We start from the raw sequence: 193,202 nt of genomic DNA on the forward strand, positions 1-193,202 counted from the left end.
CGAGCAGCAGAAAGAGGACCTAACGGGTCCTCTTTTTTGTTTATCATTTTATCTGATGTTGGGGTTAATTTTTAATTTCATAAAGGTTCTAATTAAATTGCTTAATCCTGGCTTGAGTGCTTGACCATGTTTAACAGCAATAAAATACTTAATCTGGATTAAGTTTTGATCGACTGGAAGCAGATTAATTGGAGTTTGCGCCATTCTTTTAATTATACTTGCAGCTGAAATAGTTAATCCTACGCCTTTTATTGCTAAGTTGGTGGCAGTGATAATACTGCTGCTTTCTAAAATAATATTTGGCTTGATATGAAACTTTTGAAACGCGCCATTAACTTGATGACGGATAGCTGAATTAGTTGAACTAACTACAAAGGGTTCACGTAAGATTTCTTTGATGTCATATTCTTGTGGCTTTAAAATAAAATGACCCTTTTTAAAGAATTTTGATGTCGGGGGAATAATAACAAAATAACTTTCACCACCGTTAACGTAAAAGTCCAATCCCCGGTTAAGTGATTCTGGGGTCTGACCTAGATAACAATCTATTTGTTCATGCAAGAGATGGGCTTCGCTTACTCTGGGAAAATTCTCGGATAATTGAATTTTGATATTAGGATTTTTCAAAAGAAACTGCGGTAGTAGTTCTGGTAATAAAAAAGAACCTAGACTTTCTAAAACACCTATTCTAATTACTTCCTGATGAGGTGCTACGTATTGGGTCAATTGTTCCGTTAATTTTTGTTTATTTGTAATTTTTGTTTCTAGATAATTATAATAAATTACCCCGGCCTGAGTTAATGTAAAAGGTATTGTCTCACGGTCTATTATCTTAGTTCCGAGCTTTTTTCTATTCGCTTGATTAGCTGGGTTAAATATGGCTGCGAAATATACAATTCAGAGGCTGCTCTAGTAAAATTACTTTCTTTTAGCAGCACATCAATAAAATGTAGTACAGTTTCAGAATCATTCATAATTTACCTCCGATAACAATTTTATTATAGCGTTTTTGCTATAAAACTATTTCATTTTGAAAAGAAAAGTTAGTAAAATTTAATTGCTGAGTATTAAAAGAAAGGAAGTATATTAATAATGATGAAACCAGGTACTTATGAAGTTAAAGCTAAAGGTCATGGTTCTAGCTTTATGCCAATGAAAGTGACGCTTTCTGAAGATAAAATCAAAGAAATAGGTATTGACTCTAGTGGCGAAACTGCGGGAGTAGCAGATGAAGTCTTTAAACGTCTGCCCAAGCAAATTATTGCTAACCAAACTTTAAACGTTGATGCCGTAAGCGGCGCTACAATTTCTAGTCACGGCGTAATTGACGGTGTGGCCCAAGCAATTACAAAAGCTGGCGGAGATGCACAGGAGTGGCTTAATAGACCAAAGCCTAAGACGGCTAATGCAACTGATTCTGAATACCAAACTGATGTTGTAGTCATTGGCGCTGGCGGGGCAGGACTTGCGGCAGCTGCCAGAACAATTCAAAATGGTAAAAAGGTAATCGTGCTGGAAAAATTCCCTCAAATTGGTGGTAATACAACAAGAGCAGGTGGACCTTTAAATGCTGCTGAACCAGAATGGCAGAATAAGTTTAAGGCTTTACCTGGTGAAAAAGAAAGTTTGGCAAAATTAGCTGCAACTCCAATTGCTGAGATTGATCCAGAATACCGTGATGATTTTAAAGAATTGCAAAAACAAATTAAAGCTTATTTAGATTCTGGTAAAAACTACTTGTTTGATTCAGTTTTATTGCATGAGATACAGACTTATTTAGGTGGTAAAAGAACTGATTTAAACGGTAATGAAATTCACGGCAATTATGCCTTAGTTACTGAATTGGTTAATAATGTGCTTGATTCAGTTAAATGGTTGACTGATTTAGGGGTTAAATTTGACCGCTCTGATGTCACTATGCCGGTTGGTGCTTTATGGCGTCGCGGTCACAAACCAGTTGAACCAATGGGGTACGCTTTTATTCACGTTTTGGGTGATTGGGTAAAAGATCATGGTGCCACGGTTTTAACTGAAACGCGCGCGCAACATTTAATAATTGAAAATGGTGAAGTCACGGGTGTTGTAGCTCAAAATAGTGATGGCAGTAAGGTTACCATTCACGCGCAAAAAGTAATTTTAACTTCTGGCGGCTTTGGTGCCAACACCAAAATGGTGCAAAAGTATAACACATATTGGAAACACATTGATGATGATATTGCTACTACCAATTCACCAGCGATTACTGGTGATGGTATAGCTCTAGGTCAAGAAGCCGGTGCTGATTTAGTTGGTATGGGATTTATTCAATTAATGCCAGTTTCTGATCCTAAGACTGGTGAATTATTTACCGGTATTCAAACTCCACCTGAAAACTTTATTATGGTTAATCAAAAAGGAGAACGCTTTGTTAACGAATTTGCAGAGCGTGATACCTTGGCTAAGGCAGCAATTGCCAATGGGACTCTATTCTACTTAATCGCTGATGAGAAAATAAAAGCTACAGCCTATAATACAACGGAAGAATCACTTGCAGCACAGGTAAAAGCGGGTACTCTGTTAAAGGCGGACACTCTTGAAGAATTAGCTGAAAAAGCCGGCATGGATCCAGCTACTTTAGTCGATACTATTAAAAAATATAATTCTTATGTTGATGCTGGTAATGATCCAGAATTTGGTAAGAGTGCATTCAACCTTAAATGTGAAGTTGCACCATTTTATGCTACGCCACGTAAACCAGCTATTCATCATACAATGGGTGGCTTAAGAATTAATCCAAAAGCACAAGTAATAAACAAAGATGGACAGGTAATTGACGGCCTATATGCAGCTGGAGAAGTTGCTGGTGGGTTACATGCTGGTAATCGCCTTGGCGGTAATTCATTAGCAGACATTTTTACCTTTGGCCGGATTGCTGCCGACACCGCATGTAGTGAGATTAAGACAAGTGATGCGTTAAGTGGCGCATCACAGCAATAAATACTATTCTGCTTATAAAATAATAGTTAACCTAACTGGCTAACTATTATTTTTTTATTGCAAGTAAATATTAATATACATATAAATTACTACATTTTAAAACATAATTTGTAAATAAAAATACCAACCAGTGCGCCTAAAATAGGAGCAATAACCGGTACCCAACTGTAGTCCCAGTTTGAAGATCCCTTATTAGGAATAGGCAAAATAGCATGAACTATTCTAGGTCCCAAATCTCTAGCGGGATTTAACGCTGGGCCAGTAGGACCACCATCGGCGATTACTAATGCCATGATGATGAACCCGACACCCACATTGGCAATATCAACAGATTGTTTGAAGAATACACCACTATAGATTCCAGTACAAGTAAATACTAAAATTGCAGTTCCGATAAATTCTGCGATAAAACCATTCAACTTATTGTTAAGTGTTTCACCAGTCGCAAAACAAGAAAAAATTTGCCCTTCTCCATTAGTAGTTTCTCTAAAGTACGGCCAATAGATAGCAACAACCAATAATTGTCCTACAATAGCGCCGAGCATTTGGGCAATTATATATTGCGTAACATGACTCCAGGGAAAAACTCCAGCTGCAGCCTTTGCAATAGTAATTGCGGGATTAATATGGTTTCCTGAAATTGAGCCAAACATCATTGCTGGTATCATTACGCCAAAGCCAAACCCGAGCGCAATAAAAATCCACCCTCCGTTTGCTTGACCGTCTTTGCCATTGGCCGTGGTTTTCTTGAGAAATGAGTTGGCAACTGATCCGTTACCAAAAACTATAAAAACAGCTGTCCCCAAAAATTCGGCAAGATAGCGCGTCATCCAACTTCCAGTCATAATCTTCCTCCTTTAATTAATTAGACTTTGCACAAACTATAAACTAATGTGAAACGCTTACACAAATAGCTGAATGACTATTAATACTATTTGTTATCAGTAGCATTATTTTTAGTTATTGCCAGTGAAAAGGCTGAAGCATTAAGCCTTTAAAACTATTTCACGACATAATTTGTGCAAAATTTAACAAAAGTTATTTCTACCATAACTTTTTTTCAATGATGCTAAATCCCTGATTATTTAAGCTTTTACTACCAAATCCTGAAAAAAATAAAAAACAAGCCTAATTTGCTAATTGTTTCCGCTTACACAAAAATTAACCGTGAGAGCATAAAATGAGTTTGATGTTTTGAAAGGATCAAGGAAATTATGAGTTTTAATAAATATGATAACGTTTTGTTGGAAGCTGAAGATGGAATTGGCACATTGACCATTAACCGTCCTAAAGTTTTGAATGCTTTAAACTCTGAAACACTGCAAGATATTGGAGATGCCTTAAGAGAGGTAAAAGCTCACCAAGATGAGATCAAAGTTTTGATAATCACAGGTGCTGGTCCCAGATCATTTGTTGCCGGTGCAGATATATCACAGATGCGCGACATGAACACACTGCAAGCACTTGAGTTATCAAAACTGGCACATAAGTCTTTTGGCGAAATTGAAGATTTACCTCAATTTACGATTGCTGCTGTCAATGGTTTTGCACTTGGTGGTGGCTGCGAGTTAGCTTCATCTTGCGATATGCGTGTTGGTTCTGCTAAAGCTAAGTTTGGTCAACCCGAAGTTGGCTTGGGTATTATTCCCGGCTTTGGTGGGACACAACGCCTGACACGCCTAGTTGGTCGCGGAAAAGCTAAGGAAATGATTGCAACATCTACAATGATTTCTGCAGATGAAGCTTATCGCATCGGTCTACTTGATGAGTTAGTTGAGCCGGAAGAATTAATGAACAAAGCCCGTGAAATTGCCAAGCAGGTTATGAAGAATGGTCCTATTGCAGTTGCTCTAGCCAAATATTCTGTTGACCGGGGCGCAGATTTGCCACTTGATGTTGCTATTGACATGGAATCACAAATTTGGGCTGAAACTTTTGCTACTAAAGATCAAACAGAAGGAATGAGTGCGTTTGTTGATAAGAGAGATGCAAAATTCTCAGGTAAATAATTAATTACTCAAAGCCTCCCTTTGCTTTATTAAATAAATTAAAAAATCAAATATTTTAAGGAGATTAATATGAATCGCGTTACAAAATTATTAGGTATTAAATATCCAGTTGTTCAAGGTGCCATGCAGGAAGTTGCTACAGCTGACTTAGCTGCTGCGGTTTCAAACGGCGGCGGCTTAGGCATTATTGCTGCCGGTGGAAAAACTCCGGATCAGGTTAGAGAAGCAATTAGAAAAGCCAAAAAACTTACTGATAAACCTTTTGCTGTTAACTTGATGCTGATGGACAAGAATACCCCTAATGTTGTTAAGGTTTTAATTGAAGAAGGAGTAAAAATTGTTACTACTGGTGCAGGTACTCCCAAACCTTATATGACAGACTTAAAAGCTGCAGGTGTGAAAGTAATGCCTGTTATTCCAAATGTCAAAATTGCTAAGAAGATGGAAGAAATGGGCGCAGATGCAGTGATTGTTGAGGGTATGGAAGCCGGTGGCCACATTGGTAACACCACTTCAATGGTTTTATGGCCTCAAATCGCCGATGCAATTTCAATTCCTTTAATTGCTGCCGGTGGTATTGGTGATGGTCGTGGAGTTGTTGAAGCCTTTGTTGCGGGAGCAGAAGGAGTGCAGTGCGGTACGATATTCTCCATTGCCAAGGAAAGCCCAGTCGGTGAAAATTGGCGCAAAGCCGTAATTGACGCAACAGATACTGGAACTGCAGTAGTAGGTACCTCTATTAAGGGTGGCGCTACCCGCGGAATTGCTAATGAAGAAGCTCTTAAGTTAACTGAACTTGAAAAGACTGGCGTTTCTCGCGATGATTTCAATGCTGCTATGAATAAGGCCCTTTATAAAGGCGTTCAAGAAGACGATCCTAAAGAAAGCTTCTTCATGTCTGGTGAAGTTGCCGGATTGATTAAAGAATCAAAACCGGCTGCTCAAATTGTGCAGGACCTTATGGATGATGCCCAAAGAGTCATTAAAAAAGGCGTAGAAATTTTATAGAAAGAATAAGAGGTAAGCATTATAGCTGAAGAAAAGTTAAGAATTGGGCTATCTGGCACTTTTACTAAACAAGTTACAGATGAACTGGTTCAACAATTTGCTGAACTAAGCGGTGACCATAATCCAGTTCACATGGACGAAGAATTTGCCAAAAAGACCCAATTTAAGCATAGAATTGCACACGGAATGATTACTGCTGCTTTTATTTCTACCTGTTTAGCAGAGCATATTCCGGGACAAGAAAGTTGTATTTATCTAGATCAAACCCTTAAGTTTGTCAAACCTGTGTACTTAAATGACGTGTTGACTGTCAAATGTACGATTACTGAATTTATTCCTAAAAAGAACTTCACTATTGTTGTGTATGATACTACTGTAACAAATCAAGATAATGTTGTTGTTACCAGTGGTCAAGCGCAATGTATGGCTACTAAGTAAAAAGAAATTTATGTGATAACAAACTACCTTGCACTAACAAGTATTTAACTAGTTTTGTGCAAGGTTTTTTTGATTAAAACCATAACTTAAAGTTATATAGACAGTGAAAATTATGTATTTCACAATCTATACTTGTAAGCGTTACCCTTATTGTGTCGGAACGATGTATGAATGACATAGTTCGGATAGTTATTGGTTTTAAAATTAATTTTTTGATTACATAAAGTGCTCTCATCAATCTAAATAAACTCATTTTTATTAATTGTAATTGAATAAATTATTTTTTGACTCATTAGGAGGATTAATCTGATGGCAATTCAATTTATTAATAGTCAAAAAGCTGCCGAATTAATTCCAGATAATGCAGTAATTGCACTAGATGGGTTTTTAGGTACAGATACTCCAGAAGAAATTTTGGAATGCATGAGAGCACGTTATAAAAAAGAAGGACATCCTAAAGGACTGGATGTTTGGCACGCAGCCGGCATAGGCGACGGCAAAACTAAGGGGACAAATAATTTTGCAGAAAAAGGCTTTCTGCATCGTTTAGTTGGTGGACACTGGGCACTAGCACCAGAGCTGGAACCATTGTCAGCTGCTAATGATTTTGAAGCTTTTAATTTCCCTCAAGGAGTTTTGTCACAAATATTTAGGGATGCGGCTGCACATAAGCCGGTCTTAATTACTAATGTGGGTTTAGGTACCTTCGTCGACCCCGAGGTTAGCGGCGGTAGACTAAATGATGCAGCTAAAAACGCTACATTGGTCAACAGGATCAATATTCATGGCAAAGATTATTTAGCTTATGAAGTACCAAAACCAAATGTTGCTCTTTTACGGGGCACATTTGCTGATGAAGATGGTAATATTACGTTCGATGATGAGCCGCTTACCCTAGTGGCAACAGCGATAGCCATGGCCGCTCATAATAATGGCGGCAAGGTTTTTGTTCAAGTTAAACGTGTGCTTAAGCGCGGTTCCATGAAGCCTAAAGATATCAGAATCCCAGGGATATTAGTTGATTATGTTGTAGAAGCTGATAGTGCTGAGTGGACTAAGCAAACAACAGATACTCAGTATAACCCCGACTTTGTCAGCTCTGCTGTTATTAAAGCCGAAGATGAAATCAATATACCGCTAGATAGTAAAAAGGTTATAGCACGTAGAGCTGCTCTGCTCTTTAATGAAAAAACCGACCAGGTGGTTAATTTCGGTATTGGCCAGTATCCAGAAACCTGTTCGTTAGTCTTAAAAGAAGAAGGACTTTCCGATAATATCATGACTACCGTTGAGCCCGGTACTTTTGGCGGCACCCCACTTGGTGGTGGTGACTTCGGCGCTGCTATTTCCCCACAATCAATTATTGATGAGCCGTACATGTTTGACTTTTATGACGGCGGCGGGATTGATTTAACATTTTTGGGCTTGGCTGAAGCAGATGCCAAAGGTAATTTGAACGTTTCTAAATTTGGTCCTAAGATTGCTGGTACTGGCGGCTTTGTCGATATTACGCAAAATACTCCTAAAATTATCTTTACTGGTACTTTTACAGCTGCTGGGTTGAAAGAAGAAGTTAAAGACGGCAAGCTGCACATTATCCAAGAAGGTAAGGTCAAGAAGTTCGTTAAGGAAGTTCAACAAGTTACATTTTCAGGGCAAGTGGCTTCTTCTAACAAGCAAAAAGTATGGTATGTCACTGAACGTGCTGTCTTTGAATTAGCCGAAAATGGTTTGAAACTAATCGAGATCGCACCCGGTGTTGATCTGCAAAAAGACGTTCTTGATCAAATGGAATTCAAACCAATTATTAGTGATGATTTGAAAGAAATGGATTCTAGGATTTTCCAGGAACCGCTTATGAATATAAAAAATAATAATTAGTTTTATTAAGTTAAGCTAATAAAAGAAGCAGTATTTTAAATGGTTTAAGAAAAAATACATTTAATGCTGCTTTTTTTATAAATCTGAACGTGAATGAAAGTAGGAGAGCTTATCTTGGATATTAATCAGATTAAATACTTGCTTGCAGTGGTAGATAATAATTTTAACCTAACTAAAAGTGCGGAAATTTTGCATGTTTCTCAACCAGCAATTAGTAAATCAATTAAAGACATTGAATTTAGGAAGGGCATCAAAGTTTTCAAGCACAAAAAAGGCAGGATTATTGGGCTCACCCGCTATGGCCAGGCTCTAGTAAATGAATCAAGAAAAGTATATCAACAATACGTTGAAATGATGGAAAAACTAAATCGTTTTTCAGAAGAAAAGAATGGAATAGTAAAAATTGGCATAGCTCCAGTAATTAATTCTATTGTTTTTAATGACGCCTTGATTGCATTTATTAATTCTAATCCTGGGATTGAGCTTAAATTGGTTGAATGTGGAGCCTATAGTTTGCAAAAGATGCTCGTACTAGGGGATATAGACTTGGCGGTAATTGTTTCCCCCGCTACAATTGAGGGCATCTATGAAAATTTGATTTATGAAAGCAGCGTTCGCGTGTGGTTTAACGCTAATCATCGTTTTAATCAAACCGGTGCCAAGGTAATTCCGTTTGCTGAAATCGAAAAAGAGAAGATCGTGACTTTAACTGATAGTTTTATGGTTACTTTCCAACTAAATAAGAGATTCAGAGGGGACCGCAAGAGACCTAATTATTTTTTACAAACCGTGTCTTGGGATCTGGTGTTAAACCTGGTACAAAGAGATGAAAATTTGGTGGGTATTTTGGCCGCCCCAATTGGACAAAATTATAGTGACAAGGAAATCAAAAGTAAGGAAATGGAACCAGCTTTTCCGTGGCGGATTTCACTTTGTAACACCAGCACGTCTATTGAGAGTCCAGCGGTTGATTACACTAAAAATTGGTTTTTGAAATATTTTTCCAAGTATAAAAAAATTTCTATTGAAGGCTAGAAGGAATTAAAAAATGTTGATGCAAATTGCTAATAGGAAAATTTATTATGAAGTGACGGGAAAAGGTCAGGCAGTAGTCTTTTGTCATGGCTTTGGCGGTAACCACGTGGTATGGGCTGGGCAAGTGCCTTACTTAACCCAACACGGCTACCAAGTAATTACTTTCGACTTGGCTGGGCACGGCAGTTCAGAAGGACCTGCAGTAAGCACCATGGGAGACTTGGCAGATGAAGCTGCCGAATTAATTACCAGATTAAATTTAAAAGACATAATTTTAATCGGGCACTCAATGGGTGCAGGTTTAGTGTGGGCCATTTTAAAATATCATCCCGAATTGAAGATAGCTAAGATCATTACAATTGATCAAACGCCCAAAATGCTGAATGACGAAAAATGGCATTATGGCTGGGCTCACGGCCAGATAGAATTAACGCGGCATAATTTTAAAGAGGTATTATCCCATTATGATCATATTAAAGAAACGCTAAATGGGATTGATAGCCAAGTTTGGTCTGAACTATATCCGTTTAAACGGCAGCATCCCTTTAAGCGCGAGGAAAATATGCCACTGCTTTTTGATCACGTTCAAAAAGATTGGCGTCAAACTGTTTATAGTATCGATTTTCCGGCGCTATCAATCAGTTCAACTAAAAGTCCTTACTTTAGGATCGGCTACGTGAATGAAATGCAAAAGCACAATCAACACATTGAAATCAACACTGTTACTGATGCCGGTCATGACATAATGGCTGAAAAACCGGCAGAATTTAATCATTTGCTGGGCAAATTTTTAGGGATTGAATAGCATGCATGCCCCCAATAGCAATTTGCTACAGACGTCATTAAAAAAGTGAAAGTTCAATAATAGCAGATACCATTATTGGCAGACTGAATAATGATAAATATGACAAAGACAATATGGAGTAAAAGTATGAAAAGAGATAATACAGTTAAATTAGCAGTTACTGCTGTGTTTATGGCGATATTGATTTTACAAACCTTTGTACCTAATATTGGCTACATCCGTATTTTGCCAGCGATTCCGGCTATTACTACCATTCCGTTAACTGTTGCTATTTATGGTAGTTTACTTAATCCTTGTTATGGTACAGTTTTTGGCCTATTTTGGGGTTTGACCAGGTTAGTGGTGGCGTACACACAGCCGGGAGATATGGTTAGTCTCTTGCTGTTTCGCAATCCGGTAATTTCTTTAGTACCAAGCATCTTGGCCGGACTTTTCCCTAGTTTGATTACTAAATATTTTCAGCAAAAGAATTTACCGGTCAAAAAGTGGGTTTATGTATTAAATGGGGCTGTAACATCTTTGACCAACACGGGACTGGTCATTACTTTAGCCAGCTTATTCTTTATGCGAAATCCGCAAATATTGCTCTCAAATATCGGCAATTTCACGGCAGGGATGCCGCTATTTATAGTTTTACTTGTTTCGCTGGGAATGAATGGTTTAGTCGAAGCGATTTTTACTGCAATAGTCACACCTATAGTTGTTACGCCTTTGCACTATATAATGAAAAGAGCATAAATGATGAAAAACTTTACTAAAATTTCACGGCAGGATTGGTCCCAGGCAAAGAGTAAGACCAGCAAAATCAGCAAAAATGAGTTAAAAGAACTCACTTCATTAGGCGATATTGTCGACTCCAGCGATGTTAACGAAATTTATGCTCCCTTGGTGCATTACTTGTATCTGTTTGTGCATAACGAACAATTGCTGCTGCAATCAATGAACCATTTTATTGGGGCTAATAATGTTAATAAACCCTTTATTATTGGTATTTCTGGTCCAGTTGCCGTCGGGAAATCCACAGTATCGCGCCTGTTAAAAGTCTTGCTTGAACGCCTTTATCCTAAATTGACAGTACAACTGATGACGACAGACGGCTTTTTATATCCTAATCGTGAATTAAAGCAAAAAAGACTGATGGATAGTAAAGGCTTCCCCGAATCTTACAATATGAAACTGCTAGCAGATTTTTTATCAGATGTAGCCAGTGGCCAAAAAGAAGTGTTTTATCCGTTATATTCACACGAACTGTCAGATATTGTTCCTGGCGGTTACGGCAAGATTACTAATCCTAATATTTTAATTATTGAAGGGATAAATACCCTGCAAATTCCACCTAATAAAATGATTGCGACAAGTGATTTTTTTAATTTTTCGATTTATATTGATGCAAATGAAAAACTGATCAGGACATGGTTCTTGCAACGTTTTGTTCATCTGCTGGTCATGAACCAAAATAATCCTGCCAGTTTTTATTATTCTTGGGCAAACGGACCAAAAAGACGAGCTGTCGAAATGGCGGAAAGGGTCTGGCAAACCGTTAACTTAGTTAACCTACGTGAATTTATCGCGCCTACTAAGTCAAGGGCCAATGTTATTTTGCATAAAACAGCCGGCCATGAGATTAACTATGTGTATTTACGTAATTATTAAAAAAGAAGAAGGCAGAGCGCCTTCTTTTTTTATATGTATCCTCTTTGAAGAGCTACAAAAATGGTGACAATCAGTAAATCGGCACAGCCGCCTAAACTATAATTGTGTATTAAACAATCACGGCATAATTTTTGCAGTTGCTTTCTTCCGGCCAAAGTCTGATAGCCGCCTAAAGCCAAGTATTTTGTTGCTCCTGCGTGCAGCCATTTAATCACACTATAATTGCCAGCTCGTTTAATCAAATTGCTGTCAACACTTACTGCAGCTATTTTAATTAGTGTGTCAATGAGTCTTGCTTGTAGTGTTCCCGTACTGTTTTTTAAGAAAGGCAAAGCAACTTCTCTGACCACAGGATAACCTTGTTCAGCTTGTGCGCGTGCTCCGCCTATTTGATATTGTATAAATTCTTTTTCTCCTGCTGTTTGCAACTGGTTATTTTCCACTAGATCATGGTGGACAAGACCACGGCACATCTGGGTAATGGTGAGAAATAATTCGGTGTTATTAACTGCAGAATAACTTTCGGCACAAGCACAGATCCCTAAGGCAAATATTGCTCCTTTATGAGTATTGACACCATGAGTAGCAGTAAACATTTCTTTTTCAGCGATGATGCCTCTTTTGCGCAATTGCTGAAACATTTTGGTTAAATCAGTAGCTGAAAAATTTTGCCCAATTTGAACAGCAGCAGCAAAATATGATTCTAAGCTTAAGCTGCTGTCAATAAAAGTGTAAATATCCATATCTGGATGCGGGCCGGAACTTGCAGGATTTACCAAACCCGGCTTTGGTTCGGTTACGACTTCATATAAAAGAGCACGTAGGGCGTTTGTGGTAATTGAATTAGTCATAGTTATCCGTTTTCTCCATTAGTTGCGTTATTTTTGGAAATTTTAATTGACAGGAATATTATCAACAATTTTTTGAATATCTGGTTTATGGCTTTTAAGAAAGTCGATAAAATCAACAATTCCCGGTGAAAAATTCTGATTGGGGTCATAAACTAAATAAACCTGACGAGTATTTTTAGGTAAGTCCAGTTTGATGATGTGAATATCGAAACCGCTCAAATAAATAGTTTTGGCAACGATGCCGACAATATCATTGGTCAACACTTGTCCCGCAATCGCCAATTCATCATGCAGTCTATTTGTGATACTTAGATCAGATGCGGTTGCCAGTAGAGCATTGGTGATGTCTTTACCAATCTGAATTTTTTTGGAATAAGTAATAATTGGCTCACCTTGTAATTCTGCGGGAGAGATTTCATTTATTTTGGCTAGGTCGTTTTCTTTTGAAACGATAGCAACAATTTCCTCGGTGTAAAGGGGAATGTAAGTAAAATAACTAAATTCAGGTACAAATGAAGAAATTCCGATATCATACCAACCATTTTTAATGCCTTCGCAAATCTGATATGAAGGGTTATCGTGGTAGATGAAATGCGGGGAAATATTGCTTTCTTGTTGGAACTGCTTAGTTAAGTGGGGCAAAATAGTCCCAATTGCTGTAGGGATGCCGGCAATATGGATGTTGCCTTGATCTTGACTGATACGCTGTTCAATCTTCTTTTTACCACTATCTAAAATATTTAGTGATTTGGTCACAGTATCATAAAAAATGCGCCCATATTCAGTTAATTGCACGTAGCGTCCATTATGTTTAAACAATTTGCAGTGCAGTTCATTTTCCAATTGTTTAATCGATATTGAAAGAGTCGGTTGACTGATAAACAAGTTTTCTGCTGCTTTAGTGTATTGTTTTTGGTCTGCCAATTCGCAAAAATAGTAGAGTTGATTTAGATTCATGATCTTACCTCAAAAAGTATTTTTATATTTAATACTTATATTAAAAAACACTATACTCATTTTTGTAAAGCCCTTACAAGATTTATTTATATTATTACTGCTAGAATTAATATTCCCGTCGTATTGTTGATTGTTCTATTTAGTAGTCGCTGTTCCGGGCAAAGGGGATTTAAAAAACTAGCAGCTTTCTTTGCGTTAACAAATAACTTTGAGCTGCCTTGGCAATATGGATATGCAATTTATTACTGTGAGATACCTGATAAGTATCTGTTTAACAAGACAATAGAGGGTATAAATGCTGCTAATTATAGTTATTTTTTATAATTTAGCAGTCAGAAATAATTATTCATATCCGTTTTAATAAGATATATTTATTTCTGAAATATTAGCAGTCTTAATTTTGAAAGGTAAAGCTATGAAAAAAGGTGAAAGTTATAGTGGTGTTGCCGCTTCTGTTTATATCCATTTTGCAGTTGTGGGAGCAGCTACCTTATTTATTAGTCAATATAGGGAAATATTGGCCCATTCTTGGAATGCTACTGAAACCCAAGTCTCGCTTGTAATTGCAATGGTGGGCTTGGGTAGAATTTTTACAATTCTATTTGCTGGTGCTATTTCAGATAAGATTGGTCGCAAAAGGACTTTGTTAATTGCATTATTAAGTGACGCAATCTTTCTTCTTGGCGCTGCTTTTGCCAATAATATTTGGGTAGCCGGTTTAGCGGCAATGGTTTTCGGTGCAACCAATTCATTTGGCGATACTGCGGGTTATCCTGCACTTGCAGATGCTTTTCCAGATAAAACAGCTACAATGAACTCGTTTGTTAAAGCTGCAATGCAAGTAATGCAAATGGTATTTCCATTTTGCGTGAAAGTAATTAAAAACCCCAAGATTACAGCGTTAATATTAGTCATTATTATTTTACTGGATGTTGTATTTACAATGAAGACGGCTTTTGCCCCACAAGCTGAAGCAAAAGCCGCACCTGCAACAGAGAAAAAACAAGAGACTGGTGTTAGTGAGCAGAATCAGCCTAAGTTAGCCGTTGATGGCCTGATGATTATTGGTTTAGGCTTTACGCTTTGCTTTACATTCTATATTTTTTCTCTTTATGCTCCTTACTACGGGCAGTATGTGTTAAATGAGCCCGCTGCTAACGCCAATCAGCTTGTATCATGGTATTCAATTGCTTCCTTAATATCTGTGTTTGTGACATCAGCTTTAGTTACTAAGGTAAAAAGATTGAATTTAATTATGGTATATTCGGCAATCACTGCTCTTGGTCTGCTATTTATGGTCTTAAAGCCATCCCTGTTAGCCGGTGAAATAGGTGCTTTGGCTGTCGGTTTCTTTACTGCAGGAGGAGTATGGCAGGTTGGACTTTCTGTTTTGACTTCTTATTTCCCCCAGAGTCACGGGAAAATTACTTCATACTATAGTTTTGCTCCAGCCGTAGTTTACTTCGTGGCACCGCTTGTAGCCGCGTTTGTATTAAAGGCTAACGCTACAAGTACGCTAATGGTATTTTGGATAACTACAGTCATAACAATCATTTCGGTAGTTCTATGTGTTGTCTTAATTAGTCGTAGTAAAAATTTCAACATCAAAAATTAATGTAAAACGGAAGGTGGAGTTATGTCAGAAAAAACAATTAAAGCAACAGCAGAGGGCAGAAATGGTCAGATCGACTTTGATATTAAAGTTGAAAATAACCGAATTACCGATATTAATGTAACCAAAACTGCAGAAACCCCAGGTATCTTCAACCAGGTTGTGGGTAAATTAAAAAAGAATATTATTAATAATCAAAGTTTCGCTGTTGACGCTATTTCCGGTGCTTCCATTATGACGCAAGCCATGCTTGACTCTGGGAAGAAGGCCTTAAAAGAAAATGGTGTAAATATTGCTTCTCAGCCTAGTGATCAGTCACATCAAGATGTAACTTATGATGTAGATGTAGCCGTAATTGGTTCAGGGATGGCTGGCTTAATGGCTGCCTCTCGGGCATTATCAATGGGTAAAAATGTTCTTTTACTTGAAAAAAATGGTTATCTCGGTGGGGCTACAATTTTAAATGGCTCAAACGTAGTTGGTACTGGTTCAAAATTAGCGGCTGCTTTATTTGGTGAGGAAGCCCAAAAAGATTCTCCGCAGCTTTTAGTTCAGGATATTGCCCGTGAATGCCGGGGGACAAATTATCCCTTACTTTCAAATTTACTGGCGCAAAATATTGGTAAAGCAGTTGACTTTATCACTGAATTTGCGGACCTAACCTATCAACAGGCCGAAACACAAACTATTGAGCATTCTGTTGACCGCCAAATTGAAATGCCCACTGAAAGTTCTTATGAATTGATTTCTAAAGTGGCAAATGCCTTTACCAAAAAGGGTGGCAAAATTTTACTTGAAACTCGGGTGGAACAACTTAATAAAAACAAACAGGGCCAGCTTGTCTCATTAGTTGCTGAAGGCAAGCACGAAACTGTTACCGTAAACTTTAAGTCCTTAGTTATGGCAGCTGGCGGTTGGGGTGCCCGTGATTACCTTAAGCATAAGACCAATATCCCTTATTACGGCCCAATGACTTCTACTGGTGATTATTTTGATTTTGCTAAAAATATGAATTTGGCTTCCCGCAATCTTGACTGGTATAAAGTTTACCCCCATGGTTTAGAAGTTGAACCTGGCATTGCCAAACTAACCACCTATTCAACAAAAGAAGCTACAGACATGGGTGCTATTTTTGTCAATACCAGTGGTAAGCGAATTGTAAATGAATCTGCCCCATACACTCACTTTAGGGATGCTATTGCTGAGCAAAAGGATAAAATTGCTTTTGTAGTAATGGATGAGAGAACTTGGAACAGATTTTATGAATTGCTGCTTAAATATGGTTTTAGCAAAGACGAAGTGCAAGGTTTCTTCGATCTTGATGGCAAGAGGAGTCCGATTTTAGTTAGCGGAGACTTAAAGACAGTGGCTCAAAAAGCCGGCATTGATTATGAAAACCTCAAGAAGACTTTAACTGACTATGATAAATACGTTGCCTCAGGTAATGATCCTGAGTTTGGTCGTCCTTGTCAGTTTATGCATAAATATGAAGGCGAGACCTACTTTGTGATTGAGCAGAAATTACGTTTTTGTACTACCCTTGGTGGCTATGAAACTAATCAGCGTATGCAACTTTTAGACCAAGACTTTAAAGCACTAGATAATTTCTATGCCGCTGGTGAGATTGTTGGCGGTGCTAATGGTCATGATTCAATGCCAAGTATGATGAATTCTTGGTCTTATGCTTCAGGTTTCGTTGCCGGAACAGAGGCTGCTGATAATACTAATTATCAAAAACTGACCACGACTTCACCTGCTTCAACTGATGCAGTGTCTGGCGCTTCTAAAAATTAACGTAGATTAATTATTTTTAATTTTAATAAAGGAGAAAAATGATGACTAATAAAATTACTGGTGTTAATGGTCCTATTACTGGCTGGCTCGATGGTCATACCTACTTAATTGGTTTGATGGCTTATCCTATTCGGCATTCAATGTCACCGACAATGCACAATAATGCGTTTGCTAAGCTGGGCTTGAATTACACCTATCTTTGTTTTGAAGTTGGCAACGATAAATTAAAAGGCGCAGTTGACGCTATTCGCACGTTAGATATGCGTGGTTCCAACGTTTCGATGCCTAATAAAAAAGAGGTCATTCAATACCTCGATAAATTATCACCTGCTGCTAAAATGTGTGATGCTGTTAATACTATTGTGAACGATCATGGCGTTTTGACAGGCTACACCACTGATGGTATCGGTTTTGTGCAATCACTTAAAGATGAAGGCTTTGATATTAAAGGTAAAATTATGACCTTAACCGGTGCTGGTGGTGCTGCAACACCGATAGCAGTTCAGTCAGCTTTAGATGGTGCTAAGGAAATTAGAATGTTTAACATTAGAGATAAAAATTGGCCGCAAGCTGAAAAGACTGTTAAAACTATTCGTGAAAACACTGACTGCAAGGTTTCTCTGACTGAATTATCTGATCAGGAAGCATTTAAACAATCAATTGGAGAAAGTGATATTTACTGTGATGCAACCAGCATCGGAATGAAGCCGTTTGAAGATAAGACGTTAGTTTCAGATCCATCGTGGTTCCATCAGGATATGGTGGTATTTGACACGGTTTACTCTCCTAGAACTACTAAGTTAATGAGAGTGGCACAAGAGGCTGGAGTTAAGCATGTCTATGACGGTATCGGCATGATGATTGATCAAGGAGCAGCATCATTTAAGCTGTGGACAGGTAAAGAGATGCCAACCGATTATATCCGTGAGATTATATTTTCAGACGACAACGATTAGTTGAGGGATTGACTAATGGCTACTGTAAAGATTAGAAATACTATTTTAGGAGCAGGACTGCCCAAAATTGCCGTCCCTAATGTCGGAATAACCGCAGAAGAAATTTTGACTGCAGCTGAAAAGATTAAGTCTGCCAAACCTGATTTAATGGAATGGCGGATTGATTATTATGCTGCAGGAGTTAATGACTTTGACAAGCTAAATACTACTGCCAAGAAATTGCGGCAGGAAGTGGGTGAGCTGCCTATTTTGGTCACATTTCGCACAAAAAATGAAGGTGGAGTTTGCAGTCTGAATGAGGAGCAATATTTAAATTTAGTAGAATATGTCATTACTAATAGACTTGGTGATGCTGTTGATATTGAACTTTTCCACACTGAAAAAAGAGTAAAATCTTTAGTGAACTTAGCTCATGACTACAATGTCGTAGTAATTATGAGTAATCACGATTTTGAAAAGGTGCCAGCTAAAGACGTAATTGAATTTCGTTTACGAAAAATGGCGCAACTTGGTGCAGATGTCCCTAAGTTAGCCTGCATGCCTCATAGCGCTGCAGATGTTTTAACTCTTTTAGCAGCAACGACAGAAATGAATGCAGAAATTTCTAACCCCTTGATTACTATGGCTATGGGCGATATTGGTAAAGTTACCAGAATAGCTGGTCAAGTTTTCGGTTCTAGTTTGTCCTTTGGGACAGTGGGTCAAACCTCCGCACCGGGTCAACTATCGATTGCAGACTTACGTAATGCAGAAAATTACTTAGCTTTATCGTAAAATTTCTTAAAATAAGAGGTATTTTTGAGTTAGCTTTAAATATTAAGGCTAACTCTTTTTTAGTTAAAACTAAATTTATGTGCAAAATAAGTGTTAAACTTTTTAATAATAATATTAAGTATTTTCAGGGTAACTTTAGTATTGGAGAAATGTATGACCACAAACGAGAACATTGAGTGGTTTAAAAACGCTCAGTACGGCATGATGATCCATTGGGGTTTTCTTACCGCGATCAAAACTGGAAAGCGCCTATGACAATTGCTCATTACCGCAAGCACTTAAATAGTCTGGGAATCAATTACCTTTTAAACGTTGGACTTGATGGTCTGGGCAGAGTTCCTGTGCCAGCGCAAGAAAACATTAGGGCGGCAGCAAAATTGTTTGCAAAATAATAAAAAGGCGCATCATAATTCGATGCGCCTTAATTAATGAAAGTAATTCTAATCAAAACATCAGCTGAATAAATTTCCTTTGATTTCATCAAAATTATAGTGCTTTGACTTTTCAGCTTTTTTAATTTCGTTTACCAGCTCAAGAGCAGTAGTAAATTCATCATATTCTTCGATATCTATGAGTGCAAATTTGCCATAGCCATTTTTGGTGAGAAAAACTGGATTATCTTTTTTAACTTTATCAAGGACTTTATTGTAATTTCTTAATGCTGAAACAGGTTGGATTTGTAACATGAGCATCACTCTCTTAGACAAATATTGTACATTATTTAACTAAAAATTTACAGCATAATAATGAACAGAATTAATAAACGCCATTTTTTTAAGTTTTTCATTACTGTCTGGTATTAGACTAATTAGTTGTTAGACAAAGGATAAGATTCCTCACATAAATGAGGTTAATAGCATATTTTCTGTAGATGATGTGCCCAACTGATATTTAAAAGAAACCATTTTATTGGTATATGAGTGTATAACGACAAAAATTTATTAGAAAAAGACTTAGAAAAGTAGTTTATTCATCAAAAAAGCAGGCATACAAATATATGCCTGCTTTTTTAACTATTTATGTTAGTTAATCTTCGTAAGTACCGACTTTTTTCAGGTTACCCAAGACACTTTCACCGTGAGGTGATTGTCCTATTGCTACAGTCAAGTCGCGTCCTGCTAGGTTACCATGGTGCTCACCATCAGTCCAGTGCGGATTACCAGTAACATCATATACGACGCCTTTGATTGCTACATAGGCTGGATTACCATTTTTGCCATCGTATTTTGCTAAAGATTCTTTTGTAAATTTTTCCATTGGAATTATCCTCCTTCCGAATACACTTACTAATTGTCACCTACATTATAAGCTCAAAAAATGGGCAAGTCTAATTTTTATTTTGTTCTTTTTGATAATTAAAACGCCAGCCAGCAATATCCCATGGGGTAAAAGCTAAATCTAACTTACGTTGGTAAGCCTTTTCATAAGCTGCAACTTTTTGTTGATAGTCGCGTTTCATCATTAGCTTGGAATTTTCATTAGCAGTTAGTTTAACGTCGGGGAAAATCGGCGGTAAAACATGGACTACATATTTGGTTTGGTAAAAGTTGGGGTGGTTTTTTTCTATTTTGGCAGTTGATTGTATTTCAATAAAAGTTGAAATTACTGGTACGTTTTGCTTAGCAGCAAAATAATAGGCACCACGCTTTAATTCCCGGGGCTTACGGTAGTTCCACCACATTTCCTGTTCTGGAAAAATCAAAACCCAGCTGTTTTGCTCTAACGCATCATGCAGATGACGAGGAAATTCCGTACCCACATAGCTTGGAACTTGAATTAGGGGAATAGTGCCAACGTAGTTCATTAAGTAGCATAAAATTCCGGGTAATTTCAAGTTGGTATCTTCGATTGCAATTGTTAAAGAATGATGTGTTTTATTTGCCAGGTGCTTGATAGGCAAGGAATCAATTTGGTTAAAATGATTAGCAGTTATAATTGCTCCACCTTGTGGTAAATTAGCCAGATTTTCCAGACCGGTGAACGTAGTAGATGAAGTTAAGAAATGGGTCAAGCTATTAAAGAATAAGTGGCCAATCCGGTCATTTATCTTGCCTTTAATTGTTTTTTGCTCTTGCCAAAAATTGTTGACTAGATCTTTACTTTCATTCAGAGATAAAACTGGATCACCGACTTCGACTTTTGCATTCCAGTTGCCATTTTTTACAGCGTTTTCAATGTTCTGGATAACTTGTTCACGATTGTCACCAATAATCATAAACTGACAGGTCCTTGCTTTTTCACATTTGCCCAGTTATGAGGGTCATTAATAGTTTTATCTTCTTTAGCCAGCATGTGATCTAATTTATGTCGATCTTCATCACGTTGCTGATCAGTGTAATTATTGAGTTCTCTTAAGAGTTCCTCATAAAACTTGGTTTCTTTTGCACTATTCCAGAAATACTTTTCGTATTGAATGTTTTTGAAATGCCAAGGCTTAAAGAAAAGGTTGTAGTGAATTAAGCTGGGATTTGCCAGGGGTTCGGTATTGTCATTTGGCATTGCGTCCCATTTAGGATCAAGATGCAGTATTCTTTTATCCCCAATTTCATTTAAGTAGTCTTGATCAGGAGCGATGCAGTCAAAATGATATTTTGTCAGCAAATGCATAAAGTGATCAATAAAGTGCTCGTCGCGAAAAGCTTTGCAGTTTAAAACCAACATTCCAGAATTAATGTACTTCTTGGGATCTAAAACCAGCACTTCTTTAATATAAGCAACCATTTTTGCTACGTATTGAATTGAAGAATCTGTACAGGCAGCAAACAAATGATTGCCAAGTTCAGTATCATATAATTTACCAATATCATCATTAACGACAGTGTCGCTGTCAATGTAAATAGCTTTATCATATTGCGGGAAAAGATCAGGAATGAATAAGCGGTAAAAAATTGACATAGTAAAGAAATCAGCCCGCAGGAAGTTTTCAGTCCGATTTTGAATAGGCGCAACTATTTCATCATTAATTTTAAAAAACTTAACGTGAACGTTAGCAGCACCTAAAGCCTGCAAGTCTTGTTTATGCTGCTCAGATAAATCCTGACTTAAAAAGTAGACGGTGTAATCTTTAGTTTTAGCAGCATTTTGCACTAAAGAATTAAGTGATACAGCTGCATATTGAGTAAAGTCATCACTGATAGCATAAAAAACTGGAATTGTCATATATTATTTTTCTCCAAACATTATTTTTATAAATTGCTTTTCACATTGAGATAGTAAGTCAGAATGTCGTCATATTCATGCAATTTTAACACTTTATGGACCCTTGTCACATCCCAGGGCTTCACTGTTAATGTGTGAAAAATGGGCAGGAAGCGAAAACTCGTAGTAAAGTGCTGAATTACAGTGTCTGACTGCAATTTATACTGTTCATTATAACGTCGGGGTGCAATTTTCTTCTTTCTGGCATACCGATTAAGTGCAGTTTGATCTGGCATTAAAACGGTTCTGGTCTGTAACAAGCGCCGGATTCTAGTAAATAGCTTAGTTTTCCTGATTTCAGGCAAATTAAGCAGCAATACACCGGAATTGACATAGTCAAAAACTTTGTGCTCATGAAAATTGTGGAAAAAGAACCGTCCCCAATAATCAAGGACACCTGCAAACTCAAAACCGGCTAAGTCTTGCTCATAAAAGCTGACTAAGCTGCGCCTAATAATCACATCAGCGTCAAGATAAAGTATTTTGTTTGGTAGTTGAGGAATTTCATCCGCAAATAGTCTCAGCATCGCATAAGGGGTAAAGTGTGTGCTCATGTTGGCTATTAATGGTTCTCTGACAAATAAGCCGGTGCAGTCCATTAATTTTAAAGTGCTATGAGGATTTTGCTTTACCAAAAGAGATTTTAAATAGTCCGCTGCGTGTTTGCTAAAGGGCTTAAACTTTTTATGAAAGCTTTGCGTGTACATCGTTAGAATGTAAATGTGGAGTTCTTCTGCGCCGCTGTTTTTTAATAAAGAAAGAGTGGCGATAAGAATGCCATCTTCGGCGTTATGATCACCGCAAAAAAGAATATTCATTTAGAACTCCTTAATTTATTTTTTGATAAGTGCAATACTCGTAATCGCTCAAAAGAGCGCGTTTTTGCATTGCTTGGTAGATTTGGCTGTGCAGCTTTTTTTGCGCCTGCTTTTTATTAAGATTTGTATCTGGATAAAAAGGGCCGTCTATGTAAACTGTCATTTTCGGCTTTTTGCCTCTTTTAGGCTTGGAATAAGTAGTTGTCATGGCAAAGCTGGGAGCAGCTAACATAACAGGAAAGTGCATGCTAGTGGCAGGAAAGGGCCTAATTTTAGTGTAATAAGGCCAGACATGAGCTTCAGGGTAAATAACAACTACTTTTTTAGCTTTAATGACGGCAGTGACAGCTTTAATCAGTTTACCAGATTGGTTTAGGTTCTGACCCACTGGCAGCCCAAAATAGGGCAAAACCAACTTGCCTAAAATTGGGAGACTCCAGTTTGCTTGTGAGCCGATAGCATAATAATCTGAGGTAGAAATAATGCTGAGTGGCAAAACGACATCACCGAAGGCTTGTGTATGGTTGCCGTATATAAAATAACCTTGACCATTTAGCAGCGATAATTTGCTTTTGCCGACAATGCGTATCCGCAGAATTAAACGAATATAGATAATACTGATTAAATGAGCAAGAAAGCGCACAATTTTGGACCAAATTCTGCCACCAAGTGAGTGAGGAAAGATAGTGTAATTCTCAGGCAAATGATATTCTTGGCTCTTAGTGACCACTACATCATCAGTTAAATGCTGGTAGTAGTATTTATGTTTACCCATGAAACCCTTCTTTCAATACAGTCATTAAGTAATTCTATCATGAATTATACCAGATTAAAAAGGGGCCTAAAGGGTTCTAAAAAAGAGCTAAATTGAGTATAAAAATATTTTCATATAGTAAATGATTAATTTGTTATTTGGCTCCATTTACTAATTTGTATATAAAAAGATTCTACCCTTAAATTCTACTCTCTTAGCGGTTAAAAAATGGTATAAATTACTATTTTTATAAAAATAATTTCAGTCTGACAATAATTTTCAGCGTGCTTAGTGATTAATAATAGTTCATTAAATTTGTAAATACATAATATTTAAGGCGGCAACAATAAATGCTTATTTAGCAGTTGACATTATATTTTATCACTACTAAAATGGTGTTATGTAATTACAAAAGGAGAACAAAATGAAATATACAATTGATGACTTTGCCCGTTTGATTGATCATACTAATTTACATGCTGATGCGACAGAAGATGATATGAAAAAACTTTGTGCAGAAGCTAAAAAATACCATTTTAAAATGGTAGCTATTAACCAGGTACAATCACATTTTTGTGCAGAACAATTAAAAGGAACTGATATTGATACTGGCGCTGCTATCAGCTTTCCTTTAGGCCAAACAACAGTAGCCTGCAAATTGGCGGAAACTGAAGACGCTTTAAAAAATGGTGCTAATGAAATCGATTATGTCGTTAATTTAACGCAAGTCAGAGCTCATAACTGGGCTTATATTGAAGATGAAATGCAAAAAATGGTAAAGCTCTGCCATCAGCATCAGGTACCATGTAAAGTTATTTTTGAAACTTGCTATTTAACTAAAGCAGAAATTAAACAACTCGCTTTAGTAGCTAGAAAGGTCAAACCCGATTTTATTAAGACTTCTACCGGTTTTGGTACTGCTGGTGCAACAGTGGAAAATGTCAGGTTAATGAAAGAAACCGTAGGCCCAGATGTCAAGGTCAAGGCTGCAGGCGGAATACGCAATACTGATGACTTTTTGGCTATGATTGCTGCTGGGGCTGAGCGTATTGGTACTAGTTCTGGTGTCAAAATCATTGAGGCGTTAAAAAAGCGTTTTGCAGAAGACGGTATTAGTGCCATTGAAATATAATTAATTAGTAAGCCGCTGTGAAGCTGAAAGGTCTTTCTTACTTTACACTGGCTTTTTGCATGATATAGTAAATAATTGTAATGACATTATTAGTAATCTGAAAATGGTGGGGTAAATTGACAGAGAAAGAACTTCCTAAATACCAAGTAATTGCCAATGATTTGTTAGCTAAAATTCAAACCGGATTTTACCCGCAAAATTCAATTATTCCACCAGAAATAGACTTGGCGCAGAAGTATCAGGTAAGTAGGCCAACGGTGCGCCAAGCAATTTCCCAACTGGTGCATCAAGGCTATCTGGAGCGAAAGCGTAAACGGGGCACATTAGTTAAAAAGGTAAAAATAGAACAAGAATTTACGCATTTAATTGAAAGCTATAGTGAGGAAATGAGTGCCAAGGGCATTTATCCCAAAACTAACCTGCTTTATTTTAAAGAAGAAAAAGCCAACTCCGAGGTAAGCAAGAATTTACAATTGCCACTAAACGAGCCTGTTTTTAAGTTGGTACGATTACGGTATGCTAATAACCAACCGATAGTTTTAGTAACAACTTATGTGCCTAAAAGACGTGTACCTGAATTAATTAATTATGATTTTGCTCAAGTCTCTTTATATAGCACGCTTGAAAAATATCACTTGAAAGTGACACGTGTAATTAGAAAACTAGAGGTGCTGGCAGCAAGTGAAACTACCGCTAACTTATTAAATATAGCAGTTAACGAACCTATTTTTTATTTTCACACTCAGGGGTTAACGGCTGACGAGCAGCCAATTGAATATTCGATCGCCGAATACCGTGGTGATATTAATTCATTCGTAATTGATGTGCGACGATAATTGAGGAATTTAAAAAGTCTTGCTTTAACCCATATTAGTCAAAAGCAAGACTTTTTTATTTGATTTTGATTGAGCCTACCGAGCTGAAAGCAGTTAATTGGTTAGCGTTATCGGCGTGTTTGTAAAAATGTTTTCCTATTTTACTACCATGGAAATAAATTGAGCCTAAAGTAGTAGATAAATCATAATCAGTCTGATTGTCTCTATCGCCTAATGTTTTTAGTGATCCAGCAGCCAGTTTAAAGTGGTTTTTTCCTTGTAAACCTTTGATCTTGACAGATCCGGCAGCTAGTCTGGCGTTAGAATTCATCTTACAGTGATTGATATCTAAACTGCCGGCATCTAAACGTATTTTAGCATCGTTTTGAATCGTGACCCCCTCTAACTTTAACGAACCGGCATTTTCTCTGATCTCAAGTTGTTGCATGTTCAAGTCATTCAAAATAATGCTACCGGCAAAGTCTTTTATTTGTACTTCATTGAGTCTGGCAGTCTGGGGAACCGTAATTATCAATTCAGATTTAGTTTTGCGAATATAAATTTTTTCCCGATGATTCTGATAATATTGAGGCTTTTGCTCACGAATAAAAAGAGTTTGTTCTGCCACACTGATTTTCATGCGCTCAGGATTAATATCATGAGTTGATATATGAAAAGCAGAGCCTACTTGAACAGTAACACTAGCGGCGTAAATTTGGGCATCTATGTTAATAAAATTTTCTAAATCAATTTCTTGTGATTCTACTTTTTCTTCTTCAGCGTCAAAGTCTCCGTTAATATATATTTTCATAATTAAGCTATCTCTTATCTTTTTAACACTAATTTAATTTTTATTTTAATTTATCATATCATGCTAGTTTAAGTGAAGCAATAAAAAATAAACTCGGTAGTTATTACTTTTGATATAGATATATAAAAAGACTTGGATTAATTTTTAAAATCAATCCAGGCCTTTTTATTTTATGTGGTTAATCATTTGCGTGCTGCATAGTTTAATTTATGAGAATATCACCGTCGCCACAAGAAACTTTGAGTAGAGGCGTGCCCCTTAATTTTTTAACAAAATGTCTGTGATAGTTATTACCGTGAAATACAAGCTCGTCTTCTGAAGAAGTTGACAACTGATAGCTGGCCTTAGGAGGTCTGCTCATTTGGAAATCTCCTTCACTCAAATTAAAGGAACTGTCAGCCAGTAACTTGGAATCATTGACTCTGACATCACCGTCACCCAAAGTTGCCTTTACTTTAAATTGACTATTTGTAACAGTTAAATCACCATCACTCAAGTTCAAGATACCACTGGTTAAAGTTGAATTAGTAATTTTTAGGTCACCGTCAGCAAGGTCAAAATTGGCTTTGTGAGTTGTCACGTTTTCAGCGCTAACATTACCATCTTCAACCTGCAAGTCGAGGTCAGCGATAGATAAGTCAGCTAAATGAATATTGCCCTCAGAACATGATCCTGTTATTTCTTTGATAGAGCCAATTGCCGGAACGGTAACATTTACCTGATAAGTCCCGTCTTCATAAGCATTATTGTCAGAGATAGTCAGCTGGTCGTCTTCAACTTTAGCACTAATCTTTTTGACGTTGGGGCCGCTGATAGTAACCTGAAAGTCGTTTCCCTTAGTAATTTTGATGTTGGGTTCTTCAGCATCAATATTAATCTTAGAAAACTTGTCTAAATTAAAAGTGCGCTTTTTGGCTACTATGTGATGGGACTTTCTACTACTTTCATCGTGATTAAAGAGATTGCCAATATTAGTTGTCCTGCCCGAATGAATGTTATTGATATCATCATTTCCGCCTTTGGCATGACCAAAAATAAATAAAATGATGCCAATAATGACGATCAGCCCGCTAATTTGGTAAAACTTTTTCATTGCTCTCCTCCTTGTTTGGGCTACGTTTTTTTGAATAGGTGCTACTTACCAAGAAAGCATCTATGTAAATTACTTGCCCACTAATTAATTAGAATATCGCCATCCATACTGGTAACTTTTAGTACGGGTTTATTTTTAACTTTTTTTGCAAAATGGTTGGAATGGTAAGAACCTTTAAACATGATTTTATCATCCGAGTGATTTGTCAATACATAGTTGATCTTCGGCGCATTTGACATTGAAAAGTCGCCGTCATTCAATATAACTGAGCTGTTATTTAGTATTTGAGAGTCGCTAATTTTAACATCGCCATCATTTAGTTTTAGTGAACTACGTGAAAAAGTCGATTGACTTACTTTGAGGTCACCGTCATTTGAATTTAGGTCAAGGTTTTTTGCAGTAAGCTTATTAAGCAAAACGTCGCCATCTTCTATTGTCAAATTGATGTGGGGAACATTTAAACTGTTGATATAAAAATCGCCTTCTTCACAAAAACCAGTTATCTTTTTCACTGCGTTTTTAGCAGGAAGATAAACATCAACGCTGTAATAACCATCGTTATAATCATGTTCAGGCTGATCCGAAATAGTGAGCACATTATGCTCAACTTTAGTTTTTATTTTGTTGATGTCTGCTCCGTGCCCACCTCTAACTACCACTTTGAACTTGTTAATATTCTTAAGTGAAATTCGGATATCGGGTCTGTAACAGGCTAACTTAATACTATTGAACTTTTTAACGTAAAAAGTTTTGCTTGCATTATAATGAGCGTGTTTACCATTATAATCATGTGATGGGTTATCATTTAATCTAAATACGACTAGAAGAATGAGACCGATAAGTACTATCAGTCCAAAGATTAGCCCACAGATTTTGTACAACTTTTTCATTTTTCTTTATCCTCATTAGTATTTTTTTCAGAACTCGTCTGAAAGTAATTTTTCTTAAGCAGGTTTTTACCTAAGTTTCTAATAATTTGGGTACACTTGGCAATCAAAATTTGGCCTAGTTTGACGATAAACGGGAGTAACAGCAGGATGACACCGATACAAATTAACGATTTACCTAAGTAGATGCAGCCTGTTGGCCAGTTACTGGTGAATAGAAGGGTCAGTGACCTAAGAAAGTTTAGACCGCCACCAACAAAGAATTTAAACAAAAAGGCTACTAAGGCGAAAAATAAGCCAAAGAAAACCGCCAGTAAAAAGAAGATCACGAATAAAATTGCCAAAATGAGCGGGATGCCGATTGGTGCAGCACAAATTCCCAACAAAATGTACCAGCTTGCTTTTAAGTTTGACTTAGGAGTCTCAGGTTTGGCGGGAGCAGAATCTTCTTTGGTTGAATAATCGGCCATAATGTTAATTGCCAGCTGCTTGGGAGTTCCTAGTTCAGTATCAATTGTTGAGCGTCTAACAAAATCACCATCTAACAAAAATTCACGATAAAACTCAACGACATCTTCACGATCTTTTTCAGGTAAATCGACTAAGTTTTGTTCAAGTTCGGAAATATAATCATCAATTACTTTGGTCATTTTGTCCTCCTAATACTTGATTAACTCTTGCACTAAAATCTAGCCATTCATCTTGTATGGTTTTTAATAAAGTTATGCCATCATCGGTAATGTGATAATAACGCCGGTTACGACCTTGATATGGTTCATCATAAGTTGTTAAACAGTTATTTTTCTTTAGTCTGCGTAACACTGGATAGATAGTTGACTCGGAGATGTCAAAAATCTTTTGGACATTTTGCGTCAAAGCGTAGCCATACAGATCATCTTGTTTTAGAAAAGCTAAAACTGCACCATCTAGCAAACGAGTTGGTATTTGAATTGCCATGCTTTGCCTCCCTTAATATTATATGATATATAATATTTTAATTTAGGTTTTACACATTAGCAAGTACTAAAAAGAAATTTTTATTAACTGTCCCGAAAAAAGAAGAAGCTCATAAGAGCTTCTTCTTGCTGTATTGTTTTAAAAATTTGAATTGCTTTATTTGATGACTATATCTCCATCTCTGACAGATGCTTTTAGTAAATCACCTTGCTTGGTTTGGCTGGTAAACTTGTTGCCAATACTGGAATTATGATAGATAATGTCCCCATCTTTAACGTCTAATTGTACACCTGTATCATGAGTGATTTGGTGTAAATTCAAATCGCCGTCTGCCATTCTAATATTATTTTGGTGCTCGAGTTGAGTCTGGGTTATATTAATATCACCATCGGCTGCTTCAAGGTTGGAGTTTATATGACATTGTTTGATCTCTAAATCTCCATCACGTGTTTGCACAATTGCCTGTTTGATAATGCTGCGTTTAAAACTGCTGTCGCCATCATAGATTCTGCTTGATAGTTGGGCAATTTCTGACTGTGTAATAAAGTTGTCGGAGTTTTTTCCAGAAAAAATCACTTCACCAGTAACATGAACGTTATTTAAATATAGGTCCCCTGTACGCAGATTAAATGTAATGTTATCAAGCTGCAGGTTTTGCACCATTATGTCACCATTACGGCTGTGACCACTAATTTTAGCTAATGAGTCTTTTTGCGGAACTGTGATTTCTACCCGACTGGCACTTGTGAGCCTGTTAAACATTACCACATGGTTTTTTTCTTTAGCAATACCTTCCTTAATCAAAAGTGTTTGCTTCATTAAACTAACTTCTATTGGTCTGCTGCCATAATCCGCTACCAATACCTGAAATTTATTCCCTAAATGGATAATGATGTCTGTGCTATGCACTGCCAGCTGGACTTGATCAAAACTTGCAAATGAAAGTACACGTTCTCTGCGGGGATATTTTTTAACCCGTAACCCGTTAAAATAATTGTCACTGGCGTGGGGATTGTTTGCAGAAGACATAACAGCAGTTAAGAACTTAACGTAATCTTGTTTAATTTCGTTAGCCAAGCTGTTGGGCGTTCCCAGCTCTTTAATGATTTCTTCTTTTGTTTGAAAATCACCGTCCAGCAAAAAAGTCCGGTAAAAGTCAAGCGCATATCGCTGCTCAGAGTCAGATAGTGTTGACAAGTTTGAAGCTAATTTTGCAATAAAATTTTCAATTACTGGTGTCATTTTTATTGTCCTATTACTAAAATAATTATCGCTTTTCTTTTATTATACGCTATAATTTATGAAAAAAATATTAAAAATGATTATAGTTTAAAGATTAGTTTGACCATAAAAACTGGCCAATATAGCGGTCCACTTTTGAATTTTCATGCAGTTGACTATGTTGGCCCTTTGCACCCTTAATTTCAATTTCGCGGTAATTAACTTTTCCCCTTAATAAATAGCGTAAGGACTGAGCAGAGACACAGCTGACATCATCATCAGAATTAGTGCCGTCTTCTTTATTGCCGTAGATATTCAACACAGCAGCTTTGCTGGGAAAATTATGACGTTCTTTTAAAAGAGCGCGGTAAGACTGGGTCATGTATTTTGGCCTGCCGTTATGTAAAAGGTAATTATGATTAGGTTGATCGTCTATGCCGATAATACCATTAAACGGCGCGCCCAGATTAACCTGCTTTTTTAATTGGGGCAAACCTTGTTTTTGACCATATTTCAGTTGATAAGAAAGAGTCATTAAATTGCCCATTGAATGAGCAACCGTATTATAGTGCTTAATATGATATTTGTGCTGCAAAGACAAGATGAGGTTATGAAACCATTCTCTAGTCACAAGGTAATCGCTATTTTTGTTGTCCGTTAAAATTACCTGAATAAGTGGTCGCTTAGTTTGCGGACGCCAATACCCTTGCAGGTTAACTTTGCCGGCAGCAGAAATTCTGGCTGTTAAAACTTTATGAGCACCATTATGTTTTTCTGCAAAGGCAATCATGCTTGCAGTCGAATGTGCTCCTGCACCATAGCCATGTAAGTAAATCGTGGGCGTAGCTTCAGCACGCCTTGCTTTTTGCAAGTCGTATTTAGTTTGCGGTATAGCTGGTTGAGAAGTAGCTTGCTTGCGCAGCCCAATTCCAACAATTACTACCAGCGCTATACAGAAAATACTAATAATTAATAGTCGTTTTTTCTTCATTTTTTTTGCCTATTTTACGAATTTTTGCCGTCAACTAATTATAATAAAGAGCAATTAAGGGATAAGCAACTAATAGCCTTAATAATGTCTTAAGCATTTCATTTTAATATGGAAGTTTGTTATGAAAATTAATAGTATAAAAAGAGCGCAACCTAAGAACAATTAAAAATGTTCGCAGTCACTTTTACTACTAGGAGAAAATTAATGCAACCAATCTTTATCTTAATTAGAGGCAATTCAGGTAGTGGCAAGAGTACTTTAGCTACCAGCTTGCAAGAATATTTTGGCTATCAGCAGTGTCTGCTTTTACACGAAGATATATTACGACTAGATATTTTACATGCTAAGGAAAATATTTCGGGACCAACAGCTAGTCTAATAGAACTAATGACTATTTTAGGAGGAGAATATTACCCGATCACCATTTTGGAGGGAATATTACCTAAAAGTATTTATGAACCAACTTTAACTAAATTGATACATAGATTTGGGTCTGGTGCCTATGTTTATTACTTGGATGTTCCTTTTGCGCAAACCTTGATTAATAATAGTCAGAAGCAAAATCCGTTCCCCACAGAAGTTTTACAAAAATGGTGGCTTGAAGATGATACATTGGATACATTGGGAATCAATGAGCGTAAATTAACAAATGGCACGGTAAGCGAATTGACAAAGCAAATTTTGTCAGATATTCAAATTGGGACAAACAAAAAAGACGACTAATTAGTCGTCTCTTTTTTAGTTGTCAAAAAGGTAATAAAAAAAGCACCGACTACTTGCAGTGCTATTTTTATTATGGTGGGTGGCCAGGGGCTCGAACCCTGGACCCACGGATTAAGAGTCCGTTGCTCTGCCAACTGAGCTAGCCACCCGTCATTATTTCTGTTGACCGTTAATTATGATAACAATTAATTTATTTTTTGACAAGCCTTTTGTGCAAAAAAGTATGAAGAATTCTACTTATTAAGTTTATCCTCTAACTGTCGTAAATATAGCTTATTTTTGAAAATACCCATTTCTTGTGATTCTTTGAGTTGATACTTAGTAGCTTTACCATTTCCAACTCTATCAATTACTTTTTTATTTTCTAGTTCTCTGATAATCTTTCGTGCTTTATAATCACTAAACTTGAAATGAGCTTTGATATTATCAATAGAAAATTGTTGGCAATCTACAGCATATTTTATAATGGCTTTTTCAGTTTCAGAAAATCCAACTAAAGTTTTTGAAAGATTTATTTTCCAAATACGAATTGTAGTTGTATCTCTTCCCTTAATAATATCGGGAATACGTAAGTTGTTTTTATATGCAGATTTGAAGATTCTTGGGCCACCAGAACCTGCTTTCTCTGCTATACCTACTTTCCTAAATAATAATGATATAATGCTATTCCTAGCTATTGGATTATTTCCATGAATAAATTCTTCTTTACTTACCCGCATATCACCAGGGTTTGAAAATTCAAAATAGTCGTCATAGTCATAAATAGCTATTGGACGATCAGAAGAATAATAGGCATGCATTAAGGAGTTGACTAATGCTTCTTTAACTGCAATCATCAAGTCACTGTGGTAAGACCCACGTGTAAAGTTTCTATCTTGGATGAATTTATCAGGGATTCCTCTTTCAAGCTGTTCAAGAACAAGAGTATAGAAAGAGAAAATATTCATTTCTGGGAAATTCATATCACCTGATGAGATTCTGGTTACCCACTCTTCTTCTAACACATTCTTTTTTCTATAAAAATCAAGTTGAAATCCAGGAAAACGATCCATTATCGCGTTAAGCTTACCAAAAAATAATAAACACCCAGTGGTCAGTTTTTTCTTTTGTTTAGAATCTTTTCTATCAATTCTTATTGCTCCAATGTTAAATAAAAAAGTTTCGTAATTTTGATCTTTAAAAGAAGTATCATTAGTATTTTTAATCAGTAGCTCTCGGTATTGATCAATATCTTGGGTATTTAAATCTTTTACAGAATAATTTTCTAGTAACTGGTTATCTAGATGAGTATATGAGTTTGCGATCATATATTTCAGTTGTTCTGGTTTTACTTTAAAATCTCCATCGTTTTCTCTGATGTAGCTATTTTGCAAATTGCCATTTAGATACACTGGCTTTTGATCAAAATTAGCAGCATGTATCTTTATTTTAATTAATTTTTTGTTATCCTCAATTATATGTACAATGTCCTGCTCATCAATTAATTTACAACTCACTTTATTACTATTGTGCAAAGTGGTAATTAATTCGTTAACTATCTTATCTGGATTAATTACGCCTTCAATTTGATAATTAAATTTTTTCTCTTCAGAAATACCTAAAATAACTGTTCCGCCATCAGTATTAGCAAAAGCACTATATGTGCGCCAAAAATCTTTAGGAAGACAGTTTTTTGCTGTTTTGTATTCAAGGTGTACGTTTTCATTTTCTAAGTTCATAAAATTTCCTCAAAAGTAAATCAAAAGTAAATCAAAAGTAAAAAGTTTGATTAGATATTGTTAAATCAACATTTTTGTTAGACAATTAATTTATTAATTGATAAAATCAAAAGTAAATCAACACGAATTGACAAACAGTAACTATATGGTATAATAGCAACCAAATTTATTTGGTTGCTATTATACCATATAGGAAACAAGAAATTAAATAGGCTTTATATTTAGATTTGATATCATTTTTGACAAACAAAAAGGAAGCAACCAAGTGATTGCTTCCTTTAATAATCAATGGGTGGCCAGGGGTTCGAACCCTGGACCCACGGATTAAGAGTCCGTTGCTCTGCCAGCTGAGCTAGCCACCCATAAGCGTTGTATTAAATAACCAACGAAAACTATTATGCTATTATTTTAAAGGAATTGCAAGTTTTTTTATTAAATTTTGATGACTTTTTTGGCTAATAAACTAAAAACCAGTATAATGATAACAAAAGGGGGCTTTTCGATGTCAAAGAAAATTCTCGTTGTTGATGATGAAAAACCGATTTCTGATATTATTAAATTTAATTTGACCAAAGAGGGTTTTGACGTCGACACTGCTTATGATGGTGAAGAAGCCATCAAGAAGGTTGACGAATACAATCCTGACTTAATGATTTTAGACTTGATGCTGCCTAAAAAAGATGGCTTGGATGTAGCACGTGAAGTAAGACAAACACACGATATGCCCATAATTATGGTTACGGCTAAAGATACTGAAATTGATAAAGTTCTGGGTTTGGAAATGGGCGCAGATGATTATGTGACCAAGCCTTTTTCTAACCGTGAATTAGTGGCACGGGTAAAGGCTAATTTGCGTCGGCGCAATATTGTTAAAAAAGATGAGAGTGCTAACGAGGACGCTTCATCCAAGAATATTACCATTGGCAATCTGGTAATTATGCCAGATGCTTATATTGTTGAAAAAGAAGGTAAAAAGATTGAACTGACTCACCGTGAGTTCGAATTACTTTATTATTTAGCCCAGCACATGGATCAGGTGATGACTAGAGAACACCTTTTACAGACGGTTTGGGGTTATGACTACTTCGGTGATGTTAGGACAGTTGATGTTACAGTTCACCGTTTACGTGAAAAAATTGAAGATAACCCAATTCAACCGCAGATTTTAGTGACTCGTCGCGGTGTTGGCTATTATGTAAAACAGCCTAATGAAGACTAATAAAGAAAGCCCGCAATGTTTAATAATGCGTGGTTTTCTTTTTATTTAATTTTGCGAAACCATGAAAAAAATCAAAAACAAGTTTAAACACTTAACCATTTCTATTAACACTACTTTAGCCATTGTATTTATGGCGACGATTATTGCCACAATTGAAGTAATCGGCGCTTATTTTACGCGTCAATTGGAACAAAACAGTATTGAAAACTTTCAATCTTCAATTCAGGTTTTGCCTATTGTGTCGAACCAGCTTTCAAATCAATTGCTAAAAGATAATAAACATACTGATAGCAATTTAAACAGAATAGTAAATGATTACAGCAACGGCGTGGGCACGATTAGCGAAATCATCGTTGTAGATAATAAGGATATTATTCGTGCAGTTTCAAATTTAAATGATAAAAACCGCATTGGTCAGCGCGTTAACAATACTATGGTTAAACAAGTCACTTCAACTGGCAGACAGGCAACTAAAGTTGTTAATGACCGCGGGGACTATATGATTCAAGTCACACCTCTTAGTGCCGGCAACGGTTCTGCTAATACCGTTGGCGCCATCTATGTGCGCGCGTCAATGCAAGGGGTTTTTAACGATTTGCGTAACATTTCGTTGATGTTTTTGGTTACTTCGTTGATTGCGGCGGTAATGGGAGCGATTTTGTCCTTAGTTGTTTCCCATGCTATTACTAAGCCGATTGAAGAAATGCAAAGTCAGGCACTTAATATCGCCGATGGCGATTATTCAAGTCAGGTAAAAATCTATTCAAACGATGAGTTGGGCCAACTAGGACAAGCCTTTAATACCCTATCAGTTAGAATTGAACGTTCTCAAGAAGAATCTGAAAGTGAACAACGCAGGTTGGACAGCGTTTTATCGCATATGAGTGACGGCGTCCTGGCTACTGACAGGCACGGCAACGTTAATGTTGTTAATCAAATGGCGCTTAACTTCTTAAACACTACCGACGATGAAATTATTAACAAGCCAATCGCTAGTGTATTAGGGTTAGAAGAATCGTCGCAAGACTTAATTGGCAGTCAAAAAGGGATAGTTATTACTATCAATAAGGGCACGCGCGATGAAGTGATTTTACATGCCAGCTTTTCTCTGATTAAGCGGGTTACCGGCTTTGTGTCCGGTAGCGTTTGCGTATTGCATGATATTACTGAGCAGCAAAAAAATGAAAATTCACAAAAGCAATTCGTTTCTAATGTTTCCCATGAATTGCGTACCCCACTGACAAGTTTGCATGCGTATATTGAAACTTTAAATGAAGGTGCTTGGAAAGATCCTAAGATTGCCCCTAAGTTTTTGCAGGTGACGCAAGAAGAAACAGAGCGCATGATTAGAATGATTAGTGAACTGCTTAGTCTGTCACGAATGGATAGAGGAGTTTCAAAAGTTGATTTGGAATGGGTTAACTTTAATGATTTTGTCGCTCATATCTTGGATCGCTTTGATATGATTGTAAAAACCGATAAGGCAGAAAATAAAAAATATACGATTGAGCGGCACATTGGCAAACAGGCATTATGGGTAGAAATCGACACGGACAAGTTTGCCCAGGTAATTGATAACATAATGAATAATGCAATTAAATATTCACCTGATGGGGGTAAAATTACGGTTAAATTACATTCTGAACAAAACCGAATTGTGCTTAGCATAGCTGATCAGGGGTTAGGTATTCCGCGTGAAGACCTTAATAAAATTTTTGACCGCTTTTACCGCGTTGATAAGGCTCGCTCTCGGGCTCAAGGCGGTACGGGATTGGGTCTTGCAATTGCCAAAGAAATTGTGGAAGAACATCATGGTCATATTTGGGCTAACAGTAGTGAGGGCAAAGGGTCAACTTTCTATATTTCACTGCCGTATGAGCCAATGAGTGAAGGAGATGATTGGGATGAAGTCTAAATTTAAACTCGGTGACGCTTTACTTTTAATAGGAACGTTAGCAGTTTTTATTCTTTCAATCGTTCTCTGGATTTTCATCATGACTAATGACCAGTATTTTCATCACATTAGTCAACCAAGTAGAGTGACTGAGCAAGCCAAAAACCGGCGGGGACGCATTGCTTCTAATCTTTATATTCCTACCAACTCTTATGGCTTTAGAGATGGTCAACTCTACCGTTTGTATGATTCTAAGAAAAATCTGCCGCTAGAATTTATTAAAGAAATGAAGGGCGTTAAGTTTCGCAGTATTAGAAAAAGCAGTACGGGTAAAAAAGAATATGAAGAAATGCTGCATGATGAAGATTGTGTTCAGCTCAGTTTTCCTAAAGAGGTCAGCGTCAATCTGTTCACTAAGAAAAAAGTTAGAGAAAACGATGAAAGATTTAGACGTATTTTTGTCACCAGTAGCGACGATTACCTTTATTTAGGCAACGATAAGACCAATACTATTTACCGCGTTAACTTGATTAAAGCCGACTTTACCAAATTACGTGACTATGCCGGCAGAGCTCGGGGCAAAATTCCGGTTGAATTCGTCCGGCTTAAAAATTGTTATGAAGTCTTTTTTACTAAACAAGACCATTGGCGCATCTACAGCTACCTGACAAATACGCAAACCGATTCTTATTTTGTTTCCCGATTATTAGGTACTACTAGTGTGACTACCCGTTCTAATAAAAAAGGCTGGACCACGTATTCTCTCAACTACTATACAAATTTACGTGTTCCTAAAGCCAAGAGTGATAGGCATGATTTTCATTATACCCGCTTTGAAAAGCAGAAGGATTTGTCACTTAATGAACGTTTGTTAGAAAGTGTTGATTTTGTTCATAAACTGGGTTTAAGTGAGCAGGATCTGCGGTATTTTGATACGATTAATGACTCTATGAGTTATGTGAACTATATCGAAGGAATACCTGTTTTCTGGGATGAAAGCAGTCCCCAAGTCACTACTACCTTTACCGGCGACGCAGTTAAAGTTGACTTTAACAATACCGATTTGCAAATTCCCATACCTTTTGACGGGCAGACCAAGACTTTGCCTACTAGTGCAGCAGTGATGCAGAAACTCTTGAATGCTGGTATGAAAGAAACAGAGATCCAGCGTATTATTGTCGCGTTTCGGGTGGAAAAGGATAACTCTCATGATCATCTGGTTAACCTCATCCCCGGCTATTACATAAAAGCTTATGACCAATGGAAAAGTTTAGCCGCTTGGGAAAAAGAAGATTTTTCCGGCTTAAATAAATATAATGAAACATTGCCGAAAGAAGGAAAATAAGATGGACCGAAAAAGAATAGAATGGTTATTTTTCATTATCTTTCTCTTAATTGATATTTATTTAGGCATTGAGATATGGCGCTCACCTATTAATTTAAGCAGTACCCCGGGAACAACGGCAACCAGTATTCGGGCTGAAATGCGAGCTGATGGCATTGACGTTCCTTTACACATCTCGCGCAAACAGCAGTCTGGCTACTATTTAGCTGTTAAAAACCGTGATTATCTTTCTCGCAAAAGCAGCGGTTTAACCCAAGTAACAACGCATTATTCCAAAAGCGATAATTCGTTAACCGGAACGCCCAAGTCTATGATTTTGCTTAATGGCAACCGTAAAAAAATCATGCAGCAGTTGGAAGAATTTAAGAATGAACCTGCCAATGTTCCTTATGGTAAAGAATTTAAGTTTGAGCCCAGCATGTCAGGAGATAATACGTATTGTTATGTGCAAAACACTGATTATGGGCGGATTTATGACAGTGACGCGCAGTTAACAATTAATGTGCGCAATGGCCAGATTATTAATTATACTATTTCTTATATGGGACCAATAAAAGCGGTGCGTGAACCGCAATTGATTATTAGTGCTTGGCACGCTGTTAAGGCAATGTATACTGATAGAGAAATTGTTAACAATTCCAGAGTTATGCAAGTTAGTTTGGGATATTCCAAGTTAACCGATGTTCGCGGCAGTACGATCTTGCTGCCAACTTGGCTAATTCAAGTTGAGAATAAAACCACTAAAAATATTACCGTCAAAAGAGTTAATGCATTTACAGCACAAATTTTGCAAGGTAGCTCTTATAATGTTAATGTACAGAAAAATTAGAAAGGGAAAACACAGTGCAGGTTTCTGTTTTAGCTAGTGGTTCGACTGGCAATACCAGTTTAATTGAAACCGACCAGCATAAAATTTTAATGGACGCTGGTTTATCCGGTAAAAAAATAAAGTCTTTGTTAGCAGAAGTTGGTGTTGATATTAATGATATTGACATGGTCTTTTTAAGCCACGATCATTCAGACCATAGCAAGGGACTAGGTGTTTTAATGCGGCGCTATCCCCAAATTGCCGCATTTGCCAACAGCGGCACATGGGAATATTTAACCGAAACTCAAAAAATTGGGCAAATACCAGTTGAACAAATCAACGTGATTGAACCGGGACAGACTAAAACGTTTGGCGATTTAGACGTTACGGCTTTTGCTACAAGTCATGATGCCGCCGAACCGCAATATTATGTTTTTACTAGTGGCGGCAAGCGTATGGCTTTTTTGACAGATACAGGTTACGTTTCAGGTAAAGTAAAAGGCGTCATTAGCGATGCTGATGCTTATTTAATGGAATTTAATTATGATGACATGATGCTGCGTAACGGCCCGTATTCATGGGGCTTAAAGCAGCGAATACTGTCGGATGTAGGACATTTGTCAAACGAGGACGCGGGTCAAGCGTTGCTAGATGTAGTAACAAGTAGGACAGAGCATATTTTTTTAGCACATAGAAGTCAGCATAATAATACGGCTAAATTAGCTTATGATGCTGCTAAAAAGATCATGGTTAACGGCGATGCTAACTTACCCAGTGATGTTAAAATTGTTCTGACTGATCCGGTTCAACCAACTAATTTAGTACAAATTTAAGAAAACTTTTTATCTTTTTTCAAGATTTGTTAGTATAGTAAACAAAGATGTGTAAAGGAGACTGAATGATGTATAATCAAAACTCTGGTCATCAGCAGCATGGCATTGTTAAGACTGTTATTATTGGCTTAGTAGCAGGACTAATTGGTGGTGGCGCCTCGTATGTGGCCCTCGATCAAATAAATAATGCAAATATGAACAACAATGCGCAAACCAGTATTAGTTCAAGCAGCGCGAAGACTTCCAAAAATAGTGCCAAAACCAGTGGCACAATGACACCTGCTTATAATGACGTCAAGGGTGCAGTAGTATCCGTAATTAATATGAAAAGACAGTCAAACAGCAATAACTCTTTGTTTGATATCTTCGGTGATGACGACAATGACAATAAGAGTAAAGGAAAGCTGCAGACTTATAGTGAAGGTTCTGGAGTAATTTACCAGAAAGCTGGCAATAAAGGCTATATCGTCACTAATAATCACGTGGTTTCAGGTAGCGATAAAATACAAGTGATGCTTTCTAATGGTAAAACTGTCAACGCCCGCATCATTGGTACGGATGCAACAACAGACCTGGCAGTTCTTTCAATAGACAGCAGCTATGTTACTCAGACAGCCGAATTTGGCGATTCTAAGAGCTTACAAGCCGGTCAAACCGTAATTGCGGTTGGTTCCCCTCTTGGTAGCGAATATGCCTCTACGGTTACCCAGGGGATTATTTCAGCTCCTGCACGTACCATTACAACTTCATCTGCTAACCAGCAAACTGTTATTCAAACTGATGCAGCTATTAACCCGGGTAATTCGGGTGGTGCATTAGTCAATTCTGCCGGACAAGTTATTGGGATTAATTCAATGAAACTTTCTCAATCAAGTGATGGTACATCAGTTGAGGGTATGGGCTTTGCGATTCCTTCAAATGAGGTAGTCACAATTGTTAACCAGCTGGTTAAGAAGGGTAAAATCGTTCGTCCACAGCTGGGAGTTAAGGTCATAGCTTTGCAGGGCATTCCGTCCAGCTACAGAAAACACCTTAATATCAAGTCTAACCTCAAGAATGGTATTTATGTTGATTCGGTTACCAAGCACAGCGCAGCTGCAACAGCGGGAATTAAAGCGGGTGACGTAATAATTAAAGTTGACAACAAGGCTGTCTCTGATGTTGCTTCGTTACACAGCATTTTGTATAATCACAAAGTCGGAGATAGAGTGACTTTAACCGTTAACAGAAACGGCAAAGAAATTAATTTACAAGTAAAATTACAATCGGATTAGCTGAATTAATATTCTAAAAATAAGCTAAAAAAAGGCTATACTATGCGATTTAAAACATAAGTATAGCCTTTTTGTTAATAAAATTAGTGGGAAACAAAATAAGGTTCGTATTTTAAGTCTGTCAAGTAAAAAACTAGTAGTCAACCTTTGTTGAAAACTGTGGAAAACTTTGTGGATTGTGCATAAAAGGCGGAAATCAACTTGGGATAAATTGTGGAAAAGCTGTGAATTGTGTGTAAATAATAGTGAAAAGTAATTAGCACAAACAGTTGTTCAAGGCTTAACAGTAGTATTTGAGGTCTAAAAGTTTGTGAAAAATAACTATGAAAAATCTGTTTGTGGGTAAAATGTTCTCGAATAAAGTAAAAAAGTTTGCTAACCACAATTTATTTGCTTACTAAAGGTAAAGACCACAAAATATAGATTTTGCTTATACACAATTGTGGAAAAACCAAGTGGAAACTTTGGGAATTGGGGGATAAAATAGCAATTATGAATATTAAGATTGTTTGTGTGGGTAAGTTAAAAGAAAAATATTTTAGGGCTGCGATTGCTGAGTATCAAAAAAGACTGAGCAGGTTTGCCAAAGTCCAGATAATAGAAGTGCCAGATGAAAAAGCTCCTGAAAAATTTAGTGCGGCAGAACAGGAAAATGTTAAAGAAATAGAAGGACAGAGAATTCTCAGTAAAATTAAAGCTAAAGAATATGTTTTTGTGACGGCAATTAAAGGTAAAGAGAGAAGCAGTGAAGAACTTGCTGGAGAAATAAAAGATTTGGGCACTTACGGTCATTCAGATCTTACTTTCGTAATTGGTGGCAGCCTAGGTACCAGTGCTGCCGTTAATAAGCGGGCGGATGATCTACTCAGTTTTGGCAGGTTGACTATGCCTCACCAGTTAATGCGGGTTGTGCTAATTGAACAAATTTATCGCAGCTTTATGATTAATAGTGGGAGCCCGTATCACAAGTAGACCAAATTGTCTGAATGTTGTATTTTAAAGAGTAGATAGGATTGATTTTAAATTATATTTAGGATGGAATTTTAGTATGAAAAAGATTGGAATCCGTGAAGTTGCCGAAGAAGCACAAGTTTCTACCGCTACGGTTTCACGAGTTTTAAATAATAGGGGCTATATTAGTAAAGAAACTCGTGATAAAGTCCAGGCAGCAATGAGAAAATTAGAGTATTATCCCAACGATTTAGCTCGTGCGCTTTATCAAAAAAGAACATATACAGTCGGTGTCATTTTTCCTTCAAATGTTCATCCTTTTCAAGCTGAATTAATACAGGATATTGAATATTTGTTGTCTCAAAAGGGCTACAAAATGCTTCTTTGCAACAGTCTAAATAATCCCCAAAAAGAAATTGATTATTTGACAATGCTCCGCAAAAATCAAGTAGACGGCATTATTGTTGGCACGCATAATAAGTATGTGTCTGGTTATCAAAATTCTAAATTGCCCATAGTTGCTATTGACCGTGACTTGGGTGAAAATACTACAACTGTTGCCTGTGATAATTATGCTGGTGGTAAAATGGCGGTGCAATTGTTAATTGACCGTGGGTGTAAGCAAATACTTGATATTAGGGGTGATAGTTCAGTTAAGTTGCCAGCTAACGATCGCTCAATTGCCTATTTGAATTTGATGAAAAAAAATAATTTACCTAAAAATGTTCTGGAAGTTCCATTTGTGTGGAGTGCTGCTAAAAAGAAAGAGACTATTGAAAATTATTTGCAGAAGCATCCCCAAATTGATGGCATTTTTGCAGGAGATGACTTATTAGCTTCATTAGCTATTTTTTATCTAGAGATGCATGATAAAAGAGTACCAGAAGATGTCAAAGTTATCGGTTTTGATGGGGCAAAGCAAACTCTATTATATAACCCCAGATTAACAACAATCAGACAACCAATTGGTCAAATAGCACAAGTAGCAACAGAAAAATTAATAAATAAAATTAACGGTAAAAAAGAAACAGATTGCCTTGACCTTCCTGTAAGCCTTTATATAGGGCGCACAGTGTAATAATTACCAGTTTTTTTAACTGGCTTTTTTTAATTTTATATATGTAACCGGTTGACATATGTAACGGGTTGCAGTATATTCAATAGTGAATGTAAGTGCTAACAAGGAGGAAACGATGGATTTAAAGCCGACTAATAATCAACAAATTTACTATCAACCTAAAGATGTTTGGGTAGGAGATATTATGCCTTACGCTCAGGATAGTAAGTTTTATATTTACCATCAACGAGATAAACGGATTCATGGTCCAATTACTGATCCGTTTGGATGGTCGCTTGCAACCACCACAGACTTTGTACACTACGATGATTATGGAGAGGTACTAAAGCGGGGCAGCGATCAAGACTGGGATCAATTTGTTTATGCTGGGTCTGTTTTTGAAGCTAATGGTAAAATTCATGCTTTTTACACAGGTTTTAATAAAGAATTTTTAAAAGAAGGAAAGACTTCGCAAATACTATTGCATGCCACAAGTAATGACTTTATTCACTGGACGAAGTCAAAAAATGCTTTAAAGCTTGAACCACAACCCAGCTATGATAACCGTAATTGGCGTGATCCATCGGTCATTTGGGATGATACCAAAAAGGAATACCTGCTGATTTTAGGAGCGCGTAAAGGTCAAGATAAGCATAAGTTAACTGGAAGACTTGTAAAATACACTTCAAAAGATCTAGAGAACTGGCAATTTGAGGGTGACTTCTGGGCCCCAAATTTATATACCATGTTTGAAATGCCTCAACTTTTTAAAATGGGTGATTGGTGGTATCTGGTTTATTCAGAATATAGCGTCAAAAACAAGGTTTTTTATAGGATGAGTAAAAGTTTAAATGGCCCTTGGGTTAAGCCTAAAGATGAAGCTTTTGATGGTCGAGCTTACTATGCTGCCAGAACAGCATTTGACGGTAAGCGCCGAGTACTCTTTGGCTGGGTTCCCACTAAGGTTGGTCTGAATGATATGAACAATTATGAATGGGGCGGTACTTTTGTGCCACAAGAAATTTACCAACGTGCGGATAATACGTTGGGTGTTCGTCCTGTTGCAGAAATTTGTGCAGCCTTTGCAAATAAAAGAGAGATTCCGCCGCAGGAATTGCAAACTACAGACACTCTTGAAGAAAAAGAACTTATTAAGGATACGGGGGAACACTTCTATTTCCATACTAAAATCAGTTTTAGCAAATCTGTTAGTGATTTTTCTATTCGACTTTACCGAAATCCTGCAACAGATGAATCTTATGAGTTTAGATTTAATTTAGATGAGAGCTGTTTAACTTTGGATAAAAATCCTTGTTACAGGTGGTACCAAATGATGAGCAAGGGACTTAACAGACCAATCGATTTAAAGGCTGGTAAAGAATATGATCTAAAAGTAATTGTGGATGATAATATCCTAACGATTTATTTAGATGGTACTGCGTTAAATGCCCGCGTTTACCACAAATTTGGTCATACTTTAAGTGTGACTGTGACTAACGGAACGCTTCAACTTGATCAAATTGAGTTTTCAAATGATTATCGTAAATGATAAAAAGGGATAAAAACAAATGGCAGATTATAATAAAATTGCGCAAGAAGTCTTAGAAAATGTTGGTGGTGCAGATAATGTTGTTAGTGCCACTCATTGTGTTACCAGATTAAGGCTAGTCTTAAAAGATGCTAATAAGGCCGACCAAGATGCACTTAATAACATTGAGGGCACTAAAGGAGTAATTTACAACAGCGGTCAACTGCAAATAGTATTTGGTCCAGGAGCAGTAGAACAAGCTTATGATGCTTTTGTTAAAATCTCTGGGACTAAAGAAGTATCAGTTGATCAAATTAAAGATGAAGGTATCAAAAACAAAAATAAATTTCAGCAAGCCTTTAAAGTTTTTGGTGACATCTTTATTCCTATAATTCCGGCTTTTATTGGTGCTGCTATGATCTTAGGCTTAAGGTCATTGCTTGCTACTCCGGGCATGTTTGGTATGACCAAGTCACTGGCCCAACAGAGTGTGTATGTGGGCGATTTTTGTAAATTTTTAAATGTTATCGCCACTACATTTAAAATCTTGCCCGTATTAGTAATGTATTCAGCCACTAAGCGCTTTGGTGGTAATCCAATTTTGGGGATACTAGTCGGCTTTGTCATGATTTCACCTGATTTGGCTGATAGAAATGCTTTTGTCTTGGGACAAGTTCATCCAGCGTACTGGAATTTGTTTGGTCTAAAAATAGCTGCTGTGGGTTTCCAAGGTGGTGTCTTTGCGGCGATTTTAACTGCGTGGTTTCAGGCCAAGGTTGAAAAGATAGCTACTAAATATATACCTCAAGTTGTCTCGTATATACTCGTGCCTGCTGTTACTTTGCTGGCGGCCAATTTATCCCTATTTCTCATTTTTGGACCTCTTGGTCTCTGGATTGGGAATATTTTAGGCGGCATTATTAATTTCCTTTATATGAAGATGAGTGCTTTTGGTGCCTTTGTCTTTGCTGCAGGATTGCAACCTTTAGTGGTAACAGGAACGCATCAAGCTATCCAGGGAATTGAAGCTAATTTAATTGTACAGACAGGATTTGATTATATTCAACCTATTTGGTCAGTTTCCATTATTGCCCAAGGCGGTGGCTGTATTGGGATGTACTTGATTTTAAAGCAAAAATCCAAAGATCGTGATATTGCTATTTCAAGTTTTATTCCTACGTTAGTCGGAATTACTGAGCCCGCTATCTTTGCTGTTAATCTTAAATACAGTATTGTGCCTTTCGTATGTTCGTTTCTGGGAGCCGGATTTGGCGGAGTTTACATGAAGCTGTTAAATGTTAAAGGTTTAGCGCAGGGTCTTACTGTACTTCCGGGTTTAACGGTTGCCAGACCGATAGGACCGTATGTTATTGGTAACCTAATTGCATTTGTTTTGCCAATTATTTTTATTCTTGTTTGGAATAAATTCAGGCCGATATTGCCGGAAAACAAAAGAAGAGTGGACCACAAAGAAAGCAAAATACTAGTTGCTACTGATGATAATTCAGTCTTAGCGCCAGTTGATGGTGAATATTTACCTCTTGAAAAAGTTAATGATGAAACTTTTTCCAAAAAATTAGTTGGGGACGGTTTCGCTATCCAACCAACTACCGGTGATATTTTTGCACCCGTTAATGGTAAAGTGATATCTGTTTTCCCGACCAAGCATGCAATTACCTTAAAGAGTGAAAATGGCGTACAAATATTACTGCATATGGGAATTGATACTGTTGATTTAGGTGGCAAAGGTTTTACAATTTTAGTAAAAGATGGTCAAGAAATTGCAGCAGGCGATCCACTGGCTAAGATGGATTTAAAAGCTATTCAAGCAGCTGGTAAGCAAACAACAGTCATGGTATTATTCCCTGAATATAAAAATGGTTTTACCACAAAGAACAAGGATATAGAAGTAAATCACGGCAATTTAATTTTGCAATTAAACAAGTAAGCGAACTGAAATTTATAAAAATAAATAAGGAAGAAACAAAAATGCAGGTTCCAGCAAAAATTACTAACGAGCGATATCGCCTTAATTATCATGTCTCAACGCCTTCCGGATGGATGAATGATCCTAATGGCTGTTCGTATTATCAAGGCTACTACCATATTTTTTACCAGTATTATCCTTATTCAGCTGAAAGAGGTCCAATGCATTGGGGGCACTATCGTAGTCAAGACCTAATTCACTGGGAAGAACTGCCAATTGCACTGACACCAGACAGCCCTGAAGATGACAATGGCTGTTATTCTGGTAGTGCGATTAAAAAAGATGGCCGTTTATATCTGATCTATACTGGCAATCATTATTATGATGTGAATGATCACAGTCGTTTTTGCCAAACGCAAAATGTTGCATATAGTGATGATGGTGTTCATTTTACAAAATACAGTGGTAATCCAGTGATTGCTGTACCACCGGCTGATAACTCACAGCACTTTCGTGATCCAAAAGTATGGCAACATGGAGATTCATATTATATTATTGTTGGCAGTCAAGATAAAACAGGATTAGGTCGAGCAATTACTTATAAGTCAACTGATCTATTGCACTGGGAATATTTAGGACCAATTGCAGTTTCTCAGGGAACTGATAATGAAGGATATACGTGGGAGTGTCCAGATCTTTTTTCACTAAATGGGCAAGATGTTCTGTTATGTTCACCTCAGGGGATTGCAGCAAAAGGTAAAAAATATCTTAATCTTTACCAAACGGGATATTTCATCGGCAAGATGGATTATCACAAAAACCAGTTTGAACACAGAGCGTTTCAAGAACTTGATCATGGTCATGACTTTTACGCAGCGCAAACCATGTTAACACCTGATAACCGGCGCATTCTTTTTGGCTGGCTTGATATGTGGCACGCTGATTTTCCTGAACAGGCCGATGGCTGGTGTGGTGCTTTAACCATACCTAGAGAATTAACTTTAAAGAACAATCAGCTGTATATGAAACCCATTAAAGAACTGAAACAGCTGCGGCAAGAAAAAGTAATTGATGAAAAGTTGATGACTTCATTAAAGCAGATTAATGTTTCTGATCCGCAGCATCTGGAATTGCTTTTGACAGCTGAAACTGAAGATTGGTCTGGTAGTGAGATTAATTTTATACTCAAAAATAAGCAGGAAGATTTAGTAACACTCACTTGGAACAAAGGGAATAACGAAGTGGTTTTAACTCGAGCTGATAAACCCGCAGATGATTCTCGACGCTATGGTAGATTAAGACCAAAGTCCAATCTGAAAATCCGGGTATTTATTGATACCAGTTCAATTGAATTTTTCATAAATGACGGTGAACTGGTATTTTCAGAACGATATTATGCTTCCGAAACACCTCAGATTTTTGTCAATGCAGACCAGCCAGTCAAAGTGAATATTATAGGCTATACTTTAGCAAAATAAATTAGGTCAAAGAAAAAGTGGACATGAACGTCCACTTTTTTTATTTTAATGTGAATAAAGCCAAGTTTACTAAAAGAAGGATAATGATGGCTGTTAACCAGTCACTTTTTTTAATAGGAATGGGCACAATGACAGAGCGTTTAGCATTTTCCTGGTAGCCATGAGATGCCATTCCTTGTGCCAGATTTTCGGCTGAATTAAGGGCCACTAAGATCGCTTTAAAATAGAGAACGGGTGACCAAAAGCTCAGGTAAACGCCGCGCATCATGCCGGCAGTCCGAATTTGTTTAACGGCTGTTTTCATTCGCGGCACAATATTGAGAGCAGCTAAAACGCCATAAGCAAACTTACTCGGTAAATGAAAGTTTTGTTCAAAAGAGCGAGCTAAGTCTGTGGCAGTGGTTCCAATTGAGACACAGTAAATCGTCAGCGTATAGACATAAACACGGCTGGATAAACTCAGTGCATTTTGCAAGTTAGGTTGCGGTGCAAACCAATATAAAGTAGCAAAAACCGTAAATGCAGCAATTAGGGGCATTAAGAGCGTTAGCAGCAAATTCTTTAATTTAATATGTTTGTAAATTAGATAAATTAATGCAAAACCGATGATTAACAAATTGGTGCATAAACTGGACTTAAGAGATATTTCTAATGAAATAATTAGTGCCAGAAAAAATTTGAAACTAGGATTCATTGTTGATAGCCTCACTTATTTGTATAGCTTAAATGCTGTTCTTGAAAAACAAGATGATAGTCGCACCAATCAGCCAAATTAGTTAATTCGTGACTAATGATTAATAACGTTTGGTTACGGGCCTTTTGGCTTTTTCTTAGTAACGTCATTACTTTACCCGCAGAAACCGCATCCAGCCCGCTAAGGGGCTCGTCAATCAGTAATACATCTTGATCAGAGATCAGCATCAGTAAAATTTGCAGTTTCTTTTGTTGACCACCGGATAATGAGTAAACAACATGATCAAGCAAAGAATCAAGTTCAAGATAGGATAGTGTTTCATTTATTTTTTCATCCGTAAAGAAAGAATTAGTCCGGTGCTTTTTGCTCAGGTTAATTTCATCTGCCACTGAAACGTTGATGAACTGATCACTTGCACTTTGAAAAATTTGCCCGACTTTAAGCAGGTACTTGCGGGTCGCTAATTTGTTGATTTCCTGATTGTGGTAAGTGATACTGCCAGAATACGGCAACATTTTAGTTAATGCGTTAAAAAGCGAAGTTTTGCCCACACCGTTTGCTCCTGTTATCAGGGTAGTTTTACCAGCAACAATTTTTAAATTCTCTTGCTTGAGAAGCAAACGATTTTGATAAATCCGGGTATTTTGCAGCGTAAAACAATTTTGCTCGTTTTGTTCTGGCAGAGCAAAAGAATAAGAGGCAGCCATCATACTTTTCTGTAACAGCTGTTCTTTTTCTTCTGGTGCAAGTTGCACTATTTTTTTACCCTGAAATTGAAACAGGTTATCACAAATGCCCTCATAACCAGATAATACGTGGTCACTCACAATGATTGTTTTGCCCTGATCGCGCAAATGGGCTAGTTTAGCAATCAAAAACTTGCGGGCTGCAGGATCGCAACTGGCAAACGGCTCATCGAGTAAAAAAAGGTCAACATTCATTGCAATTAAAACGGCTAAAGCTACCCGCTGCTGTTCGCCGCCAGACATGGTATTAATTTTTTGATCAAGCAAATAATCAATTTGGGCAAACTGAACGGCTTCATTTAGACGCTTCTCATACTGCGCTTTAGTTAGGCATAAGTTTTCAAGTGCAAAAATGATTTCCTCACGTGGCGTTGCCATCGTGAACTGCTCACCGGCACTTTGAAACATCATTGCGGATTTTAACCCGGCTAAAGTCACAGTGCCGCTTAAGTGACCGGCAAATTTAGGATACAAGTCTGCTAAAATTTTTAATAATGTAGACTTACCGCAGCCGGTAGGGCCAACTAATAATGAAAATTCTCCCGTAGGAATCTTTAAATTAATATCAGTTAATATTTGATTTTCTTTATCGTATGAAAAAGTGAGGTTATTTAATTTAATCAATTTAGTTACCAAAAAAATCGTCAGGAGAATACCTGACGACGTAAAATCTTTCGTTTTCCCTTCGCTGGCATTATCCATAGCAGGTTCAACGGGTATATTCTCAGCCTATACGGCACCCCGATATTATTTTCATTATACCTAAAAGAATTTTTATTGTCTAGACTGATTAGTCTTGCTTTTAACGGTCTGTAATAATTGTGAAATAACAAAAATCTATTAGCAAGCTGCCAATTTGCTATATAATAAATTTATGAAAATAAAAAATAAAACAAGAAGGTGACGTAATGGCGGCAGTTAAGTTAGAACAATATTTGGCTAGTGTCTTGGACTCAAAAAAGTCGGACACAAATGAGATAAGAATAAAGCCGGGAAATGAAGATTTTAATTTATTCAGTGCTTTTTTGGAAAATCGTAATACTGGGATACATCGTTATCAAACTACAGGCTTAACCATTCTTTATTTGGCAAAAGGAGCAGTCAAAACCAGGATTAACGCTCAGGAACTTACTTTGGGTGCTGGTAATATTATTTTTTTACAGAAGAAATGCAACTACGAGATTTTAAAACCAAGCCATAAAGATATTTTAGTTAAACTTGAATTTGACCCTAATTTAACTATGCAAGATTTTCTAGGTGATTACTCTAAACTGAATCGTGAAGAAAAGGGTCTACTTAAAAAAATTACTACAGCTTTTGATCAGAAACGCTTATTAAGTATGAGCGGCACGCCAATGTCTAAATCCGCTCATCTAGTTAAAAAAGTAATTGATGAATATCTCAATCAAAATCTTTTTGCACGCAACATAATTATGGCAGAACTTAATTTGCTCTTATTTTTAGCAATTAGAAGCCAAGACTTAGCTGCTGAAACTAGGTTGATTAGTAATCATCAGTTTGCTCAAACCGAGTTAGAGCAGTATATTGATGCTCATTTCACTGATGTCAGCCTTAATGATGCGGCCAAGTATTTTGGCTTTAACCCCAATTATTTTTCAAGTTTGGTTAAACAAAAAACGGGCAAAAGCTTTATGGAACATGTTGATGAAAGACGTATGCAGGAAGCGCGAAGTTTGCTGGCACGCCCGGATATCTCTGTTAAGGAAATAATTACCCGTGTAGGTTATAGCGGCAAATCATTCTTTTATAAAAAATTTAGTGAATATTACCATGAAACGCCCGTGCAGATGCGTGCAGAACTATTTCGACAAGCAAATATCAACTTAAAATAAAAGCAGCCTTACTAGAAAAGGCTACTTTATTTATTACATTTTTTCCAAACGTTTAATTCTATCCGCTGTCGGCGGGTGACTGTCAAATAAATGCGTAAAACTGCGTCTTTTGCGTAATGGATCCTCAATATACATTCCCGCACTGCTCGGATCGGCTTTTTTCATTGGTGCAGAACCGTCAATTTTCTCTAGCGCCGAAATTAATCCTTGAGGATTGCGCGTTAATTCAACTGACGAAGCGTCAGCCAAGTATTCCCGATTACGCGATAATGCCATTTGCGCTAAGCTGGCACAGATCGGACCCAGAATTAACACAAACAAAATAGCTATAACTTTGAAAATCACAATAATAGAACCGCCGTTGTTGTCGTCTCTATCTCTATCATCGTCAATCCACCAGATGTAGCGGCTGGCAATTCCCGATAAATATGAAATGACGCCAACCAAGACTGCAGCAATAGTAGAAACCAGAATGTCATAATTTCTAATATGAGAAATTTCATGACCTAAGACGCCCTCAAGTTCCTCGCGGTTCATCATGTCAAGCAAGCCTTGTGTCACTGCTACAGCAGAATGGTTAGGATCACGTCCTGTCGCAAAGGCATTGGGACTAGGATCGGCAATAATAAATACACGCGGCATCGGCACCTGTCCCACAAGTGCCATGTCCTCTACAACGTGCCAAAGTTCTGGATTATCCTGCTCATGGACTTCTTGGGCATGATTAAGACTCATTACCATGTTGGCTGGGTTAGGCAAGACAATTAGCATATAAATGATACTAAAAATGACGGCAATAACTAACCCTAGGACGGGTCGATCACTAAAAAGATAACCTAAGCCTGCCCCTACAAGTGCCAAAATAATAACAAACAGACCCATAATACCAACGGTCTTACGCTTATTGCGGGCAATTTGTTGAAATAACATAAAAATAACCTAGTATTTAAAATTTAACTTTAGGTACTTCTTTTTCCGACTCGTTAGTTTGTAAGTAATCAACCTTCTTAAAGCCGTGGATATGAGCAACTATGTTAGATGGGAAAGTTAAAAGTTTTTGATCATATAAGGCAGCTGATGAATTGTACAGTTGTCTGGAATAAGCAATCTTGTTTTCAGTGTTAGTTAATTCTTCTTGTAGTTTCAAGAAGTTTTGATTTGCTTTAAGATCAGGATAATTTTCTGATAAAGCAAAAATTGACTTAAGGGCATCGGAAATTTGGTTAGAAACCTTCAGAGTTTGAGCATGGTCATCACTAGGAATATTTGTTAACTGGTTACGCAAATGAACAACGTTTTCTAAAGTTTCTTTTTCGTGTTTAGCGTAACCTTTAGTAGTTTCGACCAAGTTAGGGATTAGATCATTACGCCGCTTCAATTGTACGTCGATCTGGCTCCAAGACTCATCGGTGTAAACCTTGGCTTTTTGTAAACCGTTGTATACTGCAATGTAAACTATAACTAATAAAATAGCAATTATTACAATTATCCAAGTTAAACTGATCATAATTTTCCTCCTTAATTTATATCACTCAATTATAACTGATTATGAAGCTTTTGAATATAAAAAAGAAGCTTATGCTATCTCTCATTAGCAAAGCTTTATTGATTTTATTAAATTAATAAAAGACCCCAGCCGGCAACGGTTAGAACCAGCAGACCAATAAACTGCATTACGGACCATTTCTTGAAGAATTCGCCCCTTGAAACTGTAGCGTTTTGGGTAAAAGTTTTTAATACTAGCATGTTAGCCATTGAACCGATGGGAGAGCCAAAACCGCCGATATTGGAGCCGAGGAATAATGCCTCCGCGTACGGGGTAAACTTACCAACTAAAATAGTTGCAGGAACATTGCTGATAATTTGACTGGAGATAATCGAGGTGAAGTAGGTCGAGCTTTCCGAATTGATCATTGTGTGAATGATACTGACAATCATTGGAATCTGTTGAATATCACTAATAAAAATAAAAAAGCAGGTAAAAGTTAATAGTAGAGCAAAGTCTACTTTAAGTAAAATTCTGGGGTTGATTAATAAAGCTAGTATAATTGCCACAATCATCGGAATGGCAACGTTAATCACCTTAAAGACCCCTAAGAAAAATAGGGCAAAAACCGCAGTCGTGATGATTGTCGGTCTTAAACTAATATTAATCTGTTTAATGTCTTGCCGCGGAATTTCTTTACGAGGAATGAAGTGAAAAATAATAAACGTGATGATCAGCGCCATTAATAGATATGGCAATGACCATGAGAAAAACTGTAGGGCGCTAACAGAATATTTGCTGACCAAAAAAATATTGTGAGGATTACCCCACGGTGTAAAAGCAGCACCAATATTTGCCCCCATCCCAATTAAAGTAACGGGCAAGATTTGAGGCAAATCACATCTTTTGGCGATATTCAAATACAAGGGAATTAATGTAAGCGCTGTTATGTCGTTGCCGAGAAACATCCCAGCAATAATTGCTAAGAGTGTAAACAAAATGTTTAATTTCTGCATATTGTCGGCAATACTGGTCAATTTATACGCCAACACGTCTAACACGTGCAGGTAGGCGTATATTTGAATAATGATTAGCATCGCGGCAACTGAAAATATTGTATGAAGGTTGATATCTTCAAGCCGCGGTCTAGCAAAAAAAAGACTAATAATCGTTATTACAAAAGTAATCTGCAGGATTTTATCACTAAAAACCTTTTTCAAGACGGTCATAAAATGTCCCCTTTCACAAGTTACAATCATCTATAATCGCTATATACATTTTGACCTTTTTTCCTCGTATTCGCAATAATAAATTTTCATATTGAAAATGCTCTTTTACTATAAACATAATTTTTGACACTATAACTTAATATATCTTATACTTGAGAAAATTGCTAAGGTTTAGGAGGAAATATTAAAATGAGTGATTCCGAATCAGTAAAAATGAACGTTAAATCAAGTGCTGCTGATAAGATTAGAAAAAGTGTGAAAGATGGACAAGTTGTTTTACTTTCATTAAATGACGGTTCTAACAAATATTCTAATATTGCTGGCAGCTGTGCTGCCGGTACTCGTTTTCAATTTGTAGTTTTGGATAAGCAAGATCCGGAATTTTCAATTAAAGTTGAAAATAATGCCGGCTTGGATTTATACACCAGTCCTGCAGAAATGCAATATTTAGGCAACAACTTGGTTGTTGATGAAAAGAATGCAGCTATTAGTTTAGCTGATGACAGTGGTGTAATTGATGCAGCTATGACTGTCAGTGCAAATAATTAGTGTTATAAACTAATAATATCTAATTAAAAATCACCTAATTTTTTAGCGGTCTCATTGAGGCCGCTTTTTTGCTCAAACCAAAAAGTCACACTCAAAAAGCGCATCTTGCTTCATTATAGCTTAAGTGGTAAACTATATAAGATTTTCGAAAATCTTGAAAGGAAGTATAGTACTATGCGTAAAGGTGAGAATTACAACACTGGTTGTGAGCCAAACCAAAGACCTAAGAACAAGAGAAATGGCAAAAAGCGTGTTGCGCACGTAGCAGCAGTTGTTGCTTTCTTGAACAAGGCCAAAGCAGACGAAAATAAATAGTCTGTTTTTAATTAAGACTAAAGGGTGGATGAAGCTTTCGTCCACCTTTTTTTATTGCTCTAAATTGAGTAAAATTAAATGGAAGTAATTACTTTTTGCTTTAAGGAGAATACTTAAAAGTGAAGTTTCAATGCAGTGCGTGCGGTTTGCGCATAAATGCCAAACATTTTAAACAAACAGGCTTGCTTAACCCTAAATTAACCAGTATTTGCGATCTGTGTATCCAGAGAGGGGAAGCGCCGGAAAATTTTGCCAATATTGCGGTAAAAGTCTTTGCGCAGTGTCTACTGTTTACTTTTGTAGGAAAAGATGATGACTCAGAAAGCCCCACGCTTTTAATTGCCAAAAATGACCTGCGCAAGCGCTATGAAGCTTTTATTCAGGATTATGACGGCAATGAATTAGCCCAGCAGCAACTATCAGTACATAATTTTAATCAGGCAGTAATTGACAGTGAAACGGGTCAAACTGATTTTGTGCCCAGCAGCGAGTTTACTTTTGCCGAAAATCTAAGTAAATTAGGCCTAAACGTCGACTTTAAGCTCAATGAAGTGGATTATATTGACCGTGAGCGTATTCGTGCTAAATACCATTATCGCTGCCAATATTGCGGCAGGCGCGGCCGCAGCGTTGATCACAAAGATCCGGTTTCGCTGTCACATAATAATGATTTTGACAACCTGATTTTATCCTGCACGGAATGCAATCGCATCAAGTCTAACATGCCGTATAAATTGTTTGTCAGTTTAAATAATGAAATCCCTGAAGTTAACCACAAACTCGTCAAATATGAAGACGCTCTTGCTACTTTGAAGGGTGAATTTGAGGAAAAACGTCGCGAATTAGCTGCTAAGATGCACCTAAAAGGCGTTGTTAATGATCCCGAACTTGACCAGATGCGTAAGCAAAACAAAAAACTGCAGGATGCAATTGATAGCTTGGAAAGCGATTATAACGACTTGCGTTCTTTACGCGAGCAGCACTTTATGACTGGTTGGAAACTAGCGCAAGTAAACACAAAAGAAGATATTATTTAACTTTTAAAAGGCTTACAATGAAGTTAAGGAAAAAGGGAGGTTAAAAAATGAAGTCAACTAAATTCAAGCAAAATATTTTAGCAAAATTGGGGATCAGTATGGCTGCCGCAGTCTTGGGCATGATGAGTGGCGCTAATCTAGTCCAGAATGTTGTGGCAGCTTCTGCTACACCTGCTGCTAAAGATCAAACTGCAAAAACAACACCGACTGCAACCAGCACTGTCAATAATCAGCTGGGCTTTTGGACTGGCACAGATGGCAGTTGCACTTGGCAATATGATGTTCTTACCAATACACTGACTATTAGCGGTGCTAAGGGAGCACAATTGTCAAGTACGCCTTTTACTAAAGAATTCAAATGGGCTGGGAATATTGAACATATTGTTTTTGAAAATCCGATTCAAATGGCTCCGGACTCAAAAGAAAAATTTGCTCAATTAAGTTCACTGCAAGATATCAAAGGTATAGACAAAGTTGATACCAGCAACGTAACTAATATGTCGAAGTTGTTTTCTGACGATTCGAACTTAACCAGTCTTGATGTCAGCCATTTTGATACTAGCCGGGTAACCGATATGAGTCAAATGTTTTTGGGTCTAAAAACGACCGAACTAGATGTCAGTCACTTTGATACCAAAAATGTAGTGAACATGAACGGCATGTTTGCATTCACAAAAGCCAAGCAGTTGGATCTGAAGAATTTTAATACATCTAAAGTAGCTGACATGGGAAGTATGTTTACCAATACGGTTGTTACAAAATTGGACCTAGACCACTTTGATACCAGTAATGTAACTAACATGGCCAACATGTTTGGTGAAGCTAAGGTCACACAACTTAATCTTAAAAACTTTAATACGCAAAATGTAACAAATATGAGTGGGATGTTCGCAAATGACAGCCTAACTAACTTAGACCTAAGTAATTTTGACACCCACAATGTTACCAAAATGAATGGTATGTTTGAAAAGCTTAAAAAAGTAACCAGTCTTGATTTAAGCAATTTTAATACCCAAAATGTGACTACAATGGCCTATATGTTTGCGGACGCGCCTGATTTAGTAAAAGTAAACACCACTGGCTGGGATACCCGCAACTTAACAGATACTCAGTATATGTTTAAAAATATGAATAGCTTAACTGATTTCGATTTGGGTAATTTGAATACCAGTAAAGTCAAAGATATGACTGGGATGTTTATCGGTTTTAACCATCTTGATCAATTGGACTTAAGTAAATTAGACACACGCAATGTCATTTCTATGGTTGGTATGTTTGAAAATGTCTCCAACGTTAAGAAAATTGATGTCAGTCATTTTGATGTTCGCAAAGTTACGCGCACTTTCAATATGTTTAGAAAATGTACGGCTTTATCTGAAGTAAATTTAAAGGGTTGGAACCCAAAGAGTTTAACGGATATGGCTAACATGTTTAGGAATGATAAAAATTTAGTTAATGTTGATTTAGGTAAGCTGAACACCAAAAATGTTTCCAGTATGGCTGACCTATTCAGAAATGATACCAAGTTGGAAACTGTAGACCTGCATGACTGGAACACGAGTAAAGTATATGCGACGGCTAGAATGTTCATGGATTGTCCTAATCTAACTTATGTCAACTTACACGGGTGGAAAATGCCCAAGTTAGAAGATTCAACGCAAATGTTTTATCACGATAAAAGCCTGATCGGTGTGGATCTTAGTCATTTTAATATTCATAATAGTCAAATATTATTGGAGGCTGGCAATCCTAAAGGGTTTGCTGTAAAGCTGGGCCATTACCGTTTGCGTAAGAGTTCAGGTGTAGGTCAAGGATTTAAGCATATTCAGGCTGTAGGCAAAGGAACAATTAGAAATCCGAAAGGCAAAAAATATACTGCAAAGCAATTATTCAGGCTGTATAATCATTCTGCCAAAAAGAGCCCTAAAGAAACTTATGTCATGTATAATGGTAAAAAACCACAGCTGCCAAAATCATTTCATTTTTAATCTTTAGTAAAATAAAAGGATTAGTTCATTTCAGAACTAATCCTTTTTAATTTGGCTTTCCAGCAAACTTTAACTAAAATCTTCGAAGTACAAAGTATCTATCTGGGTTTTAGTGGTTTCTAATAACCAGTTTGCTTGGTCTACTTGTGCCAAAGTTGCTTTTGCTGATCTTAAAACCACAGCTGCGTTAACTAAAGCATAGTCGTAACTAAGCATAAGTTCACCGTGACGGCCATTGCTGTCACCAATTTGCTGCCCAGAATCAAAGGCTTTTTGTAGCTGTGCTTTATCGCTGTCAGTGGCTATTTTTTGTTTCTGCTCAGTTTCTGCAGGTTTATTTAAAGGTGAAAGCTTTATACCGTCATAAAATTTCACGTCGCTCGCTTTAACGAAACTGTTAACGGAAATTATTTTTTCAGCGGTAGTTAAAGTGCTCCCAGCATTTTGAGAGTCTGTCTTAGGACTGCTTAATTGTGTACCGTCATTATTGAGGAGGTCTTTTTTGTTAAAGCTGCTGCTTAAAAGATGGTAATACAATTCAGCCTTATTTGTTGTTGCATTCCAAATATAGAACAAGCCGTCAACATTGAAGATGGACAGCTCCGCAGCATTAAAGCTAACTCCAACAGGGTTGCCCGTGACATCATACAACTTAATATTTGCAGTCTTCTTTGATTTCACAAAACTGCATACTTGAACAAAGTAATTGGAAGTTGGCAAATAGTTTCTTAAATTGATGTAGCTTTCATCTATGTACTCATTAGGATGATCATGCAGACGGAAAATATAGCCTTCAAAGTCTTCTGCCCAAGGTTGAACAGCCAAATCGACTTTTATTTTCTGCCCCTTTTTTAAAACATGTTTCGTTGTCTTATTTTTGATAGTTTGAGTTGCTGTCTTTTTTAAGACCGTGGCAGTTGTAACCCCATTGTAAGTTAGAGGATAACCATCTAAGCTTGCCACATTATAGGCTTTGACATAGCGATTTTTACCAATGGCATAATAATTTTTCCCTTTAATTTTTGTAAGAGGAAGGTAGAAAAAGTGCTCATCGTTATCTGATTTAAAGTATTTACTATAATAGTATTTCGGCTTTGATTTAACTTGTTTAACTTTGCCCTGATACTTAACAATAGCGCGCTTAGGTAAAGTGTAACCACTCTTGTTACCGGCTTTAGTATATACAGCTGATTTCTGTAATAAAACCAATTTGCCCTTTTTACTGTTCTTACCGTTAACTTCCTTGACATCTGCTGCATTAATGTAGCAACCATCACCAATATTATAGAATTTTTGCCCATTAATTATTTTGGTGCCGTAATATTCTACGATACCTGCGTCAAAATTAGGAATGTATCTATAGCCATTTATATCATTGTCAGCATTTGATAGATCTGCTTTCTTGTTTTTAATTTTATGACCATATTTATTATAAAGATGGGCATCATAGATTAACGTGATTTTACCCTTTGCGGTCTTTTTACTGGTTCTGGCAGCTGCAACTGTCTGTATTTGATTGCAATTTGCTAAAAAAGGTGTGACGATCAATGCCAAAGCCGTAATCGCCAAACAGATTTTTTTGGTAAGTTTCATGATTTACCTCCTTACTAATCCTTTCTACTAAATTTATTATAACCTAATATAGGGGTAGTAATACATGTCTTACAGTAAAAGAATAATAGTCTGGCAAAGTTTAACTTAAGTTTTAAATTATTAATTAGTTTTAAGTAAAATACTCGTATAATTAGGGTAAGAGAAAAGAGGTGTCAAGATGAAGATACCAAATTTAAGCAAGTTTAAAAAAACTGGGATAGGTATTGCAACAATGGCATTAGGTTTAGTCGTAATGGTGCAATCTAACTTAAATGTAGCTGCAGCAACACCTACTGTTGTCCCAGTTAGTGCGACAGGTTTGCCAGCTGATGCTGGTCTGTGGACTGGCACTGATGGCAGCTGCACATGGAAATACGACGTTATTAGCAGAACCCTGCGGATTAGTGGCGCGCAAAAGAATAGTCAATTATCAAGTACACCGTTTTTAAAACAGTTTAAATGGTCTGGTAATATTGAGCATATTGTGTTTGAAACACCAGTTCAAATGGCTCCGAATTCGGCAGAAAAGTTTTTCGGTCTGGAGTATTTGGAGGATATTACAGGTCTCGACAAAGTTGATACTAGTCAAGTGACAAATATGGCTTTGCTTTTTGCTAATGACAAAGCTCTAACTAAAGCTGATGTGAGTCACTTTGATACCAGCCAAGTGACTAGCATGGAACGAATGTTTGACAATACAGGACTAACAGAAGTAGATTTGAGCGGTTTTAATACCAGCAAAGTCACAAATATGAGCGGTATGTTTAGAAACAGCCCGATGAAACATCTTAATCTGAAAAGTTTTGCTACCAGCCAGGTGACCGATATGGGAGATATGTTTGCGGATAGCGATGTGGCAGAGCTTGATCTGACTAATTTTAATACCGGTAATGTCACTAACATGTCTGGTATGTTTGCTGGAATAAAAGTTCCTGAACTAAATCTTGAGCACTTTAACACTAGTAAAGTTAATAATATGTCTGGTATGTTTTCCAGTACCCAAAATCTGTCAAGTCTTGATTTGAGTAATTTTGATACCAGTCAAGTGACTGATATGGCGGAAATGTTTAGGGGTAGTAAAGTTACTCACTTAAACTTGGCTAATTGGGACACCAAAAACGTCACCAGTATGAAAAATATGTTCCAAGGATGTTCTGACTTAACTAAACTTGACTTAAGTGGCTTTAATACCGGTAATGTTACAGATATGGCGGGGATGTTTGCAAAATTCGCTCATTTGGATCAGCTAAATTTCAGTCACTTTGATACGAGTAAAGTTAAAGATATGAAAGAAATGTTCGCCCACAATCCGGCTGCTACTAGTTTGGATTTAAGCAGTTTTGATACCAGCAACGTTACTAATATGATCTCGCTGTTTTCTGGAGACAGTTCTTTGGCCAAACTCAATTTAACAGGCTGGAACACCAAGAACGTACGCTGGATGAATTCAATGTTCAGTGGCGACAGCAGTTTAAAAGACATTGACTTGAGGCACTTTAATACTGCCAAAGTTACTGATATGCTGAGGATGTTTAAAGGTGCAAAAAGTCTGGAGCAGCTTGACCTGCATACTTGGGATACACGCCAGGTTACCAGGGTCAGCCAAATGTTTATGGACTGTGATAATCTTGTTTTTGTTGATCTGCGTGGCTGGCGGTTACCAAAAATGTATGATTCAACGGAAATGTTTACTAATGATCAAGAGCTCGCTGGAGTTGATTTAAGCCATTTTAATATTCACAATAGTCAGATTTTGAAAAATGCTGGTAATCCAAAAGGCTTTGCTGTCAAGCTCGGTCATTACCGCTTACGTAAGAGTTCGGGAGTAGGTCAAGGATTTAAACATATTCAAGCTGTTGGCAAAGGCACAATTGCCAAGCCTCGGGGCAAGAAATATACTGCAAAACAATTGCTTAAACTGTATAACCATTCGGCTAAAAAGAGCCCCAAGGAAACTTATGTCATGTATAATGGCAAAAAGCCGCAGCTGCCTAAAGGGTTCAAACTTAAATAGATAAGACAAAAAAGGCTAGTTCGTTTTTAATTACGAATTAGTCTTTTTGTTTATGTTAAAAAATTAATCACCGGGAGGAGTAGACATAGTTGTCAGCTGCTTTTTAGCGGTTTTAACATACCAGACAGCTTCATCTACCTGCGTGACAGTTGCCTTATCAGACCTTAACATAGCAGAAGCGTTTCTTAAGGCACAATCATAATTAGACATAAGATCATGATAAGCGCTATTTTGTTCTAGATCTTTTCCTTCATTAAAAAGTGTGAGCAGTTCCTGTTTGTCAGCTCCTGTCGCAATCTTTTGCCCATTTTCAGCCTGCTCAATCGTATTCAGTGCCTTTAGCTTTAACCCGCTGACGTATTTCACATCGTTCACCTTAATAAAGTTATTGCCATAGATTAATGCTTGCTTTTTTGCAGGGTAAGTTGGTTCTGAATTTGGCACCGAGTTTGGTTTGTTGGCATCAATCACACTAGCGTCACTGTAATTTAAACAATGATAAAACAGTTCCGCCTTATTTTCCTCAGGTACCCAGAGGTACATTAAGCCATCAACTGTCAGATTACTGTATTGTGGCTTTATAATACGTTTACCAATTGTCTTGCCAGATGTGTCATAAAGTTCAACGCTGTTATCTGTCACTGGCGTAACGTAAGTATAAACTAAGTCGCGATAGTCAATGATAGGCAAATTCTTTTTCAATTTAACATCGTCTTCATCAACATATTCATCTGGATAGTCGTGCAGTCTGTAAAGATAACCCTCAAAGCCATCATTTTGGTAAGGAATAACAGTTAAATCAAGTTTAATCTTCTGTCCTTTTTTCAGTTTACGTTTAACGGCAGAATAATTTACCGTTATGCTGGCGGTGTTCTTAAGAACAGTCGCTGACGAAACACCGTTGTAGCGAGCAATGTGACCGTTAATATAGCCGATGTTAGCTGCTTTAATGTAACTGTTATGTCCTAAGGAGTAAAAATATTTTCCTTTTATTTTGTGGGCAGGTACGTATTTGGGCTGGAAGTACCTTGCGACATCCTTAAGGTAGTAAAAATATTTGGGTGTTTTAGTAGCAGTCTTAGCTTTTCCTTGGTACTTAACAACTGTATTAGTTCTTAATTTCTTTCCCGTTGTTTTGCCAGTCTTGGTGTAAATCAGTGCATCGTGTTTGATAGTCAATTTACCTTGTGTGATATTGCGCCCATTGACTTTTAAAACATTAGCACTATTAATGTAATAGTTATGCCCCAAGTGGTAAAACTTTTGTCCGTTAATTTTTTTAGTGCCGTAGTAGAGATAGCTGGTTCTACTGTCATCATCATAAACTATCATTTCTGTAGTCAAATAGCCCTTGGGATCAGCATTAAAGCCGTTAGGAATGTTATAGCTATGTGTACCCCGATTTTGCTTCAATTTTATTTTATGGCCTGACGGGTTGTAAACATAATCACTCTCAAGCAGCGTGACTTTTCCTTTGGCTTTCTGAGCTGCTTCTACCGTTTGGGAGTTAGCGGTATATGGCAAAAATAGAGTGGTGGATAGGGCCAGGGCTGTTAAGCCAATGCCAACTTTCTTGAAAAATTTCATATCTTCACCTCATTATCTGTGATTTTGTACCTAATATAATTATAACGTAAACTAGTTAATAAATTTAGAGCAAACAGACGTTCATTTATTTTTGCTAGCGGACAAATGCTTGTATAATTAGGTTAGTAAGTGTCTGAAAGTAAATAAAAAGAAGATGTCATGATGAAGCAAGAATCATTATTTGCAAATAGTGGGCAAAATGAACCATTGGCTAACCGCGTACGGCCCCAAAACCTAGATCAATTTGTGGGGCAAGAACAGCTGCTGGGACCGGGGAAAATATTGCGCGAAATCATTGATAATGACCAAGTTTCCTCAATGATTTTTTGGGGACCACCGGGAGTCGGCAAAACGACTTTGGCTGAAATAATTGCCCGGCAGAGTCAGGCGAGCTTTTTTAATTTTAGTGCGGTTGACAGCAGCATTACTAAAATCCGCAAAATTATGAAGCAGGCTGAAGCAGAACACGAAGTGGGGCAAAAAACGCTGGTATTTGTAGATGAAATCCATCGTTTTAACAAAGCACAACAAGATGCTTTTTTACCCTACGTTGAACGTGGCAGTATCATTTTAATTGGCGCCACGACCGAAAATCCTTCCTTTGAAGTTAACTCGGCGCTGCTTTCACGCTGCAAGGTTTTTGTCTTAAAACCGCTTGAAGTCAAAGATATTATCAAGTTATTGCAAAATGCTTTGCGCAACCCTAACGGTTTTGGCAAGTTAACCGTTAAAATCAGTGAGCAGGAGATTAAAGCCATTGCCAAATTTGCCAACGGTGACGCCAGAACAGCTTTAAACACGCTGGAGATGGCAGTTTTAAACGGTCATAAAACTGGCAATACGATTGCTGTGACTATGGATAGTCTGGGACAATTAATTACCCAAAAGTCAGTCCTGTATGATAAAGACGGAGAAGAACACTACAATATCATCTCCGCTTTGCATAAATCAATGCGTAACAGCGATGTGGACGCGGCAATTTATTGGCTGTCGCGGATGCTTGAAGGAGGAGAAGATCCGCTTTATATTGCACGTAGACTAGTGCGTTTTGCCAGTGAAGATATTGGCTTGGCAGATACTAATGCGCTGAATGTGGCGGTCAACGTCTTTCAGGCTTGTCAATTTATAGGGATGCCGGAATGTGATGTTCATTTGACGGAAGCAGTGATTTATTTGTCGCTTGCGCCAAAATCAAATGCGGTTTATAAAGCTAGATTAGCCGCTGAAGAAGATGTTAAGAAGACGATTGATGAACCAGTACCTTTGCAGATTCGCAACGCCCCGACTAAGTTAATGAAAGATTTGGGCTATGGTAAAGGTTACCAGCTCGCGCATTATGCTAAAGACAAGTTAACGACAATGAAAACTATGCCACCGAGTTTAGAGGGACACGAATATTATTTGCCAACCTCGCAAGGTCATGAAGACCGCTTTAAAAAGAGGCTGGAGCAGATTAAAGAATGGCACAGAGAACACGATAAATAGAAAGTCTAACCTCATTAGTTTTAATTACCAGGACACTAAAAGAATAATATAGCAGATCGATTAGCTAGATGATGATTAAGCATACACTGCTATTTGAGCATTAAGTAAAAAGCGGGCAAACCACAATTTAAGTGGTTTGCCTGTTTTTGTGCTCTTTCTTTTCTGTGGCAATATTTATTTAAATTCACTATTTGACGAAAACCATGTTGCCTGAAGCCCACATAATGTAAAAAAACAGAATAACACTAATTATTAGAGCTAATAGCCAACCCAAAACCAAACTTATAATAAAGGTAATATGTTTGTGTTGAAAAAATGTTGTTAATACTTCCGCCAAAGCTGATAGTAGAAGACCTAAGGCGCCAACGCTTAAATCAACAGATTTGAAAAACGGTAAGATTAAAACCAATAAGAATGCGCCTAATACAATAAACCATAAATATTTATAGCCATGATCTATTAGCAGTTGTTCTTTCATCGTAGTCTGGTTTCTGGTCATTATCAATAGCTCCAATCATGATATTGCCAAGATTTATTATGCACAAAGCAAGATTAAATTCTTCACAGATACAAGAAACAGTTATAATTTTAACTTTTATTTATATCAATGATAATATTTACTTATAGGTTAGTACATAAATATTAAATTGTAAAATTTTTAATTAGAGATAAATTAAGCTGATTTTTGACCAATCTAAAACAGATGTAATAGCTGATATTTCTAACAGAACAAGTGCAGTGACTAATAGAACCTTTGACTAATACCACATTTCATTTATAATTATAAATAATAAAATAATTAAAATAAATCGAAAAAGAAAGGCTGTGGGAAATGAGATGAAAATGAAATTAGCAAGAGTTGCTTTACTGTGGTTGTGTATAATTGAAATGGAGGCTTTTTTCTCCAATAAGCCGAATTATAACTTAATATGGTCAATTAGTGCATTCATCATAACAATAATTGCTACAGCTTGCTTTGAAGTAAAAGAAGAAACATTTACTAAGCAAGTCGAAAATGATTTATTTTATTTTATGGCATTACAAGGTGCACCTATTAGTTTTGAAACTTTATATTTATTGAATATGACAGATGAGCAAGAAGATCACCCATTAGTGATACTCTTAATTATTGTCTTAAATCTAATCTGTGTGCTTTTATTTGACTATTTAATTAATCGGGCTAAATTTTACCAAGCTGAAGGTAAAAATGAGTAAAATTTAACAAGATTTGAGTACCAGGCAACTATACTGCTTGGTATTTTTTTCTAGCATAAAGTACATTAGACTATTTGATATATACAGATTTCTCAGCTGGCTCTTCCGATAGCTTTTTTAGTTTAGAGTAATACATGTAGGAGCATTTATTCGATAAAATTGTTTCAGTCTTGTAAACATAATTTGCAATTTACAAAGCAGAAACATTAATAATATACTTAAATAAAGTAGCAGCGTATGCATAATAACAAGTGATTATATGAATATAGGCAAAAAATGAGTAGTACATCAGTAATAGAAAACGTAGAAATTAACGGCGCTAAACTTTATTTTTCAATTAGTTCAAAGCAAGGCCGGAAACCAATCATTTTATACTTGCATGGTGGACCGGGCGATGCCTGCATCCCCTTGACTAAAAAATTTAATAGCGAACTGGAAGATCATTTTATCTTTGTCAATCTGGAACAAAGGGGCAGCGGCCTATCGTATTACAAATTTTCACCTGAAGAAAACTTGTCCATTAATACCATCTTGACAGATATTCATCAGTTTGTGCTTTATTTATTAAAACGGTTAAAACAAGATAAATTGATTATTATGGGTCATTCTTGGGGCACAGTTTTAGGACTCTATTTTATTCAAAAGTATCCAGAGCTGGTTACGGAATATATCGGAATTGGTCAAGTCGTTAATATGAAAAAGAATATTGCTCTACAAAAAGCTTTTTTACGAACAAAAATGAAAAACACTGCCAAACTTGACCAACTTGATTTTGTCCATGAACCAACTAAAGCCAGCCTCAAATTAACTAAAATGATTGTGGCTTATGGCGGTTCAATCTACGGCGCTAAAAACTACCGCAAATTAATTGGTCCTTTTATATCTGCTAAAGATTATTCTTTTAAAGACTTAATTCATCGCTTGCAGGGTTCGAAGCAATCAATTCAATATTTTTGGGAAGAACTAATGGACGTTAATTTTGAAAATATCCTGCATTTTGCCGTTCCCATCACTTTCTGTGAGGGCAGGCATGACCATCATGTGTCCTCGCAGTTGGCTGCAGAATATGCTGCTAAAATTACTAGTCCGTGCAATATAATTTGGTTTGACCATTCTGGTCATTTCCCGCAGTGGGAAGAACCAACTAAATTTAATCAGGAAATTATTGGACTTTTAGAGCCACAAGCAAACTAAAAAAACTGGCAAATCACGTTATTAACAGCGTGAGTTTACCAGTTTTTTATATTTAATTAGACCTTATTAATTATTCTGAAAATTACTCAAAAACTTGACGGTTTTTTCATTTTCCGGGTGATTGAATAATTGATCTGGCGTGCCTTGTTCAGTAATTACGCCATCGCTAATGAAAAACATTTGGTCGGAAATCTCCTTCGCAAACGCCATTTCGTGGGTTACGATAATCATCGTTAAACCAGTAGTAGCCAGATTCTTCATGACGCTTAAAACTTCACCGACCATTTCTGGATCCAAAGCACTAGTAGGCTCATCAAATAACAGAATTTCAGGATCCATGCAGATTGCGCGGGCAATCGCAACCCGTTGTTGTTGTCCACCTGAAAGTTGGCTGGGACGAGCATTAACGTATTGCTCCATACCTACTTTTTTCAGATTAGCAAGTGCAATTTTACGCGCCTCGTCTTTTGACCGTTTTAATACTAATTCTTGACCTACCATACAATTAGCTAAAACATTCTTATTTTCAAACAAGTCAAATTGTTGGAAAACCATGCCGACTTTAGCACGATAAATATTGCGATTGTAGTTTGGTGCCAAAACATTTTCACCATGAAAATCAATTTCACCAGCAGTAGGTTCTTCAAGCAGGTTGATACAGCGCAAAGTAGTTGATTTACCGCCACCTGAAGGACCGATAATGGTGGCAATTTCACCTTTATTAATGTCAAAAGAGATATCTTTTAACACTTGGTGTTCACCAAATGTTTTCTTGATGTGCTTTAAACTTAAAATAGTTTCGTTTGTTTCAGTCATTAGTTCTTAGCCTCCATGTCTTTTGGTGTGCCCACTTGAACTTGGTTTGCCATTAAGTTGTAATTCTTACTTCCTTGGAGGTGTTTTTCAATTAAGTTGAATATTCTGGTAATGGTAAAGGTCAAGATGAGGTAGATAGCAGAAATTGTTAAGTAAGTTGGGAAGAACTTAAATGTCTGACTCGCAATCGTTGAACCAACAAAGAACAACTCTGAGACGGAGATGATACTCAAAACTGAGGTATCCTTGATATTAACGATAAATTCATTAGTAATTGAAGGAAGACAATTCTTGATTGCTTGTGGCAGAATAATATGCCACATTCTCTGGTTGTGGGTCATTCCTAACGCACTGGCCGCTTCAAACTGACCTTCGGGTGTAGAAATAATTCCTCCCCTAATGATTTCTGCTAAATACGCTCCAGTGTTGATCGAAACAATGATTAGTGCGGCGACCGTTCTGTCAATATTCAGGTGCCAGAATTGGGCAATACCATAGTAAATCACAGCTGCTTGCACCATCATTGGCGTACCCCGGAAAATCTCAATATAAACCGAAAGCAGCCAGTTAACAAACTTGAGCAGCCATCTTTTACCACTGGTAGTTGGTGTAGGAATAGTTCTGACAATACCCACTGCCAGACCGATAAAGAAACCTGCAATAGTACCAACTGAAGCTAAAAGCAAGGTCATACCGATACCGTTTAAAATCATGCCGCCATATTGGCGCCACATAGATATTAACCAAGGTTCTGACTTAGTCTTTTTACCTTTTTTATCACTATCAGTTTTAGGCTGCTGCTTAACAGCTTCAGTCATTAACCTAACCCTTTTTGCTTGAGGAATAGTAGCTAAAATTTGGTTGACACTCTTGAGCAGTGCCTTGTTAGGCTTGGCAATTCCGATTGAGGTAACAGATTCTTCCTTAGTAGCGTGGAAACCAGCCATTTTGCTGACAGGAATTGACTTAATGTCAGGATCAACCATCTTAAAGGAAGTTGATTCAGTGTCTTCGGCAACATAGCCGTCAATGGTACCGGAGATTAAACTTTGCCGCATTGCCGCAAAATCGCGCATAGCTGGTTGTCTCTTAGCACCTTTTAACTGCTTGATTAAATCATAGTGGAAAGTACCCTGTTGCGCTGTTAATTTTGCACCCTTAAAGTCAGTCAGCTTTTTAGCGTTGGCGTATCTGCTGTTAAGTTTGGTAATTACCACAAAAGTACTGTTTCTATATGGCTGAGAGAAATTAATGGCTTTTTCACGTTCAGCTGTTGGGCTCATGCCAGCGATAATCAAATCGGCTTTGCCGCTGGTCAAAGCGGGGAGTAAACCATCCCATTCAGTCTTAACAACTTCTACTTTTCTATGTAATTTTTGACCAATAATTTTGGCAATTTTAACGTCATAACCATTGGCGTATTCTTTTGAGCCTTCAATTGGCACAGCATCATTGGCATCATTAGTCTGTGTCCAATTGTACGGCTGATAATTAGCTTCCATGGCGACTTTGAGCGTACCGTCGTCCTTTTTGGCACTAACTTCATTCAGGCTAAAATTAGCCCCAATGCCCAAACAGGTGAACAGGGCAACTAAGGTAGCCAACCACTTAAATCTTGACTTCATTTTGAAAACCTCCACAAAATATGTTTCAAATAAAGCCAACACAATAAAAGCGTAAATAAAAAACTCGCTGTTACGCAAAACAACGAGGTTATAATCTATTATTAGAACAAATCATATAGCGCTCCCCGGGGACTAACCGGGACAGTCTGCAAAATATTCTCTTGCAGCCCAACAAGAAGATTGAAACGAACAACATCCTTGTTTCGGCGGTAATTCTTACGCTAACCTTCAAAGTGTTCGCTCACTCAGATTAGTTTCGTAACAACCGCGACCTCTATTGCATTGGAAATTATTTAACTTAGAAAAATAATAGGCTATTAAGAGAGACTTGTCAATAATTTTATTTAAAAAATATTTTATAATTATCTCATTTATTTTCTTTTACTATTTTAAAAGACTTCTGCAAGCTGCTCTTATCGCCAGCCGTTATCTGCTTGATAAGCGCTCTTTTTCATTCTAGAAACATAGGGGTTACCGGCAACATAATAACGTAATTTTTTGTTAGCCCATTCTAATTCAGATTGACTAACACCAATTCTGGCACTGGTTTTAATTTCCTTAGCCCACTTTTTATGATTATCATCTAAATCAATTTTAAATGGGGAATCAGACAAGAAGTGTAAATTCCATTTTTTATCGTGAATGCCAAAAGCCTGCATCATTTTAGCAGGACCATTAGTTAAAAGCACACCGTCTTTGCCCCCGCGGTTTTTAATCATCTGCTCTATACCCCAGACTGGTTCGATAGCCCTGATTAAAACTCCTTGCGGCTCATTATATTCTTGCGTTGCGACATCGAAAAAGAAGTACTGTCTTTGAGCGTAAATATAAATGGTGCCGCCTTTGCGATAAAGACCTTCATTCGCTGGGCTGCGATGGCCGCCGTAAGAATGTGCTGCCCGGTCTTTGACCCCTAAATATGCTTCAGCCTCCACAATATAGCCACCCATTATATTCTGACCATCATTATATGTTAATGGTCTGCCGATTAAGTCTTTAGTAATAGCAGCAGTTGGTTTATTAGTAAAATAAGTTGAATAATTCATTTTTTCTTCCGTGTAGTAAACTTAAACTAAAAGGAGATATTATCATGACAAAAATAAAAGTAGTGCGCATTTATGAACATGAGCAGCCTGCTGGCTACCGCATTTTAGTTGATCGTCTGTGGCCACGAGGCAAAAGCAAAAAAGATGCTAATTTGGATGAGTGGGTCAAAGAAATTGGTCCCAGCACCGAATTGCGTAAGTGGTTCAATCACGATGATACTAAATATCCTGAGTTTAGGCAAAAGTACATTGCTGAATTGGAGCATAATCCAGCGACCACAGCTTTTGTTGATCAGGTTAAAGCCAAGCTTGCCGAACAAGATGTCCTTTTTCTTTATGGCGCTAAAAACAAAGAACACAACCAGGCAGTTGTGCTCAAAGAATATGTTGAACAAAGATTATAGTTTTTGACTTTTCTTTTAGTACGCAAAAAGTGAAAAGTAATGGTTAAAATTAGGATGCTGAAAACGAGCAATTCGAATAGCCTAATGGGCTTTTTAAAAAATTAGAGCTGTTTAAAAACATCCAGTGCGTCTGCAATAATAGCAGAAATTCCTTCTGCCGGAATAGCTGTTTTATTGATTGCCCAAACTTTGGCACCGGCTTGCCTATATGATAATAATTGGGCAAATGGATACACAACAAAACTGGTGCCTGAAATAATTACGAGGTCAGAATTCTGCATTGCGTTGACAGATTTGGCTAAACTGTCACCATTAATTGCTTCACCGTATAAAACAATTCCTGGTCTGATAATACCGCCACAATTTTCATGACGGTAGGACTTAGCGTATTCAGCGTAGTCAACAGCTTTGTGACATTTAGTGCAGTAGATATTATAGAGACAGCCGTGAAATTCAGTCACGTGTTTATTACCCGCTTTGGTATCTAAGCCGTCAACATTTTGGGTGATTAAATCGCCTTTTTCGTTGCAGATAGCAGCAATTTTCTCGTGGATGTCGTTTGGCTTGGCGTCAGGGAAGTACATATTATCCATTACGAACTTGTAGAAAAAGTCAGGGCGCTGATAAAGAGTTTCTTCGCTCAATATTGTTTCTGGACTTTCAGAAACGCCGTCATAAATGCCGTTTTTAGAGCGGTAATCAGGAATACCTGAATGAGTCGATACTCCTGCGCCCGTCAAAAAAGTAACGTGGCGTGCCTGATCAATATCATTTTTTAACTCAGTTATCTTGTTAGAATCAATCATAATTTTGCCTTTCTTAAAACTAGTTCTGCTACTGCTAGTTTACTACAAGATTTTGTCTAACATATAGGGTTATTGCAATAAAACCATGCCATCAGTTATTGACAGCATGGTTTTTGTTTATTAAAGAATTTGGATACCGTGCTCTTGGCACTTGGTAATCATGTCATGCGGCCAAACGCTGGCTTGAACTTCTCCAATGTGAGCTTTCCCCAGCAAAAGCATACATAACCGTGATTGTCCAATACCGCCACCAATGGTATAAGGCAATTCCCCGTCAAGCAGCATCCGGTGAAATTCCAGCTTTTCGCGTTCAAGGCAATCAGCCTTTTTTAATTGTGCGTGCAAACTTTCAGGACTAACGCGAATGCCCATTGAGGAAATCTCGATTTTTTGCTTTAAAGGTTCATACCAGAAAATCAGATCGCCGTTTAGTTGCCAGTCATCATAATCCGGGGCACGACCATCATGAGGTTTACCACTTCTTTTCAGTTTGTCACCAACTTTCATAATAAAGACCGCCTTTTCTTCCGCGGTAATCTTGTTTTCTCTTTCTTCAGGGCTGATGTCTGGCCAGCGGTCTTCTAATTCCTGTGTAGTGATAAAGTAAAGTTTTTCTGGTAAACGATAAGTAGAGGCAGGGTAGCGGAAAGCACAGCCAGCTTCAATCTCTTTAATGGCAGCAAAAATTTTAGTAACAGTATTTTTAAGGGTTTCTTCCGTTCTTTCCTCCTTAGCAATGATTTTTTCCCAATCCCATTGATCAACATAAATTGAGTGGAAATTGTCTAAGTCTTCATCGCGGCGAATGGCGTTCATGTTAGTATAAAGACCTTCGTGCATGTGAAAGTCGTATTTTTTCAGTGCCATTCTTTTCCATTTAGCAAGGGAATGGACGATTTCAACTGTATCATCTGCCGGTAAGTCCTTCGCATCAAAAGCAACGGGACGTTCAACGCCATTTAAGTTGTCGTTTAAACCAGTATTTTTTTCAACAAACAGCGGGGCAGACATCCGCTGTAAGTTTAATTTTTTAGCCAAAATCTTTTGAAATTCTTCACGAATGAAAACAATCGCAGCTTCAGTGTCACGAATGGTAAGAGTAGGGTGATAACCTGCAGGTAAAATTAAAGTCATTGTGTTGACCTCCTATGATTTTAAGGAAAAGAAAAAGCCTCCATCCCGTTTTTAATAAAACAAGGACGAAAGGCTTTTTCCGCGGTACCACCTTAATTGCCCTAAATAAGGGCCAACTCATGAAGCACTAACATGCTCCACCAGCGTGGTAACGTACTGGAGACGACACAACCTACTTTCACGTAAATTTCAGCGTGCTGCTAAAAGTGTTTTTCAATAATTCAGGGTCTAACAGTTTCCCACTATCACCGTTTCACTTAAAGAAATAAATTATTTACTCGTCTTTTTCACTGCATTTAATTTAATAGTAATTTAACAATAATTTCAATAAAAATTCAAGTAATATTTTATTTATTTTGTGAATATTTGGTGAAGAAATGCTATTCGTTAAATTTTATCTGTTAGTACATGCTTAACATCAGAAAGCGAATCAACTAAATAATCTGCTGCAGCTTGGGAAAAGGGAAAGCGTTCCTCTTTTAAGGCAATAGTGAACATTCCGGCATTTTTACCAGCCGCAATGCCATAATCCGAATCTTCAATCACCACGCATTGCTTATTTTCTAAGCCTAGTTTGGCTGCCACAGTATTATAAATCTCAGGGTTGGGTTTTGATTGCTTGAACATATTGCCACTGATCACCGGATCAAAAAATTGCGTTAGCTGACACTGCGTCAATACAGTCTTGATTTTTTCTGGAGCTCCAGAAGACGCCAAGGCAAGTTTTAACCCTTGCTTTTGCAGCCACTTTAATAGCGGAATTGCATCAGGATTTAATAATTTCCGGTAGTTAATTGGGCGGTCCTTAAAGTATTGTTGAAATTTTTGATAATAGGCACGGTAATTAGGTTCACCAGAATAGTATTTTGAAATAATATCAAAGTACATTTTTTTATTTCCGCCAACCATTTTGATGAGTTCCTGGTCGGGAACGGCAACACCTAAATAGTCCAAGTATTCTTTTTGGCGTTTCAACTGTAATGGTTCACTATCAATTAACACACCATCCATATCAAAAATAACAGCTTTGAACATATATTCTTACCTCTGCTTCTTGATCTTGTCGTATTCTGCAGCAATTTGCTGCACCACAGTATTAGTGGTTGGTCGTTCAATGTACTTGGAAATGGTCTTGGTGATACCCATTTCTTTGATGTCTGCTTGAATTTTCATCGCTTGAGAATCACGAGGCTCGTCATAGGCAAATGCTGCTGCCAGTGCTTTTACATGGGCGGTATATGGCAGATGATATTTTTCACACAGATTGATTACGCCCATTAAGCGGTCGTTTTTACCAACTTTACGGATAGGATCAAAGCCTACACGATAAATTGAATCTGACATTTCGTCCTTAGCAGCCGGTAAATATTCCAGTTCCCGAATTTGATCACGTGTTACCGGATATTCATACAGGACGGCTTCTATTGTTTCGTCATGGACACCCTGAACTAGCTGGTGGACTTTCTCGTCTGTTTCAGCTTTTGCAATATCATCATATCCTTGCAGGTAGCCTTCATAGGCAGTAGTAGCATGGGGACCATTAATAGTGAAAACTTTGATATCTTTTAACATTTCTACATTGTCACGCACATCAAGCCACTTAACATCGCTAAAATCTGAGTATACGGGACCTTGGATAATAAGAGAAGCTACAGCTGTTGTTACTAACTTGGTCGCATAATTTGAATCCGCGTCGGTTGAACGGCGAACGATTGAGTCTCTTATTACCACGTTTTGATCAAACCAATTTCTCACTTCGTCATCAGCCAAGTGACTGCGGAAGTCTTGGGTTATTTGGTTAATCAAATGGTTTTTATTAGTCAGGCAAATTAGAGTCTTTTTTGCAGTGGGATCAACTTTAAATTGTTGGTTAAAGTAAACGGCTAATTCATTTGCCGCTGCAGGAAAATCACTGGGATAGAGGGGCAGCATTAATAAATCTGCCTTTAAAAAAGCCTTTAACACATGCTCGTAATCGTCTACCAGGTAGGCGTCATAATTTTTAATAGTATTCGTGAAGACGCGTTTGGTAGTGTGAACACTTACTTCATAGGTATGGGTCCGGTTCATTTCCTGAATAACGCGGGGATCGATATCTAAGAAAGTAATTTTCCACCCGGCATTATAAAATGTTTCTCCCATAAAGCCTTTACCCAAACGACCTGCACCAACAATTATTACATTTTTCATGTTTAAAATAACCCTCCGATAAAATTTTTTATTCAAATACTGCTAAAATTTCTTCAGGGCTTTTGGCAGTCCTGATTTTTTCTACATTTGCTTCATCCATTAAAGTCTGAGAAATCACTTTCAGAATATTGAGATGATCATCGCCTTCGCCGGCCAATCCCAAAAGGACATAAGCAATTTCATTTTTACCAAACTTGACTCCGTCAGGAACTTGAATGATTGATATTCCTGTTTTCTTAATTGCACCCCGTGTGTCTTCAAGACCATGTGGTACAGCAACGTGGTTACCGATATATACCGGCAAATCTTGATTTCTTTCAATCATTTGGTCGATATAATCTGGTGTAACGTAGCTGTTATCAACTAATATTTGTCCCGCTGCTCTAATGGCATCATCAACACTGGCAAATTTTTGATTGAGACGGATATTGTTAACGTTTAAGATTTGAGGATCAAGTTCTGGCTTTTTGGCCTGCTCCTCAGCGGGAGCTTCTGCTGTACCGCTGCTATTTTGCTTTTTAACAAAATCAATTACTTCTTTATAATTAGTATCTTTTAGAAAGTTATTAATTGGAATAAAAGTGGTATCTGGGTTATTACTGCTTGCTTTAGCCCGGTCAATTAGAGAATCAAGTGTAACTACCAGATCCGCATCTTGATCAATTTGGTTGGCAGAAGAATTTTTAACCTGAATGTCCGTTAAATTTTCTTTTTGCAATAACAGCTTTAAGACAGAAGCACCCATTGCACTGGAACCCATTCCGGAATCGCAGGCAACAATAATTTTCTTAATTTTGCCTTTCGCAGGCTTAACAACAAAATCATCTGTAGTTTTAACTTCATGATCGTCAACCGTGAAGGATAAAGTGGGGTCAACATCTTCTTTTGGTGGGAAGACCTTTAGTAAAAACGTACCGATTGCTGCAGCTACAAGGAAACCCGCAACAATTGAAACTAGATTAGCGAAAATGGCATCACGTGGAGTCATAATTGCAATATTGATTAAACTGCCAGGTGAGGCTACACCGATTAGACCGCCACCAAAAATAACTTGCAGATAAAGGGAAACTGCCAAACCACCCATTGTGGCAAAAATCATGATTGGGTTTCCCAGCACAAATGGAAAGTAGACTTCACCAATTCCAGCGATACCGGCAATAAACATTGCCATAGGTGCAGTATTTTTTGCTTTACCCTTGCCAAAGATCGAGATTGAGAGCAGAGTGCCAAGAAGTGGCCCGCAGTTACTATCGACTAAGAACATGATTGATTTTCCGGCTTTAGCTGCTTGTGCAAAACCGATAGGAGCTAAAATTCCGTGATTAACAACATTGTTTAAGAATAAAACTTGTGCGGGAGCCATAAAGACAGACAATAACGGAATCACCTTATTCTTAGTGGCCCAGTTAACACCTGCTGTAATCATTGCAATTAAGCCCCTAATTGCGGGGCCAACCGTGATAAACGCTAAAATACAATAAAATGCCCCGATAATACCTAAACTGAAATTATTTACCAGCATTTCAAAACCGGGTCTGATTTTGTTTTCGACGGCATGGTCAAACTTTTTCAGTGTCCAGGCTGCTAGTGGAGCAATAACCATTGCGCCACTAATCATTGTGATGTTTGAACCCACAATAACGCCCATGCTGGCAAAAAGCCCGATGACGCCGCCTCTTTGTCCGTGAATGTTATATCCTGCTGTATAAGCTATTAATAAAGGAAAAACGTAGTCCAAGATTGGTGCGATCAGCTGATTTAATTCCTTGTTAGGCATCCAGCCATGCGGAATGAAAAGAGCAGCCATCAGCCCCCAACCAACAAAAGCGCCCAGGTTGGGCATGACCATTGCGCTCATAATGCCGCCAAAACGTCTGATTTTGGTTAAAACGGTTGAACTATTGCTATTTTGGTTCATAATCTCCACCTCCTATCTAGTGGATTTAGCTCCTGTAATGTTAATGGTGGTGCCAGAAATATAGGAAGCATGGTCGGAAGATAAATATGTAATTAAATCAGCAATCTCACTGATTTTTCCGGGACGACCCAAAGGAATAATCGCTTTGTAGTCTGAACTGATATTATTAGGATCCTGTCCTCTGGTGTAAGCCAATGCTTTGAAGGCTGCGTCATTATTCATTGGCGTACGCTCATTAACACCGGGAGCCACAGCAACTACTCTGATGTTAAATTGACCTAGTTCTTTGGCCCAGGCTTTGGTGTAAACTGCGACTGCTGCCTTGTTTCCTGAATAACAGCTCTGACCTTTAGATCCCTCTAAACCTGCTTCAGAAGACATATTAATGATCACGCCTGCTTTTTGCTTAATCATTACTCGTGCAACAGCTTGGGCACAGAAAACAACGCCTTTTTGATTGATATTGGTCATGAAGTCAAAGTCATCTTCACTAAGTTCATATTCGGGATGCGTGCCGTAATAATCGACTAACATACGTGGTCTGCTTACTCCCGCGTTATTAACTAAGACATCAATGTGACCGTATTGGTCGACAATTTGTTTGACAACCGCTGTAACTTCTTTTTGATGTGAGACATCACAAGTCATTGTTGCAACGTTTGCCTGATTTTTATGTGCGTCATTTGCGGCAACGTCTAGTGAAATTACTTGAGCCCCATTTGCGGCTAATTCATTAACCATTGCTTCACCAAGCCCCATACTGCCTCCAGTAACGATTGCTACTTTACCTTCTAAATTAACCCATTGTTGAGTCATAATCTGTATCTCCTTTTCTATATATTGCGGTCAAAATAGATACCGCTTTCATTAACCACCTGTATTCTATATGCGATTTATGCAAAAATCAATATATTTTTGCATGTTTGTTCAAATAAATTGCATAAATATGCAAAAACGTGCTAAAAGAAGCTCATTTTTGCTGCTAAAATTGAAATAAGTTAGTAAAAAGAAAATATGTTAAAATTAGTGAAGATAAACACGTTAAACGTAAACTAGGGATGCCTAATGTTAAAAAAAGAGCGCCAAAACCTGATTATTCAGGCAATTAATTTTCACAAACACGTTACTACAGCTGAATTGGTGGCTAAGTTTAACTGCTCAGAAGATACTATCCGCCGTGATCTGCGGGAGCTGGACCAAAAGGGGCTAATTAAAAGAATTTATAATGGAGCCATCCGCATAGGACCTCCTGTAACTACTTTTGAACAGCGCTTAACGATTAAAACCGAGATTAAAAAGCAGTTGGCCCAAAAAGCCTTGTCTTTTTTACGTGAAGACACGGTTATATTAATTGATGGCAGTACAACTAATTATTATTTAGCACAAGCTATACCCGAAAATTTTGCTGCTACGTTTATTACCAACTCGCCTTATGTAGCAATTCAGCTATCAAATAAAAGAAATGTTAATATCATTACTTTGGGCGGTATTTTTGCCAAAAGAGCAGCTGTCAGTTTGGGAGTAGAAGCACTTGATGCCTTGAGGACGTTTAGAATTGATACCTATGTTATCGGCATTCATAATTTGGATCCTGATAACGGCGTATCATTTCATAGTCAACAAGAAGCACAGGTTAAAAAGAAAATGATTGATGTTGCTGATAACGTTATTGCCTTGGCTACTAGTGATAAATTGGGCTTGTACAGCAATTTTATTTGTTGTGCCGCAGACAAAATTGATCAATTAATTACCGATTCTCAAGATGAAGAACTTTTAGCTCAATTTGCTAAAAAGCATATTGAAGTTGATCAAATAAAAAAAGCTTAGAGCCGCTTATTTAGCGGGCTTTAAGCTTTTAATGTATTAAATTTGTTTTTTACGTAAACTGGAATCTCTTTTAAGAGCTAGCTATGAAATAATTTACTGAATAAGTTAAAAAACTATGTAGTTACATTTACTTTATCCAACCAAAACGCCCCAGTCTGTTATAATGAGAATGAACAAATGTGAGGAGAATTCTATGGTAATTTTTTATCTTATTTTAGATGCCCTGCTTTTAGGCTATACTTGCTATAGTTGGTACTGGCAGGCAAACATTGATTTAAAAGGGCATTATCGCTCCTCTTCAATTATTTGGGCAATAATTTTTATTTGGATTGGCTTTACTTGGCAACTGATTGAAAAAAGTGATCCGGGACTGAGTTTCTTTTTAGCTATCTTTTTAATGATTGGAATTATAGACGGCTTTACGGGGTTCGCTCCCAAAAGGGCTGTCGTGTCGGGCTACTTTCGCCGTACCATATCATACGCCGATGTGGTAATGGTGACTCTAATCAAAGTACCTAACCCTAATAAAAAACAGGTAATTTGTATCTTGACCACCCAGAAGAATAAACAATATTATTTGCGCTTTTCTTATGGTGTAGCTCAAATTATTGAAGCACTAAAAAATCATATTCATCATGATATCCGCATTGAAGTACAGGATATCTTTTAAGATCACGCGGCTAGCGTGGTCTTTTTTGATAGCAATTTATTTTTCCCAGTTCATTTCCAAAAATTTACTGAAGCCGCCTTTAAGAGCACGTTTCTTATTAACTTGCTTTAAAAAGGTTTCTTGGTCAACATTTTTGAATTTAAGATAAGCCAAGATCACCTCATAAACATCACCCAGTTCTTCAATAAGGTTTTCTTCGGTTTTAGCAGCAAGAACCTCATTAGTTTCTTCAATTAATTTCTGCTTTAAAGCCGGCTCAATTTCTGCAGGTGCCAGTTCACGATAAGTCGCATAATGTGCAAATTCTGGAATTTTGTCTCTGACTAATTTTTTCATCTTTTAAGCCTCTCATACAAACTAAATTTTAGTATTATTATACTGCTAAAAATGGTAAAAATATTATGAAATATGTAACAAAAGAAAAGCTTAATTTAGTTAAGAAAGTGCGAATTCTATGCGCAATATGGAAGGCTTTTTGCTTATTATAAAATTGGTGAGAGCATCCGTGAAAAGCTCTGCAAAATCTTAAGCCAGCGACCTTGTTTGGCAATATCTTCTGGGGTTAACAGTGATGAAACTTTCATATCATCCTCAAATGATTTGGCAACCTCAAGCGTGAAGTTTTTATCATAAAAAACGGCAACATCTTCAAAATTGAGATCGTATGAGCGGTAATCTTGGTTCATAGATCCAACCGTAGAGAAAGTATCGTCAACTACTATGGTTTTGGCATGGATAAATCCCTTGTTATAAATGTAAATTTTGATACCGTAACGGGATAGTTCGTTAGCGTACCACTGCGTTGCCCGGTAAATGAAGGGGTGATCTGGTTTACAAGGAATCATAATTCTGAGATCTACTCCTGAGCGCGCTATGGTCTGTAAAGTCGCAAACATCGCATCGTCTGGAATTAGGTAGGGCGTTTGAATCCAAACCCTTTTTTTAGCCAGCGACATGAGCCGCATAATTCCATTGCGCATATTAGCATTATAACTGTCTGGCCCGTCTGAAACTATTTGGGTTGCCACGTCACCACGATGAATGTCGTTTTCATCCAAATTTGGGAACAAAATAGTGTTAAATGTGATTACTTGGTTCTCTTTTTGAATAGAGGCATTCCAATCCATGACAAAGCGCTCTTGCAGTAATAATGACGCTGAACCAACAATTCTGACTTGACTATCACGCCAGTAGCCAAATTTCTTTTTTCTGCTTAAATACTGATCACCGATATTGAAGCCGCCAGTCCAAGAGGTTTTACCGTCAACTACGACAATTTTACGGTGCAGGTGGTAGTTAATCCGGTACCGCGTAATCATGTTGCGCGAGGTAATAAAGGGCAGCACAACGCCGCCTGCTTTTCTTAATTGGTCAAACCAGGCTTTGGTTGCTCCCATGGAACCCCAAGCATCATAGAGCAAGCGCACAGATACACCTTCTTGGGCTTTTTTAATTAGTAAATCAAGAAAGTCGTTACCAATTTCATCATTATAAAAAGTGTAAAATTCCACATTCACCGATTGCTTGGCTTTTTTAATATCACGCATCATATCGCGAAACATGATTTCACCATCGGTGTAGAGCTTAACATGGTTGTTTTTACTTAAAGGTGATTCACCATCATGGTCAAAAAAATGTACCACCATCTTGGCCTTATTAGAGGTGTCAGAAGTGCTAATCTTTTTGGGAGCCGCAGTAATGGATTTTTGAACGTTGCGCAGACCAATGTGATGCTGTTTGTTAATCGCAAAAATATTTTCCTGCGAAATTCCCCGCCCGAAAAAACCGTAAATAATCATTCCTAAAACTGGAAAAACCAGCAGGATAATCAACCAAGCCCAAGTTGTTGAAACAGAGCGCCTTCTGTGAAAGACGATGTAAAAGGCTAAGATAGTATTAGTAATAATGATGATGCGTCCTATATCACGGAGCAGAATCACACGTATTTCCTCCAAAAATTAAGTTACTTTTTAAGACCAATAAATTTATCAATAATGTCAATCACAAACGGATTATCATGCATCCAGCTGTGTTCGGCGTATTTTTGTCCCCGTATTTCAACCTCATGGTATGACTTAGCATACGGAGCCAAAATATAACGGATGCTCTTAGCAGAAGTTACGGAGATAAACTTGTCGCTGTTTGTGTTATCTAAGACATTGCCGTAAATATTTAACACAGAAATGTTGGGATTGAACCGTTTGCGTCTTAGTAAGAGGTAAAGATAATGCAAATTCACTACAGCTGGACGCCCTTTGTGGTTAAAGGCGTTCACATTGGGAATATCTCCTAAATAAACTACCCCATCAAACGGCCCGGCAATAAAGGCACATTTTACCAGATGGGGAAAATTCTTTTTACGATATTCACGCATTTCTGTCCGCACTATACAAGGGCAAGCCAGTGAATGCGCAATTGCCGAATAGTGTGAAAAGTGGTACCTTTGAGCTAAAAAGGGTAGGGTAAAACGGAGATAATAGTCGATTGCATACACTCCAATTAGTCTCTGCCGAAAAACCACTTGTACAATCGGATTGCGATCTCCGGTCCAAGTACCTTCCAACTTAAAGTTACCTAACAAATCTGCGGTAACTTTAAGGTATTTCGCAGACCCTTTATCGGCAAGTGCCTGTTTAACCATTACCCTTGTAGTATAGTCACCGCCGCGAAAACCGTGAAAGTAAATAATGGGTATCTGCTCAAAGTTGCCTTCCTTTGGTTCAACCGTGGCATTATCTTCTATTCTTTTTTTATGCAGGCGTAAGAAAACGCGAGTGGGTGCAAAAGTTGCTAAAATAGCAAGAAAGAGCATGCTAATCTTACTTGGTTCTTTTGCGAGGTCGCGCTTGTGGTTTTTCTCTACTTCTTCCTTGTATTTTTTAGTATTGAAGAACATAATACCACCTTAAAAATAGAACTACTTCTATTTTAGCATTGACAGAAGAATTTAGTGATAGGGGAACATATGAAATTTTACGCAGTCAAAAAAGGCCGCCAACCAGGTGTTTATCGCACGTGGGAGGAAGCCAAAAAACAAGTTAATGGTTTTTCTGGTGCTGAGTTCAAATCTTTTGCCAAAATAACCGATGCCACAGAATACTTAAACTGGGACAAAGAAACAGTTAATCAGGTCTTTCAAAAAGGAGAAGACACTTTGCAAGAAGCGATTGCCAAGATCCAAAGAGAAAGCCGAAAAATTAATAATAGCAATGAAACTGCTACAAGTTCCGAGCAGGCGCCAAAATCTGCGGCAATAAACAAAGCTGCGAGCAACTATTTTGCCACGATTTATACTGATGGCGGCACGCGCAATACCGGCAATTTCAAGGGTGGTCATGTGCGGCAAACAGACAAGGCAGCTTGGGCCTATTTAATTGAGTGGCAAGAAAGTGGTCAGCCTAAGTCAACTTACAATTCAAATGGTGAGTTTGGCGCTACCAATAATAAAATGGAATTGACAGCTCTAATTGAAGCCCTTAAAAAATTACTGGAATTGGGCTTTAACGACAAGCCGTTATTATTTGTGCTTGATTCGCAGTACGTTTTAAATCCAATCACCAAAGGCTGGCTTAAAGGTTGGAAAAAGCGTGGCTGGACTAAATCTACTCCAGGAGCAATTGCCAATCTTAGCTGCTGGCAAGAACTTGACCAACTATTAAGTAAATTTACTCAGACTAAATTTGAATGGACTAAAGGCCATGCCAATAATCGCGGCAATGAATTTGTTGACCAAACTTTAAATAAGTTTATGGATCAAATGTAATTAGTTAATATTGAATAGCCATTAAGCCACTGAAAAGGTGACTGAAGAATGCAGTGATATTATGCCAAATTTGTTCAAGCCAGTTACGATTTTCTGGTGTATTGATCTTATCAAAAATGCCTTTGGCATTCTTTTTAATGTTTTTAGAAAGTGCATCTGCCTGATCTTTGAATTTGTGATTTTTTAAGGCACCAGAATCGCGTACTTCAATGAGAACGTTAATAATCTGTTGTTTCTGGTTATTATTAATCACGTCACCAAGATGATTGATGTTGATTTGGTTGGTAACAATGTCATGAATTTGACTATCGGAAACGTTGTTGCCGATTTGGCTCATTTCCTGTTTGGCACCGGCAATAGCATTATTTAATTGGGCGTCGCTATAGCCGTCTTTATCCTTATTTTCTTTAGTGATTTTGCTTAAAGTGTTCATTTCATCTTGAGCAGCATTAACTTGACTTTGGTTTAAGTTTTCGCCGGTTTTACTGTAAGCAGCGTAAACACCGGCTAAAGCACCGGAGCCATCAATCGGCACAGCGCTGGTAACATAGATATTGGCATCAGAGATGCCCGCAGTTAAAGCCGCATTTTGATATTGGTCGGCAGTGATGGTGGTAATGTTGTTGTGCCCGTTATAATCAAGAATGCGAACGTTAATACCATTACCTGCAGCTGTTTTTTCGATCATAGCACTGGACCATACGCCCGATTGGGTCGTGAAATTAGCACCAGAGGGGTTGAGATACTTTACTAGATCGGCACCTGTGATAGTCATAGTTTGATAGCTGCTGCCGTTTAGTGGATTACTAAGCGTTTTTAAAGTACCGCTTTTTTGAGTTTCAGTCAGGGATGTTCCCAAACAAATAACAGGTAAGTCGTCTGCTTTAACCGTCTGTTCAAAGGCACCGCAGACAACTGTACTTAAAAATAACATGGTAATAATAGTTAAAAAAGTTTTTGCTTTTTTCATATAATAATTAACTCCTTTTGAATGAAACTAATTATACTAAATACTCAAAACAAAAGTTTAAATTATGGTTATGTACCACCTAGTTTACGTTATTTTTAAGATTTAAGATGGTATAATAACAAAAGTAAAGGAGGAAACTATGATTCAGCAACCTGAATTAACAGTTATCATGCCAATTTACAATGTTGAAAAATATTTAACTCGGGCTCTTGACCATTTAGCTAAACAAGATGATCCGAATTTCAAATTGTTAATTGTCAATGACGGTTCAACGGATAATACCAGAAAAATAGCTGAAAGCTATCGTGAACGCTTCCGTTACTTTAAAATAATTAATAAACATAATGGCGGCTTGTCTGATGCCCGCAATGTGGGCATTGCCAATGTTGATACGCCTTATTTTACATTTCATGATGGTGACGACTGGGTTGATTCCGGTTATACTGCCTTTTTTGTCCGTGCGTTTCATGATCATCCTGATGCAGCAATGGTTTCTTGTGGCTTTTGGCTTGATTATGAAAATAAACAAGGTTCAGTTCCTGTAACTAAAAAACAAGTACGGGGAATGAAAGGAAAAGCGCGAACATACCAGTTAATCAGTAATCCTTTTGGCTCTTTATGTGATAATCATTGCCTAGCTACCCCAGTAAAGGGCTATACCTGGAACAAGGGCTATAAGTTATCGGTTGTACGGCAAAATCATTTGCATTTCATGAAAGACTTAGCTTTTATGGAGGATCAGATTTTTAACGTACAATACTTGGCATTGACCGAGGGCTTTTACTGCGATAGCACTCCTATCTACCATTACTGGCAGCGTAAAGACAGTATGGTTCATCACTTCAACTTAAAAATGATACCTGATAATTTTAAAGCAAATTATATTGTTGCTAAAATTATTGTCCGTAGTCTATGGCAAGAGCATAGAAAAGAAAATGGTTCTGAACAAAAGTTAATAGAGGCTAGTGAAAGAGACCAGAGATGAGAGTAAAAGTTAATGGTAATGAGCTTTATTATAGTAAATTAGGTAAAGGTGCCCCGCTTTTGTTACTGCATGGGCACCATTTAGATGGTGGCATGTTTGACCAAATTGTTGCGCCACTGTCTCTTTATTACACTGTTTATGTGCTGGACATGAGAGGACACGGACTGAGCCAGGGAGAAGCAGCAGAACACTATCAAACAGAAGTTGAAGATTTGTCTGCTTTTATTAATCAGGTAAATATTAGAGGGTGCTATTGCTTTGGCTTTGATGCCGGTGGCTTAGTGGCAATGATGCTTGCCAGTCAAGATCAGACTGTGTTTCAAAAATTGATGGTAGCCGGTGTTTTTGTCAATGGCAACGGTATTAGGTCATATCATTATCTGACTGAAGGGTTTCTGCGTTTCTTGCGGATGAACCGCGATAGTAAGGTAGAACTGTCAGAAAGTTTTATGTCGGTCGATAGCTTGAAGGCAATCAAAATTCCAACCTATTGTGTTGTGGGAGAAAAAGACTGGGTTAAAGTTGAACACGTTAGATGGTACAGCCAAATTATCCCTCAGGGTCAGCTTTTGGTTATGCCTAGACAAAAGCACGACAGTTATGCCGTTAAGAGCTTCAAATTACTGAACTTAATGGAAGATTTTTTTAAATAGATTACTAAAATTTAAAAGAGAAACTTGAATAAAAAAGCCGAAAACTACTTTCGGCTTTTTTTCAATTTATTACTTTGCTAGGCACTAGGGACTTTTTTGGTTATAATAGACATGCAAAGATTGTATTTTAAATAAACGAGGTAGCTATGAACAAGGAAGAACTTCTTCAGTTAATGCACCCAATGAAGCTGATTGGGTTAGGCGGAAATCCCGCTTTAAATGAAAAAATTGCGCAAATTTTGAAAAAACCGTTAATCGAAACTGCTGTGCAGCATTTCAGTGATGGCGAAATTCAAGTCAATATTGGTGAAAGTGTCAGGGGATGCGACGTTTTCGTTATTCAATCAATTCAAGACCCTGTAAATGAGAACTTTATGGAACTGGAAATTGTTTTAGATGCTTTACACCGTGCTTCAGCTCACCGGATAAACGTAGTAGTGCCATATTTAGCATACTCGCGCTCAGATACGAAAACACGTTCGCGGGAACCAATTACTGCTAAATTGGTAGCTAATTTATTGCAAATTACTGGTATGGATCACTTAATCGTACTGGATTTACATGCTTCACAAATTCAAGGTTTTTACAATGTTCCAGTTGACCACTTACATGCTATGCCGTTATTAGCGCAATACTTTATTGATAACGGTATTGCTACTAAGGAAGAAGACGATATTGTAGTTGTTTCACCAGACCATTCTGGTGCTAAGCTGGCTCGTAATTTTGGGCAATTCTTTGACGCTCCAATTGCAATTGTAGATCAGCGCAGGGCTCGTTACGATGCCGATGTACACAGCATGATTGGTGATGTGAAGGACAAGAAATGTATTATTGTTGATGACTTGATTGACACCGGTTCACGTATTTCTTCTTCAACCAAATCAGTTCTAGCAGCGGGCGCTAAAAAAGTTTATGTTGCTGCAACGCATGCACTGCTCTCACAAAATGCACTGGAAGTTCTGAATGAATTACCAATTGAACAAATCGTAGTAACAGATACAATTAAACACAGCCATTATCCAGATAGAATGGTTCGTATCTCAGTAGATTTGCTTTTAGCGCGGGGAATTAATTATGTATATAATGACCGCTCAATGCATTCATTAAGTGAAAGTGACTTGAAATAATCACATGATAAATGGCTTACTTTTAGTATGTAATTAAAATAGTTAAAACTATAAGCAAATAATATACCAGTGCCTTTTTGTTTATTTATTCTATATCATTGGTATAATTAAAGCAAAATGTATAGGAGCTGAGAAAACATTATGGCACGACGTAAAAATTATAAAAGAAGACGTACTATTTTAAGTAATACTTTTCATTTAATCAGAGAAAACGGAATGGATAGTGTTTCGTTTCAAATGATTGCAGAAAAATCGGGGATTTCTAAATCCTTGCTGCAATCTTATTATCCACATAAATCTGGCTTAATTGCAGATGTTGTCCGCAACATTCTCAATACGTTAGACAAGCAAGTGCAAAAATTTAGTGCTACTAAAGAGGACGAAGTATGTGCCCGCACCAAAGCCTTTATTTATGCAATTGAAATGTTGGGAATTTATGATGAAGGTCTTAAGCGGATCATTACAGAGGTATTCAAGAGTAATGAATCACTCGACTTTTGGAGTCAAACAATCAATGATTGGTTAAAAGAAAAACAACTATTTGACCACCTTGACTTTGAACCTAGAGAAGTACGAATGGGGATTGCCTTTGTAGTGACCGGTATTAGTCGTCTTTATTATGATAATCAAAAATATGAAGTTTCTCCTGAAGAAATAGCAGATTATGGTACAGAATCATTTATGTATAGTTTTCTGCATAGTTCAAGAAAAACTATTGATAAGGCGCTCAAAGAGGGTCATGATATCATTGAATCTACCGATATTAAGACCATTCATCATGCAATAGATACAATGTTTGATGAAGACAAGGAGATTGTCTGTTAGGAAGGAAAAATATGGCAAATGGCGCGCGCAATGGTTTGCACAGAATGAGCGAAGAAGAAAGCAGTCAATATAAAAAAGCTTTGTCCTTTATTATCTTTCTGATTGTATCGCTAACCATGATTACCGCGACTTTCCTTAACCCCTTTTTTATGAAGGGACAGATTAGAAACAGTAGTAACGAAGCTGTAGTGGTTAGACAGGTTAATAAGCATTTTGATACATTAGCAGAAATAATAGGTGCTAATAAAGATGGTAGTGCCAACCTGCTAACTACTAAGCAAACGCAGCCGATTGCTGATCATATTATTGATTACACGTTGGGTACTCCTTGGTTTAAATTTAATAACATGAATTTAGCTAAACAAATTTTGCATGATATTGAATTAAATATTGACCAGGATTCTTCTAGTGATGCGCAACTAGTACAACACAAATTAAAAGAGCAAGCAAATAATGCTCCCTTTGACGTGAAGGATGCTTTTAATCTGAACACGATCACTTTGGGGGGCAATATTGCATTTATTTTGTTAATCGTTAACGTAATTATACTAGTAATGGCATTTATTAGTTTGCACTCACTGATTAGTGATATGAAGTTATTGCTTAATTCAAAAATGCTGACCCATGAAGTTACCGCATCTGGAATGTGGGCTGGCTTTTGGCTAATGCTAAGTGCGGGAATATTAGCTATTATTCCTGTCATATTTAATGTCGAAGGCTTGGCTGTATTAGGCTATGTCTTAGAGATCGGTAGTAGTATTTTTCTCGATTTTGTCATTGCTGGTGTCATTCTTTATATCCTGAGTGCAATTCCGTGGGAAATCAGCTCGCCAAATAATTAGGTAATTTAGGTGTCAAAAAAGCAATTTACCGTTGCTTGCCAAAGGAAGTTCAAATGAAAATTTATTTTGCTAATGCTCTGTTTTCACAGGCAGAAATTAATTATAATGCGCAACTGGCTGCTAAAATTCGTCAAATAGATGATGCAATTGATTTATATTTGCCCCAAGAAAACGCGTCAATCAATGATAAACAAGCGTATGCTGATTCTAAAATGATTGCTCAAGCAGATACCGAGAAGTTGGTTAACAGTGATTTAATGATTGCGGTGCTTGATGGGCTTAGTATTGATAATGGTGTTGCCAGTGAAATAGGCGTTGCTTATGCAAAAGAAATTCCGATAATTGGCTTGTACACAGATACACGCCAGCAGGGCGCTGATAATCAAGAAAAGTTGCAGGCTTTGACCCAGATTGCTGAAAACCAGTTTCACTACGTTAATTTGTATACTACGGGTCTAATTAAACTTAATGGTACCATTGTCAATAATGAAAATGACTTATTGGCAGCCGTCGCCAATTATATTTAAAAATGTGCTCAGTTTTAAAAATAACTATTTAAAGATATAATTGTCTCTCTAAAAAGGGATATTAATTCATTTTAAATAGAAACCATATTTCGCTTAACTTTCGAAATATGGTTTTTATTTATTTAATTTTATCTATATTTCACCCCATTATAGTTGATAATGGGGTAAAATATAGATAAAAGGATGTGACTGAAATGACTGATAAATCTGAATTGGAAAATTTGTTAAAACAAAATAATTATGTACTGTCTAGAAAACAACTTACAAAGAAAAACTATTCAGGGCAACAAATTAAAAGTTACATTAGAGACAATATGTTGATTTTAATTGATAAAGGGATTTATGGCAGCCCAAATCATTTAGAAGATGCTTTTTATACTATTCAGCTGAGACTCAAGAAAGGAATAATTTCGTTGAACTCCGCTCTTTATTTATTTGGTTTGAGTGATCGTGTTCCAGATAAAATTGAGCTTACCTTTCCGAGAGGATATAAAAATTCGAAATTAAAAGAACAAATTGTGCCCCATCAGCAAGTACCTCAAATTTATAATTTAGGTATAGAAATAGTAAAAACTCCTACTGGAAATAATGTTAGGGTTTATTCTATTGATCGAACTATGGCAGAAATATTACGTCCACAAAACCACATTGATCCTGAAATAATAAATAAGGCTTATAAGCAATATTTAAAACAGCCAAATAAAAATATTGCCAAATTGCTGTACTTTGCAAGAAAATTCAAAACTGTTAAGAAAGTTCAGGAATACCTAGAAATATTGCTATAAAAATGAATGATAAATTTCGAAACTTTACTAATAATCAACAAATGATAGCTCATATACGTAAACTGGCAAAAGATAATAAAACATCTACACAGGTAATTTTGGAGGAATTTACTTTAGATGATTTTGTAAAAAGAATAGCTAAATCAAAATATAAAAATAATTTAATCCTAAAGGGTGGATTTTTGTTGTCAAGTTTAATTGGTATTAATAACAGAACAACAGAAGATATTGATACAGATATTAAAGGAAAAAATTTGACTTCCTCCGAAGCAACAAAAATGGTTGATGAAATTTGCAATATCATTCCAAGTAAAAATGACCCAATTGAAATTAAAAGAGTTGGTAATGTACAAAAGATACATGAAGGAGCTGAATATGTTGGGTACCGAGTTCATTTACTGGGCACTCTTTATAAAAAATCTAAGGCCAATATCAAAATAGATATTTCTACCGGTGATATCATAACCCCTAAAGAAATCAAATATGAATACAATTCTTTGATCGATAACAGTCCAATAAAAATTTATGCTTATAATAATGAAACTATCATTGCCCAAAAACTAGAGACAATATTTAGTCGCAGTATTGTCAATACTCAATGAAAGACTTTTATGACATATATATGTTAAACAAGCTTAGAAAGCAAACATATTATAAAAAACTAAAGCTGAATTTACCCATAACTAGAACTGCTTTAGAAAATACTGCTAATTCAAGAAACAGCTTTAATGAAATTTTTGAAAAAGTAAATAAGGAAAATTATTTATGGCAAATTACATTAAATGAGATAAAAAGTAGTAAGGCAATGCAAGACAAATGGAAAAATTATACACATCAAAAAGCTTATGCCCAAAAGATAAACTTTCAAGACACTTTGAAAGCAATTGAAGAACTTATGCTGGAACTTTTTGATAATTAATTCTTTCACTCATATAGTGATGAAAGTTCACGGTTGTTATAGGATATCATTTTTAGAAGCTTTTATCATTGCGCAGAACTGGATTTTTCCTGAAGTTGAAACAGTTTAAAACTATAACTGCTTAAGCCCGTGATTTTTACTTCATATTCATGGCCAACTATTAGCGGCATTGATCCAGGATAATAGGTAATAATCGTTTCAAAGTTGCCGTAACCGGTCTTACTATAATTGCGGACGTTTTTTGCTTGATAAGTTTCACCATTATCTTTATCGGTAATAGTAATGACTGGTATTCCCTCAAAATGGCGGCTGGAAAGATAAACTGACCAGGCAATATTTTCACCTGCTAAAAGTTCAATAGGGAAAACGCCAGCGCTAGGATATGTGACCATTTCTTGGCTCGGAGAGCGGAAAACGTCAACCGGATTGAATACTTTTTGCACAGAATAACGGTAGCCGTTCGTACCATAAGCTGCACCGATACCGGTTGTAGTTAAGCGCGTTGATAGCAGCCAAGCACGATGACCGGTGTCTGCTCCGCCTAAATTATAGCGGTCAGTCAATAAATCAGTGATAACATCTCCTGCAGATTGGTCAGTGGTATTAAAATTAAGATTTGCTTGATTAGATGTGTTACGGGCTAGTTGCCAAGTATCTTTGCTAATCAATTTGGGGCGCTTATCATGAGGTAAATTATGCTGGTTAATCATCGGGTTAGCATTTAATGCAGCTAAAACAGCTGCAGTTTTTTGTGCAGCAATATTGTCCTCTGAGTTTTCATTTACCGGATTTAACCCAAATAACTCGCGGTAATAGTTTGTGTACGCTAATTGACTAGTGAGGTATGCGGGTACAAGCACGCCCTGCTTAAATTTAGTTTTAAAATAGGGTTTAGTTAAATAAAGGTTATTAAAGTTAAAAGCAGTTTTATCAAGCTGCGCGTATTCCTGTTGCAGCTTGTTTATCTTGCTTGTTTCACTTGGTGTGAGTTCCGCAGCGTATGTTTGGGTATTGCTAAAAGGAAAAAAGAAAAGCAAACATAAGAGGGCAGTATAAATTTTTTTGAACATTTAAAGATGCTCTCCTTTCTTTAACACTAATTATAAGGCAAAATAAAAATAGGTATGTGTAAATTACCAAATGATAGTTATATTTAATAATTTGAATGGCTTTTTGTAAAGGACTTTTATAAGGAAAAGATTTTGACTAACAGTGAAGACATGCGACTAGCAAAAAATATCAGTATCACTTTAACAGCTAATTTAGATGACTGGGACGGGGTCACTGGACCAGTAGATCAGGACTTGCGCCAGGTAGTAGTGCAAAAAACCAGTATCATTGATGGCAAGCTCTATGCTATGCAGCGTGTTGCGGGTGATACTCTGGTTTATCGCGGGCAAAATAACATTAATGCTGTTTTTAATAAAAAAATACCAGTTTTACATTTAACCGGTTCAGCAGCAGGACATACACAGACTTTGGAATTTGCCGGCAGATCTGGTCAATGGTTTATAGGCACCAAACCAAATGATTTAAATCAAAGTTGGTCTACATGGTCAAAGCAAGTTGCACGTATCAAAATGCCGCATTATTTTAAAATTGCTGCCAATACCAAAATGCAACCGCGATTATCAAATTTGAATTATGCAGGAGCAGATTTCGGCATCAGCTGCTCTGGAGAGCAGTTTGCACGTGTAGAAGTCGCTGTGTCACCTGATCTGCGCTACTTTTTAGTAGCCTATGGCGATAATGACTACACCGGCTATTTTGCGCTTTATTATCTAACTGATATTAATAATGCTCTTGATCACGCTACAACTACAACCAAACATGTTGATATTAGAACGATAAATTGCATTGCCGCATTTAAAGTGCCCAATTTTTCTGGTCATGGTGGGTTAGTTGGTTCGCTGCAAGGCTTTGCTATTAGTAATCACCGTGATATCTATCTTTCCAGCCAATTTGCAGATGATAGGTTAGGTCGGGATAGAAAGATTATTAAAATTCCTTGGGCAGCAGTTGATCCTCAGGCTTGGGAATTAGTTGACTTAGCTGGTGCAAGCGAGCTGGAAATCCCCGGCTATTATACAGAACTGGAAGACATACAACTAGTTAGTACGAATGATGTTTACTTGACGGTAGCTTATCATCAGTCTTTTGTCCCAGCTGCTCCGGCCAAACACCCAACAAAGATCAATAAACTTTATGAAATCACTTGGGATTCAAATAACAATTTTTAATATAGTATAAATTTTTCGGATATGATTTTGCCTTATGCAAGACTTTTTGCTTATAATAAAAAATATTCCTAAAAAATTGTCTAATTTACAATTCTTCGGGTTTTCTTGCCGTATAATTAAAAGTTAGAAACAATGACTAAGAGGTAAAAATAATGACTAAGAAAACACAAGTTGGTTTAATTTTTGGTGGTAATTCATCTGAATATGAAGTATCAATTATGTCTGGCCATAATATTTATAATGCCATCGACCAAGATAAATTCGATGTGCATCCAATTTGGATTACTAACGACGGCTATTTAGCAAGTGAAGAAGACTCTTTTAAAGTCTTAAAAAATCCTAAATATACCATTGAAAATCCTCATGAAGTTGCCAACATTTCAAAGTTAATTCAATTAAAAAATTTACCGGAAATTGATGTTTTCTTTCCGATTGTACACGGCAATTTAGGTGAAGACGGTTGTTTGCAAGGGCTGTTCCGCATTTTAAATAAGCCTTTTGTCGGTGATGATGTGTTAGCTTCGGCTGTGACAATGGACAAGGAATTTACCAAGATTTTAGCACAACGCGTCGGCGTTCCTGTAGCTGACTGGATCGCGATTAAGCGGTTTGAATATGAAGACGCTGCTAATGCCAAGCGGGACTATGACAAGGTCAGTGCTAAACTTGGTAGCGACCTCTTTGTTAAGCCGTCAAATCAAGGTTCTTCAGTTGGAGTTCATCATGTTACTAACAAAGAGGAGTTTGATGAGGCTCTAGCCGATGCTTTTAGATATGATGATAAAGTTTTAATTGAGGAAACCATTCACGGTACCGAAGTTGAGACTGCGGTTTTAGGTAATGATCAACCAATTGTTTCCGGTGTCGGACAAATTATTAATGCAGCTGGTACTTTCTACAGTTATGAAAATAAATATGATGATGATTCCACTACTACCTTGCAGATTCCTGCTAAATTACCTCAAGAAATTGTAGCTAAAGTTAGAGCTAATGCCCTAAAGGTTTACCAAGTCACAGAATGTAGTGGGTTAGCTCGTGTTGACTCCACACTGCGCGATAGCGATAATAAGATCATCTTAACTGAAGTGAACGCATTACCGGGCTTTACCAATATAAGTATGTATCCTAAACTTTTTGAAGAAGCAGGTATTTCATATTCTGAGTTAATTACCCGCCTGATTGAAAAAGCCCAGGAGCGTTTTAACCATAAGAAAAACTTGTTACATAAGATTGGTTAATTTAATTGTGCTAGGGAGTATATCTGATGAGTGAAGATAAGCATAATTTTGAAGAATTAACCGCACCGGCTGCAACGGCTAAGAAATTGCACATTAGTGTGGCTACTTTACGCAAATATTCTTTAATTGTAGAGAAAATTACTGGTAAACCCGATTATTATGCACGTACTAAGCAAAACGCCCGCTTATACAGTAAGCAAAATGTGCGTGATTTGGAAGATTTTCACCAATTGGCTCAGGATAACGGCTTAACGTTGCAGGAAGCCGCACAGCAAATTTTTGCAGTTACTGATAAAAATGAACGGATTAAGAAAAAGGAAAGTGGCAAAAAACAAGAAGTAATGTCCACTTCCCAAATGGTGAAATTGCTGAACGCTTTGCAGCAAACAATTGGCCAGCAAAATACGGCTCTTAACCACCTGCAAAAACAATTAAACCAAATTGAAGAACAGAATAAAGAGCTGCTCAAAAAGCAGGAGCAATTAGAACAGCCTGCTGCCAAAACAAATGGTGCTGCAGAAGATTTTAGTGTGTTACCGGATATTTCGGGAATTGTGACTGATGATCCTATCACGGATGTGCAAGATATGCCGGCAACCAAACCATTAACTGCGGCTGAAAAGCGGGCTCAAGTAGCGCAGGATGAGGGGAAGTCAAGTGAGCAGATGCATGAGGAAATCTTGGCCAAGGCAAAGGAAAATGCGGAAAAGAGTGCAAACGCCAATGCTCACCGTACTTTAGCAGATATGCAAGTGGAACCGGAAAAGACACATTGGTGGCAACGGTTCTTAGATATGTAATAATTGAAAACGACTTTTAACCAAAAGTCGTTTTTTTATAATAGTTAAATTTTGCAAATTTAACTAAAAATTTATTTATATTGACTGCTTTTAAGTTACAGTAGGTAAGTATAAATTGATGGGAATGATTTTGATTGAAAAAAATTAAGAAGCGCTACTTATTTGCGGTATTAATTGCAGTCGTGGGTTTAATTTTAACCACTTGCACCTACTTTGCGACAGATATTTATTCTAAAAATGATGTAGCCGTAGTGACCGATAGTCAAATTAAGGATACTTTAGAAGAAAAAAGCACCGATGTCTATGGCAACAAAGACGAAACCAGAAAGCAAGTTCTTCATTTAAAGGTCTTGTCAGGTAAATTTAAGGGTCAGACATACAAAACTACCAATATGTATTATCCGTCACAATTAGTCACCCAGAAGTTCCGTGCGGGTCAGCGGTTATTTGTTAATATCAAACATGGCGAGCCGATCATCCAAGACCCTAAGCGGGATTGGGTGTTAGTTTTAGCAATGACTGTGATGTCTACACTATTAGTGGCAGTTTCAGGTAAGAAATCTTTGAGTTTGATAGCTTCAATGATACTTAGCTGGGTAATTTTCTACCTCGTGATTATGCTCGATATTAAGCTGAATGGCTCTTATATTGTCTTGCTGTTTGGCTTAGCCGACATTGTCTTTTCCTTCTTTAGCTTATTAGTCGTTCAGGGCTTTAACCGCAAAATGTTGGCAACTTGGCTCGCGACTATTCTAGGCACCTTCGTTTCTTTTGCACTATGCTATTTAATTATGCGTCTGACAGGGGAATCGGAAATTAAATACGAAACTGGAGATTATGCCACCCAAGATCCGCGGGGCATCTTTTTAGCACAAACTTTATTAGGTATTTTAGGAGCGGTAATGGATGAGGCCACCGATATCATTTCCAGTCTTTACGAACTAGTTCAGACTAAGGCAGACTTAACTGCCAAGCAATTAGTTCACAGCGGGCGCACTATGGGTCAGGAAATCATGGGCCCACTGATTAACGTGTTGGTATTAATTTTTATGTCGGAGGAACTGCCGCTGACAATTATTTATTTACGGGATAACAACAGTTTGCGCTCCACTTTCGGTTTTACACTCTCTCTTGGTGTTACCCAAAGCGTCATTTCCGCGATTGGGATCGTTTTGACAGTGGTCTTCGCGACTGGATGCAGCCTGCTATTTTTAGAAGAAAAAAAGTGGAAAGCGGGGAATAAAAAATGAGTACGTTAACTGCTTTATTGATTGTATTAGCAATTTTAATGACAATTGTTGGTGGAGAAACCGGAATTCGCAGTTTTTTCAGCGTTTTAATCAATACATTGTTATTAATTTTAGTGGCTATTCTGATTTCTTGGGGCATCAATATTCCACTTCTGATTTTGATTTTTGTGCCGTTAAAACTGGTAACCATAATTTTTCTTGGAACACATGATTATCAAGTTGCGAAAAACTCTTTTTATTCCTCACTCATTGTGTGTCTGGCAGTTAGCGTAATTATCTTAGGCTTTGAGTGGCTGGCGCAAGCTGCCGGTCTTGGTCCTGAAGCGGGCGAAATTCTGGTGGGCTTATCGCAAATGCCGGGATTGAGTTACCCTTTAATTGCAGTAGCAGTTGCTATCTTTTCCACACTTGGTGCTGTAGCTGAATCTGCCGTTGCGATGAGCTCCGGTTTGCTCGAAATCAAAAAGCATAATCCGCAAATATCGTATGAGGAGCTCAAGGCCAGTGGTGCTAAAATTGGTAATGACGTATTGGGAACGGCGATGAATACCATTTTGTTTGGGATGTTCGGCAGCTTTCTTTCGTTATTTTTGTGGTACATACGTTTGAATTACACTTTGGGTGAAGTATTAAATGAAAAGATGTTTGTCAATGAAGCTTTGATTATAATGTATTCTTTAATTGGTGTATTATTAACAGTACCATTAACAACAACATTTTTGGCGAAGAATATGATAAAAGTGGGGCAAAAAGATGAAAGTAAATGATCTAACGTTAACTAACTTTAACCAGCGCAAATTCCAGCTGCATACATATACTTTGGGATCAATTGGCGAATTGGTGACTCCCAAGCATCCCCTCGCAATAGTAATACCCGGTGGTAGTTTTGACCATTTGTCAAAAAGAGAAGGCGAGCCGGTTGCATTAGCTTTTAACAATTGCGGTTTCAACAGCGTGGTGATGGAATATAACTTAGTGCAAGATGAAGGCGACATTTATCCTGATGCTGGTCTTGATGTCTTGACCACTGTTAAGTATTTTCGTGAACATGCGCAAGAATATCAGATTGACCCTGAAAAAATTGTGACGATCGGCTTTTCAGCCGGTGGACACGTTACCAGTTTTGCCAACAGTATGGCTAATTCTGCCAAATACCAGCAAGAATTTGGTTTTAAGAGTGAAGAAGTTCTGCCTAATAAAACTATTTTGGGCTATCCTTTAATTAATTTGACTAAGATCGGTTTTGATATTCCGGCAGATGAACAAGATAAAGTTCCCGCAGATGAATTTATTAAGGACAGTTCTTTAGGCGTAACTGCAAATACGCCGGCAACTTTTATTTTTCATGCTTGGGATGATCCCATTGTTCTTGTAACTAATACGTTTGAGTATATCGAGGCCTTACAAGAAAAGAAAGTGCCGTGTGAAGTTCATATTTTCAATCGTGGTGGTCACGGTTTTTCTTTGGCACGTAAAGACATGGTGGTTAAAGGTAGAGAATGGCAGGAAAATCCGCACGCGGCGCATTGGTTTGAACTAGCGCAAGAATGGTTAACAAGTGAATGGCAATAAAAAGGAGTACGAGTTCTGTACTTCTTTTTTGTTCGGATTTAGAAGATTTAATTATAAAATTCTAATAATATTCATATTAGAAACAAAAAATTTAAATTATTTTAAGCAAAGGGGTTGCATTTATTTTTAAAGGGTATATAATGCTGGTATTTAAATCGAAAGAAAGGACATGATTTTTTGAAGTTAACGAAGATGAAAATTTTAACGGCAGTTAATGGCTTACTAACTCTAAGCAGTCTAATCATGTTATTCTTTGGATTATGCAACCAAGTTAATGAGTCAAAGAATCTGCTAGATGAGGAACAGACAATTACGCTGAACAATAATAATATGATTATTTTGGCAGCTGTAGTTGCGTTGATGGTCTTCGGCTATGCGTTCTTTGCGACTTGGTTAAAAGGTGAACCCGCAAAGGCTCATTTGTTAAGACACAGAGCGTAGCTGATTAGGAAAAATCGGGCTGTACTTCAATAGTTGAGGTATAACCCGATTTTTTTGCGCTCAAAATTAGGAGACAAGCTTATTCTAATTACTTTTTTAGATAAAGTTGTTTGTTTAAATAAAGATATTTATGATGAACATAGTAGTGAAATAATTAGAAATGCTGAAAGGGAATTTTGTCAATGAGTAAAATAAAAGATGAAGTTTATGATCCATTTTTACCCACTTTACTAATATCTCTACATCAAGAGTATGTAAAAGAAATTTTAACTGGTCAAAAAATAATTGAATACCGCAAAAGTTTTTTCAAAGATAGTTTTCAAGCCTTTGTCTATACTACTGGCAGTGCTGGCGGCATTCAATTATTTATTAAGTGTGCCCCGCTAATTCGCAATAATGCTGCTAATTTAGCGCAAATTGGTCAGGAAATTCAAAATGATGATTATGCTGAAATTTATGACTATTTTATGCCTAAAGATGATGGTTGCATTATTCCGATTTTAAAATCTTGTGCTGTTAAAAAAATTACGCTTGAGCAGCTGCGAGCTGTTTTACCCCAAATTGTTGTTCCGCAAAAATATTTGTTTTTAGATCGACCTGATAAAACAGATTTGCTCAATTTTTTATTAAACCAAGAATGCGATAATTTAATCATTAATAACTGGGATAAGCGGTATGCGCTAATTAAATATATACTTGCCGGCAAAAATTGAGTGGTAAAAGAAAAAATAAGTCTTGAAGGACCTAAATCTTTCAAGGCTTATTTTTATTGGCAATTTACCAGATAAGTTCAATATCGTGCTTATTGCAATACTTGATCGTATCTTTAGGCGGTTTCTTGTCAGAGATGATCGCCTTAAAAATCTTTAAAGTACTTGCTTTAATAAAGTCACTTTGTTCAAACTTGCTGCTATCCATTAGGAGCAAACTTTCCTTGGCATTGGCAATCATTGCCAAACGAAAGTTGGCCTGCTCCTTGTCAGTGATATAAACACTGTCGTTTAGCAGGCTGCCAAAAGAAACAATTGCCAAATTGGTATTGTAATTATTGATTTGGGCAATCGTGTCACTGCCAACGGTTCCTCCGAAACTTCTGGGGTTATGCCCGCCCAAAGTATATAACGTCACATTTTCTAATTTACTCAATTTATAGGCATGCAGCAGCCCATTGGTAATAAACACCAGCTTATTCTTTCTAAATAAGTAGTCTGGAATAAAGCTGGTGGTAGAACTTGAATCCAAAAATACAGCCATATTGTTGGTAATAAAAGAAGCTGCTTTTTCACAAATGTATTTCTTGCCCTTAACATTCTCTTGTTCACGCACGGAATAAGGAAACTCTAAGTTTGCCTTGCCTAATAAGCTGACATAGCCAAACTTCCTGCTAATCATGTTTTGCTTTTCCAGTAAGACCAAGTCTCGCCGCAGGGTTGACTGACTAACATAAATTTTAGTGGCTAGTTCTGACGTTTTAATTTTTCCAACCGAATTAAGAATATTCATAATTTGTTGCAATCTACTATCTTTATACAAAATTTATCCTCCATTCACAATTAATTTACTAATTTTGATGACTAAGTATGAACAAAATAATCAAAAAAAGTGAACAAAAATCATAATACGTGAAACGTATTGCTTATGAAAAATAGTGTCATTACAATTAATTTTGAAATCGGTTTCTAAAAAAATTATATAGAAAAATTAACGTTAATGAAAGGAAAAGTAAATTGATAAATTTTGTAAAGGCGCTTAATGATCTTTTTTTGGGCAATCTGGGCAAAGGAATCATCCATAATATTTCAACAAATCGAATATTTTATGCAATTGGCTTTCTAATTTACGGCTTTTTACTAATGTATGCTCACATTATTTATCTTTTTTATATTCCTAAGGAGATTGAAAAAGTTGTATTAAAGAATCGAGATTTGGCTCTTGGGCAAATTTATGAGTTATGGCTCAAGCATAAAAAAGCAATGAGTTTTTGGTTGCTAGTACCAACTAGAAATGAGCTTTGGGTACAAAGACTTAACTCCTCAAGCGGTAATTATGATGTTTTGTTTTTTAACAAAAAGAATAGTTACCAGTCTGAATACGATTTATTAACTGCTATCTATCAAAAACTCTAAGGGGTTAGCTTTTGGTCAATTAAATACTGGGAGAACAATTATGAAAAAGAAATTATTATATGTTTGTTGTGGTACAGGGATAGCCACATCAACAATTTTAAACAAGAAAGTAACTGATATTGTATCGGACTTGAAAATTCCCTTTGAGATAGTCCAGTGTACTGTCGCTGATATACCAGCAAAAGTAGCTAGTAGAAGGCCAGATTTGATAGTGTCTTCGACAATGATTTCCGCTGATATTGGTGATGTCCCCGTAGTTTTGGGGCAATCACTTTTAACAGGTATCGGCAAAGAAAAGACAGTCGCTAAAATCAAAGAAATACTCGAAGGCTAAACGGAGGGCAATACATTATGGAACTAATTCTCAATTTTTTCCAATATATCGTAAATTTAGGTGTTAGTGTCATGATGCCAATAATAATTACCATACTAGGTCTCATTTTTGGCAAAAAGATTGGGGTGGCTTTTAAAGCAGGATTGACTGTTGGAATTGGCTTTGTCGGTATCAACGTGATGTCGGCAATGATGATGAATTCAATTTCGCCAGTAGTCAAAGCCCTCGTGAAACAGTATCACTTTCATCTGACAGCAACTGATACTGGTTGGCCAGTGGCTTCATCAATTGCTTGGGGGACTCCGGTAGTACCGTTTGTTTTCTTAGCAATCATTTTGACCAATATCATTATGATTGCACTCAACTGGACCAAGACTATGGATATTGATATCTGGAATTATTGGCAACCGTTGTTTACAGCCAGTGCGCTTTATTTAACCACTAAAAATATGTTTATAGCAGTATTAAGCGCCGTGATTAACATGGCAATCATATTTAAACTGGCTGATTATACGCAAAAGGATGTGGAAGAAAATCTAGGTCTGGAAGGAGTTTCGTTTCCAGGATTGCAAACTACGAACTGGGCGGTGATAGGCTATCCCTTAAATTGGCTGCTCGATCAGATACCGGGCGTGAAGAAAATTAGCTGGACGCCGGAAAAATTACAACAACACTTGGGTATTTTCGGTGAACCAATGATGATGGGCTTAATTATCGGTGGTGCTATGGCGGCAGTTGCGAGAATGTCTGTTGCCAAAATATTGACTACAGCAGTGGCAATTTCAGCCAGTTTAGTCTTAATTCCGCGCATGGTTGCCATTTTAATGGACGGACTATCAACTATTTCCGAAGCAGCGCAGGAATTTATGCAAAAAAGATTTAACGGTAAAAAGCTCTACATCGGGATGGATGCAGCTTTAGGAATTGGCAACCCGTACGTCTTAACGTTGGGGTTAATCATGGTTCCGATCACAATGATTTTAGCTTTTATCCTGCCGGGCAATAAGGCAATGCCACTTGCCGATCTAACTGCCTTACCGTTTTACGTTATTTTTGCCATTGTGCCTTCAAAAGGCAATTTGTTCCGCGGCATCATCATTTCCTTATTTATTTGTAGCATTACGCTTTACATGTCGAGCTTTGCCGCACCGCTTTTGACTAATTTAGCTTCTTCAATCGGCTATCACGTTCCGTCTGGGATAACGCAGATTACTTCTCTGGCAATCGGTACACAGTGGTATTCATGGATAACATATTACCTGCTTAAGTTGTTAGCCGGAATTTTGTAGCTGAGGTGGTAACAAATTATGATTCATTTAATTTGCCCTAATCCGGCGATTGACCGAACTTTACTTTTTAAAAAAATTGTACGGGATAAGCCTAACCGCCCATTAAAAATGAAAGAAGTGCCGGGAGGCAAGGGCTTTAATGTGGCTTATGCACTGAGTTTTGACCACGATGTTGATTTTAAAATTCATACAATTCTGGGTGGTAAATACGGTGAGCACTTTATTCAGCTGGCTGATTATTATCATTACCCCATAGTCAGAACAGCCGTTGATACTAATACTAGGCTATGTCACATATTAGTTGATGAAAGTGACAGATCGCTAATTTTGTCACAGGAATATGGTTTTAAACTTAACCGACGCTTATTTAACAGTTTTACTAATACATTGCTGGATAGTGTTAAAAATGGTGACTATATCGTTTTTTCCGGCTCTTTAATGCAGGGAATGCCTGAAACCTATATCAGTGATGTGGATGAACAGCTGCAGCAGCGCGGTGTTAAAGCCAGAATGGTAATTGATACCAGTGGGGCGCCGCTTAGGCAGGCGTATAAATTAGCTCCTTACATGATTAAAATCAACAATGAGGAAATTCTTGATATTTTTCCGCAGAAGAAGTTGGAAACAATTCAGGACTACCTTCATCTTCTTCAATCTGATGTTGATCCCGCAATTAGCAATTTTATTATTACTCTGGGAGGCAAAGGAGCAATTGGCAGAATTGGGCACAAATACCTTTATGGTTATTCACAACCGGTAGAAGTTAAAAACCCTAATGCCAGTGGTGACTTTTTCTTAGGACGGTTCATGCACGGATTGGCACGAAAAGAAGAAGAAATGACAATACTGCGGGAGGCGTTAGCTTTTTCAACCAGTAATGTGGAAAACTGGTTCCCAGAAGTAACGCCAAAGCAATTAGCAAATGCAAAGATAGAGATACAAGATTTAGAACTAGGAGCAAAAACTAAGTAATGAAAGCATTAGTAATTACTGCCAAAAATAAAATGGAATTACAGGATATTCCCGTTCCAGAAATTGAAAATGACCAAGTACTGATTCATGTAGCGTATGCAGGAATTTGTGGTTCAGACTTGCCACGTTACTATGAAGGCAAGGTGCATCATTTTCCCCAGATACCCGGTCATGAATTTTCAGGAACTGTGACCAAATTGGGCAGGGCGGTTACCGGTTTAAGCATCGGAGATCGGGTTAGCGTGGCGCCACTTATTCCCTGTGGCAAATGTGCTGAATGCCAAGCGGGCTTGCCGTCAATGTGTACCAATTATACTTTTATTGGTTCAAGTGTTCCGGGGGCATTAGCTGAATACGTGGCGGTGCCGGCACAAAACTGTCTGGTCTTACCCGACAATATTTCTTTAATTGAAGCAGCAACTATTGAACCACTTACGGTAGCTATTCATGGAATTGAGCGTGTCAATTTTAAAGCGGGGGCAAACGTTCTGGTCTTAGGCGTGGGCTCCGTCGGCTTATTGACCGTGATGGCACTTAAAGCAAGAGGTGCAGGGAAAATTACGGTGGTTGACATTAAAGATGCCAGTTTAAAGGTCGCTCAAGAATGTGGTGCAGATGTTGTCATCAATTCAGCCAAGGTCAATTTAGACCAATATTTGTCAAAGCGGAAATTATTTGATGCGGTTTTTGAAACTGCGGGTAACCCTATTACTCAAGTTCAAGCATTGAAGTATGCCGCTAAACATGCCCAAGTGGTTTTTATCGGTAAGACGACTAAACCCACAACGTTTCAATATCAGGAATTTGAACAGATTTTGCGCAAGGAACTGGAGATTACTGGTTCGTGGCTGTCATTTTCTGCACCGTTTCCCGGGTACGAATGGCAAGCTGCTATTGCTTATCTTTCATCAGGCAGGATCAGTACGCAAAAACTGATTACGGGAGTCTATTCACTAACAGATCAAGATAAGCCGTTTGCAGTATTAAGTGATAAAAACGCTGGCGCAATCAAAGTAATGTATAAAATAAGCTAAGGAGAAAAATAAAAAATTATGCTATACCAAAGTGAACGTGAAAAACTGGTTAAATTTGTCAAAAACATGTATGAACGCAAAGTAACTAATTCCGCTGGTGGAAACGTCAGTGTGAAGGTTGATGAAAATCACTATATTATGACGCCCAGATTGATGGCAGAAGATTTTCACTGTGATTTGCGTCCTGATCAAATTCTGGTTTTAGATAAAGACGCAAACGTCATTGAAGGCGACGGCAAAGTTACACGTGAAGTTAATATGCATCTGGCTTGTTATGAAGAAAATCCGGAAATAGGTGCTGTTGTACACGCTCATGCTCTTGAATCAATGACTTTTTCAACGCTGGGGATTGATATGCCTAACTTAACTGAGGCAACCCAGAAGATTGGGACTATTAAGTGTTTTAAGTATCATCAGGCGATGACAATGGATCTTGCTAACACTGTGCGGGCACAAGTACGCGCTGATCAACAAGCGACTAAGGCATATTTACTTAATCGTCACGGCATCTTAGTAACGGGACCAACCCTTGAAAAAGCCTATGATATGGCGGAAAGGCTGGAATGGAATGCCAAAATTGCCAAAGAGAGCTTTGTTTATAAAAAGCTTTCTTAAAAGTGAAAAGAGAGTTGACCAATGAGTTTGCAGGATATTTTTAAAACTGATTTGATAGATATAAACATTGAGGTAGACAATGAACCCGATTTGTTTGCTTATGCGGCTAAAAAGTTATTAGCAAAAGGTTTGGTAAAGCCGGGATATGCGGCGGCTTTGACCAAAAGAGAAAAAGAATTTCCCACCGGCTTAATGACTAAAAACTTTAATATTGCAATTCCGCATGCCGATCCCGAAAACGTCAATGCACCGTTCATTTATATTTTGCGCTTGACTAAACCAATTGTCGTGGAACAGATGGCTGACAGAGAAAAGATTAAGGTTAAAGATGTCTTTATTCTAGGGATTAAAGACGGCCGCAAGCAGGTTGATGTTTTAGCAGCGCTCATGAACTTATTTGTGAACGATGCATTCGCCCAAGATTTTTTGGCAGCAACTACAGCTCAAGAAATATCTGCCAGTGTTACCAAACATTTACAAGTTGATTAAGAAGGTGCAGTAATAAATTGATCAAGATTGAAAATGACAAATATCAAGCAGAAATAAACGAGGTTGGAGCAGAATTAACACATTTTGTGCTTAAAGATGTCAATTATGACTTAGTTTGGAATGATCCAGACGGCTCAATTTGGAAACGCCATGCACCAATTCTTTTCCCTGCTATTGGTCGGTCAAATGAGGGCAAATACCTACTGAACAATAAATTTTATAAGATGAAACAACACGGCTTTGTCCGTGACTACCGGTTCGACGAAGTTAAGCGGTATGGTTCTGCTAAGGTAGAGCTGGTGCAACATGCGACGCCTGAAACTAAAAAGGTTTTTCCTTTTGCTTACGTATTACGTGTCATGTATGAGCTGGTTAGTGCAGGTTTGAAAATCAGTTTTACTGTAGAAAATCCCAATCAAACAATAATGCCGTTTGCATTAGGCTTTCATCCGGGCTGGAACATTAAAGGTTTTCTGGAAGAATACAGTATAGAACTTGAGGGTAGTGCTACCCCTGTTGCAAGATATGGTGTGGGTCCAGTACCCTTTCGCAATGGCATGATTGCACCGTTAGCCGAGGCAATCTTTAATAAAATTCCGCTTGGTCATAGTTTCCTAGATCAGGGCTTGGTCATTCTGGATGTGCATAACGCTAATTCAGTCTTACTAAAACGCAAGCCTGACAGCAATATTTTGCGGATTAATATTAAAGATTTTCCGTACTTAACTTTATGGAGTCCAGAAGGCAAAAACGCACCATTTGTTTGTATTGAGCCATTTGCGGGATTGCCGGATAAAGCCGGAGAACCAGTAGATTGGTATCAAAAATTGGGCAATAATTTGCTTGCTCCGGGAGAAAGCAAGCATTTTGAAACGGTCATCGGAACATTTTAACAAGTGATTTTTACTAATAAAAAAGGCAGCCTAACAATTAGTTAGGCTGCCTTTTCTTAATGGGATAGTTGTATTAAAGAGGTATCTTCTAATACCAGTGATGTGTTAGCCAGAAGTTCTTGGCATTAACCCATGAACCATAACGACCGTAAACGTATCTGTCAGCGGTTCTTTCTTGGTTCTTCTTAGAATAATTACCGTTCAGGTAAGCAATGTTTAATTGATATTTGCCATAACAAACACCGTTGCGTGCGTAATAATTACCGCCTGATTCACGCATAGCAATCCATCTTTTAGCTGCACGTTCAGCTTTTGACATCTTACGAGCGGCTTGTACAGTTTGTGTACACGAGCCGGTGTTAGTTGTTTCTACCGCAGTGACAAAGCTAAATGAAAGCGCCAGTGCTGTAATTAACTTAAGTATTAAACTTTTACTGTTCTTCAATATATTTCAATCCCCACAATTAACTATATTAATTCTATGGATAATAATACACAGTCAATGTGTCATTGTTGTTACAGAAAGAACACGCAACTCTTACAATATTTTTTAAAAATTTAATAATTTTGCCACTATTGAAAAATAAAAGCAGCCTAACTATAGTAGTAGTCTGCTTTATTTAAATTTTACTTTTTTACAACATTGACGGCGCGAATATAGCGATTTTTAGCAATGCGGTAGTATTTTTTGCCTTTAATGCGGTAAGTCTTGCCGTTAATCTTGACATATGAGCCTTTCTTAAGCAGTTTCTTAGATACACGTTTACCCTTGTGAGTATAGCGGTAAGATGCTTTACGCAATCTTACTACCCGTGACTTAGATTTGCTTGAAGTGGGTGAACCATTAGTGTTGCCACTAGTTGATCCGTTATTACCATTAGATGAATTAGATGAGCCAGAGTTACTGTTATTGCCAGAATCTGAATTACCACTTACGAGGTGACCAGTCTTCTTGTAGTTAGCAACGGCATCATTAATCTCTTTAGTTAAGGCATCAACACTTTCTTGAGTTGCACCCATAGCTTTTGCTGCAAAATAACGGTCTGTAAAGTTGTAAACAACATTACGGTCTTTACCTGAAGAAGGCAACTTACTAGAAACCTTTGTTAACTCATGATATGCTACTTCGAGATTGTCAATGTCTGCACAAGGAACATCAGGGTTACTACTATCTACTGGATGAAAATCACTAGACTTCAAATCTGTATAATCAGAAGTATTATTAACTAATACTACATTATCGGATGGGTAGTCAATTTCATGCCAATCTTCATAATTAACATAGGCTTCGGCGATTCGACCACCACCAACATCTTGCAATAACTCGTTACCTGGAATACCACCAATCTCAAGCGTTAAATAAAATGGATATCCTCGTAGTGAAATCAAAGGTTTAGTGTCATCACTTGCCTCACGTACTACTTTAGTTCCCGCAGGGTAAACTCTACCTGATGGTCCTTTTAAAGCATACTTTAATGTACCATATTGTAGCCAAACTTTGGTTCCTTGATGGTTAGCAGAAACAATTTGAACATTGTCAAAATTAAAGACTGCAGTCATTGGCGCAGCCAGACTTAAAGCGGCCATTGTCGCAAAGATTATGCGTTTATTCTTCTTCATTTTTTCACTCCTTATAATTATTATTTAGCAACATTCACTTTACGGATGTACCGGTTTTTGCCAATACGGTAGAAAGTCTTCTTCTTAATGCGGTAAGTTTTACCGTTAATTTTTACAATCGCGCCTTTCTTAAGCAGTTTCTTAGATACACGTTTACCCTTGCGAGTATAGCGGTAAGATGCTTTACGCAATCTTACTACCCGTGACTTAGATTTGCTTGGAGTGGATGAACTAGTAGCGTTGCCACTAGTTGATCCGTTATTGCCATTAGATGAATTAGATGAGCCAGAGTTGCTGTTATTGCCAGAATCTGAATTACCGCTTACAAGGTGACCAGTCTTCTTATAGTTGGCATATGCACTAGTAATTTCATCAGTAAGAGCATCAACAGTTGACTGTGGAACCCCCATACCTTCAGCAGCACTTACACGCTTATTAATATTGGCAACCCATGCATTATCAGCACTATTTAATTTTGAAAAGTTTACATTAAATACGTACTCATTATAAACTGCATTAAGCTTATCAGTATTTGCAACAGGTACATCGGGATTGTTATTATCTACAGGATGAAAATCTGAAGAAGCGAGGTCAGTGAAGTCAGTAGTATTTTGTACTATTACTGTATCAGCTGATGGATAATCAATTTCTTGCCAATCTTCATAGTTAACATAGGTTTCGGCAATTTGCCCGCCACCAACGTCTTGCAAACGTTGATTATTTGGAATACCACCAATTACCCATGTTAAATTAAATGGTCTACCTGGAAATGAAATATTTGGCTTCGTATCAGCAGCACCCATTTCACGTACGACTTTAGTGCCAGCAGGGTAGACTCTGCCAGATGGTCCTTTTAAAGCATACTTTAAAGTACCATATTGTAGCCAGATTTTAGTTCCTTGGTGGTTGGCTGAAACAGTTTGAACATTGTCAAAATTAAAGACTGCCGTCATTGGCGCAGCCAAACTTAACGCGGCAATTGTCGCAAAGATTATGCGTTTATTCTTTTTCATTTTTTCACTCCTTATAATTATTATTTAGCAACGTTCACTTTACGGATATAACGGTTTTTAGCAATGCGGTAGTATTTTTTGCCTTTAATGCGGTAGGTCTTGCCGTTAATCTTGACATATGAGCCTTTCTTAAGCAGTTTCTTAGATACACGTTTACCCTTGCGAGTATAGCGGTAAGATGCTTTACGCAATCTTACTACTCGTGACTTAGATTTGCTTGAAGTGGATGAACCAGATGAATTTGGCGTGTTGCCACTAGTCGATCCGCTATTGCCATTAGATGAATTAGATGAGCCAGAGTTGCTGTTATTGTCAGAACCTGAATTACCACTTACGAGGTGACCAGTCTTCTTGTAGTTGGCAACGGCATCATTAATTTCTTTAGTTAAGGCATCAACAGTCTCCTGCGTGACACCCATACCATGAGCAGCACTATAACGTTGATTAATTGTGTCGCCCCACTTGTTATCGGCAATTGACATATGTTCCCAATGATAAAGACGATTTGTATATTCAGCAAAAGCATCATCTAGTTTATCGGTATTTGCAACAGGTACATCAGGATTGTTACTATCTACAGGATGAAAATCACTAGACTTCAAGTCTGTATAGTCAGTAGTGTTATTAACTAAAACTACATTATCTGATGGGTAGTCAATTTCATGCCAGCCTTCATAATTAACATAGGCTTCTGCAATTTGTCCGCCACCAACGTCTTGTAATAGCTGGTTTCCAGGAATACCACCAATTTCAAGTGTTAAATAAAATGGCTCACTTGGAAGAGAAGTGGGTGGGATGTTATCATTACTTAGCTCACGCACAACCTTAGTACCAGCAGGATATACTCTGCCCGATGGTCCTTTTAATGCGTACTTTAAGGTACCATATTGTAGCCAAACTTTGGTTCCTTGGTGGTTGGCTGAAACGGTTTGAACATTGTCAAAGTTGAAGACTGCTGTCATTGGTGCGGCTAGACTTAACGCGGCCATTGTCGCAAAGATTATGCGTTTATTCTTCTTCATTTTTTCACTCCTTATAATAAAAAATTAATTGTTTCACAGGCAGAAAGGCACCTAACCGAACTGGGAGTAAAATACTATCTTTTTCTATCAGTATACTACATGAAAGTACCGTAATGGTAATTATTATGTGAAAAGCAAGTCCTAACTGCAATTAAATTTTAATGTTATTTCCATATATGTCTGTTAAAATTGATAATAACTATTATTTTAGGAGGTAAATATGGCTGCTAAACATTTTTATGAAACTTTTCACCCTGAACACTATGACTTGTTCATAGACATTAATCGGGCACAGAAAACTATTAATGGTACTTCAACAATTACAGGTGAGGCACTCGAAAATACTATTTTAATTAATCAGAAGTATATGAAAATTGCTTCTGTTACCAGTGCAGGCAAGGATGTGCCGTTCACTGTCAATGAGGACAAAGAAGCAATTGCTATTGAACTGGGTCAGACCGGTAAAGTCACAGTTGAGATTAAGTATTCGGCACCGCTGACTGATTCTATGATGGGAATTTATCCGTCATACTATCAAGTTGATGGTGTTCAAAAACAGATTATCGGTACTCAATTTGAAACAACAGCTGCACGTCAGGCTTTCCCATGTGTTGATGAGCCGGAAGCCAAAGCTACTTTTTCTTTAGCACTTAAGTATGATGAGCATGAAGGTGAAACTACGATTGCCAACATGCCAGAAGTTAAAGTTGAAGCTGGCGTGCACTACTTCGAGCAAACCGTTAGAATGTCCAGCTACTTGATTGCCTTTGCTTTCGGTGAATTACAATCAAAGCTTACCGAAACCAAAGACGGCGTTAAAGTAGGAGTTTTTGCGACTAAAGCACATCAAGCTAAGGAATTAGACTTTGCTTTGGATATCGCAAAACGGGCAATTGAATTTTACGAGGAATTTTACCAAACCAAGTACCCGCTGCCACATTCTTGGCAATTGGCGCTGCCTGACTTTTCTGCCGGAGCAATGGAAAACTGGGGCTTAGTCACATACCGTGAAGTCGCAATTTTGCTTGATCCTGATAATGCTACTCCTTATCAAAAAGCGTATGTGGCAACGGTTATCACTCATGAATTAGCGCACCAATGGTTTGGCGACCTAGTTACCATGAAGTGGTGGGATGACTTATGGCTCAATGAAAGTTTTGCCAACATGATGGAATATGTTTCAGTTGATGCTTTGGAGCCGAGTTGGCATGTTTGGGATAATCTTTACCAAATTTCTGAGGTGCCAGCAGCTTTAAAACGTGATGCCACTGATGGTGTCCAATCCGTTCACGTTAATGTGGAGCATCCAGCTGATATTGATTCGATTTTTGATAGTGCGATTGTTTACGCTAAAGGTTCAAGAATGTTGGTTATGGTACGGGCACTCTTAGGGGACGATGCTTTGCGTAAGGGACTTAAGTATTACTTTGAGCAGCACCAATATGGCAACGCTACGGGTGACGACTTATGGAATGCTCTTTCGACTGCCACCGATTTAGATATTGGCAAAATCATGCATACTTGGCTTGACCAACCGGGTTACCCTGTTGTTTCCGCTAAAGTAAACTCAACTGGTCACTTAATTTTGAGCCAAAAGCAGTTTTTCGTTGGTGAAGGCAAAGAAGTTGGGCGCAAGTGGGCTATTCCTTTGAACGCAAACTTTGAGGCACCGCAGATTATGTCTGAACGAGAACTGGATCTGGGAGATTACCAAGAATTACGCAGTGCAGCTGGTCACGCTTTGCGTGTAAACGTAGGCAATAGTTCACATTTCATTGTCAATTATGATGAAACCTTGATGAACGATATTATGGCTGAATTTAAGCAGCTTAAACCGGTAGATCAATTGCAATTATTGCAAGATTTAGGACTTTTAGCAGAAGGCAAGCAAATTTCATACGCTGAAATTGTCCCGTTGCTGCCGAAATTTGCGGATTCCAAATCATACATTGTCATTAGTGCCTTGTTATCTAGTATCCGCTCATTATTTAAATTTGTTACACCTGATTCAGCTCAAGAAAAAGATTTGAAGGCATTTGTTAATAAATTAACCCAAGAGCAAGTTGAACGTTTAGGTTGGCAAGCAAAAGATTCTGATACAGATGATGATAAGAGAATTCGACCACTAGAAATAGCCTTAGCTTTGTATGCCGATAATTCTGCTGTGATAAAAGCTGGTCACCAAATTTTTGTTGAGCACGATCAGAACTTAAACGAAATTGATGCTTCAGTTAGACCGTATGTTTTAATGAATGAAGTTAAAAATTATAATAAAGCGGGTCTAGTTGACCGTTTGCTGAAAGAATATCAAGCTGCCATCGATCCTAACTATAAGGACGATCTTACTGATGCTATTACCAGCACCAAGAATCCCGCTGAAATCAAGAAACTTATTGAGAATTTTGAGAATGCTGCAGTTGTTAAGCCTCAAGATTTGCGTTCTTGGTTTGCGAATGTCTTAGCTAATCCAAAAGGCGAACAATTTGCTTGGGACTGGTTACGGGACCAATGGTCATGGCTGGAAAAAACAGTCGGTGGTGATATGGAATTTACCACTTATATTACTGTGGCTTCAAACATTTTCCATACTGAAAAGAGATTGGAAGAATTCAAAGAATTCTTTGAGCCAAAGGTTGATCAGCCGGGTCTTGGGCGTGAGATCAGAATGGATACCAAGAATATCGAGTCCAAGGTTGACGTGATTAATGCTGAAAAGGATGCTGTCAATCAAGCAATTAAAGCTGCTCTTTAATAATTAAAATTTAAGTAATATATTAATTATATATTCAAATATTATTTCAAAAGTTGGTAAGTCAATACTTTAAAGGCATGATTTACCGGCTTTTTTAATGCTATTACTAACTTCAAGCTTTAAAAAAATAATACTAAATTTGAGTGCTTTTAGTTGTGGCAGAAAATAAAAAATGCTATATTCTAGCATGAAAGAGCTTACAAATAAGTAATGATATTTCATACGGAAGGAGTTGTAAGTAATGAAAAAACGATGGTCTAGATTGTTAACAATCGGAGCAGGCGTGTTGCTCGGCTTGGGGAGTGCACAGGCAGTCAAGGCTGCTGATGAAGCACCAGCTAAACCGGGATATACACTTGATTTTGATGATGAATTTAACGGTCCAACTTTAGATAAGTCGAAGTGGACTGATTATTATTTACCTCATTGGACTGCTGATCCAGAAACTGCGAAGGCAAACTATCGCTTTGAAGATGGCAAGTTGATAGAATATATTGCTAAAGATCAGAAACCTTGGTCACCAACTTTGGATGGTACGGTGAAATCAAGTGCGATTATGTCATTTAATAAGAATTGGATTCATAATTTCAGTGGTAATAATCAGATCTTAAGCAACCAAAAAGAGTGGCAGGGTTATGTCACAAAATATGGTTACTTTGAAATTCGTGCCAAACTTTCCGATGTTGGTGGCGGTGGTCACCAAGCTTGGTGGATGGTTGGTATGCAAGATGATACTAATGACTGGTTTAATTCCAAGCAAACAGCCGAAATTGATGTTTTGGAAACTTTCTTTAGAAGACAAAACACTTGGCGAATTGCGGCTTTTGGTTGGAACGATCCGTTCTTTGAAAACCAATGGGAACTATTTGAAGATCCTGTTCCAGAAGGAAACCCAACAAAGGAATACCACACCTATGGTCTTGATTGGGAACCGGGGTCATTAAAGTTCTACTATGATGGCAAACTGTATAAGCAAATTAATCAGGCACCAGATTACCCAATGGGTACGATCTTGAATATTTATACCGATGCCGGTTCTGGTAAGGGGAATGATATCTTCCCTAAATCATGGTCAATTGACTACTTCAGGGTTTACAAGAAGAACGGCGGCTATGATCTGCCAAAGACAACACTGCAAAATTCTGCCAGCAAGAAGTATGTCACTTTAGATCCTAATTCTGCTGCAGTGCAGATTACCTCTGAGCCAACAGAATATTCGACTTGGCAATTAGTGCCAAAGGGCCGCTACTTCTTAATTCAAAATGTTGCTACCAAGGAATTACTCCATATTGAAGATATGAAGGACTATGTAGAACATGGCAAGGTACCAGCTACTCATTGGAGCGCGCAATGGCAAAAGATTACTAAGGATAACCAAATTTATTTTGTCAATCGCTGGCAGCCAAATAAGACAATTGCGGTTGATTCAACGAGTAGTAATTTGCAAAATAAAGATTTTACCAGTCCAACTGCAGACAATCTCTGGAACAATTAGTTCAAAACTAAAGAAAATTTAGCTAAAGTCATAAAAATAATAGTCAAGGTTAAAAGAAAAATAATTATATAAGCAAAAATTCCTAACAGATTTGTTGTTAGGAATTTTTTTATTTTGTTATAAATACTGGTTAACAATATTTTCAATTAAGTTAATAGTATTGCCGTAAAAATAGTTGAGGTTGGTATTTTCAGGATCAGGCACTCCGCTGCCACTGTCTACGACAAAGGCAAGGTCGCCAATGTTGGCATAAGTGCTGTGCGGTGTAGCAGTGATGGTAATGATATTGCCTCCATCTTTTTTACAACCTGCAATTTTGATTAAACCATTTTTATTTTCTCCTGATTGCGAGAATGTAATCAAAGTGTGGGGCAATTGGTCAGACGCAATTGAAATTTCAACGCCATCAAGATCGACACCATAAATTCTTTTGAGTAGGAGCTTGCGGTAAGTGTAATTAACCAGAATTTTGCAAAAGCCCTCACCAAATAAATAGGTTCTTTTTTCCAGCTTGATTTTCTGAAAAAAGTCGGCAACTACTTCATTACCTACATTACAGTGGACATACGGCAGATTGCCATAAGTTTTTAACGGCTGATTTTTATACCGAGAAGAAAGAAAAAAGATAAATTCTTTAAAATTGGCAAAACCTGCCCGCTTGACCAATCTGCTGATTGAAGCAGTAGAAAGATAGTTTTTCTTAGCTATAAAGCGAATATCTAAATTGTCGTTTGCGGTAATTGAGTCAATAATCGATTCAATCACTTTAATATCTTGGGGACGCAAATGATTATTAGGGAATAACCGGTCAATTTGGAAGATTTTGGTCATTTATTATATCACCCTGAAAATATTTTCCTTTTTTGAAAATCACATCATAATTCGAGTGATTTATTGTTATTACACTTTCATTATACTATATTAACTTTGTTGAAAGAAAGCGTTTTAAATAATTTGAAAGGCGTGTGTGCATGAAGCAAGTTGTTATTAATGCCGATGATTTTGGCTATTCACTGGCTGTAAATCGAGGAGTTATTAAAGCGTATAAAGATGGGATGGTTTCTTCTACAACACTTATGGCGAACATGCCAGGTTGTTTAGAGGCAATCAAGTTAGCAAGTGAAAACAAAGACTTAGGAGTTGGTTGTCACCTCAACATCACAACTGGTAAACCCATGACGGACGTTAAGTCACTAGTTGATGAAAACGGCGAATTTTATCATTTGGCCGGCTATAAAGAGCATCGCAGTGAAATGGATCCGGAGGAAATTTACCGTGAGTGGTGCGCGCAAGTCGATTTCTTATTAAGTAAAGGAGTGAAACTGACTCATTTAGATAGTCACCACCATGTTCATTCTTTTCCTGAGAACTTAGCTCTTACTCAGCGTATTTCTGATAAGTATCAGTTACCGGTTAGAAATTGCTACGGTATCGAAGATCAAGTTAAGTTGTCATATCAAAGAGGAATTGCCGGTTTTGATGATCTGATGAATTACCCGCATATTCGCAGTTTGGATAAATCTTATCATGCGGATCAAGAGCAATGTTTAATAGAAATACAAGCCGTTCTTGATCGCCTGCAAGACAATCAAATAACTGAGTTTATGGTTCACCCCGCATTTGTGGATGAAACTCTTTACTTTGGTTCTTCATTTAATATACCCCGAATTAAAGAAGTGACAATTCTTTGCGATTCGGCTTTTAAACAGAAGCTGCAAGAAAATCAGGTAGAAGTGATTCCATATCCTAATTTTTAAATAAAAAAGTGTAAAGGAGGCAAAATTATGAAGGGTAAGTTTATGAAGTCCGCGAATGTATTTTCGCGGGCAATAATTCAACCCGTTATGTTTATGGCGGTAACTGGTATTATCTTATCAGTTTGTGCCATTTTGAAGTTGGACTTAATGCCGACCGTTTTGAAAGATACCGGTAATTTTATTTACAATATTCTCTCAAGCGGTATGATCGGACAATTAAGTTGTATTTTCTGTGTAGGTATCGCTGCAGCTTTAGCTAAGCCTAAATATAAAACTGATGCTGCTATTTTAGGTATCGTTACTTATTTAATTTTTTTGTTCGCCAACAACTCTTGGCTGCAATTGACTCACCGTTTGGCTAAGCCAAACTCTCAGGGACTATATGGTACTGGACAAAACATGGTTTTTGGTATCCAAGTCACTGATATGGGAGTTTTCCTCGGGATTATTTTAGGAATCCTAGTAGGCTGGATGGTAAATAAATGGGGTAATATTAAGCTCCATAAGTATTTATCACCTTATGCAGGAACAAAATCTGTTTACATTATTTTAGTATTTGTCACAATTCTGTTCGCAATTGCGATTACTTATGTTTGGCCAGCAGTTAACTGGGTCATTGAAAACATTGTTAAGGTAATGTCAACTACGGGATCCATTGGGTTCTTCCTCTATGGACTTTTGAACCGTTTGCTTTTACCTGTTGGATTGCACCACTTCTTATGGATGCCTTTGTTCTACACGCCACTTGGTGGTACTGCCAGAATTGCCGGCAAACTATACACTGGTGCGTTTAACATCTGGCTAGCTGAATTAGGTAACCCAAGTCATATTACTGCAATGCACCAATCTATTGGTTATCTGTCTAACTTTGGTTCAATTTCATTACCTATCGGTATTGCTTTTGCTTTCTGGAAGATGGCAGAGCCGAAGAATAGGCAAAAAGTTGCGGCTATCCTAATCCCAACTGTTACTACAGCCTTTTTAGCAGGTGTTACCGAACCTTTGGAATTTATGTTCCTGTTCTTGTCACCATTACTATGGCTGGCTCACTCAGTTGTTTACGGAATTAGTCTATTTTTGACAAATATTGTTGGTATCAATATTCAGTTTGATACCGGTATTAATATGATTATTAACAGTTTTGCCTTTCCGGCAAGGCTGGGACACCAGTATCTCATACCAATAATGTTTGTCGTCACCGGTTTACTTGAATACTTTGTCTTCGTCTTTATGATTAAGCGTTTCAACATTCCAACTATTGGACGTGCTAATGCTGACGAATCACTACTTAATGGTGCAGAAAGTGAAGATGAATCTGTTCAAGAGGCAGAAGAAGAACTTGCTCAAAGTGACAGTGATGCAGAATCTGCAGACACTGCAAAATTTGATAATCAAACTAAAAATATTGTAACTGGTCTAGGTGGTCCAGAAAACATCGATGAAATGGTTAATTGTTATACTCGGCTTCGTGTTGATGTTAAAGATACAAGCAAATTGGATATAGATCTATTGAAGCAAAAGACCGGTACTAAAGGCGTCATGCAAGATGGTCATAATATTCAGATTGTATTCGGAGTCGATGTCGAGAGTATTCATGATAAAGTCGATGAATATCTTGATTATCTGAAAAAACACCCATCCCAAAGCGGAAAGTAACATAGGAGGCTTATTGAAATGGCAAATAAATTTGTAATCATTGGTGGCGGATCAACTCAATCACCAAGTATCTTGGAAGTTTTACGTCAACGCTCTGCTGACTTGGATATGAACCAACTGGTTCTATATGATACTGATGAAGAAAGAGTATCTCTTTTAGGGCAATACACCAAAATGTATTACAAAGAGACAGGTTCACCGGTTCATGTTTCTTATACAACCAATTTGGAAGAAGCTCTGCAAGATGCCGACTTTCTCTTTATGCAAATTCGTCCAGGTCTAAATAAACAACGGGCAATAGACGAAAAAATTTGTATTCGTAATGGCGTTATTGGACAAGAAACTTGTGGACTTGGCGGTTTCTCCTTCGCGATGAGGGTAATCCCAGATATTATTGCTATCATCAAGAAGGTTAAGCAAATTTGTCCAAATGCGTGGATTTTAAATTACACTAACCCTGAAGCGATTTTATCAGAAGCAATTTACCGCGAATTTCCAGAAGCAAAAGTTATTTGTATCTGTGATATGCCAATTTCAATTGAGGGCGCAATTGCACAATACTTCCACAAAGATTTAAAAGATATTACCTTTAAATACTTTGGCATGAACCACTTTGGTTGGTGGACGTCAATGATTGATGAGAATGGTAAAGACTTGTTGCCACAACTGCGTGAAGATGTGCAATCCGGTAAGATTGACACCCTTGCACAATGGAATGACGAAACTCTTGATGACCAATATTGGATTGATACGTATAAGCGTATGATTACCATCTTCAAGCGTTTCCCTGAATATTTCCCTAACTGCTACCTGCAATATTACCTGATGCCTGATGTAATGATGGCTGAATCAGATGTTAACTTCACACGTGGTGATTGGGTAATGCAGGGACGTGAAAAGAGAATCTTCACAGAATGTCGTCGGGTTTTAAAAGCCGGCACAGCTAAAGGTTCTTCACTTAACTCCGGTGTTCACGGCAACTATATCGTGGATATTGCCAACGCAATTATCCATAACACCCGCGAGCGTTTCACTGTTAACCAAAAGAACAATGGCGCAATATCTAATTTTGATACAGATGCTGTTGTAGAAGTGCCGGCATACATTGGCAGTATGGGTGCAGAAACCATTAGTATTGGTAAGATTCCAACTTTCCATAAAGGACTGATGGAACTGCAAAAGGCTTATGAGAAACGGACAGTAGACGCCGCTCTGTCTGGTTCATATCAAGTCGCTTTAGAAGCAGTTGTTCTTAATAAGACTATTCCAGATTATCACGTTGGTAAAAAGGTTTTGGATGAGTTATATGAGGCCAATAAAGAATACTGGCCAGAATTGCACTAATGTGTTTGAAATAAAAATCTAATTACTAAAAAGATTAGCTTTAACTTTAGTTATCGCTAGTCTTTTTTATGTGAGTAATAATTTTGGGGAACAAAGAAAAAGACTAGCTTTGAACTGAAAGCTAGTCTTGCAACGTAATATTTTGACTTTTTTGTCTAAAATTTAGTCGTAAATAATAACTGGTTGGTGCTTACTTACATTGCGCCAGACTTGTTTGATTTCTCTAGGCTTAATATTAATGCAGCCATGTGAACCGCCTCTTAAATAAGCTTTTTTACTCCAATCACCGCGCCAACCGGCATCGTGAAAACCACAGCCAGTTAAAGTAAATGGCATCCAGTATCTGACTGGTGAAGCATATTTAGAGCCGTCATTATTGCGCCCGCGTAAAACTGCATGACCTTGTTTATAGTGAATATACCAGACTCCTTGAGGGGTGCGGTTATTTTTATTACCGTCTTTTGTTCCAGTAACTACGTCATTAAGGTGAACGACCACCTTGCCTTTACGCACAATCCACATTTCCTGCTTTTTGATTGAAACTACAATATAGTCATTGCCTATGCCATGATTGCTTTTGCCATAGCCTAAACCATAAGTGCTATAGCCAAGACCATAAATATAGTTCTTGCCATCCAGATTTTTAGTTCCGCTTAAAAATGCTTGTTCTACGGCTGTTTGTGCTCTTTTGACATGTACGCCCCAACCATAGCTTTGATTTTTAACAGTAATTTTCTTTCCTGCTGTTTTATTGCCTTTTGGCACCGCAAATTTGTAACTCTGGTGAATTGTTGACACTTCTTGGTCAATTTTATTCAGTTCCGCCGTTAAATTTTCGGAATTAAGAAAACTGTACTTGCCTTTTTTATAAATTGCTTGATTAATTAACTTTTGTGCTTTGAGCTGATAATCTTTGCCGGCAACATGATAATTAACTACAGCGTGACTGACTGCGTGCATCTTTTTGTTTGCGGCATCCAAATCAGTGTTGCGGTATTCATAAACTTGTTTGTCAGGCATAGTTGTATGTTGCTTTTTAAAATAATTTGCAACTTCCTGCTTTTTGATAGTGTCAATATTGGGATCGCGTTCAATCGCAACTTTGCCGTTTTCCAAAGAAACGATATTATTCGCTTTCCGATTAATCTTGGCAGTTGCTTTAGTAATTGTTAAGTTTCCAACTTCGACGCCATAAATATTAACATTAGGGTTAAAATGATTTGTAGCGAATGCTTTGGCCTGCTTTTGCGATTCAACATGATTATTATATAGAACCACGCCAAAGACAACTGCTAGAATTAAGATTATTCCAATAATAATCAGAAACAAGTTATTGCGGTTATTATATTTTTTTAAGTTTCTTTTTGATTGCATAGTCCTACCACCGTCAAACGTAATTTCAAAAAATAATTGCGGTTACAGTTTACCATCTATTGCGGCTCTAGTAAAATGCAAGCTTTAAGAAAAATTTTTAGGAGGGATTGCCAAATGGAAAACGACCCATTAGTATTTGATGTTAACATAGCTAAAGATAAACCTAATTCTTACCGTAAAGTTAAAAATAATTCCGGCTGTCCCTTTTGCGATCCCGCAGGGCTCACTCATATTTTTAGGCGTGAGGGTGGCATGATTTGGCTGCTTAATAAGTATTCCACACTCCATGACACTTTCCAAACGGTTCTAATTGAATCTAGCAAACATCAAGGTGACATTACTTCTTATTCAGTGGACTATAATCGCGCTTTAATGCGTTTTTCGCTATCCTGCTTTAACCAAGTGAACAATTCTGGCAAATTTAGGTCTGTCTTATGGTACAAAAATTATGGTCCGCATTCTGGCGGGTCTCTAGAACATCCCCACATGCAGATAGTAGGATTAAAAAAGCTGGACGGCTATCAATTCATTGGACCCAGTGCTTTTGCCGGCATCACTTTATATCAACATAATGGTTTAGAAGTTAACGTTTGTACTCATCCCGTTCAAGGCTACATCGAACTCGATTTTAACCTGCTTGAAGAAAGCAGCATCGATGAGTGGTCTGACTGGATTCAGAGTGGGGCAAAATACATGCTGCAAGTTTTGTCAAATGGCAGGTGCGATTCTTATAATCTGTTTTTCTATCCGCGCAGCGATCAGGGCATTTGTGCGAAACTAATTTCGCGTTTTACTGTGTCACCGTATTTTGTCGGTTATAAATTATCGCAGGTAGACAACAGAGAAAAGTTAATTATAGAAGCAAATAAGTTCAAAAACTTTTTTGCCTCCGGCTCGATTGTTCAAGCATAATTAATAGCAGACACTAATTAAAAGCATTTAAGTATTTTTAAAATTTACTAATAGCGGCGCTAATATTTGCGGCAAATAACTGTAAGCAATATAATAGCAAGGTGTTTTTTAAGGAGGACTTAGATGCGTAGAAAAGAAACTAAGAACCTGGCTATTACAGCCATATTTGTCGCAATCTTTTTATTGCAAACTTTCATCCCTAATATCGGTTATATTCGAATATTGCCAACACTTCCTGCTATCACAACTGTTCCCTTGACTGTTGCCGTCTATTCTTTAATTATGGGACCAATAGCCGGGACTTTCTTTGGTATTTTCTGGGGTATTGCCCGTTTGGTGCAGGCTTATACCCAACCGGGAGATATTGTGAGTTTAATGCTCTTTCAGAATTTTGTTATCGCCGTGATTCCAAGTGTCTTAGCGGGACTATTCCCCGGACTAATTGGCAAATTAACCGTTAAAAAGAAAAACCGTTTTAAAGAAGTAAGTTATACCGCCGCTGGTGCTATTACTTCTTTGACCAACACCATTTTTGTAATTTTGCTAACCAGCCTTATTTTTATGGGTAATCCCGCTCAGCTAATGGGGCACTTAGGCAATTTTAGCCACGGCACGCCCTTAATTAAAGCTTTAATAATTGCTTTAGGCATGAATGGCCTGGTTGAAGCAGTGTTTACTGCGGTGGTGACGCCAATTATTGTTGCTCCGCTCAATAAGGTTTTAGCTCGACTAGGGTAAACCCAGTAAATTTTTAAACAAAATTTAATATTTCTTGTTTACCAGTAGCATCAACGAAAAAAGCTGCTATAAGTCTTTCAATTTTTGAAAGGCTTATTTTTTTGTTGACAATGTTGAGTAGTTAAATTAGTGTATTAGATAAATAGTACACAAGTATTACAAAGAGGATTATACAAATGACTGAAATTTTACGAGTAGATCAAGTCACTAAGACATACGGCAAGCGGGGCGAAAAGCAGTATCAGGCTCTCAAAGGAATTAATTTTGCGGTCAATTCAGGCGAATTTGTAGCGATTATGGGTGCTTCTGGTTCTGGTAAAACAACGTTGCTCAATATCTTGTCGACTTTAGATAAACCAACAACGGGTAATGTTTTTATTAATCACGAAGATAACAACACGCTAAATGCTAATCAGCTGGCTGATTTTAGGAGTCAGCAAATTGGCTTTATTTTTCAAGATTTCAATCTCTTGGAAAATTTAACTAATCGCGAAAACATTGCTTTACCTTTAAGCTTACAGGGTATTTCTCCCAGAAAAATTGATCCGCTGGTTGACAAAATTGCGACTAGGTTAGGGATTAGAGAAATATTGGCTAAATATCCTGCTGAAGTATCTGGTGGGCAAAAGCAGAGAGTGGCAGCTGCTAGGGCGTTGGTGCATGAACCGGCAATTTTGCTTGCGGACGAGCCAACTGGCGCCTTGGATTCAAAGAGCGCCCGCGAGTTGCTTTATACTATGGCTGATTTAAACCAAAATGATGGTATTACTACTCTGATGGTTACGCACGATCCGTTTGCTGCCAGCTTTGCCAGTCGCATTTTATTTATTAAAGATGGCCAAATTGGTGAACAAATGTTGAAAAACGGGCATTCGAGGCAGGAATTTTATCATCTGTTAATTGATCACTTAGATACTGATGAATAAGGAGAACAAAAATGATTTGGAAGTTGTCCTTAACGGGAATCAAGAGTCGCTTTAAAGATTACGCGGTTTTGTTTTCCGGCTTGGTTGTTGCCAGCATGATTTTTTACATGTTCCTCACAATCACCATTAATCCTACTTTTATCAAAAATGATATTGCAGCACCAAGTAACTATGTCCGCTTTACCTTTGGTTTTGGTATTGTCTTGTTGGTAATCATCACTGCGGTTTACCTGGTTTATGCCAACTCTTTTTTACTGAGCATGCGCAAACACGATTACGGCATGTACATGATGCTCGGAGCTAAGAGTACTAAAATCGGGGCACTAATTTTTCTAGAAACTCTGATAACCGGTATTTTTGCCACAATAGTTGGTATTATGCTGGGCGTTGGTCTGACCGCTATTGTATCCCAGCTGCTGATATCTCGTTTAGGCTTGACGGTGAAGCATTTTGCCGTTATTTTACCCAATGCTATTATCTGGACGATTATCTTCTTCATTTTCATCTTCTTATTTGGTGCTTTGAAAAATGTCCGTAAATTAACCAAGACGCCGATAATTGAATTATTGCGTGATGACCAAAAGCCGGTCGCCTACAAGCGTCAGCCGGTCTTGCACTGGATTCAAGGAATATTGGGTCTGTTACTTTTAGCTGCAGGCTACTTTATTCTGGGTCTGCCGGGTAACGCTATTTTATTTATTATTCCAGCAGCGCTAGTGACCATAGTTGCCGGTTCATACTTCACATTTAATGCTTTTTTCAGTGCCTTAATTGGGTTCTTGCTTAACCGCAGAAGCTTTTCTTATCATGGCATCCGGGTATTTACTTTAGGCCAGTTGAAGTTTCGGCTGCATGATTATACCCGAATTTTAACCGTGGTTTCACTGCTTTTTGCCTTGGCACTTGGAGCTATTACTGTAGGGCTTAACTTCAGCACGCTCAGTGAGCAACTTGAAGGCAATTTCTACTATGACACTACTATTATCAGTGACTCTCCCAAAGTTGAGCAGGCTAAAAATAAGCTAACTATTACCCGTGAGCAAACTTATCATTATAAGGAACAGGGCAAGTATTTATACTTTAACCGCAGTGAATTTAATAATAATCCAGTTAAAAACGTCAAGTTTTACATGAAAAATGGTCAGCCCGCCTACAAGACGATCAACTTACCTACTAAAAAATTAGATGTGCCAGCAACGTATGCCAATAATGCTTTTGGCGCTATGGTTCCTAATGGTATCGCTAAAATTATTCGCTTGGTTTCACCTGAAAAGTGGGCACAGAAAAAAGGGCAGAATAAATTTGTCAGTTTCGTAAATGTGAAAAATTTCGATCAAGATTACCCCACCATCTTAAAATTGCAAAAACAGCAGTTAAAAGAAAATTCTGCTTATGAGTATATATATACTTCGAGCAAGGCTGGCAGTTACCAGTTAATCAAGAATTTCAGCAGCGGGTTTGAATTTATGGGCTTCTTTTTAGGTATTGCCTTTCTAACCATGCTGGCTTCAACCCTGATGTTCAAGGTGCTAAGTGGTGCAGCCAGTGACAAAGTGCGCTACCAAATGTTATTTGAAATTGGCACAAGGGTAAAGGTATTGCGTCAATCTATCAGAAATGAGATTGGAGTGCTGTTTCTTCTGCCTGGTGTATTGGGCGTGATCGACGTTCTCTTTGGCTTAAGATTATTTAAACTGCTCTTACCGCACCCCTACCAGAACTTGTGGATTCCCTTTACGATTTTTATTGTGCTTTATCTGATTTATTACTTATTAACGGTGAAATTATATGAAAAAATCGTGCTTGCACATGAATAAAATTGGGGCAGTAATTAATACAAGTTTGTTTTTAGTAAAAGAAAAGGAGCAGTAATGATTTGGAAGCTATCCGTGACGGGTATTAGGAATAGGCTGAAAGACTATCTGGTATTATTTTCCGGCTTGATTGTAGCCAGCATGATTTTCTATATGTTCTTGTCAATTGCTACTAACCCTGTATTTATTAGTAAAGATGTCTATGGTAGAACAGCATACCTGACGTATATTTTTACCTTTGGCATTATTTTGTTAGTAATCATTACATCTGTCTATTTGATTTATGCCAATTCGTTTTTGTTAAGTATGCGTAAGCATGACTATGGCATGTATATGATGCTTGGAGCCAAAAGCACGCGGATTGGTTTACTAATTTTTTCTGAAACTCTGCTAACCGGCTTTTTAGCAGTTCTGCTGGGAATACTACTGGGGCTTGGGTTGACCACTATAGTTACCAAGGTGCTGATAGGTAAACTAGGGCTGGAAATTACGCACTATAAGGCAATATTGCCCATCGCAATAATAGGGACTTTGCTTTTCTTTGTTATTATTTTTCTCTTGGGTGCACTGAGCAATGTGCACAAACTTACACATACTCCGGTAATTGATCTTTTACACGAAGATCAAACTCCCATTAATCTTAATCATCATCCCGTTTTGCGGGGAATTGAAGCAATTTGCGGTGTGCTTTTGCTGGCTGTCGGTTACTATGTAATGACTTTGTCCACCAGATATATTTACTTTCTTATTCCCACCGCTTTAGTAACAATTATTGCTGGTTCTTTCTTCGTCTTTAATAGTGTCTTTACAGCTATAATTAATTATTTACTTAATAAAAAATCTTTTTCATATCGTGGCATTAATGAATTTACTCTTGGGCAGTTGAAATTTCGCTTGCAAAGCTACACCAAGATATTAACTATGATTTCAATTCTGTTTGCTTTGGCGCTAGGTGCAATTACAGTGGGGCTTAATTTTGGCTCCATGAAGGATGAGACGCAAAAAAGCATTTATTATGATGCTACAATTGTTAGTCAGACACCAGCAGTTAAAAAAGCAGAAGCTAAGTTAACCATTAGCAATAAGCAGACTTATCACTACAAAGAAAAGGGGATGCACCTCTACTTTAACCGCGCGGAATTTGAAAAACAGCCGCTGAAAGAAATAGAAATCTATTTTCATGACAATCAAGACAATTTACCTACATATAAAGTGAAAACACTGGTTACTGCCGAACTGGATCGACCGGAAACAGCTGCCAACAGCATTTTTAGTCAAATGGTGCCTAACGGCATTCCTAAGAAAATTAAGCTAGTTTCACCAAAAAGGTGGAATACACTTAGTGGTCAGAAAAAATTTGTCAGTTATATTAAAGTTAAAGACTTTGTCCATGATTTCCCAGTGATTAAACAAATTCAAAAACAGCAACTAAGGGAAAATCGCAATTACCAAGATATTTACCTTTCTTCCAAATCATATAACTATAATAATATGATTGGCTTTACCAGTGCTTTTGAATTTATGGGCTTTTTCTTAGGAATAGCATTTCTGACTATGCTCGCTTCGACGTTAATGTTTAAAGTTTTAAGTGGTGCCGCTAGTGACAAGGTACGCTACCAGATGCTACATGAAATTGGAGCCAGGCCACAATTATTGCGCAGTTCAATTAGAAAGGAAATTGGTACTTTGTTTACCATGCCTGCAATTTTAGGCATAATAGATGTCCTTTGTGGCTTACAACTGTTTAAAACATTGCTGATATCTCCATACCATAATATCTGGATTCCATTCACAATATTTATTGTGCTTTATCTGGGTTATTACTTGTTAACAGTTACGTTATATGAAAAAATTGTACTCACAAATAAATAATCATAAAAAGACCGGATTTTGAAATAAATTTTCAAAATTAAACTAGTAACTCTTTAATTGATGGGAATTCACGCAACATCTCATGAAAAAATAAGCAAAAGTTGCTTGGACTAATGCTTATTTTTTTCGTCTAGTCGTGTCCTTTTGGATACGATTTTTTAATTGTTCAAATTGTGCAAAATTACCCGGTAAAAAAGACTTTAATTTCACAAAATCTTAATTGGGGAGACGCTTTTATCCCTAGTATGCGAAAAATTGGTATAGGTTCCATTATTTAATGTTGGATTGATCTGGATTTTTTAGGTAAAAACATCAATAAATTTTTATGTAATTTCAGCTTGTTTTGTTTTGTTGACTTTTATCATTACAGTTAAAGTAACAGTGAAGACGATTGCACTAAATCCCAAGACACCATACAGGGCATAATTAACATTGATTGTGCCAGCTATGATGGTAAATAATGTCGTCATTAATGGACCAGCGATTGCCAAGATTGTGTTTAAAAGCCCTGCTGAAGAAGATAATATTTTGCGATCTACGGAGACAACCAACCATTGCATTAACTTAGGACTGCTTTACGGCGAGTAAATCAACTGGAAAATATTTTTTCTTTGCGGAGGTTCAGTCCGAGTTATCTTTTAAAAAACAAAAAAGCGATCCAGCTGGATCGCCCCAGACGCTTAGTACGCCTCTTTTGCATGCGAAAATCGCACTTTATTTCTTCTATAACAATTATAACACAAGAACACATGATAGAATATAAAAGTACGTCTTTCAACCCTCCCTGAAAGGAGGTGATTGCATGGGAAAGGTCGTACTTTTATTTCTTCTAACTTGTTTACTACTATCTATCCTAACGCCTGCACTGCGAGAGCTAGGAAAAGATCTTGATAAATTAGCAAACTTTCTCGATAAGTTAGCTAATTTAATTGAAAAGATTTTTTGGATATTTATGTGGTAATCAACAAAGGGGTGGGATTTTTCTCCCGCCTTTTTTATATTTGTCATATCTAGCTTATTTGTGGCAAATATGACAATTTTACTAATAAAAAAACAATTATATTATTTATATAAATAACGAAGATTCTTCGAAAATGAATAAATAAAAAAAGGCAAAGTTATTACGTGAATTATATGCTGATCCAACTTTGATAAATTAGAAAGATGCGAAAGATGTTTGTAAGTTAAGTGGGAATCTAAAAATAGAGTCTAAAGTAGATGATTGTTTCTATGAAGCATTTGTAGATGGATTATTTATAAAGTTTAGACCGGAAAAAAATTATAAAGATAAGCAAGTTTTCTATAAAGGGAAATGCTTTAAAAACTAAGTATTAAAATATGCTAAAGAAAATAGATAGCTTATTAAAAAGTTGGTAGCGCTAACTATAATTAAGTTAAAAGGTGGTCTGCTTGAAGGAGCGAACAGAAAGTTTGGTGATCTTGATGCAAAAATTAAAAAATATGCGCGTTGGACTGATAGAACTTTGTGCGACACTCATTATTGGCGGTTTGATGATAATTGCTGGTATTATTTTAGGGTTGGATATAGCTTCTTTAATTATTAAGTTATTTAGCGGTTTAATAAAACCAAATGTGCCGAATTTTAACGTCATTAACAGTTTTCTGCGGATAAATTCAGGCATGCAAGTGGCTATGTTACTGGCGGTTCTAATAATTGTTGGCGGCATAGTAGTAACTTATAGGTTAACCAGAACTATTTTAAAAAGTGTAGCTGCAAAAGAAGTTGCACCTGCAATTTTTCAAAAACATTTAGGACTAAGAATAATTGAAGTGGTTTTAGGGTTGACGGCAGTAGTTGCAGGCTACTTTATGCTAAATTTACCTAGTCAAAGTCTGTTTAATCCTTTATTACCAGCATTTGTCACAATTGTATCAGGTACTTATATGCTTTGCCACTCGTTATTAAGCTTGGTGCCTGCAAATTGGTTTGGCAAAATTAATTTAACTAGAGGAAAAACGCAGCAGGGACTTCATCATTATGCTGGCGTTTTTACTATCATTTCCATACTCTTTGCCTTGACTATGGGCGCTCTGGCTTTAAGTCATGACTTTAATGCCTTTTCTCAAGATATTAAGAGGGGAACTTATTATGATGGCGTAATTGTCAGCAACACCGCCAATATTAAAAACGATGTGGCGCAACTAAAAATTAAAAAGCAACAAACTTATCATTATAAAGAAACAAAAGGGCACTTTTATTTTGTTCGTAATGAATTGGCAAATAATCCAATTAAGTATGTCAAAAGCACCGGTAGACGCAATTTTCAAGTCAAATCTATTAAGTTAGACCAATTGAATAAAAATTCTCTAGCAGATGATAGTTTTCGTGAACTCGTTCCCAATGGTTTTAAAAATAAAAAAATTGCACTTCGTTCAACTGCAGAATTAAATAAGATTAAAGGTAAAACTAAATATCTGACTGTGGTGCAGCTAAACAGTTTTGATAGAGATTGGCCGTTTTTACTAAAAATTGAGCATAAACGGGCTCAAAGTAATCTTGCTTATAGTCACCTCTATAGCAACTCTAAGGCGGCTACTTATCAGCTGATATTGGGGATGAGTAAAGAAATGAAGATCTTGGGCTACTCACTGGCATTTGTATTTGGTGCAAGCCTGATTGCGATCTTGATAATAGTAGTCAAAGCTGCTAAACGAGATCAGAAATTAGTAAATGAGAGGCTGACTCAAAGAACATGGCAGAGCAAAACCGGACTTTTGTTCTTTATTCCCGCAATATTTGGGGTCTTTGATGTTTTGTTTGGCTTGAGATTTTTCAATCAGGTTTTGCCAACAGCATATTATGAAGTTTGGCTGCCAATAGTGCTAATGTTGCTGGCTTATTTTGCTATTTATCTGCTAACAGTGACGCGGCATCACAAAGTTGAGTTTTAAAAATTTAGACAATGAAAAAGCACGCTAAAGAGCGTGCTTTTTTCAGCGTCTTTAATTAATGAAAGATAATGCCTAAAATTAGTCCGCAGACTTGCATTAATTGAAACCAAAACAAGTTTTGCGGTGCTAAATCAAAAGTTGTGGGTACTCTGTGCTTGATGTTATCTTCATCAACCCAGAAAGCCATATCCTTGGTCTGCTTCTGCCTGAATGCCTGCACGTTTTTATAGAGCTTCGGCAAAGTTACAAAAATTAATAGTTGCCAAATGGGTAAAAGACGAAATATGACGCTGATAGCGACTATTGCAAATGGAGCCAGGGTTAAAAAACTAAACAAGTTTAAGGAATTCTGAACTCCAATGTATGAAGGTAGGGTGTGACGGCCATTAGCCAAGTCCTGCTTTAAGTCGCAGGTATTGTCCGCCAGCATCGTTGCTGCGTTAAAGAAAGCTTGTGGTAAAGCTACCCAAAAAATTAACAGGAGGTTGGCTAAATTGCCCCCAACAATAAATTGCGGCCAATCAAAATTTAAATAGGCTAATTGACTTACTGGTGAATTGATGTAAACGGCTAAGAACATAATTCCCAGTCCTTCGAATAAACCGGCAAGAATTTCGCCTAGCGGTACTCTGGAAAAGGGAACGGGGCCGTAGGTGTAAAATACAGCCACAAAAAGTCCGGGGGCACCGATCAGCAAAATAAAAAGATTGGTTCGCACAGTTAGCCAAATTCCTAAAACTGCTGCGATTAAAAGCAGAGTAAGCATGACCGCCATTGCAGTTGTCGGCGATAAATTACGTTTGCCAATTAAATTATGTTCTTTTTGATAATCTTTGCTTTTAGCCAGACGATAGTCTTGAACGTTATTAAAACCAGTCACAAATAAAGCTATTGCGCCTTGAGCAACTAGGTATATTAAAGAATTTTGCCAATTAAAAGTATGAAAATAAAAGTAAGCAAATAGAATTCCTAATAAATAAGGCATTAAACTATTGAGCTTGGTATTAAGCCGCACCAACTCAAAAAAATCGGTTATTGTAAAATGACTGTACTTTTTTTTAGCCTCCATTGATTTTCCTTTCAAAATATTGTCTTTATTTATCCAAAATTAATTGCTGGTTTTTAACTTTGCCAGTTGATAACCATTATCCGTAAACAGTTTGAATTTATCTTTTAAGCCCGAGGTAACGTAGACTTTTTTCTTTTTAGTAATAAAAATTGCCTCTACGCCTGACAGATGTTCTACATAGTCATAGCCCTTTTTCAAACCGCGGTTAAATACTGCAGTTGACAGTCCATCACCTGTGGTTGACCGCTTGGCAATAATTGTGACACTTAACAAGTTGTTTTGACAAGGGTAACCCGTTTGGGGATTCATTAAGTGACTATAAATTTTGTTTCCGACTTTGAGATAACGCTCATAAATACCTGATGTTACTGCAGTAGCATTCTTTTCCGGTAAGGAGCCGATCGCATCACCCCGCGCAGCACTGGGGTCTTGAATCCCCACGGTCCAATTACTGTTATTGGTTGGGGAGTTGCCTAAAACGTAGATATTGCCGCCCAGATCAATAATGGCACTGGTGACGCCCTTTTTTTGCAAGACTTTCATAACTTCATCAGAAATAAAGCCTTTAGCCATTCCTCCTAAATCAAGCATCATCTTCTTTTTCTTTAAGAAAACGGTGCGTTTTTGATCGTTAAAAACCACATTATGGTAATTAACTAATGGTAGCCGTTTTTTGATGGTACTTGCTTTTGGTTTATGGGCATCGGGGAAACCTATTCGCCATAAGCTGGTAATTGGTCCAATTGTTAAGTCGAATGTACCAGCAGAAATTTTGCTGTAATGATAGGCGTCTTTACACATACGGTAAATAGTAGGGGTAACTTTTACCGGTTTAATTCCAGCATACCTGTTGATTTTGTCTATTTCACTGCCTTTTTGATTAACTGTGGTTTGAGCTGCTAATTCCTTAATTCGGTTAAAGCCGGCCTTCAGGGCTTTTTGCTGGTGTTTGTTGTAAATTTTGATGGTGCAAACTGTTCCCATTAAAAATTGGGTATCTGAAGTGGGAGTAGTGGTAACAGGTGTTTTTACCGGGGCACTAGTTTTACTTTGAGTTGAGCAAGAAGTTAGGCTAAAACATGCTAATAAAATTGCAATTACCAGCATAAACTTGTTTGTTTGCTTGGTCATATCACTTATTTCTCCTAATAAAAAAGAGCGGCTAAATGTCACTCCTTTTGTAATTAACTAATTAACTTTTTATTCTTGATAAACAATATTGTCAACCTTGATAGTTCCGCTTTCACCCTTTTGTGCGGCATTAATTAGTTGATCAGCATAAGCGATAAATGAATGAGAAGACTCTGTTGCTCCCGAAACTGCTTGAACTTTTTCGGTATTTCCTTTAGCTTTTAAGAATTCTTTTTGTAATTTTGGAATGTACTCTTTCGGTCCAACTTTGTTAACTTTCTTCATTTGCTTTTCGTAAGCAGCATTCTTGGTCTTGGAAACACCTTTTTTGTTAATTTGGTCGTATTTAAAATCACTGACTTTGCCTTTTTTAACTACCATGGTTAACACTTGACGGTAACCGTGGCTGTAGTTCTTTTCTGCTAATTTATATGTGCCGTCTTTTAATTTTTGATTGTTATTGATGTGAATGGTAGCAGTATCGCCCTTTTGAGCTGCCTGTGTTAACTGGTTGACATAGTTCTTTAAAGTGGTGCTTGAACTGGTAGCACCGGAAACGACTTGGATAGCGCTTGAATTAGCGCCACTAGCGGCGAATGATTTTTGCAATTTAGGGATGTATTCTTTAGGACCGATTTTTGCTTGAGAATACTTCTTCATTTGTGCTTCATATTTAGCGTCTTTCGCCTTTGATTTACCATTCTTGTCTACATTATCATAGCTTGTGTCTGTAACCTTGCCATCTTTAACGGTCATAGAAACCTTTACTTTATAGCCATTGAAATAATTGTCTTCGACTAATTTGTAAACCCCATCTTGCAATTTGCCACCGGCAATCTGCTTAGGGGTTTTCTTCTTTTCGACCTTACTTTCTTTTGGCTTAGAATCGCTTGAAGAACTTTTCTTAGCCGTAGTTGAACAAGCACTAAGCAAAAGCGTAGAAAGTGCCAAAATAGCTGTGCTGGTTATAAATTTATTATTTTTCATAATATCTCCCTCAGTGATCATATCAAACCATATAACATTGTGTACACATTCACTTAATTAGATTATAAAATACAGTTTTACTTTGTGCAACTACAAAATTTAAAAACAAAAAAGTTATTTTAACAGCAAAGAAAGCGCGTAACAAAAACAAAATTAGGAAAGATTGTGAAAGTAGCCACTTTACCATAGTGGTAATTACTAGTATAATAAATGACAACTAGTACATTTGCATTAAGGAGTGTTAAAAGTGGCTGAAACGAATATTGTAGTAATTGGCGGCGGTTACGGCGGTCTGTATACCACCAAGCATCTTGCCAAAAAATTAAAAAAGCGGCATGATGTTAAAATTACGCTGATTGATAAAAATCCCTATATGACCATGATGACTTCTTTACACGAAGTAGCAGCTAACCGAGTAGAAGCTAAGAGTCTTAAGTATGATCTGCAGCGTTTATTTTCACGGAGAAAAAACGTTGATGTAGTAACTGACAATATTACTAAAATTGATCAATCTGCCAAAAAAGTTATTGGCGATAATGGCACTTATCCATACGATTACGTCATTTTAGCTATTGGTTCGCAGCCTAATGACTTTAACACTCCTGGTGTTAAAGAAAACGGCTTTGTTTTGGGTAATCTTGATGATGCAGAAAAACTGCGGGATCACATTGATCTGATGGTTCATTTAGGCTCTCAAGAAAGAGATCCTGAAAAAAGGGCACAATACCTCAACTTCGTCGTTGTTGGTACTGGCTTTACCGGAACCGAGATGGCTGGGGAATTAAACTCTTGGCGTGGTGATTTAGCTAAAAAATATAATTTGCAAAAAGACGACATCAAGATAACCATGATGGAAATGGCGCCAACAGTAATGAATATGCTTGATCGCGCTGATGCTGACAAGGCGGAGAAATATCTCTTAAAGCAGGGCGTAGATATTAAAGTCAATACAGGTGTAGTTGGTGTTCATGAAAATTATATTGACCTGAAAGACGGTTCAACGTATCCAACGAGGACATTGATCTGGACTGCTGGTGTTAAGGCTGTTGCTACAGCTAAAAACTTTGGCTTTGAAACTGGTAGAGGCGGTAGAATTTTAGTTAATGAATATTCACAAATTCCAACCGATCCCCACGTTTATGTCATAGGTGATGTGGCTCTTTATGATGCTGACGGCAGCGGCCGCGGTGAACCACAAGTAGTTCAGGGAGCTGAATCCGCCGGTAAATGTGCTCTAAGAAATATTTTAAGTCAGATTAACGGCGGTGAACCCGTTAAATTTAAGGGTACTTATTCCGGCTTTATGGTTTCACTTGGACCTAGTTGGGGTGTTGCGTCTTTAGTTAATACTTTCCATCTGAGTGGCTTTTTCGCTATCTTGATGAAAGACGTAGTGGACATGATTTACTTTATGGAAATCTATTCCGGTTACTATCTTTTCCACTATGTAATGGACGAATGGTTCAGAATAAAACGGCCTACTTTATGGCGGGGCAATCTTAATAGGTACGGCAATGTTTTATGGGCAGTACCATTGAGAATTTATTTAGGCTTGATGTGGTTAGTTGACTGCTGGTACAAGGTACAGGGCAGCGGCTCTTGGTTCACTAATAAGCTGCAATTACAGTTTCCTTGGTTAGTTCAAGCTGCTACCAGTGGTGCTTCACAGAAGGCAGCGGCTACAACTGCCGCAAGTGGTAAAGCCGCTACCACTGCTGCCCCTGCTCTATTTTCTCTCAATTATGATTATGGTCATTCCCCAATGGCAGTTTTTGATAAAATGCCAAGTTGGGTGCAAGCAGTAACTAAAGTTCTAATTCCTAATAAAGAAGCTGCACTAGTAGCACAAAAGACTATGACGTGTTTGGAAATTGTTTTAGGAATTATGTTAGTATTAGGCTTATGCACGTGGTTTGCTGGTGGCATGAGCGCAATCTTCGTAGCTATTTTCTGCTTATCAGGGATGAACTACTGGGTCAATGTTTGGATGGTATTTGCTGCTATCGCTGTAATGAACGGCTCGGGTAGAGCATTCGGTCTTGACATGTGGTTTGTTCCGTGGCTGCAAAAGAAACTTACTAAACTTAGATATGGCGTCTTGAAGCCGATTTACCACGTTGATAAAAATGGAATAAAAAACTAACAATGGTAATTCTAAAAAGTCCTATGGTTTTATCTATAAGACTTTTTTAGTTTTAATTGTTAGTGAGGTAAGACATGGAAATTTTAAAGAGGCTTAAACCTGGTGACTTTTTAATTGTAGTAATTTTATTAATTATTAGTTTCACGCCCTTTTTTATGGTACATAATTCTAAAAAAGAGGGTAATCAGGTAATCGCTATAGTAAAAGTTAATAATCGCCAAGTTAAAAAGCTTTCTTTAGATCATGACCAAAAATGGCAGTATCAAAGAGACGGTAAAATTAATATTTTACAGGTGAAAAACCACAAAATTCGCGCAATTGATGCTAACTGCAAGGACCAAGTATGTGTTAAAGAAGGCTGGAAAAGTAAAAGCGGAGATACAATTGTTTGTTTGCCACACAAATTTTTAGTTGAGTTAAAAAACGAAAATCAAATTGATGATGAATAGATTTAAGTATTATGACTGAAACAAATAGTTATTTACGCACGTATGTGTTTACAGGAATTTTATGCTCCCAAGGAATTATTCTTAGCGTGGTTGAGCAAATGTTTCCTGCACCCTTTTTCTTTGCACCTGGTGCTAGGCTTGGCCTAACCAATATTATTACGATGGTGGCATTAATGATTTTACCTTTTAAAGATTGTATTTTACTGACGTTTTTGCGCTTAGTATTAGCCGCTTTGATGACAGGGGGCACCAGTACCTTTTTATTTGCTGCTGCAGGTTCATTTTTAAGTTTGTTTTTAATGAAAATGTTCTTACCATTGGTTCCCAGATTTTTGAGCATAATAGGAGTATCAATCCTTGGCGGCGTCTGTCATAATTTTGGTCAATTATTAATTGCAGTGCTGCTAGCACAAAGTAAATATGTTTTATTATATTTGCCATTATTGACAGTATTCGGAATTCTTTCTGGAACAATAGTTGGTCTTGTCAGTAGTTTTTTAATGCATTACGTTGATGCATTGAGTTTTATTAAAGGGATAATTAATAAAGGTATTTAACATGTCAAGGCTAGAAAAAGAATTAAGAAAAGTCCAAAGCAGCATCCAAAAAAATATCAGGACTCCCAAAGGTAAACTGGGAGAAGCAATCAGGTACACATTTTCCAAGCCCGGCAAACAATTGCGTCCCAGTTTTGTCTTACTTTTTGGCAATATGGGTGATGAGCCAAAAAAGGAAAGACTAATTAATATTGCCGGTTCGGTTGAAATTCTTCATAACGCGACCTTAATTCATGATGATATTATAGATAATTCCAGTGTCAGAAGGGGCAGGGAGTCAGTGCAGGCAAAATATGGCAAGACTATTGCGCTCTATGCTGGAGACTATTTATTTGCACTTTCATTACAATTGCTCAGTGAAAATACTTCAAAAATAACTAATCTACGCGTTAATGGCTCAACTATGCAAAAAATTCTTGCTGGTGAGACTACTCAATTTGGTAATGAGTACAATACTTCGATTACTGAAAAAGAATATCTTGAACAAATTCGGGGCAAAACGGCAAGCTTGTTTGGCTATTCTTGCTATATTGGGGCGCTTGAAGGTGGTCTTAACAAAAGACTGGCCAGAAGTGCTCAGCAAGTAGGTGTGCTATTTGGACAAGCGTTTCAATTACGGGATGATATTTTAGATTACACTGCGTCAACTGCCGAATTAAAAAAGCCAGTTTTATCTGATGTAGTTAACGGTGTTTATACCGGGCCACTAATTTTTGCCTTAAAAAAAGATAACACTGGTAAATTAAATAAGCTGGTTGAGAAGGGTAAAGATATAAGTTCTAGTGAGTTAGCCCAAATAGAATATTTAGTCAATGAATTAGGCGGCATTAGGCACGCCCAGAAGCTGGCAAATGACTTTACGAGTAGTGCGCTAGCACTGCTTAAAGATAAATTTAGCAATTATTCTGGATATGATGAGGTTGTTGAGATAGTTCAAAAAATGCTTACCAGAAATTATTAAATAGCAAAAAAAGGAGGTTGATTATTCAACCTCCTTTTATATTAGTAAAAACTTTTTCAGGTACTAAAGATGATTGTTAGTTTTAATTTTAAGCTTTTTTAGGCTTACGTGTAATGCCGAACAATACTTGCAAAACTACCAAAGCGCAATATGCAATAAGCATATATACCAAAAGGCTAATGTCTGCCCTAGTGGAAGAAAACCAATACCACTGATTGCCCTCAGTGCTATAGATCAAATCAGCCAGACCTAATAAAGCTAAAATCAAAACATTAATTATTGCAAAAATCCATAAGTTGCCGTTTTCATGTTTAGCAACATATATCATCGACCAGGCTGCTGACCATACTCCCCAAAGACCGGTAGCAGCAATTATAATCCAGTAAAAAACTGTAGCAAACATATTATGCCTCCTTCTCAACAACTTTATTTTACCATAAAGTTCATAAGATCACATGTTTAATTTGTGAGCAAGTGCAAATAGTATTTTGCCAGCTGCTAATCCTATTACCAGCAGGATTAATAAAAAAAGCTTAGAAATTTGTTCAAAATAATTACTAATTGTACTTGACATGCTACATACCTTTACTTATAATCCTAAGTATTAAATTAAATTTTGAGGAGGCAATTTTAATGAAATATCAATTTTTAAGTAAACGAATCAACATTAGAAACAGCATTTCTCAAAATTTGATTGCCTTGTTGTTGTCGCGTAGGACTTAGCGTGAAAGAATTACTTTTAGTAATTAACATGTTGAGCCCTTGTTTGCGTCTTAATGAATAGGGCTTAACAAATAACTATCTTGGGCCTCATTCATTAAGTTGAATGAGGTTTTTGTTACCAGGCTAGTTATAGAAGGAGAAAATGATGAACAAGTTTACTAAAAAAATGATGGGTATCCTAACGGTAGGAACAGCCGCCTTTATGATGGCAGGTTGTTCAGTTGCCAAGAGTAGTAACAGTAGCGGTACTCATCAAGATAAAGACACTGTCAAAATTGGTGTCAACATGGAATTATCTGGCACGGCTGCAGGTTACGGAAATGCCCAGAAACAGGGAATTCAGCTAGCAGCAGCTGAAATTAACAAGGCTGGCGGCATTGATGTTAACGGTCATAAAAAGAAAATTAAGCTGATTATTCGCGATAACAAAACGGCGATTGCTACTTCTGCTTCGGTAGCAGCACAACTGGTAAATAAAGATAAGGTAGCAGCAATTGTAGGGCCGGCCACTACTAATGCGGGAACAGCTGAAATTCCTAATATTACTAAAGCAGCAGTTCCCAGCGTGAGTCCTTCTGCAACTGATCCTGATTACACTAAACAGAAAAACGGCAAGGTTCAACCATACGTTTTTAGAGCTTGTTTCCAAAACAATTTCCAAGGAGAAAGTGCCGCTAAGTTTGTCACAAAGAAGCTGAAAGCAAAGCGTGTAGCCGTTTACGCTGATAATTCAAGTGATTACGGTACTGGTTTAGCAAAAGCCTTTAAGAATACATATAAGGGTAAAGTAGTTGATAGCCAAACATATTCAGAAGGTGACAAGGACTTTAACGCCGTTTTAACTTCATTTAAGTCAAAGAAGATTGACGCTATTTATGTTCCGGGCTATTACACAGAAGTTGGTCTGATTGTTAAGCAGGCACGGCAAATGGGTATTAAAGTACCAATCGTGGGTAGTGACGGTATGGCTGATCCTAAACTTGCCCAAATTGCTGGTGCTAAGAATGCTACTAAAGTTTACTACACCACACCATTTTCCACTCGTGTAGCTGCTAAGAACCCAACAGCTGTCAAGTTTATGAATGCCTTTAAAGCTCGTTATCATGCACCGGCTCCAACATTTTCAGCTTTAGCTTATGATGCAGTCTACATGGTTAAGACTGCCATTGAACAACAAAAATCAGATGATTCAACTAAAGTTGCTGCTGGCTTAGCTAAGATTAAAGATTTTGATGGGGTTACCGGTAAGATTACAGTTAATAAAACTCATGACCCAGAAATGCCAATTGCAATTGAAGAAATGACTAATGGCAAAGTAAGTAATTCATTTAGTGTTGAATAGATCCAAAATTTAAAAGGGGCGCTTAAATTTGCAAACAGTATCACAGCAAATCATTAATGCCTTGTCACTGGGCTCAATATATGCCTTGCTGGCATTAGGCTATAGCATGGTTTACGGCATTATTAATTTAATTAACTTTGCTCATGGCGATATCTACATGCTAGGGGCATTCTTTGCCTACTATGTAATTAATGCTTGGCATTTTAACTTCATCACGGCATTACTTTCAGCAATGATTGTTGGTGCGGTTTCGGGTGTAGTGATTGAGTATTTTGCTTATAGACCATTGCGTAAATCACCGCGAATTGCTGTCTTAATAACAGCTATCGGAGTTTCATTTTTACTTGAAAATGGCATGTCTTACTTTGTGGGTTCAAACGCACGTAGTTTTCCGCAGGTAATTGAACAAGTCAACTATGTTTTTGGCGGCGTTCAAATTTCCAATATTCAAATTTTAATTTTAGTAACTGCTTTGATACTAATGGTTTCACTGCAACTGATTATTAAAAAAACTAAGATGGGACGTGCAATGCGGGCTGTATCTGTTGATCCTGCTGCTGCCGAATTAGTTGGGGTTAATGTTAATCACACGATTTCTTTTACTTTTGCCTTGGGTTCAGCTTTAGCTGGTGCGGCAGGAGTGCTGATTGGCATGTACTATAATCAAATTGATCCTTTAATGGGGATGACTCCCGGCATTAAAGCCTTTGTGGCAGCCGTTTTAGGAGGAATTGGTTCGGTACCCGGTGCCTCACTTGGTGGCTTCTTAATCGGTATTTTAGAAACCTTCTTCCAATCTATCGGTTTGTCCGCATATAAAGATGCAGTAGTTTATCTTGTGTTAATAGTCATTTTGCTCTTTTTACCAGCAGGTATTTTCGGCAAAAATGCCAAGGAAAAGGTATAGGTGGCAAAATGAAGGTTAATTGGAAATACATTTTATCGTGGCTCGTAATTATGGTAGCCGGCTTTTACTTAATTAACGCTTTAATCATAGTTGGCGTAATTGATGATTTTATTGAAAACATGCTGGTTACGATTGGCATTAATATTATTTTGGCAACAGGTTTGAACCTGATTATCGGCTTTAGCGGTCAGTTTTCACTGGGTCATGCCGGTTTTATGGCAATTGGTGCGTACGCTACTGCAATCATTACGCAACACATGAGTAATGAAGTTGTTTTTTTGCTTTCACTGCTAGTAGGTGTGCTTTTAGCCGTCATTATTGCGGGTGTGATTGGAACAGCCACGTTTATTCGCTTGAAAGGCGACTATCTGGCAATTGCCACGTTAGGGGCTGCTGAAATTATTCGCAACGTAATTAATAATTTGAAAATTACGGGCGGCTCTGCCGGCATGTTTAATATTCCCCAGTTATGTTCATGGCCTACCGTTTATATCTTAGTTTGTGTGACTACAATCGTTTTGATGAATTTTGTTCGTTCCAAAAATGGGCGTGCAATCAAGGCTGTGCGTGAAGATGAGATAGCCGCTGAAGCAATGGGCATTAATACTACTAAATGGAAATTAGCTGCTTTTGTATTGGGCGCAGCTACTGCTGCTATCGCCGGCAGCTTACATGCCTCTTATTTACAAACAATTTCACCATCAAATTTTGGTATCATGGAATCAATTTCTATCTTAGTGATAGTTGTTTTAGGTGGTGTTGGTAGTATGACAGGTACATTTGTAGCAGCAACTGTGCTGGGAGTTTTAGATACTGTTTTACAAAACTTTGGTTCTTTGAGAATGGTTATCTATGCTATTGCCCTCATATTAATTATGATTTTCAAACCATCTGGGCTTTTAGGTAATTGGGAATTTTCACTTAAAAACTTAACCCGCCATTTTGGCAAAAAGGAAAGAGGCTAGTATATGGCACACTTATTACAGGTTGAACATGTAGTGCGCAAATTTGGCGGATTGACTGCAGTTAATGACGTTTCACTTCATTTAGATAAGCATGAACTAGTTGCCTTGATTGGACCTAATGGTGCGGGCAAGACCACTTTATTTAATTTGTTAACTGGTATGGTGCAGGTAACAAGCGGCAAAATCAATTTACAAGTTAATAATCAAAATTATGACTTAACCCATAAAAGTGCTGTTCAAATTGCTGACTTGGGCTTATCCAGAACTTTTCAGAATATTCGGTTATTTAAAAACTTGTCTGTCATGGATAACGTTTTGACTGCGATGACCAATGAGTACCAAGAAGGCTTTTTAACCACTGTCTTTCGTTTGCCCCGTTATTATAAAACTGAGAAGGACATGAAAGAAGCGGCACAAAAACTACTAGCAATTTTTGATTTAACTGAAAACGAAAATACTCTTGCTAAAAACTTGCCCTATGGTACACAAAGACGGTTAGAAATTGTCCGTGCTTTAGCTACACAACCGCAAATTCTTTTCTTAGACGAACCTGCTGCCGGTATGAACCCCGAAGAAACAGCTGACTTAACCAATCTTATCAAATACATTCAAAAAGAATTTCAAATTACCGTTCTACTAATAGAACATGACATGTCTTTAGTAATGAATTTAGCAGAACGAATTTATGTTCTAGATCAAGGAGAAATGCTTGCTACTGGCAGTCCAGAAGAAGTTAAAGCAAATCCTAAAGTGATTGAAGCATATCTAGGAGAGGGTGAAGACTAGATGGCTATGTTAGAAGTACGAGATTTGTCTGTTAACTATGGTGTCATTCAAGCAGTTAAAAACGTCAGTTTTGAAATTAATCAAGGTGAAATAGTAACTTTAATCGGAGCTAATGGTGCCGGCAAATCAACTATTGTCAAGACAATTTCAGGATTGCTCAAGCCTAAGAGCGGTCAGATTTTATATCTTGGTAAAGAAATTGAACATAAAAGTGCCCCGCAAATCGTCAGCGCCGGCATTTCACAAGTTGCAGAAGGCAGACATATTTTTGCAGGGATGACAGTAATGGAAAATCTGCAAATGGGAGCCTTTCTCCAAAAAAATCATGAAGTAACTGCAAAGACTTATCAGGAAATCTTCAAACGATTCCCTATTTTGCAAAAAAGGCGTCACCAAGATGCCGCCACGCTGTCTGGTGGTGAGCAGCAAATGCTGGCAATGGGTCGTGCCTTAATGGCAAAGCCCAAATTGCTGTTATTAGATGAACCCTCAATGGGGCTTTCGCCTTTATATATTCAGGAAATTTTTAAAATCATTAAAGAATTGAATGAAAAGGGCACGACTATTTTATTGATTGAACAAAATGCTAAACAGGCATTATCAATTGCCGATCGGGGGTATGTGCTTGCAACTGGAGTAGTGCAATTAAGCGGCACTGGTAAAGAACTATTAGTTAATCCGGAAGTCCAAAAGGTCTATTTTGGTGGTTAATAGATAGTATCTTTTTAAGTAAAAAATTTTAAATACAATCTTAGGTCAAAAATAAACTAAACTACATTAAAAGGCTAACTTTTATAATTATAAAAGTTAGCCTTTTTAGTGAATTTAAGCGGGTTTATGATAATTTTTGCGCAACTACTGAAAACTCAAGCGGAAATTGTGGTGAATCAGGGGGAAGAACCCAGCCCTCATCTTCTTTACTATAGATTAATGATGGCAAAGCTTTCCAATCAGTAACTTTTTCCTCACCAACTTGTTTAATGGTTAGGCCCGCAGCAATCAATGAATTAATAATTTCAGCAAAATCATGGGCCCAATTATGATTAGTCTGGTGCTTAATTTTACCAGCAGAATTAGGCGTATACGAAGCATCTGACTGATAGGTAACTTCAGTGCCGCTAAAATAATCTTGAATAATTTCCAATCCCGCGTTGTCTAAAGCAAATAATATTGGATGACTGTCCCTAATCATAAAAGTGCCACCGACCGCTAACAGTCGCGCAATAGAGTTTGCCCATGATTTAAGGTCAGGAAGCCATGTAATAGTACCAGCACTAGTGACAATTAAGTCAAATTGACCTAATTTTTCAGGCATGGCTGCGGCCGCAAAACGAGCATCGCCTTCGACATAAGTAATTGGTGTTTTAGCTTGTTTAGCTAGATTACGCGCATATTTCAAAGCCGTAGGTGAAAAATCCAACCCATAAACGTCTTTAGCTCCCAGACGGGCCCAGCTGAGTGTATCGTCACCAATGTGACACTGCAAATGCAGTAGGCGCTTGTTTTTAACAGAATTGGCAGGTAAAAAGGGCTTTAATACTGCTAAGTCATGTTTCACTGTAGTAGTGATAGCCTCGGGGTTCTGGGCAAATTCAGACAGATTGCCATAACCGCCATGGGCATGAACATCAGCCCGATCGTTCCAATTGTTCAAATTATCTGTAATTGCAGAGTAGTCATCCTGAGACTGCATAAGTTCTCCTCCTAGTTGCAGGAAAATATCATATTTTTGTGTTGTTGTATGAAACAACTTTCATTTTTTGTTCAGTCATATTCATAACTGTTACAGAAGCATTGCGTGGATCTTCGGTAATAGCAAAATCACCATAACGATCTGCAATACTGCGGATAGTAAAACCATGAGTTACAAGTAAAATGTTTTCGGCACCATCTAATTGGCTAATTAATTTAAAGCCTTTATCAAGTCTTTGCCAATATTCTTGCGCGTTTTCCGCGTCATGAAATGGGTCTGCATCTTTAATCCAGTTCTTAATGGTGTCAATTGGTTCATTTTTAAATAAGTCACTGTGGTTCTGGTAGCCGTGAGGACCGCCAATCATTTGCCAAGCAGCGTCAATATCCATACCTTCAAAGTAGCCGTAAAAGTGTTCACGGAAAAAAGGCGTCGCAATATGCTGAATTTCATCATGATTAACATTGTGCTTAACAATGATGTCGCAGGTATCACTAGCTCTTTTCACATCACTTGATAAAGCAATATCAAAAGGAATATCTTTTAAAATTTCACCAGCTTGATCAGCGCCGGCTATTCCTTTGTCTGTCAAAGGTGTGTCACACCAACCCTGCATTTTGTGGTAACGGTTAATGTAAGTTTGACCATGACGAACAATGTATATTCTTTTCATTTTCTCCTCCGCACTTCTAAAAATTTATTCGTGATATAGTTTCTCTACTCGGTCAATATCGATAGGCTCAATAGGGTAAAGTGAGCCCGTTGGGTACATCACAGACACACCGTTATTATGCTTAAGTCCAATTGCATGCCCTAGTTCATGTTCTACAGTATTGAGAATACGTTCGTAGGTATAATTATACGGTGAAAAGTTCTGTAAATAATAAATGTTTAATCTGGTAACGGCAGAATACATAATTCCAGTCTTCACGTAGTAATGAAAAGTGGTGTAACCAGCATAGTTGGTGTTGGGACTATAAACTTGTTCAACAACAATATTGGCTTTTTTCCTACTGCTTGCTTTGGTAAAAGTAAAGGCATCGGTCTTGTTCCATGCCTCAATCGCATCGTTTGTAGCAGAAATAAGTTCCTGATTGTCTTCAAGATCAATATAGACCGATGCCTTAGGTTTTTTCCACCGCCAAGATGTGGCGACAGCAGCTGCTTTTTTCTTCTTGGCTTTTTTACTTTTCTTGGCTTTCTTCTTAGCTTTTTTGGCATAAATGACTTGAGAAGACCACACAGATGATGAATTATCTGTAATTGCTGGTAAATTACTTCCAATTGTTAAAACAACTATTAATGCACAAGCCAGTTTAGCTAAGAAATGGCGCATATTTTTCATGCCTTGATCAACTCCGTTACCTTTCATTATATAAGAAAAATAGTAAAAGTATCATATTTTACCAACTTTATTACTTAAAATTATAGTTATTAATTGCTCAACTTTCATAAATTTTTTCCTTTTTGTAAAAATAGTTAATAGGTTTTAATATAAACCGATTTCATGGTAAAATAGTATGCAAGTTTTGAAAAAAATAGGTGAGTTTATGACAAAAGCGATGAATGATAAAGAATTCGAACAAAAACATCTCGACCAGATTTTGAAAATGATCAGAGCAAAGAAAGCCGAGCTGTCTTCGTCAATTAGATCCGCTGAAGGCGAGGCCCAAGATCTTAATTCACACTTTTTTGATGACGTAAAATTGGATTATGACGGTTATTCAACCTCAATGGAAACTGCACTGTCTATTCATCAGCAACAACAACTACTTGATGAACGGCAAAATGCCTGGCAACATGCAGCCAAACAGCTAAGTACAGTGCAAAAACTAGAGCAAAAACCGTATTTTGCCAGAGTTGATTTTAAAGAAAATGGTGAAAAGCCGGAGACTATTTATATTGGTCTGGGTTCCTTTGCTGATAAAAATAATCATTTTCTGATTTACGACTGGCGGGCACCAATTTCGTCGATATACTATGATGGTAAGATTGGCAAAGTTTCCTATATGTCGCCAGAAGGTGAGATTACCGTTGACATGACCAAAAAGCGGCAGTTCATGATTGAAGACGGCAAAATCACTAATATGTTTGATACTAATGAATCCATTGGTGACCAAATGCTGCTGGAAGTGTTAGGCGAAAAATCCAGCACACAGATGAAGTCGATTGTCACGACAATTCAACGCGAGCAAAATAAAATCATCAGAAATACCAGTGCTGATCTGCTCTTTGTACAAGGTGCTGCCGGCTCAGGTAAAACCTCTGCTATATTGCAGCGTATTGCCTACTTGCTTTACCGCTACCGTGGCAACTTAACCAGCAGTGACGTGATTATGTTTAGTCCCAACCAGTTATTTAACGATTATATTAAAAACGTTTTGCCTGAAATGGGCGAGCAAAACATGGTGCAAATGACTTATTGGCAGTTTGTGGCTAGAAGGCTGCCGGGAATGACCGTGGAAAACTTATTTGATCAATTTGAAGATAGCGCTGCTGATTCCGCCATTAGTCAGTTTAAAGACTCTACCAATTTTTTCAATTTACTGCACCATTATGCTAAACACCTTAATAAGCGCGGCTTAATTTTTAAAAATATTTATTTCCGTAATAAAAAACGACCATTTTTTACCAAAGAAAAAATTAGTGAACTCTATTATTCCTTTAACGATAATTACAATTTAAGCAACAGAATTGATGCTACAAGAGAGGAATTAATTAAGTCTCTTAACCGCAAGATTAATGGTGAAACTAAGAAGGCTTGGGTGTCTGACGCTATCCAAAACCTGAGCCAAGAACAGTTGAATGCTCTTTATGATCATCCTGACCAAGAATTTGAATCTGAAGAAAAAGAAGAAAAGTTCCTTAGTCGTAAAATCGTTGTGAAAGCACTAGATAAGGTTTTCCAACAAATTAGACGCAATAATTTTATCAACATGCGGGCGCAGTACCTGAATTTTCTCCGTGCAGTTCCTAAAATGACTGATTTAGCTAAATGGCAAATTACAGTGGAGGATTGGGAAAAGCATGTTGCAGAGGTTAAACAAAGCTTTATGCGGCATTACATTCACATGAGTGATGTTTCCGCCTATTTATACCTCTATGACCTAATTACCGGGCGTCATGTTGATTATGAAATGCGGTATGCGTTTATTGATGAAATTCAGGACTACACTCCGTTTCAACTTTGTTATCTGAAATATAATTTCCCGCGTGCCAAATTCACAATGTTGGGAGACTTGAACCAAGCTATTTTTACTAAAGATGAAAGTAGAAGTTTGCTTAAGCAGATTAGCGGTTTATTTGATCCTGAAAAAACAGATGTCGTTCAGTTGACAAAGTCCTACCGGTCGACTGAGCAATTGACTAATTTTACCAAGCAAATTTTACGGCAAGGTGAAAAAATTGAATCTTTTAACCGGCAAGGGCCTAAACCGGCACTTTGGGGACGCTCCACTAATGCAGCGGCTGTAGCAGTGCTGGAAAAAGTTTTAGCCCAAAATAATGAAGGTAAAATGACAACGGCTGTTATTACCAAAGATTTAGCCAGTGCGAAGATTGTTGCACAAAAACTGAAAGATGATAAGGTGAAGGCCACATTGATTGCCAGCGCCAATCAGCGGTTAGTCGACGGCACACTGGTTATTCCGTCATATTTAGCTAAAGGACTTGAATTTGATGCTGTTATCATGTGGGCAGCTTCAAAAGATAATTATCATCGTGTTGATGAAACGCAATTAGTATATACAATAACTTCCCGTGCGATGTACAAGCTTGACATTATTTACACTAATGAAAAGAGTCCGCTGCTCGAGGTAGACCGGGAAAGTTATGTAGAAAAATAGGCGATTCTATGACTAACACTGAAAAATTTACATTCAAACCAATTGCGCAAATGACCGGGCGGGAAATGTTTTGTGTTGCCCGTTTAAGGATTGATACGTTTGTAACTGAACAGAAGATCACGGTACCGGAACTTGATGATCAGGATCTAGATGCTATTCAAGTTTATTTGCTAAATAAAGAAGAAACTGCCGCTTTAGCTGTTTGTCGTATTTTTCCAGAAAATGGCAAGTGGATGTTAGGCAGAGTAGCGGTTGCTGCAGCAGCCCGCGGGCAAAAGCTGGGGACCAAAATGATGGCGCAAGTTGATGGATATTTGCGTAATCAAGGCGCTAACCGGCTGTATTGCCATGCACAATGGCAGGCCAAGCCCTTTTATGACTTTTTAGGCTATAAAACAAAAGGAGAACCCTTTGTAGAAGCCGACATTAAGCATGTCATGATGTATAAAGATTTATAACAAAATAACTTGCACTATAATTGTGCAAGTTTTTGTTTAATTGCTGCAGCTACAAGATTAATTAAAATTTCGTTACCTAAAGCGGTAAAGTGCTGCCCATCTTCTTGATAATATGAAGATAGATTTGCCAATTGGCTAAAATGCGCAATCAAATTAATAAAAGGAATATTATTTTTAGAGGCACAATCTGCAGCAATCTGATTATAAGTTTCCATGTCCTTTAGAGTGTAATATTGCATGATATCCTTGTTATTAGGGTCTTGATAAGACGGACCTGTAATAATCATGCGGGAAGCGCCAATATTTTGAACCATGTGATTAAGGTTGGCAGCATAATTACTGCTGCTGATGCCCCAACTATTTGACATGTCATTTGTGCCATATTCAAGCACTACTATATCTGCCTCCTCAGGGATTAGATTTAACCTCTGTATTCCCACAGTAGTTGTTGCCCCACTTAAAGATAAATTGATAATCTGCGCGTTATCCCCAAGTTTTTTCTGCACACCGCTGGTTATTACATTGGTATCACGCCCAGCACGATAGCCGTTGAATAAAGAGTCACCAAAGAGAACTATTTTTTTCATAGAAGCACCTTTCTTTTAGCTAGCAAATTAACTTGATGAGTGGTATTAATTTACTTTATATATTAAAACAAAAACTTAAGGAAGATTAAGATGAAGAACTATTTACAGTTTAACAGGGAACAATGGCAGTCTTTTTCTACTGCTGCACCAGTCAAAATCACTGATACGGAGCTAGCACAGATTAAATCGGTGGGGGATATTATTAACTTAACTGATGTACAAGAAATTTATAGCAGTTTGGTTAAATACCTTTTTTTAATTTACCAAGAAAAATTGTCTTTACAACAAAAGCAAAGTGAATTTTTGCACCAAAAAGTAGCTGCTGCGCCCTTTATTATTGGCATCTCCGGTTCAGTAGCGGTGGGTAAATCTACTACTGCCAGATTGTTAAAGGTCTTATTAAGCCGTACTTATCCTGACTTAAAAGTTCATTTGATGACCACGGATGGTTTTATTTATTCAAATCAAGAATTAAAAAGGCGTAATTTACTTGAGCGCAAAGGTTTTCCTGAAAGCTATAACATGAACTTGCTTACCAATTTTTTGCAGGATGTATTAAGTGGGAAAAAAGATATTGTCTACCCGCTTTATTCACAGGAACTGAGCGATATAGTACCAGGGAAATACGGACATGTGCGCCAACCTGACATTTTAATAATTGAGGGTATTAATACGCTACAGCTGCCCACCAATGGTCAAATAGTGACCAGTGATTTTTTTGATTTTTCTATTTATATTGATGCACCTGAGGATCTGATTGAAAAATGGTTTATGCAGCGTTTTGTCAGGTTACTGGACTTAAACAAAGATAATCCACATAACTTTTATTATGAAATGGCAAATGATCCAAGGGATGCGGCTTTACAGTTTGCGCAAGAAACTTGGCAAATGGTAAATTTGGTTAATTTACGAGAATATATCGCCCCTACTAAACAACGGGCAAGTTTAATTTTGCATAAGACGGCAGGACATGTGATTGACCAAATATATTTAAAGCAAATATAACAGCTTAACGGCACCAAAGTCTATTGTGCTCAAGTGTTAGACAAAGAGTCAGCATCAATGTCGCAATTTGCTTTTTTACTAGCTAGAACGTAAACTTTTTCAAAAATAAAAATGCTTGATTTTAAGGTGTTGGTAAAGACTAAATTTTGCTATACTAATCATTATGAATGAGATTTATTTACTATTAATAAAAAAATTTGCTTTGCCTCCAGCGTGGTTTCCTCTGAATATCAATTAGTTTATAAATAGATTTAAAGGAGTAAAAAATAATGCAAGCAATTAACTTAAAAAAAGGTATGGTTTTCAGTCAAGACGGCAAATTGATTCGGGTTTTGAAAGCTAATCACCATAAACCCGGAAAGGGCAACACTGTTATGCAAATGGATTTGCGTAATGTGGAAAGTGGTGCTGTTGTTCATAAAACTATGCGTCCAACCGAAAAGGTTGATTTAGTAGAAATTACTAAGAAGAATGCCCAATATCTCTATAATGAAGGTGATATTTATACCTTTATGGATACAGAAACTTATGAGCAATATGAAGTAGCAAGCGATCAATTAGGTGATGATAAGCTTTACTTAATGCCTAACATTGAAGTGCAATTGGAATTTGCTAATGACCACAAATTGCTCGGAGTTGAGTTGCCGGCAACTGTGACCATGAAAGTTACTCATACTGAACCGGGAATTAAGGGTGCAACTGTCACTGGCTCTGGCAAACCGGCTACTATGGAAACTGGTTTGGTTGTGCAAGTTCCTGACTTTATCAAAGAAGGAGAGGAACTAGTCATCAATACCTCTGAAGGTGTCTACAAGTCAAGAGCAGATAGTGCTAAGTAGCTCTGTCATTAACTGAATAATAAAAGGACGTAATTTTTACAATTACGTCTTTTTTTCTGGTTAAATATCACCCACAGCTTTTCTCGTGGTAAGCATTGATTCTTGTAAAGCAGTTTCTTCTTGCAAACATGATGTCAAAATATCAATTAGATACATATTCGAGAATTGCGAGTTGATAAATTTCTCATTATTAGCAAACCGCGGGTTATAGACATGAAAAATCAAGTCACTAAGTTGAGCAACCGGATTTTCGAGATAACTGGTAATCGAAACAATTTTGGCATGGTGTTTTTGTGCTGATGTCAATGTTTTAACAATGCAATCGGTTGTACCACTATTTGATACCGCTAAAAACAGGTCGTTGCTTTTGGCAATACTGGCACGCATTTCCATCCAATTAGGATCGCTGAAGCTCTGTGCATCAAATCCCATGCGCATTAGTCGTAAACCCAGTGTAGCGGCAGAAACCCCGGAACTACTCGAACCAATTACAATAATATGTTCCTGCTTTTTTAACAACGAAATAAATTGCTTGATTAAACTTTGATCGATCATTTGTTGAGTATTTTTAATAACTGTTTGATAAAAAGTGAAAACTTCACTCAAAATGTCATCTTTTTGTTTAGGAACAGTATTAATTAGATGATGACCAATGTTAACCTTCATATCGGAGTAACTTTTGCAGCCGATTTTTTTGACAAATCTGGTAATAGTAGAAATGGAAGTCGAAGTACGGTTAGCCAATTCTGTAATTTTCATATTATTTATTTCTGGACTGTTTTGCAAAATGTAATTGGCAATAACTTTTTCGTTCTTAGAAAAATTTAAATAGTTTTTTTGAATTGCTATAAGTGGATTCAAAATAATTTCCTCCTGACAAAGCCTTAAAATTTATTGTAAGTGGATAGGTTTGCTTTTTTTCATTGTACTCTTTTTTGTCAAAAATGAAAATAATTTTCTTTAAAATAAAATTGCGAAAATTATTTTCTTGTAGTATTATCAGTAATGAAAGGGGTATCAAGAGCTAATGAAAAAGCAACCATACATTCTACCAAATATTTATATGAAGCGTGATGGCAAGCAGCTGACTATTAAATTACAAAATGAAAACAGTGGTCCTTATCAACTCTTAATGGGTGATGTGCCAGAAGTTAAACATATTCAAAATGTTGTAGCAGAAAGTTCTACCGGTGATTTTACAATCAAAATCGCGCGTAAAGACCTGCCAAAATACTACATCATCAAGAGTGCAGAGTCAGGCTTTGCAACCAATATCTTTGCTGAACGTGTTATTCCCCTTGAGAATGCAATTAATATTCGGGATATGGGCGGATATGCGGCTAAAGATGGACGCTTTTTAAAATGGGGCATCTTGTTTCGCGGAGACCAATTATCAAAGCTTAATGAAAGCGATCAACAAATATTAACGAATTATCATTTGCAGACAATTGTTGATTATCGTTCACCACATGAAAGACAATTTCATCCCAATAAATATTTACCTACGGTTTTAGAAATTCTCAATTGTGATCCACAGTCGAGTTTTTCTGAGGCTGCAGCTAATGTAGTTGATTTAAAAGGTGAAAATGAAAAATTGGTTCAGTCTCTGGAAAATGGAGAAGTTCCAGAAAAGTATATTAATGATCGGGGCGAAAACGTCATTGAAAGTTATGAAGACTTGGTAACCTCTCCGATTGCGCAAAAGTCTTACGGCAGAATGCTAAAAGCTGTTGTGCGTAGAGAAGCTTTGCCATTGCTCCATCATTGCCGTGGTGGCAAAGACAGAACCGGTTTTGGCTCAATGCTGATATTGCTGCTGTTGAACATCAAAGAAGAAGATATAGTGCGCGATTACATGCTGACTAAGATTATTCGCAAAGAAAGAAACCAGTTAAAGTATGACTTGTATCATAAACTAGTTCAGAAAAAATCATATCTTGATTACTTGATGGCTATGATTGACACGCGTGAAAGTTACATTAAAGCGTCAATCAATAAAATATACGAGCTCTTTGGTACTCCCGAAAACTACTTTCAGCAACATTTTAAATTAACTATGGCTGAAATTAACCATGCTAGAGATTTTTACTTAGAAAAGGGGAATGAAAATGGCAAATAACAATTCCGAAGTTGCAGTAATTTTAGCCAGTCATGGCTATTTGGCAAAAGAAGCATTGCGGAGCGCAGAAATGATTGTAGGCAAGCAAGAAAATTGTGCTTATTTGGCTGTGACTGAAAATCTGAATCTGGATCAAGCAAAAGAAAAAATGAATCAAATGTATGATGAGCTTGACACCAGTAATGGCACCATCATTATATGCGACATTTTAGGTGGCACCCCGTCAAATGTCAGTGGTACCTTTTGCTTAGAAAAAGAAAATATCTTGGTGTTAAGCGGGTTGAACTTGCCAATGCTGTTAGATTTATTTACAAATCGCAATCGCAGTTTGGCTGAACTAGCAGAATCACTTGAGAAGTCCTACAACATGGGATTTCAGAATATTTCAGAAAGATTTAAAGAAGAGGAGCAAGACGAAGATGGCAGTGGAATTTTGTAGAATTGATGATCGTTTAATTCACGGGCAAGTGGTAACAACTTGGCTTAATGTTAAGCAAATTGAGCAGGTAATCATTGTTGATGATAAAGTTGCTAAGGATAAGATTCAATCGAATGTTTTAAAAATGAGCGTTCCGCGCAATGTTAAGTTACATATTTTTTCAACTGAAAAATTTTTAAAAATTGTTCCTCACAACCCGGTAACAAGGAGAACTATGCTTTTGTTTGCCTCTCCATTTACGGTGGAAAAAATTGTTGACAGTGGTTATCAAATACCAAAATTAAATATTGGCGGTATTCGCGGCAATGATGAGCGTAAACAATATACGAAAGCTGTTTTCTTAACTGATGAAGAAAAGAAAGCATTGGAGAAGTTGCTGGACTTAGGAGTAGATATAGAAATTCAAATGGTTCCAACAGATGGAGCCGTCAAATTAAGTGAGGTTTTACAGAAATGAAAGTCTTTATCTTAACGGCTTTGGCCTTTCTCTTAGGAATTGATAATGTCAGTACAAAGATGTTCAGGCGCCCATTGTTAATAGCACCAATCGTGGGCATTATTTTAGGTAATTTACAAGCCGGTCTTATTATTGGCGCAACACTTGAAGTTATGTGGATGGGTATTGGTGACGTTGGTGCCTATATGGCTCCAGATATTATTACCGGTACGATGATCAGCACTTCACTTGCAATAATGGGTAATGCCAGCGGCAATATTTCGACAATGGTGGCAACTGCAATTACACTTGCTGTTCCAACATCAATTTTGGCGCAACAATTGCTGGTCTTGATTGAAACAGTTAACTGTTCTCTTAACGGCTGGGCCAAACGGTTAGCTGATAATGCTGACGTTAAAGGTACATTTTGGCTGACTTGGCCACCGGCATTTTTATACGGTTTTGCTTGTGCATTTCCTACTTTTTTGGCATTACAATTTGGTGCTGGCGCAATTCAACAAGCAATAAATGACCTGCCTAAATTTATCATTAATGGTTTAAGCACAGCAGGTTCAATCATCCCTTCTGTAGGTATTGCATTATTAATGATGACAATGCTTAAAAAAGGTGAATTATGGATGTTTATTATTTTAGGCTTTGTGTTATCGTCCTATTTAAAGCTGGATATCTTACCGATTACACTGATCGCCTTAGTATTTGCCTTCTTATATGAAAGAGCAACTCGTGAGCCCAGTGCTAAAGCGCAAGTTTCACCAAATACTCAAGTCGACAATTCAAATAGCGCTGAAGAAGATGATGAGGAGGACTATGACCTATGAGTGAAGAAAAATTAACTGCGCCAGAACATAAATTGAACAATAGAGATATTTGGCGCATGTTTATGCGACTCAATACAATGCGCATTACCCTAAACTATGAAACACTGCAAGGTGTAGGATTTATGCGGGCAATCGCACCAGCTTTGGCAAAGATTTATCCTGATAAAAAAGACTTATCAGAAGCTATGAAGCGGCATTTGGTTTTCTATAATTCCCACGTTAACTTCGATGCCGTGATTTTAGGATTATCAGCTGCGATGGAGGAGACAACGACTCCCGATGAAAAAGATGGGATCAACCCGTTAAAAACCGGATTGATGGGGCCACTAGCTGGTTTAGGCGATAGTCTGATCAAATTTACCTGGCTGCCAATCGTTGGTAGTATTGGTGCTTCAATTGCTTTTGGTGGCAGTATCTTTGGCCCGATTTTAATGTTTATTCTCTATAACGTAATTAACATGGGGGCAAGATACTATGCCGTCTCATTTGGTTATAAGAAGGGCATTGATTTTTTAAATAATAATGAACAAAACGATGTTATCCAGCGTATTTCCACAATGGCTAATGTAGTAGGACTAATGGTTGTTGGCGCTTTGATTTCAACAGTTATCAAAGTCAAAACACCATTAAAAATTGTGGTTCATTCTAATGTCTCTAACAAGGTTGGTGGCAATGTCATTAGCTTGCAAACAATGTTTGATAAGATTATGCCAGGTCTGTTAAGTCTACTGGTAACTGTTTTGGTTTACTACATCTTAAAGAAGACGAATGGTAAGCATGCGGCAATGTTAATTATTGCAATGATGGTGGTAGTAGTGGGCTTAACTTATTTCAAGATTTTATAATACAAGTCGATTCTTTAGTTTAAAGCTTTAATATAATTAAAAAGGCTGCTAAATTGCGTTAATAAAACGCTAATTTAGCAGCCTTTTAAGGTATAACCAACTTGCTATTTCTTCCTTATTAAAATATTTTTCTAGGGCTTTTTATTGAGTTCAGAAACATTATTTTTAACGTCTTTGGGATTAATTGGCTCTCCAAATGACAGTGTAGGAATTTTTAGTATAGCCCAAATAATTAAAGGATAAATCCCTATTTTCAGTTGTCCAAATACTGCAAGTACTGTTCCCAGCCATAAGAAGCAGGAACGGACAATTTTTAGATAGTATAACTGGCGGTTAGTTTTGATATCTTTTTGGTTTTTAATTTTAAAATATCTAATTTGTGCTTTTGGTTTACCTGCTGTTGAATGAAGATTATTTTTATTACTATTCATGTTTGCCTCATTTTGATAATTCATTTTATGTTGCTTATTAATAGTGCCGAAAGTTGACTTATTTTCACTGGAACTATTGTTAATAAATAATTTGCGAGTATCAAAAGTAGTCTTATTATAAATTGTATTATATATTTTTCTTTTAGGATGGGCCCAACCCATGCCGCGCTTGCCATAGTTGGGAATAATGGCTTTTTTAATAGCTCTCGTCGCTCTGCCTTTTGTTCTGGCGGAGATAGACTTTCTTAAACTGGGTTTTCTAAAACCGATTTTGACCATTATTTATTCTTCTCCTTAATCTTCCCATTTACATAAGGTGTAACCCTCGCTAATAGCTTCTTTTAAAGGCATTTGCGTAATGTTGCCATTTGCCGGTCGCAATCCACGGCAATTAGGATCAAAATGGTAGCGTCTGCCAGAGGTGGGAGCTACGTAAACTGTCCGACTATTGCGGTCATTAGCGGCAGCCTGCTTTGCTTGTGCCTTTTTTTGCGCCAGTAACTGCTTTTTTTGCTTTTGCTGTAAAGCCAATTGCCGTTTTTGCGCGCGTCTTCTTTTTTGGGCTAGTTGTCTGGCGCGCTTTTCCCGTCGTTTTTGCGCTAACTGCTTTTTCCTTAATTTTGCTTTTTTAGCTGCCAGCTTTTTTGCTTGGGCTTTTTTTCTTTCAGCGGCTAATTTTCGCGCTTTTTCTTCTTTTCTTTTTTCAGCTGCTGCCTTTTGCTTACGGCTTTTTTCTACTTTTGCTGAGCGAGCTTCAGTGGAATGGTGTGTACTTTGCGTTTCATTGTTATTGCCAGAACCGAGATTAGTAAAAACAGTGATTACTGCAATAACAAGCCAAAACCACCATTTTTTATAAAAAGGTCTTTTATATTGCATATTTTATACCCCCATATACTAAATAATTATTTAATATAATCATATCGCATATAGGCTTAAAATGCACAGCTTTTTTGTATAAATATATACAATATAAAGTAATAGCCACTTTTAACTTATTTGCTATCTAGAATAAAAATGGACGTTAAAAAGTGCTTAGCCGCCCATTTGTTAAAGGTATAATAATAGCCGGGAGAAAAATGACTATGAGTATAGGACCATTATCTGAGTGGGTGACAGCAACAGCTGAGATAGTAAAAATGATAAAGGTGTATTCAATAGTGCAGCATATTATCGAAATTCTGAATAATGATAATATGCCACATGCTAAAAAAGAAACGGATATTGAACAATCGCTGCAATATCTTAACTAAAAGGGTATCTAGTATAAAAGTGATATGTCCCCAAATTTGTCCTAAATTTGGGGGTCATATCAAAGCTGGATACCTTTTTAAGGGCAAAGAGCAATTAATAATCATGAAAAAGTGACATTTATCATCTTTGAGTCTTGTTATTTTACCGTTATAATGACCTTGTCATGACTTAGAAAGCGCTTTTAAAAATGTAATTTAATTTTTAGGAGATAACTATGAAGTGCAGTAAATATCGTTTTATTACTCAAATCACTGTGGCAACACTTTTAGGCTTAAGTCTAAAAGTGTTAAGTACAACAAATGCCAAAGCAGCTCAAATTGATGTTCCAGCAGTACTTATACAGCAAAAAGATTTTGAGCAGAAAGGTCAAGATCCCTTGTTAAACGGCAAGTATGTCTCTAATGGTTACACGGATGGTGGTTATACATATCTCAATCCCAGCGACACATCACCGGAGCGGGAGAGCTCCTATCATCTGGATACGGATGAAGGTTGGTCTAATGACTTGCAAACAATAATTTATGATAATAAAAATAAAGAGTGGGTTATTTATTATTTACATACAGCAAAAGTAGTCAATGGTGATGCTGGTGCCCAGCAAAATTGGCAGCGCGTAACCACAAAGGACTTTATTCATTTTTCTCAGCCAACTATCGCCATCAAGGATTTAAAAGGTGATATAGGTGATGCCTGGAGTAGTGCTTGGACAGGTTCAATCATTGTTAACGCAGGCAATATTACGGGCGTTCCCAAAGGTGCTCAAGTCGCATTCTTTTCAGGCTTAAGCAATAAGGATAACCAGCAGAATATCTGGGCTGCTTGGTCTGATGATAACGGCAAGACCTTTGCTCATCCTTTAAATGATAAAAAAATCATATTAGATCATTATTGGTCGTGGACTTCAATTAATAGGTCAGATGAAAGAGACCCTGCTGTTTTTTATTGGCACAATAAACTCATTATGTACGTAGCTGAAGGCGATAATATTGGCGTTTATCAGTCTGATGATGGTCTTAACTGGTCTAACGCAAATGGTAATCAGGCTGACAGCAAAATTGCCAGCAGTACTTTTTTCAAAGGACTACCGTTTGAAGCACCTGTCGAATGCCCTGCTTTAAGGAGCATGAAAACGGCAGGCGGAGAAACAAAACAAGTGCTTTTCTTCGGTGCCAAAGCGCCACAAGCGAAACAGACAACTGGCACTTATTATATAGTCGGACACTTGGACGACAAGGGAATGTTTACTCCCGAAACGGAAGCGAAAAGGCTAGACCAGGGTACTGATTATTACGGTGCCAACTTCAGTGGCAATTACGACTTGGAAAAAGCGGACGATTCACTCATCTCAATGGGTTGGATTGGCAACTGGAACTATACCAATTCAGGGATTAAGGCGAATCAAGAAGGCTTTTTACCAAATTCAACGCGGATAGGAACGTATTCCTTAGCCAGAAAAATAAGTTTAAATGACGATTTGACAATCACTAGTGTGCCTTTAACTACAGGACTAGAGGAAAAGAATGTCCAAAAGAGTGTAGGAAAAGTTGCCAGCCAAAAGCCGATTGCTGATGACTACTACAATTTATTAAATTTAAAAAAGCAACCAGCAAATAGTAAGTATGTGTTGCACTTTTCAACTAAAGACCAAAGTGCATATCAAGGGGCTGTGAGACTGGTGCTTAATCAAGGGCAGGACAACAACATTCTAATTTTTGATCCTGCAACCGGCAAGTATCGTCTTGACGGCGTAAGCAGTGAGTTATCAGGAAACGCAGCTAGTTATTATAAAAATGGTTATGAAAGCGGCATGGGCTATATTAATGACGCCGGCTTGAAAGGTTCAGCTGAATTTACAATCACAGTTTATACTGATAAAAATGCTATTGAAATTTTCTTTGAGAATGGTCAAGCGGCAACTGTAGCCCGCTTTTGTGTTAACAATGTGCAAGATGTGCAAATAGACGCCCAAGATGAAAGTAAGAAGAATCAATACGAAATAAACTACGGTCAAGTAGGCAAAGACCTAATCGGCTTTGCAGAAAAGCCTGCAGCAAGTGAACCTGGTGGAAGTACAAATAGCGGAAGTAACGTAATTAACACTGAAACTCCTACTGTAAATAACCCTGTAACTAATAAGCCTGAGACAAATAAAGAAACTGATAATTCAGCAAAGAAAAAACAGGCACAAAAAAGGGTTGTGATGCATAATTCTTGGGTTTATCACAGCAATGGCAAAAAGTCTTTTCTTAAAATAAATGCTGGGGCAACGATTTCTACGTATGGTGTAAAAGAAATCAAAGGCAAGAAATACTATATTTTGGCAAATGATAAGTATATTCTGGCAACTAATGTGACGGGCAGGAAACGGCAACTACGCCACAATGCTTTTGTCTACAATCAAAAAGGACAAAGAATTAAACGTTACTACTTCAAGAAAGGCAAAAAATTGGTAACTTTTGGTGGCAGCGTGAAACTCAAGCATAAAGCCTTTTACATCATTGGTAAGAACATGTATGTCAAACGAGCTAATTTTTAACTATTCTGAATAGATAAAAATGCACTTTCACAATCTGAAAGTGCATTTTTGCTATTTAATTTGTTTCACTCTGATTAACCTGTAATTGGATATTGAATAGTTGGGTTTCTAAATTGCCGGCATTGAGGGCATTTTGTATTTTGTAATCTAACTTTTCCAGATTATCGTTGTAATCCTTGAATTTAGGTAAAACCGCACCGTCTTTCATAATCAAATCAAGCTTTTTAATAGTAAGGTTATGAAAATTGATTACCTTTTCATCCAAGATTTTTTGTGCTTGTGTGCTTTTTACGACTGCTGGTAAAACCGAGCAGCCCATATTGGTCTTCATGACTTCTCTTTGGACTTTTTTATTAGTGCATAGTAACTTCATGAATTCCCAAGCTCCCTTGGTGTTTTTGGCTTTACTTGAGATTGCAAACATGGTGGTCTCAATTGGAGTCGCTTTAATTCCTTCCATACCGGGCATTTTGGTACACTTCCATAAAAATTTGTTATTGCGAGTGATATGGAAAGGATAAGAAGTGTAAGTCCGGTATTGGGCCAGCCCCAACGGCATGAAGGCTACACGTCCTTTGTCAAATAACTGGGAGGTAACGTTAAAAGTCGACTGGTCGTTCACAATGTTTTCTATCAGAGCAAAAGCACGTCTGGAACGATCTGATGTCAATTCAACGTTGCCGTCATTTTTATTAAATATTTGAGCACCGTAGGCAAATTGGGCGTCTTGCCAATTGTAATTCATCGTTACACCATAGTATTTTTTCTTGGTATTGGAATAAGTGACTTGGTGGCACAGTTTATAAAATTGCTGCGGAGTCCAGTCATAACTCGGCGTCTTGATTTTGAATTTTTGCAGCAGCGTTTTGTTCATGACCATTAGTGTGGGATTAGCTTCATAAGGCAGGGCCAGCTGCTGACCATTATATTGCCCAGCTTTCAGGGTGCTGGCATAAAAAGTTGAATTCTTAATATTATCTTGCCACATGAAAGAGGATAAGTTTTTAAATGCTCCTTCACTGGCTAGGGCATTAAAATCGCGGTTAGGCACAATTATCAGGTCTGGGGTTTTATTTTCAATGATTTTTTCACTTAACCAATTACGGTAATCATCTTGTTGAATACCACTTTCATACTTTATTTTGATGTTAGGGTGTTCCTGCTTAAATTTGCGGATAGCATAATCAATTACTTTATATTGGTGTCCGTTGGGTACGTTCCAGCTACTACTGGTATAAAGACCGATTGTTAGCGTCTTTTCGTTTTCTTTCACACGGTACCGCCAATAAAAAGCGCCACTGATGACTAGGATAAGTGTAACCAGTATTATGATAATTTTATTTTTGCGTTTCATTGTCATCCTTAATATTTTCGCTTGTAACTCCAGTTTGCACAGCCCAAATTGCTAGTTGTGTGCGGTCGCGCAGCTGCAGCTTATCCAGAATTTTTGAAATGTAGTTCCGGACAGTTCCTTCTGATAAAAAGAGTTTAGCTGCAATTTCTTTGTTGGATAAGCCTAATCCTACTTGCTGGATTACCCGCCATTCGTGTTGGGAAAAATTCTTAGTATCTTTATCATTTACTTGAATAGCATAGTTGGCCTGTGCCATTTTGGAAAAAAGCCGAAAGACTTTTTCGGCAATATCAGGATTGATCATTGCACCGCCGTGATACACAGTTTTAATCGCCTGATATAGCTCCTTGGTTGAAGCGCCTTTTAACAAATAGCCTGAAGCACCATATTTTAACGCGCTGAAAATAAAATCATCGTCATCAAAAGTAGTTAAGATTATTACCTTAATACTAGGATATTTTTCTTTGACATATTTTGTGCAAACAGTACCATCCATGACCGGCATCCGCACATCCATTAGGATAATGTCTGGTTTCTTCTTTTTAATACTCGCCAATACTTCCTGACCATTCGCAACGGTATCCGTAACGGTAAAGTCGGGATTGGCATCAAGAATTATTTTTAACGAGTCCCTTATTAATTGTTGATCGTCAGCTATCATTATTTTAATCATACATATCACCCTCTGCTGGAATATCAACTACTATTGTAAAACCGTTTTGGCCGTCAAAACTAATTTTCCCATTTATTATAGCTACCCGTTCTTTCATTTGCGTAATCCCATAGCCGGGGACAATTTTTTGGGCTCCCGTGCCGTTGTCCTTAATTACCATTTGGTATGTCTTTTGATCCGGTTTAGTGCAGGCAATAGAAACCTGGCTTGCATGACCATGTCTGAGCGAATTAGTAATTGCTTCTTCAATTATTCGAAAAACCACATCTTCGGTTGTTTTTTCAAAATCTGCCGACCCCCAATGGTAAGAAAAATCAATTTTAATGCGGGAAATATCAGCATATTCCCTTAGCATTTTTTTCAGAGATTCTTGTAAAGTATAATTATTTAGCGCGCCGGGGCGAATACGGTTAAGAGCTTTACGGACATCCTTAATTCCCTCTTTGACTGCTGTTTGAATTTTTACCAGCTGTTTTTTAGTGGCATCCTTATCGACATCAATCAGTACTAAGGTAGCGTCAATACCTGCTGCGATACCAGTTAGTGCGTGACCTACTGAATCGTGAATATCTCGAGCAATGCGTTTTCTTTCACGGTCTTTAGCGATATATTCTGATAAAGCAGCGTAGTTTTTTAATTCGTAATTTGCTTTAGAAGCTAAAGCTAATTTGTTTTGGATGTCGTTTTCTTGGTTTAACTGGTAAATAGCAAAATAAATTAAAATTAAGATGAAGAGCGTCAAGTTCAAGATGGTAATAAAATTTTTCCAGACTAGCAATTTGGGCCCAATGTTAGAGGGTAAAAAGTTTAAGTAAATGGTCAAATCGGGTAGAGTCATGAAGTGGCTCAGAATTGAATAATCTGTAATCACTAATAAAAATAGCAAAAAGACTACTACCATCATCCATACAAGATAGTCGCGAAAATCATACTGGTTTCTGTTGCTAATAATAAAATCAACAAAAATCAGCAAAAAAATACCATTGTATGTCAGTCGTAGAGATAGAAAAACAAAAATGGCTAAAATGAATTCTACGAAGATTATAGTGTTGTTTAATTCAGTGTCTTGTTTAAAAGCTGAATAATGGTGGTGAAAAGACATTACAACTGCCAAAATTGAAAAACTGATGATGCTTTCTCCAAAAATTGCTCGGGGCGAATCAGGAATATGGTGTAATGATTCCAAAAATTGGTAGGATTGCGATGTTTTAATGACATAATCCGTGGCATAAATAAATAATGTGGCGTTAAATAAGATGGCAAAAAAATTGAGCCATAACATTGTTCTGCGTAAAGAAATTAAGACTTTGAATTTAGGCATTATTGCCACCCTAAGACGTTATAACGATTGATATTTTTATCTGTAATTAAATAAACCGGTAAGATAATTGTTCGTGGCACTTTTTTACCCGCAATTAACCTGTATGCTATTCTGACAGCTGTCTTACCCATATTTAAAGGGGTCTGAGCTGCAGAGGCGATGGCATTATGATTGACTCCTAACAGTTTTTTCATATTTTCAGATCCATCCACGCTATAGACATCTATTTGTCGTTTTAACTTAACCTCATCAATTGCAGCTAGGGCACCAACAGCTGCTTGGTCATTCAATGCCATGATGGTATCAAATTTAGGTCCTTTTTTGAGTGCTTTTTCTACTAGTGGCAAAGTTATTTCAGACTGCCCGTAGGTATTAATTTTGCCCACGATGTGAAAACGATCGGCTCTCGGTGATTTTCTGATAGTATCAGTAAATCCCTGTATCCGATTATTTGCGGAATAAGCAGAATAGTGTTCCAAAAGCAAAATACGCGCAGTTTTTTTATGCTTTAACAGGTGTCGCGCACATAATTGCCCCGCCCGATAATTGTCGGATAGAATCGTACAATCAGCATACTTATCCGATTTCATCTGTGAGTCAACAACAATAATTTTAATTCCTTTTTTCTTAGCTAAACGCAGCGCATTTTGAATTTTTCTACTGTTGCCGTCAACCGGATTAATAATGATGGCATTCATTCTTTGCCGGATAAAAGTATGCAGTTCTTCAACTTGTTTATTCACAATTAGTGCTGGATCCCTATTATATAAGCGGTCGTGATGGTCTTCAACATAATTGGCGATTTGCTCGTTTAAGACGGGGTAAAAACTATTATTCATTGTCATATAAGTTGAACCGATTTTGACCTGCTCGTCCTGACTGGGATATACGATAAACGTTACATACACTAGTAAAATAAAAAAAGCAGCAAGAACCAACTCGCTTGCAAGCAGGATACTTGTTTTGCGGTGGGAATGTGGGTTGTGCTGCTTTTTTAGTTTAGTTAAATTCATGCCATCATCTCATTCACTATTCAGAATATCACTTATATAGTAATTATTGCCGAAAAAATAATTTCCTTCAACCATATTTTAGGAAAGCGCTTTTAAAATGTGACAATTGTCATATCCGATTTTATGACATTTAGCACTATTAGCACAGACAAAGATTGTGCTAATTTTAACTTATACTAACGAAGAGAGGAATGAAGTATTGAAATATTTAATTTTGGTTTCTCACGGACAGTTTGCTGAAGGAGTAAAAACTTCATTGGAAATGTTTGCTGGGGATGCTATTAAGCGTTGTTTTGCATTATGTCTTCATAATGGTGATTCTGCAGAAGACTTTACTAAGAAAGTTACCGCCTTTTTGCAAAAAGAAGAGTTTAAAAAAGAAGATGAATTTGTTGTCATTGCCGATATCATTGGCGGCAGTCCGTTAACTACCTTTTTAAATGTCTTCTCTGAAAACGGGTATCTAGCAAATTCTGTAGTAATCGGCGGAATGAACTTTTCAATGGCACTTACCGCGCTAATCTCCTTGGACACTATGCCTAAAGAAGAATTGGTTAAGTCAGCTTTAAGTGAAGGTGAAAAAGCAATAAAGCAATATGAAATTCCACAAAATTCAGTTGATAACGAAGATGACATTTAAATCTAGGAGGAAAAACAATGACTGTTTCATTGATTAGAGTCGATGACCGGATAATTCATGGTTTAATTACTACCCGTTGGGCAAAAGAACGTCCTTGTGACGGAATTATAGCTGTAAATGACAAGGCAGCTACCAACCCTATCTTAAAATCCGCATATAAATCCGCGGGTGAAGATCAGGGTAAGAAAACTTTTATATGGACAATGGCTCACTTTAATGATGTTAAGGATAAAGTATTGAATTCTAAGACGCGGTACTTTTTGATTACCAAGAATCCACAAGATATGAAGCACATTTTGGTCGATCTTGATTTTGTCCCAAGTGACCAAAAAGAGTTGATTGTGGGTCCAGGTAATGACCGTCCGGGAGCAATCAAATTAGGCAGTAATCAATCTTTTACACAAGAAGAAGGTGATGCTTTTGAGGCAATTAGCCAAAAAGGATATAAGGTTCACTTTGCTTTATTACCAGATAAACAATTAGGCTACTGGGATAAATTCAAAGGGAAATTCGGTTATTGAGATATATTTACTCAAACGAGTATCTAGCCTTAATAATTTTAATAAGAAGAAGGAGAAAAAATGACTATAAGTTGGTTACAAGCCGCCATTTTGGGAGTATTTGCGTGTTTATGTTCAAACTCCTGTATGGCTGGTCAAGCAGTCGGTAATTATACTATTGGACGGCCACTAGTTGGTGGATTGGTCTGTGGTATCGTTTTAGGCAACTTGCCGCTAGGAATTGCCTGTGGAGTTGCTACCCAGTTGGTTTACATTGCGTTAGTTACACCCGGTGGTACGGTTGCTGCTGATGTGCGGGCAATTTCATATATTGGTATTCCTCTAGCTATGGTTGCTATTTCATCACGTGGACTTAACCCAATGGGTTCAGCAGCTGCAAACATGGCAAAGTCTCTTGCTACTCTGGTAGGTACAGTCGGATCAGTCCTATTTTATGCAGTGGCATTTATGAACCTGATTTGGCAGGCATTTGGCTGGAAAGATATTGAAAACGGTAAGTTAAATCGCCTCTACGGAGTTGATTTTGGCTGGCCTTGGTTATCTCACTTAGTATTCTCATTCCTGCCGACACTTTTGATGACTCACTACGGTGCAGAAGCCGTAACTGCTTTGAGAACAGCCTTACCAATGAATGGCATCCCAATGAAGACCCTGTTTACTGTTGGTGCGATGCTGCCATGTGTTGGTATTGCTATCTTGCTGCGCCAAATTATTAATAAAGCGACTGATTTCATTCCATTTTTAGTTGGTTTCACTTTAGCAGCTTCATTACACTTAAACCTTGTTGCTGTGACAGTTATTTCATTATTGTTTGCTGTAATTATGTATGAAATTGAAATGGCTAAGGGCTCAGGAAATTCAAGTACTAGTTACGCCTCATCAAATGAAAATGCCGTTGGTGACGATGAAGAAGAGGAGGACATCTAAAAATGGATGCAGAAAAAAAGAGAATTAGCCATAAGACCCTGAATAAGTCTTTTAATATCTGGTTTTGGGGTGCATTAACCTGCTTTTCTCAAGAGCACATGCAGACGTTTGGCTATTTATGTTCGATGTTGCCAATTATCAAGGAATTATATCCTAATGATAATGAGACACAGACTAATAACATTAAGGCATATACAGCGTTCTTCAACACCAACCCAATGTTAGGTTCGGTTATCATCGGTGCTACTGCCAGTCTTGAAGAAGCACGTGCAAACGGTGAAAATATTGATGGTCAAACTATTAATGACATGCGTGCCGGTTTGATGGGACCAATAGCTGGTATTGGTGACTCACTAATTGACGGTACTTTGATTCCGATTTTACTTGGTATCGCTTTAGGTATGTCAAGAAACGGTTCACCAGTTGGTGCTATTTTTTACATCATCGTTTGGGATCTCATTGCTTACTTTGGTCAACGTTTCCTATACTTTCGTGGTTACAAGCTGGGGGATAAAGCTGTCGGCTTTTTAGTAGGTAAGCAAGGTAAAGCCGTTAGACGTGCGATCTCCATTGTCGGTGGTATGGTTGTTGGTGGTGTACTGGCTACCTGGGTTAACGTCACTACTTCTTTACAACTGAGAGATAATACCGGGCACGTTTTCCTTGATTTGCAAAAGCAGTTAGATGGTATCTTCCCTGGCATCTTAACAGTAATCGTTACTCTTTTCTGCTGGTGGTTAATGTCCAAAAAGCATGTTTCTGCTATCTGGACAATGATCATTTTGATTGGTGTAGCTTTTGTCGGTGTTGTCCTTGGCGTATTCAATCCAGGACTCAAATACTAGAAGTAAAAACGGTGTAATAATGGACCTTAAGAAAATAACTGCCGGTTATCAAAACGAAGTTAATTATCAAAAAAAGATGCTGCAAAATTTACAGTATTGGTTGCAGACTTTATTGGCAATTGCCGCAATCGGCTTGGTCTTATGCTATTATTTCTATGGCAAAACAACTTGGCTCTTTATTGTGGGCGTGATTTTACTGGTATTTGGTGTTCTTGGCGGGGCTATTGTTGCTTATGGCAGGCACCGTGGTAAGCAGAATGTTAAATTGATAATTTCTGATTACGAAAAGAAAGTTAACTATTTAAAAAATAAATAAAGAGTAAATCAAATAGGGCTGAAGAAATAAATTCTTCAGCCCTATTTTTATATTTAAAACAATATTTAAAACTTAGTTTCTTTAATGTCATCTTCTGGGCGGTGTTCTTGGATTCGTATTATTTGCCAGTCATAATCGCTTTTATTGCTATTAGTTAAATCAATATTCAGTTCATTATTGCTAAACTCAAACTCTAATTCTGTTCTTTGATCAATCAGTTCGATGTGGTTAGGTTTAGCAGTTAGACCTGTAATTTTGATGGTTTCGGGTAAGGGAGACTTAACAAAAATATATTTTTGATATTTTGCATGTCTGTTTTGCAAGATAAAGCAGCTATCTTCTGCTACATTGCCAACTTTAAGGGTACAAGGCTCGCTTTCATTAAAAGCATGACCAAAAATGTGCATCCAATTGTTGATTTGTTTCAGCATTAATTCTGTTTCAGGTGTCAACTTGCCATCTTCAGTGACTGGAACATTAATGATCGTTTTTGCTCCTGCTTTGCGGTTTGAAATCAGTCTGTCTATTGCGTCTGTTGCAGTCAAGTCAGTACCTTGTACGGGCTTTTCTATTAAAGAAATAGTGTATTTTGCACATGCTTTCTTAAAATCAGGAATATTTGCATCAGCAGCAATAACGCGGGCGCCAATATTGCGGGCAGTTTTTACTAAAAAATCAGCATCTACATCTTTTGCATTTTTTAGTTTAAAATTTAATACGATGGCAAAATCGGGATTCATTAATTTCTCTCCTTTAGTAAATATTATTAATAAGTTTAACCCAAAAGGTGGTAAAGATGAAAATTATTATTTCACCAGCAATGAAAATGACAGTTGACCGCGAATCTTTTCCAGCCAAGTCGCAGCCGCAATTTTTAGCCCAAGCACAAGAATTAGCTGCTTTTTTAAAAAAGTGCAGTTTTAATGAATTACAAAAAATCTGGCAGTCAAGTGAACGTATGACTAAGGAAGGCCAAAGACAAATAAATGAGCTTAATTTAAGCCAAAAAGATGGCCTGACTCCAGCAATCATCTCATATTCTGGCATTCAGTATCAATATATGGCGCCTGATCTGTTCACAGCACCTGCGATATCTTATTTACAAGAAAACGTCCGCATCTTATCCGGATTATACGGCGTTCTACGTCCTTTTGACGGAGTTTGGCCCTACCGTTTGGAAATGAAAAATAAAGTTACAGGCTTTAAACAACCTGACTTATATCAGTTCTGGGGAGCAAAAATTGCTGACAACCTTTTTGATGAAGATCAGATACTCATTAATTTGGCTTCAAAAGAATATTCTCGTAATATCAGCCCTTATGTGACAGCAGGCAGGCAAATGATCACCATTAATTTTCAGGAAAAGAAAAATGGTCAGTGGAAGACGGTTGGTGTTCACGCCAAAATGGCTCGTGGAGAAATGGTCCGGTATATTGCGGAAAAGCAATTGACCAGGCCGCAGCAGCTACGTGAATTTACTGATTTTGGTTTTGCTTTTATGCCCGATTTGAGTACTGCTGCTTCTTATGTTTTTAGGACGGAATATGATTTTAAGCGGCGGTAGAACAAAAAGATATTTGGGACAAAGCACACTAAGTAAGATTATGAATGAGGGGATAATATGAAAATAGTTTTTGTACGACACGGCTTAACTGATTTGAATAAGATTGGCCGCATGCAAGGGTCATCATTTGATCACGATTTAGATGAAATTGGTCAAAAACAGGCAGAGACAGCCGCAGCGAATTTTGATCCTGCACCTTTTGACGTCGTTTTTTCAAGCCCATTAAAAAGGTCGTTAACAACCGCTAAAATTTTTACCAAGGGTCAAAAAGAAATTAAAATTGATCAACGCCTGACGGAAATTAATTTCGGAGAATGGGACGGGCAATTTTTAACCGCGCTGGGGCAAAAATATCCCGATGCAATTGATCCTTGGGGTAAAGCGGCTGCTGACTACATTAAATATGCACCCAGTGGCGAGTCATTTACGGCGCTTAACCGCAGGTGCGGCAGTTTTATGACTGACATGGAAAAGAATTATCTGGATAAAAAAGTTTTAGTATTTTGCCATGGCACCTTAATTAGGATGATGTTTGCCCACTGCTTAACTAATGGCGACATGAATTGCTTTGAAACTATGGCTAATTGCGCATTAGCTAAAATGTCCTATCGTGACGGCATTTACAGGTTGAATTACTATAACCGGATATTGACATTTGAATAAAAATAATAGGCCTTGAAGTAAGGCCTTTTTTGTTAGTGCATTTTAATTGACTAGAGCTAATAAAAAAATTATTCTGTAATAAGTGACACGGTGTCACTTATTAAAATTAGAAGGTAAATGAAGAGATGGTTAAGGCGACTTTTATTAACTTGCCGGCAAGCAAGAAAAAGATAATCAAACAGTCTTTAGTAAATGAGTTTAGTACCTATCCACTAGCAAAGGCGCAGGTGGCACGGATTGTTGCTCAAGCAGGTATTGCGCGTGGCGCATTTTATAAATATTTTACCGATTTAAATGATGCTTACCAGTATATGTATGGGATTGCCATTAAGGCGATTCATTCACCGGTTGAACTAACTTCGGCTTTTGAGCCGCAGCAATATTACCAGAATGTAGCCGATTTTATTGAAAAGGCGCAACAAAGTTCTTATGCAGGTCTGATTAAAATGCACATTTTGTACAACGAGAATTCAGTGGGTCAACCTTTTCCCCGAGAATTGATCACTAAATTAGATCCGCAAAATTGGAGTGCAATGGTTCTTAGTCATGCGACAATCCGCTTGGTGATGGAAAATCCAGAACAAGAAAAAGAGGTTATGGCTCGCTTTAAGGTCAGTTTAGAACTATTAAAAAGGGGAACAAATTAATGTTTTTAGCAATTAAAGAAATAAAGAGAGAAAAGCTGCGTTACGGACTAATCATTTTGATGATTTTTTTAATTAGTTACCTTATATTTGTCCTTTCGTCTCTGGCAGTTGGTTTAGCCAGTGAAAATACGCAGGCATTAAAGTCTTGGGATGCTCAGAAAGTCATTTTAAATAAAAATGCGAACGTTAGTATGAGCCAGTCAGTTTTAACTAAAAGTGATTTAGCAAAAACTACTTTAACTAAAAATGAAGCACTGGTGGGACAAATACCAGTAGTAGTTAAGAAATCCGGAAGGCCGCAAATCTCAGCGCAATTTATTGGTGTCAAGAAAAACCAGTTCATTTATGATGATCAAGAATTAATTGCAGGCAGAAAAGCCAAAAAGAACTATGAAGTTACTGTGGATCAAGCTTTTAAAACTAAGGGCTACCAATTAGGCGATCGCTTAGAGTTAAATGGTTCAAGCAAGAAATATCGCATCGTTGGTTTTGTCCAAAATGCTAAAATCAACATTGCCCCAATTGTTTATGGTACATTGCAGTCGTGGAAGAAGCTGCGGCAAGGATTGCCGACTTTAAGGGCATCGGCTATTATTTCACGTGATCATAATTATAAATACAATCACAAGGACAGTAAGACATATCCCATTGCGCAATTTATTAAAAAGCTTCCGGGCTATACCGCACAAAATATGACATTCGAGTTAATGATAGGTTTCTTATACGTTATTTCACTTATCATAATTGCCGTCTTTCTTTATATTCTAACGATGCAAAAAATGCACAATTATGCAGTGATGCGGGCACAGGGGATTCCGAGCAGCACGTTAGTTAAGGCAACAATCAGTCAAGCGTTGATTTTAGTTTTAGTTGGATTAGTTATCGGGTTAGTGGCTATGGCGGTAACTGTCAAAGTTTTACCAGCTGCAGTGCCTATCAGTTTTACCCCGGACATCATTTTGTCGGGTACGTTGGGATTACTGCTAACTGCAATTATTGGCAGCTTAATTCCAATCAGATCAATTCTCAAAGTAGATCCAGCACAAGCAATAGGTGAGTAATATGGCAATTATTGAATTGAAAAATGTTCAAAAAGTATATGGTAAAGGTGCCGCAGAAGTAACAGCACTCAATAACGTAAATTTTAAGGCAAATTTAGGTGAAGTGGTATTAATCATGGGGCCTTCAGGCGCTGGTAAAAGCACCTTTTTAACCATTGCAGGCTCTTTACAAAAGCCAACCGCAGGAGAAGTGATAGTTAACGGTCAAAATATTGCAGATATTTCTGCTAAAGACAGCGACCGTTTACGTCTGACTCAACTTGGCTTTGTATTGCAGGCTTATAATTTAGTACCATTTTTAAAGGTCAAAGAACAGTTTGAATTAGTTAATAAGGTGAAAAAAACAGGCAATATCAATGAAGAAACGTTACAAAAATTGCTCAAACAATTAGGTATCAGTTCATTGCTTGATAAGTATCCCGCTGAATTATCTGGTGGACAGCAGCAGCGCGCTGCTATTGCCCGTGCACTTTACGCTAATCCTCAAATTTTATTGGCCGATGAACCTACAGCTTCTCTAGACAGTAAAAATGTCAGTGAAGTGGGGCAACTTTTTCAAAACTTGGCTAAAGACTATCACAAGGCTATTCTACTGGTAACTCATGATCCTAGACTCAAGCAATACGCAGATCATATTTATGAAATGATGGATGGTGAGATTAAGCAAAAAGTTTAGTTATTAAATTATAGCTATAAAAATAACACTATAAAAATAACACTATAAAAAATAACCATAGAATAGAATTTAATTAAAAGCAAAAAATTAGCTAAACTTTTTTTCTCAGTAGTAATTTTATTATTTACAATAAAACTATTTTATCCGGATTTTTGTTATTAATTAGAATTAACTATTTAAAACCGAAATTTTATAGAAAATCACACATTTCTTTTATATTATAAAAAGTACTTTGCTCTTGACAAAGCACTTTTAAATTTACTATTCTTATATGTGAAAAGAAAATGTTATTTTTTGAGATAAGATAACTGGAAAAATTAAAAATAAAATTATTAATTTGTTTTTTAACTATTTGAGTAAATTACTAGGAAATAATAGTTTCTTTGCTAAAATAACAAAAAGTTATTTTTTTGTATATGTTTTTGTTTGGTATAATTTTTATTTTATTTTATTAGTGGCAATCAGAAAAGCTACTATAAATAGATCAATTTATGTAGAGGTACAAATATGAATGATGTCCCTGAAGATAAGTCGATTGAATTATCAACCGATTATCAAAATCACAGTATTAATATGAACTTTTCAGACAATCTGACAGAAGATTCTGAAGTAGGCTATATTCTTTCTGCTGCTTTCTTTTCTTTTTGCGCTGCTCAAGGTTTGAGCAAAGATGAAGTAAGCGACATGGTTTCACAGTATTACGATGAGTTTATAGAAAATAATGGAGAATAATTTTCTTCATTAAAATATGTATCATTCGGCAATAATTTGATTGTCGGGAAATAGCTGGTTTTTGTTAGGAATAACAGTACGTTTTAAAGTTAATCAAGGAATACCAAAATGGCTAGAAAAAAAGAAATAGGAAGAAATAAAATTTTAAGCATTGCCTATAAGATGGTTGTTAAAGATGGTATTGAGAGTTTGACTGCCCGCAATATTGCCAAGGCAGGGCATTTTTCAACGCAGCCTTTATATCTTGAATTTAACAGTATGGAAGACTTGCGCAAAGAAGTATTGCGTAAAATTGCGGACAATTTAAAGAATAATATTTTGCAGAAAAGGTATACGGATAAGCCTTTAATTGATATGGATTTATCTTATATTGATTTTGCCAAGGAACAAGAAAACTTGTTCAGAGCAATGTTTGTTGATGGTAAATTCGGCAGTAAGATAATTGCTGATACTTTAATTGACTTTGGTGTGGAAAAGTTCAGGGAACAATATCCTAAGACTAAATACCCAGAAGACAAGATAAGAAGCATTATCATTGCCAATTGGATTACTACTAGCGGTATCGCTTCACTACTCGTTAATAAAATAGCAACTTTTACCCAAACGCAGATCATCAATGTTTTAACAGCTCAAATTAATGATGCCATTTTAAATGATTGGCTCAGTAAGACTAATAAAGTTTCATTATTTAAAACTGGCGAAGCGGAAAGCAAAAGTAAAAGCAAGAAGTAATTCTTAGTGTTTGCAGAGTGCTTATAATGTACTAAATCAACCATTTTACAGAAATTATCTATATAAATCTTTTTAAGAGCAGGAAAATGTTAAAAGCATACGGATATGCTATAATTAATCTTGAAATTAGTTTCTGAAAGGTGGTTTTTATGAAAATTCTTGCATTATCTGGCTCAAATGCCAATAATTCATTTAATGAGGCATTGCTTAAATTTATATCTAAGCAATTTGCCGACAAGTATGATTTTAAACTGGCAACAGTAAAAGGGTTGCCAATGTTTAAAGAGGGCGAAGATGCTCCAGAATCTGTTCAAGCTTTGACAAAAGAAATTGAAGATGCCGATTTAGTATTAATTGGTTCTCCTGAGCAGCAACACTCTGTTACTAGTGCGTTAAGTAGTGCTTTAGAATGGCTTTCTTGCGTGACTCATCCGTTTAAGAATAAGCCAGTTGTGATTGTTTCTACTTCACCAATGCCACAAGGTGGTTCTCGTTCACAAGGTCGTTTAAAGAGCGTGTTGACAGCACCTGGTTTTGATGCCCAAGTCTTTAATGATGACGAATTTATGTTGGGAGTCGCACCAAAGCAATTTGACGAAAACGGTAATTTGACTAACAAGGAATCTGTTGAATTCTTGGGTCATTTCTTCGACGAAGTTGATAGTTGGTACGCACAAGTTACTAAGTAGGAGGGTCGAGAATGAAAATATTAGCAATTGTTGGTACAAATGCATCTTTTTCATATAACCGTTTTTTAGCACAATTTATCGCTAAGCGTTATGCTGATAAAGCAGACATTGAAGTAAAAGAAATAGATAAGTTGACACCATTCTGCAGAACAGAAATGGCTGATGATACTATTAAGGCTTGGATTGAAGAAATTAAGAGCGCTGATGGTATAGTAATTACTACACCTGAATATGATCACACTATTCCTGCTCCGTTAAAGAGTAGTCTTGAATGGTTGGGTTCACATGCTGGTCCTAATGTTATGAAGATGAAGCCAGTAGCTGTTGCTGGTGTATCATACGGTTCACAAGGTACTGCTCGTGCTCAAGAAGATATGCGTGAAATTTTGCTTTCACCTGATATGAGCGCAAATGTTTTACCTGGTAACGAAGTTTTAATTGGTCAAGCTCCAGATAAGTTCAATAAAGAAACTGGTGAATTGACTGATGAAGCAACCATTAAGCAAATTGATGGTATGATGGACAACTTCTTCAAGTTTGTTGAACAAGCACATAAATAAACTTTTGCTAGATTGATTAGCAGAGAGTAAAATAACCGGATAGGAGTGTCCTATCCGGTTATTTTTGTTTGAAAGGAAGTTGGCATGTCTAAACCTGTTGTTCTGCCTCTTAAATCTGTGCGTAATCCCCGAGATTTAGGGGGATATATTGGCTTTAATGGGCGCAAAATTAAAGCACACCGGTTATTGCGGTCTGGTAATATTAGTCAGATAACTGCTGCCGACCAGCGTTTTTTGCTTGATTACGGTTTAACTAAAATTATTGATTTGCGCTCGCCAGCAGAATGCAAGGCAAACCAGGATCGCGATCTACCGGGCGTTACGCATTACGAGTTTCCGCTATCTGTTGAAGATAATACTGGTGGTCATGGCTTGGATATGAGTAAAGAATTCGCCAAATACCGTCGTGATCAATATGCTGGGTTTGATATGATGTGCAGGCGATACCGTGAACATATCAACAATAAGCAAGCTCAGCGCAGTATCCATCAAATTGTAAGTGTCGTAGCTGATACTGCTGATGGTGCAGTTTTGTATCATTGCTCAGAAGGCAAGGACAGAACAGGTTTAGTAACGGTGGTGCTTTTGTATATTTTGGGTGTTGATCTAGAAGTAATTAGACAGGACTACCTTTATTCAAACTATATGCTGAATAATTATCGTCACGTTCGGGATGAGAAATTTAAAGCAGCGGGAGAAAATGATAAGTTTCGTGCCAATATGCGCATTCTTGGTTCAGTAGCTAATGCTTTCTTTGATACCAGCTTGATTACAATTAATGATAATTTTGGCGGTATTGATTCATACATATCTAATCAACTGGACATAAACGCAGAAATGCAAGAAATGATGAGAGAAAAATATTTAGAGGATTAGGGATAAGATTATGATTAAAACTTTAGCTTTAGAACAACAGGTAGGACAACATCATGCTTTAGGAACGTCAATTACTTTACAAGTTTTTGGAGCCAGAGATAAGAAAGTAATTAACGATTCTTTTGCCTTAATTGACCATTACGAAGATATATTGACGGTTAACCGTGATGAATCAGAAGTAATGGATGTTAATCATGCTGCTGGGAAGAAGGCTGTGCAAGTTTCCAGCGGCACTTATGATTTGATTAAGCTTGCCGTAGAGGAAAGCCGGGAAAACTTTGGCTTTAATGCTCTTATTGGTCCGATAGTTAAATTGTGGTCAATAGGCTTTAAAAATGCTCATGTACCAGAGCCTGAGCAAATTAAAGAGAGAATGAAACTGATTGACCCTTATAGCGTTGACTTAAATGATCTTGACCAGACAGTTTATCTGAGAAAGGCTGGGATGGAATTAGACCTTGGTGGTATAGCTAAAGGCTGGATTGCTGATCGAATCAGGGATTTGTGGCGTGCTTATGGTGTGCACGCTGGAATTATTAACCTTGGCGGCAATATCTTGCTAGTTGGTGATTCTCCTAAAAGAGCCAATGGTCAGTGGTCAGTCGGGGTACAGGATCCAAAAGAGCCCCGGGGCAAAAATATTACTTCTGTCATGGTACCGCAATGTTCAGCTGTTACTAGTGGTACCTATGAACGCTACTTAGAAGTTGCCGGTCATAAGTATCATCATTTAATTGATCCCCGTACAGGCTATCCAGTTGAAACAAATTTAGCAGGAGTCACTACATTTACAAAAGATTCTGTTGAAGCTGAAATTGAATGTAAACGGTTGTTTTTTGCGGGTAAACCTCTTGCGGGTTGGCATGACGACCCCGACCGCATTGGTGCCATCTTTGTGTATAATGATGAACACATTGAGTATGACAATTTTCAAAATTGATAAATAAAAAAGTGCCTCAAAGGCACTTTTATTTTGCCGTTATTTGCTGCAATTTAAGCAGCGGTACGACTAATACTAAAAATACTGTTAAAGAGACCGTTGGATAAACCGGGAGTGTTGTAGATAATGAATCTAATGAAGGAAGAATCAAGGGTTTGCTGAATGAACCACGGATTCTGTAAGGCGTTAAGCATTGATAATATAATGTAGACAAAGAAATAACTGGCGAACAAGGACACTATCGCGCCTAAAACGCTGTCCAGCAGATTGCCAAAATTGGTAGCATGGGGGTTTTTATTTGGCACCCAGCCTTTAAAAACCTTAACAATCATTTTGCCTACAAAAACGATCACGAAAAACGCTAAAAAGCGAAACAACATCAGGTTGGTACCGGGAGTTAAAGTGGTCTGAATATTTTGCCCTGTTATCTGACTGTATAGCCAATTGCCGACTGGATTTTGAAAAAGAATTGCGGCAATAAAAACAACAGCAGCAAAAATCAAATTAATAATTAATCTGGTAAAGCCGGTTTGAAAACCTTTGTAGGTTTTTAGTGCCAAGTAGGCCAGAACAATTAAAGTAACTATCATATTTATCTCCTTTGACGATATTATAGCTTATTTTATTCGTTTAGACTTTGACGACAGTCGAAAAATATTTCATAATTAAAGGGATGCATTGACTTTACATTAAGCCAATTTTAGCGTTAAATTTAAAGGGTGTGAAACAAGGTTTCACGGGTGAAAAATGAATCCTGAACAGTTTGTCCAAGAATTATCAAAACGTAATTTTAAATTAAATAAAAATCAAATCAACCAATTTAACCAATACTTTAACAGTCTAATTGAGGCCAACAAGCACGTTAACCTCACGCGAATAACTGCAGAAGATGATGTTTACCTCAAACATTTTTATGATAGCATCACGCCGCTTTTGGCCTTTAGTACGGTTTTTAAGTCAAGCAGCTCTTTATGCGATGTTGGTGCAGGTGCCGGTTTTCCTTCAATACCATTAAAAATTATGTTGCCAGAACTGCAAGTAACAATAGTTGATTCTCTTGGTAAAAGACTGAATTTTTTGCAGGATTTAATTGCACAATTGGGCTTAAAAGATGTTGCTTTAGTGCATGGCAGAGCAGAAGATGTTGGTCAAAATAGCCGCTACCGTGAACAATTTGATATTGTTACTGCTCGTGCTGTAGCCAACATGGCAGTTTTAAGTGAATACTGCTTGCCACTTGTCAAAAAAGGCGGCAATTTTATCGCCCTCAAAGGTCCAAAAGCAGAAGATGAATTAGGAACTAGTAAAAAAGCGTTGAGCATTTTAGGTGGTAAAACTGCAGCAGTTAAACAGCTGCAACTACCCCAAAATGCAGAAGAACGCACGCTTATCCTAATAGAAAAAGTAAAGGCAACGCCTAAAAAATATCCGCGGCAGGCGGGAACGCCTCACCGTAAACCAATACATTAAACAGGGGGACTCGAAATGTCATTATTTTCTTCTTTGCGTCATCATGAAGAAATTCCTAAAAGTAAACAAATTCAAGATATTGAGTTAAGTAAAATTAAACCTAATTCTTATCAGCCACGACATGAGTTTTCCGAGGAATCAATTCGTGAATTAGCTTCGACTCTTGATAAAGAAGGCTTACTGCAGCCGATTATTGTACGTGAAAAAGATGACAATTACGAAATTATCGCTGGTGAACGCAGACTAAAGGCAGCTCAACATCTGGCATGGGAAAAAATTCCAGCAATAGTCAAGAACATGGATGACAGTCAAGCAGCGTCATTAGCTTTAATTGAAAACTTGCAAAGAGAAGATTTAAATCCAATTGATGAAGCTCAGGCCTACAATAATTTGATGAAGTTAAATAAGCTCACGCAAACCACATTGGCGCAAAATATTGGCAAGTCCCAATCTTATGTCGCTAACAAGTTGCGTTTACTCAAGTTAACGCCAAAGGTGCAAAGCTATTTAGCTAGTGGTGAAATTTCACCGCGTCATGGACGCTGTTTAGTTGGACTGAGTGAAAAAGATCAGAGCCGCGTTCTTGATGAAATCTTAGCAAATAACCTGAATGTTAATGACACTGAAAAAATTGTCAAAAACGTTGACCAATATTTTGCTGGCAAAAAAAATCAGGCGAAAGAAAAAGAGCAGTCTGAGCAAACGAACAGGTCGGTTAATCGTATCCCTAAGGACTTAAAAGTACAAATAAATACGATTAAGAAGGCAATTAAGCTTGCCCAACAATCAGGCATCAAGGTCAAATTTAAGGAAAACAACGATCCTGATGATTATATGATTACAATTGAATTGAAAAGAAAGTAGGAAGGCATGGAAAATATGGTGAGTGTAATTTCGGTTGCTAACCAAAAAGGTGGCGTCGGTAAAACGACAACCACAATTAATTTAGCAGCTTCAATTGCGGAACGTGGGTACCAAGTTTTAATTGTAGATATTGATCCACAAGGTAATGCAACTTCTGGATTGGGAATAGAAAAATCCGAGATTGATCAAGATATTTATAGTGTGTTGATTGACGATGTTCCTCTTAAAGATACGATTTTCCATACTTCTACTAACCGCCTCGACATAGTCCCAGCAACTATTAATTTGTCAGGAGCTGAAACAGAATTAATTAGCATGATGGCACGGGAAACCCGCTTAAAGTCTGCTTTAGACACAATTAGTGAAAATTATGATTTTATTTTTATTGATTGTCCACCGTCTTTAGGACAACTGTCGATCAACGCTTTTACAGCATCAGACTCAATTTTAATTCCTGTTCAAAGTGAATATTATGCTATGGAAGGTCTAAGTCAGCTACTCAACACCATTAGGTTAGTCCAAAAACACTTCAATAAAGACTTGGGTGTTGAAGGTGTTTTGCTCACAATGCTGGATGCACGGACTAATTTAGGTGCTGAAGTAGTCAAAGAAGTACGCTCCTATTTTTCTAATAAAGTATATAAAACTATTATTCCGCGGATTACCAAATTGGCGGAAGCGCCAAGTTATGGTGAAGCAATTACAGAATATGCTCCTAATTCCCGCGGAGCTGAAGTTTACGACGATTTAGCCAAGGAGGTGTTAAAGAATCATGGCAAGAAACTCAAGAAATAAGGAAACCAAAAAGCATGGTGGTCTCGGTCGCGGCATCGAAGCGCTGTTTGAAGACGAACCTCAGATCGAGGACAACGAAGAAGAAATTCAGGACCTTAATTTAAGCGATATTAGACCTAATCCCTATCAACCACGTAAAAATTTTGATGATAAGTCACTGAAGGAACTGGCTGATTCTATTAAAGAAAATGGTGTCTTTCAGCCTATAATTGTGCGTAAGTCTATTAACGGCTATGAAATTATTGCCGGTGAAAGACGGTTTAGGGCTTCGAAGATGGCCAAGAAAGGCACAATACCTGCTATAGTCCGTGATTTTAGTGAAAGTCAAATGATGGAAGTGGCAGTGTTAGAAAACTTGCAACGTGAAGATTTAACACCGCTTGAGGAAGCTCAAGCTTACGAAATGTTGCAAAAAAACTTGGGCCTTACCCAAGAAGAAGTTTCTAAGAGAATGGGTAAATCTCGTCCGTATATTGCCAACTACCTACGTTTATTGACCTTACCTAGCAAAACTAAGCATTTGTTGCAACATGGTGATCTTTCAATGGGTCAAGCGCGGACCCTGTTAGGTTTGAAAAACAAAGATAAAATTGATGAAGTGGCTAAGCAAGTGGTTAAAGAAGGGATGCCAGTCAGAAAAGTGGAAGCTTTGGTTGCTAACCTTAATTCCAAAAAGCCCCGCAAGAAGACTGTTAAAAAATCCGCTTTTATTCGGGCCACAGAGCATCAATTAGCGGATAAACTAGGATCTAGTGTCAATATTTCTGAAAATAAAAAGGGCAGCGGTCATTTGTCAATAGGATTTTCATCAGTTGACGAATTGAACAGAATACTTGATGTTTTGGGAGTAGATCTTGATGAATAAAGAAATCTCCTATAATTTAGCTGATACTGTACTCATGAAGAAACCTCACGCTTGTAAGACTAACGATTGGGAAGTTTTGCGTTTAGGAGCAGATATCAGATTAAAATGTATGGGATGTGGTCACATTGTAATGATGCCCAGATCTAAATTCACACATAATCTGAAAAAAGTCTTAACTAAAGCAAATGATCCCGTTAATGTTAAAAACGAGCTTTATGTACCTAAAAGTGACATAGCGCGACCAAATTTTAATCAAGATAATAAATAGTTTTTGTTAAAGAAAGAGGATAAAAATGTCATTAACTGCTGGGATTGTTGGGCTACCAAATGTCGGCAAATCAACATTGTTTAATGCTATTACCAAAGCTGGTGCGGAGATGGCCAATTACCCATTTGCTACAATCGAACCTAATGTGGGCATGGTTGAAGTTCCAGATAAAAGACTGGCAAGGATTCAGGAATTAATTCCTGCTAAAAAGATTGTTCACACTACTTTTGAATTCACCGATATTGCTGGTTTAGTTAAAGGTGCTTCCAAAGGAGAAGGCCTCGGCAACAAGTTTTTGGAAAATATTCGTCAAACTGACGCAATAATTCATGTTGTGCGGGCTTTTGAAGATGATAATATTACTTCTGTTACCGGTAAAGTTGATCCAGAAGAAGATATTAATACTATTAATTTAGAACTCGCAATTGCCGATTTAGATGCTGTTAACCGCCGGATTAATAAGGTTAAAAAGATTGCCCAGCAAAATGATAAAGAAGCTAAAGCTGAATTTAATGTTTTACAAAAAATCAAGCCGGTTTTAGAAGAAGGCAAGGCTGTACGCTCCATCAGTTTTAATGAGGACGAGCAAAAGATCGTGAAAGGTTTGTTCTTGTTAACAGATAAGCCTGTGATTTATGTAGCTAATATTGCAGAAAGCTCAATGGCTGAACCTGAAAAAGATCAGTATTACCAAATTGTTAAAAAGCACGCTGAAAGTGAGAATGCTGAATGCTTAGGTATTTCTGCTGCTACTGAGGAAGAAATTGCTGGTTTAGAAGATGATGAAAAAGCTGAATTTTTAGAGGCAGAAGGCGTAACCGAATCTGGACTTGACCGTTTAATTCGTGCAGCTTACCACATTTTAGGACTCAGAACATTCTTTACAGCTGGTGGACCAGAAACGCGAGCTTGGACTTTTCATGAAGGAATGAAAGCTCCACAAGTTGCGGGAGTAATTCACTCTGACTTTGAGCGGGGTTTTATCCGCGCAGAGGTAGTTTCATTTACTGATCTTGATCAATATGAAACTATGCAAAAAGTTAAAGAAGCAGGTAAATTACGTCTTGAAGGTAAAGACTATGAAGTTCAAGATGGTGACATTATTGAATTTAGATTTAACGTTTAGGAAAAAATAATGGCAGAAAAGAAAACTGAAAAGCAGACCGAACAAGCTAACATAGATATAAATAAGCAACAAAAGCTTAAAGAGAAAGTAATCAACCAAAACAAGGATGATGAAGTTAAGCAGATGACACCCGCTGAATTACGTAAGCAACTCAGCAATAAGAACTCCGATTACGTTTTTCGTTTGCAAAAAGAACTCGAAGCTCAGGGAAAAATGAGCAGTGAAGATGCACAAAAGCGCATTGATGCCCTTTTAAGTGATTTAGTAGTTGCCCAGCGTCATGGACAACCTGCTAGCACTTACTATAATATGTCTCCTAAGTTAAAAGCAGCAGACATGTTGAAGCCTAAGAAAAGAAAAGCGTCAGATATACCATTTTGGCAATATGCTACGGATAATGCAATGTTTTACACCGCCTTATTCTTTGGACTTTTTGGTTTAGTAGGCTTGTTCCAAAAAAATGAAAAGTATAATCCACAGACGGGTGTTCTGACTTTGCTGGTTATTGGTGTAACCTTAGGAGTCTTCATGACTAAATATAATGATTGGGTTGTTCCCAGTACCGGTAAGACTAAGAAGATACCGTGGTCCAAGTTTATTTGGAGTTCTATTTTGTTAATGGTAGTTCTCTTTTTATTCCTCTACATCGTCTCAATACCAGCGTTTCGCATTATTAATCCTGCTTTGCCTGCTATATATAACCTCATTATTGCAGCTGCAGTTTATGGCATTCGGTGGCTCTTTAGGAAGCACTACCAAATTATTGGTTCCGCCTTTGCTCCAGCTGATAGGAGCAAATAAAGTGTTTTTTGTCAAGAAAAGAGCTATACTTAGATAACTATATATTTTAAAGGATAAATAGATTTATCGTAGGTCTATTTATCCTTTTTAAACTGAATTCACTTACGAAATTAAGCAAATGCAGTAAAAATCAGAAAGGGGTATTCAATGATTAATACGCTGCGTAAATCAATTAGGCAGTATAAAAAACTATCTTTACTGTCGCCTTTATTTGTTACTGGTGAAGTTATCATTGAAATGTTAATACCGTATTTAGTTGGTATTTTGATTGATAATGGAATAATGAAAGGGAACATGGACTATATTACTAAGAGTGGTATAGTTTTGCTGGTGTTAACCCTGGTTTCACTTATTTTAGGTTCAGGTGCCAGTTACGCTTCCGCACATGCCGCAGCTGGATTTGCCGCTAATTTACGTAAAGACATGTTCTATCATGTGCAGGATTATTCTTTTGAAAATATTGATAAATTTTCAAGTGCCAGTTTGGTAACGAGAATGACGACTGATGTTAACAACATTCAGATGTCTTACCAAATGCTAATAAGAATTGCAGTCAGAGCGCCAATGATGTTGCTGGTTTCAATAATTATGTCTGTTATCGTCAGCCCGCGGTTGTCACTGGTTTTTGTTGTGGTTGCACCCATTTTTGTAATTCTTTTGGGCTTGGTTATCAAGAGTGCCAGCAAGTATTTCCCTAAAATCTTCCGCGGTTACGACCGCATGAACCAAGTAGTTAGGGAAAATATCCGCGGTATCCGTGAAGTTAAGACTTATGTGCAAGAAGAAGCGCAGACTGTTAAATTTAAAAAGTCAGCCGGCTTTATTTATAAGTTATTTGCTACAGCACAGAAAATTATGTCGCTTAACTCAATGATCGTTATGGCGGTGTTAAACATTTCCAACTTGGCTATCTGCTGGTTTGGTGCAAAAGAAATAGTTGGCGGTAGTTTGCAAACCGGTCAACTGATTTCAATGTTTTCATATTCCAACTCCGTTTTGGGCAGTTTGAATATGCTGGCTATGATTATTACCCAGTTAGTTGTTTCAGGTGCTAGTGGTCATAGGGTTGCAGCAGTCGTCAATGAGAAACCTTCAATTGAAAATCCACGCAAGCCATTAAAGCACATGAACAACGGCGAAGTGATTTTTGATCATGTAAACTTTAAGTATGATCCAGATGATAAAAACCTGGCCTTGAATAATATCAACCTCAATATTAAAACTGGTGAAACGATTGGTATTATTGGTCGGACAGGTTCTTCTAAGTCAACGCTTGTGTCAATGATTCCGCGTCTTTATGACACAGATTCAGGGGCCGTGCGGGTAGCGGGGCATAACGTGAAGTCTTATGACCTGAAGACCCTGCGTGATAACGTTGCTATGGTTTTGCAGAATAACGTTCTCTTTTCCGGTACTATCAAGGAAAATTTGAAGTGGGGTAATGAAAACGCCACTGATGAGGAGATTATTGCTGCAGCCAAAGTTGCTCATGCTGACGATTTTATCCGCGAAATGCCGGATCAATACGATACAATGGTTGAGCAAGGTGGTAATAATGTTTCTGGAGGACAAAAGCAAAGAATTACTATTGCGCGGGCATTATTGAAAAAGCCTAAAATCTTAATACTGGATGATTCTACTTCTGCAGTGGATACACAGACTGAACGGCAGATTCGTGAGGCTTTAGGTCAGAATATGCCAGACACAACCAAGATTATCATTTCTCAGAGAATTGTATCTATTAAGGATGCAGATCGCATCATAGTAATGGATGAAGGAAAAATCCAGGACATCGGTACACATGATGAATTGATGAAACGTAACGATTTATACAGTTCAATCGCTAAGTTCCAAGAAGAACAAAAGAAGTAGGTGATTAATTTGGATAAAGCAGTAGAAAATAATAAAACTAAGAGTACGGCAAAGCGTACGAAAACTCTGGGACGTCTGCTCAAATTAGTTGCCAGTACCAGTCCCTGGATGCTCATTACTTCAAGCGTTGCGATTATTTTAACCGCCGCAGCAAATGTATTAGGGTCATTATTTATTGAGCGTTTAATCAATGACTATATCATTCCGCTTACTAAAGAGGCTCAACCTAACTTTGGTCCGCTTTTACATGCAATTGCCGTGATGTTTGGTTGCTATGCTATTGGTTTTATTTCCAACTATCTTTTTGCCGTATTAATGGCGGTTTTAGCGCAAAAAGTACAGTTCAGGGTTCGTAACGAAATGTTCGAACACATGGAAAAATTGCCTATTTCATATTTTGACGAAAATGACTACGGCGATATTATGAGTCGCTACACTAACGATATTGATACGTTAATGCAGATGATTTCACAGTCAATTCCGCAATTTATGAACTCAGTATTAAACTTAATTTTTGTGTTAGGAGCAATGCTGACCTTAAGCTGGCAATTAACTATTTTTACATTAGTTGTTTTTGCACTTTCGATCATTATCGTCCGCTTCTTAACTGTCCGTTCTTCACATTTCTTTAAATTGCAACAAAAGGAATTGGGACAAGTTAACGGTTATAATGAAGAAATGCTTAATGGTCTTAAGGTTATCAAGGTCTTTAGTCATGAACCAGAAGTCGAAGAAGACTTTAATGCTTACAACGAATCTTTAAAAGAAGCTGCAGGCAAGGCTAACACTTACGCCACAGTTTTATTCCCAATTATGGGTAACATGGGCAATTTGCTGTATGTTTTAATTGCAGTCTTAGGTGGAGCGGTTGCTATCAATCGTATTGCCCCGCTTTCTCTCGGTGTAATTGGTGCCTTTTTACAGTTATCTAAACAGTTTGCTATGCCAATTGCTCAGATTTCACAGCAGTTGAATTCTATTGTGATGGCCTTAGCTGGTGCTGAAAGAATTTTCAATTTAGAAGATCAACCAGTTGAACTCGATGACGGTGACGTCACTATTACCAAAGATGAAAACGTCAAGGGTGCATGGCACTGGAATGTGCCGCAAAAAGACGGTTCTATCAAGAAAATTACGGTTAAAGGTCATATTGTGTTTGACCACGTTAACTTTGGTTATTCACCGAATAAACAAATTCTGTATAATATTTCCATTGATGCTAAACCAGGTATGAAAGTAGCATTAGTTGGTGAAACCGGTGCTGGTAAAACCACTATTTCAAACATGATCAATCGTTTTTATGAAATTAATTCAGGAACGATCACTTATGATGGTATTCCAATTAGCAGGATAAAAAAGGATGATCTGAGACGGTCATTATCAATAGTTTTGCAAGACACTCATATGTTTACCGGAACGGTGATGGACAATATCCGCTTTGGTAATGCTGAAGCTAGTGACGATGATGTTTATCAAGCAGCCCACTTATCTCATGCTGATGAATTTATCCATCATTTGGATGAAGGCTACAAGACTATTATTGACGGTAACGGTGGCGATTTATCCCAAGGTCAAATGCAACTGCTTAGTATAGCGCGGGCAATGATTGCTGATGAACCAGTGATGATTTTGGATGAGGCAACTTCAAGTATCGATACGCAAACTGAAAAATTGGTTCAGGCGGGTATGGATAATTTGCTTGCCGGCAGAACCAGCTTTGTTATTGCACACCGTTTATCAACAATAATTAACTCGGATTTGATTTTGGTCTTGGATCATGGTCATATCATTGAAGCTGGTAATCATGATCAGCTCTTAAAGAAAAAGGGCTACTATTACGAGCTGTATACGGGTAAAAAAGAAATAGAATAAGTAAAAATATTCCTAGTTTTTAAATGACTGGGAATATTTTTTTGTGTCTATTAAGACTATAAGCAATTATTACTTTTAAAATATGAGTTTGTGTTATGGTAAAACAAAAGAATTTAACAGACTAGAGCTATTATTATTTTAGTTATTAACCTAAAAATTGACGTAAAGCGAAGGAATTAAGCAATGAATCAAATTATACAAATCTTAAGTGAACGCAAGGGTGATCTGGGAATTGCCTTATTGCAGCATTTACAAATATCACTTCTTTCATTGCTAATTGCAATGGTAATAGCAATGCCGTTAGCTTTTTGGGCTGTAAAACATAGCAAGGCAGCAGAATTTTTACTGCAAGTTGCCAGTATTCTGCAAACAATTCCTTCTTTAGCATTGCTGGGTTTATTAATTCCGCTAGTCGGCATTGGTACAGTACCCGCAGTAATTGCGCTTGTAGTCTATGCTTTATTGCCAATTTTTCAAAATACCTATTTAGGCTTAACTGAGATTGATCCGGCACTGGAAGAAGCCGCGGACGCATTCGGGATGTCTCGCATGCAAAAATTGCTCAAAGTGGAATTGCCGTTAGCAATGCCTACTATTATTTCGGGTATCAGAACTGCTTTGGTTTTAATTATTGGCACCGCCACTATGGCTGCTTTAATTGGCGCCGGCGGTCTTGGTAGCTTTATCTTGCTGGGAATAGACCGCAATAATACTGGGTTAATAGTAATTGGTGCAGTTTGCTCTGGCGTTTTGGCTATTACCCTAAGTGCTTTAATTAAGTGGTTAGAACATGCCTCTGTCAAAGCAGCTTTGGGTATTTTGTTGGTCAGTGTCTTGTTTTTAGCAGGCAGCGGTATTTATGAAGCTGCCGCAAATCAAAAAGAAACTATTACTATTGCCGGTAAACTGGGATCTGAACCTGATATTTTAATTAATATGTATAAGGAATTAATTGAACAAGGGGACCCTCACGTTCAAGTTACTTTAAAACCTAATTTTGGTAAGACCACTTTTTTATTCAGTGCTTTGAAAAACGGTAAGATAGATATCTATCCGGAGTTTACGGGGACTGTTTTGGAAACTTTTGCTAAAACTCCAGTCAAAACAGCAGGTTTAACCGAAAAAGAAACTTATGAAAAGGCCAAAAATTTAATGAATAAACAGGATAAGCTCACACTGCTTAAACCGATGGCCTATGATAATACCTATGCTTTAGCCGTTAAAACATCATTTAAAAAGAAAAATCATTTGGCCAAAATAAGTGATTTAGCAAACATTACCAATCAATTAAAGGGTGGCATGACGCTAGAATTTATTGATCGTGATGATGGCTTTAAAGGAATCAAAAAATTATATCAAATTGATTTCCCTGTCAAATCAATGGAACCGGCATTGCGTTATCAGGCAATTGACCAAAATAAGGTTAATATTGTTGATGCCTACTCAACAGACAGTGAATTAAGGCAATATCATTTAAGTATCTTAAAAGATGACAGGCATAATTTCCCGATTTATCAAGGTGCACCTTTAATGAGCAATGATTTTGCCCGTAAACATCCCCAAATTGTCCGCAGTTTGAATAAGCTGGCCGGTAAAATAACTGAAAAACAAATGCAAGAGATGAACTACAAAGTAAATGTTAAAAACATGGATCCGGGACAGGTAGCGCATGACTTTTTAGTGAAACAGCATTTGCTTAAGGAGAATTAAAATGACTTCAGCGATTAAATTTGAACATGTAAAAAAATCTTTTGCTGATAAAGTAGTGGTAAATGATCTTAATCTTGATATTCAGCAGGGTGAGCTTTTTGTTCTTGTGGGCAATTCTGGCAGTGGGAAAACTACTTCTATTAAGATGATTAACCGTTTAGAAGACCCTAATGGTGGCCGCGTTTTAGTCAATCAGCGTCCTACTACTGAATATAACGTGCAAAAATTGCGCTGGCAAATTGGTTATGTGTTGCAACAAATTGCTCTTTTTCCTAATATGACGGTTGCAAAAAATATTACCCTAATTCCTGAAATACAGGGAGACAAAGGCAATTTAGCAGAAACTGCTGCCAAGTTACTACAAGAAGTGGGGCTGAATCCAGAGGAATATGCTAAGAGATATCCTCATGAATTATCTGGTGGTGAGCAGCAGCGAATTGGTATTTTACGGGCAATTGCTTCTAAGCCGCCGATTGTTCTAATGGATGAGCCCTTTAGCGCCCTTGATCCTCTTTCTCGTGCCAATTTACAAAGCTTGGTAGTTGATCTGCATAAGCAACTGCACAATACCATTATTTTTGTTACCCATGACATGAATGAGGCTTTACGTTTAGCTGATAGAATCGCCATTATGAAAGATGGGCAATTATTGCAGGTTGATCAGCCTCAGGAAATATTGCGGCATCCGGCAAATAAGTATGTCAAGGACTTTTTCAAGGGCAGTCTTGGTAATGACTTGTATGAAACACCTTTAAGGCAAGCCGCTTTGTTTAATGAATTTAAGCAGAAAGAAACAGCAACACTAGCATCTATGACTAAGGTTAAAGCTGATGAGAAACTTGCCAAGGTCTTAGCAATCTTAAGTGAACAAGAAGAAGTTGCCGTGCAAAATGAAAATGGCGCATTTTTAGGTTTCGTTGATCGGCAATGGCTTGTGGCATACTTAAATGGTATTAATAAATTAAACTAAAAAATGAGCTGGAGTTTTTCCAGCTTTTTTAATAAAACGATAAAGTTGTGCCTGAATATTAGTAGTTTGTTACAAAATTGTCTAAAATATTAGACATAAGTTCTGCTACACTATATTTAGTAGACTACAAAAATAAAACAAATATAATTAATAAATAAAAAGAAGGGAAATAAGCCCTATGAAAATTTTAGTTGTCGATGATGATAAAGAAATCGTCGAATTGTTAAGTATTTACCTTAAAAACGAAGGATACACTCCCGTTGTCGCCTATAGCGGCAAGGAAGCAATTACCAAGCTGACGACTACTCCAGATATTGCATTGATGATTTTAGATGTCATGATGCCTAATATGAGCGGTATTGATGTTATTAAAGAAGTACGCAAGGATTCAGATATTCCTATTATTATTGTATCAGCCAAAACCGGCGATATGGATAAAATTCAGGGATTAATTACTGGAGCCGATGACTATGTGTCTAAACCATTTAATCCGTTAGAGGTAATGGCGCGTGTTCGTTCACTATTACGACGTAGTCAAAAGCAGGTTAAAGACGATGAACCTGATATTTTAGAGGTAGGGCCACTAATTATTAACCGTGATTCTCACGAAGTTAAAACGATTGATGGTCAGGATATTCAATTAACAGCTTTAGAATTTGGTATTCTGTACTTATTAGCCAGTCATCCTAACCGCGTATTTTCTGCTGATGAGATCTTTGAACGAGTTTGGCAACAAGAGTCAATTGTTTCCGCTAAGACTGTCATGGTACATGTTTCGCACTTGCGCGATAAGATTCAAAAAGCGACTGGCGGCGAGGATGTCATTCAGACTGTTTGGGGTGTAGGCTATAAAGTTGAGGCTTAGCTAAATGAAAAAAGAACGGGTCAAGCTGACAGCTGCTGAAAAGAGTGAGTTGTTTGCTGAAGGTGTGATAACTGTTATTCTGCTCCTGCTATTAAACCTGTCAGTAGTTATTTTAATCAACTTGACAATTTTACAAAATAAAAACCTGGTTAATGGCATTTATTTTTTAAAAAGGACTATTACTTTTGCTGGTGGACGCCACTTATGGTCATGGCAGAATACCTTTATCATTTTTATGGGAGTTGGTGACTTAATCGTTCTTTATTGGCGGTTAATTCGGCGTTACCACCAAATGCAATTAAGGCACGTTATTTCCGAATTGCATTATATTGCTAAAGGACATTTTGACCATACCATATCCTTTAAGGTTAAAACCGATTTGCAAAAGGTTATTGATTCAATCAATTCACTGGTTGACAGTACCGTGAATGCAATTAATGAAGAAAAAGCAATTGAAAAGTCTAAAGACGAACTGATTAGCAATGTTTCTCATGATATCAGGACACCTTTGACTTCTATTATCGGTTATTTGGGACTACTTAAGTCGGGGGTGTCGGATCCAGCAGATCAACAAAAATATCTTAATATTGCGTATATGAAAGCAGAACAAATGAAGTCGCTGGCTCACGATCTGCTTGAATATACTACGTTAAAATCAACTAGTACCAAACTAAACTTGTCTTCTTTGCATATTTTTTCTATGTTAGAACAAGTAGCAGCTGGTTTTGAATTCGAAGGTCAAGAAAAAGGGATAGTGTTTAATATTGAAGCCAGACCGAAGAATTTAACCATTGAAGCTGATGCGGAAAAGTTGGTTCGTGTTTATAACAATCTAATTACCAATGCTTTAAAGTACGGCACCGGTGCCACGCAAATTAACCTGATTGCCAATTTAGTTAATAACAATGAGGTAGAGTTACGCGTAGAGAATAATGGTGCCCAAATTCCGGCTGATTCGCTTAAGAAAATCTTTGAACGTTTTTACCGGGTGGAAGGTTCACGAAATACCCAAACCGGTGGTACAGGACTGGGATTATCAATTACCAAAAGTATTGTTGATTTACATCATGGTAAAATTCGCTGTGAATCTGATCAGGATTGGACCCGTTTCATTATTTGCCTGCCATTAAACTTAAAGAGTGAGCAAAACCCCGGCGCAGCTGTGGTATAATTTTGACTGAGATAATAAATAGAGGAGTATAGCATGAGTATTTCTTTAAATACCTGTATTTTAATTTTAAAAGAACACCATCTGCTTAAGTCCAGCGCAGTTCAAGATACTGTTTCATCTAAAATGGAATATGTGTCTTATGACTCACGCGATGTTCAAACGAACACACTGTTCTTTTGTAAGGGAGCCGGCTTTCGCCCCACATACTTATCAATGGCAAAAGCTAATGGTGCTAACTGCTATGTAGCTGAACAGCCTTACCCAGAAGGTAAAGGAATGCATGCGCTAATTGTGCGCAATGTTTCAAAGGCAATGGCTTTGTTATCCGCTGCCTTTTTCCGTTTTCCGCAAGATGATCTGTTTGTAGTAGCGATCACGGGTACAAAAGGTAAGACGACCACGGCGTACTTTTTAAAAGGGATGCTGGATCAAATGAATGGTGGCAAAACCGCTTTAATTTCATCTGTTAATACTGTAGTAGGACCAGAAAAAGAAGATACTTTTAAATCAAGTTTGACTACGCCCGAATCATTAGACTTGTTCCGTGATATGAGAACAGCTGTTGATAATGGCATGACCCACATGGTTATGGAAGTATCGAGCCAAGCATATAAGAAAAACAGAGTATTTGGTTTGACCTATGATTTAGGTTTCTTTTTAAATATTTCTCCAGATCATATTGGACCAAATGAGCATCCTAACTTTGAAGATTATCTGCATTGCAAATTGCAGCTATTGGTTAATGCACGCAAGTGCATTATTAATGCTCAAACTGATCGTTTTGCTGAAGTTTATGCTGCGGCCACAACAACTACTGATCCAGACAGTATTTACTTATTTGCTGATGAGAAATTTACTAATCCAGATTTAAAACAGACGATTGATTTTCGCTTTGCAACTGAGGAGCTGGACATGGTGCGGACTAAATTCCAAGTGCTGTGCGTAACTCCTAAAGCAAAGAAGCTGAATATCAGTGGTAACTACCAGTTGAAAATGTTAGGTGACTTTAACGAATCTAACGGCACAGCTGCTGTAATTGGAGCAGGATTAGCGGGGATGAATCATGATTCCGCTGCTAAAGGCATTAGTCAGGTTACGGTACCTGGGCGGATGCAAACCCAAGTTACCAAGGACCACGGTGTGGTAGTTGTAGATTATGCTCATAATGAAGCGTCAATGATGGCACTAATGGGCTTTATGCAACGTGAATTTGATAATCCTAGGATTATTGTGGTTGTGGGCGCACCCGGTGATAAGGGCGTGTCGCGGCGTCCAGGATTTAGTCATAGCTTAAATGCGTTTGCCGATAAGGCCTTTTTAACCACTGATGACCCAGGGTTTGAAGACCCACAGGAAATCGCCCAGGAAATTGATGCTGGAATTGATCATTCTAAGGTTGACGTCACAATTGAATTAGATCGAGAAAAGGCAATCGCAGATGCTATCAGTATGTCTAAAAAGGGCGATATTGTTCTTATCTGTGGTAAAGGAGCAGATGGTTATCAAAAAGTGCGCGGTGTAGATACGCCATATCCTTCCGATATTACGGTTGCGCAACAAGTAATTGCTAAATTAGAAGGCTAAAAAACTTTAACGATTAGAAAAGTTGGTATAATGAAAAATTTTTTTACTATTATTGGTGGAATGGGCACTATTGCCACTGAAAGTTTTGTGCGTATGATTAATCATCGCATTAAAATTACTAAGGATCAGGATTATTTAAATTATATTTTAGTGAATGATGCACAAGTTCCCGATCGCACCACTTATATTAAAGATCACAGTAAGCCTAATTTTTTTAATGCCTTACGTGATGATGTTTTGCAGCAAGCGCCGCTAAAGCCTGACTTTTTTATCATGCCATGTAATACTGCTCATTATTTTTATGATGATCTGGCAAACTTAACTGATGTTCCTTTCTTAAATATGATGCGTATTGCCGTGCATAAGTTCTTAGTCGATTATCCCAATGAAAAAAAGATCGGATTAATTGCTACAGAAGGGTCTATTTATGACCATTTATATGAAGATGAAATTAAGCATGTAGGTCGCGAAGCTGAGCTTGGCGGTCCAGAAATTCAACCAATGGTTACCGAATTGATCTACTCGAATATCAAAGAAAAGGGTGTAGTTGACAAAGAACTCTATCACCGGATATTGCGTACAATGCACGATCAATACGGTTGCAATGTGATTTTGCTTGGTTGTACGGAATTATCACTGGCTCAGGAAAAAGCGCCAGATCACCCTTATAATGTAATTGACCCGCAAGTTACTATTGCCGATGTTGCAATTGAACTGGAGTTGCAAATACGCTCAGGGATGGATCCACAAACAGTGGTTAAGAAGTATTTGTATTAAGGTAATAAGCTGCTTAAAGAAGTTTAAAAAGATTAATAACCTGAAGTGACCCCCCAAATTTAGGACAAATTTGGGGGTCACTTCAGTACACATCAAAGGTTCATGCTTTTTTTGTTTGGTCGTATTTTAATCGGTCATGCAATATTAATATACAGCAGGGGTAATTTTCCCTTGGCGTTGAAAAAGGTGCTAAACAAATCGGGTTTAGCACCTAATAATAAATATGAGATAGCTAGTCCCATGCTCTTAGCGCGAGAGCTTTACTAACATCTACTCACGTTATAACCGATTTTGGGTCTAAGTAAAAAGTTTGCAGCAAAGCCAATAAGGATTAGCTACTCTGGGGTAAATCTTGGAAAGTGGCGAGAGCTATGCTAGCAACAAATGGCAGTTTGGCAGTCACTATGGTATGTTTACCAGTAATTGCGCACGTATTATGCAAAATGATTGATCGGTATTTTTTTATGAAAGGTAGTAAATAAGCTGAAATGAAGCAATTGGTCTAATTGTGAAATTACCAGGTAACGAAAAAAGGGAAGGCTGTTAAATCAGTCTTCCCTTTTGCTATACGACTTCAAATTCACAAATAATTATTTG

General features: G+C 37.4%; 190 protein-coding genes, 2 tRNA genes, 5 pseudogenes, 2 riboswitches and 1 other annotated feature. Of the genes and pseudogenes, 130 read left to right on the top strand and 67 right to left on the bottom strand.

Going from position 1 to position 193,202, the window contains the following annotated elements; genetic code table 11:
- Positions 1–48: 48 nt before the first annotated feature.
- Positions 49–974, bottom strand: a pseudogene (locus tag JF73_RS00495) (LysR family transcriptional regulator).
- A 121-nt stretch (positions 975–1,095) separates the two neighbouring features.
- On the opposite strand from JF73_RS00495, the gene JF73_RS00500 reads away from it, so the two are divergent.
- Positions 1,096–2,976, top strand: coding sequence for a flavocytochrome c (locus tag JF73_RS00500; protein ID WP_046327357.1), 1,881 nt, complete (start codon positions 1,096–1,098; stop codon positions 2,974–2,976).
- 89 nt (positions 2,977–3,065) lie between these two features.
- Here JF73_RS00500 and JF73_RS00505 read toward each other — a convergent pair whose 3' ends face one another.
- On the bottom strand, positions 3,066–3,821 hold the full coding sequence (locus tag JF73_RS00505; protein WP_046326547.1) for an MIP/aquaporin family protein: 756 nt from the start codon (positions 3,819–3,821) through the stop codon (positions 3,066–3,068).
- A gap of 369 nt (positions 3,822–4,190) precedes the next feature.
- On the opposite strand from JF73_RS00505, the gene JF73_RS00510 reads away from it, so the two are divergent.
- The 8 genes from JF73_RS00510 to coaA (JF73_RS00545) all read left to right on the top strand — a co-directional run bounded on the left by JF73_RS00510 (position 4,191) and on the right by coaA (JF73_RS00545) (position 11,805).
- Positions 4,191–4,985 carry an enoyl-CoA hydratase-related protein gene (locus JF73_RS00510; protein WP_038520686.1) on the top strand — a complete coding sequence of 265 codons (795 nt, stop codon included), beginning with the start codon at positions 4,191–4,193 and terminating at the stop codon, positions 4,983–4,985.
- Positions 4,986–5,054: 69 nt separating this feature from the next.
- Entirely contained in the window at positions 5,055–5,993 is a 939-nt protein-coding gene (locus JF73_RS00515; protein WP_046326548.1) for a nitronate monooxygenase, read from the top strand.
- A 42-nt stretch (positions 5,994–6,035) separates the two neighbouring features.
- Complete coding sequence (locus JF73_RS00520) at positions 6,036–6,431, top strand: MaoC family dehydratase (protein ID WP_223895917.1); 396 nt, start codon at positions 6,036–6,038, stop codon at positions 6,429–6,431.
- A gap of 309 nt (positions 6,432–6,740) precedes the next feature.
- Complete coding sequence (locus JF73_RS00525) at positions 6,741–8,312, top strand: acyl CoA:acetate/3-ketoacid CoA transferase (protein ID WP_046326549.1); 1,572 nt, start codon at positions 6,741–6,743, stop codon at positions 8,310–8,312.
- A 114-nt stretch (positions 8,313–8,426) separates the two neighbouring features.
- Positions 8,427–9,347, top strand: coding sequence for a LysR family transcriptional regulator (locus JF73_RS00530; protein WP_046326550.1), 921 nt, complete (start codon positions 8,427–8,429; stop codon positions 9,345–9,347).
- Between the two features lie 13 nt (positions 9,348–9,360).
- Positions 9,361–10,152 carry an alpha/beta fold hydrolase gene (locus JF73_RS00535; RefSeq protein ID WP_046326551.1) on the top strand — a complete coding sequence of 264 codons (792 nt, stop codon included), beginning with the start codon at positions 9,361–9,363 and terminating at the stop codon, positions 10,150–10,152.
- A gap of 126 nt (positions 10,153–10,278) precedes the next feature.
- Entirely contained in the window at positions 10,279–10,890 is a 612-nt protein-coding gene (locus JF73_RS00540) for an ECF transporter S component (protein ID WP_046326552.1), read from the top strand.
- A 3-nt stretch (positions 10,891–10,893) separates the two neighbouring features.
- Positions 10,894–11,805 (top strand): type I pantothenate kinase, encoded by a 912-nt coding sequence (gene coaA / locus JF73_RS00545; protein ID WP_046327358.1) that lies wholly within the window; start codon positions 10,894–10,896, stop codon positions 11,803–11,805.
- 29 nt (positions 11,806–11,834) lie between these two features.
- Here coaA (JF73_RS00545) and JF73_RS00550 read toward each other — a convergent pair whose 3' ends face one another.
- Positions 11,835–12,656, bottom strand: a complete 822-nt coding sequence (locus JF73_RS00550; protein WP_046326553.1) for a triphosphoribosyl-dephospho-CoA synthase — start codon at positions 12,654–12,656, stop codon at positions 11,835–11,837.
- Between the two features lie 42 nt (positions 12,657–12,698).
- Positions 12,699–13,613: a LysR family transcriptional regulator gene (locus tag JF73_RS00555; RefSeq protein WP_046326554.1), complete on the bottom strand. Its 915-nt coding sequence runs from the start codon at positions 13,611–13,613 to the stop codon at positions 12,699–12,701.
- Between the two features lie 415 nt (positions 13,614–14,028).
- Between JF73_RS00555 and JF73_RS00560 the strand changes: the two genes are divergently transcribed.
- The 5 genes and pseudogenes from JF73_RS00560 to JF73_RS09670 form a co-directional block, all read left to right on the top strand.
- Positions 14,029–15,228 carry an MFS transporter gene (locus JF73_RS00560; RefSeq protein WP_046327359.1) on the top strand — a complete coding sequence of 400 codons (1,200 nt, stop codon included), beginning with the start codon at positions 14,029–14,031 and terminating at the stop codon, positions 15,226–15,228.
- A gap of 21 nt (positions 15,229–15,249) precedes the next feature.
- Positions 15,250–17,019 (top strand): FAD-dependent oxidoreductase, encoded by a 1,770-nt coding sequence (locus JF73_RS00565; RefSeq protein WP_046326555.1) that lies wholly within the window; start codon positions 15,250–15,252, stop codon positions 17,017–17,019.
- A gap of 41 nt (positions 17,020–17,060) precedes the next feature.
- On the top strand, positions 17,061–17,975 hold the full coding sequence (locus tag JF73_RS00570) for a shikimate dehydrogenase (protein WP_046326556.1): 915 nt from the start codon (positions 17,061–17,063) through the stop codon (positions 17,973–17,975).
- A 15-nt stretch (positions 17,976–17,990) separates the two neighbouring features.
- Complete coding sequence (gene aroD / locus JF73_RS00575; RefSeq protein ID WP_046326557.1) at positions 17,991–18,749, top strand: type I 3-dehydroquinate dehydratase; 759 nt, start codon at positions 17,991–17,993, stop codon at positions 18,747–18,749.
- A 203-nt stretch (positions 18,750–18,952) separates the two neighbouring features.
- Positions 18,953–19,141, top strand: a pseudogene (locus JF73_RS09670) (alpha-L-fucosidase); the annotation flags it as partial.
- A gap of 60 nt (positions 19,142–19,201) precedes the next feature.
- Here the strand turns inward: JF73_RS09670 and JF73_RS00580 are convergent.
- From JF73_RS00580 to JF73_RS00605, 6 genes are all read right to left on the bottom strand, one after another.
- Positions 19,202–19,435, bottom strand: a complete 234-nt coding sequence (locus JF73_RS00580) for a type II toxin-antitoxin system prevent-host-death family antitoxin (protein WP_046326558.1) — start codon at positions 19,433–19,435, stop codon at positions 19,202–19,204.
- Between the two features lie 340 nt (positions 19,436–19,775).
- Positions 19,776–20,006, bottom strand: coding sequence for a cytochrome b5 domain-containing protein (locus JF73_RS00585; protein WP_034981697.1), 231 nt, complete (start codon positions 20,004–20,006; stop codon positions 19,776–19,778).
- Positions 20,007–20,076: 70 nt separating this feature from the next.
- On the bottom strand, positions 20,077–20,964 hold the full coding sequence (locus tag JF73_RS00590; RefSeq protein WP_046326559.1) for a lysophospholipid acyltransferase family protein: 888 nt from the start codon (positions 20,962–20,964) through the stop codon (positions 20,077–20,079).
- Positions 20,961–21,908 carry a glycosyltransferase family 8 protein gene (locus JF73_RS00595; protein ID WP_046326560.1) on the bottom strand — a complete coding sequence of 316 codons (948 nt, stop codon included), beginning with the start codon at positions 21,906–21,908 and terminating at the stop codon, positions 20,961–20,963. The genes JF73_RS00590 and JF73_RS00595 overlap by 4 nt, the downstream gene beginning before the upstream one ends.
- 26 nt (positions 21,909–21,934) lie before the next feature.
- The gene (locus JF73_RS00600) at positions 21,935–22,765 is read right to left on the bottom strand and encodes a glycosyltransferase (protein WP_046326561.1); all 831 of its coding nucleotides are present in this window, start codon (positions 22,763–22,765) and stop codon (positions 21,935–21,937) included.
- A 10-nt stretch (positions 22,766–22,775) separates the two neighbouring features.
- Positions 22,776–23,540 (bottom strand): lysophospholipid acyltransferase family protein, encoded by a 765-nt coding sequence (locus JF73_RS00605; protein ID WP_046326562.1) that lies wholly within the window; start codon positions 23,538–23,540, stop codon positions 22,776–22,778.
- Between the two features lie 403 nt (positions 23,541–23,943).
- Between JF73_RS00605 and deoC the strand changes: the two genes are divergently transcribed.
- Positions 23,944–24,651, top strand: a complete 708-nt coding sequence (gene deoC / locus JF73_RS00610; RefSeq protein ID WP_046326563.1) for a deoxyribose-phosphate aldolase — start codon at positions 23,944–23,946, stop codon at positions 24,649–24,651.
- Between the two features lie 116 nt (positions 24,652–24,767).
- Positions 24,768–25,487 (top strand): GntR family transcriptional regulator, encoded by a 720-nt coding sequence (locus JF73_RS00615; protein WP_046326564.1) that lies wholly within the window; start codon positions 24,768–24,770, stop codon positions 25,485–25,487.
- A 55-nt stretch (positions 25,488–25,542) separates the two neighbouring features.
- On the opposite strand, the gene JF73_RS00620 is transcribed toward JF73_RS00615, so the two are convergent.
- The 7 genes from JF73_RS00620 to JF73_RS00650 all read right to left on the bottom strand — a co-directional run bounded on the left by JF73_RS00620 (position 25,543) and on the right by JF73_RS00650 (position 31,426).
- Positions 25,543–26,277, bottom strand: a complete 735-nt coding sequence (locus tag JF73_RS00620; RefSeq protein ID WP_046326565.1) for a DUF4097 family beta strand repeat-containing protein — start codon at positions 26,275–26,277, stop codon at positions 25,543–25,545.
- A 202-nt stretch (positions 26,278–26,479) separates the two neighbouring features.
- Positions 26,480–27,370, bottom strand: coding sequence for a DUF4097 family beta strand repeat-containing protein (locus JF73_RS00625; RefSeq protein WP_046326566.1), 891 nt, complete (start codon positions 27,368–27,370; stop codon positions 26,480–26,482).
- 80 nt (positions 27,371–27,450) lie between these two features.
- Positions 27,451–28,260, bottom strand: a complete 810-nt coding sequence (locus JF73_RS00630; RefSeq protein ID WP_046326567.1) for a DUF4097 family beta strand repeat-containing protein — start codon at positions 28,258–28,260, stop codon at positions 27,451–27,453.
- The gene (locus JF73_RS00635; RefSeq protein WP_052727744.1) at positions 28,257–28,907 is read right to left on the bottom strand and encodes a DUF1700 domain-containing protein; all 651 of its coding nucleotides are present in this window, start codon (positions 28,905–28,907) and stop codon (positions 28,257–28,259) included. The genes JF73_RS00630 and JF73_RS00635 overlap by 4 nt, the downstream gene beginning before the upstream one ends.
- Positions 28,891–29,214, bottom strand: a complete 324-nt coding sequence (locus JF73_RS00640; protein ID WP_038520749.1) for a PadR family transcriptional regulator — start codon at positions 29,212–29,214, stop codon at positions 28,891–28,893. The genes JF73_RS00635 and JF73_RS00640 overlap by 17 nt, the downstream gene beginning before the upstream one ends.
- Positions 29,215–29,370: 156 nt before the next feature.
- Positions 29,371–30,456, bottom strand: a complete 1,086-nt coding sequence (locus JF73_RS00645; RefSeq protein WP_046326568.1) for a DUF4097 family beta strand repeat-containing protein — start codon at positions 30,454–30,456, stop codon at positions 29,371–29,373.
- 94 nt (positions 30,457–30,550) lie between these two features.
- Positions 30,551–31,426, bottom strand: coding sequence for an alpha/beta hydrolase (locus JF73_RS00650; RefSeq protein WP_046326569.1), 876 nt, complete (start codon positions 31,424–31,426; stop codon positions 30,551–30,553).
- Positions 31,427–31,630: 204 nt separating this feature from the next.
- Here JF73_RS00650 and JF73_RS00655 point away from each other — a divergent pair, with 204 nt between their 5' ends.
- Positions 31,631–32,149 (top strand): zeta toxin family protein, encoded by a 519-nt coding sequence (locus tag JF73_RS00655; protein ID WP_052727745.1) that lies wholly within the window; start codon positions 31,631–31,633, stop codon positions 32,147–32,149.
- Positions 32,150–32,222: 73 nt separating this feature from the next.
- On the opposite strand, the gene JF73_RS00660 is transcribed toward JF73_RS00655, so the two are convergent.
- The 3 genes from JF73_RS00660 to JF73_RS00670 all read right to left on the bottom strand — a co-directional run bounded on the left by JF73_RS00660 (position 32,223) and on the right by JF73_RS00670 (position 34,229).
- Positions 32,223–32,298 (bottom strand) — tRNA-Lys (locus JF73_RS00660).
- A gap of 84 nt (positions 32,299–32,382) precedes the next feature.
- The gene (locus JF73_RS00665) at positions 32,383–33,867 is read right to left on the bottom strand and encodes an RNA/DNA-binding domain-containing protein (RefSeq protein ID WP_046326571.1); all 1,485 of its coding nucleotides are present in this window, start codon (positions 33,865–33,867) and stop codon (positions 32,383–32,385) included.
- A gap of 289 nt (positions 33,868–34,156) precedes the next feature.
- Positions 34,157–34,229, bottom strand: a tRNA-Lys gene (locus JF73_RS00670).
- A 140-nt stretch (positions 34,230–34,369) separates the two neighbouring features.
- Between JF73_RS00670 and yycF the strand changes: the two genes are divergently transcribed.
- The 12 genes and pseudogenes from yycF (at position 34,370) to JF73_RS00725 (ending at position 48,181) form a co-directional block, all read left to right on the top strand.
- Positions 34,370–35,086 carry a response regulator YycF gene (yycF, locus tag JF73_RS00675; protein WP_038520760.1) on the top strand — a complete coding sequence of 239 codons (717 nt, stop codon included), beginning with the start codon at positions 34,370–34,372 and terminating at the stop codon, positions 35,084–35,086.
- Positions 35,087–35,147: 61 nt separating this feature from the next.
- Positions 35,148–37,001, top strand: coding sequence for a cell wall metabolism sensor histidine kinase WalK (gene walK / locus JF73_RS00680; RefSeq protein WP_038520763.1), 1,854 nt, complete (start codon positions 35,148–35,150; stop codon positions 36,999–37,001).
- Positions 36,982–38,325, top strand: coding sequence for a two-component system activity regulator YycH (locus JF73_RS00685; protein ID WP_179853379.1), 1,344 nt, complete (start codon positions 36,982–36,984; stop codon positions 38,323–38,325). The genes walK and JF73_RS00685 overlap by 20 nt, the downstream gene beginning before the upstream one ends.
- Before the next feature lies 1 nt (position 38,326).
- Positions 38,327–39,154 (top strand): two-component system regulatory protein YycI, encoded by an 828-nt coding sequence (locus JF73_RS00690; RefSeq protein ID WP_046326573.1) that lies wholly within the window; start codon positions 38,327–38,329, stop codon positions 39,152–39,154.
- 14 nt (positions 39,155–39,168) lie between these two features.
- A complete protein-coding gene (locus tag JF73_RS00695; protein ID WP_046326574.1) occupies positions 39,169–39,966 on the top strand; it encodes an MBL fold metallo-hydrolase in 798 nt (265 codons plus the stop codon).
- Positions 39,967–40,031: 65 nt separating this feature from the next.
- Complete coding sequence (locus tag JF73_RS00700; RefSeq protein ID WP_046326575.1) at positions 40,032–41,240, top strand: S1C family serine protease; 1,209 nt, start codon at positions 40,032–40,034, stop codon at positions 41,238–41,240.
- A 492-nt stretch (positions 41,241–41,732) separates the two neighbouring features.
- Complete coding sequence (rlmH, locus tag JF73_RS00705; RefSeq protein ID WP_046326576.1) at positions 41,733–42,212, top strand: 23S rRNA (pseudouridine(1915)-N(3))-methyltransferase RlmH; 480 nt, start codon at positions 41,733–41,735, stop codon at positions 42,210–42,212.
- Positions 42,213–42,288: 76 nt separating this feature from the next.
- Complete coding sequence (locus JF73_RS00710; protein WP_046326577.1) at positions 42,289–43,269, top strand: LacI family DNA-binding transcriptional regulator; 981 nt, start codon at positions 42,289–42,291, stop codon at positions 43,267–43,269.
- 115 nt (positions 43,270–43,384) lie between these two features.
- Positions 43,385–44,797: a family 43 glycosylhydrolase gene (locus tag JF73_RS00715; protein ID WP_046326578.1), complete on the top strand. Its 1,413-nt coding sequence runs from the start codon at positions 43,385–43,387 to the stop codon at positions 44,795–44,797.
- A gap of 19 nt (positions 44,798–44,816) precedes the next feature.
- Positions 44,817–46,235: pseudogene (locus JF73_RS00720) on the top strand (PTS transporter subunit EIIC); the annotation flags it as partial.
- A gap of 57 nt (positions 46,236–46,292) precedes the next feature.
- Positions 46,293–46,724: pseudogene (locus JF73_RS09915) on the top strand (PTS sugar transporter subunit IIA); the annotation flags it as partial.
- A gap of 41 nt (positions 46,725–46,765) precedes the next feature.
- On the top strand, positions 46,766–48,181 hold the full coding sequence (locus JF73_RS00725) for a glycoside hydrolase family 32 protein (RefSeq protein ID WP_046326579.1): 1,416 nt from the start codon (positions 46,766–46,768) through the stop codon (positions 48,179–48,181).
- 40 nt (positions 48,182–48,221) lie between these two features.
- On the opposite strand, the gene JF73_RS00730 is transcribed toward JF73_RS00725, so the two are convergent.
- Both JF73_RS00730 and JF73_RS00735 read right to left on the bottom strand, forming a co-directional pair.
- Complete coding sequence (locus JF73_RS00730) at positions 48,222–48,875, bottom strand: energy-coupling factor transporter transmembrane component T family protein (RefSeq protein WP_046326580.1); 654 nt, start codon at positions 48,873–48,875, stop codon at positions 48,222–48,224.
- An 11-nt stretch (positions 48,876–48,886) separates the two neighbouring features.
- Complete coding sequence (locus JF73_RS00735; RefSeq protein ID WP_179853367.1) at positions 48,887–50,323, bottom strand: ATP-binding cassette domain-containing protein; 1,437 nt, start codon at positions 50,321–50,323, stop codon at positions 48,887–48,889.
- Positions 50,285–50,375: riboswitch (TPP riboswitch) on the bottom strand. (Overlaps the previous gene by 39 nt.)
- Before the next feature lie 154 nt (positions 50,376–50,529).
- On the opposite strand from JF73_RS00735, the gene JF73_RS00740 reads away from it, so the two are divergent.
- The gene (locus JF73_RS00740; protein WP_046326581.1) at positions 50,530–51,474 is read left to right on the top strand and encodes an AraC family transcriptional regulator; all 945 of its coding nucleotides are present in this window, start codon (positions 50,530–50,532) and stop codon (positions 51,472–51,474) included.
- A 33-nt stretch (positions 51,475–51,507) separates the two neighbouring features.
- On the opposite strand, the gene htpX is transcribed toward JF73_RS00740, so the two are convergent.
- From htpX to JF73_RS00755, 3 genes are all read right to left on the bottom strand, one after another.
- Positions 51,508–52,404 carry a zinc metalloprotease HtpX gene (gene htpX, locus JF73_RS00745; RefSeq protein WP_046326582.1) on the bottom strand — a complete coding sequence of 299 codons (897 nt, stop codon included), beginning with the start codon at positions 52,402–52,404 and terminating at the stop codon, positions 51,508–51,510.
- A 16-nt stretch (positions 52,405–52,420) separates the two neighbouring features.
- Positions 52,421–52,981, bottom strand: coding sequence for a LemA family protein (locus JF73_RS00750; RefSeq protein ID WP_038520788.1), 561 nt, complete (start codon positions 52,979–52,981; stop codon positions 52,421–52,423).
- 107 nt (positions 52,982–53,088) lie between these two features.
- Entirely contained in the window at positions 53,089–54,189 is a 1,101-nt protein-coding gene (locus JF73_RS00755) for an SLC13 family permease (RefSeq protein ID WP_046326583.1), read from the bottom strand.
- A gap of 189 nt (positions 54,190–54,378) precedes the next feature.
- Here JF73_RS00755 and JF73_RS00760 point away from each other — a divergent pair, with 189 nt between their 5' ends.
- From JF73_RS00760 to JF73_RS00770, 4 genes are all read left to right on the top strand, one after another.
- Positions 54,379–54,738, top strand: a complete 360-nt coding sequence (locus JF73_RS00760; RefSeq protein WP_046326584.1) for an iron-sulfur cluster biosynthesis family protein — start codon at positions 54,379–54,381, stop codon at positions 54,736–54,738.
- A gap of 174 nt (positions 54,739–54,912) precedes the next feature.
- Complete coding sequence (locus JF73_RS09595; RefSeq protein ID WP_109917899.1) at positions 54,913–55,053, top strand: hypothetical protein; 141 nt, start codon at positions 54,913–54,915, stop codon at positions 55,051–55,053.
- Between the two features lie 119 nt (positions 55,054–55,172).
- A complete protein-coding gene (locus tag JF73_RS00765; RefSeq protein ID WP_046326585.1) occupies positions 55,173–56,090 on the top strand; it encodes an HNH endonuclease in 918 nt (305 codons plus the stop codon).
- Between the two features lie 47 nt (positions 56,091–56,137).
- Positions 56,138–58,078 (top strand): BspA family leucine-rich repeat surface protein, encoded by a 1,941-nt coding sequence (locus tag JF73_RS00770; protein ID WP_052727746.1) that lies wholly within the window; start codon positions 56,138–56,140, stop codon positions 58,076–58,078.
- Positions 58,079–58,147: 69 nt separating this feature from the next.
- Here the strand turns inward: JF73_RS00770 and JF73_RS00775 are convergent, their stop codons facing one another.
- A complete protein-coding gene (locus JF73_RS00775; protein ID WP_046326586.1) occupies positions 58,148–59,671 on the bottom strand; it encodes an SLAP domain-containing protein in 1,524 nt (507 codons plus the stop codon).
- Between the two features lie 178 nt (positions 59,672–59,849).
- Here JF73_RS00775 and JF73_RS00780 point away from each other — a divergent pair, with 178 nt between their 5' ends.
- Positions 59,850–61,685, top strand: coding sequence for a BspA family leucine-rich repeat surface protein (locus JF73_RS00780; RefSeq protein WP_052727747.1), 1,836 nt, complete (start codon positions 59,850–59,852; stop codon positions 61,683–61,685).
- A 63-nt stretch (positions 61,686–61,748) separates the two neighbouring features.
- Here JF73_RS00780 and JF73_RS00785 read toward each other — a convergent pair whose 3' ends face one another.
- On the bottom strand, positions 61,749–63,272 hold the full coding sequence (locus tag JF73_RS00785; RefSeq protein ID WP_046326587.1) for an SLAP domain-containing protein: 1,524 nt from the start codon (positions 63,270–63,272) through the stop codon (positions 61,749–61,751).
- Positions 63,273–63,434: 162 nt separating this feature from the next.
- On the opposite strand from JF73_RS00785, the gene JF73_RS00790 reads away from it, so the two are divergent.
- The gene (locus tag JF73_RS00790) at positions 63,435–64,757 is read left to right on the top strand and encodes a replication-associated recombination protein A (protein ID WP_046326588.1); all 1,323 of its coding nucleotides are present in this window, start codon (positions 63,435–63,437) and stop codon (positions 64,755–64,757) included.
- A gap of 187 nt (positions 64,758–64,944) precedes the next feature.
- Here JF73_RS00790 and JF73_RS00795 read toward each other — a convergent pair whose 3' ends face one another.
- Positions 64,945–65,256, bottom strand: coding sequence for a hypothetical protein (locus JF73_RS00795; RefSeq protein WP_046326589.1), 312 nt, complete (start codon positions 65,254–65,256; stop codon positions 64,945–64,947).
- Between the two features lie 344 nt (positions 65,257–65,600).
- Here JF73_RS00795 and JF73_RS00800 point away from each other — a divergent pair, with 344 nt between their 5' ends.
- Positions 65,601–65,972, top strand: coding sequence for a hypothetical protein (locus JF73_RS00800; RefSeq protein WP_046326590.1), 372 nt, complete (start codon positions 65,601–65,603; stop codon positions 65,970–65,972).
- Positions 65,973–66,248: 276 nt separating this feature from the next.
- A complete protein-coding gene (locus tag JF73_RS00805) occupies positions 66,249–67,166 on the top strand; it encodes an alpha/beta fold hydrolase (RefSeq protein WP_046326591.1) in 918 nt (305 codons plus the stop codon).
- A gap of 66 nt (positions 67,167–67,232) precedes the next feature.
- Here JF73_RS00805 and JF73_RS00810 read toward each other — a convergent pair whose 3' ends face one another.
- The 3 genes from JF73_RS00810 to JF73_RS00820 all read right to left on the bottom strand — a co-directional run bounded on the left by JF73_RS00810 (position 67,233) and on the right by JF73_RS00820 (position 70,653).
- Entirely contained in the window at positions 67,233–67,982 is a 750-nt protein-coding gene (locus JF73_RS00810) for an amino acid ABC transporter ATP-binding protein (protein ID WP_046326592.1), read from the bottom strand.
- Positions 67,982–69,607 carry an ABC transporter substrate-binding protein/permease gene (locus JF73_RS00815; RefSeq protein ID WP_046326593.1) on the bottom strand — a complete coding sequence of 542 codons (1,626 nt, stop codon included), beginning with the start codon at positions 69,605–69,607 and terminating at the stop codon, positions 67,982–67,984. Before JF73_RS00815 ends, JF73_RS00810 begins: the two co-directional genes overlap by 1 nt.
- 108 nt (positions 69,608–69,715) lie before the next feature.
- A riboswitch (Lysine riboswitch) is annotated at positions 69,716–69,892 on the bottom strand.
- A gap of 128 nt (positions 69,893–70,020) precedes the next feature.
- Positions 70,021–70,653, bottom strand: coding sequence for a DNA-3-methyladenine glycosylase (locus JF73_RS00820; RefSeq protein WP_046326594.1), 633 nt, complete (start codon positions 70,651–70,653; stop codon positions 70,021–70,023).
- A 44-nt stretch (positions 70,654–70,697) separates the two neighbouring features.
- On the opposite strand from JF73_RS00820, the gene JF73_RS00825 reads away from it, so the two are divergent.
- A complete protein-coding gene (locus tag JF73_RS00825; RefSeq protein WP_046326595.1) occupies positions 70,698–71,057 on the top strand; it encodes a DUF488 domain-containing protein in 360 nt (119 codons plus the stop codon).
- Between the two features lie 101 nt (positions 71,058–71,158).
- On the opposite strand, the gene JF73_RS00830 is transcribed toward JF73_RS00825, so the two are convergent.
- From JF73_RS00830 to JF73_RS00855, 6 genes are all read right to left on the bottom strand, one after another.
- A complete protein-coding gene (locus tag JF73_RS00830; RefSeq protein ID WP_143435062.1) occupies positions 71,159–71,863 on the bottom strand; it encodes an NAD-dependent protein deacylase in 705 nt (234 codons plus the stop codon).
- Between the two features lie 120 nt (positions 71,864–71,983).
- A complete protein-coding gene (gene asnA / locus JF73_RS00835) occupies positions 71,984–72,997 on the bottom strand; it encodes an aspartate--ammonia ligase (RefSeq protein ID WP_046326596.1) in 1,014 nt (337 codons plus the stop codon).
- Between the two features lie 58 nt (positions 72,998–73,055).
- Positions 73,056–73,297, bottom strand: a binding site (T-box leader).
- 87 nt (positions 73,298–73,384) lie between these two features.
- Entirely contained in the window at positions 73,385–74,032 is a 648-nt protein-coding gene (locus JF73_RS00840; protein WP_046326597.1) for an HAD family hydrolase, read from the bottom strand.
- Between the two features lie 6 nt (positions 74,033–74,038).
- Positions 74,039–75,187, bottom strand: a complete 1,149-nt coding sequence (locus tag JF73_RS00845; RefSeq protein WP_046326598.1) for a mannitol dehydrogenase family protein — start codon at positions 75,185–75,187, stop codon at positions 74,039–74,041.
- Between the two features lie 28 nt (positions 75,188–75,215).
- Positions 75,216–77,105, bottom strand: a complete 1,890-nt coding sequence (locus tag JF73_RS00850) for a PTS mannitol transporter subunit IICBA (RefSeq protein WP_046326599.1) — start codon at positions 77,103–77,105, stop codon at positions 75,216–75,218.
- 12 nt (positions 77,106–77,117) lie between these two features.
- The gene (locus JF73_RS00855; protein ID WP_046326600.1) at positions 77,118–77,921 is read right to left on the bottom strand and encodes a sorbitol-6-phosphate dehydrogenase subunit; all 804 of its coding nucleotides are present in this window, start codon (positions 77,919–77,921) and stop codon (positions 77,118–77,120) included.
- A gap of 249 nt (positions 77,922–78,170) precedes the next feature.
- Between JF73_RS00855 and JF73_RS00860 the strand changes: the two genes are divergently transcribed.
- Together JF73_RS00860 and JF73_RS00865 are read left to right on the top strand one after the other, a co-directional pair.
- Positions 78,171–78,932, top strand: a complete 762-nt coding sequence (locus tag JF73_RS00860; protein WP_046326601.1) for a DeoR/GlpR family DNA-binding transcription regulator — start codon at positions 78,171–78,173, stop codon at positions 78,930–78,932.
- A gap of 193 nt (positions 78,933–79,125) precedes the next feature.
- On the top strand, positions 79,126–79,602 hold the full coding sequence (locus JF73_RS00865) for a hypothetical protein (protein ID WP_038520846.1): 477 nt from the start codon (positions 79,126–79,128) through the stop codon (positions 79,600–79,602).
- A gap of 36 nt (positions 79,603–79,638) precedes the next feature.
- Here JF73_RS00865 and JF73_RS00870 read toward each other — a convergent pair whose 3' ends face one another.
- From JF73_RS00870 to JF73_RS00880, 3 genes are all read right to left on the bottom strand, one after another.
- Positions 79,639–79,938, bottom strand: a complete 300-nt coding sequence (locus JF73_RS00870) for a nucleoside triphosphate pyrophosphohydrolase (RefSeq protein WP_046326604.1) — start codon at positions 79,936–79,938, stop codon at positions 79,639–79,641.
- Between the two features lie 146 nt (positions 79,939–80,084).
- A complete protein-coding gene (cls, locus tag JF73_RS00875; RefSeq protein ID WP_371212564.1) occupies positions 80,085–81,548 on the bottom strand; it encodes a cardiolipin synthase in 1,464 nt (487 codons plus the stop codon).
- Positions 81,549–81,565: 17 nt separating this feature from the next.
- Positions 81,566–82,498: an alpha/beta hydrolase gene (locus tag JF73_RS00880; RefSeq protein ID WP_046326607.1), complete on the bottom strand. Its 933-nt coding sequence runs from the start codon at positions 82,496–82,498 to the stop codon at positions 81,566–81,568.
- Positions 82,499–82,567: 69 nt separating this feature from the next.
- Here JF73_RS00880 and JF73_RS00885 point away from each other — a divergent pair, with 69 nt between their 5' ends.
- Positions 82,568–83,365, top strand: a complete 798-nt coding sequence (locus JF73_RS00885) for a ribonuclease H family protein (RefSeq protein WP_046326608.1) — start codon at positions 82,568–82,570, stop codon at positions 83,363–83,365.
- Positions 83,366–83,369: 4 nt separating this feature from the next.
- Here JF73_RS00885 and JF73_RS00890 read toward each other — a convergent pair whose 3' ends face one another.
- Complete coding sequence (locus tag JF73_RS00890; RefSeq protein WP_046326609.1) at positions 83,370–84,335, bottom strand: DUF1002 domain-containing protein; 966 nt, start codon at positions 84,333–84,335, stop codon at positions 83,370–83,372.
- 139 nt (positions 84,336–84,474) lie between these two features.
- Here JF73_RS00890 and JF73_RS00895 point away from each other — a divergent pair, with 139 nt between their 5' ends.
- The 9 genes from JF73_RS00895 (at position 84,475) to JF73_RS09280 (ending at position 90,998) form a co-directional block, all read left to right on the top strand.
- Positions 84,475–85,320 carry a glycosyltransferase family A protein gene (locus JF73_RS00895; RefSeq protein ID WP_046326610.1) on the top strand — a complete coding sequence of 282 codons (846 nt, stop codon included), beginning with the start codon at positions 84,475–84,477 and terminating at the stop codon, positions 85,318–85,320.
- Positions 85,317–85,973, top strand: coding sequence for an alpha/beta fold hydrolase (locus JF73_RS00900; protein WP_038520869.1), 657 nt, complete (start codon positions 85,317–85,319; stop codon positions 85,971–85,973). The genes JF73_RS00895 and JF73_RS00900 overlap by 4 nt, the downstream gene beginning before the upstream one ends.
- 146 nt (positions 85,974–86,119) lie before the next feature.
- Positions 86,120–87,100, top strand: a complete 981-nt coding sequence (locus tag JF73_RS00905) for a ribose-phosphate diphosphokinase (protein ID WP_046326611.1) — start codon at positions 86,120–86,122, stop codon at positions 87,098–87,100.
- 141 nt (positions 87,101–87,241) lie between these two features.
- Positions 87,242–87,925: a TetR/AcrR family transcriptional regulator gene (locus JF73_RS00910; protein ID WP_046326612.1), complete on the top strand. Its 684-nt coding sequence runs from the start codon at positions 87,242–87,244 to the stop codon at positions 87,923–87,925.
- A gap of 11 nt (positions 87,926–87,936) precedes the next feature.
- Positions 87,937–88,767 carry a hypothetical protein gene (locus tag JF73_RS00915; protein ID WP_046326613.1) on the top strand — a complete coding sequence of 277 codons (831 nt, stop codon included), beginning with the start codon at positions 87,937–87,939 and terminating at the stop codon, positions 88,765–88,767.
- Between the two features lie 53 nt (positions 88,768–88,820).
- Positions 88,821–89,294 carry a nucleoside 2-deoxyribosyltransferase gene (locus JF73_RS00920; protein WP_038520880.1) on the top strand — a complete coding sequence of 158 codons (474 nt, stop codon included), beginning with the start codon at positions 88,821–88,823 and terminating at the stop codon, positions 89,292–89,294.
- Positions 89,295–89,488: 194 nt separating this feature from the next.
- Positions 89,489–90,079 carry a type IV toxin-antitoxin system AbiEi family antitoxin domain-containing protein gene (locus JF73_RS00925; protein ID WP_046326614.1) on the top strand — a complete coding sequence of 197 codons (591 nt, stop codon included), beginning with the start codon at positions 89,489–89,491 and terminating at the stop codon, positions 90,077–90,079.
- Positions 90,080–90,081: 2 nt separating this feature from the next.
- Complete coding sequence (locus tag JF73_RS00930) at positions 90,082–90,681, top strand: nucleotidyl transferase AbiEii/AbiGii toxin family protein (protein WP_052727748.1); 600 nt, start codon at positions 90,082–90,084, stop codon at positions 90,679–90,681.
- Between the two features lie 20 nt (positions 90,682–90,701).
- Positions 90,702–90,998, top strand: a complete 297-nt coding sequence (locus JF73_RS09280) for a hypothetical protein (protein WP_143435064.1) — start codon at positions 90,702–90,704, stop codon at positions 90,996–90,998.
- A gap of 65 nt (positions 90,999–91,063) precedes the next feature.
- Here JF73_RS09280 and JF73_RS00935 read toward each other — a convergent pair whose 3' ends face one another.
- Positions 91,064–92,068, bottom strand: a complete 1,005-nt coding sequence (locus JF73_RS00935; RefSeq protein ID WP_052727750.1) for a CAP domain-containing protein — start codon at positions 92,066–92,068, stop codon at positions 91,064–91,066.
- 132 nt (positions 92,069–92,200) lie between these two features.
- Here JF73_RS00935 and JF73_RS00940 point away from each other — a divergent pair, with 132 nt between their 5' ends.
- From JF73_RS00940 to JF73_RS00975, 8 genes are all read left to right on the top strand, one after another.
- Complete coding sequence (locus tag JF73_RS00940; RefSeq protein ID WP_052727751.1) at positions 92,201–93,238, top strand: helveticin J family class III bacteriocin; 1,038 nt, start codon at positions 92,201–92,203, stop codon at positions 93,236–93,238.
- Positions 93,239–93,390: 152 nt separating this feature from the next.
- Positions 93,391–94,476 (top strand): D-alanine--D-alanine ligase family protein, encoded by a 1,086-nt coding sequence (locus JF73_RS00945; protein WP_046326615.1) that lies wholly within the window; start codon positions 93,391–93,393, stop codon positions 94,474–94,476.
- Between the two features lie 26 nt (positions 94,477–94,502).
- Positions 94,503–95,276: a transcriptional regulator gene (locus JF73_RS00950; protein WP_046326616.1), complete on the top strand. Its 774-nt coding sequence runs from the start codon at positions 94,503–94,505 to the stop codon at positions 95,274–95,276.
- Positions 95,277–95,410: 134 nt separating this feature from the next.
- Entirely contained in the window at positions 95,411–96,526 is a 1,116-nt protein-coding gene (locus JF73_RS00955; RefSeq protein WP_046326617.1) for a YibE/F family protein, read from the top strand.
- Complete coding sequence (locus JF73_RS00960; protein ID WP_046326618.1) at positions 96,523–97,293, top strand: YibE/F family protein; 771 nt, start codon at positions 96,523–96,525, stop codon at positions 97,291–97,293. The genes JF73_RS00955 and JF73_RS00960 overlap by 4 nt, the downstream gene beginning before the upstream one ends.
- Positions 97,280–98,098, top strand: a complete 819-nt coding sequence (locus JF73_RS00965; RefSeq protein WP_046326619.1) for an alpha/beta hydrolase — start codon at positions 97,280–97,282, stop codon at positions 98,096–98,098. Before JF73_RS00960 ends, JF73_RS00965 begins: the two co-directional genes overlap by 14 nt.
- Positions 98,099–98,275: 177 nt before the next feature.
- Complete coding sequence (locus tag JF73_RS00970; protein ID WP_046326620.1) at positions 98,276–98,539, top strand: hypothetical protein; 264 nt, start codon at positions 98,276–98,278, stop codon at positions 98,537–98,539.
- Between the two features lie 182 nt (positions 98,540–98,721).
- On the top strand, positions 98,722–99,252 hold the full coding sequence (locus JF73_RS00975) for a hypothetical protein (protein WP_046326621.1): 531 nt from the start codon (positions 98,722–98,724) through the stop codon (positions 99,250–99,252).
- Between the two features lie 64 nt (positions 99,253–99,316).
- Here JF73_RS00975 and JF73_RS00980 read toward each other — a convergent pair whose 3' ends face one another.
- Entirely contained in the window at positions 99,317–100,072 is a 756-nt protein-coding gene (locus JF73_RS00980; protein ID WP_046326622.1) for a DeoR/GlpR family DNA-binding transcription regulator, read from the bottom strand.
- Between the two features lie 194 nt (positions 100,073–100,266).
- Here JF73_RS00980 and JF73_RS00985 point away from each other — a divergent pair, with 194 nt between their 5' ends.
- The 8 genes from JF73_RS00985 to JF73_RS01020 are packed head-to-tail and all read left to right on the top strand — an operon-like array spanning position 100,267 to position 106,291.
- Entirely contained in the window at positions 100,267–100,665 is a 399-nt protein-coding gene (locus JF73_RS00985) for a hypothetical protein (protein WP_046326623.1), read from the top strand.
- Between the two features lie 40 nt (positions 100,666–100,705).
- Positions 100,706–100,999, top strand: coding sequence for a PTS sugar transporter subunit IIB (locus JF73_RS00990; RefSeq protein WP_046326624.1), 294 nt, complete (start codon positions 100,706–100,708; stop codon positions 100,997–100,999).
- Between the two features lie 17 nt (positions 101,000–101,016).
- On the top strand, positions 101,017–102,288 hold the full coding sequence (locus JF73_RS00995) for a PTS galactitol transporter subunit IIC (protein WP_046326625.1): 1,272 nt from the start codon (positions 101,017–101,019) through the stop codon (positions 102,286–102,288).
- A gap of 18 nt (positions 102,289–102,306) precedes the next feature.
- Entirely contained in the window at positions 102,307–103,260 is a 954-nt protein-coding gene (locus tag JF73_RS01000; RefSeq protein WP_046326626.1) for a 1-phosphofructokinase family hexose kinase, read from the top strand.
- Positions 103,260–104,294, top strand: coding sequence for a galactitol-1-phosphate 5-dehydrogenase (locus JF73_RS01005; protein ID WP_046326627.1), 1,035 nt, complete (start codon positions 103,260–103,262; stop codon positions 104,292–104,294). The genes JF73_RS01000 and JF73_RS01005 overlap by 1 nt, the downstream gene beginning before the upstream one ends.
- Positions 104,295–104,312: 18 nt before the next feature.
- Positions 104,313–104,909 (top strand): class II aldolase/adducin family protein, encoded by a 597-nt coding sequence (locus JF73_RS01010; protein WP_038520915.1) that lies wholly within the window; start codon positions 104,313–104,315, stop codon positions 104,907–104,909.
- Between the two features lie 21 nt (positions 104,910–104,930).
- The gene (locus JF73_RS01015; RefSeq protein ID WP_038520918.1) at positions 104,931–105,398 is read left to right on the top strand and encodes a PTS sugar transporter subunit IIA; all 468 of its coding nucleotides are present in this window, start codon (positions 104,931–104,933) and stop codon (positions 105,396–105,398) included.
- 17 nt (positions 105,399–105,415) lie between these two features.
- The gene (locus JF73_RS01020) at positions 105,416–106,291 is read left to right on the top strand and encodes an aldose 1-epimerase family protein (protein WP_046326628.1); all 876 of its coding nucleotides are present in this window, start codon (positions 105,416–105,418) and stop codon (positions 106,289–106,291) included.
- A gap of 88 nt (positions 106,292–106,379) precedes the next feature.
- Here JF73_RS01020 and JF73_RS01025 read toward each other — a convergent pair whose 3' ends face one another.
- From JF73_RS01025 to JF73_RS09790, 4 genes are all read right to left on the bottom strand, one after another.
- The gene (locus JF73_RS01025) at positions 106,380–106,739 is read right to left on the bottom strand and encodes an aggregation-promoting factor C-terminal-like domain-containing protein (protein ID WP_038520922.1); all 360 of its coding nucleotides are present in this window, start codon (positions 106,737–106,739) and stop codon (positions 106,380–106,382) included.
- A 179-nt stretch (positions 106,740–106,918) separates the two neighbouring features.
- Positions 106,919–107,911, bottom strand: coding sequence for an SLAP domain-containing protein (locus JF73_RS01030; RefSeq protein WP_046326629.1), 993 nt, complete (start codon positions 107,909–107,911; stop codon positions 106,919–106,921).
- Between the two features lie 20 nt (positions 107,912–107,931).
- On the bottom strand, positions 107,932–108,924 hold the full coding sequence (locus JF73_RS01035) for an SLAP domain-containing protein (RefSeq protein WP_046326630.1): 993 nt from the start codon (positions 108,922–108,924) through the stop codon (positions 107,932–107,934).
- A 20-nt stretch (positions 108,925–108,944) separates the two neighbouring features.
- A complete protein-coding gene (locus JF73_RS09790) occupies positions 108,945–109,946 on the bottom strand; it encodes an SLAP domain-containing protein (protein WP_046326631.1) in 1,002 nt (333 codons plus the stop codon).
- A gap of 220 nt (positions 109,947–110,166) precedes the next feature.
- Between JF73_RS09790 and JF73_RS01045 the strand changes: the two genes are divergently transcribed.
- Together JF73_RS01045 and JF73_RS01050 are read left to right on the top strand one after the other, a co-directional pair.
- Positions 110,167–112,698, top strand: a complete 2,532-nt coding sequence (locus tag JF73_RS01045; RefSeq protein ID WP_046326632.1) for a M1 family metallopeptidase — start codon at positions 110,167–110,169, stop codon at positions 112,696–112,698.
- 241 nt (positions 112,699–112,939) lie between these two features.
- Positions 112,940–114,193 (top strand): glycoside hydrolase family 16 protein, encoded by a 1,254-nt coding sequence (locus tag JF73_RS01050; protein WP_052727753.1) that lies wholly within the window; start codon positions 112,940–112,942, stop codon positions 114,191–114,193.
- A gap of 117 nt (positions 114,194–114,310) precedes the next feature.
- Here JF73_RS01050 and JF73_RS01055 read toward each other — a convergent pair whose 3' ends face one another.
- Positions 114,311–115,024: a MurR/RpiR family transcriptional regulator gene (locus JF73_RS01055; RefSeq protein ID WP_046326633.1), complete on the bottom strand. Its 714-nt coding sequence runs from the start codon at positions 115,022–115,024 to the stop codon at positions 114,311–114,313.
- Positions 115,025–115,164: 140 nt separating this feature from the next.
- Between JF73_RS01055 and JF73_RS01060 the strand changes: the two genes are divergently transcribed.
- The 3 genes from JF73_RS01060 to JF73_RS01070 are packed head-to-tail and all read left to right on the top strand — an operon-like array spanning position 115,165 to position 118,950.
- Positions 115,165–115,950 (top strand): carbohydrate deacetylase, encoded by a 786-nt coding sequence (locus JF73_RS01060; protein WP_046326634.1) that lies wholly within the window; start codon positions 115,165–115,167, stop codon positions 115,948–115,950.
- A gap of 27 nt (positions 115,951–115,977) precedes the next feature.
- Positions 115,978–117,606: a PTS transporter subunit EIIC gene (locus JF73_RS01065; RefSeq protein WP_046326635.1), complete on the top strand. Its 1,629-nt coding sequence runs from the start codon at positions 115,978–115,980 to the stop codon at positions 117,604–117,606.
- Positions 117,607–117,624: 18 nt separating this feature from the next.
- Positions 117,625–118,950, top strand: coding sequence for a family 4 glycosyl hydrolase (locus JF73_RS01070; protein ID WP_038520944.1), 1,326 nt, complete (start codon positions 117,625–117,627; stop codon positions 118,948–118,950).
- A 162-nt stretch (positions 118,951–119,112) separates the two neighbouring features.
- Here JF73_RS01070 and JF73_RS01075 read toward each other — a convergent pair whose 3' ends face one another.
- Positions 119,113–120,324 carry a L,D-transpeptidase gene (locus JF73_RS01075; RefSeq protein WP_046326636.1) on the bottom strand — a complete coding sequence of 404 codons (1,212 nt, stop codon included), beginning with the start codon at positions 120,322–120,324 and terminating at the stop codon, positions 119,113–119,115.
- A 114-nt stretch (positions 120,325–120,438) separates the two neighbouring features.
- Here JF73_RS01075 and JF73_RS01080 point away from each other — a divergent pair, with 114 nt between their 5' ends.
- The 5 genes from JF73_RS01080 to JF73_RS01100 all read left to right on the top strand — a co-directional run bounded on the left by JF73_RS01080 (position 120,439) and on the right by JF73_RS01100 (position 126,586).
- Positions 120,439–121,236 (top strand): DUF4931 domain-containing protein, encoded by a 798-nt coding sequence (locus JF73_RS01080; RefSeq protein ID WP_046326637.1) that lies wholly within the window; start codon positions 120,439–120,441, stop codon positions 121,234–121,236.
- Between the two features lie 123 nt (positions 121,237–121,359).
- Complete coding sequence (locus JF73_RS01085) at positions 121,360–121,974, top strand: ECF transporter S component (protein ID WP_046326638.1); 615 nt, start codon at positions 121,360–121,362, stop codon at positions 121,972–121,974.
- Between the two features lie 176 nt (positions 121,975–122,150).
- Positions 122,151–122,900 (top strand): ABC transporter ATP-binding protein, encoded by a 750-nt coding sequence (locus JF73_RS01090; RefSeq protein ID WP_046326639.1) that lies wholly within the window; start codon positions 122,151–122,153, stop codon positions 122,898–122,900.
- An 11-nt stretch (positions 122,901–122,911) separates the two neighbouring features.
- Positions 122,912–124,717, top strand: coding sequence for an FtsX-like permease family protein (locus tag JF73_RS01095; RefSeq protein ID WP_046326640.1), 1,806 nt, complete (start codon positions 122,912–122,914; stop codon positions 124,715–124,717).
- Positions 124,718–124,771: 54 nt separating this feature from the next.
- Entirely contained in the window at positions 124,772–126,586 is a 1,815-nt protein-coding gene (locus JF73_RS01100) for an FtsX-like permease family protein (RefSeq protein WP_046326641.1), read from the top strand.
- 323 nt (positions 126,587–126,909) lie between these two features.
- Here the strand turns inward: JF73_RS01100 and JF73_RS01105 are convergent, their stop codons facing one another.
- A complete protein-coding gene (locus JF73_RS01105) occupies positions 126,910–127,146 on the bottom strand; it encodes a hypothetical protein (RefSeq protein ID WP_046326642.1) in 237 nt (78 codons plus the stop codon).
- A gap of 242 nt (positions 127,147–127,388) precedes the next feature.
- Here JF73_RS01105 and JF73_RS09680 point away from each other — a divergent pair, with 242 nt between their 5' ends.
- Together JF73_RS09680 and JF73_RS01110 are read left to right on the top strand one after the other, a co-directional pair.
- Complete coding sequence (locus JF73_RS09680; protein WP_179853368.1) at positions 127,389–127,547, top strand: hypothetical protein; 159 nt, start codon at positions 127,389–127,391, stop codon at positions 127,545–127,547.
- Positions 127,548–127,996: 449 nt separating this feature from the next.
- A complete protein-coding gene (locus JF73_RS01110; protein ID WP_046326643.1) occupies positions 127,997–129,499 on the top strand; it encodes a hypothetical protein in 1,503 nt (500 codons plus the stop codon).
- A 55-nt stretch (positions 129,500–129,554) separates the two neighbouring features.
- Here JF73_RS01110 and JF73_RS01115 read toward each other — a convergent pair whose 3' ends face one another.
- From JF73_RS01115 to pplA, 3 genes are all read right to left on the bottom strand, one after another.
- The gene (locus JF73_RS01115; protein WP_046326644.1) at positions 129,555–130,568 is read right to left on the bottom strand and encodes a UbiA family prenyltransferase; all 1,014 of its coding nucleotides are present in this window, start codon (positions 130,566–130,568) and stop codon (positions 129,555–129,557) included.
- A 39-nt stretch (positions 130,569–130,607) separates the two neighbouring features.
- Complete coding sequence (locus JF73_RS01120; RefSeq protein ID WP_046326645.1) at positions 130,608–131,699, bottom strand: FAD:protein FMN transferase; 1,092 nt, start codon at positions 131,697–131,699, stop codon at positions 130,608–130,610.
- Between the two features lie 69 nt (positions 131,700–131,768).
- Positions 131,769–132,686 (bottom strand): extracellular electron transfer flavoprotein PplA, encoded by a 918-nt coding sequence (gene pplA, locus JF73_RS01125; protein WP_046326646.1) that lies wholly within the window; start codon positions 132,684–132,686, stop codon positions 131,769–131,771.
- Between the two features lie 247 nt (positions 132,687–132,933).
- On the opposite strand from pplA, the gene JF73_RS01130 reads away from it, so the two are divergent.
- The 4 genes from JF73_RS01130 (at position 132,934) to JF73_RS01145 (ending at position 136,796) form a co-directional block, all read left to right on the top strand.
- Positions 132,934–134,829: an FAD-dependent oxidoreductase gene (locus JF73_RS01130; RefSeq protein ID WP_046326647.1), complete on the top strand. Its 1,896-nt coding sequence runs from the start codon at positions 132,934–132,936 to the stop codon at positions 134,827–134,829.
- A 74-nt stretch (positions 134,830–134,903) separates the two neighbouring features.
- The gene (locus tag JF73_RS01135; protein WP_046326648.1) at positions 134,904–135,278 is read left to right on the top strand and encodes a NusG domain II-containing protein; all 375 of its coding nucleotides are present in this window, start codon (positions 134,904–134,906) and stop codon (positions 135,276–135,278) included.
- Between the two features lie 11 nt (positions 135,279–135,289).
- Positions 135,290–135,835: a Gx transporter family protein gene (locus tag JF73_RS01140; protein ID WP_046326649.1), complete on the top strand. Its 546-nt coding sequence runs from the start codon at positions 135,290–135,292 to the stop codon at positions 135,833–135,835.
- A 1-nt stretch (position 135,836) separates the two neighbouring features.
- A complete protein-coding gene (locus tag JF73_RS01145; RefSeq protein WP_046326650.1) occupies positions 135,837–136,796 on the top strand; it encodes a polyprenyl synthetase family protein in 960 nt (319 codons plus the stop codon).
- A gap of 88 nt (positions 136,797–136,884) precedes the next feature.
- On the opposite strand, the gene JF73_RS01150 is transcribed toward JF73_RS01145, so the two are convergent.
- Positions 136,885–137,199, bottom strand: a complete 315-nt coding sequence (locus JF73_RS01150; RefSeq protein WP_046326651.1) for a hypothetical protein — start codon at positions 137,197–137,199, stop codon at positions 136,885–136,887.
- A 462-nt stretch (positions 137,200–137,661) separates the two neighbouring features.
- On the opposite strand from JF73_RS01150, the gene JF73_RS01155 reads away from it, so the two are divergent.
- The 5 genes from JF73_RS01155 to JF73_RS01175 are packed head-to-tail and all read left to right on the top strand — an operon-like array spanning position 137,662 to position 142,230.
- Complete coding sequence (locus tag JF73_RS01155) at positions 137,662–138,861, top strand: ABC transporter substrate-binding protein (RefSeq protein WP_046326652.1); 1,200 nt, start codon at positions 137,662–137,664, stop codon at positions 138,859–138,861.
- Between the two features lie 28 nt (positions 138,862–138,889).
- Positions 138,890–139,768 (top strand): branched-chain amino acid ABC transporter permease, encoded by an 879-nt coding sequence (locus JF73_RS01160; protein WP_046326653.1) that lies wholly within the window; start codon positions 138,890–138,892, stop codon positions 139,766–139,768.
- Between the two features lie 8 nt (positions 139,769–139,776).
- Positions 139,777–140,733 carry a branched-chain amino acid ABC transporter permease gene (locus JF73_RS01165; RefSeq protein WP_046326654.1) on the top strand — a complete coding sequence of 319 codons (957 nt, stop codon included), beginning with the start codon at positions 139,777–139,779 and terminating at the stop codon, positions 140,731–140,733.
- A 3-nt stretch (positions 140,734–140,736) separates the two neighbouring features.
- Positions 140,737–141,519 carry an ABC transporter ATP-binding protein gene (locus tag JF73_RS01170; protein WP_038521001.1) on the top strand — a complete coding sequence of 261 codons (783 nt, stop codon included), beginning with the start codon at positions 140,737–140,739 and terminating at the stop codon, positions 141,517–141,519.
- A complete protein-coding gene (locus JF73_RS01175; protein WP_046326655.1) occupies positions 141,520–142,230 on the top strand; it encodes an ABC transporter ATP-binding protein in 711 nt (236 codons plus the stop codon).
- 124 nt (positions 142,231–142,354) lie between these two features.
- Here JF73_RS01175 and JF73_RS01180 read toward each other — a convergent pair whose 3' ends face one another.
- From JF73_RS01180 to JF73_RS01190, 3 genes are read right to left on the bottom strand one after another with little or no spacing between them, the layout of a single operon-like run.
- Positions 142,355–143,212: a class I SAM-dependent methyltransferase gene (locus JF73_RS01180; protein ID WP_046326656.1), complete on the bottom strand. Its 858-nt coding sequence runs from the start codon at positions 143,210–143,212 to the stop codon at positions 142,355–142,357.
- Positions 143,213–143,240: 28 nt separating this feature from the next.
- Positions 143,241–143,885 carry a histidine phosphatase family protein gene (locus JF73_RS01185; RefSeq protein WP_046326657.1) on the bottom strand — a complete coding sequence of 215 codons (645 nt, stop codon included), beginning with the start codon at positions 143,883–143,885 and terminating at the stop codon, positions 143,241–143,243.
- A gap of 24 nt (positions 143,886–143,909) precedes the next feature.
- Complete coding sequence (locus tag JF73_RS01190) at positions 143,910–144,557, bottom strand: M57 family metalloprotease (protein WP_052059619.1); 648 nt, start codon at positions 144,555–144,557, stop codon at positions 143,910–143,912.
- 205 nt (positions 144,558–144,762) lie between these two features.
- Here JF73_RS01190 and helD point away from each other — a divergent pair, with 205 nt between their 5' ends.
- A complete protein-coding gene (helD, locus tag JF73_RS01195) occupies positions 144,763–147,057 on the top strand; it encodes an RNA polymerase recycling motor HelD (RefSeq protein WP_046327370.1) in 2,295 nt (764 codons plus the stop codon).
- A gap of 8 nt (positions 147,058–147,065) precedes the next feature.
- Positions 147,066–147,515 (top strand): GNAT family N-acetyltransferase, encoded by a 450-nt coding sequence (locus JF73_RS01200; protein WP_046326658.1) that lies wholly within the window; start codon positions 147,066–147,068, stop codon positions 147,513–147,515.
- Between the two features lie 14 nt (positions 147,516–147,529).
- Here JF73_RS01200 and JF73_RS01205 read toward each other — a convergent pair whose 3' ends face one another.
- Complete coding sequence (locus JF73_RS01205; protein WP_046326659.1) at positions 147,530–148,102, bottom strand: SGNH/GDSL hydrolase family protein; 573 nt, start codon at positions 148,100–148,102, stop codon at positions 147,530–147,532.
- A gap of 90 nt (positions 148,103–148,192) precedes the next feature.
- Here JF73_RS01205 and coaA (JF73_RS01210) point away from each other — a divergent pair, with 90 nt between their 5' ends.
- On the top strand, positions 148,193–149,107 hold the full coding sequence (gene coaA, locus JF73_RS01210; RefSeq protein WP_046326660.1) for a type I pantothenate kinase: 915 nt from the start codon (positions 148,193–148,195) through the stop codon (positions 149,105–149,107).
- 266 nt (positions 149,108–149,373) lie between these two features.
- Positions 149,374–149,946, top strand: a complete 573-nt coding sequence (gene efp, locus JF73_RS01215; RefSeq protein ID WP_038521018.1) for an elongation factor P — start codon at positions 149,374–149,376, stop codon at positions 149,944–149,946.
- Between the two features lie 60 nt (positions 149,947–150,006).
- Here efp and JF73_RS01220 read toward each other — a convergent pair whose 3' ends face one another.
- Complete coding sequence (locus JF73_RS01220) at positions 150,007–150,807, bottom strand: MurR/RpiR family transcriptional regulator (RefSeq protein ID WP_046326661.1); 801 nt, start codon at positions 150,805–150,807, stop codon at positions 150,007–150,009.
- Between the two features lie 166 nt (positions 150,808–150,973).
- Between JF73_RS01220 and JF73_RS01225 the strand changes: the two genes are divergently transcribed.
- Genes JF73_RS01225 through JF73_RS01245 form a run of 5 tightly spaced genes read left to right on the top strand, consistent with a single transcriptional unit; the run spans position 150,974 to position 154,624 of the window.
- Positions 150,974–152,065: a tyrosine-protein phosphatase gene (locus tag JF73_RS01225; protein ID WP_046326662.1), complete on the top strand. Its 1,092-nt coding sequence runs from the start codon at positions 150,974–150,976 to the stop codon at positions 152,063–152,065.
- Positions 152,055–152,504, top strand: a complete 450-nt coding sequence (locus JF73_RS01230) for a PTS sugar transporter subunit IIA (protein ID WP_038521023.1) — start codon at positions 152,055–152,057, stop codon at positions 152,502–152,504. The genes JF73_RS01225 and JF73_RS01230 overlap by 11 nt, the downstream gene beginning before the upstream one ends.
- Positions 152,485–152,961, top strand: coding sequence for a PTS sugar transporter subunit IIB (locus JF73_RS01235; protein ID WP_038521026.1), 477 nt, complete (start codon positions 152,485–152,487; stop codon positions 152,959–152,961). The genes JF73_RS01230 and JF73_RS01235 overlap by 20 nt, the downstream gene beginning before the upstream one ends.
- The gene (locus JF73_RS01240) at positions 152,958–153,779 is read left to right on the top strand and encodes a PTS mannose/fructose/sorbose/N-acetylgalactosamine transporter subunit IIC (RefSeq protein ID WP_143435066.1); all 822 of its coding nucleotides are present in this window, start codon (positions 152,958–152,960) and stop codon (positions 153,777–153,779) included. The genes JF73_RS01235 and JF73_RS01240 overlap by 4 nt, the downstream gene beginning before the upstream one ends.
- Positions 153,776–154,624 (top strand): PTS system mannose/fructose/sorbose family transporter subunit IID, encoded by an 849-nt coding sequence (locus JF73_RS01245; protein ID WP_046326663.1) that lies wholly within the window; start codon positions 153,776–153,778, stop codon positions 154,622–154,624. The genes JF73_RS01240 and JF73_RS01245 overlap by 4 nt, the downstream gene beginning before the upstream one ends.
- Positions 154,625–155,139: 515 nt before the next feature.
- Here JF73_RS01245 and JF73_RS09935 read toward each other — a convergent pair.
- A pseudogene (locus JF73_RS09935) lies at positions 155,140–155,334 on the bottom strand (hypothetical protein); the annotation flags it as partial.
- A 15-nt stretch (positions 155,335–155,349) separates the two neighbouring features.
- A complete protein-coding gene (locus JF73_RS01255; RefSeq protein WP_046326665.1) occupies positions 155,350–155,934 on the bottom strand; it encodes a hypothetical protein in 585 nt (194 codons plus the stop codon).
- Between the two features lie 206 nt (positions 155,935–156,140).
- Here JF73_RS01255 and JF73_RS09685 point away from each other — a divergent pair, with 206 nt between their 5' ends.
- Entirely contained in the window at positions 156,141–156,308 is a 168-nt protein-coding gene (locus JF73_RS09685; protein WP_158593308.1) for a hypothetical protein, read from the top strand.
- A 215-nt stretch (positions 156,309–156,523) separates the two neighbouring features.
- A complete protein-coding gene (locus JF73_RS09285) occupies positions 156,524–158,845 on the top strand; it encodes an SLAP domain-containing protein (protein WP_052727755.1) in 2,322 nt (773 codons plus the stop codon).
- Positions 158,846–158,900: 55 nt separating this feature from the next.
- Here JF73_RS09285 and JF73_RS01265 read toward each other — a convergent pair whose 3' ends face one another.
- Genes JF73_RS01265 through JF73_RS01280 form a run of 4 tightly spaced genes read right to left on the bottom strand, consistent with a single transcriptional unit; the run spans position 158,901 to position 163,206 of the window.
- The gene (locus JF73_RS01265; RefSeq protein ID WP_052727756.1) at positions 158,901–160,199 is read right to left on the bottom strand and encodes an ABC transporter substrate-binding protein; all 1,299 of its coding nucleotides are present in this window, start codon (positions 160,197–160,199) and stop codon (positions 158,901–158,903) included.
- Complete coding sequence (locus tag JF73_RS01270; protein WP_038521043.1) at positions 160,183–160,872, bottom strand: response regulator transcription factor; 690 nt, start codon at positions 160,870–160,872, stop codon at positions 160,183–160,185. Before JF73_RS01270 ends, JF73_RS01265 begins: the two co-directional genes overlap by 17 nt.
- Positions 160,865–162,193, bottom strand: coding sequence for a sensor histidine kinase (locus JF73_RS01275; protein ID WP_046326667.1), 1,329 nt, complete (start codon positions 162,191–162,193; stop codon positions 160,865–160,867). Before JF73_RS01275 ends, JF73_RS01270 begins: the two co-directional genes overlap by 8 nt.
- Positions 162,193–163,206, bottom strand: coding sequence for a sugar ABC transporter substrate-binding protein (locus JF73_RS01280; protein ID WP_046326668.1), 1,014 nt, complete (start codon positions 163,204–163,206; stop codon positions 162,193–162,195). Before JF73_RS01280 ends, JF73_RS01275 begins: the two co-directional genes overlap by 1 nt.
- Before the next feature lie 199 nt (positions 163,207–163,405).
- On the opposite strand from JF73_RS01280, the gene JF73_RS01285 reads away from it, so the two are divergent.
- Genes JF73_RS01285 through JF73_RS01305 form a run of 5 tightly spaced genes read left to right on the top strand, consistent with a single transcriptional unit; the run spans position 163,406 to position 166,455 of the window.
- Positions 163,406–163,846: a PTS sugar transporter subunit IIA gene (locus JF73_RS01285; protein ID WP_046326669.1), complete on the top strand. Its 441-nt coding sequence runs from the start codon at positions 163,406–163,408 to the stop codon at positions 163,844–163,846.
- 17 nt (positions 163,847–163,863) lie between these two features.
- Complete coding sequence (locus JF73_RS01290) at positions 163,864–164,367, top strand: PTS sugar transporter subunit IIB (RefSeq protein WP_038521053.1); 504 nt, start codon at positions 163,864–163,866, stop codon at positions 164,365–164,367.
- A 60-nt stretch (positions 164,368–164,427) separates the two neighbouring features.
- A complete protein-coding gene (locus JF73_RS01295; protein WP_038521056.1) occupies positions 164,428–165,294 on the top strand; it encodes a PTS mannose/fructose/sorbose/N-acetylgalactosamine transporter subunit IIC in 867 nt (288 codons plus the stop codon).
- A gap of 2 nt (positions 165,295–165,296) precedes the next feature.
- Positions 165,297–166,139 carry a PTS system mannose/fructose/sorbose family transporter subunit IID gene (locus JF73_RS01300; protein WP_046326670.1) on the top strand — a complete coding sequence of 281 codons (843 nt, stop codon included), beginning with the start codon at positions 165,297–165,299 and terminating at the stop codon, positions 166,137–166,139.
- A 19-nt stretch (positions 166,140–166,158) separates the two neighbouring features.
- The gene (locus JF73_RS01305) at positions 166,159–166,455 is read left to right on the top strand and encodes a PTS fructose transporter subunit IA (RefSeq protein WP_038521061.1); all 297 of its coding nucleotides are present in this window, start codon (positions 166,159–166,161) and stop codon (positions 166,453–166,455) included.
- A gap of 65 nt (positions 166,456–166,520) precedes the next feature.
- Here the strand turns inward: JF73_RS01305 and JF73_RS01310 are convergent, their stop codons facing one another.
- Positions 166,521–167,195, bottom strand: a complete 675-nt coding sequence (locus tag JF73_RS01310; RefSeq protein ID WP_046326671.1) for a hypothetical protein — start codon at positions 167,193–167,195, stop codon at positions 166,521–166,523.
- 56 nt (positions 167,196–167,251) lie between these two features.
- On the opposite strand from JF73_RS01310, the gene yaaA reads away from it, so the two are divergent.
- From yaaA to JF73_RS01365, 11 genes are all read left to right on the top strand, one after another.
- Entirely contained in the window at positions 167,252–168,019 is a 768-nt protein-coding gene (gene yaaA / locus JF73_RS01315; protein WP_046326673.1) for a peroxide stress protein YaaA, read from the top strand.
- A gap of 57 nt (positions 168,020–168,076) precedes the next feature.
- Complete coding sequence (locus tag JF73_RS01320) at positions 168,077–168,682, top strand: histidine phosphatase family protein (protein ID WP_046326675.1); 606 nt, start codon at positions 168,077–168,079, stop codon at positions 168,680–168,682.
- Between the two features lie 125 nt (positions 168,683–168,807).
- Positions 168,808–169,329 carry a TetR/AcrR family transcriptional regulator gene (locus JF73_RS01325; RefSeq protein ID WP_046326677.1) on the top strand — a complete coding sequence of 174 codons (522 nt, stop codon included), beginning with the start codon at positions 168,808–168,810 and terminating at the stop codon, positions 169,327–169,329.
- On the top strand, positions 169,329–170,390 hold the full coding sequence (locus JF73_RS01330; RefSeq protein ID WP_046326678.1) for an ABC transporter permease: 1,062 nt from the start codon (positions 169,329–169,331) through the stop codon (positions 170,388–170,390). Before JF73_RS01325 ends, JF73_RS01330 begins: the two co-directional genes overlap by 1 nt.
- 1 nt (position 170,391) lies before the next feature.
- Complete coding sequence (locus JF73_RS01335) at positions 170,392–171,066, top strand: ABC transporter ATP-binding protein (protein WP_046326679.1); 675 nt, start codon at positions 170,392–170,394, stop codon at positions 171,064–171,066.
- Positions 171,067–171,573: 507 nt separating this feature from the next.
- Complete coding sequence (locus tag JF73_RS01340; RefSeq protein WP_038521078.1) at positions 171,574–171,798, top strand: hypothetical protein; 225 nt, start codon at positions 171,574–171,576, stop codon at positions 171,796–171,798.
- Positions 171,799–171,906: 108 nt separating this feature from the next.
- Complete coding sequence (locus JF73_RS01345) at positions 171,907–172,530, top strand: TetR/AcrR family transcriptional regulator (RefSeq protein ID WP_038521081.1); 624 nt, start codon at positions 171,907–171,909, stop codon at positions 172,528–172,530.
- Between the two features lie 149 nt (positions 172,531–172,679).
- The gene (locus JF73_RS01350; protein WP_038521084.1) at positions 172,680–173,219 is read left to right on the top strand and encodes an NADPH-dependent FMN reductase; all 540 of its coding nucleotides are present in this window, start codon (positions 172,680–172,682) and stop codon (positions 173,217–173,219) included.
- An 11-nt stretch (positions 173,220–173,230) separates the two neighbouring features.
- Positions 173,231–173,779 (top strand): NADPH-dependent FMN reductase, encoded by a 549-nt coding sequence (locus tag JF73_RS01355; protein WP_038521087.1) that lies wholly within the window; start codon positions 173,231–173,233, stop codon positions 173,777–173,779.
- A gap of 84 nt (positions 173,780–173,863) precedes the next feature.
- The gene (locus JF73_RS01360; protein ID WP_046326680.1) at positions 173,864–174,655 is read left to right on the top strand and encodes a tyrosine-protein phosphatase; all 792 of its coding nucleotides are present in this window, start codon (positions 173,864–173,866) and stop codon (positions 174,653–174,655) included.
- A 10-nt stretch (positions 174,656–174,665) separates the two neighbouring features.
- Complete coding sequence (locus JF73_RS01365) at positions 174,666–175,595, top strand: FAD:protein FMN transferase (protein WP_046326681.1); 930 nt, start codon at positions 174,666–174,668, stop codon at positions 175,593–175,595.
- Between the two features lie 53 nt (positions 175,596–175,648).
- Here JF73_RS01365 and JF73_RS01370 read toward each other — a convergent pair whose 3' ends face one another.
- Positions 175,649–176,185: a CvpA family protein gene (locus JF73_RS01370; RefSeq protein WP_046326682.1), complete on the bottom strand. Its 537-nt coding sequence runs from the start codon at positions 176,183–176,185 to the stop codon at positions 175,649–175,651.
- 157 nt (positions 176,186–176,342) lie between these two features.
- Here JF73_RS01370 and rsmG point away from each other — a divergent pair, with 157 nt between their 5' ends.
- The 15 genes from rsmG (at position 176,343) to JF73_RS01445 (ending at position 192,605) form a co-directional block, all read left to right on the top strand.
- Complete coding sequence (rsmG, locus tag JF73_RS01375; RefSeq protein ID WP_046326683.1) at positions 176,343–177,065, top strand: 16S rRNA (guanine(527)-N(7))-methyltransferase RsmG; 723 nt, start codon at positions 176,343–176,345, stop codon at positions 177,063–177,065.
- A 15-nt stretch (positions 177,066–177,080) separates the two neighbouring features.
- Entirely contained in the window at positions 177,081–177,929 is an 849-nt protein-coding gene (gene noc / locus JF73_RS01380; RefSeq protein ID WP_046326684.1) for a nucleoid occlusion protein, read from the top strand.
- A gap of 15 nt (positions 177,930–177,944) precedes the next feature.
- Entirely contained in the window at positions 177,945–178,724 is a 780-nt protein-coding gene (locus tag JF73_RS01385) for a ParA family protein (RefSeq protein ID WP_046326685.1), read from the top strand.
- Positions 178,702–179,589 (top strand): ParB/RepB/Spo0J family partition protein, encoded by an 888-nt coding sequence (locus tag JF73_RS01390; protein ID WP_046326686.1) that lies wholly within the window; start codon positions 178,702–178,704, stop codon positions 179,587–179,589. The genes JF73_RS01385 and JF73_RS01390 overlap by 23 nt, the downstream gene beginning before the upstream one ends.
- Entirely contained in the window at positions 179,582–179,857 is a 276-nt protein-coding gene (locus JF73_RS01395; RefSeq protein ID WP_038521111.1) for a DUF951 domain-containing protein, read from the top strand. Before JF73_RS01390 ends, JF73_RS01395 begins: the two co-directional genes overlap by 8 nt.
- Before the next feature lie 25 nt (positions 179,858–179,882).
- Positions 179,883–180,983 carry a redox-regulated ATPase YchF gene (ychF, locus tag JF73_RS01400; protein ID WP_046326687.1) on the top strand — a complete coding sequence of 367 codons (1,101 nt, stop codon included), beginning with the start codon at positions 179,883–179,885 and terminating at the stop codon, positions 180,981–180,983.
- A 9-nt stretch (positions 180,984–180,992) separates the two neighbouring features.
- A complete protein-coding gene (locus JF73_RS01405) occupies positions 180,993–181,784 on the top strand; it encodes a DUF1129 family protein (protein WP_046326688.1) in 792 nt (263 codons plus the stop codon).
- Between the two features lie 147 nt (positions 181,785–181,931).
- Positions 181,932–183,656, top strand: a complete 1,725-nt coding sequence (locus tag JF73_RS01410) for an ABC transporter ATP-binding protein (RefSeq protein ID WP_046326689.1) — start codon at positions 181,932–181,934, stop codon at positions 183,654–183,656.
- 9 nt (positions 183,657–183,665) lie between these two features.
- The gene (locus tag JF73_RS01415; protein ID WP_046326690.1) at positions 183,666–185,528 is read left to right on the top strand and encodes an ABC transporter ATP-binding protein; all 1,863 of its coding nucleotides are present in this window, start codon (positions 183,666–183,668) and stop codon (positions 185,526–185,528) included.
- 183 nt (positions 185,529–185,711) lie between these two features.
- Positions 185,712–187,238, top strand: coding sequence for an ABC transporter permease/substrate-binding protein (locus JF73_RS01420; RefSeq protein WP_046326691.1), 1,527 nt, complete (start codon positions 185,712–185,714; stop codon positions 187,236–187,238).
- Between the two features lies 1 nt (position 187,239).
- A complete protein-coding gene (locus JF73_RS01425; protein WP_046326692.1) occupies positions 187,240–188,208 on the top strand; it encodes an ABC transporter ATP-binding protein in 969 nt (322 codons plus the stop codon).
- 178 nt (positions 188,209–188,386) lie between these two features.
- A complete protein-coding gene (gene croR / locus JF73_RS01430; RefSeq protein WP_038521131.1) occupies positions 188,387–189,073 on the top strand; it encodes a response regulator transcription factor CroR in 687 nt (228 codons plus the stop codon).
- Positions 189,074–189,077: 4 nt separating this feature from the next.
- A complete protein-coding gene (locus JF73_RS01435) occupies positions 189,078–190,244 on the top strand; it encodes a sensor histidine kinase (protein ID WP_046326693.1) in 1,167 nt (388 codons plus the stop codon).
- 33 nt (positions 190,245–190,277) lie between these two features.
- Positions 190,278–191,828: a UDP-N-acetylmuramoyl-L-alanyl-D-glutamate--2,6-diaminopimelate ligase gene (locus JF73_RS01440; protein ID WP_046326694.1), complete on the top strand. Its 1,551-nt coding sequence runs from the start codon at positions 190,278–190,280 to the stop codon at positions 191,826–191,828.
- A gap of 30 nt (positions 191,829–191,858) precedes the next feature.
- Positions 191,859–192,605 (top strand): amino acid racemase, encoded by a 747-nt coding sequence (locus tag JF73_RS01445; protein ID WP_046326695.1) that lies wholly within the window; start codon positions 191,859–191,861, stop codon positions 192,603–192,605.
- Positions 192,606–193,202: the final 597 nt, after the last annotated feature.

The sequence above is a fragment of the Lactobacillus helsingborgensis genome (assembly GCF_000970855.1).
Taxonomy (GTDB): Bacteria; Bacillota; Bacilli; order Lactobacillales; family Lactobacillaceae; genus Lactobacillus; species Lactobacillus helsingborgensis.

Excerpts from the sequence above, each read along its gene's own strand:
- JF73_RS00860 (WP_046326601.1), top strand. The coding sequence starts at position 78,171 with ATGTTAAAAAAAGAGCGCCAAAACCTGATTATTCAGGCAATTAATTTT.
- JF73_RS00920 (WP_038520880.1), top strand. The coding sequence starts at position 88,821 with ATGAAAATTTATTTTGCTAATGCTCTGTTTTCACAGGCAGAAATTAAT.
- JF73_RS01100 (WP_046326641.1), top strand. The coding sequence starts at position 124,772 with ATGATTTGGAAGCTATCCGTGACGGGTATTAGGAATAGGCTGAAAGAC.
- JF73_RS00605 (WP_046326562.1), bottom strand. The coding sequence starts at position 23,540 with ATGGGTAAACATAAATACTACTACCAGCATTTAACTGATGATGTAGTG.
- JF73_RS00525 (WP_046326549.1), top strand. The coding sequence starts at position 6,741 with ATGGCAATTCAATTTATTAATAGTCAAAAAGCTGCCGAATTAATTCCA.
- JF73_RS00590 (WP_046326559.1), bottom strand. The coding sequence starts at position 20,964 with ATGATTATTGGTGACAATCGTGAACAAGTTATCCAGAACATTGAAAAC.
- JF73_RS01320 (WP_046326675.1), top strand. The coding sequence starts at position 168,077 with ATGAAAATAGTTTTTGTACGACACGGCTTAACTGATTTGAATAAGATT.
- JF73_RS00795 (WP_046326589.1), bottom strand. The coding sequence starts at position 65,256 with ATGACCAGAAACCAGACTACGATGAAAGAACAACTGCTAATAGATCAT.
- JF73_RS01190 (WP_052059619.1), bottom strand. The coding sequence starts at position 144,557 with ATGAAAAATATGCGCCATTTCTTAGCTAAACTGGCTTGTGCATTAATA.
- JF73_RS01290 (WP_038521053.1), top strand. The coding sequence starts at position 163,864 with ATGACTGTTTCATTGATTAGAGTCGATGACCGGATAATTCATGGTTTA.
- JF73_RS00885 (WP_046326608.1), top strand. The coding sequence starts at position 82,568 with ATGAAATTTTACGCAGTCAAAAAAGGCCGCCAACCAGGTGTTTATCGC.
- JF73_RS00790 (WP_046326588.1), top strand. The coding sequence starts at position 63,435 with ATGAAGCAAGAATCATTATTTGCAAATAGTGGGCAAAATGAACCATTG.
- JF73_RS01410 (WP_046326689.1), top strand. The coding sequence starts at position 181,932 with ATGATTAATACGCTGCGTAAATCAATTAGGCAGTATAAAAAACTATCT.
- JF73_RS09685 (WP_158593308.1), top strand. The coding sequence starts at position 156,141 with ATGAGTATAGGACCATTATCTGAGTGGGTGACAGCAACAGCTGAGATA.
- JF73_RS00515 (WP_046326548.1), top strand. The coding sequence starts at position 5,055 with ATGAATCGCGTTACAAAATTATTAGGTATTAAATATCCAGTTGTTCAA.
- JF73_RS00905 (WP_046326611.1), top strand. The coding sequence starts at position 86,120 with ATGAACAAGGAAGAACTTCTTCAGTTAATGCACCCAATGAAGCTGATT.
- JF73_RS01135 (WP_046326648.1), top strand. The coding sequence starts at position 134,904 with ATGGAAATTTTAAAGAGGCTTAAACCTGGTGACTTTTTAATTGTAGTA.
- JF73_RS01060 (WP_046326634.1), top strand. The coding sequence starts at position 115,165 with ATGAAGCAAGTTGTTATTAATGCCGATGATTTTGGCTATTCACTGGCT.
- JF73_RS01240 (WP_143435066.1), top strand. The coding sequence starts at position 152,958 with ATGAAAGTCTTTATCTTAACGGCTTTGGCCTTTCTCTTAGGAATTGAT.
- JF73_RS01310 (WP_046326671.1), bottom strand. The coding sequence starts at position 167,195 with ATGAATCCCGATTTTGCCATCGTATTAAATTTTAAACTAAAAAATGCA.
- JF73_RS01065 (WP_046326635.1), top strand. The coding sequence starts at position 115,978 with ATGAAGGGTAAGTTTATGAAGTCCGCGAATGTATTTTCGCGGGCAATA.
- JF73_RS01200 (WP_046326658.1), top strand. The coding sequence starts at position 147,066 with ATGACTAACACTGAAAAATTTACATTCAAACCAATTGCGCAAATGACC.
- JF73_RS01140 (WP_046326649.1), top strand. The coding sequence starts at position 135,290 with ATGACTGAAACAAATAGTTATTTACGCACGTATGTGTTTACAGGAATT.
- JF73_RS01395 (WP_038521111.1), top strand. The coding sequence starts at position 179,582 with ATGAATAAAGAAATCTCCTATAATTTAGCTGATACTGTACTCATGAAG.
- JF73_RS01300 (WP_046326670.1), top strand. The coding sequence starts at position 165,297 with ATGGATGCAGAAAAAAAGAGAATTAGCCATAAGACCCTGAATAAGTCT.
- JF73_RS01120 (WP_046326645.1), bottom strand. The coding sequence starts at position 131,699 with ATGACCAAGCAAACAAACAAGTTTATGCTGGTAATTGCAATTTTATTA.
- JF73_RS00635 (WP_052727744.1), bottom strand. The coding sequence starts at position 28,907 with ATGACCAAAGTAATTGATGATTATATTTCCGAACTTGAACAAAACTTA.
- JF73_RS01370 (WP_046326682.1), bottom strand. The coding sequence starts at position 176,185 with ATGATAGTTACTTTAATTGTTCTGGCCTACTTGGCACTAAAAACCTAC.
- JF73_RS00550 (WP_046326553.1), bottom strand. The coding sequence starts at position 12,656 with ATGACTAATTCAATTACCACAAACGCCCTACGTGCTCTTTTATATGAA.
- JF73_RS01205 (WP_046326659.1), bottom strand. The coding sequence starts at position 148,102 with ATGAAAAAAATAGTTCTCTTTGGTGACTCTTTATTCAACGGCTATCGT.
- pplA (WP_046326646.1), bottom strand. The coding sequence starts at position 132,686 with ATGAAAAATAATAAATTTATAACCAGCACAGCTATTTTGGCACTTTCT.
- JF73_RS00895 (WP_046326610.1), top strand. The coding sequence starts at position 84,475 with ATGATTCAGCAACCTGAATTAACAGTTATCATGCCAATTTACAATGTT.
- JF73_RS00600 (WP_046326561.1), bottom strand. The coding sequence starts at position 22,765 with ATGAATATTCTTTTTTGCGGTGATCATAACGCCGAAGATGGCATTCTT.
- JF73_RS01245 (WP_046326663.1), top strand. The coding sequence starts at position 153,776 with ATGAGTGAAGAAAAATTAACTGCGCCAGAACATAAATTGAACAATAGA.
- walK (WP_038520763.1), top strand. The coding sequence starts at position 35,148 with ATGAAAAAAATCAAAAACAAGTTTAAACACTTAACCATTTCTATTAAC.
- JF73_RS01000 (WP_046326626.1), top strand. The coding sequence starts at position 102,307 with ATGATTCATTTAATTTGCCCTAATCCGGCGATTGACCGAACTTTACTT.
- JF73_RS00825 (WP_046326595.1), top strand. The coding sequence starts at position 70,698 with ATGACAAAAATAAAAGTAGTGCGCATTTATGAACATGAGCAGCCTGCT.
- JF73_RS01365 (WP_046326681.1), top strand. The coding sequence starts at position 174,666 with ATGATTAAAACTTTAGCTTTAGAACAACAGGTAGGACAACATCATGCT.
- coaA (WP_046327358.1), top strand. The coding sequence starts at position 10,894 with ATGAAAAACTTTACTAAAATTTCACGGCAGGATTGGTCCCAGGCAAAG.
- ychF (WP_046326687.1), top strand. The coding sequence starts at position 179,883 with ATGTCATTAACTGCTGGGATTGTTGGGCTACCAAATGTCGGCAAATCA.
- JF73_RS09680 (WP_179853368.1), top strand. The coding sequence starts at position 127,389 with ATGGGAAAGGTCGTACTTTTATTTCTTCTAACTTGTTTACTACTATCT.
- htpX (WP_046326582.1), bottom strand. The coding sequence starts at position 52,404 with ATGTTATTTCAACAAATTGCCCGCAATAAGCGTAAGACCGTTGGTATT.
- JF73_RS01305 (WP_038521061.1), top strand. The coding sequence starts at position 166,159 with ATGGACCTTAAGAAAATAACTGCCGGTTATCAAAACGAAGTTAATTAT.
- JF73_RS00995 (WP_046326625.1), top strand. The coding sequence starts at position 101,017 with ATGGAACTAATTCTCAATTTTTTCCAATATATCGTAAATTTAGGTGTT.
- coaA (WP_046326660.1), top strand. The coding sequence starts at position 148,193 with ATGAAGAACTATTTACAGTTTAACAGGGAACAATGGCAGTCTTTTTCT.
- JF73_RS01280 (WP_046326668.1), bottom strand. The coding sequence starts at position 163,206 with ATGAATTTAACTAAACTAAAAAAGCAGCACAACCCACATTCCCACCGC.
- JF73_RS01175 (WP_046326655.1), top strand. The coding sequence starts at position 141,520 with ATGGCTATGTTAGAAGTACGAGATTTGTCTGTTAACTATGGTGTCATT.
- JF73_RS00555 (WP_046326554.1), bottom strand. The coding sequence starts at position 13,613 with ATGAATCTAAATCAACTCTACTATTTTTGCGAATTGGCAGACCAAAAA.
- rsmG (WP_046326683.1), top strand. The coding sequence starts at position 176,343 with ATGAATCCTGAACAGTTTGTCCAAGAATTATCAAAACGTAATTTTAAA.
- JF73_RS00560 (WP_046327359.1), top strand. The coding sequence starts at position 14,029 with ATGAAAAAAGGTGAAAGTTATAGTGGTGTTGCCGCTTCTGTTTATATC.
- JF73_RS01235 (WP_038521026.1), top strand. The coding sequence starts at position 152,485 with ATGGCAGTGGAATTTTGTAGAATTGATGATCGTTTAATTCACGGGCAA.
- JF73_RS01330 (WP_046326678.1), top strand. The coding sequence starts at position 169,329 with ATGTTTTTAGCAATTAAAGAAATAAAGAGAGAAAAGCTGCGTTACGGA.
- JF73_RS00700 (WP_046326575.1), top strand. The coding sequence starts at position 40,032 with ATGATGTATAATCAAAACTCTGGTCATCAGCAGCATGGCATTGTTAAG.
- JF73_RS00715 (WP_046326578.1), top strand. The coding sequence starts at position 43,385 with ATGGATTTAAAGCCGACTAATAATCAACAAATTTACTATCAACCTAAA.
- JF73_RS00820 (WP_046326594.1), bottom strand. The coding sequence starts at position 70,653 with ATGAATTATTCAACTTATTTTACTAATAAACCAACTGCTGCTATTACT.
- JF73_RS00735 (WP_179853367.1), bottom strand. The coding sequence starts at position 50,323 with ATGGATAATGCCAGCGAAGGGAAAACGAAAGATTTTACGTCGTCAGGT.
- aroD (WP_046326557.1), top strand. The coding sequence starts at position 17,991 with ATGGCTACTGTAAAGATTAGAAATACTATTTTAGGAGCAGGACTGCCC.
- JF73_RS00570 (WP_046326556.1), top strand. The coding sequence starts at position 17,061 with ATGACTAATAAAATTACTGGTGTTAATGGTCCTATTACTGGCTGGCTC.
- JF73_RS01045 (WP_046326632.1), top strand. The coding sequence starts at position 110,167 with ATGGCTGCTAAACATTTTTATGAAACTTTTCACCCTGAACACTATGAC.
- JF73_RS00840 (WP_046326597.1), bottom strand. The coding sequence starts at position 74,032 with ATGTTCAAAGCTGTTATTTTTGATATGGATGGTGTGTTAATTGATAGT.
- JF73_RS01095 (WP_046326640.1), top strand. The coding sequence starts at position 122,912 with ATGATTTGGAAGTTGTCCTTAACGGGAATCAAGAGTCGCTTTAAAGAT.
- JF73_RS01225 (WP_046326662.1), top strand. The coding sequence starts at position 150,974 with ATGAAAAAGCAACCATACATTCTACCAAATATTTATATGAAGCGTGAT.
- JF73_RS00915 (WP_046326613.1), top strand. The coding sequence starts at position 87,937 with ATGGCAAATGGCGCGCGCAATGGTTTGCACAGAATGAGCGAAGAAGAA.
- JF73_RS00640 (WP_038520749.1), bottom strand. The coding sequence starts at position 29,214 with ATGGCAATTCAAATACCAACTCGTTTGCTAGATGGTGCAGTTTTAGCT.
- JF73_RS09280 (WP_143435064.1), top strand. The coding sequence starts at position 90,702 with ATGTTAAACAAGCTTAGAAAGCAAACATATTATAAAAAACTAAAGCTG.
- JF73_RS01265 (WP_052727756.1), bottom strand. The coding sequence starts at position 160,199 with ATGAAACGCAAAAATAAAATTATCATAATACTGGTTACACTTATCCTA.
- JF73_RS00690 (WP_046326573.1), top strand. The coding sequence starts at position 38,327 with ATGGACCGAAAAAGAATAGAATGGTTATTTTTCATTATCTTTCTCTTA.
- JF73_RS00510 (WP_038520686.1), top strand. The coding sequence starts at position 4,191 with ATGAGTTTTAATAAATATGATAACGTTTTGTTGGAAGCTGAAGATGGA.
- croR (WP_038521131.1), top strand. The coding sequence starts at position 188,387 with ATGAAAATTTTAGTTGTCGATGATGATAAAGAAATCGTCGAATTGTTA.
- JF73_RS01390 (WP_046326686.1), top strand. The coding sequence starts at position 178,702 with ATGGCAAGAAACTCAAGAAATAAGGAAACCAAAAAGCATGGTGGTCTC.
- JF73_RS00500 (WP_046327357.1), top strand. The coding sequence starts at position 1,096 with ATGAAACCAGGTACTTATGAAGTTAAAGCTAAAGGTCATGGTTCTAGC.
- JF73_RS01385 (WP_046326685.1), top strand. The coding sequence starts at position 177,945 with ATGGTGAGTGTAATTTCGGTTGCTAACCAAAAAGGTGGCGTCGGTAAA.
- yaaA (WP_046326673.1), top strand. The coding sequence starts at position 167,252 with ATGAAAATTATTATTTCACCAGCAATGAAAATGACAGTTGACCGCGAA.
- JF73_RS00815 (WP_046326593.1), bottom strand. The coding sequence starts at position 69,607 with ATGAAGTCAAGATTTAAGTGGTTGGCTACCTTAGTTGCCCTGTTCACC.
- JF73_RS00830 (WP_143435062.1), bottom strand. The coding sequence starts at position 71,863 with ATGATTGATTCTAACAAGATAACTGAGTTAAAAAATGATATTGATCAG.
- JF73_RS00865 (WP_038520846.1), top strand. The coding sequence starts at position 79,126 with ATGGTAATTTTTTATCTTATTTTAGATGCCCTGCTTTTAGGCTATACT.
- JF73_RS01230 (WP_038521023.1), top strand. The coding sequence starts at position 152,055 with ATGGCAAATAACAATTCCGAAGTTGCAGTAATTTTAGCCAGTCATGGC.
- JF73_RS01445 (WP_046326695.1), top strand. The coding sequence starts at position 191,859 with ATGAAAAATTTTTTTACTATTATTGGTGGAATGGGCACTATTGCCACT.
- JF73_RS00540 (WP_046326552.1), top strand. The coding sequence starts at position 10,279 with ATGAAAAGAGATAATACAGTTAAATTAGCAGTTACTGCTGTGTTTATG.
- JF73_RS00580 (WP_046326558.1), bottom strand. The coding sequence starts at position 19,435 with ATGTTACAAATCCAACCTGTTTCAGCATTAAGAAATTACAATAAAGTC.
- JF73_RS00565 (WP_046326555.1), top strand. The coding sequence starts at position 15,250 with ATGTCAGAAAAAACAATTAAAGCAACAGCAGAGGGCAGAAATGGTCAG.
- JF73_RS01335 (WP_046326679.1), top strand. The coding sequence starts at position 170,392 with ATGGCAATTATTGAATTGAAAAATGTTCAAAAAGTATATGGTAAAGGT.
- JF73_RS01015 (WP_038520918.1), top strand. The coding sequence starts at position 104,931 with ATGAGTTTGCAGGATATTTTTAAAACTGATTTGATAGATATAAACATT.
- JF73_RS00965 (WP_046326619.1), top strand. The coding sequence starts at position 97,280 with ATGAAAGTAAATGATCTAACGTTAACTAACTTTAACCAGCGCAAATTC.
- JF73_RS01295 (WP_038521056.1), top strand. The coding sequence starts at position 164,428 with ATGACTATAAGTTGGTTACAAGCCGCCATTTTGGGAGTATTTGCGTGT.
- JF73_RS00625 (WP_046326566.1), bottom strand. The coding sequence starts at position 27,370 with ATGAAAAAGTTTTACCAAATTAGCGGGCTGATCGTCATTATTGGCATC.
- JF73_RS00645 (WP_046326568.1), bottom strand. The coding sequence starts at position 30,456 with ATGACACCAGTAATTGAAAATTTTATTGCAAAATTAGCTTCAAACTTG.
- JF73_RS01090 (WP_046326639.1), top strand. The coding sequence starts at position 122,151 with ATGACTGAAATTTTACGAGTAGATCAAGTCACTAAGACATACGGCAAG.
- JF73_RS01155 (WP_046326652.1), top strand. The coding sequence starts at position 137,662 with ATGATGAACAAGTTTACTAAAAAAATGATGGGTATCCTAACGGTAGGA.
- yycF (WP_038520760.1), top strand. The coding sequence starts at position 34,370 with ATGTCAAAGAAAATTCTCGTTGTTGATGATGAAAAACCGATTTCTGAT.
- JF73_RS00910 (WP_046326612.1), top strand. The coding sequence starts at position 87,242 with ATGGCACGACGTAAAAATTATAAAAGAAGACGTACTATTTTAAGTAAT.
- JF73_RS01340 (WP_038521078.1), top strand. The coding sequence starts at position 171,574 with ATGAATGATGTCCCTGAAGATAAGTCGATTGAATTATCAACCGATTAT.
- JF73_RS09285 (WP_052727755.1), top strand. The coding sequence starts at position 156,524 with ATGAAGTGCAGTAAATATCGTTTTATTACTCAAATCACTGTGGCAACA.
- JF73_RS00685 (WP_179853379.1), top strand. The coding sequence starts at position 36,982 with ATGATTGGGATGAAGTCTAAATTTAAACTCGGTGACGCTTTACTTTTA.
- JF73_RS01180 (WP_046326656.1), bottom strand. The coding sequence starts at position 143,212 with ATGCAGTCTCAGGATGACTACTCTGCAATTACAGATAATTTGAACAAT.
- JF73_RS00780 (WP_052727747.1), top strand. The coding sequence starts at position 59,850 with ATGAAGATACCAAATTTAAGCAAGTTTAAAAAAACTGGGATAGGTATT.
- JF73_RS00900 (WP_038520869.1), top strand. The coding sequence starts at position 85,317 with ATGAGAGTAAAAGTTAATGGTAATGAGCTTTATTATAGTAAATTAGGT.
- JF73_RS01435 (WP_046326693.1), top strand. The coding sequence starts at position 189,078 with ATGAAAAAAGAACGGGTCAAGCTGACAGCTGCTGAAAAGAGTGAGTTG.
- JF73_RS00930 (WP_052727748.1), top strand. The coding sequence starts at position 90,082 with ATGAATGATAAATTTCGAAACTTTACTAATAATCAACAAATGATAGCT.
- JF73_RS00925 (WP_046326614.1), top strand. The coding sequence starts at position 89,489 with ATGACTGATAAATCTGAATTGGAAAATTTGTTAAAACAAAATAATTAT.
- JF73_RS00585 (WP_034981697.1), bottom strand. The coding sequence starts at position 20,006 with ATGGAAAAATTTACAAAAGAATCTTTAGCAAAATACGATGGCAAAAAT.
- JF73_RS01050 (WP_052727753.1), top strand. The coding sequence starts at position 112,940 with ATGAAAAAACGATGGTCTAGATTGTTAACAATCGGAGCAGGCGTGTTG.
- JF73_RS00950 (WP_046326616.1), top strand. The coding sequence starts at position 94,503 with ATGAGTGAAGATAAGCATAATTTTGAAGAATTAACCGCACCGGCTGCA.
- JF73_RS01275 (WP_046326667.1), bottom strand. The coding sequence starts at position 162,193 with ATGCCTAAATTCAAAGTCTTAATTTCTTTACGCAGAACAATGTTATGG.
- JF73_RS00770 (WP_052727746.1), top strand. The coding sequence starts at position 56,138 with ATGAAGTCAACTAAATTCAAGCAAAATATTTTAGCAAAATTGGGGATC.
- JF73_RS01185 (WP_046326657.1), bottom strand. The coding sequence starts at position 143,885 with ATGAAAAGAATATACATTGTTCGTCATGGTCAAACTTACATTAACCGT.
- JF73_RS01005 (WP_046326627.1), top strand. The coding sequence starts at position 103,260 with ATGAAAGCATTAGTAATTACTGCCAAAAATAAAATGGAATTACAGGAT.
- JF73_RS00620 (WP_046326565.1), bottom strand. The coding sequence starts at position 26,277 with ATGAAAATATATATTAACGGAGACTTTGACGCTGAAGAAGAAAAAGTA.
- JF73_RS01070 (WP_038520944.1), top strand. The coding sequence starts at position 117,625 with ATGGCAAATAAATTTGTAATCATTGGTGGCGGATCAACTCAATCACCA.
- JF73_RS00665 (WP_046326571.1), bottom strand. The coding sequence starts at position 33,867 with ATGAACTTAGAAAATGAAAACGTACACCTTGAATACAAAACAGCAAAA.
- JF73_RS01345 (WP_038521081.1), top strand. The coding sequence starts at position 171,907 with ATGGCTAGAAAAAAAGAAATAGGAAGAAATAAAATTTTAAGCATTGCC.
- JF73_RS00870 (WP_046326604.1), bottom strand. The coding sequence starts at position 79,938 with ATGAAAAAATTAGTCAGAGACAAAATTCCAGAATTTGCACATTATGCG.
- JF73_RS01030 (WP_046326629.1), bottom strand. The coding sequence starts at position 107,911 with ATGAAGAAGAATAAACGCATAATCTTTGCGACAATGGCCGCTTTAAGT.
- JF73_RS00505 (WP_046326547.1), bottom strand. The coding sequence starts at position 3,821 with ATGACTGGAAGTTGGATGACGCGCTATCTTGCCGAATTTTTGGGGACA.
- JF73_RS00785 (WP_046326587.1), bottom strand. The coding sequence starts at position 63,272 with ATGAAATTTTTCAAGAAAGTTGGCATTGGCTTAACAGCCCTGGCCCTA.
- JF73_RS00855 (WP_046326600.1), bottom strand. The coding sequence starts at position 77,921 with ATGACTCAACAATGGGTTAATTTAGAAGGTAAAGTAGCAATCGTTACT.
- JF73_RS00755 (WP_046326583.1), bottom strand. The coding sequence starts at position 54,189 with ATGACCGTCTTGAAAAAGGTTTTTAGTGATAAAATCCTGCAGATTACT.
- JF73_RS00595 (WP_046326560.1), bottom strand. The coding sequence starts at position 21,908 with ATGACAATTCCAGTTTTTTATGCTATCAGTGATGACTTTACTCAATAT.
- JF73_RS00880 (WP_046326607.1), bottom strand. The coding sequence starts at position 82,498 with ATGTTCTTCAATACTAAAAAATACAAGGAAGAAGTAGAGAAAAACCAC.
- asnA (WP_046326596.1), bottom strand. The coding sequence starts at position 72,997 with ATGACTTTAATTTTACCTGCAGGTTATCACCCTACTCTTACCATTCGT.
- JF73_RS09790 (WP_046326631.1), bottom strand. The coding sequence starts at position 109,946 with ATGAAGAAGAATAAACGCATAATCTTTGCGACAATGGCCGCGTTAAGT.
- JF73_RS00800 (WP_046326590.1), top strand. The coding sequence starts at position 65,601 with ATGAAATTAGCAAGAGTTGCTTTACTGTGGTTGTGTATAATTGAAATG.
- JF73_RS00760 (WP_046326584.1), top strand. The coding sequence starts at position 54,379 with ATGAGTGATTCCGAATCAGTAAAAATGAACGTTAAATCAAGTGCTGCT.
- JF73_RS01115 (WP_046326644.1), bottom strand. The coding sequence starts at position 130,568 with ATGGAGGCTAAAAAAAAGTACAGTCATTTTACAATAACCGATTTTTTT.
- JF73_RS00850 (WP_046326599.1), bottom strand. The coding sequence starts at position 77,105 with ATGAACCAAAATAGCAATAGTTCAACCGTTTTAACCAAAATCAGACGT.
- JF73_RS00710 (WP_046326577.1), top strand. The coding sequence starts at position 42,289 with ATGAAAAAGATTGGAATCCGTGAAGTTGCCGAAGAAGCACAAGTTTCT.
- JF73_RS00650 (WP_046326569.1), bottom strand. The coding sequence starts at position 31,426 with ATGAAGAAAAAACGACTATTAATTATTAGTATTTTCTGTATAGCGCTG.
- JF73_RS01360 (WP_046326680.1), top strand. The coding sequence starts at position 173,864 with ATGTCTAAACCTGTTGTTCTGCCTCTTAAATCTGTGCGTAATCCCCGA.
- JF73_RS00740 (WP_046326581.1), top strand. The coding sequence starts at position 50,530 with ATGGCGGCAGTTAAGTTAGAACAATATTTGGCTAGTGTCTTGGACTCA.
- JF73_RS09595 (WP_109917899.1), top strand. The coding sequence starts at position 54,913 with ATGCGTAAAGGTGAGAATTACAACACTGGTTGTGAGCCAAACCAAAGA.
- helD (WP_046327370.1), top strand. The coding sequence starts at position 144,763 with ATGACAAAAGCGATGAATGATAAAGAATTCGAACAAAAACATCTCGAC.
- JF73_RS00845 (WP_046326598.1), bottom strand. The coding sequence starts at position 75,187 with ATGAAAAATGTAATAATTGTTGGTGCAGGTCGTTTGGGTAAAGGCTTT.
- deoC (WP_046326563.1), top strand. The coding sequence starts at position 23,944 with ATGAAATATACAATTGATGACTTTGCCCGTTTGATTGATCATACTAAT.
- JF73_RS01350 (WP_038521084.1), top strand. The coding sequence starts at position 172,680 with ATGAAAATTCTTGCATTATCTGGCTCAAATGCCAATAATTCATTTAAT.
- JF73_RS00630 (WP_046326567.1), bottom strand. The coding sequence starts at position 28,260 with ATGAAAAAGTTGTACAAAATCTGTGGGCTAATCTTTGGACTGATAGTA.
- JF73_RS00960 (WP_046326618.1), top strand. The coding sequence starts at position 96,523 with ATGAGTACGTTAACTGCTTTATTGATTGTATTAGCAATTTTAATGACA.
- noc (WP_046326684.1), top strand. The coding sequence starts at position 177,081 with ATGTCATTATTTTCTTCTTTGCGTCATCATGAAGAAATTCCTAAAAGT.
- JF73_RS01270 (WP_038521043.1), bottom strand. The coding sequence starts at position 160,872 with ATGATTAAAATAATGATAGCTGACGATCAACAATTAATAAGGGACTCG.
- JF73_RS01355 (WP_038521087.1), top strand. The coding sequence starts at position 173,231 with ATGAAAATATTAGCAATTGTTGGTACAAATGCATCTTTTTCATATAAC.
- JF73_RS01150 (WP_046326651.1), bottom strand. The coding sequence starts at position 137,199 with ATGTTTGCTACAGTTTTTTACTGGATTATAATTGCTGCTACCGGTCTT.
- rlmH (WP_046326576.1), top strand. The coding sequence starts at position 41,733 with ATGAATATTAAGATTGTTTGTGTGGGTAAGTTAAAAGAAAAATATTTT.
- JF73_RS01035 (WP_046326630.1), bottom strand. The coding sequence starts at position 108,924 with ATGAAAAAGAATAAACGCATAATCTTTGCGACAATTGCCGCGTTAAGT.
- JF73_RS01145 (WP_046326650.1), top strand. The coding sequence starts at position 135,837 with ATGTCAAGGCTAGAAAAAGAATTAAGAAAAGTCCAAAGCAGCATCCAA.
- JF73_RS01440 (WP_046326694.1), top strand. The coding sequence starts at position 190,278 with ATGAGTATTTCTTTAAATACCTGTATTTTAATTTTAAAAGAACACCAT.
- JF73_RS00750 (WP_038520788.1), bottom strand. The coding sequence starts at position 52,981 with ATGATCAGTTTAACTTGGATAATTGTAATAATTGCTATTTTATTAGTT.
- JF73_RS00890 (WP_046326609.1), bottom strand. The coding sequence starts at position 84,335 with ATGAAAAAAGCAAAAACTTTTTTAACTATTATTACCATGTTATTTTTA.
- JF73_RS00810 (WP_046326592.1), bottom strand. The coding sequence starts at position 67,982 with ATGACTGAAACAAACGAAACTATTTTAAGTTTAAAGCACATCAAGAAA.
- JF73_RS00655 (WP_052727745.1), top strand. The coding sequence starts at position 31,631 with ATGCAACCAATCTTTATCTTAATTAGAGGCAATTCAGGTAGTGGCAAG.
- JF73_RS00805 (WP_046326591.1), top strand. The coding sequence starts at position 66,249 with ATGAGTAGTACATCAGTAATAGAAAACGTAGAAATTAACGGCGCTAAA.
- JF73_RS00535 (WP_046326551.1), top strand. The coding sequence starts at position 9,361 with ATGTTGATGCAAATTGCTAATAGGAAAATTTATTATGAAGTGACGGGA.
- JF73_RS01420 (WP_046326691.1), top strand. The coding sequence starts at position 185,712 with ATGAATCAAATTATACAAATCTTAAGTGAACGCAAGGGTGATCTGGGA.
- JF73_RS01325 (WP_046326677.1), top strand. The coding sequence starts at position 168,808 with ATGGTTAAGGCGACTTTTATTAACTTGCCGGCAAGCAAGAAAAAGATA.
- JF73_RS00945 (WP_046326615.1), top strand. The coding sequence starts at position 93,391 with ATGACTAAGAAAACACAAGTTGGTTTAATTTTTGGTGGTAATTCATCT.
- JF73_RS01055 (WP_046326633.1), bottom strand. The coding sequence starts at position 115,024 with ATGACCAAAATCTTCCAAATTGACCGGTTATTCCCTAATAATCATTTG.
- JF73_RS01010 (WP_038520915.1), top strand. The coding sequence starts at position 104,313 with ATGCTATACCAAAGTGAACGTGAAAAACTGGTTAAATTTGTCAAAAAC.
- JF73_RS00775 (WP_046326586.1), bottom strand. The coding sequence starts at position 59,671 with ATGAAACTTACCAAAAAAATCTGTTTGGCGATTACGGCTTTGGCATTG.
- JF73_RS00990 (WP_046326624.1), top strand. The coding sequence starts at position 100,706 with ATGAAAAAGAAATTATTATATGTTTGTTGTGGTACAGGGATAGCCACA.
- JF73_RS01255 (WP_046326665.1), bottom strand. The coding sequence starts at position 155,934 with ATGCAATATAAAAGACCTTTTTATAAAAAATGGTGGTTTTGGCTTGTT.
- JF73_RS01405 (WP_046326688.1), top strand. The coding sequence starts at position 180,993 with ATGGCAGAAAAGAAAACTGAAAAGCAGACCGAACAAGCTAACATAGAT.
- JF73_RS01080 (WP_046326637.1), top strand. The coding sequence starts at position 120,439 with ATGGAAAACGACCCATTAGTATTTGATGTTAACATAGCTAAAGATAAA.
- JF73_RS01105 (WP_046326642.1), bottom strand. The coding sequence starts at position 127,146 with ATGCAATGGTTGGTTGTCTCCGTAGATCGCAAAATATTATCTTCTTCA.
- JF73_RS01425 (WP_046326692.1), top strand. The coding sequence starts at position 187,240 with ATGACTTCAGCGATTAAATTTGAACATGTAAAAAAATCTTTTGCTGAT.
- JF73_RS00935 (WP_052727750.1), bottom strand. The coding sequence starts at position 92,068 with ATGTTCAAAAAAATTTATACTGCCCTCTTATGTTTGCTTTTCTTTTTT.
- JF73_RS01075 (WP_046326636.1), bottom strand. The coding sequence starts at position 120,324 with ATGCAATCAAAAAGAAACTTAAAAAAATATAATAACCGCAATAACTTG.
- JF73_RS01165 (WP_046326654.1), top strand. The coding sequence starts at position 139,777 with ATGAAGGTTAATTGGAAATACATTTTATCGTGGCTCGTAATTATGGTA.
- JF73_RS00730 (WP_046326580.1), bottom strand. The coding sequence starts at position 48,875 with ATGAATCCTAGTTTCAAATTTTTTCTGGCACTAATTATTTCATTAGAA.
- JF73_RS01085 (WP_046326638.1), top strand. The coding sequence starts at position 121,360 with ATGCGTAGAAAAGAAACTAAGAACCTGGCTATTACAGCCATATTTGTC.
- JF73_RS00975 (WP_046326621.1), top strand. The coding sequence starts at position 98,722 with ATGAGTAAAATAAAAGATGAAGTTTATGATCCATTTTTACCCACTTTA.
- JF73_RS00725 (WP_046326579.1), top strand. The coding sequence starts at position 46,766 with ATGCAGGTTCCAGCAAAAATTACTAACGAGCGATATCGCCTTAATTAT.
- JF73_RS01170 (WP_038521001.1), top strand. The coding sequence starts at position 140,737 with ATGGCACACTTATTACAGGTTGAACATGTAGTGCGCAAATTTGGCGGA.